Annotated in this window: 145 protein-coding genes, 3 tRNA genes, 1 other RNA gene and 1 pseudogene; 68 read left to right on the top strand and 82 right to left on the bottom strand. The window is 39.9% G+C overall.

Annotation, left to right across the window (positions count from 1 at the left end; genetic code table 11):
• The first annotated feature begins 125 nt into the window (after positions 1 to 125).
• Entirely contained in the window at positions 126 to 1,106 is a 981-nt protein-coding gene (locus B4Z90_RS15520; RefSeq protein ID WP_286802714.1) for a 3-keto-disaccharide hydrolase, read from the top strand.
• Positions 1,107 to 1,145: 39 nt separating this feature from the next.
• Here B4Z90_RS15520 and B4Z90_RS15515 read toward each other — a convergent pair whose 3' ends face one another.
• Both B4Z90_RS15515 and B4Z90_RS15510 read right to left on the bottom strand, forming a co-directional pair.
• The gene (locus tag B4Z90_RS15515) at positions 1,146 to 1,439 is read right to left on the bottom strand and encodes a Smr/MutS family protein (protein WP_088162899.1); all 294 of its coding nucleotides are present in this window, start codon (positions 1,437 to 1,439) and stop codon (positions 1,146 to 1,148) included.
• Between the two features lie 45 nt (positions 1,440 to 1,484).
• Positions 1,485 to 1,904: a hypothetical protein gene (locus B4Z90_RS15510; protein WP_075994119.1), complete on the bottom strand. Its 420-nt coding sequence runs from the start codon at positions 1,902 to 1,904 to the stop codon at positions 1,485 to 1,487.
• Between the two features lie 285 nt (positions 1,905 to 2,189).
• Here B4Z90_RS15510 and B4Z90_RS15505 point away from each other — a divergent pair, with 285 nt between their 5' ends.
• Entirely contained in the window at positions 2,190 to 3,173 is a 984-nt protein-coding gene (locus tag B4Z90_RS15505) for a hypothetical protein (protein ID WP_286802713.1), read from the top strand.
• 160 nt (positions 3,174 to 3,333) lie between these two features.
• Positions 3,334 to 4,080, top strand: a complete 747-nt coding sequence (locus tag B4Z90_RS15500; RefSeq protein WP_088162897.1) for a copper homeostasis protein CutC — start codon at positions 3,334 to 3,336, stop codon at positions 4,078 to 4,080.
• Positions 4,081 to 4,113: 33 nt separating this feature from the next.
• On the opposite strand, the gene B4Z90_RS15495 is transcribed toward B4Z90_RS15500, so the two are convergent.
• Positions 4,114 to 4,293: a spore protein gene (locus B4Z90_RS15495; RefSeq protein ID WP_286753125.1), complete on the bottom strand. Its 180-nt coding sequence runs from the start codon at positions 4,291 to 4,293 to the stop codon at positions 4,114 to 4,116.
• Between the two features lie 33 nt (positions 4,294 to 4,326).
• Positions 4,327 to 4,397 (bottom strand) — tRNA-Cys (locus B4Z90_RS15490).
• 457 nt (positions 4,398 to 4,854) lie between these two features.
• Here B4Z90_RS15490 and B4Z90_RS15485 point away from each other — a divergent pair.
• The 3 genes from B4Z90_RS15485 (at position 4,855) to B4Z90_RS15475 (ending at position 7,432) form a co-directional block, all read left to right on the top strand.
• Complete coding sequence (locus B4Z90_RS15485; RefSeq protein ID WP_286770007.1) at positions 4,855 to 5,478, top strand: porin family protein; 624 nt, start codon at positions 4,855 to 4,857, stop codon at positions 5,476 to 5,478.
• 116 nt (positions 5,479 to 5,594) lie between these two features.
• Positions 5,595 to 6,731 (top strand): AI-2E family transporter, encoded by a 1,137-nt coding sequence (locus tag B4Z90_RS15480; RefSeq protein ID WP_286753127.1) that lies wholly within the window; start codon positions 5,595 to 5,597, stop codon positions 6,729 to 6,731.
• A gap of 86 nt (positions 6,732 to 6,817) precedes the next feature.
• A complete protein-coding gene (locus B4Z90_RS15475) occupies positions 6,818 to 7,432 on the top strand; it encodes a porin family protein (RefSeq protein ID WP_286753128.1) in 615 nt (204 codons plus the stop codon).
• 133 nt (positions 7,433 to 7,565) lie between these two features.
• Here the strand turns inward: B4Z90_RS15475 and rpsJ are convergent, their stop codons facing one another.
• The 4 genes from rpsJ to rpsL form a co-directional block, all read right to left on the bottom strand.
• Positions 7,566 to 7,871 (bottom strand): 30S ribosomal protein S10, encoded by a 306-nt coding sequence (gene rpsJ, locus B4Z90_RS15470; protein WP_028070501.1) that lies wholly within the window; start codon positions 7,869 to 7,871, stop codon positions 7,566 to 7,568.
• A 78-nt stretch (positions 7,872 to 7,949) separates the two neighbouring features.
• The gene (fusA, locus tag B4Z90_RS15465) at positions 7,950 to 10,073 is read right to left on the bottom strand and encodes an elongation factor G (RefSeq protein WP_046671862.1); all 2,124 of its coding nucleotides are present in this window, start codon (positions 10,071 to 10,073) and stop codon (positions 7,950 to 7,952) included.
• A 131-nt stretch (positions 10,074 to 10,204) separates the two neighbouring features.
• A complete protein-coding gene (gene rpsG, locus B4Z90_RS15460) occupies positions 10,205 to 10,672 on the bottom strand; it encodes a 30S ribosomal protein S7 (RefSeq protein ID WP_046671863.1) in 468 nt (155 codons plus the stop codon).
• 19 nt (positions 10,673 to 10,691) lie between these two features.
• Positions 10,692 to 11,105 (bottom strand): 30S ribosomal protein S12, encoded by a 414-nt coding sequence (gene rpsL, locus B4Z90_RS15455; RefSeq protein WP_002993550.1) that lies wholly within the window; start codon positions 11,103 to 11,105, stop codon positions 10,692 to 10,694.
• Positions 11,106 to 11,718: 613 nt separating this feature from the next.
• On the opposite strand from rpsL, the gene B4Z90_RS15450 reads away from it, so the two are divergent.
• Positions 11,719 to 12,138 carry a hypothetical protein gene (locus B4Z90_RS15450; RefSeq protein WP_083295824.1) on the top strand — a complete coding sequence of 140 codons (420 nt, stop codon included), beginning with the start codon at positions 11,719 to 11,721 and terminating at the stop codon, positions 12,136 to 12,138.
• Between the two features lie 121 nt (positions 12,139 to 12,259).
• Here B4Z90_RS15450 and rnr read toward each other — a convergent pair whose 3' ends face one another.
• From rnr to fsa, 3 genes are all read right to left on the bottom strand, one after another.
• Positions 12,260 to 14,392 (bottom strand): ribonuclease R, encoded by a 2,133-nt coding sequence (rnr, locus tag B4Z90_RS15445; RefSeq protein ID WP_286802712.1) that lies wholly within the window; start codon positions 14,390 to 14,392, stop codon positions 12,260 to 12,262.
• 256 nt (positions 14,393 to 14,648) lie between these two features.
• A complete protein-coding gene (locus tag B4Z90_RS15440; protein WP_046671865.1) occupies positions 14,649 to 15,077 on the bottom strand; it encodes a Fur family transcriptional regulator in 429 nt (142 codons plus the stop codon).
• A 266-nt stretch (positions 15,078 to 15,343) separates the two neighbouring features.
• Positions 15,344 to 16,003 carry a fructose-6-phosphate aldolase gene (gene fsa, locus B4Z90_RS15435; RefSeq protein WP_070562966.1) on the bottom strand — a complete coding sequence of 220 codons (660 nt, stop codon included), beginning with the start codon at positions 16,001 to 16,003 and terminating at the stop codon, positions 15,344 to 15,346.
• A gap of 181 nt (positions 16,004 to 16,184) precedes the next feature.
• Here fsa and B4Z90_RS15430 point away from each other — a divergent pair, with 181 nt between their 5' ends.
• Positions 16,185 to 17,405, top strand: coding sequence for an MFS transporter (locus tag B4Z90_RS15430; RefSeq protein WP_286770003.1), 1,221 nt, complete (start codon positions 16,185 to 16,187; stop codon positions 17,403 to 17,405).
• Here the strand turns inward: B4Z90_RS15430 and B4Z90_RS15425 are convergent.
• The 7 genes from B4Z90_RS15425 to B4Z90_RS15395 form a co-directional block, all read right to left on the bottom strand.
• Positions 17,391 to 17,834: a retropepsin-like aspartic protease gene (locus tag B4Z90_RS15425; protein ID WP_286802711.1), complete on the bottom strand. Its 444-nt coding sequence runs from the start codon at positions 17,832 to 17,834 to the stop codon at positions 17,391 to 17,393. The genes B4Z90_RS15430 and B4Z90_RS15425 overlap by 15 nt on opposite strands.
• A gap of 154 nt (positions 17,835 to 17,988) precedes the next feature.
• Positions 17,989 to 18,927, bottom strand: coding sequence for a malate dehydrogenase (locus B4Z90_RS15420; RefSeq protein WP_070562960.1), 939 nt, complete (start codon positions 18,925 to 18,927; stop codon positions 17,989 to 17,991).
• 370 nt (positions 18,928 to 19,297) lie between these two features.
• Positions 19,298 to 21,628 (bottom strand): BamA/TamA family outer membrane protein, encoded by a 2,331-nt coding sequence (locus B4Z90_RS15415; RefSeq protein WP_286802710.1) that lies wholly within the window; start codon positions 21,626 to 21,628, stop codon positions 19,298 to 19,300.
• Positions 21,594 to 26,879, bottom strand: coding sequence for a translocation/assembly module TamB domain-containing protein (locus B4Z90_RS15410; protein WP_286802709.1), 5,286 nt, complete (start codon positions 26,877 to 26,879; stop codon positions 21,594 to 21,596). The genes B4Z90_RS15415 and B4Z90_RS15410 overlap by 35 nt, the downstream gene beginning before the upstream one ends.
• 377 nt (positions 26,880 to 27,256) lie before the next feature.
• Positions 27,257 to 27,631, bottom strand: a complete 375-nt coding sequence (locus tag B4Z90_RS15405; protein ID WP_070562952.1) for a MauE/DoxX family redox-associated membrane protein — start codon at positions 27,629 to 27,631, stop codon at positions 27,257 to 27,259.
• Positions 27,632 to 27,650: 19 nt separating this feature from the next.
• Positions 27,651 to 27,953 (bottom strand): DUF4342 domain-containing protein, encoded by a 303-nt coding sequence (locus tag B4Z90_RS15400; protein ID WP_112375521.1) that lies wholly within the window; start codon positions 27,951 to 27,953, stop codon positions 27,651 to 27,653.
• A gap of 475 nt (positions 27,954 to 28,428) precedes the next feature.
• A complete protein-coding gene (locus B4Z90_RS15395) occupies positions 28,429 to 31,065 on the bottom strand; it encodes a valine--tRNA ligase (RefSeq protein ID WP_112375522.1) in 2,637 nt (878 codons plus the stop codon).
• Between the two features lie 287 nt (positions 31,066 to 31,352).
• Between B4Z90_RS15395 and B4Z90_RS15390 the strand changes: the two genes are divergently transcribed.
• Both B4Z90_RS15390 and B4Z90_RS15385 read left to right on the top strand, forming a co-directional pair.
• Positions 31,353 to 33,233, top strand: coding sequence for an LTA synthase family protein (locus B4Z90_RS15390; RefSeq protein ID WP_286802707.1), 1,881 nt, complete (start codon positions 31,353 to 31,355; stop codon positions 33,231 to 33,233).
• Positions 33,234 to 33,237: 4 nt separating this feature from the next.
• A complete protein-coding gene (locus tag B4Z90_RS15385) occupies positions 33,238 to 35,163 on the top strand; it encodes an LTA synthase family protein (protein WP_112375523.1) in 1,926 nt (641 codons plus the stop codon).
• Positions 35,164 to 35,174: 11 nt separating this feature from the next.
• Here B4Z90_RS15385 and B4Z90_RS15380 read toward each other — a convergent pair whose 3' ends face one another.
• From B4Z90_RS15380 to B4Z90_RS15365, 4 genes are all read right to left on the bottom strand, one after another.
• On the bottom strand, positions 35,175 to 36,245 hold the full coding sequence (locus tag B4Z90_RS15380) for a hypothetical protein (RefSeq protein ID WP_286802705.1): 1,071 nt from the start codon (positions 36,243 to 36,245) through the stop codon (positions 35,175 to 35,177).
• Between the two features lie 345 nt (positions 36,246 to 36,590).
• Complete coding sequence (gene odhB, locus B4Z90_RS15375; RefSeq protein WP_115046705.1) at positions 36,591 to 37,832, bottom strand: 2-oxoglutarate dehydrogenase complex dihydrolipoyllysine-residue succinyltransferase; 1,242 nt, start codon at positions 37,830 to 37,832, stop codon at positions 36,591 to 36,593.
• Between the two features lie 63 nt (positions 37,833 to 37,895).
• The gene (locus B4Z90_RS15370; RefSeq protein ID WP_070562932.1) at positions 37,896 to 40,637 is read right to left on the bottom strand and encodes a 2-oxoglutarate dehydrogenase E1 component; all 2,742 of its coding nucleotides are present in this window, start codon (positions 40,635 to 40,637) and stop codon (positions 37,896 to 37,898) included.
• Between the two features lie 181 nt (positions 40,638 to 40,818).
• Positions 40,819 to 42,093, bottom strand: a complete 1,275-nt coding sequence (locus B4Z90_RS15365; protein ID WP_286802704.1) for a deoxyribodipyrimidine photo-lyase — start codon at positions 42,091 to 42,093, stop codon at positions 40,819 to 40,821.
• Between the two features lie 464 nt (positions 42,094 to 42,557).
• Here B4Z90_RS15365 and B4Z90_RS15360 point away from each other — a divergent pair, with 464 nt between their 5' ends.
• The 3 genes from B4Z90_RS15360 (at position 42,558) to B4Z90_RS15350 (ending at position 45,812) form a co-directional block, all read left to right on the top strand.
• The gene (locus B4Z90_RS15360) at positions 42,558 to 43,427 is read left to right on the top strand and encodes a hypothetical protein (protein WP_286766941.1); all 870 of its coding nucleotides are present in this window, start codon (positions 42,558 to 42,560) and stop codon (positions 43,425 to 43,427) included.
• A gap of 132 nt (positions 43,428 to 43,559) precedes the next feature.
• On the top strand, positions 43,560 to 45,398 hold the full coding sequence (locus B4Z90_RS15355) for a UbiD family decarboxylase (protein WP_286802701.1): 1,839 nt from the start codon (positions 43,560 to 43,562) through the stop codon (positions 45,396 to 45,398).
• A 78-nt stretch (positions 45,399 to 45,476) separates the two neighbouring features.
• Positions 45,477 to 45,812, top strand: coding sequence for a HopJ type III effector protein (locus tag B4Z90_RS15350; RefSeq protein ID WP_070562923.1), 336 nt, complete (start codon positions 45,477 to 45,479; stop codon positions 45,810 to 45,812).
• A gap of 203 nt (positions 45,813 to 46,015) precedes the next feature.
• Here the strand turns inward: B4Z90_RS15350 and B4Z90_RS15345 are convergent, their stop codons facing one another.
• Entirely contained in the window at positions 46,016 to 46,477 is a 462-nt protein-coding gene (locus tag B4Z90_RS15345; RefSeq protein ID WP_070562920.1) for a VOC family protein, read from the bottom strand.
• 178 nt (positions 46,478 to 46,655) lie between these two features.
• Entirely contained in the window at positions 46,656 to 47,231 is a 576-nt protein-coding gene (locus B4Z90_RS15340; protein ID WP_070562917.1) for a Crp/Fnr family transcriptional regulator, read from the bottom strand.
• 235 nt (positions 47,232 to 47,466) lie between these two features.
• On the opposite strand from B4Z90_RS15340, the gene asnB reads away from it, so the two are divergent.
• The 3 genes from asnB to B4Z90_RS15325 all read left to right on the top strand — a co-directional run bounded on the left by asnB (position 47,467) and on the right by B4Z90_RS15325 (position 52,002).
• Positions 47,467 to 49,155, top strand: coding sequence for an asparagine synthase B (gene asnB, locus B4Z90_RS15335; RefSeq protein WP_046672432.1), 1,689 nt, complete (start codon positions 47,467 to 47,469; stop codon positions 49,153 to 49,155).
• Positions 49,156 to 49,468: 313 nt separating this feature from the next.
• Positions 49,469 to 51,037, top strand: a complete 1,569-nt coding sequence (locus B4Z90_RS15330) for a M20/M25/M40 family metallo-hydrolase (RefSeq protein ID WP_112375533.1) — start codon at positions 49,469 to 49,471, stop codon at positions 51,035 to 51,037.
• Positions 51,037 to 52,002 (top strand): polysaccharide deacetylase family protein, encoded by a 966-nt coding sequence (locus tag B4Z90_RS15325; RefSeq protein ID WP_286766943.1) that lies wholly within the window; start codon positions 51,037 to 51,039, stop codon positions 52,000 to 52,002. Before B4Z90_RS15330 ends, B4Z90_RS15325 begins: the two co-directional genes overlap by 1 nt.
• Before the next feature lie 84 nt (positions 52,003 to 52,086).
• Here the strand turns inward: B4Z90_RS15325 and B4Z90_RS15320 are convergent, their stop codons facing one another.
• Positions 52,087 to 54,270: a S9 family peptidase gene (locus tag B4Z90_RS15320; RefSeq protein ID WP_070562906.1), complete on the bottom strand. Its 2,184-nt coding sequence runs from the start codon at positions 54,268 to 54,270 to the stop codon at positions 52,087 to 52,089.
• Positions 54,271 to 54,539: 269 nt separating this feature from the next.
• A complete protein-coding gene (locus B4Z90_RS15315; protein WP_070562903.1) occupies positions 54,540 to 55,268 on the bottom strand; it encodes a 3-keto-disaccharide hydrolase in 729 nt (242 codons plus the stop codon).
• Between the two features lie 72 nt (positions 55,269 to 55,340).
• On the opposite strand from B4Z90_RS15315, the gene B4Z90_RS15310 reads away from it, so the two are divergent.
• The 3 genes from B4Z90_RS15310 (at position 55,341) to B4Z90_RS15300 (ending at position 57,406) form a co-directional block, all read left to right on the top strand.
• On the top strand, positions 55,341 to 55,709 hold the full coding sequence (locus B4Z90_RS15310; protein WP_046672427.1) for a dihydroneopterin aldolase: 369 nt from the start codon (positions 55,341 to 55,343) through the stop codon (positions 55,707 to 55,709).
• Positions 55,710 to 55,787: 78 nt separating this feature from the next.
• Positions 55,788 to 56,498: an AAA family ATPase gene (locus B4Z90_RS15305; protein WP_070562900.1), complete on the top strand. Its 711-nt coding sequence runs from the start codon at positions 55,788 to 55,790 to the stop codon at positions 56,496 to 56,498.
• Between the two features lie 464 nt (positions 56,499 to 56,962).
• Positions 56,963 to 57,406, top strand: a complete 444-nt coding sequence (locus tag B4Z90_RS15300) for an Hsp20/alpha crystallin family protein (protein ID WP_112375535.1) — start codon at positions 56,963 to 56,965, stop codon at positions 57,404 to 57,406.
• 155 nt (positions 57,407 to 57,561) lie between these two features.
• Here B4Z90_RS15300 and B4Z90_RS15295 read toward each other — a convergent pair whose 3' ends face one another.
• Positions 57,562 to 57,999 carry an acyl-CoA thioesterase gene (locus tag B4Z90_RS15295; RefSeq protein ID WP_286709730.1) on the bottom strand — a complete coding sequence of 146 codons (438 nt, stop codon included), beginning with the start codon at positions 57,997 to 57,999 and terminating at the stop codon, positions 57,562 to 57,564.
• A gap of 117 nt (positions 58,000 to 58,116) precedes the next feature.
• Here B4Z90_RS15295 and B4Z90_RS15290 point away from each other — a divergent pair, with 117 nt between their 5' ends.
• The 4 genes from B4Z90_RS15290 to B4Z90_RS15275 all read left to right on the top strand — a co-directional run bounded on the left by B4Z90_RS15290 (position 58,117) and on the right by B4Z90_RS15275 (position 61,972).
• Positions 58,117 to 58,620 carry an RNA polymerase sigma factor gene (locus B4Z90_RS15290; protein ID WP_112375536.1) on the top strand — a complete coding sequence of 168 codons (504 nt, stop codon included), beginning with the start codon at positions 58,117 to 58,119 and terminating at the stop codon, positions 58,618 to 58,620.
• Positions 58,610 to 59,251: a hypothetical protein gene (locus B4Z90_RS15285; protein WP_070562889.1), complete on the top strand. Its 642-nt coding sequence runs from the start codon at positions 58,610 to 58,612 to the stop codon at positions 59,249 to 59,251. Before B4Z90_RS15290 ends, B4Z90_RS15285 begins: the two co-directional genes overlap by 11 nt.
• Before the next feature lie 205 nt (positions 59,252 to 59,456).
• A complete protein-coding gene (locus B4Z90_RS15280) occupies positions 59,457 to 61,109 on the top strand; it encodes an ABC1 kinase family protein (RefSeq protein ID WP_286802698.1) in 1,653 nt (550 codons plus the stop codon).
• Between the two features lie 77 nt (positions 61,110 to 61,186).
• Entirely contained in the window at positions 61,187 to 61,972 is a 786-nt protein-coding gene (locus tag B4Z90_RS15275) for an SDR family oxidoreductase (RefSeq protein ID WP_112375538.1), read from the top strand.
• Between the two features lie 153 nt (positions 61,973 to 62,125).
• On the opposite strand, the gene B4Z90_RS15270 is transcribed toward B4Z90_RS15275, so the two are convergent.
• Both B4Z90_RS15270 and B4Z90_RS15265 read right to left on the bottom strand, forming a co-directional pair.
• Positions 62,126 to 62,719, bottom strand: a complete 594-nt coding sequence (locus B4Z90_RS15270) for a YceI family protein (RefSeq protein ID WP_201638575.1) — start codon at positions 62,717 to 62,719, stop codon at positions 62,126 to 62,128.
• A 105-nt stretch (positions 62,720 to 62,824) separates the two neighbouring features.
• Positions 62,825 to 63,412, bottom strand: a complete 588-nt coding sequence (locus tag B4Z90_RS15265; protein WP_070562877.1) for a Crp/Fnr family transcriptional regulator — start codon at positions 63,410 to 63,412, stop codon at positions 62,825 to 62,827.
• A 246-nt stretch (positions 63,413 to 63,658) separates the two neighbouring features.
• Here B4Z90_RS15265 and B4Z90_RS15260 point away from each other — a divergent pair, with 246 nt between their 5' ends.
• On the top strand, positions 63,659 to 64,198 hold the full coding sequence (locus B4Z90_RS15260; RefSeq protein ID WP_070562874.1) for a GNAT family N-acetyltransferase: 540 nt from the start codon (positions 63,659 to 63,661) through the stop codon (positions 64,196 to 64,198).
• Between the two features lie 7 nt (positions 64,199 to 64,205).
• Here the strand turns inward: B4Z90_RS15260 and B4Z90_RS15255 are convergent, their stop codons facing one another.
• The 8 genes from B4Z90_RS15255 to B4Z90_RS15220 form a co-directional block, all read right to left on the bottom strand.
• Complete coding sequence (locus B4Z90_RS15255) at positions 64,206 to 64,607, bottom strand: DUF1634 domain-containing protein (protein WP_070562870.1); 402 nt, start codon at positions 64,605 to 64,607, stop codon at positions 64,206 to 64,208.
• Positions 64,608 to 64,685: 78 nt separating this feature from the next.
• Complete coding sequence (locus tag B4Z90_RS15250) at positions 64,686 to 65,519, bottom strand: sulfite exporter TauE/SafE family protein (RefSeq protein ID WP_070562867.1); 834 nt, start codon at positions 65,517 to 65,519, stop codon at positions 64,686 to 64,688.
• Positions 65,520 to 65,749: 230 nt separating this feature from the next.
• Positions 65,750 to 68,857 (bottom strand): efflux RND transporter permease subunit, encoded by a 3,108-nt coding sequence (locus tag B4Z90_RS15245; protein WP_070562864.1) that lies wholly within the window; start codon positions 68,855 to 68,857, stop codon positions 65,750 to 65,752.
• A 21-nt stretch (positions 68,858 to 68,878) separates the two neighbouring features.
• Positions 68,879 to 69,970: an efflux RND transporter periplasmic adaptor subunit gene (locus B4Z90_RS15240; RefSeq protein WP_070562862.1), complete on the bottom strand. Its 1,092-nt coding sequence runs from the start codon at positions 69,968 to 69,970 to the stop codon at positions 68,879 to 68,881.
• Positions 69,960 to 71,294, bottom strand: a complete 1,335-nt coding sequence (locus B4Z90_RS15235) for a TolC family protein (protein ID WP_286766953.1) — start codon at positions 71,292 to 71,294, stop codon at positions 69,960 to 69,962. The genes B4Z90_RS15240 and B4Z90_RS15235 overlap by 11 nt, the downstream gene beginning before the upstream one ends.
• A gap of 176 nt (positions 71,295 to 71,470) precedes the next feature.
• Positions 71,471 to 72,100 carry a sensor histidine kinase gene (locus B4Z90_RS15230; RefSeq protein ID WP_286802695.1) on the bottom strand — a complete coding sequence of 210 codons (630 nt, stop codon included), beginning with the start codon at positions 72,098 to 72,100 and terminating at the stop codon, positions 71,471 to 71,473.
• Between the two features lie 15 nt (positions 72,101 to 72,115).
• Positions 72,116 to 72,850: a HAMP domain-containing protein gene (locus tag B4Z90_RS15225; protein WP_286802693.1), complete on the bottom strand. Its 735-nt coding sequence runs from the start codon at positions 72,848 to 72,850 to the stop codon at positions 72,116 to 72,118.
• Positions 72,847 to 73,533: a response regulator transcription factor gene (locus B4Z90_RS15220; RefSeq protein WP_201667286.1), complete on the bottom strand. Its 687-nt coding sequence runs from the start codon at positions 73,531 to 73,533 to the stop codon at positions 72,847 to 72,849. The genes B4Z90_RS15225 and B4Z90_RS15220 overlap by 4 nt, the downstream gene beginning before the upstream one ends.
• A gap of 160 nt (positions 73,534 to 73,693) precedes the next feature.
• On the opposite strand from B4Z90_RS15220, the gene B4Z90_RS15215 reads away from it, so the two are divergent.
• A complete protein-coding gene (locus B4Z90_RS15215) occupies positions 73,694 to 76,207 on the top strand; it encodes a phosphocholine-specific phospholipase C (RefSeq protein WP_286802691.1) in 2,514 nt (837 codons plus the stop codon).
• Between the two features lie 97 nt (positions 76,208 to 76,304).
• Here the strand turns inward: B4Z90_RS15215 and bioC are convergent, their stop codons facing one another.
• The 5 genes from bioC to bioB are packed head-to-tail and all read right to left on the bottom strand — an operon-like array spanning position 76,305 to position 82,006.
• Positions 76,305 to 77,744 carry a malonyl-ACP O-methyltransferase BioC gene (bioC, locus tag B4Z90_RS15210; RefSeq protein ID WP_286802689.1) on the bottom strand — a complete coding sequence of 480 codons (1,440 nt, stop codon included), beginning with the start codon at positions 77,742 to 77,744 and terminating at the stop codon, positions 76,305 to 76,307.
• Between the two features lie 5 nt (positions 77,745 to 77,749).
• Positions 77,750 to 78,448: a DUF452 family protein gene (locus B4Z90_RS15205; protein ID WP_201638583.1), complete on the bottom strand. Its 699-nt coding sequence runs from the start codon at positions 78,446 to 78,448 to the stop codon at positions 77,750 to 77,752.
• Positions 78,445 to 79,605: an 8-amino-7-oxononanoate synthase gene (locus B4Z90_RS15200; protein ID WP_070565787.1), complete on the bottom strand. Its 1,161-nt coding sequence runs from the start codon at positions 79,603 to 79,605 to the stop codon at positions 78,445 to 78,447. Before B4Z90_RS15200 ends, B4Z90_RS15205 begins: the two co-directional genes overlap by 4 nt.
• Positions 79,602 to 80,918: an adenosylmethionine--8-amino-7-oxononanoate transaminase gene (gene bioA / locus B4Z90_RS15195; RefSeq protein ID WP_286802687.1), complete on the bottom strand. Its 1,317-nt coding sequence runs from the start codon at positions 80,916 to 80,918 to the stop codon at positions 79,602 to 79,604. The genes B4Z90_RS15200 and bioA overlap by 4 nt, the downstream gene beginning before the upstream one ends.
• A gap of 8 nt (positions 80,919 to 80,926) precedes the next feature.
• Complete coding sequence (gene bioB, locus B4Z90_RS15190) at positions 80,927 to 82,006, bottom strand: biotin synthase BioB (protein WP_286709722.1); 1,080 nt, start codon at positions 82,004 to 82,006, stop codon at positions 80,927 to 80,929.
• A 141-nt stretch (positions 82,007 to 82,147) separates the two neighbouring features.
• Between bioB and B4Z90_RS15185 the strand changes: the two genes are divergently transcribed.
• Positions 82,148 to 83,632: a PLP-dependent aminotransferase family protein gene (locus B4Z90_RS15185; RefSeq protein WP_286802685.1), complete on the top strand. Its 1,485-nt coding sequence runs from the start codon at positions 82,148 to 82,150 to the stop codon at positions 83,630 to 83,632.
• Here the strand turns inward: B4Z90_RS15185 and B4Z90_RS25220 are convergent.
• The 5 genes and pseudogenes from B4Z90_RS25220 to B4Z90_RS15160 all read right to left on the bottom strand — a co-directional run bounded on the left by B4Z90_RS25220 (position 83,629) and on the right by B4Z90_RS15160 (position 89,081).
• Positions 83,629 to 84,080: pseudogene (locus tag B4Z90_RS25220) on the bottom strand (MepB family protein). The gene B4Z90_RS15185 and the pseudogene B4Z90_RS25220 overlap by 4 nt on opposite strands.
• Before the next feature lie 70 nt (positions 84,081 to 84,150).
• The gene (locus tag B4Z90_RS15175; RefSeq protein ID WP_112375548.1) at positions 84,151 to 84,702 is read right to left on the bottom strand and encodes a dihydrofolate reductase family protein; all 552 of its coding nucleotides are present in this window, start codon (positions 84,700 to 84,702) and stop codon (positions 84,151 to 84,153) included.
• A 391-nt stretch (positions 84,703 to 85,093) separates the two neighbouring features.
• The gene (locus tag B4Z90_RS15170; protein ID WP_286802684.1) at positions 85,094 to 87,064 is read right to left on the bottom strand and encodes a DUF3857 domain-containing protein; all 1,971 of its coding nucleotides are present in this window, start codon (positions 87,062 to 87,064) and stop codon (positions 85,094 to 85,096) included.
• Positions 87,065 to 87,244: 180 nt separating this feature from the next.
• Entirely contained in the window at positions 87,245 to 88,516 is a 1,272-nt protein-coding gene (locus B4Z90_RS15165) for a TonB family protein (protein ID WP_286802683.1), read from the bottom strand.
• Positions 88,503 to 89,081, bottom strand: a complete 579-nt coding sequence (locus B4Z90_RS15160) for an RNA polymerase sigma factor (RefSeq protein WP_070565798.1) — start codon at positions 89,079 to 89,081, stop codon at positions 88,503 to 88,505. The genes B4Z90_RS15165 and B4Z90_RS15160 overlap by 14 nt, the downstream gene beginning before the upstream one ends.
• A gap of 80 nt (positions 89,082 to 89,161) precedes the next feature.
• Between B4Z90_RS15160 and B4Z90_RS15155 the strand changes: the two genes are divergently transcribed.
• Genes B4Z90_RS15155 through B4Z90_RS15145 form a run of 3 tightly spaced genes read left to right on the top strand, consistent with a single transcriptional unit; the run spans position 89,162 to position 91,668 of the window.
• Entirely contained in the window at positions 89,162 to 91,024 is a 1,863-nt protein-coding gene (locus tag B4Z90_RS15155) for a vWA domain-containing protein (protein WP_286802681.1), read from the top strand.
• Between the two features lie 16 nt (positions 91,025 to 91,040).
• Entirely contained in the window at positions 91,041 to 91,202 is a 162-nt protein-coding gene (locus tag B4Z90_RS15150; RefSeq protein WP_159333293.1) for a hypothetical protein, read from the top strand.
• A gap of 55 nt (positions 91,203 to 91,257) precedes the next feature.
• A complete protein-coding gene (locus B4Z90_RS15145; RefSeq protein WP_070565800.1) occupies positions 91,258 to 91,668 on the top strand; it encodes a hypothetical protein in 411 nt (136 codons plus the stop codon).
• A gap of 294 nt (positions 91,669 to 91,962) precedes the next feature.
• Here B4Z90_RS15145 and B4Z90_RS15140 read toward each other — a convergent pair whose 3' ends face one another.
• Positions 91,963 to 92,670, bottom strand: coding sequence for a DUF6266 family protein (locus B4Z90_RS15140; protein ID WP_070565802.1), 708 nt, complete (start codon positions 92,668 to 92,670; stop codon positions 91,963 to 91,965).
• Positions 92,671 to 92,949: 279 nt separating this feature from the next.
• Here B4Z90_RS15140 and B4Z90_RS15135 point away from each other — a divergent pair, with 279 nt between their 5' ends.
• Positions 92,950 to 94,005, top strand: coding sequence for a fatty acid desaturase (locus B4Z90_RS15135; RefSeq protein ID WP_083295925.1), 1,056 nt, complete (start codon positions 92,950 to 92,952; stop codon positions 94,003 to 94,005).
• Here B4Z90_RS15135 and B4Z90_RS15130 read toward each other — a convergent pair.
• The gene (locus B4Z90_RS15130) at positions 94,002 to 94,490 is read right to left on the bottom strand and encodes a helix-turn-helix domain-containing protein (RefSeq protein WP_070565806.1); all 489 of its coding nucleotides are present in this window, start codon (positions 94,488 to 94,490) and stop codon (positions 94,002 to 94,004) included. The genes B4Z90_RS15135 and B4Z90_RS15130 overlap by 4 nt on opposite strands.
• A gap of 439 nt (positions 94,491 to 94,929) precedes the next feature.
• Positions 94,930 to 95,112, bottom strand: a complete 183-nt coding sequence (locus B4Z90_RS15125; protein WP_070565808.1) for a hypothetical protein — start codon at positions 95,110 to 95,112, stop codon at positions 94,930 to 94,932.
• 263 nt (positions 95,113 to 95,375) lie between these two features.
• On the opposite strand from B4Z90_RS15125, the gene B4Z90_RS15120 reads away from it, so the two are divergent.
• Together B4Z90_RS15120 and B4Z90_RS15115 are read left to right on the top strand one after the other, a co-directional pair.
• Positions 95,376 to 96,263 carry a sugar phosphate isomerase/epimerase family protein gene (locus B4Z90_RS15120; RefSeq protein WP_070565810.1) on the top strand — a complete coding sequence of 296 codons (888 nt, stop codon included), beginning with the start codon at positions 95,376 to 95,378 and terminating at the stop codon, positions 96,261 to 96,263.
• A gap of 117 nt (positions 96,264 to 96,380) precedes the next feature.
• Positions 96,381 to 97,199 (top strand): universal stress protein, encoded by an 819-nt coding sequence (locus B4Z90_RS15115; protein WP_070565812.1) that lies wholly within the window; start codon positions 96,381 to 96,383, stop codon positions 97,197 to 97,199.
• A 60-nt stretch (positions 97,200 to 97,259) separates the two neighbouring features.
• Here B4Z90_RS15115 and B4Z90_RS15110 read toward each other — a convergent pair whose 3' ends face one another.
• Both B4Z90_RS15110 and B4Z90_RS15105 read right to left on the bottom strand, forming a co-directional pair.
• Complete coding sequence (locus tag B4Z90_RS15110; protein ID WP_070565814.1) at positions 97,260 to 97,703, bottom strand: hypothetical protein; 444 nt, start codon at positions 97,701 to 97,703, stop codon at positions 97,260 to 97,262.
• A gap of 84 nt (positions 97,704 to 97,787) precedes the next feature.
• Complete coding sequence (locus B4Z90_RS15105; protein ID WP_070565816.1) at positions 97,788 to 98,291, bottom strand: GNAT family N-acetyltransferase; 504 nt, start codon at positions 98,289 to 98,291, stop codon at positions 97,788 to 97,790.
• 565 nt (positions 98,292 to 98,856) lie between these two features.
• Between B4Z90_RS15105 and B4Z90_RS15100 the strand changes: the two genes are divergently transcribed.
• A complete protein-coding gene (locus B4Z90_RS15100; RefSeq protein ID WP_070565818.1) occupies positions 98,857 to 100,050 on the top strand; it encodes a DUF5009 domain-containing protein in 1,194 nt (397 codons plus the stop codon).
• A gap of 86 nt (positions 100,051 to 100,136) precedes the next feature.
• Positions 100,137 to 101,168, top strand: coding sequence for a glycoside hydrolase family 18 protein (locus B4Z90_RS15095; RefSeq protein WP_070565820.1), 1,032 nt, complete (start codon positions 100,137 to 100,139; stop codon positions 101,166 to 101,168).
• A gap of 35 nt (positions 101,169 to 101,203) precedes the next feature.
• Here B4Z90_RS15095 and ssrA read toward each other — a convergent pair.
• The 3 genes from ssrA to B4Z90_RS15080 all read right to left on the bottom strand — a co-directional run bounded on the left by ssrA (position 101,204) and on the right by B4Z90_RS15080 (position 105,303).
• Positions 101,204 to 101,571: a transfer-messenger RNA gene (gene ssrA, locus B4Z90_RS15090) on the bottom strand.
• A gap of 324 nt (positions 101,572 to 101,895) precedes the next feature.
• Complete coding sequence (locus B4Z90_RS15085) at positions 101,896 to 103,926, bottom strand: M3 family metallopeptidase (protein WP_286802680.1); 2,031 nt, start codon at positions 103,924 to 103,926, stop codon at positions 101,896 to 101,898.
• 171 nt (positions 103,927 to 104,097) lie between these two features.
• Positions 104,098 to 105,303, bottom strand: a complete 1,206-nt coding sequence (locus B4Z90_RS15080) for a pyridoxal phosphate-dependent aminotransferase (RefSeq protein ID WP_236560274.1) — start codon at positions 105,301 to 105,303, stop codon at positions 104,098 to 104,100.
• Positions 105,304 to 105,569: 266 nt separating this feature from the next.
• On the opposite strand from B4Z90_RS15080, the gene B4Z90_RS15075 reads away from it, so the two are divergent.
• From B4Z90_RS15075 to B4Z90_RS15060, 4 genes are all read left to right on the top strand, one after another.
• The gene (locus B4Z90_RS15075; protein WP_046672393.1) at positions 105,570 to 106,559 is read left to right on the top strand and encodes a cation diffusion facilitator family transporter; all 990 of its coding nucleotides are present in this window, start codon (positions 105,570 to 105,572) and stop codon (positions 106,557 to 106,559) included.
• A 145-nt stretch (positions 106,560 to 106,704) separates the two neighbouring features.
• Positions 106,705 to 108,495, top strand: a complete 1,791-nt coding sequence (gene lepA / locus B4Z90_RS15070) for a translation elongation factor 4 (protein ID WP_046672392.1) — start codon at positions 106,705 to 106,707, stop codon at positions 108,493 to 108,495.
• Between the two features lie 64 nt (positions 108,496 to 108,559).
• On the top strand, positions 108,560 to 109,447 hold the full coding sequence (locus B4Z90_RS15065; RefSeq protein WP_046672391.1) for a bifunctional 5,10-methylenetetrahydrofolate dehydrogenase/5,10-methenyltetrahydrofolate cyclohydrolase: 888 nt from the start codon (positions 108,560 to 108,562) through the stop codon (positions 109,445 to 109,447).
• Positions 109,448 to 109,533: 86 nt separating this feature from the next.
• Positions 109,534 to 110,076 (top strand): hypothetical protein, encoded by a 543-nt coding sequence (locus tag B4Z90_RS15060; RefSeq protein ID WP_070566155.1) that lies wholly within the window; start codon positions 109,534 to 109,536, stop codon positions 110,074 to 110,076.
• A 95-nt stretch (positions 110,077 to 110,171) separates the two neighbouring features.
• On the opposite strand, the gene B4Z90_RS15055 is transcribed toward B4Z90_RS15060, so the two are convergent.
• Entirely contained in the window at positions 110,172 to 111,041 is an 870-nt protein-coding gene (locus tag B4Z90_RS15055) for a serine hydrolase (RefSeq protein WP_070566153.1), read from the bottom strand.
• Between the two features lie 156 nt (positions 111,042 to 111,197).
• Here B4Z90_RS15055 and B4Z90_RS15050 point away from each other — a divergent pair, with 156 nt between their 5' ends.
• Complete coding sequence (locus B4Z90_RS15050; protein ID WP_046672388.1) at positions 111,198 to 111,740, top strand: DUF1543 domain-containing protein; 543 nt, start codon at positions 111,198 to 111,200, stop codon at positions 111,738 to 111,740.
• Positions 111,741 to 111,815: 75 nt separating this feature from the next.
• Here B4Z90_RS15050 and B4Z90_RS15045 read toward each other — a convergent pair whose 3' ends face one another.
• The 6 genes from B4Z90_RS15045 to B4Z90_RS15020 all read right to left on the bottom strand — a co-directional run bounded on the left by B4Z90_RS15045 (position 111,816) and on the right by B4Z90_RS15020 (position 117,879).
• Positions 111,816 to 113,291: an amino acid permease gene (locus tag B4Z90_RS15045; protein ID WP_046672387.1), complete on the bottom strand. Its 1,476-nt coding sequence runs from the start codon at positions 113,289 to 113,291 to the stop codon at positions 111,816 to 111,818.
• A 132-nt stretch (positions 113,292 to 113,423) separates the two neighbouring features.
• Positions 113,424 to 114,071: an NAD(P)-dependent oxidoreductase gene (locus B4Z90_RS15040; RefSeq protein ID WP_070566149.1), complete on the bottom strand. Its 648-nt coding sequence runs from the start codon at positions 114,069 to 114,071 to the stop codon at positions 113,424 to 113,426.
• A 7-nt stretch (positions 114,072 to 114,078) separates the two neighbouring features.
• Positions 114,079 to 114,492 (bottom strand): RrF2 family transcriptional regulator, encoded by a 414-nt coding sequence (locus B4Z90_RS15035; protein WP_112375580.1) that lies wholly within the window; start codon positions 114,490 to 114,492, stop codon positions 114,079 to 114,081.
• 115 nt (positions 114,493 to 114,607) lie between these two features.
• Positions 114,608 to 115,249, bottom strand: coding sequence for a hypothetical protein (locus B4Z90_RS15030; RefSeq protein WP_286802679.1), 642 nt, complete (start codon positions 115,247 to 115,249; stop codon positions 114,608 to 114,610).
• 166 nt (positions 115,250 to 115,415) lie between these two features.
• On the bottom strand, positions 115,416 to 117,362 hold the full coding sequence (locus B4Z90_RS15025) for a M1 family metallopeptidase (RefSeq protein ID WP_239468752.1): 1,947 nt from the start codon (positions 117,360 to 117,362) through the stop codon (positions 115,416 to 115,418).
• A gap of 169 nt (positions 117,363 to 117,531) precedes the next feature.
• The gene (locus B4Z90_RS15020) at positions 117,532 to 117,879 is read right to left on the bottom strand and encodes an ArsC family reductase (RefSeq protein WP_070566141.1); all 348 of its coding nucleotides are present in this window, start codon (positions 117,877 to 117,879) and stop codon (positions 117,532 to 117,534) included.
• 328 nt (positions 117,880 to 118,207) lie between these two features.
• Between B4Z90_RS15020 and fbaA the strand changes: the two genes are divergently transcribed.
• From fbaA to B4Z90_RS15005, 3 genes are all read left to right on the top strand, one after another.
• The gene (gene fbaA / locus B4Z90_RS15015; RefSeq protein WP_046672381.1) at positions 118,208 to 119,287 is read left to right on the top strand and encodes a class II fructose-bisphosphate aldolase; all 1,080 of its coding nucleotides are present in this window, start codon (positions 118,208 to 118,210) and stop codon (positions 119,285 to 119,287) included.
• A 158-nt stretch (positions 119,288 to 119,445) separates the two neighbouring features.
• Positions 119,446 to 120,120: a head GIN domain-containing protein gene (locus B4Z90_RS15010; RefSeq protein ID WP_286753175.1), complete on the top strand. Its 675-nt coding sequence runs from the start codon at positions 119,446 to 119,448 to the stop codon at positions 120,118 to 120,120.
• A gap of 233 nt (positions 120,121 to 120,353) precedes the next feature.
• Positions 120,354 to 121,022, top strand: coding sequence for a sterol desaturase family protein (locus tag B4Z90_RS15005; protein WP_236585996.1), 669 nt, complete (start codon positions 120,354 to 120,356; stop codon positions 121,020 to 121,022).
• A gap of 104 nt (positions 121,023 to 121,126) precedes the next feature.
• Here the strand turns inward: B4Z90_RS15005 and B4Z90_RS15000 are convergent, their stop codons facing one another.
• Entirely contained in the window at positions 121,127 to 121,519 is a 393-nt protein-coding gene (locus B4Z90_RS15000; protein WP_286802677.1) for a group III truncated hemoglobin, read from the bottom strand.
• 188 nt (positions 121,520 to 121,707) lie between these two features.
• Here B4Z90_RS15000 and B4Z90_RS14995 point away from each other — a divergent pair, with 188 nt between their 5' ends.
• The gene (locus B4Z90_RS14995) at positions 121,708 to 122,274 is read left to right on the top strand and encodes a hypothetical protein (protein WP_286802676.1); all 567 of its coding nucleotides are present in this window, start codon (positions 121,708 to 121,710) and stop codon (positions 122,272 to 122,274) included.
• A gap of 188 nt (positions 122,275 to 122,462) precedes the next feature.
• Here the strand turns inward: B4Z90_RS14995 and B4Z90_RS14990 are convergent, their stop codons facing one another.
• Both B4Z90_RS14990 and B4Z90_RS14985 read right to left on the bottom strand, forming a co-directional pair.
• Positions 122,463 to 122,999: an ExbD/TolR family protein gene (locus tag B4Z90_RS14990; RefSeq protein WP_070566193.1), complete on the bottom strand. Its 537-nt coding sequence runs from the start codon at positions 122,997 to 122,999 to the stop codon at positions 122,463 to 122,465.
• Between the two features lie 388 nt (positions 123,000 to 123,387).
• Positions 123,388 to 123,930, bottom strand: a complete 543-nt coding sequence (locus tag B4Z90_RS14985; protein WP_286802675.1) for a hypothetical protein — start codon at positions 123,928 to 123,930, stop codon at positions 123,388 to 123,390.
• 246 nt (positions 123,931 to 124,176) lie between these two features.
• Between B4Z90_RS14985 and B4Z90_RS14980 the strand changes: the two genes are divergently transcribed.
• Complete coding sequence (locus tag B4Z90_RS14980; protein ID WP_286802672.1) at positions 124,177 to 124,992, top strand: winged helix-turn-helix domain-containing protein; 816 nt, start codon at positions 124,177 to 124,179, stop codon at positions 124,990 to 124,992.
• A 55-nt stretch (positions 124,993 to 125,047) separates the two neighbouring features.
• On the opposite strand, the gene B4Z90_RS14975 is transcribed toward B4Z90_RS14980, so the two are convergent.
• From B4Z90_RS14975 to B4Z90_RS14950, 6 genes are all read right to left on the bottom strand, one after another.
• Positions 125,048 to 125,132 (bottom strand) — tRNA-Ser (locus tag B4Z90_RS14975).
• 277 nt (positions 125,133 to 125,409) lie between these two features.
• Positions 125,410 to 126,006 carry a hypothetical protein gene (locus tag B4Z90_RS14970; RefSeq protein WP_088162823.1) on the bottom strand — a complete coding sequence of 199 codons (597 nt, stop codon included), beginning with the start codon at positions 126,004 to 126,006 and terminating at the stop codon, positions 125,410 to 125,412.
• Positions 125,993 to 126,487 carry an RNA polymerase sigma factor gene (locus B4Z90_RS14965; protein ID WP_088162822.1) on the bottom strand — a complete coding sequence of 165 codons (495 nt, stop codon included), beginning with the start codon at positions 126,485 to 126,487 and terminating at the stop codon, positions 125,993 to 125,995. Before B4Z90_RS14965 ends, B4Z90_RS14970 begins: the two co-directional genes overlap by 14 nt.
• Before the next feature lie 4 nt (positions 126,488 to 126,491).
• Complete coding sequence (locus B4Z90_RS14960) at positions 126,492 to 127,388, bottom strand: alpha/beta fold hydrolase (RefSeq protein WP_286802668.1); 897 nt, start codon at positions 127,386 to 127,388, stop codon at positions 126,492 to 126,494.
• 264 nt (positions 127,389 to 127,652) lie between these two features.
• A tRNA-Ser gene (locus tag B4Z90_RS14955) sits at positions 127,653 to 127,737 on the bottom strand.
• Positions 127,738 to 127,832: 95 nt separating this feature from the next.
• Positions 127,833 to 128,717 (bottom strand): bestrophin family protein, encoded by an 885-nt coding sequence (locus B4Z90_RS14950; protein ID WP_286802666.1) that lies wholly within the window; start codon positions 128,715 to 128,717, stop codon positions 127,833 to 127,835.
• Between the two features lie 67 nt (positions 128,718 to 128,784).
• Between B4Z90_RS14950 and B4Z90_RS14945 the strand changes: the two genes are divergently transcribed.
• The 3 genes from B4Z90_RS14945 to trxA are packed head-to-tail and all read left to right on the top strand — an operon-like array spanning position 128,785 to position 130,669.
• A complete protein-coding gene (locus tag B4Z90_RS14945) occupies positions 128,785 to 129,633 on the top strand; it encodes a glycoside hydrolase family 25 protein (RefSeq protein WP_286802665.1) in 849 nt (282 codons plus the stop codon).
• An 8-nt stretch (positions 129,634 to 129,641) separates the two neighbouring features.
• Complete coding sequence (locus B4Z90_RS14940; protein ID WP_286802664.1) at positions 129,642 to 130,373, top strand: rhodanese-like domain-containing protein; 732 nt, start codon at positions 129,642 to 129,644, stop codon at positions 130,371 to 130,373.
• On the top strand, positions 130,373 to 130,669 hold the full coding sequence (gene trxA / locus B4Z90_RS14935) for a thioredoxin (protein WP_075994036.1): 297 nt from the start codon (positions 130,373 to 130,375) through the stop codon (positions 130,667 to 130,669). The genes B4Z90_RS14940 and trxA overlap by 1 nt, the downstream gene beginning before the upstream one ends.
• Before the next feature lie 87 nt (positions 130,670 to 130,756).
• Here the strand turns inward: trxA and B4Z90_RS14930 are convergent, their stop codons facing one another.
• The 3 genes from B4Z90_RS14930 to mqnC all read right to left on the bottom strand — a co-directional run bounded on the left by B4Z90_RS14930 (position 130,757) and on the right by mqnC (position 132,766).
• Positions 130,757 to 130,918: a hypothetical protein gene (locus B4Z90_RS14930; protein WP_167450446.1), complete on the bottom strand. Its 162-nt coding sequence runs from the start codon at positions 130,916 to 130,918 to the stop codon at positions 130,757 to 130,759.
• A gap of 153 nt (positions 130,919 to 131,071) precedes the next feature.
• Positions 131,072 to 131,632: an SMC-Scp complex subunit ScpB gene (gene scpB, locus B4Z90_RS14925; RefSeq protein ID WP_075994035.1), complete on the bottom strand. Its 561-nt coding sequence runs from the start codon at positions 131,630 to 131,632 to the stop codon at positions 131,072 to 131,074.
• A gap of 9 nt (positions 131,633 to 131,641) precedes the next feature.
• Positions 131,642 to 132,766, bottom strand: a complete 1,125-nt coding sequence (mqnC, locus tag B4Z90_RS14920; protein ID WP_075994034.1) for a cyclic dehypoxanthinyl futalosine synthase — start codon at positions 132,764 to 132,766, stop codon at positions 131,642 to 131,644.
• A 431-nt stretch (positions 132,767 to 133,197) separates the two neighbouring features.
• Between mqnC and B4Z90_RS14915 the strand changes: the two genes are divergently transcribed.
• The 8 genes from B4Z90_RS14915 (at position 133,198) to B4Z90_RS14880 (ending at position 146,186) form a co-directional block, all read left to right on the top strand.
• A complete protein-coding gene (locus B4Z90_RS14915; RefSeq protein WP_286802663.1) occupies positions 133,198 to 136,500 on the top strand; it encodes a SusC/RagA family TonB-linked outer membrane protein in 3,303 nt (1,100 codons plus the stop codon).
• Between the two features lie 33 nt (positions 136,501 to 136,533).
• Positions 136,534 to 138,249 (top strand): RagB/SusD family nutrient uptake outer membrane protein, encoded by a 1,716-nt coding sequence (locus B4Z90_RS14910; protein WP_286802661.1) that lies wholly within the window; start codon positions 136,534 to 136,536, stop codon positions 138,247 to 138,249.
• 124 nt (positions 138,250 to 138,373) lie between these two features.
• The gene (locus B4Z90_RS14905) at positions 138,374 to 139,693 is read left to right on the top strand and encodes a D-alanyl-D-alanine carboxypeptidase (RefSeq protein ID WP_236586001.1); all 1,320 of its coding nucleotides are present in this window, start codon (positions 138,374 to 138,376) and stop codon (positions 139,691 to 139,693) included.
• A 10-nt stretch (positions 139,694 to 139,703) separates the two neighbouring features.
• Positions 139,704 to 141,002, top strand: coding sequence for an MFS transporter (locus B4Z90_RS14900; RefSeq protein ID WP_286802660.1), 1,299 nt, complete (start codon positions 139,704 to 139,706; stop codon positions 141,000 to 141,002).
• Between the two features lie 20 nt (positions 141,003 to 141,022).
• A complete protein-coding gene (locus B4Z90_RS14895) occupies positions 141,023 to 141,751 on the top strand; it encodes a (Fe-S)-binding protein (protein WP_070566110.1) in 729 nt (242 codons plus the stop codon).
• A gap of 22 nt (positions 141,752 to 141,773) precedes the next feature.
• Positions 141,774 to 142,664 carry a TIM barrel protein gene (locus B4Z90_RS14890; RefSeq protein ID WP_286802657.1) on the top strand — a complete coding sequence of 297 codons (891 nt, stop codon included), beginning with the start codon at positions 141,774 to 141,776 and terminating at the stop codon, positions 142,662 to 142,664.
• A 274-nt stretch (positions 142,665 to 142,938) separates the two neighbouring features.
• A complete protein-coding gene (locus B4Z90_RS14885; protein ID WP_112375590.1) occupies positions 142,939 to 144,513 on the top strand; it encodes a peptide MFS transporter in 1,575 nt (524 codons plus the stop codon).
• 83 nt (positions 144,514 to 144,596) lie between these two features.
• Positions 144,597 to 146,186, top strand: coding sequence for a peptide MFS transporter (locus tag B4Z90_RS14880; RefSeq protein ID WP_286802654.1), 1,590 nt, complete (start codon positions 144,597 to 144,599; stop codon positions 146,184 to 146,186).
• A 76-nt stretch (positions 146,187 to 146,262) separates the two neighbouring features.
• Here B4Z90_RS14880 and B4Z90_RS14875 read toward each other — a convergent pair whose 3' ends face one another.
• Entirely contained in the window at positions 146,263 to 147,555 is a 1,293-nt protein-coding gene (locus tag B4Z90_RS14875; RefSeq protein WP_201638674.1) for a hemolysin family protein, read from the bottom strand.
• Between the two features lie 145 nt (positions 147,556 to 147,700).
• On the bottom strand, positions 147,701 to 149,047 hold the full coding sequence (locus tag B4Z90_RS14870; protein ID WP_286802652.1) for a Gfo/Idh/MocA family protein: 1,347 nt from the start codon (positions 149,045 to 149,047) through the stop codon (positions 147,701 to 147,703).
• A gap of 230 nt (positions 149,048 to 149,277) precedes the next feature.
• Between B4Z90_RS14870 and B4Z90_RS14865 the strand changes: the two genes are divergently transcribed.
• Positions 149,278 to 150,384, top strand: a complete 1,107-nt coding sequence (locus B4Z90_RS14865) for a phosphotransferase enzyme family protein (RefSeq protein ID WP_046671777.1) — start codon at positions 149,278 to 149,280, stop codon at positions 150,382 to 150,384.
• Between the two features lie 78 nt (positions 150,385 to 150,462).
• Positions 150,463 to 151,107 (top strand): carbohydrate-binding family 9-like protein, encoded by a 645-nt coding sequence (locus B4Z90_RS14860; RefSeq protein ID WP_286753184.1) that lies wholly within the window; start codon positions 150,463 to 150,465, stop codon positions 151,105 to 151,107.
• 24 nt (positions 151,108 to 151,131) lie between these two features.
• Here the strand turns inward: B4Z90_RS14860 and B4Z90_RS14855 are convergent, their stop codons facing one another.
• Positions 151,132 to 151,470 (bottom strand): DUF2853 family protein, encoded by a 339-nt coding sequence (locus tag B4Z90_RS14855; protein ID WP_046671775.1) that lies wholly within the window; start codon positions 151,468 to 151,470, stop codon positions 151,132 to 151,134.
• 225 nt (positions 151,471 to 151,695) lie between these two features.
• Between B4Z90_RS14855 and B4Z90_RS14850 the strand changes: the two genes are divergently transcribed.
• From B4Z90_RS14850 to B4Z90_RS14815, 8 genes are all read left to right on the top strand, one after another.
• A complete protein-coding gene (locus B4Z90_RS14850; protein WP_046671774.1) occupies positions 151,696 to 151,944 on the top strand; it encodes a type B 50S ribosomal protein L31 in 249 nt (82 codons plus the stop codon).
• A 78-nt stretch (positions 151,945 to 152,022) separates the two neighbouring features.
• Positions 152,023 to 153,189 (top strand): putative sugar nucleotidyl transferase, encoded by a 1,167-nt coding sequence (locus B4Z90_RS14845; protein ID WP_286802650.1) that lies wholly within the window; start codon positions 152,023 to 152,025, stop codon positions 153,187 to 153,189.
• A gap of 11 nt (positions 153,190 to 153,200) precedes the next feature.
• Positions 153,201 to 153,968 (top strand): triose-phosphate isomerase, encoded by a 768-nt coding sequence (gene tpiA, locus B4Z90_RS14840; protein WP_070566100.1) that lies wholly within the window; start codon positions 153,201 to 153,203, stop codon positions 153,966 to 153,968.
• Between the two features lie 9 nt (positions 153,969 to 153,977).
• Positions 153,978 to 154,817 (top strand): 50S ribosomal protein L11 methyltransferase, encoded by an 840-nt coding sequence (gene prmA, locus B4Z90_RS14835; RefSeq protein WP_046671772.1) that lies wholly within the window; start codon positions 153,978 to 153,980, stop codon positions 154,815 to 154,817.
• A 7-nt stretch (positions 154,818 to 154,824) separates the two neighbouring features.
• Positions 154,825 to 156,195, top strand: coding sequence for a Mur ligase domain-containing protein (locus tag B4Z90_RS14830; RefSeq protein WP_286802649.1), 1,371 nt, complete (start codon positions 154,825 to 154,827; stop codon positions 156,193 to 156,195).
• Positions 156,196 to 156,261: 66 nt separating this feature from the next.
• Entirely contained in the window at positions 156,262 to 156,591 is a 330-nt protein-coding gene (locus B4Z90_RS14825) for a helix-turn-helix domain-containing protein (protein WP_070566095.1), read from the top strand.
• 137 nt (positions 156,592 to 156,728) lie between these two features.
• On the top strand, positions 156,729 to 158,501 hold the full coding sequence (locus B4Z90_RS14820) for a peptide MFS transporter (protein WP_112375595.1): 1,773 nt from the start codon (positions 156,729 to 156,731) through the stop codon (positions 158,499 to 158,501).
• 54 nt (positions 158,502 to 158,555) lie between these two features.
• Positions 158,556 to 160,085 carry a peptide MFS transporter gene (locus B4Z90_RS14815; protein ID WP_286753187.1) on the top strand — a complete coding sequence of 510 codons (1,530 nt, stop codon included), beginning with the start codon at positions 158,556 to 158,558 and terminating at the stop codon, positions 160,083 to 160,085.
• A gap of 73 nt (positions 160,086 to 160,158) precedes the next feature.
• Here B4Z90_RS14815 and B4Z90_RS14810 read toward each other — a convergent pair whose 3' ends face one another.
• Entirely contained in the window at positions 160,159 to 161,151 is a 993-nt protein-coding gene (locus B4Z90_RS14810) for an acyl-ACP desaturase (RefSeq protein WP_112375597.1), read from the bottom strand.
• Positions 161,152 to 161,340: 189 nt separating this feature from the next.
• Between B4Z90_RS14810 and B4Z90_RS14805 the strand changes: the two genes are divergently transcribed.
• Both B4Z90_RS14805 and B4Z90_RS14800 read left to right on the top strand, forming a co-directional pair.
• Positions 161,341 to 162,564, top strand: coding sequence for a cysteine desulfurase (locus B4Z90_RS14805; RefSeq protein ID WP_070566087.1), 1,224 nt, complete (start codon positions 161,341 to 161,343; stop codon positions 162,562 to 162,564).
• A gap of 12 nt (positions 162,565 to 162,576) precedes the next feature.
• Positions 162,577 to 162,996 carry a SufE family protein gene (locus B4Z90_RS14800; protein WP_070566085.1) on the top strand — a complete coding sequence of 140 codons (420 nt, stop codon included), beginning with the start codon at positions 162,577 to 162,579 and terminating at the stop codon, positions 162,994 to 162,996.
• A 78-nt stretch (positions 162,997 to 163,074) separates the two neighbouring features.
• Here B4Z90_RS14800 and B4Z90_RS14795 read toward each other — a convergent pair whose 3' ends face one another.
• The 4 genes from B4Z90_RS14795 to B4Z90_RS14780 all read right to left on the bottom strand — a co-directional run bounded on the left by B4Z90_RS14795 (position 163,075) and on the right by B4Z90_RS14780 (position 165,831).
• Positions 163,075 to 163,896: a VOC family protein gene (locus B4Z90_RS14795; protein ID WP_286802648.1), complete on the bottom strand. Its 822-nt coding sequence runs from the start codon at positions 163,894 to 163,896 to the stop codon at positions 163,075 to 163,077.
• A 22-nt stretch (positions 163,897 to 163,918) separates the two neighbouring features.
• Positions 163,919 to 164,848, bottom strand: a complete 930-nt coding sequence (locus B4Z90_RS14790; protein WP_286802647.1) for a DUF1801 domain-containing protein — start codon at positions 164,846 to 164,848, stop codon at positions 163,919 to 163,921.
• Positions 164,849 to 164,856: 8 nt separating this feature from the next.
• Entirely contained in the window at positions 164,857 to 165,285 is a 429-nt protein-coding gene (locus B4Z90_RS14785; RefSeq protein ID WP_286802646.1) for a DUF1801 domain-containing protein, read from the bottom strand.
• A gap of 93 nt (positions 165,286 to 165,378) precedes the next feature.
• Complete coding sequence (locus tag B4Z90_RS14780; protein ID WP_286802645.1) at positions 165,379 to 165,831, bottom strand: SRPBCC domain-containing protein; 453 nt, start codon at positions 165,829 to 165,831, stop codon at positions 165,379 to 165,381.
• 381 nt (positions 165,832 to 166,212) lie between these two features.
• Here B4Z90_RS14780 and B4Z90_RS14775 point away from each other — a divergent pair, with 381 nt between their 5' ends.
• Positions 166,213 to 168,111 (top strand): alpha-L-fucosidase, encoded by a 1,899-nt coding sequence (locus B4Z90_RS14775; protein ID WP_286802644.1) that lies wholly within the window; start codon positions 166,213 to 166,215, stop codon positions 168,109 to 168,111.
• The last annotated feature ends 87 nt before the right edge of the window (positions 168,112 to 168,198 follow it).

The raw sequence follows: 168,198 nt of genomic DNA, 5'->3' as shown, positions 1-168,198 counted from the left end.
AAGTTAGGGCTTTTTTTTGTTTCTGGCTTTCTTTATGTTTTTTAACATTATATCCTTGTAAACCCGCTGTTAAACAGTTAAATTGCTTGAAATTTATTGTCAACTAGAATATAAACATAAATAATATGAACAGAAAAGCGGCATTTCTTTTAGGAATTTTGGCCTCTTGTGCATTACCGCAAGTTACCTTTGCTAACCATTCCATTGGAGAATCTATTCATTATCAACAGGACGTAGAAGGCAAAGAGCTGATTGGTCGATGGGATATCGAAGTGGATATTAATGGTAATCCTGCGCCATCTTGGTTGGAAGTTAAATTGTCGGGCTATAGAACTTTAGTCGGTCATTATGTGAGTACTTCCGGAAGTGCCCGGCCAGTTTCGCAGGTGTTTTATGAGAAAGGAAAGTTTAGATTTGCCATCCCACCTCAATGGGAAGGCGGAAAGATGAATCTAAGTGTTGAAGGAGAGATTGTAAACGGTGTATTGCAAGGGACAATAACAGAGCCTGATGGGAAAACATATCGCTTTAAAGGTGTTCGTGCTCCGGAGCTGAAGCGAACAGCTGCAGTAAAATGGGGTAAGCCCATTCAGCTGTTCAACGGCAAGGATCTGTCAGGATGGAAAGCTACCGGTAAAACGAATCAGTGGGTGGTGAAAAACGGAATTTTGACTAGCCCGCAATCTGGTTCTAATTTGGTCTCTGAGCAAAAATTTGAAGATTTTAAATTACATGTTGAATTTAAAATTCCAGCAGGAAGTAATAGTGGTGTCTACTTAAGGGGCCGTTATGAGGTTCAGATAGAAGATAGCCCCAAGGATGCACATCCTAATGCTGTGCTTTTCGCAGGGGTATACGGCTTCTTAGCTGCAAATGAAATGGTCAATAAAGGAGCCGGAGAATGGCAAACCTATGATATTACATTGGTAGGACGTCTAGTGACGGTTGTGGCAAACGGAAAGACTGTTATCAGTAACCAAGAAATCCCTGGTATAACGGGCGGTGCTTTGGATAGTAAAGAGGCAGAGCCGGGACCAATTTATTTCCAAGGGGATCATGGTCCCGTGGAATTCCGAAAAGTGATTATTACTCCAGCTATTAAATAGCATAACATGATACAAAGGCTATCTGAAAAGGTAGCCTTTTTAAATCCCTATGACAACGACTACAATATCTTCATTCTGGTAGGAGGTGTAATAGCGTTCAATGGAGCCGTGAGCTTTGTACTCTTGCAACTCTTCAAAAACCATTTTTTTTAACATTCCTTTTCCCTTGCCATGAATAAACTTTATTTCGTTCATTTCCCAATAAATAGCTGCATCTAGATTAGATCGCATAAAATCAATGGATTCTTGTAAGAGCTCCTCTGGCGAATAATCTTCCCAATCTTCAAGGAAAGTATCGGTGTGTAAGTCTACGATAGCTGGTGGTTTGTGCATTTCTCAATATTTTACAATGCTGCAAAAGTATAATAAAACAGCGACTTAATAGGTTAAGTCACCAACGAAATCAATCGCTTGGGCAAATTTTTCATACCATTTTTTGATAATAGCTGCAATTTCATACTCTTCCTCATCGGCATGGTTGAGCATAAGTAACTCGATCGATTGGAGTAGCTGTTTGAGATCTAGAAAATAACCGTCGAAATCCCGGAACGCAGAGACAGTGTCTCGAATAAGCAGCATGGCATCATGTCGAAGTGTAATCATATCATGACGTGAAGATATTCGGTCCAGCAACCATTCCTTTTGGAAATTGGAGTCAATATGTCTGTTGCAAGCCTGATTAAAAAGCAATTCAAATTCAACAATTTGATGTTTCAGGTCATATATAGCTTTTTGGAGCTCTTCAAAAGTACTGATGATCTTTTCTTGGGTCTCCATGTTTTTTGATATAATTGCCATGATATTTTACTTAAAAATGTATGCGCTTGGTTTTTAGTTATTTAAATAAAAGCATGTAAGGTATATACAAATAGTTCAGCCGAATGTTTTACATGTCTAAAATTCGGTTATGATTTTTGTATATAAAAGAAGAGACTGAGCTTAAAACGGAACTGAGTTTTTTTGGTTTTTGGTCCCGTTTTCAAATCGTAGATTTTTTTTGAAACCTAATTTATTTAATACTATTTAATTTTAAGTATATTTAATATGCTGTATTGCAGCCAATGCACTGAAAATGTATTAACTATGTTAGCATCTAGTTTTGTTGATTTCTTTAAGAAGAGGAGGTACTATGTCCTTTTTTTAGCATTGCTATTGGTATGCAGCTTACCCATGTGTCATGGCCAATATAAGCTGAAAGATTCTACAAAATTTATAAACGATCAGTTGCCCAGGTATCTCGGAAGAATGGGGAAGATTAAGTCTAGAAATTATCCCCTTGGTGGTCGTGAAGCAATCTTGCGAATATTACTGAAAGACTATTACGTGTATAGATTGGTATCAGGAGAAGATAGTTTGGATAGGGAACGTTATCCTGCTTTATGGAATCCTCTTTCGGTACAAACATTTAAAACGCTAAATACGCGTGATATGTTTAGTTACTGTATGCTTGCACCTGAGTTTGAGATGCAAAATTGTGGTTCCTTGGGGCGCTTGAAAGGTCAATACATATTTGGAGTCTATTATCGAGGGGACATACCGCTGGAATATTGGAGCAATAGACAGTTGGTTGCTTTGCATGGAAGTAGAGATTCTGTTGTACGATATGTGGACCAGATGTGGCCTACACTCGATTTCATTGGTGGGAATACCAAAGATTTAGCGGTTGAATTGATGATGTGGGAGTTGATACCAAAGGTGTTGGATAAGTTGGTTCTGGCGCCAACGGACAATGATCTGTATGCTCTATTGGTACAAATAATGATGCGTCTGAAATTCAAACCTTTTGAAGATTCAGCTATTTATGAGCAATTGTATGGTCCGACATCTTATATAGGAAGTCGAATTGAAAGCAATGCAGAAAATCGGAATGACATCATGAAACTCGCGCGGGAATGTTTTGAAACGCTAAATACATCGCCTGGCTTCCAATTGCCAACTTATATTAAACGGGAGCGTTTCTTAGACCCTCCTTCTTCAAGGGAGATGTCAGGTGGCATGAGTACCTCAAAAGGACCAGATTGGAAGTGGAAAAAAGTAGAGGTACATCATTATAAGCTAAAGTTGTAGATCTTTGTCTAGAAGCAAAATTTACCATGAAGGTAAAGTATCTTTTTAACTGTAGTCTTTTCTAAAGCTTATACTAGTTTGACCATAAGTAGGGGAGTAGGTTATTTCCTTTTTTTTTACGTTATTCGCGTAAACGAAAAATAGCTTAAGATATAATATAATGAAGGAAAAGGCAATTGGAAATTACCAATTAGAAATCTGTTCAAATTCCGTAGCATCAGCAATTGAAGCCGAACAAGGAGGTGCGACCCGGGTAGAGTTTTGTCAAAATTTGGAAAATGGAGGGACTACACCTTCGTTTGGTCAGTTGCAGTTAGTGCGGGAACTGGTGAATATTGGTATTCATGTGCTTATCAGACCGCGTGGAGGTGATTTTCTTTATACAGAGACCGAGATCTTAGAAATGATAGCAGATATTCAGTTGTGCAAGGAATTGGGGATAGATGGTGTTGTAATAGGTATGCTGAACGCAGATGGTACGGTGGATAAAGTGAATACTTTGCGATTGGTGGAAGCTGCGCGTCCCATGCATGTTACCTTTCATCGTGCTTTTGATCGCGTGGAAGATCCTTTTCAGGCATTAGAAGATGTCATCGAACTGGGGATAGATCGTATTTTGACATCTGGTCTGCAAAATTCTGCTTTAGCTGGAGCTCCACTACTCAAACAGTTAGTTCAACAAGCAAATGGCCGTATTGTGATTATGCCTGGTGCAGGTGTAGATGCAGCTAATATAGTTCATATTTTAGCGCAAACTGGTGCAGTTGCAATACATAGCTCAGCGAAAGAATTGCATGTGTCGAAGATGAGGTTTAACCAGAGTCAGGTCAATGGAATGGATGAGGCACAGTGGATGAGCTCAAAAGAAAAAGTCCACCAAATGGTGGACCTATTAAAAAGCCTTTAAAGTAGTACTTTAAAGGCTATTAAATTCTTCTTACTATTTAGCTTCTGAAGCTAATTGATTTAAGATAGCATCGTTTTTAACGATTTGGTTGCTAGCTTTCATTTTTGATCTAGAACCTAACTCTACATTAGATCCTAATTTCAAGAACTGAACTTCAACACGTGAAACAGTTTTATTTCTTCTATCTTTTCTTTTTAAACGTGTAACTCCCATTTTGATAATATTTTTATTGTTTAAAATAAAACGAGGTCGGAAGCGGATTCGAACCGCTGTAGGAGGTTTTGCAGACCTCAGCCTAGCCACTCGGCCATCCGACCCTATTTTTTTCCTTTTGAAGGTCTGCAAAAATAAAACTTATAATTGGAATTAAAAAATCTTTATGATAAAACTTTTATGTTTTTGGGCATTAATCTGAAAACCAAGCAAGTATTTTCATTGCGGGACAGATAGCGAATTGTCATTGATAATAATCCTTGCTGTTTTCCTCCAAAGATAGCCTAGAGATTTTTGATGGCTACCCGCGATTAACAATAGGCTATTCACATCGTATTGAACCGTGTTGTTAAGTGTGCAAAGTTGAAAAGTATTCAGTTGACTGTATCTTTTAAAGGACAATGAAAAGCCCCGTTTTAGGGCTTTTCCCTAATGTTTCACTATGTAAATTAACGGCTTATGTATTTTGGAATAGATATTGCAAATGGGATTGTAATAAATCTCGTACAGGAAATTATGAGATTATTTGAGGAAAGAAGAAAGTAAATTAAATTAGGAAACATGAAAAAACTATTATTATCTGCAGCAATTTTATTTGGTTCATTGGGAGCCTTTGCACAAGGTGGATTGGGATATGGATTACGTGCTGGTGTAAACATTCCTAAATATTCGACAAGTTTGGGAGATACTAAATCAAATACAGGTTTCTTTGTAACAGGGTATTTGGATGCTCCTATTTCACCATTCTTCTCGGTACAGCCTGGATTGTCTTTACAGAATAAAGGTGCAAAATGGGTTGAAACGAGTAACCACGAGCTAAAAGAAAGTGTAATGTCTTTGGATATTCCGGTTAACCTAGTAGCAAAATTGCCTACAGGTGGATCTGGTAATTTCTTTGTTGGTGCAGGTCCTTACGTGGGATTTGGTTTGAGTGGCAAACGCAAAGGTGAAGAAGTTGTTGGTGGTGATGCTTATACCACAGTTGATAGAGATCTAAAATTTGGTAGTGGTACAGGTAAAGATTTAAAAACTACTGATTTCGGTGTAAACTTCCTAGCAGGCTATCAATTAACTAATGGTTTTCAAATCAATGCAGGTTATGGATTAGGTTTGACAAATCTAGCTCCAAATGGTGGTTCAATAAAAAACCGTGTTTGGTCTATCGGTATCGGCTTCGGACTATAAGAAATATAAGTACTTAAACTTATTATGAGGAAAGAGTCCCTGCATTTGTGGGGACTTTTTTATTGCATTAAACTTAAGTCGTCCGAAATTGTTATTTTTATTCAAAAGATTGCTGCATGAAAAGATTTCTCCCTTTACCATTTTATGTCAAATTGGCCTGTGTACTCATCAGTATCATTCTACTGGGGTATTTAGCAAAAATTGGAGATACGATAGTGATTCCGATGATTTTGGGCTTACTGTTCTCGCTACTATTGATTCCGCTGAGCAGTTTTATGGAACGGAAACTCCATTTTCCTAGAACATTGGCTGGTATATTAAGTGTTATTTTATTTTTCGGCGTTCTTGGTTATGGGCTTTTTCTGTTAGCATCTCAACTCACACTGCTTAAAGAGGATTTTCCGGCTTTTAAACAACAGATCATGGATGGGGTGAGCAATTTGCAGACTTGGGTGAGCCACCAATTTGGAATCCAACATAAAGATCAAATTGATTTTATCAATAAAACAGCATCTAAGTCTGTGGATTCGGGAACTTTATTCTTGGGAACAGCCTTGGTTTCCCTTTCATCGATGTTTATTTTATTTGTCTTTACCTTTCTTTACACATTTTTCTTGCTTATATATAGAGGACATATCGTTAAATTTCTGTTATTTGTCAACCGTGTTGAGGACAGGCCAATTGTTGTAGATGTAATAAAACAGGTTCAGTATGTCGTCAAGAAGTATCTGATTGGCTTATTGATCCAAATGAGTTTGGTGTCCTTATTAGTCTTTATTGTCCTGTCATTAATAGGGGTAAAATATAGTTTGCTTTTGGCCTTGATAACAGGAGTGTTTAATGTATTGCCTTATGTCGGTATTTTCTCCTCGATGCTTATCATTGCCATTCTGACGTTTGCGACATCCTCTTTTACCCATGTTGTTCTCGTTATCATAGCAATAATTATTATACACATGATTGACAGTAATTTCATCGTGCCGAAGATTGTGGGTTCTAAGGTGAAAGTCAATTCCCTGTTTGCTATGCTCTCCATTATTATTGGTGAGATGATTTGGGGTATATCAGGTATGTTTTTGGCTATTCCAATTCTGGCTATCGTTAAGATTGTGATGGATCGTATTAAAGAGCTTAAGCCTTGGGGGTTCCTGCTGGGAGAAGAGGATAGTAAAGATGAGGTGTATAAGGATTTATTCGATACGTTAAATCCAGTTGAAAAGAAGATTATAGAAGAAAACGAGCTGAAGTCATAACTTTCGTAGAATCGAAGGTGTAATAAGAAAAATATTAATAGATTAAAATTTTATCGTATTTTCGTCTTATATATAATTTATTATTAATGAAAAGAAAGTTACTCTCAATCGCTGCAGTACTATGTTTTATTGCTGGAGCAAAAGCACAGATTTCCTATGGTTTTAAGGCTGGTGCAACTTTTCCTAAAATGACGGCCTCACTAGGAAGTGTATCTGTTTCGACAGAATCATCTACATCGTTTTATTTGACGGGATACTTAGATGCTCCTTTAGCAAATAATTTTTCTATCCAACCTGGTTTATCGTTACAAGGGAAAGGGGGGAAAGGATTGACACTTATTGACTTTGAAGAATTGGGGAATAAGGTGAAATTAGACTTAATGTATCTAGAGTTACCTGTAAATTTTGTATACAGTATTCCTACTGGAAATTCCGGAAGCGTTTTCTTAGGAGCTGGACCATATGCTGGATTGGGGCTGTCCGCAAAAGCCAAAGCAGAAAATGTAAAAATCGACGTCGGTTTCGGAGATAATAAATTGAAACGTTTTGATGCCGGAATTAACTTTTTAGCGGGGTATCGTCTATCAAATGGCTTTTTGATTAATGGTGGATACGGCTTGGGACTAGTTGATATGGCTGGGGCTGAAGGAGGTTCTTTAAAGAATCGTGTATTTTCAATTGGTATAGGTTATCAGCTATAATCTTGGCTGGGTGAAAAATGCTCCCATCGCCATGTTTTGGATTTTATTGGTTTCTCTGGTAATATTTGCACAAACATAAAAAAGGGGCTTTTCTTGCGAAAGGCCCCTTCTTTTTTTCAGTGATTGAAATCTATCACACTTTGATTTCTACTTCAACACCTGAAGGTAATTCAAGTTTCATCAATGCGTCAACAGTTTTAGCGTTTGATGAATAGATATCCAACAATCTTTTGTAAGCACATAATTGGAATTGCTCACGTGCTTTTTTGTTAACGTGTGGTGAACGTAATACCGTGTAGATTTTTTTCTCAGTAGGCAATGGAATAGGACCACTAACAACTGCACCTGTAGGTTTTACTGTTTTTACGATTTTTTCAGCTGATTTGTCAACCAAATTGTAATCGTAAGATTTCAATTTAATTCTGATTCTTTGGCTCATAGTATATGATATTATTTAAAAATGACCGCTGATTAGAGCTATTAACAACCAGCGGTCGGTTTATTTTTGAGTTCTATATTATTCTACAGAACCTTTGATTTTACCTTTTGATTTTGCAATCACCTCATCAGCAACGTTACGAGGAGCTTCTTCGAAGTGATCAAATTCCATCGTAGATGTTGCACGACCTGAAGTGATTGTACGTAATTGCGTTACGTAACCGAACATCTCAGAAAGTGGAACCAATGCTTTGATTACCTGTACACCGTTACGTGAATCCAAACCTTGCATTTGACCACGACGACGGTTTAAGTCACCCATTACATCACCCATGTTTTCTTCTGGTGTTAAAACCTCTATTTTCATAATTGGTTCCATTAACACTGGAGAACATTTAGGCAAGCCTTCACGGTATGCTTGACGAGCAGCTAATTCGAAAGACAATGAATCTGAATCGACAGCGTGGAATGAACCATCAATCAAACGAACTTTCATTCCTGATAATGGGAATCCTGCTAATACACCATTTTTCATTGAAGTTTCAAATCCTTTTTGAACTGAAGGGATAAATTCTTTAGGGATTTTACCACCAACGATTTCATTAACGAATTGAAGCGGTGATTTTGTTAAATCGAAATCTTCGTCCGCTGGAGAAATAACAACTTTGATATCCGCGAATTTACCACGACCACCGGATTGTTTTTTGAATACCTCACGGTGCTCAGTAGTACCGTTGATAGACTCTTTGTATGATACTTGAGGAGCACCTTGGTTAACCTCTACTTTAAATTCACGTTTCAAACGGTCGATCAAGATCTCTAAGTGAAGCTCACCCATACCAGAGATAACTGTTTGACCAGTTTCTTCGTCAGTTTTTACAACGAATGTAGGATCCTCTTCAGCCAATTTACCAAGACCAATACCTAATCTATCAACGTCAGCTTGAGTTTTAGGCTCGATCGCCAAACCAATTACTGGTTCAGGGAAAGTCATAGATTCAAGAACGATAGGTGCTTTTTCGTCACAAAGAGTGTCTCCAGTTTTGATGTCTTTGAAACCTACAACAGCACCGATATCACCAGCCTCGATGAAAGGGATCGGGTTTTGTTTGTTTGCGTGCATTTGGAAGATACGAGAGATACGCTCTTTGTTTCCTGAACGTGTGTTCAATACATAAGAACCTGCATCTAACTTACCAGAGTAAGCACGGATAAAACATAAACGACCTACGAATGGGTCAGTCGCAATTTTGAAACCTAAAGCTGCGAAAGGTTCGTTTACAGATGGTTTACGGAAAATCTCTTCACCTGTATCCGGGTTAGTACCTTTTACAGCTTCTACATCAAGCGGTGAAGGCAATAATTCCATGACCAAATCCAACATAGTTTGAACACCTTTGTTTTTGAAAGATGAACCACAAACCATAGGAACGATAGAGTTATCCAATACAGCTGCGCGTAATGCATTTAAGATCTCGCGCTCAGTCAATGAATCTGGATCTTCGAAGAATTTCTCCATCAAAGTCTCATCATAACCAGCTACTGCTTCCAATAATTTCTCACGGTATTCAGCAACTTCGTCCAACATATCATCAGGAATAGGAACTTCAGTGAAAGTCATTCCTTTGTCGTGTTCGTTCCAAACGATACCACGGTTGTTGATCAAGTCAACTACACCTTTAAAACTATCTTCAGCACCGATAGGCAATTGCAAAGCAACTGCATCAGAACCTAACATATCTTTAACTTGTTTTACAACTTTCAAGAAGTCAGCTCCTGAACGGTCCATTTTGTTAACGAAACCGATACGAGGTACTTTATACCCATCAGCTAAACGCCAGTTTGTTTCAGATTGAGGCTCAACACCATCAACAGCTGAAAACAAGAATACTAATCCGTCTAGTACACGTAATGAACGGTTTACCTCAACCGTGAAATCCACGTGTCCAGGAGTATCGATTACGTTTACTTGGTATTTGTTGTTACGGTAGTTCCAGAATACTGTTGTAGCAGCAGAAGTAATCGTGATACCACGCTCAGCTTCTTGCTCCATCCAGTCCATTGTAGAAGCACCTTCGTGAACTTCACCAATTTTGTGGTTTACACCTGAGTAGTAAAGGATACGCTCAGTTGTTGTAGTTTTACCAGCATCAATGTGGGCAGCGATACCGATATTTCTAGTGAATTTTAAATCTCTTGCCATAATATTTTTAAGCAGCGGACCTTAATGGTCTTATGTGTTTAAATGTAATGTTAAATAAGTACACCGACCTTGATAAAAGATTGTTTTTATCGGAGGTCGGTGTAATCATATTTTTTTGAATGTCTTCAAAATTAGAATCTGAAGTGTGAGAACGCTTTGTTAGCTTCCGCCATTTTGTGCGTATCTTCTTTCTTCTTAACAGCAGCACCTTCACCTTTAGAAGCTGAAATGATTTCTCCTGCTAATTTTTCGAACATTGTTTTTTCACCACGTTTACGAGCGTATGAAATTAACCATTTCATACCCAAAGCGATTTTACGATCTGGACGAACTTCCATAGGAACTTGGAAGTTAGCACCACCAACACGGCGTGATTTAACTTCAACAGCAGGCATAACGTTGTTCAAAGCTTTTTTCCATGCTTCTAAACCGCTTTCTTGTGTTTTTTGTTCTACTAATTCTACTGCATCGTAAAAAATAGAATAAGCGATAGATTTTTTACCATCCACCATCATATTGTTTACGAAACGTGTTACCTGAACGTCATTAAACTTTGGATCAGGTAAAATGATTCTCTTTTTCGGTTTTGACTTTCTCATTTTTCTTTCCTCCGTTTAATTATTTCTTTTTACCTTTTGCTGGAGCTGCAGCTGCTTGTCCTGGTTTAGGACGCTTAGTTCCGTATTTAGAACGACGTTGGTTACGACCTGCTACACCTGAAGTATCTAATGCACCACGGATGATGTGGTAACGTACACCTGGTAAATCCTTAACACGACCACCACGAATCAATACGATCGAGTGCTCTTGTAAGTTGTGACCTTCTCCAGGGATGTAAGCGTTGACCTCTTTTCCGTTTGTTAAACGTACACGAGCTACTTTACGCATTGCTGAGTTTGGTTTTTTAGGGGTAGTAGTATATACACGTGTACATACACCTCTTCGCTGTGGACATGAGTCCAACGCTGGTGACTTACTCTTATCAACCAGAGCTACTCTACCTTTTCTAACTAATTGTTGAATAGTAGGCATTTACCTGTTTTTGTTTATAAATTTTGTACCTTAAATATTTTAAGTTCGCAAAGATACTGATTCCCTTTTGAATATGAAATAGTTAGTGTATAAAATTTAGATTATTTTTTGAGTTGGCGCTGCTCTTTTCTGGAATATACCCATGCCCTTCTTTATTACCTCTTCATGCTTCTTTATTATCTCACCATCTTAATGACCTGGTCGCCCTCTCTGGGATGTTTGGCTGGATTGCCCAGCATCTTCATCATTTTTACGCTTCCACTATGTAACTAATTTGCATGAATGTAGGATATAATCATTTAATCAACTCACGAACGCTGTCATATGTTGCTAAAATGGAAGAGATAACTCCTTATGCTTAGTTGTACAAAAATATAGACGATTTTAGGGGGGGCGAATAGCCGCTCAATGGGGTGAATAGGTTTTTTCTTATATCTGCCGTAAGCTGTTCTTTCTCTGTGGAATATTCTTTAAAAACAGCCTTTTTTCAAAATTTCTCTTCTACTGGTTTCTGAGTATATTGCCTGCTTTGCCTGTTTTTGCGTTCTGTTTGGCAAAGCGTTTGATAAAAACGTATAAATATTTAGTAGAAACAAATTAATGTATTCAAGTTATGAAAATCAAAATGAAATTAATGTATGCAGTGGTATTGGCCTTGGTCACTTTCGCTTTTGTTGGATGTTCAAAGGACAAAGATGAACCTATCCAAACAGGTGGTAGCATCGATGCAGCTGTAGGTACGTATAAGGGTAAATTGGATCTATCAAACACAACTGGTCCTATGTTTGATAAAATCGTGACGGTTACAAAAGTATCTGACAACACACTCAAAGTTGAGATCGGGGACAAAGCATTAAAAATACCAACGAAAGAATTTAAGGTTATTAATAATATGAATGTATCGATTCAAACAGCAGGTGTTTCTCCCGAAGGAACATTCTTGTTTGATGTAAAAAATAAGACCCTTCTTTGCCAGGGAGAGAAGACAAGTGCAACAGAAGTCTTTTATACTTTCGAAGGAACGAAACAATAACTTTTTGTTTCTTATTCAAATGAAAAAGCGGTATTGACTAAATTCAATACCGCTTTTTCATGTCTTAAATCCGATTGGGTACGTTTAATAAGCTCGTTGGACCAGTTATGGTGGTTTTATATTAAGACAATAACGTAAAATCAATCTGCCGTTTATCCAGATCTACTTTCTTTACCCCGATTTGCACCTCATCACCCAGCTGGAATTTCTTTTTCTTCCGTTGACCAATGATCGCATAGTTCTTTTCATCAAGTACGTAAAAGTCATCGGTGATATCCCGCAGCCTGACCATACCCTCACATTTATTCTCTTCAATCTCCACATACATACCCCATTCTGTAACACCTGAGACAATACCGGTATATTCAGTTCCAATCTGATCCTGCAAGTATTCGGCCTGTTTGTATTTAATCGATGCACGTTCGGCCTCAGCCGCTTTTTTCTCCATTTGTGAAGAATGTTCGGCCATCTTTTCATAATGCTCCGCATTGATTTTGGTGCCCCCCTCCAAATAGAATTGCAATAGACGGTGTACCATCACATCGGGATAACGACGGATAGGGGAGGTGAAATGGGTATAATAATCAAATGCCAATCCATAGTGACTTGTCTTCTTTGTCGTATAGATCGCCTTGGCCATCGAACGAACGGCAAGCGAAGTCAGCATGTTTTGCTCTTTGCTGCCTTCTATTTTGGTCATCAGAGCATTTAAAGATTTTGCTGTTTCTTTATCTGTTTTGATGGTCAATTTATGGCCAAAACGCGCCGCAAATTGAGAGAACGTCGTCAGCGTCTCCGGATTAGGCACATCGTGAAACCGGTACACAAACGTTAGCTTGTTTTTTCCGCGCCCTTGTTTGCCGATAAACTCGGCAACTTTACGATTCGCTAATAGCATAAAATCTTCAATCAGCTTGTGTGCATCCTTACGGACCTTGGTATATACCCCGGTAGGTTTGTCATTTTCATCCAAGGTGAACTTGACTTCTTCACTTTCAAAGGCTATTGCACCATTTTTAAACTTACGTTCCCGAAGAATATAGGCCAGTTCATTTAATTTCAGGATCTCTTCACTGAAATCGCCCGATTTCGTTTCAATCACCTCCTGTGCTTCTTCATAACTGAAACGGCGGTCCGAATGAATGATGGTGCGGCCGAACCATTGATGGTGTACATTGGCTTTTTCGTCTAATTCGAAAACAGCCGAAAAGCATAACTTATCTTCATGTGGGCGTAAGGAACAAACGCCATTAGAAAGACGCTCCGGAAGCATCGGGATAACACGGTCCACCAAATAGACCGATGTACCACGGTTAAATGCTTCTTTGTCCAATTCTGTATCGGGTATCACAAAATGCGAAACATCCGCAATGTGAACACCGATTTCATAGTTGCCATTCTCTAATTTTTGAAAAGAGATGGCATCATCGAAATCTTTTGCATCCGCGGGGTCAATGGTAAAGGTCGTCACGTTTCTAAAGTCACGCCGCTTGGCAATTTCCTCCTTGCTTATTTCTTCTGGAATTTTATTCGCTTCATCCTCTACTTTTTTAGGGAACTCCAATGGGAAACCATAGTCGGCCAAAATAGCGTTCATCTCGGTGTTATTTTCCCCTTTGGTGCCCAAGACATGTTTAACCGTTCCAACAGGATTCTTGCTCCCGCTAGGCCAGTCGATAATCGACACGACCACTTTTTCTTTGTCCTTGGCTCCATTCAGATTGTCCAAAGGAATAAAAATGTCGTGTAGCATCTTGCGGTCATCCGCAATAAAAAAAGCAAAATTGTTGGAGATGCTGATCGTCCCCGTGAAATCAGTCTTGGCCCTTTGCAGAATTTCAACGATTTCACCCTCTTTTTTGCGGCCGCCTTTTCTTTTTTCGAAGGTATGGACCTTGACAATATCGCCATGGAGAGCCTGTCTAAGTTTCCGTGGAGCGATATAAATATCATTTTCAAATTCGTCATCCGGAATTACATAGGCAGAACCATCGGCGGTCATATCTACTTTCCCTGTGACATACACTTTGAGTTGCTTCAAATTAAATTTGCCTCTGTCCACCTCAATAAAAAGCCCATTCTTTACATTATCATGTAATATATCGGCGATAGCGACTTTCGAGTCGTTATCGTTGAGGTTCAATTTTGACGAAACTTGTTTATAGTTGAGGGGCTTATTACCCGATTTTTCGAAAATATCGATAATCAGTTGTGTTAACACCTCTTTATATGGATTTTCTTTTCTTGTTTTCATTCACTTATTATTTATTATTATTCATTTACATTGGTCTTTTACAGCCCAATGGATCCTTTGACTGGCTACGATAATGGATTTCAAAAAAACAGTCTTTACCACAGATTACGAGCGCTGTACATCAAGATCGATGCCAATACAATATACGAAAAAAACTGCATTTGACAGGACAATAAGGAGCTAAACGGAGCACCTTTCGATAGCCAATGTATAGACAGTTTAGCCGAAAAATAGTTTTGGATTGGTACAGCCTGATTTACTTTTTGCAATGATTGCACACACCAAGTGCATTTACTGCGATCGCTTCAAGACTAAAACCTGCTGGGATCGACACCTTTGGTAAGGTCATATCTTCCAGACAGTATACAGAATTGCATACCCGGCAAATAAAATGCACGTGTTGATCATGATGATCATGTTCTGAACAGTTTGTCGAACACATGGCATAAGTCGCTGTACCATGTAGATCAAAGATTTTATGGATAATCCCTTTCTCTTCAAAACTGGCCAATACCCGGTATAATGTGACACGGTCAATATCCTTGCCCAGTAATTTCTCTAGCTCCGGCTGCGAAATTGCCGAGTCTTTCCTCGAAATAATTTCAAGTACCTTCAACCGGGGTTGGGTAACTTTTAAACTATTTCGTTTGAGAATTTCTGGATATACAGTGTTGGAATCTTCCATGGATTTCTTCGTTAAGCCTTAGATGAAATACAAACTAAGAGAAATTTAAACTTATTTGCAAGTTTAAAAACTATCCGACGGATTTATTCATCGTATTTTTTCCCTTTAAATAGATCTGTAAGAAACAGAAACTGAATGTTTCATTTCTCAGAGATCATTTTTACAGTACAAAAATACGGAATCTCTTAAAAATAAGAAAACCGATAAGTTTAAGATTAGTGTCATCTTACCTATCGGTTTTCGTTATTATATGAAATATAGGAATCTTATTTGCCTGCAGCTTTCGCGTGATCAGCTAAGAATGTCGCTAGACCGCTATCTGTCAATGGGTGTTTTAATAAAGCTACAATCGCTGATAATGGACCTGTCATGACATCAGCACCGATTTTAGCACAGCCTAAAATGTGTGCGCTGTGACGTACAGAAGCTGCTAAAATTTGTGTAGGGTAGTTGTAGTTATCATAGATTAAACGAATATCTTCGATCAACGCTAATCCATCTGTAGAGATATCATCCAAACGACCGATAAAAGGAGATACATAAGTTGCCCCAGCTTTAGCAGCCAATAGTGCTTGACCAGCTGTAAATACCAATGTACAATTTGTTTTAATACCTTTTTTGCTGAAATATTTAATTGCTTTTACGCCATCTTTAATCATAGGGACTTTTACAACAATCTTGCTGTCAAGAGCCGCTAAAGCTTCTCCTTCTTTGATCATTTCTTCATAAGTTGTAGAAATAACTTCAGCACTGACATCGCCATCAACGATTGCGCAGATCGCTTTATAATGGTTGATTACGTTTTCATCACCGCTAATACCTTCTTTAGCCATTAAACTTGGATTGGTTGTTACCCCGTCTAATACACCTAAGTCTTGGGCTTCTTTGATTTGCTCTAGGTTCGCTGTGTCAATAAAAAATTTCATTGTATATGTTATTGAATGATAATAATTTGATTATTCTAATGTTCAAAATAATGACGCAAAGTTATTGATTATATTCCAGTATTGAAGCATTGATTTTCACCTATTGTATCTTTATTTTAGCAAAAAGGAATCTCTTCTCCTAATTTTTTGTTATACTTTTAATATACTATTATCTTTACGTATGCAGGTTTTTCGTTCTCTCCATTATAGAAATTTCCGTTTACATGTTATAGGACAAGCAATTTCCCTTATGGGGACCTGGATGCAGCGAATAGCCATCAGTTGGTTGGTCTATGAATTGACAGGATCAGTGTTTTGGCTTGGTTTTGTTCAGTTTATCTCCCTATTGCCCTCTTTGGTCCTGTCTCCATTTATCGGCAGTTTTGTCGATAAGCACAAAAAGTATAAATTGGTTCTGATGACCCAAATTGGTTTGATGATACAGGCTGGAATCTTGACCTTGGTCGTTTATCTGAAATGGGAGAGTGTCTTATGGCTTTCCATCTTGGGTCTTATACAAGGGGTTATTAATTCCTTCGATGTTTTGGGTCGTCAATCGCTGATGATGTATCTGGTTGGTGACCGTAAAGATCTGCCGAATGCCATTGCCCTGAATTCAACAATTTTCAATGGTGCCCGAATGTTGGGACCTGCAATAGGAGGTATTTTACTGAGTACATACGGTGAACTCGTCTGTTTTGCCCTAAATTTTATCAGTTTTGTTCCGGTCATTATTACATTGTTGATGATGCAGGTCGATGAAACGCATGTTCAACTGAGCAAGGGAAGCAATTGGGAAGGCTTGGTCGAAGGCTTTCGTTACCTCAAACGCTCACCGCATATTGCTTCACTGATTATTATCATGACATTCTCCAGCTTGATCGTTATTCCGTATACCTCGTTGCTACCTGCCATAGCAAAAGAAATGTTTCATGGCGATGAGCGTACGTTTTCCTGGTTTGAAAGTGCCGCCGGCTTGGGTGCAATGATTGGTGCATTTAATATGGCCCGTTTAAAATCGGGCACCAATTTGCGCTATCAGGTGATGGGTGCTGCTGCACTTATGGGAATTGCGTTATTGTTTTTGGCGCATTCAAGTATGCTGCAGATGGCACTCGTCTATGTGATGTTGGTGTCCTTTGCCATGATGATGCAAAACTCAAGTATCAATACCTATATTCAGACGCATGCCATACCAATCTATCGCGCCCGGGCAATCTCGTATTACGTTATGGCTTTTCAAGGAATATTTCCCATCGGTACATTGATGATCGGTTCCTTAGCCAGTTACTGTGGGCTTCGAATGACATTATACGTCATGGGTGGATTGGGGATATTGATCGCAATCGTATACTATGGCTATCTCCGGCTCCATATCCACAAACGCCTATTTAAGTTTTAATTTCCGGTTTCTTAATTTTAAGGTGCGTTTGGCATAATCAATGACGGCGCCATAGTCTGCAAAAATATCTCCACCCAATACGCCGATCACGGGTTCCAGATCCATCTGCTGATAGGCATAGTTGATCGAGCTTAAATCCAATACCGCCGTATTTAAGTTTTTTATCCGCCATTCACCTATGGTCAGACTCGGAATTTTCATGTTGAAACTCTCCATCGAATTGGTGCCAAGTCCTGTTGATAATGTTTCTGAAGGCTCAAGCTGTAATTGGTCTTCCAAAAGATGGAATAACTGTGTTTTGTCAAATACAGTTTTAGAGGCACCTGTATCAATCACCATCTTGAATGAACGGCTATATAATTCCACATCGACTAAAATATGTGTGCCCTGGCCCTGCAGATCCAGTAATTGAAATGGTACTGTTGTCATATAACCAAACATACCCAAAAAATCCCTTAAAAAAGAAATTTAAGGCCTCTAGCGTATGTTTAAAATGCCCTGAAAACGTTTATGCGTTAAGCCGATCATAAAAAAAGCTGTTATTTGAAGAATAACAGCCTTTCAACTTTTTATAGTTTATGCGCTACAGCGCTTTTATTTCTTTTAATACATCATTCATTGTACGCACTGCTTCTGCACTTTTACTGAATTTTTCTTTGTCCTCTTCATCCAGCTGAAGGGGGACAATCCGATCCCATCCTTTTTTATTAATGATAACCGGTACGCCAAGATTAATATCTTCTTGGCCAAATTCACCTTCGAGGTAAACGGATGCAGTAAATAACTTGTTTTGATCACGCACGATACTTTCGACCACTGCGGCTGTTGCGGCTCCTGGAGCATACCAGGCTGAGGTCCCGATTAGACTGGTTAGGGTTGCGCCACCAACCATCGTTTTGTGTACAATTTCGTCCTGCTCTTCCGGGGTAAGGAAATCAGTGACTGGAATACTGTTCCACGTGGAGTGCTTGATAAGTGGAATCATCGTTGTATCTCCGTGGCCGCCAATGACAATGGCATTGAGATCGGCCGCAGAAGCATTCAGTTTTTCGCTCAGTTGATATTTGAATCGGGCTGAATCCAATGTGCCGCCCATTCCAATGATTCTATTTTTTGGTAATCCACTTGATTTAAGTGCCAGGTAAGTCATGGTGTCCATGGGATTGGAAACGATGACAATGATAATATCCGGAGAATATTTTACCAGGTTCTCCACCACAGACTTGACAATATTCGCATTTGTGCCAATTAGTTCTTCGCGTGTCATTCCGGGTTTACGTGGAATTCCCGACGTAATGACGGCAACGGTAGAACCTGCAGTGGACAGATAGTCATTGGTTACTCCCTTGATTTTTGATTCAAAACCCAACAAGGCGGCAGTTTGTGCCATATCTTGCGCTTTACCTTCCGCAAATCCTTCTTTAATATCCAATAATACAATCTCTTCGGCGACATTTCGACGGATTAAATTGTCCGCTGTAGTTGCTCCTACAGCTCCGGCACCAACAATAGTTACTTTCATATGTAAATTATTTGTTTATTCATGAGCTAATTTCCGCTTAAGAATTCATGCTGCCTTCGGCGGTTTTCTATGCCGTATAAATATCCAGTCTCTCTTCACGAATGCGCGTATTTTTTACATGGATATTTCATGTGCATTGATGTGGATTAATAAATAATTCTTGAATTTAATCAATTATTGTCAGTAAATCAATGTATTTCGTGGGAATAACTTGTTTTTTGACATAATAATATGAGGGCAAACGCCGTTGGGCGAATAGCGTATAATAATAGCCTTCAAAGGGTACGATCCTGATGGAATACACCCAAAGAAAAAAGGCCTGAAATTCGCTCAAGCCTGTTTTTTTATCGTTTATATCAAATTTTAAATCCTAGAATGGATAACCGATGGCTAAATTAAACATCAAGTTATCCTTTCTCCATTTTGAACTTCCAAAGTCGATATCCTTAAATACCCAACGTTCTCCTTTAGGAAGATACGGGATGCGGAAAGGTATTGACATATCGGTACGAAGGATCAAAAAAGTAAAGTCGAAGCGTAATCCAGCGCCACCGCCAACAGCTAATTCATTCAAAAAGTTCTTGCTGAATTTACCGCCGGGCTTGTTGACGTCATCCCGTTGCAACCACACATTCCCCGCATCAATGAACGCTGCCCAATGAACAAAGCCCGCTAATTTGGCTCTATATTCGGTATTCAGCTCTAATTTGATGTCACCGGTTTGGTCTGCATAGAAAAGCCCATTGCTTAATTTTTCAGGAGCAACTGTTCCTGGGCCAATTGCACGAGCACCAAAAGCACGGATACTGTTAGGTCCACCCACATAATATTGTTTTAAATAGGGGAGTGACCGCGAGTTGCCATACGAATAACTTAAGCCCAAACTGACCCGCGAGGCAAGCTGCGAATTCTCCGACAATTTGAGATAATGTCTTCCATCGCCACTGATCTTGATGTATTGGGAAAAATACGCATCGAACAATTTGAAGGTTTTCCCTTTATTGAAATCTGCTCCCTTTATTAATCCGAGTATATTCCCCGAGAGGTCCAAGTTGCCTTTGAAATAAAAGGTATTTTTCAAATGCTGCTTCATCGTATTTTGAAACGTGAAATTGTAATTTGGGCCAATCGTAAATTGTGGATCTATTGCATGCCTTAACGCCGGAATGGTATCCATTTGTTTTTGATAGTTTTCTGAGATCCCTTTAGGCTGGACATAGGTAATCTCCATTAAAGCAAGATCGTGCTGCTTCTCCTCAGACTCCTGCCAGATATAACCGTAATCCAATGCGATGGAATTTAAGGTATATGCTTTGCGGCGATTTAAAAATTCATACCGTCCTTTGACGTAAGTCTTCGGGATAAAACGCCGTGTCGGTGAAATCCGCCCAAAAGGGGACAATATCCGTGGAAAAGTCAGTGTAGCCTCCATCCCGTAACGGTAATAACTCGAATTGAGGTCGGCCGACCCACCGGTCTGCGTTTCATAACCTCCGAATACATTAAAACTCAACTGCTCCGCGCCTTTAAATGCGTTGCGTAAAGTCCAGTTGACATTGACCTCGGTACCATTGTATACTGAGGCCATTTTTCCTAAAAGTTCCACACGGAGTGATTTCTTGGGCAATGGAGTTAAGTAGTAGTAGACGTCCAGTGCGTTGGGGACTTCTTTGCTGTCGACAAAGTTATTTTTGACAAACTTCCAGCTATTGAGATTCACCAGGTGGCTGATGGTTTGATTGTGGGCATTACGGTTATAGACGTCGCCTGGATGGAAGAAGATATGATTCGCGATCACAGGCTTTCTATACAGATGCTGGCGGTCTATAAAATAGTAACTGCTATCATATAGTTCCGCATTGCGGGTGGATCGCTGATAACCGGAGCTTGTTTCCGTGTAGTTCGGGAAAATGTAGATCTTATTGATCTTGGATGGTACCCTTGCCTGTGCCGGTGTCTCCTTTTTCACCGTAACATACATATCGACTTTGTTGTTCCGATGCGAACTGTCTACCTGAACTAGGATGTAATCGGGACTGAAATAATAATACCCCCTATTTTTGAGGTCATTGTCGATGCGGTCGCGCTCATTGAGGATAACATCTAAACTGTAATTCTTACCCACTTGCAAGAGGCTTTTATCCGAGCTCGAACGGATATCTTTACCCAACTGTGTTGTGCTGTCGATGTCGAATTGAACAGATCTGATTCGGTAGATCAGATTAGGCTTGGCTGTATAATTAATGGTTGCTTTTTTGTCTTCAACTAAGGTGTCCGATTTCACTTCCGCATTGAAGAATCCGAAATTCTCCAGACGATTGCGCAATAGGTTTTCATTATATTCGCGATTGACGTCGCTCAATAGTACTGGTTCTTCACCGATCTTCTTGAGGAATTTTTTAATGATGTTATTCCCCGCAGAGTCCCCGGCCATATTGTTGAAATAGAGCTTGAATGGCACGCCGGCCAAACGTTTGTTGGGCTTTGGCATCAGTGCAGCTTCTAAATGAGTCGCAATCTTTTCCTTATTTTCTTTGGATATCGTGTCCGAATCGACTATTACATTGCCCTTGACATATAAGCTTTCCCCTTCTTTTAGATTCTTGGTGGAAGAGCAGGATGCTATGAATGCAGCGCATGAAACTATTCCCACAATATACTTTAGTTTAGTTTGCATGGTAATTCCTTTCCTCATCTTCATTTTTTATAGCTGTCGTTCTGATGGTATCTATAGTTGATTTTGGACTATCGCTTTTCGGCGTACGTTTCGTTGAGTCCAGCTGTTGCTTACGTCTCTCTTTTTCTCTTTCCTCCATACGCTTTCTGTATTCAGGACTATGGGTCATCAAACTATCTCGGATAACGGTGCGTACACTGTCGCGATAGACTGAATCGGTTTCCATACGTTCTACATCGAAACGTTTTCTGAAACCCTTGCTATTGGTGTCGTAATACTCTTTGAGTTTTTTCGAACTCATCCAGATCTCCTTAAATCGGTTGTAATCCATATTGATGATAAATCCGATACCCGTTTCTACATATTGACCTTGGAGTGTAACCTGATATTGATTTTTACGATATACCCGCGCAAAATAGCGGCCATCTTGCGAAAGTTGGTAATCCAATTGGATATCTCCAGCAATGTTGTTGGCTGTTTCTCCCGGACGTGTATTTCCTTCAACTTCAAAATTAGAGCCAACGGTAATTTTTAAACGGTCATTTAAAAGCATTTTAGACACGCCGATATTCAGATCTGTTCGGGTCTGGCCAGCTCCAGTAGCGTAATCTTCTTCCGAAGTTAGGTTGAAGTCCAGCTCTACTCCGGTGATAAGCTCGGAGGCAAGGCGGTTCAATTGACCGCTCAGGAACGAACTGATGCTATTTCTGACAATGGCTTCCGTACCGCCGCCACCGGATAAACTCTCAAATGGATTGGTCGACATAAAGCGCCCCAAAACAATCAGTGAAAAGACCTGTTTGTTCAGCTCAGACGGATTTTCACGTAAGGTGGTCAAAGCATTATTAACCTTGCTAATCACATCTTGCGAAACAACCGAGTTGTTTTCGTCCAAGTCGATATCAAAATTTAGTTGCGGTTGGAACAGTTTGTCTGTAATCTTCAGTAAGACATTGAAAGGAATCCGCTGCTTGTACAAATTAGCGTTTTCCGACCCCAGCTGCGTCGCTACAAGTTCGAGGGTTGGTGCTTTGGTTGTGTATGCTGCCGTGATATTTAGCTGCGCATCCAAGGGATCTCCATTCCAAGTTATGGTACTTCCTTTTCGGAATGTAAAATCCTTTTTCACGGGGCCAAAACTGAAGGAATAACTTCCTTTGTCTACTGTAAATGTACCTGACAAGGTAATTTTGCTACTTGCATCAATACCGGCGTTCAGTTCCGCTTCACCCTGGATATTCAGTGCATCCTGTGAACCAGCATCCAAGAGGATCTTAAATTTGGCGTCCTTATCGGTTTGAAGATTTAGATCTACGTCGATTCCCGTCAATCGGGTAACAGTCATAGAATCTAATTTTGCAAATACATTGGCTCTTGTTGTATCACTCTTATCAACAAATTCGACAACACCTTTACGATCGGCCATCCCAGGATCCTCGTTTGGCATGACAAAGGTAAAGTCCGTATCATCTAACACCTTGATTGTCCCATCAACGATAGGCTTATCCAGATTCCCCCGAATGCGCAGGTTCGACGTAAGGTACATTTTACCATAAAACATGTCGTTGTCGCTTTGTGTTGAATTGAGTACCTCAAAATTGTCGGTATTGACATTGAGATTGAAATCAAAATCAGTATATGTTTTGGTTTCTATGGATCCCGTTACCTTGGCAATATTTCCTTTTTTGTCTTCTAATGCAAATTTTGGGAAAGTAATGCCTCTTTCATCCAAATGAATGGTTTCATCTTTCGCTTTGAATAGTGCATTCAACATAGCAATATTGAACTGGGCATCTTTAAACTTAACATCGCCGTTAATGCGGGGTTTGGATGGCGATCCTGTTATTTTTAACTGGCCTTCCAGGTTTCCCTTCGAGTCTTTTAGGTAGCCCAGACTGAATGCCTGTACCGTCTGCATAGACAGCGGTGCAATATCCAAAGTGAAATCGAGGCTTGCTTCTCCCTGAGGAGGACTGATAAAATCACCACTTAATACGACATTATTGCCATTTTCACTGATACTGATATTCGCATTATAGGTGTTTTCTTTTTGGTTATTCACTTTTATATTGACATTACCAACGGTATCTTTTCCAATATAAAATTTATCGATCACAAGATCAGAAACAAATACAGGGCTGCTTTCTAGGCGTGATATCGTGGCCTGGCCATTAATGCCGCCGCCAAGATCGACTGTTTCACTTTCAAGCATTTTACTTAATGTCTCGATGCGGAAATTCTTAAATGCAATGTTAAGCGGCGAATTGAGCACACTATCCTGCGATGATATGCTCAGCTCCTGTCCTTTATTACTTAAGATAAAATCATTGGCCTGAATACCTGTGCTTCCAAATTTGAGTACATTGTTTGGATTTATCGTCCACTTGTCGTAGTTCAGCATAAGGCCGTCCTGAAGTAGGCTAAAAACGAATGCGCCATTATCAACGCGCATATTGGCACCCAAATGATACTGCTCTTTCTCTTTCTTGTCTTTTATCCAGAGACCGAAATCCAAATTGTTTTGGATGACTTTACCACTGAATACGGTATTCACCAGTTCAATATTGCTTACCTTGATTTTATTGATCAATGCCGAGTAATACAGTGTACTGTCGAGGGTATTGATATCCAAAGTAACGTTATTGATTTCAGTGCCATTATAGATTATTTTCGGTGCATCCAACTTGGCGAGAATCGTTTTTGATTGACTGTTAAACATACCATCCAATGTGATATCCGACATCTCTGTCAGTTCTGGCAAGAAATCTTTGATAAACTTAGTTCGCGTCAATTGGGCCGAAAACTCGATGTTCTGTGGTTCGTATTTGGGCACTTTAACAGCTTTGCCTGGTTGGTAATATACCTGTAAGATGTCTTGAACGGCATTCTGCAATTCTAGAATTTTGTATTTTCCGACCAAATGGGCGTTTAAAAAGTCCGATTTTAAAAGTAGCAAGTTGCGGCTAGTATCCGCTTTTGCAATTAGTGATATACTGTCTAGCGAGTAATAAGCATCATTGTAAACAATGGATGAATTGGTAATGTGTGCTTCTCCGTTCAAAAAATTTGGATCGGCTGAACTGAAATTTCCAACGAGTTTACCATGGTATTTGAACTCGTCATCCATCAATTTTAACTTTTTAAGATTGATAGTGTCTACCATAAGCTCAAAATCCACCTGTGGATACTTGGATTTCATATTGGCTGTCGCATTTAACTTCAATTGGATATTTGGATCAGGGCTGACGACAGCGGCTTTTATGTCCCCTTTGTCTGCTGTAAGATTCATATCGATATTCTGGTAGCGATAGCCCATGGCATCCATCCGATTTACTTTGCCATCAAAGTTGGCGACAAGCTTCTTGGGATCTGTTCCATGACCCTTAATTTTCCCTTCAAAGGAAAGTATGCCTAACGTACTGTCCATTTTCATGATCTTACCAATGTCAAAATCACGAATACTGACGAAAGCATCATAGGTTGTATCGCGGCCTATCATGCCTACTTTACCATTAAATTTGGCCGTCCCTTTCTCTGTTACCAACGAAAGATTGGTGTTAAACGCATTCATTCCGCCTTTAAAAGTTCCGGTAAGTCCGATTGTATTGGGTAATTCTATTCCACTCGGCAACATTTTCTTTGAAACCAGCTTTTCGATATCCGAACGTCCTGTAGTCAATTTTTTTAAATTAAGATCCATGGACATTTTATCGACATTGGGTAGCCCCTTTAAATGTAGACTTGCAATGACACGTGTGTTGGACAGGGTTTGAAAATCAATTGCCGGAATATTGAGGTCATTTAACTTCCCGACAACGCGACCATCAATATTAAATTTTTTGTCCATCAACGGTTTCATCACCTGCATGGTGTCCAAAAAAGGAGCGAAATAGTAGATATCGCGCATATCAACACGGCTCTTTTTGATGGTTGCATTGACGTAGATCAGTTCTGGTTTTTTAGCGATAACATCCAAAGAAGGATAAGTTATTTTTAAGTAATCACGCAGCAGAGTGCGTGGCGTCTCTGCATATAGATTTTTGATCTCCGCACCGGTATTTGTATACTTAAAATCCCCCTTCAATTGCTTGATCACAAACCCCGATTGATCGGAGGCTACAAGTTCTTTGAGTGATCCACTGATGGAATCGGCACTGTAGTAAAGATCATTTAAACTGGTTTTCATCCCAGGGATCTTAATGTTGAAGTAATCAAAGCCTTTCATACGGGCCTGATTATCGTCTCTATAAGCTAAGCTTGTTTTATTGATCTGGATTTCTTTGGCAGAAACAACCCAGTTTATTTTGGTTGTATCCGCGGTGTTTTTCGCTGCTGCGTTTACTTTTTTCTGGATCTTTCCAAAGAGCACAGTATTGTCTGAACCGTCAAGATTGATCGTCTGAATATCGACAAGTTCTTTGTTAAGGTCGATCTTGTTAATGTCCGCATGGAGGTTCTTAATATAAAATTTGGTGTTCAACAGGCTAGACTGATCCTCGTAGCGTACTAAGATATTCGTCAGGTCTGCGATCTGTATACCGACATCGGGAAGCAAGGCGGTTGTTTGTGCGGTTTTATCCGTAATGCCAAAGTCTTCGACCGAGGGAGCTGTACCGTCCTTAATCGGCCGCCATTGTTTCACTGTGGCGCTCAGACCATCTATTTTCACTTTTGGAAGATTGAAGGCCATGTTTTTTGTGAGGTCGAACTTTTTGATATTGGTATTTAGGCTGTTCAGGTAAACATCGGCACTTGTTCCAATGACGTCATCGGCATAAACAATATGAAATTTGTCAAATTTGACTTTATCGAGGTTAAATAGGAGGGCTGAACTGCTGTCTGCAGTTGCTGTGCTTTCTTTTTGGGAAGCGAAAGCTTTAACAATATAATCAAAGTTGAACGAACTGTCCGGCAATGTACGTCGAATTTTTGCAGTGATTCCTTCTGCTTCGAGACGCTGTATTTCAACTGTGTTTTTCAACAGCTTGAGCATATTGATATCAACAGCAATGCTTTTTCCTGCTACTAAGGTATCTTTACTTTGGTCGGCTAAATAGATATCCTCCAATACCAGTTTTTTAGGAAAATCAATATTAATGTAGCCAATTTTAACAGGGGTACCAATTTTGCCTTCTACATATTGCGTTACTTTTCCGGCAATATAATTCTGAACGGCAGGTATTCTGATTAAAAATACAATAAGAATAGCCAGCGCAATGATGCCTCCAATAATCCACAATATTGTTTTAAAAGCAATTAGGGTAAATCTGTTCAACGTATTATTTGATTAAGTATCTATTAATAAAAATTAAAACGGAAAAAAGTTTGCTAAGTTTACAGATATTAACATATATCGCCACTATTTCAGCAAACTAAGATAAATTTGCCTGTAAATGCAAGTTTAATTTCTGTGTTATACCTGCTAGCAGATATTAGACAGTTTCTAATTTCCCTTATATAAAGTCATTATATCTTCGGGGCTGTTCTAAAAACACATCAAATAATTGACCAAACCATTCTAGCCGTACAAAGTTTTTTGTTTTTTAATTTTATGTTAATAAAAGCATTAAATACCTATTAATTTGCCAAAAAAATAGGTAATTAATACATGTAGTATTCTGTCGAATAGTTGTTTTGGGGAAGATAAGGCAATTATTCCATCAATTTTTTATACTTGCCCCAGTTTTCAAATACCACCCATAGCCATATAATGAAAAGTACGGCCCAAATAATTAATCCCAGTTGGCTGTAAAAAATCATATTGTGGGTAAAAATGCCAATGAGTATTGGAAAGATGACTAATGCACCTAAAGTTCTTGTCTTTGGAAAAATAAACAGTAAACCACTCAGGAGTTCGATAATTCCGACTAGTGGCATTAACCATTTTATCGTAGCAAAAGCCTCAAATACCTTTTTCATGTCCATATCCATAGGTGGCGTAGGCATATAATGAAAAAGCTTATCTAGCCCCGCATTGATGAAAAGCAAGGCAAATAAAATGCAAAGTATATTTTTAAAAATCTTCATAACGGTCAATTTTAGTTCATTATTTTACTGTTATCGTTGTTGGCGGATCAGTATTGTTATCCTCGTCATTTTTTTCTTCCTTGTTTGTATTTCGTTCTACAGTGATGGTACATTCTGTAAGCAATGCTGCGACAGCACCAATTGCTGCAAAAACAGGTGCTAAGATCAAGCCTATTGCGCCGATAGTCACCGGAAAACTCATGATTTCTTTACCATGTTTGTCCGCAATGCTGATTTTGCTCACATTGCCCTCGGCAATGATTTCCTTGATTTTCTGTAAAAGGTTTTCACCGTTAATCTGAAATGTTTCTTTGAATCCCATAATGCTATAATTTAAGTTCGCTCTTATAAAGTTATTCATTTTTTTACAGGAATCCGTATAAAGTTAATTGCATTGTTTGTTGCTGAGCAATTATAAAGTGCACTGTTTAAACGGGAGAACTTCATGTTGCATTTTTACTTTACAAGTTTATATCGTGCATCCTTAACATATATATTACCTGTGAATGGCCAACCGAAATTCTCTTGAACCGCCTGTTTAGCATTTTGCAGAAACCGGATTTTCGGTGTGTAAAACCTAGGAACCGACTTCATCATTTACACGATTATTTAACGTAAATGATACGGATATAGGACGGAGCTTATTCGGTTGCGACCGAATAAGCTCCGAAGAAGTACCGAACAAGCACCGAAGAAGCACCGAAGGATCTCCGAATTTGATCATCTTGAAACATAAAAAAAGTCCCGCGCAGCGCACGGGACTTTTTACAAAATTTATTAGCTCTATTGCATAGGTCTTAGCCCAATGCTATTAAGCTTTCTTCAAGAATTTTAATCTTTGCTTCGGCATCTGCCTTTTTACTTTTTTCGTTTTCAACAATTTCAGGTTTAGCATTTTGCACAAACCGCTCATTGGAAAGCTTTTTGTCTACAGATACAAGGAAACCTTTTAGGTATTCCAATTCTTTGGCAATACGTTCACGTTCAGCATCCGCATCAATATTGTTCTCCAAAGTAACATAACATTCGTCTTTGCCAGCAAGGAAACTTGCGGCTCCGGCTACTTTCTCAGAAACAAAAGTTACGCCTTCCAAGTTTGCAATTTTGGTAATGATGTCAATATATTGTGCTAAATTGATATCTGATTGTTGATTGATAGCCAATGGCAATGCTACTTTAGGGGAGATACCTTTAGAATTGCGGATATTGCGAACTTCCGAAATAATTTGCTGAGCGACAGCGAAATCTTTGATAAGCTGCTCATCAAAATCAGTTGCTGTCGGATAAGCGGCGACGATAATGCAATCTTTCTCGTCTTTCACACCGAACAGTTCGTCGTGCCACAATTCTTCTGTCAAGAAAGGCATGAAAGGGTGTACTAAAGTGAGTATACGTTGGAAAAAAGATTTTACTGTCTCTAAGGTTTCACTAGAAATAGGGGAGCCATAAGCCGGTTTCACTAATTCAAGGTACCAAGCACAGAAGTCATCCCATACCAATTTGTAGGTTGTCATCAATGCATCTGATAAACGATAGTGTTTGAAGTTTTCTTCGATATCGACCAAGGCTTGATTTAACCTTGCCTCAAACCAAGATGCTGAAATCTTATCTGAATCTGAAGCCGGAGTAGCAGTAATTTCCCAACCTTTAACCAAGCGGAAGGCATTCCAGATTTTATTGGCAAAATTACGGCCCTGTACACAAAGTTCTACATCAAAAGGAAGGTCGTTACCTGCTGGAGCAGTCAATAACATGCCCATCCGCGTTGCATCTGCACCATATTCGTTCATCAAATCTATCGGATCGGGAGAGTTGCCCAGTGATTTAGACATTTTGCGGCCCAGTTTGTCCCGTACAATACCTGTGAAATAAACATTTTCAAAAGGCAATTGTCCACGGAATTCATAGCCCGAAACGATCATACGTGCTACCCAAAAGAAGATAATATCCGGAGCAGTGACTAAATCTTGCGTAGGGTAATAGTAATTAATTTCTGCATTTTCTGGTTCGTTGATGCCATTGAAAACTGAAATTGGCCATAGCCAAGCTGAAAACCAAGTATCAAGCACATCCTCATCTTGACGTAGATCGGTCAATTGAAGCGCTGTATTACCTGATTTTTCTTGCGCTAGAACAAGGGCCTCTTCAACCGTTTGTGCAACCACAAAGTCTTCGTTTCCGTCGCCATAGAAATACGCCGGTATCTGATGTCCCCACCACAATTGTCTTGAAATGTTCCAATCGGTAACATTCTCCATCCAGTTGCGGTAGATATTTTTGAATTTTGTCGGATGAAATTTAATGGTATCATTCATCACATTATCCAATGCCGGTTTTGCAAGATCTTCCATCTTTAGGAACCATTGATTGGAGATTTTTGGCTCTATAACAGCACCTGTTCGCTCTGAAGTTCCAACATTATTGGTATAGTTTTCAACTTGCTCCAATAACCCTTTTTCCTCAAGCTCTTTCTCGATTTCTTTACGTACTTTAAAACGATCCATACCTGCGTAATGCAGGCCATTGTCGTTTAGTTTTGCTTCGTCGGTAAAGATGTCGACAAATTCCAGGTTGTGCTTTTTACCTAGTGCATAGTCGTTCACATCGTGTGCTGGAGTAACTTTAAGGCATCCAGTACCAAACTCCAAATCGACATATTCATCTTCGATGATGTTCACCTTTCTGCCAACGATCGGCACAATGACTTGCTTTCCTTTTAACCAGGTATAGCGTTCATCATTGGGATTGATACACACGGCTGTGTCACCAAAGATGGTTTCAGGACGGGTAGTCGCCACAACAATGTATTGATCTGTTCCCTCAACCTGATATTTCAAGTGGTATAATTTGCCGTTTTTCTCTTTATAAATAACCTCTTCGTCTGAGATATTTGTTTTTGCTTCAGGATCCCAGTTGACCATGCGGTAACCACGATAGATTAATCCTTTATGATATAGATCGACGAATACACGGATAACAGATTGGTATAATTCTGGATCCATGGTAAAACGTGTACGATCCCAGTCACAGGAAGCGCCAAGTTTTTCGAGCTGTTTTAGAATAATACCACCGTATTTTTCCTTCCATTCCCAAGCATGTTTTAAGAAATCTTCACGAGATAAAGATCGTTTATCAATTCCTTGTTCTTTCAACATAGCGACGACCTTAGCTTCAGTGGCAATGGAGGCGTGATCGGTCCCCGGTACCCAACAAGCGTTTTTCCCCTGCATACGTGCCCGGCGAATCAAAACGTCTTGAATGGTATTATTCAGCATATGCCCCATGTGCAATACTCCCGTGACATTCGGAGGGGGCATCACAATCGTGTAAGGTTCACGTTCGTCCGGGGTGGAACGGAAAAATCCATTCGCTTTCCAATAGCTGTACCATTTTTCTTCAGCTTCTTTTGGATTGTAAGTTTTCGCTATGCTCATTTTAAATTTTTGTATTCAAACTTTTAAGGAAAACAAAAGTAAGGAATTCTATGTTATTTTCCTTAGTAATCCATTGATCTTGTTCTCAAACAAAAAGAAGTTATGAATAATGGCTAAGCAATACGTTTAATGAGGATCCTCCTAAGCAGAAGAGGCGGTTATTGCAGTTAGGTAAAGCATAACGTAAGATTTATACTTTTTTAATCTTTTCTTCATATTACTAAGTAATTAGCCCGTATTTCATGTAAATTAATGTAAATTTGCCTGTTTTATTTTTACACGAAGGGATGCAACGATTTGCTAATGAGCTTAGAGCTTTAACACAGTATTTTCTGTTCTGGTTAATTATCTGTTTTATAGATAGATTGATTTTTGTTATTGCTTTTTTTGAGAAGATAGGTTTTTCTAATTTCACAGAAATTTTCAGGATTTATTACCATGGTCTGAATCTGGATTTTTCTGCAGTCTCCTATATCTGTGCATTACCATTTCTGGTGTATTGCCTATTAAGTTTCTTTCCAAAACTGAAACCCAAAAGACTGATCCTCGATATTTATACCATTATCGTCCTGGTATTGTTCTTTGTGACAAGTTTTATCAATGTCAATATTTATCGGGAGTGGGGCGACAAGATTTCTAAACGTGCCATAGATGCATTTTTTGCTTCGCCTTCGGGTGCCGTCGCTTCGGCTGAATCCACGCCGGTGTTTCTCCCCATCGTTGGGATGTTGATCGGTATATTCTGCGGTTATTTTCTGTACCGTTGGATGTTTAAAAAAGTCTCTTTTTTCAATCTCAAGTCTCCTGTCAGTAATTTTCTCAAAATGGCGATCGGAGTTTTTGTACTTTTCACGTTTATCCGTGGTGGTTACGGAAGAGCGACGTTAAACCCCAGTAAGGCCTATTATTCCGAGGAAACATTTTACAACCATGCAGCAGTCAATACACAATGGTCTTTTTTACGGGATTTCTTTGCCGAAAGTACCAAACTGAAAAACCCCTATAATTATTACGCGGATCAGAAGGATATTCAGGACAAGCTACGACCCGCCTTTCAAAGCCAACCTGATTCTGCCGTTGAGGTATTGTCAACGACTCGTCCGAATGTCGTTATTATCATGCTGGAAAGCTTTGTTGGCGATCTCATTCAGTCTCTTGGCGGGGAAAAGGGAATTACGCCACACATGGAAGAATTGATTAAAGGCGGTATTTTGTTTGACCATATTTATTCTGCTGCTGATCGATCCGATAAGGGCATGGTAGCGGTGTTGAGCGGTTTTCCGGCACAAGGACCCGAGAGTATTATCAAGTATATCGACAAACATGAAAATATGCCTGCCATTGGACAGGAGTTCGATCATGCCGGCTATGAAACATCATTTTATCATGGTGGTCAGAGCGAGTTTTACAATTTTAAATCGTATATGCTGACGCATGGGATGTCTAGGGTGGTGGATAACGCCAATTTTGGATTGGATGCAGAACGTGCCTCATGGGGTGTATATGACCATGTGGTCTTTAATCAGATGATCAAGGATTTTAAAAAAGAAAAACAACCTTTCTTTTCGACGATCTTTACCTTAATTAATCACGAACCATTTGAGTTAAAACACGGCTATAAATTTGGCAATGCTACCAATGCGGATAAATTCCGAAGTACGGCAAACTATACGGATTCAGCTGTTTTTGATTTTATCAATAAATCTAAAAAGGAAGCTTGGTATAAAAATACCCTTTTCGTAATTGTGGCTGATCATGGACATCGCCTTCCTTCAGAAAAATGGGAGCTATTTCACCCCAATCGCTTTCATATTCCGCTGATCTTTTTCGGTGATGTGATCAAACCTGAATATCGTGGGAAAATATTCAATAGAATCGGCAATCAAACGGATTTGGCGACTACCTTATTGACACAACTGAAACTTCCTACAGATCGTTATCATTGGAGCCGGGATCTTTTTAATCCGACGACACCTCAAATAGCGTTCTATAATTCCAAAGATGCCTTTGGAGTGATCACACCTCAACAGGCTGTTTCTTTTGATAATGTAGGGCGGATTATTAATTATAGGTCCAATAAGGAATATCCCGCTGGCAAAACAGACAGCTTATTGAATATCGGTAAAGCGTATTATCAAGACGTATATCGTGAATTTTTAAAATATTAGAGCTATGAAATTAAGAGGAGTATTTGCACCTTATTTTGCTGTCGCAATTCGTTTTATCTTTCTTTTGGTCATCTATGCGTTATTGCGATTGGGGTTTTATGGCGTCAATGCTTCCTTATTTCCCCATGTCGATGCCGGTAAGCTTCTGGTTATGTTTGCCGGTGGCGTACGTTTTGACATTGTGGCACTCCTCTATTTAAATATCCTGTATATTGTTATGCAGACTATTCCAGGACCGTTTAAATTAAATAAACACTATCAAAATGTTGCGAAATGGATCTTCATCGTGACCAATTCAATTGGCATAGCGTTAAATTTGATTGATTTTGCCTACTACCCATTTACCCTCAAAAGGACCACTGGAACGGTAATTGACCAGTTCTCCAATGAATCTAACTTGATCAAGCTGACCTTTGATTTCTGTTTGGATTATTGGTATCTCATTATACTATTGGTGCTGATTGTCTATGGGTTGATTAAATCCTATAAACTTATTCAGATTGAAAGGACGACGAGATATAGCTGGAAGTCATTTTTGATCCAATTGCCTTTGTTTTTACTGACAGCCTTCCTTTTTATTGGTGGAGTGCGTGGCGGTTGGGCGCATAGCACACGTCCCATAACATTGAGCAATGCGGGTGATTATGTGGAGACACCGGAAGAAATGAATATTGTGCTCAATACGCCATTCAGTATATTGAAAACATTAAAGGCCGTGAGCCTCAAACCCGTTCATTATTTTTCCGAAACAGAGCTTGAACAGTTATACAATCCCATTCATGTACCGCAATCAGACCTGCCCTTTACAAAGAAAAATGTCGTTGTTCTGATTTTGGAGAGTTTTGCAAAAGAACATTTTGGAGAATTGAATAAAGATATCCAAGGTGGAAAATACAAAGGTTATACGCCTTTTTTGGATTCCTTGATACGCAATGCTTACACCTTTACAGATACTTATGCCAATGGCCGTAAATCAATTGATGCGCTACCGTCAGTCATTACGGGCATTCCTTCGATAGGTGAGCCTTTTGTGCTTTCCATCTATTCTGGAAATGAAACCACCAGCTTAGCGAAGCTCTTAGGGAAAAAGGGATATGAGACTGCTTTTTTTCATGGCGCACCAAATGGGAGCATGGGCTTCTCTGCCTATATGAAATTGGCAGGTATCCAACATTATTTTGGCAAAAACGAGTATAACAATGATGCTGATTTCGACGGGATATGGGGAATCTGGGATGAACCATTTTTGCAATTTGTAGCAAACAAGATCAATACCTTTCATCAGCCATTTTTTGCTAGTTTCTTCTCTTTATCATCACATCATCCATTTAAGGTGCCTGAAAAGTATCAGGGGAAATTCCCTAAGGGACCTCTGCCCGTACAGGAGCCTATTGGATATACCGATAATGCCTTACGCGAATTTTTTGCCACAGCCTCTAAAATGTCCTGGTACAAGAATACCGTATTTGTTATCTGTGCCGACCATGCTACTGTAAGCTATCTGCCGGAATATCAAACCACTGCAGGAGCATTTGAAATCCCTATTATATTTTATGCACCTGGTGATAATCTGGTGGGCAAAGCGGATAAATTGGTGCAGCAAATAGATATCATGCCAACAGTGTTGAATTATCTGCACTATGACGAGCCTTATTTTGCCTTTGGTTCAGATGCCTTAAAACCGGGCAAGGATAATTTTGTGCTCAATAATAATTCAGGGAGCTACAACCTCTATTATAAAGATTATATGATGTCTTATGATGGACTGAAAGTGACCTCATTTTATGATCTTAAGAAGGACCGCTTGATGAAACAGGACCTGTTAAAACAGCATCCAGCGGTATTGGATACGATGGAAACCAAGATGAAAGCTTTTATCCAGCAATATAACAATCGTATGATTGAAAACAAGCTGACCTATAAAAAATAACAGCCGGTTTTCTACATGCTTAATCTAGCGCGAATGCTTCTATCGATAATAAGTAAAACCAAATCATAGACGAGATAGATCAAGGGTAAGGTGAAGATGACCAACAGGATAAAACCACGGGATTTTTCGTCAAAGACTCCATTGACAAAATAGTTGGCCAGACTGGACCAAAACCAAATGAACAAGTAGAAAGAGCTTGGAATGACTAGATTCCCGATCAGGAGTGCATATCGGTATTTGCCAGTTTTGTATTTTAGATAAATATACCGGATATGTAGGTATAGCAAAAATAACGATCCGATCAGCGCAAGTACATCTGGACTTATCCAAAGAATTACTTTCGCCAACAAGGAGGTTTTTAAGACAACTTCAATATGAAAACGCTCTTTCTTTTCTACCTGATCAATTCTCCAGTGAACAATGGAATCTGTTTGTAATTTGGCTGTTCCCAGATCCTGTGTAAGTACATCCATCTTCCCGTCGAGGTGCAGATACAGTTCAATCGGGCCAAAAGACGACCAGTACCTGGAAGGGAATAGGAGGTAGTCAATTTGGTATCTGGTCCGAATATCCCGTCGGTCATAGCCCATATAAGCGCTGTATTGAACCTGAATGCTGTTATCACCTTTGTGAAGCTTAGCGGTAAAATGAAATGCATCATTCAGCGAAATACTTTTCCATTCATCGCTGTCGTAGCTGATTTCATAATAGCCATCCTTTAAACGTAAAAAGGGAAATTTTGAACCGGGCTGATCCATTTTTTTTCCTTCAATTTCGTTCTGATTGACAAGGATGCGATCCAATCCGTCCATATTTAAAGCGAGAAATACCAGTGGTAATTCGATAGCCTCTTCTGCATGGATGTTATAGTCAATGCTGAAGTGACTGCGATAGTCCGAATTATAATCAGCAGTGTCTGCCAAAAGATGAATGTCAATACGCTCATTGGTAACTTTCAGCTTTGCGGCAGGAACAAGCTGTCCTGTTATGCTATGGGGGCTCATTGGATTTGCCATGTTGGCAAACAATGTCATTACAGCGAGTAATAGATATACAGTTGTTAGTAGAATTTTATACTTCATTTGCTTGATATTGTTTGCTTAACATCAAGTTTCATATTCGTATGCCGGCCTTTAAATGACAGTGTCGGTTGTATATTAGGATATGCTTGATCTTTAACAAGATGAAAGTAAAAATTAAAAAGGAGAAATTAAAAAGGCGATTTATATTCGTCTATCTCCGATTCATATTTGTCAAGTATATTGCTTCTATTCCGATGTCAATAAAAAACTTCATGATTTCGCAGGCACCCACAGCAATGGAAGCGAACTGAAGGTTATTTCTGGCCAATAATAGGAGACTCTTTCAGAAAAAAAAGACCCATGCCGCAAAGCATAGGTCTTTTATATTTCCAATTTTATTGAGGTTTAAACACCCAACAATAAACGAGCTGGATCTTCTAATAATTGTTTTACACGAACCAAGAAGCTTACTGATTCACGGCCATCGATGATGCGGTGATCATAAGAAAGTGCGATATACATCATTGGACGGATTACCACCTGACCATTTTCAGCAATAGGACGTTGGATAATGTTGTGCATACCCAAGATTGCGGATTGTGGCGCATTGATGATTGGCGTAGACATCATTGATCCGAATACACCACCGTTGGTAATTGTAAATGTACCACCGGTCATCTCGTCAATCGTTAATTTGTTGTCACGTGCTTTAACGGCAAGTGCAGCGATTGCTTTCTCGATTTGTTCCAATGACATTGCATCAGCGTTACGGATAATCGGAACAACTAAACCTTTAGGGGCAGAAACCGCGATTGAAATATCTGCGAAATCAGAATATACAATCTCGTTATCTTCGATACGTGCATTTACGGCAGGCCATTCAGCTAATGCAGTTGTTACAGCTTTTGTAAAGAATGACATGAAGCCAAGACCGATTCCAAATTTCTCTTTAAAGGTATCTTTATATTTAGCACGAAGATCCATGATCGGCTGCATATTGACTTCATTGAATGTTGTCAACATAGCCGTTTCGTTTTTAACGGCAACTAAGCGTTTCGCGATTGTTTTACGTAATGAAGATAATTTCTCACGACGTTCGTTTCTTGCACCCGCTACCGGAGCAACTGTCGCAGCAGGAGCAGCGGCAGGTTTTGCTGCTGGTGCAGCAGCTTTAGCGACAGGTTGAGCTTTTTCGGCATCTTCTTTTGTGATGCGACCTTCTTTACCTGTTCCTTTTATTGTAGAAGGATCAATTCCTTTTTCTCTTAAGATTTTTGCAGCAGCAGGAGAAGCTGTACCAGCAGCATAGCTATCTGGATCTTCATCTTTTGCAGCGGCAGCCGCAACTGGAGCTGCATTTGACGCTTCTGCAGCAGGGGCAGCAGCTGGAGCTGAACCACCGGCAGGAGCAGCGCCTTCTTCAATTGTACAAACAACGGCACCGATTTCTAAAGTATCACCTTCTTGTGCAATGATTCTTAAGATACCCGCTTTCTCAGCTGGTAATTCAAACGTTGCTTTGTCTGATTCCAGTTCGGCGATGTTTTCATCCATCTCCACATAATCGCCATCTTGTTTCAACCATTGTGATAAGGTTACCTCCGTGATTGATTCACCTACGGTTGGTACTTTAATTTCTAAGCTCATATATAATGTTCTTTATTGACAATTGCGTCCTATAGATAAGACGCAATTGATTTTAAATTGTTTTTATTCGAATGATTTATTTAAGATTTCTGCTTGTTGTGCAACATGTTGTTTCATGTAACCCGTAGCTGTACTTCCACTTTCTTTACGGGCAACAAAACCTGTAAATGCAATCTCAGTACCCATTAGTTTACGGCAGTAGTAAGACCATGCTCCCATGTTCTCATTTTCTTCCTGAACCCAAACAAATTCTTTTGCCTTGTTGTATTTTTTACGGATCGCTTTCAATTGCTCTGTAGGAATTGGGAATAATTGTTCCAATCTCACGATAGCGATATCTTTGCGTTTGTCCGTTTCTTGTTTTTCTAATAAGTCGTAGTAAACTTTACCCGAACAGAATAACACGCGTTTAACGTCTTTCGCCGCAACATTTGCATCATCAATTACCTCTTGGAAAGCAGCTTCTGTAAAATCTTTCAACGGTGATACCACTTTAGGGTGGCGCAACAATGATTTTGGCGTAAATACAACCAATGGTTTACGGAACTCACGTACAAGTTGACGACGCAACAAGTGGAAATAGTTAGCCGGAGTAGTACAGTTTGCTAAGATCATATTCTCATCTGCACATAACTCTAAGAATCTTTCGATACGTGCTGAAGAGTGCTCAGGACCTTGACCTTCCATACCATGAGGAAGCATCATAACTAAACCGTTAGAACGTTTCCATTTTGTCTCTGCACTCGATAAATATTGATCAACGATAATTTGAGCACCGTTATAGAAATCTCCGAATTGAGCTTCCCAGATTGTCAACGAATTTGGATTAGAAGATGCATAACCATATTCAAAACCCAAAACAGCATATTCTGAAAGTAACGAATTGTAGATAGAGAATTTATCGCCACCTTTAATATTGGCTAAAGGAACATATTTCTCTTCCGAATCTTCAAGCGTCAATACCGCATGACGGTGTGAGAATGTTCCACGTTGTACATCCTGACCCGAGATACGTACACGGTTACCTTGATCCAATAATGTCGCGTAGGCCATCAATTCGCCCATTGCCCAATCGTATGAATCAGCAGTGATCATTTTGGCACGATCTTCAAACAAACGTGTAATCTTACGGAAGAATTTTTTGTCCGAAGGTAAGGTTGTGATTTCTTTCGCTAATTTTAAGAATAGATCTTTTGCAACTTTCGTTTTATCTGAAGTTGTTAATACTTCACCTTTTTTAGCAGGACGCAATCCTTCCCATGCACCTTTAAACATCGGGATCTCTTCAGTCAATACCTCAACTGTTTTAGATTCCTCAAATTTAGTTTGCAATTCAGCTTTAAATTCTTTCTCGATATTTTTAGAATACGCCTCGTCAATACTTCCTTCAGTAATTAATTTTTTAGCGTAAACTTCTTTCGGGTTCGGATGTTTTTCGATGATTTTATACAACAATGGTTGCGTGAATTTTGGTTCATCAGCCTCATTGTGTCCAAATCTTCTATAACATAACAGATCGATAAATACGTCTGTTTTATATTTTTGACGGTATTCAACCGCTAAATTAATCGCATAAACTACCGCTTCAGCATCATCACCGTTCACATGGAACACAGGTGAAGAAGTGATTTTTGCTACGTCTGTACAGTATGTTCCAGAACGCGCATCCTTGTAGTTCGTTGTAAATCCAATCTGGTTGTTGATGACAATATGTACCGTACCGCCAGTTTTGTAACCATCGAGTTTGGACATTTGGGTTACTTCGTAGACTACACCTTGTCCAGCAATTGCTGCGTCACCGTGAATGATGATCGGTGCAATTTTAGAAGAGTCGCCTTCGTATTTGAAATCAATCTTAGAACGGACCATACCTTCAACGATTGGATCTACAGTTTCCAAATGCGAAGGGTTCGGAGCCAAACTTAAGTGGACAGATTTGCCATCGTTTGTTTTGACCTCAGATGAAAAGCCCAAATGGTATTTTACGTCACCACCAAAGTTTACTTCAGGATCATCAGCGTAAGTCTTACCTTCAAATTCAGAGAATACTGATTTGTAAGATTTACCCATGATATTAGTCAATACATTCAGACGGCCACGGTGAGCCATACCGATAACAAATTCCTGGATACCGATTTCTGCACCTTTTTCAATGACTGAATCTAATGCTGGGATTAAACTTTCTGCGCCTTCCAATGAGAAACGTTTTTGACCTAAAAACTTAGTGCCTAAAAAGTTTTCGAATACAACGGCGTGGTTTAATTTGTTTAAAATTCTCTTTTTTGTGTCCAACGAGAATTTTGGCATGTTACGGTCCGCTTCCATACGGTCCTGTAACCATTTAATTTTTTCTGGGTTACGGATATATTTGAATTCTGCACCAATAGAACGGCAGTAAGTATCCTCCACCAATTGACGGATGTCTTTTAATGTTGCTGGACCTAAACCGACTTCAACACCTGCATTAAAAACGGTGTTCATGTCTGCTTCAGCAAGACCAAACGTTTCTAATTCCTTGCCAGGATAGTATTTACGTCTCTCACGAACAGGGTTAGTGTGTGTGAATAGGTGGCCACGGTCGCGGTAGCCATTGATCATGTTCAGCACATTGATTTCTTTCAATACGTGCTCGGGAGTAGCCTCGCCTACTGAACTTGTTGTTCCGCCAGCATTTTGACCGAAATCAAAACCTTCAAAGAATTTTTGCCATCCGAAATCTACCGATTGGGGATCTTGCTTGTACGATTGATATAAGCCATCGACATAAGCCGAATCAGCATTACTCAAATATGTCAGATTGTCCATTTACAATTAAAACTATGAAATTTGTCAAAGTTATGAATAAAAAAAGAGTTTCTAATACTGAAATTGAATAATTTAATCAATAAACCTATCCAATTCTTAACATTTTTAGCATGATTTAAAAAGGGCTTCCAGCGTCCTACAAATTTATTTTCTATTGGAATTATTTATTTCTGCCGAAGATTTATTTAACAAGTATTTCGTCCAATTTTGGAAGTCCATTTGGGAAATGAGTTTTGATCAATTTTTGCCAGTCCAGCGCTTTATTGTCTTTTTCGCTTGTCCCAACTCCGGCAATATGAGACCACTGTCCGTAAACAGTTGCCGGAGAATAGTCTAATAGGTGCTCCTCGTACCAGGAAGCGCCACGAAGCCAGTTGACCTGGTACTCATGAACTAAATAGCTGGCTGCGATTAAGCGTGCTTGATAAGGGATATAGCCGGTCTTCTGTAACTGGATCATCACACTGTTTATAAAATCATGTTCCGTGTGGCCCGATTTCCATTTTTCAAATAATTCTTCATTCCCGTCTAAGGTCGGATGATCCTGAGGGGAGCTGTTTTTAGTGCCTTGTGGCTTAAAGAATATATTCGGATATTTTTTAAGCATAAACCTAAAATAATCGCGCCAGAGCAGAATGTCGACAATCTTTTCAAATCGTTTGTCTTTCTTACCTTCACCAAGTTTTTTGATATTGTTATAGAGTAAAATAGGCGACAAGGCCCCTGACGCTATAAAAGGCCCTAGAATCAAAGGGTCCTGTTCTGTCTCCGGAAAGGTTGACAATAGCGCATGCATAATACTAAGCGCAGTGTCTTCGCCACCGAGAATATAGATGTCATCAACAGATTTGATCTCCTCTTCTGAATAGCCCAAATCTTTTAATGAAGGAATTTTGGTGTCCTCAAGATGGGGCGGCGTAAGGAAATTGGTCGGAAATGGGATGGGTTGCCTCACCAGACTTTCCCGCTCTACTTTTTTCTTGAAAATGGAAAAACTATTGGGTATGTCTTTAATAGGGAAAGGAAGATCTTCCTTATGGTAGAGGGTGTGACCGATGAAATGGCGCAAATTTATTTTGCTGCTCCAAAGCTCACTTTCTACTTTTTCCGAAATAGAAGTTTCCCGAAGTGCCACCTCGCGGTGATGATAAACTTCGTTGACTTGGTATTTTTGTGCTATTCTTGGGATAATATCTTCAGGTTTGCCAATATAAGTCAACAAGTCGCTACCATGACTCTTTAATTTTTCTTTTAAAGCGGTCACGGCTTCAATGACAAAGGCCGCTCGCAGAACACCTGTGTTTAAAGTGCCAAATTGATTGCGGTCGAAATATCGGGGGTCAAAACAGTATACCGGGATGATGAATGAACTTTTTTCAGAAGCTTGATAAAATACTTCATTGTCATGAAGTCTTAAATCATTTCGAAACCAGATCATTGTAGCCCTTTTGTCCATAGAGGTGAAGATAAATACTTTTTAGTGCAGCCTATTTTCAGAAGATTTACAAATATATAAGGATATTGTGTTCTTGAAAGTATTTATGCGCGAATTGACAAAAAAAGGACAATGGCGGTACTTGTTTGGATGGTTTACGCTATTTTGGTTAGGAAAAAATAAAAATAGTGTTAAACTTATTTGATGTTTCTCTGTTCTAAAATCAGGGAATTATGATATTTGTAAGTTATTTCCGTTACTCTTGAAACAATCCGAGTAACATACTAAAAGCGTAAGAAAAACATGGAAAAGATTGCTGCATCACCAATGGAACCGTCCTAGGGATTTTATTCGTTTTAGCGAATAAAAGGGTAATATATAAATTCAGCGTACTAGGAAGGAACGATCCTATTTAATGGCTCACGATCGTAAGAACGAATCATTAAATCGTGGTAGTTTCAAAGCCAAAAATATAGAGAATTCGAATGAAAAAGGTTTTAATCAGCGGGCTAAATACCTATTTGGGACGACGGGCATCCTGTTATTTGCAATCCAAAGATTTTGATGTGACTGGATTAGTGCGCAACTTATCCCTTTTTAATAAAATAGTAAAGGAAAAGGTGACGGCAAAGCTTTTTGAATTGGACCTGTTGCGAAAAGGGGAAGCTTTTGAGAATTTTCAGATTGCTGAACTCAATTTTGGAATTTATTTTACGCAGGTTCCCTCACTTGACAATGATATACAGCTTCAGCTTGAATTGCTTGGTCTGCGCAATTTCGTGGAAATTTGTAGACGTGCCGGAAATAACCGCGTCATTTATGTCGCGAGGCTAATGGATGAACATTTTTTGGAGCCTGTGCGCGATCTGCTGGAAAATTTACGCGTCCAATATACCATTGTGATTAAAAGTAGCGTCATCGGGAAGGAGAGTGTCTTGAACCGCATATTTGCGAAACTTGCCAAACGGCAGACCATATTTTATTGGAACTGGGTGGCTTCCCTGAAGTTTCGCCCCCTGCCTTTGCTCGATGTTTACCGCTGGCTACGAGAAATGCCTTGGGAAAATAATTTTATATCAGAAGTTATTTACTTCGGTGGCAATGAGGAAATGACATTTAGAGGCTTATTTTACCATTTCCTGAAGTGCACTTCCGAAGGCCAAAAGAGAGAAATAGGCGTCAATAAATTCTTTGCTAAGCTCTTGTTGACAAGGTTGAATGATATCAATAAAGAAGATATTGATGAATTTAGGCGAGTACTTTATTATGAGAAAAATGTAGATAATTCAACTTGGCAGCGCGTACAGGCATTTGAATTTACGCCCTTGAAATCCTATGTCTGCATGGATACCTAGGTAATGGTTGAGGTTGTTATACTGATGATAAGAGAGCGGGATCCAAGATCGCTAAAGGTTTTTTCTTTATATCCTGTTTAATAAATTATTCTGTTAAATTTGTGGATTAACATGTTGAAGCAGATTTAATATATGGGATACAATAGTTTAGAAGCATGTGTTGCGGATCTTGAAAAACATGGTCATTTAATCCGGATCAAAGAAGAGGTCGATCCCTATTTGGAAATGGCCGCCATCCATATGCGGGTGTTTGATGTTGAAGGGCCCGCCTTATTTTTTGAAAATATCAAAGGTTCGGAATTTCCGGCTGTATCTAATTTGTTTGGAACGCTGGAACGCTCGAAGTTTATGTTCCGGGATTCGTTAGACCACCTGAAGAAATTGGTGGATGTTAAGATGAATCCTGCTGCAGTACTTAAAAATCCTTTTCAATATATTGGTTCCTCGATGACAGCCCTTGGGGCTTTACCCTGGAAAAAAAAATCGGGGGCTCCCATACTTCATGGTAAAACATCAATTAGTAAACTTCCGCAGATCGTCAACTGGCCAATGGACGGCGGTGCTTTTGTGACGATGCCGCAGGTATATACAGAAGATGTTGCCAAACCCGGTATTATGCAGGCCAATCTGGGGATGTATCGGATTCAGCTTTCTGGGAATGATTATCTGCCTGATCAGGAGATTGGTTTACATTATCAGTTGCATCGTGGTATCGGAATCCATCAAACTAAGGCAAATGCGCTCGGTAAACCTTTAAAGGTGAGTATTTTTGTCGGCGGACCGCCAGCACATCCCTTGTCTGCTGTAATGCCGCTACCGGAAGGACTCTCTGAGATGATCTTTGCCGGGGCATTGGGAAATAGAAGGTTCCGTTATTTTTATGATGATGAAGGTTTTTGTATCTCGGCAGATGCAGACTTTGTGATTACCGGTACTGTTTATCCCAACGAAAATAAACCGGAAGGTCCTTTTGGTGACCATATCGGATACTATAGTTTAACTCACCCGTTTCCCTTGATGAAGGTGCATAATGTGTACCATAAGAAAAATCCAATTTGGTCTTTTACCGTTGTGGGGCGGCCGCCGCAGGAAGACACCAGTTTTGGTGCCTTAATCCACGAAATTACGGGGGCGGCCATTCCAAAGGAGATTTCAGGTCTCCATGCAGTTAATGCTGTTGATGCCGCTGGTGTACATCCCTTACTTTTTGCAATAGGGTCTGAACGGTATACGCCTTATCAGCGTGTGGATCGACCGCAAGAAATTTTAACGATAGCCAATCAGATACTGGGTAAAAATCAGCTCAGCCTTGCTAAATATTTGTTTATTTCAGCAAATGAAGATAATCCGCAATTGGATATTTATGATATTTCGGCTTTTTTGGGTCATATCCTTGAACGCATAGACCTTACTCGAGATGTTCATTTTCAGACCAATACGACTATTGATACCTTAGATTATTCCGGCGATGGATTAAATGCCGGTTCAAAGGTGGTTTTTGCTGCCGCTGGTACAAAGAAAAGAACATTGGGCCGTGAATTGCCAGCCAATTTTGAGCTGCCACGACCTTTTAATCAGGCAAAATTTGTCATACCTGGTGTTATTGCGATAGATGGACAGGCATTCTCCACATACGAGCATGAATCGAAAATTATGGCGGAATGGTGTCGCGCTGCCGCTGCAAGCTCCTGGGAAGGTTTTCCATTGATCGTTTTATGCGATGATGCTAACTTTACCGCTGCTACTGTCAATAACTTTGTTTGGACAACGTTTACCCGGAGTAATCCTGCGTATGATATTTATGGAATAAATAGTTTTACAGCATTTAAACATTGGGGTTGTGAAGGTCCTCTGATTATTGATGCGCGAACAAAACCCCACCATGCCCCGGCTTTGATTAAAGATGAAGCGGTGGAAAGACGTGTGGATCAGCTTGCTGCAAAGGGAGGCTCGCTGCATGGAGTTATTTAAGAGCGCTTAATGCCTGTTCATTCAGGTTTATGGTTGAGAAATTAAATTAGAATAGATTTTAAAAGGTATAACATCAAGATGAATACAGCAGAATTATTGATTAAATCAAAAGGAAGCGAATTACAGTTTCAGGAAGTATTGGCTCATATTGCCGATCATTACAGCTATAGTCCCAGTGCATTTCAGAATGGGACGTTGAAAAATTCGAAAGAAGAAAATCAAGGCAGCGCAAAAGTTTTCTATTTTGCACAGTTGAATGGTCTTTCGCAGGAGGATACCTTGCGCCTTTTTGCCGAGCATTATCAGAATGTACTCGATAATCCTGAGGGAGAGGGACATCAGAACATTCGTCAATTTAGGACAAATGGCTGGGATGGGATCCTGTTTGAGGAAGAAGTACTGGTGAAAAAATAATAAATTTAACCTAGTAGCGGTAAAAACCTGAGATGCACAGGAAAACATCTTGTTGTGGCAGTTTTGAAAAGACAAAATTGAAATGGCCATTCCACAGGGTAGCATAGGTGCTACACGATAACGAAACCACGGGAATAGAGAGGGCAGTAACAATAGATTACTGCCCTCTCTTTTTCAACTATTTTGTCAGCTAAGCGGTTGGCTTAAGCATTACTTTCGCAATCCTGGTCTTTGTTCCCACCAAAATAAACCATCCAGCAGATACCGAATTGATCCTGAAAAGCGCTGTATAGTTCGGCAAAAAATGTTTCGCCAAGTGGCATTTCAACGACCTTTGCATTGGTGCTCAGTGCATCGTACAAAGCTTTCGCTTCGGTGGTGCTTTCGCACATCAGCATGACATAGCTGTTGTTTCCTTGGATATATTGTTGTCCAAAAGCAGGAACAACATCAGCTCCCATCAGCATACTATCGCCGTTGATCGAAATTGCTGTATGACAGATTTTGTTTTTTGCTTCGTCTGGAACAGGTGGCATCTGTGGGTCGGCAGGGATATCTCCATAACGCATGAAGCCAGGATTTTTTGTATTGAAGACTTTTTCATAAAAGTTGAATGCTTCTTCACAGTTTCCGTCGAAATTTAGATAAGCGTGTAATTTTGCCATGATTTCTAATTTTTGAATATAATGATTACTTCTTTTAACTCTTTTCTCAATTTTTCCTTCCTATAAGACTATAAATAAATAGCTTGGAAGCACATTGGTAAAATTAAGCTGAAGTTTTCTTAAAAATCTTGCCTTAAGGCAAGATTTAAAAAAGTAGTCCTTTGGGCGTTACCACGGTTTAATTTCCGTGGACAATTTCTTTCCGGATGCGGCTTAGGGAAGTGTCGGTGATGCCCAGGTAGGAAGCAATATGCTTGAGTGGTGCCTGCTGTATCAATATTGGTTTTTCTTTTATCAAGCGCAAATAGCGGGTAGTAGCAGGCTCGGTAATCATGGCAATAGCCCTATTTTTACTGTGAACAAGTTCCTTGGCCATCCAAGAACGCCCCCATTCCCTAAATTCAGGAATCTGATGAAAAAGTTCCTGAAAATCTTCAAACTTTATTTTCCAGAGACGGGTTTCCATGAGTGCCTGGATATTTTCCACCGTTGGATGGCGTTGAAAAAAAGAGGCGACTTCAATGACAACATCATTGTCCGTACAGAAGCTTATGGTAACTTCATTGCCTTCATAATCGTGTAAAAAGGAGCGTGTAAGTCCATACTCAATCAAGTAATAAGCATTTGAAACCTGTCCTTTGGTCAATATAAAATCGCCCTTTTTGACGGTTATGGCTTCATGTTTTTCTGTAATTGCAGTTAATTCCTGAGGAGTTAGTGCAAGCTCACTATAGAAGGTTCTAATTAGATCCATGTCCTGGTTATTTGATTACGAAGTTAATTTAACGATTAATCTGCAGATCAATTGTTAATAGATTGTGTGATTATTGTAAACAAATAAGTGTTTCGTTGATAATTTTGTTTGTTTTGAAAAGTATTTTTGATAAAAATATAATAAATATTAAAAATTATTATGAATTTAGTTTTTAATTGTTTTACTTTGTATCAATAACATAATGTAAAAACGAAATATTTAAAATTTTCATAATATGTGTGGAATTATTGGCGCTTTTGAATTAAAGCAACCTGCAAGCTCATTGAGATCTCAAGTATTAGAAATGTCAAAACGTATTCGCCACCGTGGTCCGGATTGGTCGGGTATATTCACCGGTGAGAAAGCTTTATTGGCACACGAGCGGTTAGCTATTGTTGACCCTAAATCTGGAAGTCAACCATTGTACAGTCCGGACGGTAAAGTTGTACTAGCAGTTAATGGCGAGATCTATAACCACCATGAATTAAGAAATAGCCTTCCTGATTATGAGTTCTCGACACAAAGTGACTCTGAAGTTGTGTTGGCATTATATTTAGCGAAAGGTCCCTCATTTGTGGATGAATTAAATGGTATTTTTGGTTTTGCACTCTATGATTCACGTGATGATTCCTTTTTTGTCGCACGTGACCATATGGGAATTATCCCTCTATATTATGGTGAAGATGAGCAGGGGCAATTGTTCGTTGCATCCGAATTAAAATCACTGGAAGGTTTCTGTACGACGATTGAACAATTTCCTCCGGGGCATTACTTGTATAGCAAAACGGGGAAAGCTCCGCAGCGCTGGTATCAACGTGATTGGGAAAGTTACGATGTTGTAAAAGACAACGAGACCGATATCGCTGTTTTGCGCAAAGGTTTGGAAGATGCGGTGCATCGTCAATTGATGTCAGATGTACCTTACGGTGTACTGCTGTCTGGTGGATTGGATTCATCGGTTATTGCTGCGGTAACGAAGAAGTTTGCATCCAAACGTATCGAAAGTGACGACAAAGAAGATGCCTGGTATCCTCAACTGCATTCATTTGCGGTGGGATTGAAGGGAGCACCGGATTTAATTGCGGCACAGAAAGCAGCAGATCATATCGGAACAATACACCACGAGATCAACTTTACCATCCAAGAAGGATTGGATGCGATCCGTGACGTGATCTACCACTTGGAGACTTATGACGTCACGACGGTACGCGCTTCTACACCGATGTATTTATTAGCTCGTGTAATCAAATCAATGGGCATTAAAATGGTATTGTCGGGTGAAGGGTCAGACGAACTCTTTGGTGGGTATCTTTATTTTCATAAAGCGCCAAATGCACAGGAATTTCACGAGGAAACTGTACGTAAGCTGAAAAAGCTTTACCTGTACGACTGTCTGCGGGCAAATAAATCACTTGCAGCATGGGGTGTTGAAGGGCGTGTACCTTTCCTAGATAAAGAATTTATGGACATTGCGATGCGTATCAATCCTTCCGATAAAATGATTCGCGAAGGAAGGATGGAGAAATGGGTTGTACGTAAGGCATTTGAAGACTATCTGCCAGAAAGCATCGCATGGCGCCAGAAAGAGCAATTTTCTGACGGTGTAGGCTATAGCTGGATCGATACCTTGAAAGAGCAGGCTGAAAGTAAAGTTTCTGATCAGGAGTTTGCCGAGGCTTCAACGCGCTTCCCGATAAACACACCGAAAAACAAAGAAGAGTTTTTATATCGGACAATTTTCGAATCACATTTTCCTTCAACAGCGGCAGCACAAACTGTTCCATCGGTAAAATCTGTCGCATGCAGTACGCCGGAAGCCTTAGCTTGGGATGCTTCTTTCCAGAATCTGAATGATCCATCGGGTCGGGCTGTGGCCTCGGTTCACCAAGAGAGCTACGAAAAATCCAAAGTGGAAGCCGTGTAACTAATCAACCCTCATATCTATATTTGGTAAAGCCTGGAAAGTTTCTTTTCAGGCTTTTTATGTTTTTTTTTCAACTAAATAAGGGTATATTATTTAATTGATTAAAAATGAATGTGTGTTTTTAAATATTGTTTAGTAATTTTCGGAAAAGCCAATCACAGGAAACTTTGGGTTTCTAAATTAACTAAGGTTGACCGGAGCACTGTCTTTTTCTGGAGCTTCTTTGAGAGCTAGTGGAATATAGTAACATGTAGTTTGCGCTCGTAGCGTTAGCGTATTAACGGAGAATTATACAATAAATAAAGATATATACATGAAGGTAGATTTAATGAAACAGCGTGGAATGAAATCTTTAGGGCTGGCACTTCTATTGCTGAGCACTCCAGCTATTTTTGCTCAAAATAAAGAAGCGATGGTTTCGTCAATTGTGCAGGAGGCAAATGCAAATTCACAATTGGAGAAGTATGCGTTTGAGCTTGTCGATATGATTGGCCCCCGTCTTGTCGGGAGTCCACAAATGCAACAGGCGCATGATTGGGTTGTCAAAAATTATAATGCGCTTGGCGCACAGGCCCGCAATGAGCCCTATGGTGAATGGCGTTCGTGGGAACGAGGAACTTCTCAGGTGACGATGACCTATCCCCGCATAAAATCTTTGGAAGGTACACAGTTGGCGTTCAGTCCCGTGACCAAGGAGAAAGGGGTTGAAGCCGAGGTTGTGGTAATGCCTTTATTTAGTTCCCCGTCTGATTTTCAGTCTTGGCTTAAGACAGTCAAAGGCAAGATCGTATTGATTGGAATGAATCCGCTTTCAGGACGGTCAGATGCCAACTGGAAGGAGTCAGCTTCCCCGAAAGGTTATGAAAAATATCAAGCCTTAAAAAATGATCAGTTGAAAAAATGGGAGAGTAGTATGTCCTATACGGGAAGCACGCGTCGGACATTGCCCTTGGCTTTGGAGAATGCTGGCGCCGTTGGTGCCATTGATTCCTATTGGACAGAGTTGCCTGGTATTACACGGATTTTTGATGCGAAGTCCAAACAGATTCCGGTATTTAACGTAGGGCTGGAAGATTACGGTCTGTTATACCGCATGGCAGAACATGGGGTCAAACCTCGGGTTTCGCTGCAGGGAAATTCAAAAGAGCTTGGAATATCAAAGACCTATAATAGTATCGCAGAGATCAAGGGAAAGGAAAAACCGGGCGAGTATGTTGTGCTTTCGGCGCATCTAGATTCGTGGGACGGCGCTTCGGGAGCGACAGACAATGCGACAGGAGTAATTACCATGATGGAGGCTGTCCGCATTTTAAGGAAGGTTTACCCGGATAATAAAAGAACGATTTTGGTCGGTAACTGGGGAAGTGAGGAGCAGGGGCTGAATGGCTCTTCAGCTTTTGTCGAAGATCATCCCGAGATCGCTAAAAATATACAGGTGGTATGGAATCAGGATAACGGCACAGGGCGAATTGTCCGGATAGGGGGCAGTGGTTTTGAAAAATCTTACGAATATATAAGCCGCTGGGTGCAATATTTGCCTGAAGAGTTCCGTAATGAAATCCAAACCAGTTTTCCAGGTATGCCGGGGACGGGGGGAAGCGACCATTCTTCTTTCGTTCAAAAAGGAATTCCGGCCTTTGGGCTCTCTTCCACATCCTGGGACTATGGTAAGGTGACCTGGCACACCAATCGGGATACCTATGATAAGATTGTGTTTGATGAAGTAAAACAAAACGCCATTATCGTTGCGATTTTGACTTACCTTGCCTGTGAAGAGCCTGCTTTGGTCTCCCGCGATAAGATCACATTGCCAATTGATAAAGATGGCAAGCCGACGGTATGGCCAACTAATCTACAGTCTAAAAGAACGAGTGGCAACTGATGATGAAACAGCTCATTTTTGTTGGTCTATTTTTGGTGTGCGCCCTACTCTCTAATGGACAGGTTTCATTTGCCAATTTAGAAAACTACAGAACCGAGTGGTTGATCCTCCGTGAAAATAATAATTCTCTGGTGGGGATCCGTAGTTTCGCGACAAATACTGTAAAATATTATTTAACGGTAGATCCTACTACACTGCAAACGCGTGTAGTAGGAGATCGATCGGTCAGCGTTCTGTACAACGATGCGGCTCAGGTTACAAAAAGTCTAAGTGGTTCGGTATACGAAAGCTGCTTCTCTTTAGTCAGAAAAACTGAAAACAACTTACAGGATGCGGGGCTGAATTTTAGGCTTCCCAAAGAGGCTGGTATTAATTTGACGATTGATCTATGTCCTTCACATAAACCTTTGGACAGGGCTATTTTTGAAGATCTTCTCGCTGCATTTAAGGGGATAGATCGCAGCCTGCCACTGGCCGTTTCTGTTTCGGGTAAATGGATGCTAAATCACGCCGCAGATCTAGCATGGCTAAAGTCATTGGATGCAAAGGGAGTAAAGATTACCTGGGTAAATCATACGTATGACCATGTTTTTACTAGTAATCCTTTAACATCCAATTTTTTGCTTTCCAAAAATACGAATCTAGGTTATGAAGTGTTGGAGAATGAAAAATTGATGCTGAAAAACGGTCTTCTGCCTTCGGTATTTTTTCGTTGTCCGGGCTTAGTTTCCGATCGGCGCATCATTGAGCAGCTATTGTCCTATGGTCTTATTGCGGTAGGCTCGGATGCCTGGTTGGCTAAAGGACAGCAGGCCAAAAACGGAAGTATTGTCCTGATTCATGGTAATGGGAATGAGGAAGTTGGGGTGCAGGATTTTATCCGATTGCTTCGGACAGAATCTCAGGCCATAAAAACAAAACACTGGACATTGTATAGTTTATCCGAAGGCCTGGATCAGGAGTAACATTAACCTGTACTAAATTGCATAAAAAAGGGCAGTCCAAATCTTTTTGGATAGCCCTTTTTGTGTTGTCTTGTTTTCCTGAGTTTATGACGGATTTTTGAGGTGCTGATTGAAGTAGTCCGCAATTTTTTCGTACATATGAATACGGTCTTTTCCCATTACATTGTGTTCATGAGTCGGGTATAGAAAATAATCTACTTGCTTTCCGGCTTTAATACAGGCTTCTAAAAACTCCATGCTGTTTTGTTGTACAACGACAGGGTCTTGTGCGCCGTGAATAATCAATAGTCTTCCTTTCAGTTGATCGGCTTTATTGAGGAGCGATGTCAATTTATAACCTTCCGGATTTTCTTGCGGCGTGTCCATGTAGCGTTCGCCGTACATCACCTCATAAAATTTCCAGTCGATTACAGGACCTCCAGCTACTGCAGCCTTGAAGATATCGTTATGATGGAGCATGAAGGAAGTTGTCATAAAACCACCGAAACTCCACCCGAAAATACCCATGCGCTGTTGGTCAACAAAAGATTTTGATTTAAGGAACTCTATTCCTTTCATCTGGTCGGCCATTTCGTTTTGACCGAGGTTGCGATGCGTAGCTGTATAGAAATCACGGCCTCTGTAATTCGTGCCGCGATTATCCATCGTGAAGACGATATAGCCCTGTTGCGCCATATACATATCAAAATATCCAGCGCCTCCTAGCCATTTGTTGGAAACAAGCTGCGAATGTGATCCGCCGTATAAATAATACATGACCGGATATTTCTTAGCTGGATCAAAGTCGTTGGGATAAATGATACGTCCTGTCAATGGGTATTTCCCATCTGCGGATGTCAACTGTACAAATTCGATTTTAGGATCATTTATTTTTCCGGAAAAAGGGTTTTCTGCATTGACTAAGGTGGTTTCTTTAGCAGATTTAACTTCTTTGACCTGAACTTTATTTGGTGTTTTTAAATTACTATATTGATCGTAGATATACTTGCCATCGCTACTTAGTGCAGCATGATGCGTACCCGATTCATTTGTTAATTGAACCGTTTTCCCAGATTTTAGGTCGACCTCAAATAATTGGCGATCTAAACCGTTGTTGGTGACTCCTGTATAGCTAACTTTGCTGCCATCAGCCGAAAAGTCGAGCAATGCCTCCATAACGATGTCTTTATAGCCGAGTTTTTTGATCAGATTACCTTCCGTGTTGTAGAGGTAAAGTTGATTATAGCCATCTCTATCGGATTGATAAAGGAATTGATCCGGTTTGTTTGGTAAGAATGTCAATGGGTTTTCAGGTTCAACCCAGGTTGTCGCAGTTTCTTCAAACAGGGTTTTGACCAAAGAACCGTTTTCTGCATTATATTTGTTGACTTTAAGATCATTTTGCCCACGGTTAAGTACTCCGACGTAGATGTATTTACCAGAAGGATCCCAGGTAACCATGGTCAAATACTGCTCTGAATGCTCACCGGTTTGAAGGGTTACCTTTTGTCCCGTGGTGGTGTTGTAAACGATCAACGAAACTTCTTCCGATTTTTGGCCTGTCATTGGATATTTAATCCATTTGATATTCGTAATTTTGGAACTCCATTGCGGTAATGGATAATTGGCGACCATCGTTTCGTCTTTGTGATAGTACAGCAGTTTGTCATTTTGATTGTTCCACCACATTCCTTTCTTGATGCCAAATTCCTGGCGATGGGTGTAATCACTACCATTGACAATTCCTTTGTCGTTATCGTTGGTGACGGAAGTAATTTTGCCGTCTTTGTCAACAATTGCGATGTTATTGTCTACTAAGTAGGCGATTTTTGAAAAATCCGAACTTACCTCGCGATTAGCTCCCTTGTTGTCATTGCCGATAAAGCTTTCAATATTTTTTGATTTGATATTGTAAGCCACCGTGTAAGTTTTATCTTTTCCATCGACTTGGAGTAATAGCGCGTTTCCATCACGCCATTTATAGTCGTAAGGAAACATCCGCAGATTGAATGTTTCGCCCGGAATAGCCGTTTTCAATGCTGCTTCGAGGTCTGCTTTAGAGGCTAGATTAGTTTCGCTCCAGTTGTTGGAAGCGCTTTTTGATAATAGATTCTGGTACGATTTATCGAGATAGGAGAGGTTGTTTGATTTTGGGATCCACGATGCTCCGGCTATTGATGTTGGGGCGTAAGTTCGGGGTCCAAATACTGTTTCTTCTAAATTGAGGTTGCGTTGTGCATAGCTGCTGATGGAGCTTGCCAACAAGAAGAATAGCGCAATTCTTTTCATTAAACTGTAATATTGTGTGAATGTTTATACACAACGTCATACGTGAGCCCATTCCAGTGGTTATTTTGCGCTTCATTAGTCCAATAATCACATGAGGCTTCTAAACCTGTTGCGATAGGAAATTAAAGGCGCAAGTAGCTCACTACATTCCGTTTGTTTTTAAATTTTATAGGGCTAAATTAGGGAAATAGCCCTATAAAACCTAGTACAGAATTGTTGCTTTTCTAACTTAAATTGTTTGCTATAAACCGCTACGTCTTGCTGCTAAGTTATAGTTTACGTAGCCAGATGTTTCTGAACTGGACCAGATCACCATGATCCTGCAGTACAATTGGACCTGGGCCGTGGCTTATTTGTTTTGGTAGTCCGATATATTCGGTTGTGCCATCGATTTGAGTATTGTTTTGTACAACGACGCCATTATGGAGGACCGTTACTGTTCCTTTAGCGGTCAAGATTCCATCCTTATTGAACTGAGGGGCTTTATAAATAATATCGTACACATGCCATTTTTCCGGAGCAATTACCTGCGCCAGGGGTGGGCGTTGTTTGTAAATACTGCCCGCTCCGCCATTGACATAGGTTGGGTTGTTATTGTTGTCCAATACCTGAATTTCATAAAGCCCTTGTAGGAAAATTCCGCTATTACCTCTTCCTTGGCCCTCGCCTTTGATTACTTCGGGGCTTTTCCATTCAATATGCAATTGAAAATCGCTAAAGTGTTCGTTGGTCTCAATGGCTCCAGCCCCCGGTTTTACTTCAAGTACGTTGTTGGCTACCGTCCAATTGGCTTTGCCTTTTTCACTTTTCCATTGACTAAGATCCTTGCCGTCAAAAAGGACAATGGCATCGCTTGGTATACCCTGATTGATTGTAACTGTCGGTGGTACCGGACTATAATATTCGGTGTCGCTGGGTTTCATATTTGTTTGGGCCTGTAATGCAGTGGCGCCAAATAAGAGTGTTGTTGCTATCGCTGAGGATAAAGAAAAGTTCATCTGTTGGGTTTTTGGTATGGTTAAATATACAAATAATCCCACTTGTTTGGAACAATTTCAGTAGGTTTGTGCATGGCAACCATTTTACAGACAGTATCGCTGAAAGAAGCTCGGTTCTATGCACCAATAGGTTACTATGAAGAAGAACAGGTGCTAGGCAATGAATTTTTTGTTTCTATTGACGTATGTTTTCCCTTTTTGAATGCCGAGACAGAGGACTTAAACAATACGCTCAATTACGAAGAACTTTACCAGATTACAGCCGGTGTCATGCTACCTAAACGTAAGCTACTGGAATCTGCGGCTTCAGAAATACTCGAACAGATTCGGGAAAGAGTATCCCATGCTCTGACGATCGAAGTGGTGATACGCAAATCGAACCCTCCCTTTGGAGGGGACCTTTCTTGCTCCCAAGTTAGTCTTAAATATTTTAAGGATTAAAACGAAACTGGATCAGCGATATACCAACTGAAAGATTTAGTTTTGCCAATCGTTATCTGATAGTCTTAAATTAATAGTATGAATATTTACGATCTTGTCATAGCCGATAAGGAAAGGATTGCTTTGGAGGATGTTTTCTTGGAAAAGGACAGCCGTCAAAAGCTGCATCAGCTGATTAAAGAGCATCGTTATATTAAAGAGCTTTCGCAATATGGTCTGCCGGTGAGCAATAAGATTTTACTGCACGGTTATTCGGGTTGCGGAAAAACAACAACGGCGAAAGCGCTGGCTACAGCGCTTGAAAAACCAATTTATGTGTTGAATTTGAGCAACCTCATTTCTTCTCGTATTGGCGAAACCTCGCAGCACATCAAACAGGTCTTTGATAAAGCAGGGCGTGAAAAAGCAGTTCTGTTTTTAGATGAATTCGATCAGATCGGAAAGGCGCGGATTAGTGAAGAAAAGGATGTGGGTGAAATGCGCCGTCTCGTGAACACCATTATACAGCTGATCGATTATTTTCCTGCTGAAGCGGTATTGATTGCAGCAACGAATCATCCTGAAATATTGGATACAGCCATTATCCGGCGGTTTCAGCTTCGTTTGGCTTTTGAGTTGCCGACCATAGTACAACTGGATGCCTATTATGATAAATTATTTACGCCATTTCCACATTATGCTGATGTCGTACAGCGACGCTATGGGATCTCCTATGCAGAGGCTAAGGACTATATTTACGATGCTGTCAAATTCTTATTGATTGCTTCGCTGGAACAAAATCAACCTTAATGGTTTTTTGAACGTTACGTTTCGGATGCCTAATAAAATACCAACTTCTGATAAAATCTTTTTCTCTTATATGATACACTACTATTCGAACGCTCTGTTTGAGGTGCTCAGTAAAAATAACAACGTTTCATAAAAGATTTTTCTCTTATACGGTACGCTGCTAATTGAGCGCTCTGTTTCAGACTCTTAATAAAAAATGACAATTTCTGATAAACTGTTTTATCTCCTATACGTTAGTCTGTGTATAGGGACAATTTGGGATAGGGGGCAGGGAGCCCGCTAATGACAAATTGATCGCTAGGTAGTTGGAAACAGTTGTTTTTAAGACAAAATGACATTATTTTTTATTTTTAAATGACATTTTGTCTTTTAAAACCTGCTGGTACGCAAATTGAATAGCTCTCTTCAAATAGGTAGAACAAAAAAAGCTTAACAATAAAATAAAAAATTAGGAGGACAAAAAAATGGCATTAATTAAATTCCCTACAAAAAGTTTAAACACGGATGCAGTAAATCCATTTGTGAACACTGTATTCGACAACTTATTCAATGATAACTTCATCTCCGATCGTTTGGTGTCCCGTGTACCTGCGGTCAATATATCAGAAACTGAAAAATCCTTTAAAATTGAAATGGCAGCGCCTGGATTGGATAAATCTGATTTTAAGATCAATGTCGATAAAAATCTAATTACCATTTCAGCTGAGAAAAAAGAGGAAAGTGTGAGTGAAGAAAAATTATACAGCAAAAAAGAATTCAATTATTCTTCGTTCTCAAGATCATTTACCTTGCCAGAGACCGTAGATTACAGCAATATCGAGGCTGCCTATGAAGGTGGTATATTAATTTTGACTGTTGGCAAAAAAGAAGATGCAATCATTGCAAAACGTTTGATTGAAGTTAAATAATCCAGCAGCATACAAGAAATAGTTCATTTTGGGAATGACCAAAGGTGAGCAAAAGACAATAGTTTTTAGGTTTAGTTTATGTTTTAATCCCTCGGAATTCCGTTTGCGTTCCGAGGGATTTTTTTTATCAGGATGGTCCTGACATGATGAAAAGACTATTCAGTTTCCGCATAGTTTTCAGATCGGGGAATTTTGGCGAGATAAGGCTCCATCTCTTCCGGTAACTTCGTTAATTTCCGCTTATGAAGGTCGAGCCAGGCTCCATCGACGTTGACGGTACAGCACACAACTCCGTCATTACGAAAAACTTGGTGTATAAATGAGAAACGACTATTTGTTTTGTTGTATTTCGTCAGTTCTACTTTTACCTGTACATATTCATCTAAATGTACTTCTTTAAAATAGATGAGTTCTTCCCGAAATAAAATTGGACCGATATGAAATTCGGCAAATTTATCCAGTGAAAAGCCCATTTTGTTCAACATGTTACTGCGGGCCTGTGCGCAGATATCAGCGTAAGCAGAATGCCGCATATGTCTATTTGCATCGATCTGCGCCCATATAATCTGACCTTGATAAAATATATTCTCCATAATCTTCAACGATTAGCCTCTTTTTTCATAACAATTTACATATTTTTAAATAAAGCTGTAACACTTTGTTTGTTTGCTATACTTATTACCTAAATATATTTAAAGAAAAATCGCTAGGTGAACCCATCAGAAATAGAATTTCTTCGACTGATTGACGAGAATAAAGGTATTCTCGTTAAGGTGAGCCGTATGTATATGGATGATCATGAAGGGCGACAAGATCTGTATCAGGAGATCGTCTATCAGCTGTGGAAATCCTATGCAACATTTAAGCAACAGAGTAAATTTTCAACGTGGATGTACCGTGTTGCCCTCAATACCGCAATGGTATTCTTAAAAAAAGAAAAGAAACATCAGATTTATGATACGTTAGAGGAACGACATGATTTTGCAGAAGAAGCTTACGATACCGATAAAGATGAGCAACTGAACGTTTTTTATCAGGCCGTTCAAGAGCTCAACGCCATTGAAAAAGCCCTGATATTTTTGTTTTTGGAAGGTCAGAGTCATCGCGAGATTGCAGAAAATCTGGGTATATCGGAAGTCAATGCCCGCGTAAAATTAAACCGCACGAAGGAGCGAATTCAACAAATCATTAAAAAATACAAGTATGAATTTTGATGAGTTAAAAAAATCTTGGCAGCAACAGCCTACAGACGAGGATTTACAGAATCCAAATCTCAAATACTATAAGGAAGTCGGCAATATCATGGGTAAGCTGCGCAAGAATATCAAACGTGAGTTTATCTCTTGGGCCGTGTGTATGGGCTTTCTGTTTTTGGTGCCCATCTTACCGATATATAAGATTGAAGGTTATGCTGCATTTGCCTATTACTTTTTTATCGTACAGATATCCTTATCTAGTCTTTTATATTATCGGAGGTTCTTTTATTTGGTAAAGAGTACGAAAAAGATCGAGTTGTTGGCTTCTAAAGAACACTTGCTCAAATTGTATTACGATTTGAAGTATGCCGTAGAGACCTATCGGATCGCGGCCTACGTGATGATACCGCAAGCTCTATTTCTTTATCTTATTATGATCGCACAGAATCGGACTACCGTCTGGTTTGATCGATTATACCATTTCAAGGAAACTTTCCAACAGGATCCAAACTTTATTGTGTGGATGATCCTTTCCGCAATTGCTTCCATTATTCTTGTTGTTGGTCTGACAGAATTTATGATTCGTGCTTATTATAGCAATTATATTACACAGATAAAGGAAAAGCTAGATCAAATGGAAGCCGAATAGTTTACAGCGTCCTTGTATGTATTTTATGCTGTTGAAGACTTGATTTTCCGTTCAAAATGGCTCGAACTAAAATAGGTAAGGTTTTTGTTTCATCTCCTTCTGATTAGTTTTTTTAGTCCATATGGAATATCCGCTTCATTTTATGCTTGTTTGCTTTTTGGGGCATGGATATTTCGTATATTGTCATTGAAAACCATTGTCCGTTATGTTTAATCCGACAAAGAAGTTACAGCGCAGTTCCCAGATCTTAAGTATATTGGCCAAATATGGTTTTAAAGATGCGATCGCTCGATTGCCGTGGAAGGGACCCCGATCTGCTGTAGAACATGCTATTGACGTCGATAATATCAGTGTTTATGCCCGTATTCGCATGGCTCTTGAGGAGCTCGGTCCGGCTTTTATCAAGCTTGGACAATCGGCTTCGACGCGAGAGGGGTTGTTGCCCAAAGATCTCGTAGATGAACTTAAGCGCCTTGAGGATAATGTTCCCCCTTTTGAAGTGGATATTAAATCTTATCTCAAAGAAGAACTTGAGCTGGATATTGATGGGCATTTCCAGGAGATTACTGCCGAACCTTTTGCTGCGGCCTCTATCGCACAGGTATATCGCGCAATCTTAAAAGATGGAACCCATGTGGTTCTAAAAGTCCGACGTCCCGGTATCGATGAGGTTATGCGCTGTGATCTAGCACTCATGCGTGATATTGCCAAAATCCTGACCATGTACAATGATGTACTGGAAAACCTTAACCTTCTGCTGATTGTTGAATCTTTCGCTACGACCATGCAGGAAGAGATGTCCCTGGTGATTGAGCGGCATAACATCGAACGCTTCACAAAGAACTTTAAAGGAAATAAACTGATCAAGGTACCCCGTGTTTATCCTGAACTCTCGTCGGACCATGTTCTTTGCATGGAATATCTCGATGGTTTCAAGGTAACTGATGCCGATGAAATTAAGCGTCGGGGAATGGATGTCCAAACGCTGGTAAAAAATGGGATCAATTTATACCTTGAGCAAGTGATTATCCATGGTTTCTTTCATGGCGATCCGCATCCCGGCAATATGATGGTGATGCCGGATGGGCGGATTGCTTTTTTGGATTTCGGAAATATGGGTAAATTATTGGGGATAGACCGTAGGCAGCTTGAAGAGTTTATTCAATCGGCTATTTCCGAAGATGCTGTCCGGCTTGCTGACGTAATTGAAGACGTTGCCGTGGTGAGCCATATTCCGGATCGTAACCGGTTTGAAAGATCCCTATATGAGATTTTCGATATGATTGATAATGTATCTCTCGGGGATCTTAGCTTAGATTTATTGTTCAATAAATTGTGGAACATCATTGGTGACAACCGCTTGTATTTTCCGGAATATATTTATCAATTGATGCGGGGCATTTCGTTGATGGAAGGTATTGGACGCCAGTTATATCCCGATCTTAATATTATGGAGAGTATCAAGCCCTTTGCACGTAGGATTATGATGGAGCGGCTCTCTCCAGAGGCAATCTTCAAAAAAGGAAAACATAAAGTTGAATCTTTTGCGCGCGATGTCGAAAAACTTCCTGAAGATATGCGCGCCCTTGTGCGCTTATTTCGAACAGGAAATTTTACACTCAACCACCGATTGATCAGTGCGCGATCTTTTAATGCTATTTTACGCAAGGGGGTCAATCGTATTGTCATCGGAATTATGTTTATGTCACTCAATTTACTAGGTGGGATGATTATTGTCGCACGCGTAGAACCACAGTGGTGGGGAATTCCCATTTTTGCTTGGATATGCCTTGGCTCGGCATGGGTCTTTGCCATATATTTATTTGTTGCTATGATCCGAGCAAAGGACAACGATTAACCGGGGTTAGAACGCATTTTCAGCCATGATGATTGGCTATGCATACATACACGCTATAAAATAAAAAATAAAAAGATATGGAAATCAATCTAAATGGGAAAAAAGCCCTGATCGGAGCGAGCTCTGCTGGTATAGGTGCAGGTATTGCCCAAGTGCTTGCCTCATGTGGCGTATCTGTAACATTGGCTTCCCGACAGGAGGAAAAGCTACAACGTACCTGTGAAGGTCTTGATACCTCCAAAGGACAGGTGCACCAATATATCGTAGTGGACTACAATGATCACGAAGCATACAAAAAGCAGATAACACATTATTTTGAGTCGAATAAGGTGGATATTTTAATCAACAATTCGAATGGGCCTCAAGCAGGAACCATAGACCAAAAAAATCTGGCGGATTACCAGCATGCTTTTGAACTCTTATTTCAAAATCACTGTTACACGACCTCATGTGCGCTGCCTTATATGTTGGCAAATCGATACGGACGTATTATTAATGTGTCTTCTTCAACTGTGAAAGAACCGGTATCTAATTTAGTGTTGTCTAATACGATCCGTACAGCATTGCTTAGCTGGAGTAAATCGCTGGCAACGGATGTCGCTAAAGAAGGGGTGACGGTCAATAGCATCTTGACAGGCCTTTTTGATACGGACCGTATCCAGTCGCTAACCAACCTTGACGCTCAACGTATGGGTATATCCTACGAGGAAGCGCTACAATTGCGGTTGAAACAGGTTCCTGCGCAGCGTCTGGGTAAATCTGAAGAATACGGTTATCTCGTCGCTTTCCTTTGCTCCGAATATGCAAGTTATCTGACTGGAGCCAATATTCCTCTGGACGGCGGGATGTTAAAAGGCTTATAAAAAATGAGCTGCTCAATTACGTCAGGTCAAAGCCCTTGATTTGAGCATTCCATAGCTGATTGCTGTAGCCAGAACTCGGTGTAAAATTGCATAAAAAGGGGTGTCCAATCCGTTTGGACACCCCTTAATGTTAGTGTGATTTATTATTTTCAATTAGTTCAACACCAATTCGGTGTTGACAATGATGTCGACATCAGAAGCAACCGCTTCTACACCTGAAGGTAATTTATCATTGTATTTCATGCCGAAATCCTGACGGTTAATTTTTGTTTTAGCTGTAAATCCAGCACGTGTTTTTCCCCAAGGATCCGTAATGATTCCACCGTTTTGTATTACCTCGAAAGTTACTTTTTTCGTTACATCACGGATCGTCAGATCCGCTATCATCACATATTTTCCTTTTACTTTCGCATTTTTAAAACTGATAGACTTTAATGTCATTTTAGGGAATTTTTCCGCAGCAAAAAAATCATCGGTCTTCAAGTGGTTGTCACGTGCAGCAATGCGCGTATCGATACTGTTGACGTCGATAGAGAAATTAACTTTGGCATTATTGAAACTTGTTCCTGTTGGGGTTTCAACTGTTCCTTCTACCTTAGTAAATTCACCATCAACAAAGCTGATACCAAGGTGTTTTACATCAAATCTTGCGTTGGTATGTGCAGGGTCTGCAGACCATTTTACTTGTGCCACAGCAACATTAACCATTAATACTGCTACTGCCAGAATTTGGAAAAATTTATTCATCTTATTTTCTTTTTTTATTTATCTAACCTTCAAAAGTTCAAATTGTTTGTTTGAACAAGCTTCTGCAAAGGTGGAATAAACAGACAAAGAAAAAATTGATGTAGGTCAAGAATTTCGATTCGGCTTTAAGATCTGCCTTTTTAGGCGGCTAAGAAACTCCTGCGTAACACCAAGATAGGAGGCTAATTGCATATTGGAGATCCTCGGATAGATTTTAGGATACCTTTTGATGAAATCCAGATAGCGTTCCTGTGCAGTGAAACCTATGCTCGAGATAATACGGTGCTGCGATGCGATTTGCGCACGTTGTGCCATAATCCTGGAGAGTTTCTCGAAGATGGGATGATCTTCGTAAAGTTTGTCCTTAGCCTTTTTTGAAAGGGTCAGGACGACGGAGTTTTCCAGGGCCTGAATGTTTTGGAGGGCCGGCTCCTGATAATTGAAGCTGGCAATATCACCGATCCACCAATCTTCAATTGCAAACTGTAGGATATGTTCAATCCCATCGGCGGTGACATAGAATGATTTAAATAAACCGCTGATTACGTATGCTTCATGGTGGCATACCTCGCCTGCCCGGAGAAAGTATTCTTTTTTCTTTATTTTCCGTACCTGATAACGTGAGACGATGTCATTTAGTTCTTCCTCAGTGACATCAATACGCTGTTTTACAAATTCCCTGAATTGTTCCATTTGGCTGTAAAATACGAATTTTTTGCCATGCTAATTGAATAAGTTGTCCAATTCCTATCAATTCTAAGGTAAAATAATTCAGTTGCAGGGGATTTCTTGCATTCAATTTTGTCAACACGGTGATAAAATCTACATCTTGGTGTAATATTTGATCGGATATTCGCAAAATTCAGATAGTTTGATCAATAATTGGTATCTTTTGTCAGATTTAAAATATTTGAATTGCTATAACTATAAAAGTGTCTCATGAAGTTTGTCGCCCCCAACACCCTTGAAAATGATAAGGTCGTATTACGCATCATCGAACCAACGGATTTTGATACGCTGTATCAGGTTGCCAAAGATCCCCTGATCTGGGAACAGCATCCCAATAAGGATCGCTGGAAGGAAGAGGTTTTTCAGGGATTTTTTGAAGGGGCCTTGGAAAGTAAGGCTGCTTATTTGATCCTGGATAAGGAAAGTGGAGCCTGCATTGGGGGCACCCGGTATTATGGACTTGACGAGGCGGAAAAATCTATTTTTGTTGGTTATACATTTTATGCCCGTGCGTATTGGGGGGCAGGAATTAATCCCTTGGTCAAAGAGATGATGTTTGACTTTGCCTTCAACTTTGTGGATCGAATCTATCTGCATGTGGGGGCAGAAAACTATCGTTCTCAGAAGGCCGTGGAACGTTTGGGCGCTATTAAAGTGGCCGAAAAGATGGTCAGCTATGTAAATGAGCCAGAACGTAAAAATTTTGAATACGCATTGGAAAAATCCGCTTGGCGGCGGATCAAGAGATAAAGCCTTATTATCCCTTGATGCCGCTAAGTATACTGCCGATAATGACGGTTAATACAATCAATGTAATGATGATATAAAGTCTGTCCTTTTCGATTACAAAACCAAACAGTGAACCAATCACCCGTACAATAGGTGTACAAATCAATAAAAGAACACCCAGCTGTATAACTTGGGGAATATTTCGGCTAAATGCCCCCGAAATAATTCCAGTAATTGTTGTATTGGAATTCCCTTCACCGACAAAATCTCGATAATTCGGTACGGTGTCCTGTCCATGAACAATCAGGTAGAAGATACCGCCGAGAATAAGAATAGAGGAAGCCAATATAACGCCTATTCTTAAAATTTGTCCTACCAACAGTGAGATGTCTTTGTCTCCCCAATAGTGTTTCGAAAATACTTGTTTCATTTTGAGTAATTAGGTCCTTCATTGTCTAGCGGAAGGACGTTACAAACTTAAAATCCTAAATCGGGTAAGCTACCGTTTTTAGAATTTATGCTGGAATCCGTTGAAGATCATTTCCAAGGCCACCAAAGTAATAGCGACGGCGAAAATGATACGTAAAGTCTTTGGGTTCATGCGCTTTAAGAGTTTGGATCCTGTAATGGCACCGCATAATACACCCAGGATAACCGGAAAAGCAATACCTGGATCCATATATCCTCTTTGTAAATAGACCACTGCAGAAGCAGCTGCGGTGACACCGATCATAAAGTTGCTCGTTGTCGTACTGACTTTAAATGGAATTTTCATCATGCTGTCCATCGCGAGTACTTTAAGGGAGCCCGAACCAATGCCTAATAATCCGGAAAGTATTCCTGCAACCCCCATCAAAGAGAAGCCGCCGACGACGTTGGTCAGCTTATACGGGATCAATTTTCCATCAGCAGGGTAGGTGCTATTCAGTTTCAATTTTTCAGCCAAAGCAGAACCGCCGGATAGCGCATGTTCGTTTTTCTTCCGTATAGTCATTGCTGCGGAGAAGATCAGTACAATACCAAAAATGATTGCAATGGTATTCGTCGGCATGTAAATGGCGATGACAGCCCCGATAACAGCACCAATCGTGGTCGCTATTTCTAAAAACATGCCAAGCCGGATGTTGGTGATGCCTTCTTTGACATAGGCTGTGGCTGCACCGGATGATGTCGCTATGGAAGCCAACAAGGCCGCTCCGATGGCATAACGGATATCGACATGAAACAGAAGAGTCAATAAAGGGATGACAACGACCCCTCCGCCTAAGCCTGTCAGGGATCCTAAGAGCCCTGCTACAAAAGCACCCAGGAGAAGGATGATTGTAAAGGTGAGAATAGTCATAAATATGTGTTTGTTTGTGTGATCCAAAAAACAGCAGCTGTTTAATGGAAGGTAATTTGTTGTAAACTTAAGGGCTTTTTATTGCTTTTGAAACTTTAAACCTGGAATAGATACAAATGTTACATCAAAAGTATTATTAAAAAAATGGTACTGCCTGTCGCTTCACAGCCTGAGGCAGTACCGATGACCTTTATTGGTCTAAGTATATAGTATATAAAATATGGACAATATTATTCAGCTATTGTTTGTTGTACCTTTTCTTTTCTGTTGAAGATATCGTAGATGATTGGGAATACCAACAATGTCAATATCGTCGCTGAGATTAATCCGCCAATGATGACGATCGCCAAAGGTTTCTGTGATTCCGAACCTATACCGGTCGATAATGCAGCCGGCAACAGCCCGATGGAAGCCATGAGTGCCGTCATGACCACAGGTCGTGTTCGCGATTTTACACCTTTATAAATCGATTGGTCATTGGGTAGGCCATCCTTCTTATTCTGGTGGAATTCTGAGATCAGGATAACACCATTCTGGATACAGATCCCGAATAATGCGATCATACCTACCCCTGCCGAGATTCCAAAATTCATACCCGTCACGTGCAAGGCGATAATTCCACCGATCAGTGCAAAAGGAACGTTGGCCAACACGAGCAGCGAATCCTTGATATTTCCGAATAGAATAAACAATAGAAAGAAGATGACGATCAAACTGATCGGTACAACCTGTGCTAGGCGGTGTGTCGCACGCTGCTGATTTTCAAATTGTCCAGTCCAGCCAATAGAATATCCTTCCGGAAGCTTAATTTTACTTACTTTTTGTTGTGCTTCAGCTATGGTGCTTCCTAAGTCACGGTCACGGATGGAAAATTTGATGCCGATATAACGTTTGATGTTGTCGCGATAGATAAAAGCAGCACCATTATCTTTTTCAATGGTCGCGATACTTTTCAACGGAATTAATGTGCCATCACCACATGGAACCATCAGCTGTGCAATATCCTTTTCTGTTTTCCGATATTCGGGCGCATAACGCAGTCGAATGTTGAATTTGCGCTCACCATCGTATAAAATGGAAGCGGTCTTTCCGCCAAAGGCCATTTCCAGTACCGCCTGTGCATCTGCTGGCAGGACATTGAATGCCGCCATACGGGTCCGATCCAATACCACACTAACTTCAGGTTGGCCGATATTTAAGATGATACCAGGTTCTTTAATACCTTGAATACCTTTGACCTGTGCATAAACTTCTTTCGCCAGGCGGTCTAAGGTCGCGAGGTTATCGCCAAAGATCTTGATGCCGTTTTCGGCCTTGAAACCAGCAACGGCTTCGGCAACATTATCCGAGATAGGCTGCGAATAGTTATAGGTGATCCCCTGGAATTGTTTGAGTTTATGGTCCATCTCTTCAATCAGCTGATCCATGGTGATTTTACGTGTCCATTCCTCTTTAGGTTTTAGGGCCACAGCAAACTGAACAAAGCCAAACCCATTGGGGTCGGTACCGTCGTTGCTTCGTCCAGTTTGGGAAAGTACGCCGGTGACCTCAGGAAAGGTTTCCAAAGTGCTCTTTAACAGTTTGGTTGTTTTAACCGATTCACGTAATGAAGTACTCATGGGCATCTCGGCAGTAACCCAAAGGGAACCTTCATTTAATGTCGGTAAAAACTCTGTCCCTAAAAATTTTGCAGAAAACAAGATTGCAGCTAGTAAAGTAATTGCAATGATCATACTCAGACGCTTGTTTCGGAATGTAAATCCAAAACCTTTGGCGACAATTCTATTCCAGAATTCAACAAATGGATTGTGGCGTTCTTTCACATTTTTATTGAGCAGAATATGCGATAAAGCCGGAACGAGTGTCAAGGTAAACAGTAATGCACCCAGCAAAGCAAAACCCAGGGTAAAGGCTAGTGGCGAAAACATCTTTCCTTCTACTTTTTGGAAGGAGAATATGGGCATCAAGGAGGTGATGATAATCAGCTTGGAGAAAAAGATTGCTTTTCCCAAACCTGTTCCTGTCTGTTTGATCCAGCCGGCTTTGGCCATTTTGTTGAATTTCTCCATACCCAGCTTATGAGCCTGGTGATCCAACATGACAAATATCCCTTCCACCATGACCACGGCACCGTCGATGATAATACCAAAGTCTACTGCACCCAAAGACAACAGGTTGGCGCTCATGCCAGCTAGTTTAAGACATAGAAAAGCAAAAAGTAAGGCGAGGGGTATAATGATAGAAACGATGACCGTCGTGCGCCAGTCTGCCATAAAGAGCAATACCATCAAGGTGACGAGGACAATACCTTCAATCAAGTTGTGCATAACGGTATGGGTCGTGAAATCCATGAGATTGTCACGGTCATAGAAGGTTTGCATTTTGACATCTTTGGGAAGGATTTTGTTGTTGAGCTCGTCTATTTTCGCTTTTACAGCGGTCAGGACCTCTCTTGGATTTTCGCCTTTCCGCATCACGATGGTTCCTGCTACCACATCATCATTCTTACCAAAACCAGCTTGGCCCACCCGAGGCATTGCGCTTTCTCTGACCTCGGCTACATTTTTAACAAAGACCGGATTTCCCTTTTGGTTGATTACCGTGATGTTTTCGATATCATTGATCGAGTTGACCAAACCAATACCGCGTACGACGTAGGACTGGCCACTTTTTTCGATGACATCTCCACCGACGTTCAGGTTACTTTTGCTGACAGCATCAAATACCTGTAACGGGGTCAGATTAAATTTGTCGAGTTTGATGGGGTCGGTACTTATTTCGTAAACCAAATCCTGTCCACCAAAAACGTTGATATCGGCTACACCAGGGACACCACGCAAAGCGCGGTCAATGACCCAGGTCTGCAAAGTAAGGAGGTCGCGCGAATTGCGTTGATCGCTATGCAATGTATAACGGAAGATTTCGCCTGTAGGGCCGTAGGGGGGCTGTACTTCAGGGTCTACATTGTCTGGCAGGCTCACAGACCGCATGAGGTTGTTGACCTGATTGCGGGCAAAAGTGTCGTCGACACCATCATCAAAGATGATTTTAACAATAGAAAGGCCAAACATGGTGGTGCTCCGTATGCTAGTTCTCTTTTGGACTGGACTCATGCCCAGTTCGATTGGTGTCGTTACGAAGCGTTCGACTTCCTCCGCACTCCTTCCGTTCCACTGGGTAATGATGGATATTTGTGTATTGGTCACATCGGGAAATGCCTCAATGGGCATGCTTTTAAAGCTAATGAAACCAGCAATAGCCAAAATACCGACCCAAATAAAGGTAAACGCTTTATTTTTAATGGAAAAGGCGATGATATTTTTAATGAATTTGTTCATTCGTGTAAATGCTAAGACCGATTAATTATTCAATGCTCTATAGATCAAAAGTTTATTGTTGACAACAACTTTTTCACCTTCCTGTAGCCCCGTAGCCATGTAAGTTGTTCCTTCGTTTTGTTTGATCGGCAATATTTCGCGAATCTTAATATCATTTTGGGATTTATAGATCAATACGAAATATTTGTTTTGATCGAAAATGACCGCATCAGAAGGAACTGCAAGCGCTTCCGTATTGGAGCGATGCAACACTTTAATGGTCGCTTTACTATCCGGAATAAGTAAACCATCCTTATTGTCTAGCACCACGCGTGCCTGCATTGAATTCGTTTGGGGATCGATGATCTTAAAGATTTTATCAATACTGCCCTGGAATTTTTTGTCCGGGTAGCTCAGGGTAGACACAATAGCCGGCATGCCCATACTAATCTTGTCGATATCCGTTTCGTTGACGTTAAGAATTGCCCATACATCTTTTGTATTGGCCACATCAAAGATGTTGTCGCTGCGGTCACTACGCAACTGCATGTCCTTATTGATGTTCTTTTGGACGATGTAGCCATCGATTGGAGATACGACCGAATAAATATTACCTGTACGCACATTGTAGATCTGACTGACGGCCTCTGAACGACGTAGTTGCTCTTTGGCTTTGGTTAATTGCCCCTTTGCTTCCATCATGTCTTTGTCTGTACTCAGTTTACCATTATACATGTCTTCGGCCACACGGTAGTTTTTCTCGGCGAGTAACACATCGGTTCTGGCATCGGAAAGATCCTTTTGTATACCGGCAACTTCCGTACTTCTGATTGTTGCCAATACCTGACCTTTATGGACATAATCACCCAGAGAAACATTAACGGAGACCACATTCCCCCCAACGAGCGGGAAAATATCAATGTAATTGTTTTGATCGGCCGATATCTTTCCAAAGAAGTTGAGTTCTTCGGTCACATTTTCTTTTTTTACCGTAGCAAAACTTGTCGATTTAAGCATCGTCTCACTAATTTCGAAACCTTTGACAATGGCTGCATTATCTGTTTCTTTATGATTTTGGCAAGAGTAAAGTAGTACTACTGCCACAGCGGCTATAAGAAGTTTTTTAGTTGACATGAGTTGAATTAAATATAGAAGTTTGAGCCAGGTAGTTTAATTGTTCGGCGTTGAGAATGATTTCCTTTTTCATATCGTATAGCTTAAGAATGGATATGCGATAGCTGTCCATAAAATCCGTGAACTCCACTAGAGAAATATTCCCTTTTTTAAAATTATTGAATATGCCATCATAGACCACAGCGATGTTATGCAGGTCGTCTGGTGTGATAGTAAAATATTGGGTATATTGATTTTCCCAGGACTGATAGTTGGAACGGATCTGTGATTCCAGCAGCTGCCGTTGGACTTCAATATTTTTCTTTGCCTCTTCTTCGGCGTATTTCGCTTTGATCACATTTCCTTTATTTTGTTTCCACAACGGGATCGGAATGGCGGCTGTGACATTGAGCTCATTGCGGAATACACCTCCATTTTGGCTGTAGGAAAGGCCAAGGTTGATATCCGGTGTGTTTAAAGACTGTTGCCATCTGGTAAATAACTGTGCGCTTTCCGAGGTCTTCAAGGCAAATTGATAATCAGCATTGTTTTCCAAGGCCAATTGGTAGATGTTTTCCAAAGGCATTGTTGGCTTTACGGCAAGTTCCTGATCTGCTTCTTGATCTGTTAACTTTGGTAATACATCTTCCTGACTGGAAATAAGCACACGTAATTGCTGCTGTAGATTGATACTATTATTAATTGCTGTCGTTTTTTCGTTGTTGAGATCAATGGCCATTGTTTGAAGGCGAACCTGATCTTTTAAAGAAACGTTTCCTTTTTTCCCTTGCTCTTTATAAGCGGCGAGCAGATTATTGAGGTAATCCAGCTGAATTTTAATATCGGCCAACTTATGTTGCTCAAAGTAAAGGGAGTAGAAAGTTGTACGCAGCTGGGCGCGAAGGCTTGCCAGCAATTGGCTAAATTGTAGCTTAGCAAGTTCAACATTTGATTTGGCAAATTCAACTTCATTCTTCTTTTTTCCACCGAGATAAATCAATTGGGATACGCTTGCTTCCTTGGATTGACCAATATGAAATGTTTTTTTGTTCTGTGGGTCGTAGGCATTGGCAGACAGTTCCAACTGTGGCAGATCCCATATTTTGGCCTGTATAACGTCAGCCTCTGCTTGGCTGATGTCATATTGTTGCGCGAGCAAGGAGAGGTTACTTTTGATAAAGGTTTCTTCGCATTCCTGCAGGGTCATCTGTTGTCCCAAGATCTCACTTTGCTTAGTCCCAAATGTACTTTCATGAATGCTCGTATAAACAGCTTGTGGTGGTTTTTGTTGAGCAAAAGTCATGCTATTGAAAAGCAATAAAAATATAAGGGGTGTCTTTGTCATATGTTTCAAATCTTATGTAACAAAATAACTGGTCTAAGATTAAAGACCCCTTAATAAATGCTTAAAAAAAGCTTAAAAAAGCATGTTTGTCAGATGGGTGGATAGGTATTAATGGGTATAGTAAATAGATGTTCTTGTTGCTAAGAGACTTGACATAGTCTGTCTAAATCAGGTAACTATACTTCGCGGTTAGGAAACAATTTAAATAATAATACAAAAGTATGCGTAGATTGTTTTAGATCTGCCTGATATGCTATCGTTGCTTGATGCGATTGCATGATACGCTGAACGATACGTAGCCCTAAGCCTGATCCTGTTGTTTCACTTGCGTTTTCACCGCGGCTGAACGCATCGAAAATCCGCTTTTGGTCGATTGTGCTTAAGGCCGGGCCAGTATTACTGACAAGTACCTTGAGTTCGAAGGTTGATTCTAGAATCATCACTTTTACCTCCCTGGTATCGGAGTAGAGCGCAGCATTTTTAAATAAATTCACAAAAGCAATTTCAATCAATTGTGCGGAACAGAAAATACTAAGTTTTGGATCTTCGATCCCACCAATTGAAAAATCCAGTTGCAGGTCGGGGAATACCTTGGCTACTTTTTCATAGGCCATAAAGATAATTTCATCGATCCGCTCTTCCTTATAGGTCATTTTCAAACGCTCGGAGTCGAACTTTGAAAGTAACATCAGCGAATCGGTTACCTCCGAAAGATGTAAGGTTTCCTTGGATATGTTACGTAAAACCTGCTTTACGTCTTCACTCAGCTGATTTTGATGATAAAGGTTCTCCAGCTGAAAGGACATTCGGGCAAGCGGTGTTCAAAGCTCGTGGGAGGCGCTGGAATTAAATTCTTTCTGCGATTCGAAAGCAGCCGAAAGTCGCAGCAGCATGGTATTAAATGCTCGGGTTAGTACAGCAATCTCATCGGTATGACCGGTATACTCGACAGGTTTGGTCAGTTTGCTGGCATTAATCTGCGTGATATTATCTTTTAATTTATCGAGTGGGATCAATAGGCGCTGGATGAGTTTATAACTAAATATCCAGACCAGAACAGCGCTCAGGACAAATAATATCGTTAGGACGAGCGCTAGATGGTCCATTTTTTCATTTCCGGAGTAATCCTGTGCTTTTACGATAATATAATAGGGTAAACCGTTGATGCGATAATATTTGGCCAGTGTTTCATATTGGTCCTGATAGTAGAAGATCTGTTTTTCCTGATTTAGCCGATTGACAATTGAGGCATTCCAGGTAATGGTCTGATCCTTTACGGTACTGAAGACGAGCTGTTTGTTTTTGTCAAGGATGATAACATCTTCATAGAAAAGGCCATCTTCGTCATCGTGAAAATAGTTTTTGTAAGACTGGCGGTTGAAATAGGGGTTACTGGCGATATAATGGGAAATATTGTCCAATTTATCAATCAGTCGCTGGCGAAATTGATCTTTCCGAAAATCGAAACTAGCATAGTAGATAATCAACATCGCCATACCGAAAAGGACGGAGAATGCAATGCTAAAGCTAATCGCTATTTTCTTCTTTAAATTCATTTTTCTGCCGATAGGTAATAACCAAAGCCAGGTCTTGTATGGATCAGTTTATTCTCAAAGTTTTTATCAATCTTCTTACGCAAAAAGTTGATATAAACTTCAATTGTATTCTGTGTTGTCTGAAATTGATTTTGCCATACTTCCTCCGAAATATGTTGCTTGGACAGGGTGCGGCCCTTTGCCTGTGCTAAGATAAGCAGCAGCTGAAATTCCTTTTGAGTAAGATTAATTTCTTCATTTGCACGTAATACACGGGCCTCATCAGGATAAATGATCAGATCATCGACTACCAGTGTTTTTGTTTCATTGCTTTCGCTATGCTGTTGCCGACGCAATAGGGAATAGATGCGCATCAGCAATTCATCTAAGACGAAAGGTTTAACCAAATAGTCATCAGCAGCCCGTAGAAATGCCTCCTTTTTATCATCTATATCATCGTATGCCGAGAGAATAATAATTGGTGTAAAGGCGTCATGGCTTCTTATCTTTTTACAGATTTCCAATCCATTGATTTTGGGGACATTGATGTCCAATAGATAAAAACCATATTTTTTCTGGTGTGTTTTGGCCAAAAAATCGATTCCATCAAAGGCTTGATCACAGGTAAAGCCCTGGCTTAATAGAAAAGATCGGATCTCTTTAGAGAGTACCTTGTCGTCTTCGAGCAGCAAAATGTCCACCATATTTATATCTGTTGTCTTTTCGTAAAAATAAACAAATTTTTGTCATCCAATCAAGGCGATGTTTTCTTCGTTCTTAATTTGGTAACATAAGATTTACACGAAGAAATGTGAAACAAAAAGAAATCTAAGTAGATTCAAATCGAAATTATAAATAAGTGTTATGGAAACCAGAAGAGAATTCTTACGAAAGACCCTACTATTTTCAGGAGCAGCAGGTATTGCCAGCTTCATGCCCGCATCGATCCAGAAAGCCTTTGCCATAGACCCTGACCCAGGAAGTAGTTTTTTAGATGCCGAACATATCGTCATCCTGATGCAGGAGAACCGATCCTTTGATCATACGCTAGGTAGTCTTTCGGGAGTTCGGGGTTTCAATGATCCACGTTCGATACGTTTACCGAACGGTTTACCCGTATGGTATCAAACGGATAAAGAGGGAAAAACGTATGCTCCTTTCCGATTAAACCTGAAGGAAAGTAAAGTGACCTGGATGGGTTCTCTTCCACATAGTCGTGCAAGCCAGGTGGATGCCTTTAACCAAGGTCGTTATGATCATTGGCTGTTATCGAAGCAATCAGGGAATAAACAATATGCGGCTATGCCCTTAACATTGGGGTATTTTACACGTGAAGATTTGCCCTTTCATTATGCCTTAGCGGATGCTTTTACAGTATGTGATCAGAATTTTTGCTCGGGCATGACCAGCACGACGCCTAACCGTTCCTTTTTCTGGACGGGTAAGATTACAGAGATGAAAGATGGTCTGCAAAAAGCGAATATTCGGAATGATGACTTTGGCTATGGTAAAATGACCTGGGAAACTTTTCCGGAATTGCTTGAAAAGAACGGCATTAACTGGCGTTTCTATCAAAATGAGACCAGCTGTGGCGGAGGTTTTTCTGGACAGGAAAGAGCATGGTTATCCAATTTTGGGTGTAATCTACTGGAGTTTTTTCAGGCTTATCAAGTTAAATTTAAGGAGAACTATATCAGAAGCCTGGAAACACAGGTTCGGGATTTGCCCATGCAGATTTCCAAGTTGGAAGAGAAGTCTCCTTCTTCCGAAGAACAAGCCGAAAAGATACGCGCTGATATTCGCAAAAAAAGTGAGGCACTTGAGCGAGCGGAGACCGAACTAAAGGAATTCAATCCAAACAATTATAAAAAGCTAAGTGATTTTACGAAATCATTAAATGATCGGGCGTTTACGGTAAACAAAGGGGACAACAATTACAGGTCGCTTGATACGTTACATTTTAAGGCACAGGGGAAAAAAGCTGCGCTGGAAGTCCCAAAAGGCGATATTCTTTATCAATTTCGCAAAGACGTTGATACTGGTAAATTGCCTGCGGTATCCTGGTTGGCCGGCCCACAGAATTTCTCGGACCACCCGAGTGCGCCCTGGTATGGAGCTTGGTATGTATCTGAAGTTTTAGATATCTTAACAAAGAACCCTGAGGTTTGGAAAAAAACTATTTTTATCATTACCTATGATGAAAACGATGGTTACTATGATCATGTTAAACCTTTCCTTGTACCTGATTTAAAGAAGAAAGATACAGGGGCATGTTCTCCTGGGATCGATACGGAGGTGGAGATGGTTCGTTTAGAAAATGAGCTAAAACAGGGGATTCCTAAAAAGCAAGCACGCGAAGGGGCTGTGGGCCTAGGTTTTCGTGTTCCCATGTATATTGCGTCGCCTTGGTCACGAGGTGGTAAGGTCTGCTCTCAGGTATTTGATCATACGTCTACTTTGCAATTTTTGGAATCTTTCTTTAACAAAAAGCTGAACAAGAATCTGCATTTGGAAAACATCAGTGCATGGCGTAGAACAATCTGTGGTGATTTGACAACCGCTTTTACACCTTTTACTCAGCAAAAGGAACAACTCCCTTTTCTTGATAGGAATCAGTATATCGAAACGATATACAATGCGCAGTTCAAAGATGATCCGCGAGGCTTTGTTGAGGTCAAAGATCCTGATCTCGCGACTAAAAACGGATGGATTCCGGGATTTGACCGAATACAGGAGCGGGGGATTCGTAAATCTTTGCCATTGCCTTATGCGCATGATGCGGTGGGCTTTGTGAAAGACGGAGTGTTTCATCTAACGATGACTGTAGACAGCAAGTTTTTCGGAAAAAGGACCGCAGGTACAGCCTTCAACGTTTATAGTCCGTTGGAATATCGTGATGAACAGGGGCAAAGTGAAACTTACCGTAATTGGAATTTTGCGGTGAAGGCCGGTGATCGTTTGGCATATCAGTGGGACCTGGCACGATTTGAAGGAGATCGCTATGCGTTTGAATTGCACGGTCCAAATGGTTTTTATCGAAAATTTTCTGGACAAAAAGGAACAGCAGCACTAGAGGCTACCGTTTCTCCGGAACTGAAAGCGCTAACTCAGGCAGCGACAGGGAAATTGCAGCTGAGACTCAGGAACAAGAGTGACCAGCGGGTAACGGTAGTTGTCGAGAGCCTTAGCTATGGAAAATATGCCGTAACGAAAGAAATCGCTCCCGCCGAAGAAGTGCCATTGATCCTCGATGTTGAAAGGCAAGGGAATTGGTATGATATTGCTGTACGACTCAAGGAAGACAGCAGCTTCCTCATTCAGCTCGCAGGGCGATTGGAAACAGGTGTCGAGTGTACAACTGATCCATTATTAGCATAACCTATACTTGTTTCCGCAGGAATGGCGGCCAATTCTTTTTGACTGGTCTACCTGCTGTTGCTATATAAGTCTATCAATCGTATCCGGTTGACCTTATTTACAGGCGGACAAATAAGGCCTCCGGATGGTGTTTTTCTATATAACGACGAAGATATAACTCCGTATCAGAACTTATGGTGTGGTCTTTATGAACGGGGAACGTGTTGTAAACCAGGGTGTGTAGATTGATCTTGCGCTTGGCGATAGCTTCCAGACTTAGTAAGGTATGATTGATACTCCCTAATTTCCCCGATGTGACAAAAATAAGGGGATACTGCATTTCTTGGATGTAATCAATAATCAGATAATCCTCTCTTAACGGAACCATCAATCCACCTGCGCCCTCAATAAGCACAGCATCGTAGCGATGGCTTAATGTCAAGCTTGCCTGTCTAATCTTGGTAAAATCAATTTCACGATTATCTAGGCGCGCTGCCAGATGCGGGGAGGCCGGATAGGTGAAAATCTCCGGCATGGTGATTTTCTGATGATCTTCCACCGTTAATGGGATTTCCATGAGTTGGCGATGCAGGACGATATCTTCGGAAATAGCTGTATTTCCAGTTTGTACCAGCTTTTGAGTAATGGTGCGTATACCACTTGTATTCCATTGTTTCGCGAGGAGGCCAGTAGCATAACTTTTTCCGATCCCGGTGTCTATGCCGGAAACAAAATAGATATTTTCATTCATTGCTATGTTTCTTTTGTTGGTTGTCCGATTGTTGGTGATTGGCGTGTTCAGCTGATGTTTTTTTTTTGCAATAATATAGATGGGATGGTAGGTTAGCGATACGCCTTTTTCTGTCCCGTAACGAGCAGTATACTGGTCGCAGAAAGCCCGGAGCGTGCCTTTTGTCCACCGGTGATTTTTTATTCCCGTCACTCCCGTTTGCTTCAGGTGGAGCAGAACTTGTAAAGGGCTTTCAAAGTATAGTTGTAAATGTTCTTCTTGTGCAACGAGGATCGTATAATTCAATGTTAAAAGTTCGGCGATAAGTTCGGATTTAGATCGATAGCTTAGTCCAACATCTGCAGTAGCATTGATCTCGTGCATATTGTCATGACCAAAAGTACTGAAGGCAAGGATACCCGAGTTCGGTAGCGATACATAACAGTTCTCAAAGAAAGCGCGGGGATTGTTGAACCACTGAATCGTAGAGCAGGAAGCGATTAGATCGATATCTTTGGGAAAAGCATAGGTTTCTGCATCAGCACAGCTGAACGTGTGCGGCGAGGTCAAAATATCCATTACTTCGGGCATCATTGCTGGACAGATATCATTTAAAACCATTTTTTGAGGTTTGAGATGCTGTAGCATCAACCGCGAAAAAAGTCCTGTGCCGCAGCCAATTTCCAATACTTTTTGCGGTCTGAGCGGTATGTACTCCTGCATTAAGCTGATCATTTTTTTTGCTATTTCGTACTGAGCAGTCGCTGCCGACTGATAGTTCCGCGCAGCTTTAGAAAAACGGGCCATAATCCTTTGTTTGTCCATCATGATGATCATTTTAAAAGGTGCTTAAATAATTGTTCGGGATAATGCGTAGCGTCAATTATCGTATATGCGGTATCGGACCAGGCACGTTTTTGATTTTCTACGTGGAAGATTCGGTCTTCTTTACCGATATATGCCTGATGCCATTGAAATGCTGTTGGTGATTTTGTACTTGCGGTTTTTTCAATGGCGATGAGCTCAGAACGGAGGTCTTCGATGTCCCGTTGGGGGGCTCTCTCAAGAAAGTAGTTAAAAAGGTCCTTAGAGCCACACATGCGGAATCTGAATTTTTCCAGTGTTTTATCGCTCAGTGTATCCAATGTTCCTTTGAATAACTGGGCTGGAATTCCTTTTTCGTCATCTATTGGAAATGGTGTTCCATTGATTGCGGTACACGTACTGATGGGGTAATTGCTGTTTTGGAGCTCGGGCAGTACCGTTGCTGCTGCCCATACCCCCATAGACCAGGCGAAAACCTCAATTTCCCGGTATCCTGCGAGCAGACTTTCGTCCAACAGTAAATCCGTATAGCTATAGGCAACAATAAGATCTTTGCCCACAGGAGAGTAGTGCAAAAAAGGCTGTTCATCCATGCCCCAGCCTGCAAAAAATAAAAGCAGTTTTTCGTTGGATTTTGGGTGAAGATACTGCCTTGGGAAATTATCGGCTGAAGTGACCCGTTTAGGGGAGATTCTTTTAAGTATCATAAGCTTGCTGCGAGTTGTTTGATCATGGCCGAGGTCATTGTTGCTGTCAATGAAAGCCGGATTCTTGAAGTTCCTTCTGGTACTGTCGGCGGACGTATGGGAAGTACGTAAAATCCCTTTCGCTGCAGGTCTTCTGCTTTCAGTATCGTTTCCTTATTATCACCGATAATGACTGGTAGAATATGGCTCTCTGACGGAGAATTAAAGCCTTTGGCAATTATTTGCTGTTGAAGCAATAGGCTATTTTTGTGCAGCTGTTGGCGCCGGTCAGTGAAGTCGCTTAAGCGTTCCAGAATAAACGCGGTCCATAAAAGGTTGATCGGTGGTAGCGCGGTTGTAAAAACTAGCGTACGAGCCTTATTGATCAAATAATTCCGGATGGGTTCTTTACAGAGCAGGTATCCACCAAGCGATGCTAGCGCTTTTCCGAAGGTGCCTGTCAGGAAATCAATGTCGGTAATACAGTGCTGTTCTTCTGCGCAGCCAAGCCCCCGTATTCCGCGTACCCCTACGGCGTGCGCTTCATCGACATAGAGTAAGGTGTTGGGGTAACGCTGTTTTAGACTGACCAGATAATGGAGGTCAGTGCAATCACCATCCATACTAAAAATACTTTCTGTGACGATGATGATGCGTGTGAAGCGATGGGCATATTTTGCCAATAATTGCGTTAAGTGGGTGTAATCGGAATGGCGGTACCTGTAGCAGGCCGCATTGGACAGTCGGATGCCATCAATTAGGCTTGCGTGGATGCCCTTATCGGCGAGAATTAGTGTCTGTGTATCACACACTGCAGGAAGTATGCCTACATTCATATGATAGCCACTGTTAAAGACCAATGCACTCTCCGTGCCAAACATACGGCACAGCGTTGTTTCCAATTGCGTATAGCCTGCATGGTTTCCTGTGAGTAGACGTGAAGAGGAAGCACTGAATACCGCATTATCCTTTGTCACCGAGTTTAGGAATTCTTGACGAAGTATCTGATCTGTTGCCAGGCCAAGATAATCGTTAGAAGAGAGGTTGTGATGCGCGTTAACATACTCCTGTTCTGCTTTACCCTGCTGTGTGGTAAGGGGGAGTTTTCGTATATTCCCTTGTTTTTCAAGGGTAAATAATTCGTCTTCAATGCGCTGGATTAAACTGTTTTCACTCATTGGATTGTGCTGATTACGGCTAGTAATGCCTGTGTTAACTTGTGTAGCTCGCCTTCGTTTATGATAAAAGGGGGCATGATATAAATCAGTTTTCCGAATGGCCTAACCCAAATTCCTTCTTCGATAAACCGCTGTTGTATGCGGGATAGATCGACGGAGTTTTTCATCTCGATAACTGCAATTGCACCTAAAATTCTGAGCTCCTCAACTTGGGGCAGCATTGTAGCAGCGCTAAGTTCCAGTCTCAATTGTTGCTCGATTAACGTTACTTTCGCTTTCCAGTCCGTTGCCAACAGTAATTTGATAGAAGCGTGGGCTACAGCGCAAGCCAAGGGGTTGGCCATAAAAGTTGGCCCATGCATAAATGTACCCGGTTTACCGTTGGAGATTGTAGTTGCAACGTGATCTGAAGTGATCACGGCTGATAGCGTCATATAACCTCCGGTCAGAGCCTTACCGATACACATGATATCGGGTACTATGCCGGCATGCTCCCAGGCAAAGAGCTTTCCCGTGCGCCCAAACCCGGTAGCAATTTCATCAAAGATTAATAGCAGCTGATTTTGTTTGCAAAGATGTGCTGCCTGACGCAAGTACTCCGGATGATAAAAACGCATACCACCGGCTCCCTGAACGATAGGTTCAAGGATGAGAGCGGCCAGTTCGTCCTTATGCGAGCAGATCAGGTCTGCTAAGGGTTGAATGTCATTGGCATCCCATTCCTGATCAAATCCTATTTTTGGGGCAGGGGCAAAATAGCGTTTGGGTAAAGCATGGTCAAAGATGCGGTGCATGCCAGTAATGGGATCACAGACCGACATCGCGTTCCAGGTATCGCCATGGTATCCCGAACGAATCGTGACAAAGTTTGTTTTATTGGTCTTTTTTTGTGATACCCAGTATTGAGTAGCCATTTTAAGCGCAACTTCCACTGCAACAGAACCCGAATCGGCATAAAATATTTTGTTGAGTGAAGCAGGGGTGATATCAAGCAGTATTTTACCGAGGGCAATTGCTGGTTCGTGTGTAAGTCCGCCAAACATCATGTGTGACATGCTGCTGAGCTGTGCTGTGACCGCAGCGTTCAGGACGGGATGATTGTAGCCATGGATGGCGCACCACCAAGAGGACATACCATCGATAAGTTGCTGCCCATTTTCCAACTCGATTATACAGCCATCTGCCCGTTTAACCTTGTAGGCAGGTAAGGGATTAGTCATGGTTGTATACGGATGCCATAAATGCGCTCTGTCAAAATCATCGATAAGGTCGTGTTGGTTGATTTCTTTTCCTTCCATTATGGTTTGCTGCATAGGGTTTGTTATTTGTCTTGCTGTTTAGCGATGTTACGCTGGATTTTATGTTCTGGTCTTGACCATCTTGGTCTTTCACCAAGATCATGGTAATGCGCCATCTCCGTTGCGATGGTTTCGGGTTGATTTTTTTTCTCGAAAGGCTGCTGTGCCACTAACCCCAGTGTTTTAAACATATCCATATCTTCGTTGATAGCGGGATTGGGCGTGGTGAGGAGTTTGTCGCCCGAGAAAATCGAATTGGCTCCTGCGAAAAAGCATAAAGCTTGTCCCTCTGTACTCATGTTGGTACGCCCTGCAGAAAGGCGAACCTGTGTGGTGGGTAATAAAATTCGGGCTGTAGCGACCATGCGTACCATTTCCCATATCGAAACTGCTTCCATGACCTCCATTGGAGTACCGGGTACAGGAACGAGTGCATTGATCGGTACCGATTCGGGTTGTGGAATGAGCGAAGCAAGCGTGACCAACATCGCTGCACGGTCGGCGATACTTTCTCCCATCCCAATAATACCACCGCTACATACCGTTATGTTGGTTTTACGTACATTTTCGATCGTTTGCAGGCGATCATCATAGCTTCTGGTCGAGATAATTTCCTTATAGTAGTCGGCAGAGGAGTCGAGGTTGTGGTTGTAGGCGTATAGTCCGGCTTCTGAAAGACGATGTGCCTGGTTTTCGGTCAGCATACCTAGTGTGCAGCAGACTTCCATGTCAAGTCTATTCAATGTGCGGACCATCTCCAGTACATGATCAAACTCAGGGCCATCTTTAACATTACGCCAGGCGGCCCCCATACAGATTCGTGAGCTACCGCCCGCTTTGGCCGCCAGTGCCTGCTCCTTTACCTGCTCTAGGCTCATTAGGCCTTCCGCTTTTACATTCGTATGGTAACGTGCGGCCTGTGGACAATAGGCACAGTCTTCGGGACAGCCACCTGTTTTTATTGAGATCAATGTGGACACTTGTACTTTATTGGGGTCGTGATATTTCCGATGTATCGATGCCGCTTCATAAAGAAGATCCATTATTGGTTTGTTGTATAAAGCAACAACTTCTTCCTGCGTCCATTGTGGTTTTGTTTCCATATTATTGCTAATTTTTATGCGAAAGTCAGGTCTATTTTGCTTAATGACCATTGGGATTGAGTATTCAACGCGATTATTTTTTCTTGATGATTGCAAAGATTATAGTTTAAATGATAACTTTGGTAGTCCGAAATAAACATAATGAGTAGTCCGGTTAGTATAGGTTTTCATTCCATTATTAAGATAGATCGCCGTAAGGAAGATGCCATCTATCTGCAGATTGTTTATCAATTTATCAATGCCGTCAAACGTAATCTATTGGAAGATGGCGATCTGTTGCCGGGAAGTCGGAAGATTGCTGATGAACTAAATGTGCACCGAAAAACCATTGTAGCTGCTTTAGCGGAATTGCAGGAACAGGGCTGGGTGAAAATTTTACCTAATCGCGGAACTTTTGTGAAAAATCCCGAGCGTATCGGTACCTCCAGGTCTGCAGTTAAGGCATTTAGACAGCCGCCTGATTTTGCACCTTACTTTTTTAGAAAGGAACTCATCTTAGATATGCCTATTTCAGAGGTTCCCGAAAGGTACTATTTTACGGATGGAACACCGGATTATAATGTCATTGGAACGGAGGAACTGGTGCGTTTTTATGCATCCATGGTGAAACGGAAAAAGAAAAGTGATGATTTTCCGACGACGACTGAAGGGAATTTGTTTTTTAGGGACCAGTTAAGCTATTATCTGAATTTAACAAGAGGGTTTCATCTTTCCCGGAATTTCTTGTTGCCTATTGCCAGCCGCGAGCAGATTTTTTCAATTTTATCCAGATTATTGATCCGACCAGGTGATATTGTGCTGGTGGAAAATTTAAGTTATTTTTTACCTAACATGATCTTTAGTCAAGCTGGGGCCAAGCTAAAAACCATTACAGTAGATGCGGAGGGGATGAATGTAGATAAAATCGGAGATCAATTTAAACCCGGAGAAATCAGATGTGTTTACCTCAATACCAGATGTCAGTATCCAACGACGGTTAACCTTTCCGAGCGGAGGAAAATTCAATTATTAGCGTTGGCCGAGCAGTATAACTTTATCATTATTGAGGATGATGTGGATTTTGAGTCTTCTTTTTTTAAGGAGAAAGGCGAATCACTTTTTCGGAAAAATGGCGGTAACCGCGTGATTTATACAGGTGCTTTCGGTAGTTTCTTTGACCCTGGTTTCCAAATGAACTTTTTGATCGCACCACAGGATCTGTTGGATGAAGGTAAAAAGTATTTGAATATCTTCGGAAAACCGAATTTTATGATCGAGAAAACCTTGGGTGAAATTATCCATCAGGGTGATATCTTTCGGTATCAGCGTAAATTTCAGAAAACAATTGCTGAGCGAAAAGAATTGTTTGCCCAATTGCTGTTACGGCATTTTGAAGATCAGATCCGGTTTGAAATCCCGTCCTCGGGACTGGCTTTTTGGATACAGTTTAATCGGGTTGTTTCGCTGACAGCCTTGCAAGAAAAAGTGCGGTTGCTAGGACTCTTGTTGCCGAGTAATTGCCTTTATCAAAATAAAACCGTTACAGCATTGCGGTTGGGGTTTGCCCATCTTGACGAACAAAGTATGGTGACGGCAATTTCTTTGTTGCATGCTGCTTATGCCGATTTGGTCGGAAATATCGACTAGTTGCTTTGCAGTATATGGGCCAATTTGTTATTACCTTCCTGAGGGGACCCACAGCAATCCACAAAGTATGTGTGCTGCCATTGTTTGCTTTTGTTAGCCTGTTTGTTGGTTGGGGTACTCCAATTTGGATAAATTCGGAATCCGCGTTTACCCACTTGACAACCTGCTGTGAGGATTTCATGTTCAATGAGCGCCTGTTTTGGAAAAACAAATAAGCCGCAATGCTGGTCTTGCCCAACTAAAATAAGGTAATAATCGAAAGGATCATCTGCAGTAAAGGGGATGGTCGACCATCGCTGTCACGTTTCCAAAGAGCAATGAATAACCCCACTTTTCTTGGTGTTATCTTAGCCTTCCTAAATTTGAAGTTTTTGTTGCCCAGTTGAAAATTAAAACCATAATAGGCTCTACCTGGTTGATCTTCCGATAGGTGCGAGCAATGGGGCATAAATATACTTTCGAGTTGATCTAGCACTTTCCTAATCATCTGGTCAGCGATCTGTGGGGCAGCCTGACGGTTAAGATTCATGTTGAGGGATATAGATTAACTGAACAACACCCGATTTGAATGTGACGCTTTGAACAAGTTTTAGGGATAGTCGTTCAGGTAAGTTTTCAAATAAAGGCTTGCCACTTCCCAGGGCAATGGGGTGAACGGAAATGCGATAGACGTCAACAAGGTTGGCTTGGATGAATGTTGTGATTAGACGTGCTCCCCCATATAGCCAAATATCTTTTCCGGGCTGTGCTTTTATTTCCTGAACATGTTCAGTGATATCAGTTTGGATGAAAGTAGCGTTTTCATCTTGTCTTGCTTGACTGGAAAAAACATATTTTTTCTTCGCATGGACATTTTTCCAAAGATTTATTTCCGTTTCATCGGCCGTAGCACCCGGTTGGAAATTACCCCAGGCATCATAGCTCACCCGGCCATAAAAGATGGTATCGACCGAAGCCAAAAAGCCATCGAAATCCATGTCATCATCCATAATGCACCAGTCAACCTCTCCCTGTGAGCCTTCAATAAAGCCATCTAAGGTCATGGCCAGATCCAATATTATTTTTCTCATGTGTGTTATTTGCTTTAAACCTATTACTTGCGTTCCCGTAATAATAGAAGCTGGGTTAGCTCAACGGCGGATTGTCAGGATGACATAAAGATAGAGAAATAATAAGGTTTGGCCAAATTGCCGAACAACGGAGCAAAGAAAAAGCCCAGCAAAGAATGTCTGGGCTTTGAGATTATATAAGGGGAATAATACTTGCTAAAAAAGTGAAGACCTAGTCTTCATCGGTGATAATATCATCACCATCTAATTCGAAACCTTCACCAAGGAAGGTATTCTCTAGTTCGAATAAATCTGAATCTTTAATCATTTTACTATTTTTTGATATTCAAAGTTATCACCCTTATTTAAGCTAATCGTCAATATAAAATGAAGTTTGTGTTAAGTGATATCGTTATATTTTTTTGAGTACAACATCTAATTTTTCTGCCTGGATGATCCGACTGAAAAACTCTTTTAAATCAAAATACTCTTCCGGCATAAACAAGGGTTTGTTTAATTGTGTTGCAGATTCGATGATCAGAACATCCGGTGTTGTATTATTGATTTTGAAAATATATCGGGCCGCACGTTCAGGAAGAGCCATACTGATGTTTTTTAACTTTCCTTCCGTTGGATATGCATAGCCTTTTGGCAGTTTGATTTCAATGTAGCACTCTTCTTGGACTAAAGAACCAAAGTCGATCGGATAATTCCGCTCCGTAAGGTTGAAGGGATTCTTGGACATTTTTGTGTCAATATAAGGATTGAATAGAAGTTGCTCATTTTGCAGGGTTGCAAAATTCTTAATCTCAATTTCAAACTCCTCCGTTAGCGGTTTATCAAGGGATTCCCGATTCGATACTTTAAAACTATTGATTTTGATGCGATTGTTTTCTTCATCTATTTTTTCGTAGAATTCTTCTTCAGAATTACTTCCTTGAAGGCGTTCACGCATTTTGGAAGCACCGTAACCGTTACGTGAGGTAATCCATTTTCCTTTTAATGCACCATCTTCCGACAGTTCACCGTAGAAGAAGTTACTGTAAGTAGATGCAAGATTTGCCTCGAGCTTTACCCAGTCAGATTCGCCTTCCAGGGGAATTGATCTTCCCTGAAAGTTGACACATTTCATTGGGATATTTCCAAACATCTCATAGGGAGAGGTCGCATCCAGCAGGTAGTAGTTTTCACCTATTTTTACCTGGGCAATGACATGGTTGAACTCTGATATCGCTGGTGCATAGAGCCCTGCATAGCCATTCTCACGTGTCGATAAAATAACAGGGATGGCATCTAGTTTCGCATAACGTAAGGCATTGACCAGTCCAAGGTTAATATCGGCGCTATTGCCTGTTCTTTTTTCGATGGCTTCTTTGATATTTTTTGCGTAGATCGAATGGCGGTTATTCCATTTTATTTGTTTCTGGAAGTAGGTATACAGTCGTACCGCTTTCTCCAGGTCATCTTTTGAATCCTGCAATACCGGTTCAATGAACTCTTTCAATGCCGTTTTTCGCTTTACCTGTCCACCAAAACTTTCGTCCTGTACGAGTTTATCTCTGACATTTTCCCACGTGAGCGAAAAGTCTTTTGTCGGTCCCATTGGAATGCTATACCGACCAAGCTCAAAGAAAATGATTGACCTAAAATTTTTGGAAGAGGTCATGTAATCTTCGGTATGGAAAGCCGGAATATTTTCCATGGTATAGGTGGTTTTATTGCCTAAGACTTCTCCAACTTGAGAATCCAGGCCTGTGTTGTAATTTTCTACCTTCCGGTCACTGACGGCTAATCCCCCCTTTAAATTGGCTTTGTAATGAAAAACTTCGGGAATACGCGTGACGTATTGGCTATAAAGTTTTGGGAGATCTTCCTGAAATTCCCAGGCATTTAAGTTAAAAATAAATGGCGATTCTGTGCGGTAGCGGTATTCAATAATTGTACCTTCTTGGACCTGCGGAATGGCCGCTTTCGTTACCGCATAGTTTTCTGAGGCGTTTTCGTTAAAAATATTCGCTTTCGTCATTTCTGTTTCTACAACCTTATCTCCGACGAGGTGATAGGACGCTCCCTTGATGTCCATAAGGACTTCCCGGTCGTTGCCGCTTTTATATAAAGGGATACTGAAATTAGCGTAATTATAAGCTTCCTTATTTAATATTTTAATGCGGACGTGTCTGAAAAATTGAACAACCGGACCTTTGTTTTTATCATAACTTACTTCGGCTGATCCATATTCGCGTAAGACAAAGGCATTTGCTGCTGTATCTATTTTGTCAACAGTAATGGCAAAATCTTCCTTTTTTATTTTACCGAACGAAAAATCTTGCGCTTGTAGGTATACACCACTAAGCAGGAGGAGGCCAGTGAAAAAACTTTTCATAAAAAATGACTGTATGGTTAAGAATTATAACACTAAAGTATGAAATAATTTTAAATCCAAACCCTTATAAATTAAATTGGTTGAAAAGATAAATGGATCGATCAATTGCGATTGCTTATTTGTCCCGATAGCGAGATAAACTTGTGTTGTAATTAGATAGGATGTGCTCAGATCGCATCCTTACAAGGTGAATTCGAAGCTTAACGTGACATAGCGGTAGTCTTCCCCTTTCCATTTTGGTCCCGAAAGTAGAATCTCTTTGGCTTTGGCATCGAGGTAATCATTTGCACTTTGGAGAACGCTGATATTTGTTGGGAGTCCATCTTTATCGATATAGAAGCTTAAACGGACAGTGCCCTCATAACGGCTTTTAGCTGTTTTTTTCTTGATATAATTGTTGAACGATCTCCAGCCCCAGATAGGTTCGGCACTTTTTGACTTGCGTGAAGACATCGTTGTAACGACGACTTCATCAAGTGAGGCGCCGGAAGGTTGCATTTTGATCGTCGTATTTTTGCTGCGACGCATATTCAATGCGACAGAATTGTAGCCCAGAGCCATGATGTCGACGAGTGAATCCATTGTGCTGGGTTGGATGGTCGCTTGTCCCTGTGCGTCGGTATTCGTCGCAAACTTGCTATTGGGTTGAATGATTGTCACTCCCGAAATAGGTAAGCCTGTCTCTTTGTCCCGAATTGTAAGTTGTAGCGGGGTACCTTGTTGTTGTGGCATCGCAATACCCGGAGCTCTGCCTGCAAGGGTATTGTTTAAACTTGATGTTCCACGAATCATAATGGTTTGGGAAGCATCTTTTTTCTTTGCCATTGGTGCATAACCGATAACAATTGTACTGTCTGCAGGCCTTAATCCAAATACAGGGCGATCATTATTGAGACCTTCCTTCATTTCTTCCAATGATTTTACACGCAGGGATGGTTCCCGGGATAAAACGGTCACCTCTTCGAGTGGATGCTGTTCATGAAGCCGCGTTCGGTTATTATCGGCTAATTGTGGCAAATGATCTTGAGATCCTATTTTTGATGCAATATCATCTGAAGGAATGATAGAATCTGCTGCTGTAACCTTTGTTTTGGGTTTTTCCTGCGTAATACTTACTTCGGCGGTACGCCTCGCTTCGGATGAATTTTTGTCCTGTTGACGGTAAAGGAGGAGACCAATCCCCAATACGATCACTGCCGCTGCGGCGATGGCAAGTCTCTTCCAATCAAAGACCTTTATTTTAGCGGTATTATTTTTCTGAACACGTTGTGCAATTTGGTTGTTGATTGTTGTAAGTACGGTTTTATTCTGATCCATTTCCATACCCATAAGAATATCGGCCAGCATGGGGTCACGCTGTGCCTCACGTTCAAGCGCGTACATCTCCGTAGGAGATAATTCGCCGTTGACGTATTTCTTTAAGTATGCTATGTCGTAATTACTGTTGCTCATTCCAAGCCTCCATGCAATTTTTTAAATTCCGTTTCCCATTCTGTATATAGCTCTTTACTTCGTTCAAGCTATAACCGGTAGATTCGCTAATCTCTTTGTAACATTTTTCCTCTAAGAAGAAGAGTCTGACCGACTGCTGCTGTTTGTCTGGCAACTTTTCCAGACAGCCTTCCATGGCTGTTAGCTGTTCTTCTTTTTCATCATATTGTTCATACTGATGCACGTCTCCTGGAAATTTCACAAATTCATCCAAAGAAATTTGAGATTTGTTCTTTTGAGACCTTAAATACATCAAACAATGGTTCTTGCTTAGTACATAAAGCCATCTTGGGAAGTCCTTGATTTCTTGCTTGTTGACTTTATATATTAATTCTTCAAAGATATTCATGACAGCATCTTTGCTCAATTCGGAATCTTGGAGATACCGTAAACAAACATAGTATACCATCTCGGTATGTCGCTGGTATAGATCCCCCAATACCTGGAGCTCCATGGATTCCTGGTAGTGCAGCAAGAGCTCGTGGTCTTGTGCTGTATCTATTTTTGACGACTTGAATGCGAACATTTTATTGGCTAAAAATATTTTTTTTTTCTGGTTTATGGAAATTTAATATTTGTGGCATCCCTTGGCAAAAATGTAAAGATATGAGAGCAATACTTTTTGTAATAGGCTTGTTGCTATCCTTAGGTGGACATGCCAATCAGGGATATGAGGTCAGCGGTAAGGTTGTCGATGCGAATACAGGGACTGCCCTTGCGGGCGTACAGGTTAGCAATGTTGCTACAAAAGCGCTGGTGCGGACCGACGATAAGGGAAACTATCGTATTCAAGTCCTTGACGGTAAAAATACCTTGATTTTTAGTTATATCGGATATCTTGAGCAACGGATAGCGGTCAACCATCGGACAACGATTGATGAGGCCTTGGCGCAACAAAACACCACACTGGATGAAGTTGTGGTGACCGGATCTGAGCGCAGGGCGAAGCGTCAGACGGCGTCGGTGATGAATGTTAATGCAGCTTTGTCAGGGCAAGTATCGGGTCTGTATATTCGAGGGACGGGTTATGTGCCTAATCAGAACCAAGAATCTTATCAAAAAATAAAGGAAAACAAGTTTATCAATCCACGAAAAGAACCTTTATCAACGTTGGCGGCCGATGTTGATGCTGCTTCCTATAGTAACGTACGTCGTTTTATCAATTCAGGAACACTACCTGAAAAAGATGCGGTACGGGTTGAAGAGATGATCAATTACTTTCAGTATCAAGTGGCCGGACCTAAGAATGGCGAACCTGTAAATATCGTCACCGAATTGACCAAGGCACCCTGGAATACTACACATCAGCTCATGCGCGTAACATTAAAGGCGAAAGATATACCGACGGCGAATCTTAAAGCTTCCAATCTGGTGTTTTTGATCGATGTGTCGGGATCAATGATGGGACCGGGGCGTCTGCCTTTGGTGAAAGCTTCGCTGAAGATGTTGGTTGATCAACTACGTGCTGTAGACCATGTTGCCATTGTGACCTATGCTGGATCGGCAGGGGTAAAACTGGAGAGTACGCCCGGTGATGAAAAGATGAAAATTAAATCGGCTATTGAGGAGCTGGAAGCCGGTGGAAGTACGGCTGGAGCTGCAGGAATTAAGAAGGCTTACGAAATTGCGAAGCAACAATTTATCAAAGGTGGAAACAACCGGATTATTTTGGCTAGTGACGGCGATTTCAATGTTGGGGAAAGCAGTGACGAATCGATGGAAGAGCTGATTGCCAAAGAAAGTAAATCGGGGGTTTTCCTCACAGTATTGGGGTATGGCATGGGGAATCTGAAGGATAGTAAGATGGAAATCCTTGCAGACAAAGGGCATGGGAATTATGCGTATATCGACAACATTTCTGAAGCACGAAAAGCGATGGTGACCGAATTCGGGGGAACCTTGTTTACCGTTGCGAAAGATGTCAAGATCCAGGTCGAATTTAATCCCAGTTATGTGCAGGCATACCGTTTAGTGGGGTACGAAAACCGCTTGTTGGAAGCTGAAGATTTCAATGACGATCAAAAGATGGGTGGTGATATGGGGGTAGGTCATGTGGTGACAGCCCTATATGAAATTGTACCGGTCGGTGTGGAGTCTGGGATGGTCGGAACGGTAGACCCCTTAAAATATCAACAACAAGCGGATCCGGTAGCTGAGCGGAGAAATGCTGAACTGGCAACCGTGAAATTTCGGTATAAGGAGCCCGAAGGGGAGAAAAGCAAGTTGCAACAAAAGGTGATAGGAACTACTGTTACGGAATTGAATCGCGTGAGTGAAGATTTACAGTTCGCCACTGCGGTAGCGGAACTTGGTCTATTACTTCGTGATTCTGATTTTAAGCAAAAGGCCAGTTTTGATCAGCTCATCGCGCGCGCAAAAGCTTCCAAAGGCAAAGATGAGGAAGGTTATCGTGCTGAATTTATCCGTATGGCAGAGAATGCACGGGATTTATCGAGATCGAAAGAATAACTAAAAATGGCTAAAGATGAATTTTTCAGTAGCAGCAATCGAAATGCGGCTACTGGAAATAAGTTTAGTTTGTGGGGCAATAAGTAAAAAAGTAAATAAAATCTATATTTTTAGTTCATCAATAAAAGGAACGTATTTTGCTTCTGCTGATTTGCGCTATGTGATATTTGGTGAGTAAGTGCAATCTGAGCGATGTGTTGTTATAGTATATGGAAATAAAAAATGTTAGATAAATGAAGAATTTTTTCTTGTGCTTTCTTTTGGCTATTGGTATTACAGTGCCATCAGTAGCCCAAAATGCGAGCTTGAATAAACAACAGACCATGGCTTATATTAATAAGCTATATAAGGTAGCTTACCGTTATAAGGATACGAAAATTGACACGGTAACGGTAGATGGGAAGGTGTTAACAGTCTTTCTTTCCAGTGGCCAGCATTTTAGAAGTGATATTGCCAAATCAGATGTACTTGTCATTGCAAGAGTAAAATCCGGTTATCAAATTCGATTTAAGTCTTCGCCAAGCACGGATGAAATTTTATGGGCGATCCAAACGGAAGAAGATGCTAAGCGTCTGAAAAATGCATTGGAGCATTTGGTTAAAATCGTAAAGACCGAAAAAAAGACAGATCCTTTTGGAAGTTAAATCGTAATCGGGGATCCGTTGGGTAATAGAATGTTCGGCAAGGTATGAGCTTGCCGAACTGAATAGAGAAAGTAGTAGGACTTGCACATGGATATGTGTTGAGGATTGCTGAGGGGGTAACCAAATGCCTACTAGATATAAAGACGATTGGCTTCATGGCCGAAATTGATGTGGCTGTTGAAACCATCGATTGTAAATCATATCGCTTATACGAAGTAAGCATATTAACATGAATTCGGTGTTAAAATGTTGTTATCTTATTGTGATTAAGTGTGTTGTGTGTTTGTTTTTGAATTATTTTATTTCTCCTGTTGATGAATTTAATTCCCGGAAGGAACTTAATCCTCTTTCTAGGTTTATATTTCCGAGATAGCTGCTATTCATGCTCCGATTAGTTCCGTCAGCTGCAACAAAACCTAGATATAGATGATATGTATCACTTTGGGTTAGTTTCGGTATTTGAATAGATTCTCGCAAATCCATAATGTAATTTTGAAGTAAAACACCTTGTGAAGCGTTTATTGGATTTTCAGGAATGAGGAGTACCAAGGTTCGGAAATCTGTCAGATCCTCGTACAAGAGTTTTTCGGTGTTTTTTAGTTCCCAAGTGATATGGATAGTTTCGTTCAACAATTGAAATGTTGCCCCTGTAATCTCTTCGTCCAAACCTCGGCTTATGGCAATCTTTTCATAATCGATATGAAAACCTTCATCGTCTTGTTGCATGACATGGTGAAGGTTATAGGACATCGCCGCATTAAATGCTGTCATATTTTTGGCGTAGAGGGAAAAACCGAGCCGTATGACTCTCGTGTAAGGACTTAAGAATTGTTGCATAAGTCCAAATTTGTTTCGGTTGTTCACTTCCTTTTCAGAAAGTGCTCTTTTTTTATTCACCCTCGGAAGAGACCTGACATAATTGATCTCTTTCCATTTACAAAAAACAACTGCCCCCACTTTGCCCGAGGGAGGACCATTTACACCCTGTGTTACATTTGCCATAGTATTAAATTAAATGTGTAGGGGTACTAACACACAACGAATAGATAAGTTTAGTTTAATCTATTAAATAATTGTAAATAAGGTGTTACGTAATAGGGAGTTAATAGGTAGTTAAGACGGCTTCATCCGAATGAGGTCCCTATAAGGTCCCTATAAAGTCCCTACCAAATCCCTTTAAGTGCATTATTTTTTTTGGGTGAAATCGCTTATTGATGAGGTGTTGGTAAATTGGTGTTTGCGAAAAAAAAACTTATTTTTACCAATTAAATCACATCGAATTTGACACATCAGGAAAAGTCGAGCCAGATTAGGAGGGAAATAAATCTTTCCTACCAGCAGCTTAAAGGAATGTATCCCATCTTAAAAAGTCAGAACAGTATCGGAATGGCTCTATTCGCACTGGCGATCCTGGCAATTGTCGTTGTATCGATAGCTTGGTTTCGCGCTGTTGTTCCAACTTGGCTTATGATTGTCAGTAATGCGTTTTTTATGGGCGTGTTGCATGAAATAGAGCATGATCTGATTCATTGGCTTTATTTTAAAAGACAAAAGGCAATTCATCATTTTATGCTTTTTAGTGTATGGATATTACGTCCATTGACGGTAAATCCTTGGATACGCAGGACCTTGCATCATCATCATCATAAGTTTTCGGGTACATTACATGATGTTGAGGAACGCAGTGTTACGAATGGCGAGCAGTGGTCGATCAAACGTCTGTTAACAACTCCCGATGTTGTGTTGGGTGGGCTCTTTCGACTGCATCGCATGTTTAACGATATGGACAGCGAGGTGAAAAATGGAAATCTAAAGTTGGAGACTTCTTCAAAACTAAAACGGATTATGTTTTTGAGCATTGTTCCAGTGACGATTTTTGCACATGTGATTTTATATTTCTTTTTTGCAGACCTGTTATTTGGTTGGTTAAGTGAGGTTTTTGAGTTAGATTTGAGTTTTCCACACTATGTTAATAACATGTTGATAAGTCTGCATGGGATCATTTATGTTATTCTATTGCCAAACTTATTACGTCAGTTTTGTTTGCATTTTATTACATCAAACATGCATTATTTTGGTGATGTTGAAGCTGGAAATGTTATTGAGCAGACGCAAGTATTGACAGTTTGGTGGACTTTTCCGATGCAATTGTTTTGTTTCTTTTTCGGTTGGACACATAGCATCCATCATTTTGTCGTCAATGAGACATTTTACGTACGTCATATTGGGCGCAAGAAGGCACAAGAAATTTTGCGCAAGTATGGGGTTCGTTTTAATGATTTGGGAACGTTTAGAAGGGCAAACCGTTTTCGTGAACTTTCCAACAAAGAAGTTTAGTCCTTTTTATTTACCTTTTTTTTACGATAGGTTTTATAGTTACCATGCTGCTGATAGACGAGGGCTCCCTCTTCACAATAGTTGGTTAGATAAACAGAGAATTTGTTGCTTTGGCTCTTGTCAATACCCAATTGGACCAACACTTCCGAAACACGTCGTGCTGCGTGGAAAAAATCCGAATGATAGACGAGGTCATCCAGTTTTTTGCTTAGCGTGATTCTTTCCTGCGCATCAGGAGGTAGGGAATAGGGCGAATTAAAAACAATATCATGCTGAAAAAATACCGTCGGTTGGATTTCCAGGCTGCGGCATAAAGTTAAAAAGTTTGTGAGCGTTAAGTCTTTTCCCTTTTCTATACCATTGAGTGTTCCTGTTGAAATGCCTGTTAGATGGGATAGATCCCGTAGTGAATAATAAAGATCATTTCGTTTCGCGCGAAAGCGTAAACCAATTGTTTCCAGTAATGCTTTGTCTTCATCCGTCATACAACGAATTGAATGACAATTTGCGCAAAATATAGTTCATTATTTTGTTTAAAAATTTGTATTTATTATTTTTTCTTTTATATTTGTTATAACAGATGATTTAATCGGTACTGAGATTTGTTTAGTAAATAGACCCTACGTCACCGTCCTGTGTAAACCAATATAAAAAGTTATTATCTAGTAGCACACAGGCGAATGAAAAACGAAATTATTTAAGCAGATATTGTCAATTTACCTGGCTTCGGTTTCCAAGAATCCGTCAAGTTCCACCGGAGCCGTGGTAAATTGTCGAGTACGTCGGCACAATGACCGAAATTTTGGTCAGATTCTACCAGATTGTGTATGACGACAAAAGTCGACTTGCCCGGCTTCGGTTTCCAAGAATCCGTCAAGTTCCGCCGGAGCTGTGGTGAGTTGCATGGTTGCGGCTATTCGCCTGTTATTGTCCACTCATAAAATAATAAATCAGATAAAACACAATCAACACACATACTGCAATAATAAGTGTACGTTTGAGATTTCGACCGGCAGGTTCATCATCTTTTTCCTCAACGGCAACATCAGGTAGTTTCTCTTCCTGTTTTTGATCGCTATGTTCGGGGGTTTCATATTTATTTTCCATCACTCAACTTGTTTGTTATTGTAAATAGAACAGTTGCAAATTGTAAATCGTTGAGTTGGGTATATTTTTATTCCTATAAAAAAGCATGTTATGGAGCGCTGAGCACGCGACGTGAATAAATAAAACGGTAAAGCATTGTGTTTTTTCGAGTATTTGCATACATTGCGGCTATAATTAACGCGACAAACCTAAACAACCTGTAAACCTGCGTTTACAAATAATTTTGCGTTAAACGAAGTCTGTAATAAATAATTGAGCACTAAATGAAAAGAAGAACTCTTATCGGAACATTGGTAGCTGGATGTATGATGTTGGCTGTTAGTCCAACATTTGCACAACAGAAAGCTGCAAAAAAGGAAATTGGTCTACAGTTATATTCTGTACGTGAAGAAATCGGTAAAAACGCCAATTTCGACCAGATTCTGCAAAAGATCTCAGCATTGGGTTATACAGGAGTGGAAGCTGCTGGATACAAAGATGGTAAATTATATAACTTGAGCCCACAAGAGTTTAAGGCAAAAGTTGAAAAAGCTGGAATGAAGGTGATTTCATCACATGCAACGAAAACGCTATCAGAGAAAGAGTTAAGCTCTGGAGATTTTACAGAATCCCTAAAATGGTGGGACGAATGTATTGCTACGCACAAAGCAGCGGGAATGAAATACATCGTCACGCCTTGGATGGATGTACCTAAAACACTTAAGGATCTGGAAACGCAATGTCGCTACCTGGATGCTGTGGGTGCGAAATGCCGTCAGCAAGGAATCATTTACGGATACCACAACCACTCGCATGAGTTTAGAAAAGTGGAAGATAAAGTGATGTACGATTATATGTTAGAGCATACAAATCCTGAACATGTATTCTTCGAGATGGACGTCTATTGGGCGGTCATGGGGCAAGTTAGTCCGGTTGATTACTTCAATAAATATGCGGGCAGATTCAAGGCTTTGCACATTAAGGACCACCGCGAAATTGGCCAAAGTGGTATGGTCGGTTTCGATGCAATTTTTAACAATTCAAAAGTTGCTGGCCTGCAATATATTTTTGTTGAGCTGGAAGAAACACGTAACGATATTTATACCGGTTTACAACAAAGTATCGATTATCTGAAAAAAGCATCTTTTGTAAAGGCTAGCTACTTAAAATAGCCAAAAATAGGGAGAAAATTGACCCAGTTGAGACAATTCTCCGTTTGATAGATTTATTATTTTTCGTTAACTTGAATGTAATAAAAAGGGATTTTTTATTGAATTAAATTAGACCATATGAAACGGATTATTGTTGCCACAGACTATGCTGAAGAGGCCGAACATGCCTTAAAGTTTATTATGGAAGTTTTTGCAGGAAAAGAATACGAGCTCGTTTTATTTTCTCTTCAAAATCCTTCCATTCATGCAATGAACGCTCGACTTTCTCCCGATTCTATGTTCAAGATTTTTGAACATCAAAGTAAGGTTTTACGACGTAAAGCCGAGGCGATTACGGCCGAAAGTGGTGTTTTGACTATTCCTTATCTTGCGGCAGGTTTGTTTTATGACCAGATGACAAAATGCATCCAGGAGACGAATGCGGATTTGTTGGTGATGGGAATGGCCAAACGTTCCTTTGATCAGGACATGCTGGGGAATACCACCACGGCAGCAATCAGTAAGTTAAAAATACCTATCCTTTCCGTTCCGCTGGGCGCAAAATTTACGGGTCTGGAGCATATTCTTTTTGCCTGTGATATTGTTCGTGGTGTACAAAAGGAAATTCTTGAAAAAGTCAAGGATTTTGCCGCTGAATTTGGTGCGGTACTGGAGGTTCTCAATATTCGAAAAACTGTTGAGCAGCTGAATGAGGAAAAAGGAAAAGAAACACGTGAAACCATCAACGATGTGATGGGAATCGTAAGTTATTACTACAAAAATGTAACCTCCAATGAGGTTGTAAAAGCGATCCGGGACGAAGTAAAAGAGAGCAGTACGGATCTGCTGGTCATGATCCCCTATAAGTACGGTTTTTGGAGCTCATTGACCCACCGGAGTAAAACACGGATGATGGCATCGGGTCTGGATGTTCCTTTACTGACCATCTCGATCTAATTTTTTTTATTATAAAAGCCCAGGTGAACTGAGATCAGCTGGGCTTTATCTTGATTGTACTTATTGAAATAGGGGGAGTATCCTATCCCAAATTTGCTGGTAGGCTTTATTGTCCCGGACGATCCCCTTATCTTCATCATAATAATTAGGTGCATCAAAGCTCCCGCCTTTACGCCTCTCTATTGAAAATATATTTAAAACTATTTTTGCTCTTTTAGCTTGTAAAGGGCTGATCAGGAAGTTGAAAATTAATTTTTCTCCTTCTTTATTGCTTAGGAGATTATTGTTTTCGAGATACGTACTAGTTTGAATAAATCCCGAAGGCCGATCGAGCTGTGCAATAAAATAACCGCTATCCTGAAGCACTTGAATTATCTTGCTGTATGCTGAATCACTTGTGATCGGGATAGTTTTGGTGCGCTCTGGATTTTGTGCCAACAGGGGGCTGGAAAAGAAGAATACATAAGCAATCAGCATCAAGGAGAATTGGATAAAATGTTTCATATTGCCGAATTAAAGATCTTATCTAATGAATACTGTAATTTAACAATTTTATTTTTGATGACGGGTAATTAGATTGTCACGCTGTTATTTAATTCGTATACCTAATATTTTTAGACTACGTTCTTCCTGATCCAAGGTTGCTATATTGGGTAAGTTGGCCCATTCCTTGAAACCCATCTTTTCAAATAATGCGATACTAGGCAAGTTGTGTGCAAAGATAAATCCCAATAAGGTATGTACGCCTAAACCTGGGGCTTTATCAATGCAGTACTGGAGAATCTGTTTACCCAGGCCCCGGCCGCGTTGCTGTTCGTCCAAATAGATACTAATTTCTACTGTTGCATCATAAGCTGGACGACCATAGAAAGATTGAAAACTTACCCAGCCAAGTACCTGGCTATTTACATCTTCTATCATCCACAGGGGTCTTTTCGAAGCGTTGTGTTCGTCAAACCATTTTTGTCTACTGGCGACAGATACGGGACTAGTGTCTGCTGTGACCATGCGAGAGGCTATGGTAGAATTGTATATTTCTACGATGCGTGGTAAATCTTGTTGCGTGGCGTCACGAAATTTTAATTGATTCATGGTTTGTACTGTTTATTTGTTGTTTGGACGACGCTGATATTCTGTCCGAAGATAGCTTGTGTTGCGAAGAACAAGCAGATAAAAAGAATTAATTTCATGTAGATCGGCTGTATCGTAAATTTGTTTTTGTCAAACTTAGATAAATTGCTTTTTATATGCAATACAATACAGATCATAAAAGTAACAATTCGAGCATGTATGACATTTCTTTTTGTGCGTTGACTGGCTTGTAAGTTGTCGTTTATAAGGATCACTGCAGTAAAGCACACGATTTCTGTGTTTTATGAGTAAAATTTACACTAATTTGAACAAATATTTCACTATATAGTGTTATTTTTTTCTCATCTTAGATTATTCAAAGATATCTCATTAGCGTTACTGATGATAAATCTTAGCGAAATAGCCTGTCTTTTCGTTTCGTTATACAGGAATTTTTCTATGCGGGAATTTTTCACCAGGTTCCGGTCGCCATAAAATCACTAAAAAATTATCAAAGAAGGATCCAGGAAAGAGATGGGCTAAGCAGCTACGCTGATAGCTACTTTTTGAACACAACGAATCAATTATGAACGAATTGCAAGCTGTACCTACAATCCGAATCCGTTCAATGGATGTTATGCGTGGTCTTACGCTATTCCTGATGTTATTTGTTAATGACCTGTTTATTCCAGCTGTGCCTAAATGGTTGGTTCATACAGAAGCAGATGAGGACGGAATGGGGTTGGCGGACTGGGTTTTCCCGGGATTTCTTTTTATGGTTGGAGTGGCTGTTCCTTATGCTGTGGCAGCCCGGGAAAAGTTAGGATCGTCGACAACGGTTATTTTTGTTCATATGCTGATCAGAACATTAAGTTTATTGCTTATTGGGGTATTGATATTGAATGGTTCGCGAGTTGATCCACAGCTGACGGGAATGTCGCATTTGTTGTGGTTGGGACTGCTGTATGTATTCGTTTTTCTGATTTGGAATCATTATCCGAAAGATTCTACCTATCCGCTCTTTTTTAAGGGGATGCGTCTTGTTGGTGTAGTGGGTATTATTTATCTCGTATACATGTTTAAAGCCTCTGATGGAAAGGGGCTGGAAGTAGGATGGTGGGGGATTTTAGGGCTGATTGGATGGGGATATTTTGCCGCGGCTTCTATTTTCTTGTTGAGTCGGGGTAGGATAATCGTTGTTGTATGTGGCTGGCTGATATTTTTTCTGCTCAATATTTTGGCTCACACCGAATTAAAAATTGAACTTTCTGGCATTGGACGGTATCTGCATGTCCTATTATCCGGTAATATACCCTGTATTGTGTTAGCCGGAACACTTGTGGGAATGCTTATGAAACGATATGCGGCAACGCCGCGCATCTTGTTGCGTATCTTGTTTCTCCTTGCCACGATCTGGCTGGCTATGGGTTTTGTTTTGCGTTTTTGGTTTATTTTATCCAAAATCCATGGTACGCCGAGTTGGGCATTGGTTTGTTGCGGGATTAGCGTATTGCTTTTGATACCGCTTTATTATTTCATAGACGTGAAAGGCTACCAGCGGGGTATGCGGGTTTTTGAGGAGGCTGGAAAGAACTCATTAACGACCTATCTTGCTCCCGATCTAATCTACTTTATCTGCTGGGGTTTTCATCTTCCCCTGTTCTTCTATAAACAATCGGAGTATATGGGCTTAGCTATTGCCGGTTCATTGCTTTGGGCTTTTGCGATGTTGTGGTATGCGATCTTGCTGAAGAAGCTACCTATTTATCTGAAACTGTAGGTCGCCCATAAGCATCGAATGCGCATACTTTAACGATCATATTTTAGGACAATCAATATCATCTTGAAACAAAATAAAAAGCTATTATGGAATCTAAATTGAAATCAATACTTAGCCAGACCTTCACTGTTCTGTTATTGACTTTATTATTGTACCCTAGTGTAAGTCGTGCACGAGCAAAAAACAAAAAAGTTGTTATCGCCTATGTCACCTCCTGGTCTAAAGTGATGCCTGATCCGACCTATCTGACGCATATCAATTATGCCTTTGCACATGTCAGCGATAGCTTTGATGGCCTGCGTATAGATAATGAATCTAGATTGAAAGCTATTACGGATCTTAAGAAAGCACATCCACATCTAAAGGTATTGTTGTCCGTTGGCGGCTGGGGAAGCGGCCGGTTTAGCGAAATGGCCGCTGATGAAATGAATCGGCAGAAGTTTGCCAAAGACTGCTTGCGTGTGGTGCGGGAGTTTAATCTTGATGGTATTGACATCGACTGGGAATATCCAACGAATTCTTCTGCCGGGATTTCGTCTTCTTTAGCCGATACGGAAAATTTCACCTTGCTCATGCACGATATTCGCAAGGCTATCGGTAAGAAGAGACTGTTGACTTTAGCTTCTGTGGCGAGCGGTAAGTATATTGCTTTTGACAAGATTGAGAAGGATGTGGATTTTGTGAATATCATGACTTATGATTCGGGACACCCGCCGTACCATCATGCGAGTTTGCATCGTTCCGCTATGTCGGGTGGTACAACCTGTGTGGAGGCTGTAAAGGCGCATGTCGAAGGCGGTATGCCTGTAGAAAAATTGGTGCTGGGAATTCCATTCTATGGCCGGGGCAATAAAACTGATGTCAAAGGTTTTATCGATTATAAAGATCTGCTTGCGTTGCAGGACTTTGAACAGAAATGGGACGATGAAGCGAAAGCACATTATCTTGTCAACGATAAAGGGGAGTTTGTGTTGACCTATGAAACGCCAGAGTCGATTGCATTTAAATGCGATTACGTACATAGGACGGGGCTGCTCGGTGCGATGTATTGGGAATACGCGGGAGATACAGCAGGTGGTGTCTTACGGGATGCGGTCAACAAAGGTATTCTGCAATAAACAACAAAGCCGAACTTAAAGTTCGGCTTTGTTGTTTGTGGAGCTGGAGAGATTCGAACTCTCGTCCAGTCATGGTACTGTATACGCTTTCTACATGTTTAGCTTCTCTTTAATTGTCGGGCGAGGGAAGGTGAGTCGCCTACCTATACCGTACGCCGTAGTTGCTGTTTCTCACAAGTGCTTAGCAACATCACACTTGCCAGTTCTATTGTTCGATGCCCCGAATGTTAAACCAAAGAACAGGATCTAACGGGACAAATAGCTATGTTAAGTCTAACTTAAGCAGCTAAGGCGTAGTTTTCTTCGCCAGTTATAATTCTGAAAGTTCAGATTAAAGTGCTCTACTAACAACGCACTACATGCTTACATAACCGTCTCCATCCTGTCAATTCCGGTCAACCCCAATTATGTCCTACAAAGGTACTATTTTTTTGCTAAATGGGCAAGATATACGCGATTCTTGTTTAATGCCCTGGTTTTGAATGGAAAACAAATGACGCTTTATAAAATTACTTAGGATCAGGTATGGCCAGAATAAAACCTATGGAATTCGTGAAATATTAATGTTGCTTGCAATTATACAGTGCGAAATAAAAGTTATTTGATCGGCTGAATGCTCGGTATTTTCACAGGGACTTTTATAGGCAAGGAAGTTCTTGGTATACCTATGTTTCCAATAAAAAAGCTGGATTTTACATCCAGCTTTTTTATAATTTAATCAATCCAGTTATTTGATCAATCCAGCTCTTTTCAATAGGGGTTCTACCGAAGGTTCCTGTCCGCGGAAGCGTTTGTATAGCACCATTGGATGTTCGGTTCCACCTTTTGAAAGAATATTATCCTTGAATTTAGTCGCGATTTCCTTATTGAAAATACCGTTTTGTTTAAAGTAGTCAAATGCATCGGCATCCAGGACTTCGGCCCATTTATAGCTGTAATAGCCTGAAGAATAACCGCCATTGAAAATATGGGAGAAAGCGGTACTCATGGCATTTTCCTTGACATCGGGATAGAGTTTTGTTGAGGCAAACTGTTCGTCTTCGAATGCTTTCAGATCCGAGATCGAAGTTGGATCCTGTCCATGCCAGCCCATATCCAATAGCACAAAGCTCAATTGGCGCATAGTCGCCATCCCCTCAAGAAAGGACGCGCTTTCGCGGATCTTTTCGACAAGTTCCATCGGGATCACTTCGCCAGTTTCATAGTGTTTGGCAAATAGCTCAAGGGCTTCTTTTTCATAGCACCAGTTTTCCATCACCTGACTCGGTAACTCGACAAAATCCCAATACACAGATGTTCCGGATAGTGTAGGATAAGTGCTGTCAGCGAGCATACCATGTAGGGCGTGTCCGAATTCGTGAAATAATGTTGTCACTTCCTGAAAGGTCAACAGCGAAGGTTTTGACGCTGTAGGACGCGTAAAATTGCAGACAATAGAGACATGAGGACGTTCTTGTTTACCATCTTGAATGTACTGTGGTTTGAAAGAGGTCATCCATGCCCCATTTCTCTTGCCCTTACGCGGGAAGAAATCGGCATAGAAGATAGCCACTAATTCACCATTGTCTTTACTGACTTCAAATGTTTGTACTTCTTCGTGGTAGGTATCTATTGTATCGACTTCTTTGAAGTTGATGCCAAACAAACGATGCGCTACTTCGAAAGCGCCTTGTAAGACATTTTCGAGTTTGAAATAAGGTTTGAGCTTTTCATCCTCCAGATTAAAGCGTTCTTGTTTCAGCTTTTCGGCATAATAGGCGCCATCCCATTTTTCCAGTTGGTCTATGCCATGTAAGTTTTTTGCAAATTGGGATAATTCTGCAAATTCTTTTACTGCTGCTGGTTTCGCTTTTCCCAGTAGGTCGTTTAGAAATTCCTTGACTTTGCCTGGGTCTTGTGCCATACGTTCGGCAAGGACAAAGTCGGCATGGGTAGCGTAGCCTAATAATTTGGCCCGTTCGAAGCGAAGTTTTACAATTTTAAGGACATTGTCCACGTTGTTGTGCTCGTTATCTTGAAATCCTTTGCGGCCTGCCGCGAGGGTAATTTCTTTGCGAAGTTCCCGATTGTCGGCATACGTGACAAAAGGAAGGTAGCTTGGAAAATCCAGGGTAAAAAGCCAGCCTTCTTTTTCGTTGGCTTTAGCCAGAGCATGTGCAGCTTCTATGGCACCCTCTGGAAGTCCGGCAAGATCTTTTTCGTCTGTTACCAACAGCTGGTAGGCATTGGTTTCGGCGAGGACGTTCTCGCCGAATTTCAATTTTAAAAGCGATAGCTCGGCATCTATTTCGCGGAGTTTTCCTTTTTGTTCATCATTCAAAAGAGCTCCGTTGCGTACAAAATCCTTATAGGATTTTTCCAATAGAGTCGTTTGTTCTGCCGTCAATGTCAGTTGATCTTTCTGATCGTATACAGCCTTAACTCGTTTGAAAAGATCGAAATTTAAGGTGATATCATTTCCTAAAGCAGATAATTTTGGGGCTACATCCTGTGCGATTTTTTCAAGATCGGCGTTGGTTTCAGCGGAATGAAGATTGAAAAAGATGTTGGACAAGCGGTCTAGTGTTTGTCCTGAGTAAGACATCGCAGCGATCGTATTGTCGAACGTTGCCGTTTCGGGATTGTTGACGATTGCATCGACTTCATCTTTTGTCTGCTGAATAGCTTCATCAAATGCGGGAATATAATCTTCGTTTTTTATCTGTGAAAACGGAGCCGTGTCGTGCTGCGTTTTAAATTTCTCTGTTAAAATACTCATAGGAGTAAATGTAATAAATATTTATTTCAAGCGATAGCATCTACTTAAATTATGGAGCTGAGATGATATTTGACCGAATCGGCGTTTAAGCTGTGTCGAAAACGTATGGGGAATTGGCACTGCATAAAAAAAGAGCTCCTATGAGCTCTTTTTTTATATTGGGATAAGCGACTAGGCTAGTTTTCCTAATGCTTCCTTGATTCTTTTTAAAGCTTCGATCAAACTTTCATCTGAAGCTGCATAGGACAAACGGATGTAGTTGTCGTTACCGAATGAATCTCCACCTACAGTGGCTACGTGACCAACATTCAATAAGTACAATGCCAAATCAGATGAGTTTTTAATGACATTACCATCTTGGTCTTTTTTACCAAAGAACGAAGAGATTTCAGGGAAGAAATAGAATGCACCCTCTGGTAGATTTGTTCTTACACCTGGGATTTCACTCAATAGATCGTATACCAATTGGCGACGACGAGCGAAAGCTTCTTTCATTTTGTTGACAGATTCTAATCCTTGTTCATAAGCGACGATACCCGCACGTTGAGAAATTGAACAGGTACCTGAGGTTGTCTGTCCTTGTAATTTATCATTTGCGGCGGCAATGGTTTTGTTAGCAGCGATATAACCTAAACGCCATCCCGTCATTGCAAATGCTTTTGAAAAACCATTGATGATGATCACTCTATCTTTGATGCTTTCAAATTGTGCGATGGATTCGTGTTTGTCTACAAAGTTGATATGTTCGTAGATCTCATCGGATAGGATAAATACCTGCGGATGTTTTTCGAAAACTTCAGCTAATGCAGCCAATTCATCTTTGCTGTAAACTGTTCCAGTAGGGTTGTTTGGTGAAGAGAACATGAACAATTTGGTTTTTGGTGTAATTGCCGCTTCCAATTGTGCTGGTGTAATCTTAAAGTTATTGTCGATCTCTGTATTGATAAATACCGATTTTCCTTCTGCTAAAACGACCATTTCGGAGTATGATACCCAATAAGGTGTTGGGATAATTACCTCATCACCGGGGTTGATCAAAGTCAAAATTACATTAGACAGGGATTGTTTTGCACCTGTAGAAACAACAATTTGAGAGATATCATAATCTAAATTGTTTTCTGTCTTCAACTTGTTTACAATTGCCTGGCGCAATTCAGGGTATCCCGGTACCGGCGAATAACGCGTCCAGTTTTCATCTAGGGCTTTCTTCGCTGCATCCTTTACATGCTCAGGGGTGTTGAAATCAGGTTCACCTACGCTAAGACTAATTACATTAACGCCTTTTGCTGCTAATTCGCGGCCCAACTTGGTCATTTTAAGTGTAGCCGATTCGGACAAATTATTTATCCTGTCTGATAAGTATGATGATGTGCTCATGGTAAGACAAAGATATTACATACGTTGCAAATAATCTTCTTTATTTTTGAGAATTTACAAAGAAAAGTAGCTCTTTTATTGGGCTTTTTTAACAAAAGGGCTATTGAAGCGATTTAGCACAGTTATTTAATTGATCCCCGACGTTGGATGTTCAAAACTAATCGTTCTGATTTGTCGTTATATCTTTACCTTTGCGCTCACAAAAATGTTGACTAGTCCTCATTTCATCATTTGCTCATAAACGGTTCATATAAAAGATAAGCATCATGTCAAGACAAAGAAGATTGGTTTTATTATCGCTTTTTACGGGAATAGGTCTGATGATTGTGAAGTTTTTTGCCTACTTCTTAACGGACTCCAGTGCAATCTTTACAGATGCGGCAGAGAGTATTGTTAATGTGATTGCTTCGGGTTTTGCATTTTATAGTATTTATCTTTCGGCACAGCCTAAGGATGAGAATCATCCTTACGGGCATGGTAAAGTGGAGTTCTTTTCGGTGTTTTTGGAAGGTGGACTTATTTTCATCGCTGGAGCCATTATCTTAGCCAAGGCTTGTTACAATCTTTTCTTTCCTGCAGCGTTAACACACCTCGAACAAGGGATTTATCTGATTGGTATTACATCTGTGCTAAATTTTGCTGTCGGATTCTATATCATGAAGCGCGGGCGTGCATTGGGCTCCATTACCTTGGTGGCAGATGGAAAACATCTGCAGGTCGATGCCTATAGTACGGTCGGATTGATACTGGGGTTATTGTTGATGAAACTGACCGGTTTCCTGTGGATCGATGTAGTCATCTCCATTGTATTGGGGCTTTTTATTCTCTTCAATGGTTATAAGCTACTTCGCCAATCGATCGGTGGATTGATGGATGAATCGGATACAGCACTCGTGCAGGATGTTGTTGAAATCTTGGAGCGCAATCGGAAAGATGAATGGATTGATGTCCATAATCTTCGTGTACAGCGCTATGGGAACGAACTCCATGTAGATTGCCATCTCACACTTCCCCGTTACCTTGACCTTACCCAGGTGCACGATGAAATTTCTGCTGTGGATAAGATTGTCAATAAGGAGATGTCGGTACGAACCGAATTTTTTGTTCATGCGGATCCTTGTCTTCCACAGTGCTGCCAGTATTGTCAGGTCAACAATTGCCCAATTCGTACGGAGCAATTTCGGGTAAGAATTTCTTGGGATACGGAAAATGTTACGCGGAATCAAAAACATTTTTTATATGCTATTGCCGAATAGGGAATACTGTTTCTTTCTCCTAATTAACAGGCATACGGTATCTCTGATTTCTTCATGTATAGTAAACTAAAAAAAAGCTAGGTTATATAAATATATATAAAAAAAGGTATCTTTGCCTTTTAGCAAAAGAGTTTAAAAATCCTATATGAAGCACATTCGTAATTTCTGTATTATTGCGCATATTGACCATGGCAAAAGTACTTTGGCAGACCGCCTTTTAGAGTATACCAATACCATCAGTCAGCGTGAGGCACAGGCACAATTACTTGATAATATGGATTTGGAACGTGAACGTGGTATTACGATCAAGAGTCACGCCATCCAAATGAATTATAAAAGAGATGGTCAGGAATATATCTTGAACCTGATCGATACCCCGGGACACGTGGATTTTTCTTATGAGGTGTCGCGTTCAATTGCTGCCTGCGAGGGCGCTTTATTGATCGTTGATGCATCTCAAGGTATTCAGGCCCAAACGATTTCAAATTTATATCTGGCGTTGGAACATGATTTGGAAATTATCCCGATCCTCAACAAAATGGATCTTCCAGGTGCTATGCCAGAAGAAGTCAAAGATCAGATTGTGGATTTGATCGGTGGTGACCGTGATGCGATTATTCCTGCATCCGGTAAAACAGGTCTTGGGGTTCCGGATATTTTGGAAGCTATTGTAGACCGTATTCCACATCCTGTGGGTGATCCTGACGGACCTTTGCAAGCCTTGATTTTTGACTCTGTTTTCAACTCATTCCGTGGTATCATGGCTTATTTTAAAGTTGAAAATGGTGAAATCCGTAAAGGCGACCGCGTGAAATTTGTTGCCACTGGGAAAGAATATTTTGCCGATGAAATTGGGACGCTGAAGTTGAATCAAGTACCCAAAGAAGTCATTAAGACCGGTGATGTTGGTTATATTATCTCTGGAATTAAGGAGGCACGTGAAGTGAAAGTGGGGGATACCATTACGCATAAAGATCGTCCTTGTTCTGAGGCTATCCAAGGGTTTGAAGAGGTGAAACCGATGGTCTTTGCGGGTATTTATCCTGTAGATACGGAAGATTACGAGGAGTTGCGTGAATCTATGCACCGTTTGCAGCTGAACGATGCTTCTTTGGTGTTTGAACCAGAGTCGTCAGCAGCCCTGGGGTTCGGCTTCCGTTGTGGGTTCTTGGGTATGCTTCACATGGAGATTATTCAGGAGCGCCTCGAGCGCGAGTTTGATATGACGGTTATCACGACAGTTCCCAACGTATCTTATAAGGCCTATATGACCAAAGATAAAGAGGAAGTGATCGTACATAATCCTTCAGATCTACCGGATCCAAGTAAATTGGATTCAATCGAAGAGCCCTATATCAAAGCTAATATTATTACGAAATCGGATTTCGTAGGACCAATTATGTCTCTTTGTATCCAGAAACGTGGTACGATCATGAATCAGCATTATTTGACGTCAGATCGTGTTGAATTGGTTTTTGAAATGCCAATGGGAGAAATTGTATTTGACTTTTATGATAAGTTGAAAACAATCTCTAAAGGTTATGCTTCATTTGATTACCACCAGATTGGTTATCGCAAGTCAGACTTGGTCAAATTGGATATCCGATTGAACGATGAACCTGTAGATGCCCTGTCGTCGTTAATTCACAGAAGTAACGCCTATGATTTTGGTAAAAAGATCTGTGAAAAACTAAAAGAACTGTTACCACGTCAACAATTTGAAATTCGTATTCAAGCGTCAATCGGCGCAAAGATCATCGCACGTGAGACGATCTCCGCTTTACGTAAAGATGTTACAGCAAAATGTTATGGTGGTGACATCTCCCGGAAGCGTAAGCTTTTGGAGAAACAGAAGAAAGGTAAGAAACGCATGCGTCAGGTTGGGAACGTAGAGATTCCGCAATCTGCATTTATGGCGGTATTGAAATTAGATTAATCAAAATAACACTATAATAAAGGAGCTCTTGGGCTCCTTTTAAATACAATAAAATCTCCTAAACATGAATCTATTAGATGGTAAACTAGTTTCCGAAAAAATTAAAGAGCAAATTGCGTTAGATGCGGCTGAATTTACGACACAGACTGGCCGCAAACCTCATCTGGTTGCTATCCTTGTGGGGAATGATGGTGGTAGCGAAACCTATGTGGCCAGCAAAATGCGCAACTGTCAACTGGTCGGTTTTGAATCAACAAACATTCGTTATGATGAAAACATTACCGAGGATGAATTGATCGCTAAGGTCAAAGAAATCAATCAGGATGAGTCTATTGACGGTTTGATTGTTCAGCTGCCTTTACCAAAACATATTGATCCGGATAAAGTTACCGAAGCAATTGATTACCGCAAAGATGTGGATGGTTTCCACCCAATCAACCTCGGGCGCATGCAACGTAATCTTCCTTGTTTTATTCCAGCAACACCATATGGTATTATGCTGATGTTGGAATATTATAAGATCGATACTGCAGGCAAGCACGCCGTTGTGGTTGGAAGAAGCAATATCGTAGGATCGCCAATGAGTATCTTACTAGCACGTAATTCCAATCCAGGTAATTGTACAGTGACATTAACACATAGTCGTACAAAAGATCTTAAAACGGAGGTTCTGAGAGGCGACATCGTTGTTGCAGCAATTGGTAAGAAAAATTTTGTTACGGCCGACATGGTTAAAGACGGTGCAGTAGTGATCGATGTGGGTATCAATAGAGAAACTTCTACAGCAACGAAATCTGGTTTTAAGTTATATGGGGATGTTGATTTTGAAAATGTTGCTCCTAAGGCCTCGTGGATTACACCTGTACCAGGGGGCGTAGGTTTGATGACGATTGTTGGTTTATTGAAAAATACGCTCGAAGCTGCGAAAGGAACGATCTATCCAAAGCAATAATTTTGTCTATTTGGCATAGAAGTTGTAAATTGATGTATGCGCGCTCTGATGAGCCGTTGAAAACTACACTCATAAATCAATTTATAATGAAAAAAATTGCACTTTTAGCAGTCGTAGCAGGAGCATTGGTTATGTCTTCTTGCAACAATTCGGAGAAAAAAGACACTACAGCGACAGATTCGGCACAAACAGTCGGTGAGCATGTAGATGCGGCGATCGCAGATTTAAAAAATGCGGAAGAAAATGCGCGTTTGAAAGCAGAACAAGCAAAAAAGGATCTGGATGAAGCTATCGCAAAAGGTGATAAAGCAGCTGAAGAAAAAGCTCGCGCTGCTTCTGAAGAAGCTAATACTGCCTGGGAAAAAACCAAGGCTGCGCTACGTAATGCCGGCGAGGATGTAAAAGAGGGATTGAAAGATGCAAAAGATGCGACAGTGGATGCAACGAACACGGCTGTTGATAAAACAAAGGATGCTGCAAAAGATGTCGCTGACGGTACGAAGAAAGTTGCAAATGATGTTGCGACTGGAACGAAAGAGGCCGCTAAAGATGTAAAAGATGCTTCCAAAAAAGTAGGTGACGATATTAGCCGGAAAGCAAAAAATGTAGGTGAAGCGTTAAAGAATTAGTCGACGTATTTCATTTTAAAGATAGGGAAGGTGGGCACTTTTTTGAGTGCCCACCTTTTTTATATCATATCGTTATCATATTGACTTCAATATGCTTATTGGTAATAATCCCATAACAATTTGGAGAGCTTACGGGTAAGTGCCTCTGCTTCATTTGTTTTACCCCAGCTTTTGTCCGTGTTGTTCTTGGTGAAAATACTGAAAACGTAATCTCCTTTCGGCGCATTGACCAAAATGACCTCATTGCGTACGTCATCTAAAGAGCCTGTTTTTGAAGCTGTTTTGATAGTGGAAGGGATTTGCGATAGCCCTCTCTCGTCATAGAACATGTTGCCCATAAAACGATACATCTGATCGGAAGATTTTGAGGACACAACTTTGCCTTGTCGGATTAGTGTGACCAAGTCGGCCATTTCTTTTGGTGTAGTCTGGCCCCAGCCATATTTTTCCCAATCTGGTTTCCGCCCCTCTGTCTGCGAGTTGACACGTGTATGGGGCAGTTGAAGGCTACTCATTAATTGATTGATTGCGATACCTCCTCCTGCTAGCTTTTGATTCCAAATGCTGGTTACATTATCACTATACGATAGCATAAGTGCGACCAAGGTTTTCAGGTCAACTTGTGTACTATCCTTAAAGAACTGCATCAGTCCTGAGCCACCATAGCGTTGACTCGAACGGTAGAGTAGTTGCTGATCAAGTTGTAGTTCACCTTTTTCAATTTTATCAAAGATACCGACTAAAATGGGGATTTTGACAATGCTTGCTGTAGGGAAAATGCTGTCGCCCTGAATGTTGACTTCTTTATTTTTTTTAAGATGGTGTACATAAATGCCAACATCGCCTTGAAAACCCTGAATGAGCTGTTTTATCTGTGATTCGAGTTTTTTATCGGTAGCGGCTTTTTGTCCAAAGGACAGTAATGATAAGAATAGTAACGTAAATGATAGGAATATTTTGTGCATTGTGAAGTTATAATGTATGTTAAATGTGGTGGATAATAGTTATTTTTATTTTTTATAGGGCTTAAGTTATGAAATATCCATGATTCGTACGCATAAACATCGCTGAAAAATAAACTGGATATTCTAGTATGGACATTGAAAGACTGGTTTTTGACTATGAAGTTATTTATGATTTTGATCGGTTGTAAGCCGAAAAATAGACGAACAGAACAGCATGACATTTTCTTTGGCATTGGGAATGAGCTCAAGGATTTTGTTGATCCCATTAAAGATTTTTGGCCTGAGGCTGATGGTAAAATCCATATTGATGCCTACCGTATTGTCCATAAGATCGGGGAATATGAAATTAAGGTTACTGAAAGGGGGAATGGACAGGCTGTTGATTCGGAAGTGAAATTGTTTTTTGTTAATTTAGGGGGATACAAACCGAATGAATTTGATGAGTTCCATTACAAAGAGCTTATTGTTGCATCGAGTTTGGCCAAGGCTACTGAAAAGGCAAAACGGACTGTTTTTTGGAAGCACCACAGTTCGGCACACATCGATGATAAGTATGGTTTGGATGTTGATGATATTTATGAGATCGAAGATTTGCTATTACCTCGTGATAAAGAGCAGTATAGTATTCAAATTACCCCAAAGACCGGTTTGGAAGAAGATACCATTGCGAATGGCTATTTTAAACTGAGCGCGTTATAGAGGGAATGCGCTATTCGATTTCTTAAACATAAAAAAGGCTTCTCTATAAAGAAGCCTTTTTTATGTTTAACCAGCTTATTGTTGGTTCTGATGTTGTTTTCTAATGACACTATGTTTTTTGCCGTATACAAAATAAATCAATAAGCCTATACCAAGCCAGACGGCCAAACGCTCCCAGCTTTCTATTGGCAATGAAGCCATCATTAAAATACAGACCAAGATTCCCATGATCGGAACGAAAGGAACCAGTGGTGTTTTAAATGGGCGCTCCAAATTGGGGTCTGTTTTACGTAGTACTAAAATACCCACACATACGAGGGTGAAGGCAAATAAGGTACCGATACTTACCATATGGCCAAGGTCTGAAACTGGAACGAAACCTGCGAATATACTGACGAATACCATGAAAATAGCGTTTGTTTTCCAAGGAGTCTGTCTTTTGGATAAGTCTGAGAATATCTTTGGAAGCAAACCATCCTTACTCATCGAATAAAATACGCGGCTCTGACCAAGTAACATCACGAGAATAACTGAAGTGTATCCTGCAATAATCGTAATAATCAACGCTGTATTTAAGAAATGGTAGCCTGTTCTGGCAAAAGCTGTCGCAACTGGCTTAGCGTCCCCCTTAAACATCGTGTAATGTTCGATTCCGGTCATTACGTAGGAGAATAAAACATACAAAAGTGTACAGATTATTAATGAACCGATGATACCTATAGGCATACCTTTTTTTGGATTTTTTGCTTCTTGGGCAGCTGTACTCACCGCGTCAAAACCGATGAATGCAAAAAATACAACGCCTGCAGCACGCAATACACCGCTGATGCCAAAGTGGCCAAAGTCATCACTCTTTAGAAATGACCAGAAGCTTTGTTGCCCACTTTTTACAAGCTCTTCACCTGCATTTACAGGAATAAATGGATCGTGGTTTGCAGGATTGATAAAACTCCAACCCAAGGCGATAAAAATCAATACGACGCCGACTTTTAGAATTACCAAAATATTGTTTACACGGGATGATTCCTGTGTGCCACGCATCAGCAATAGCGAGAGTAAACAAACAATAATGATCGCAGGTAAGTTAACCACGCCACCTTCCCAAGGGCCTTTGAGTAGGGTATCGGGGAGTTGGATGTGGAATATCATCAGGAGCTGGTTGAAATATTGGGACCAGCTGACGGCTACTGTAGCTCCTGCTAGTGCATATTCGAGGACGAGATCCCAGCCGATAATCCAGGCGACAAATTCACCCATTGTGGCATAGGAATACGTGTAAGCACTTCCTGCAACAGGAATCATAGAGGCAAATTCGGCATAACAAAGACCTGCGAACCCACAGCCTACTGCTGCGATAATGAAAGATAGGATAACAGCTGGCCCTGCATTTTCAGCAGCGGCAATTCCTGTTAGGGAGAAAAGTCCTGCCCCAATGATGGCCCCAACACCGAGGGCGATAAGGCCCGAGCTGGACAGTGTCCTCTTTAGCGTGTGTTCACCATTTTCATTTGCTTCAGCAATGAGTTGAGGAATCGATTTTTTAAATAGCATAGGATTAATTCTTTACGATTATTTAGCTTTTTAATTGTTTAATTAATGTCAAATATAAATGATCTCAATGAAAAAAGGGAAGATTGCTCCTCCCTTTTGTAATAAAATCTGAATCAAATGCTTGTTTGGGTACTAATATGCTGCTGTAAAGCGTTTATTGAGGAATTGTTTGTTCTCAATTTCGTCTGCTATTGCTACAGCAAGATCCTCTACTGATAACCTAGATCGACCTTCCTGGTCAAATACAGGAGCATCAAGGCCTGTACGGTATTTTCCTGTACGGGTTCCACCAGCATGGGAATTCATTTCTATAGCAGGACTAAACATGGTCCAGGTAAGTTGATCTTCTTTTTGGATGGTTTTCAGGTAATCTGCTGCAGCTAAAGCCCCAGGTTTAATTTCTTTTGGAAAATCCGGTGAATCGACCAGTCTATTTCCATCAATCAATAAACTTCCTGCACCACCAATAACAATGAAACGATTGATACCGGCATCCTTAACAGCCTGTTGGATTGCCAATGCACCTTTTGTAAAATCTTCATAAAGATTAGGGTTGGTCCATCCGGCATTGAAAGCTGAAACAACAACATCAACACCTTTTAGAGCAGAAACCAATTGATTATTATCATTGATATCTACTTGGAGTTTGGTTACTTTTTCAGTCGATGGAATATTTTCGGTGTGGCGGGCGATTGCAACGACGTCATAGTTGCGGTCTACCAATTCTTTTACGAGATGAGATCCTACGTATCCTGTGGATCCAATTACTGCTACTTTCATGTTTCCTTTAATTAAATGTTTTGCTAAAATCAGCTAGGGTTATCTTTTCCAAACGCTGTACAATATCAGTGTCGACTTCCTGATACAGATCCTGGAGTTTGGAGTTGATATTTTTGCCAACAACACAGGCCGGATTGGGATTGTTAAATTTCCCGCCGAAATCGCTTTGCTTGGTGCTGATATAAATATCAGCCAAGGTAATCGTTGGATTCTCGGGATTTATGCGAATACCGCCGCCCTTACCTTCTTTACTCGTGAGTAAAGATGCTGTTTTAAGAGATGCAATTTCTTTGCGAACCACACTTGCATTGACCTGAATGCTTGACGCAATATATTCAGAAGAAAGCCATTGATTTGCCTCCTCTAACTGTGCCAGAACCATAATGTGTAATGCTGTTGCGAACCTCAAGTTGTGTAACATCCTATGCTGATTTTTCTAAATTATAACACAAAGTAACAGAAAAGGTTTTAAACTGAAATAAAAATTATTACAGTTTAAAACCTTCTGACAATCACGTGATAAAAGTGTATGTTTTTTATTTTTTCTCGTTAAATTTTTTATAACTATCCATGATATAGACCTTCAAAGTTTCTTGGCTGCTGTTTTGGATAAATTTATAAGATGGTCTAAATCTTTCCTTAAACAGGGCTAGATCCGAACCATTGAGCGGAGTCAATTCTTTAATCAGGTTTTCTGAGAACTTTCTGTCAACTGCTCTTTTTTCGAGTTCATCGACCAGAAGTTTATAGTTTGAACGCGCTTGTTTTCCCTCTTTGCTAAATATGCGGCTTGGAGAAATCCGTACTCCACCGCGATTTTGACTGGCGTCAGAATACTTTCCTAAAGTCTTCTCGCGCTGGATTTCAGCAGCAAGTCTGCTGTCTGTCATCCGTTCGACGACAACTTCACTCAGTTCGATAACATTATTCATTCTGTTCAAATAGATTCTGCGTAAGCTTGTATCATAAATGAAGACTGTATCCTGTTCGTATCCGACGGCCTTGATCAACAAGAGGTCGTTTATATTGGCGTCAATAGCAAAGGAGCCATCTCTATTGGTCTGTACTTCAACCTTGGTTCTTAAATTTTGGATCTGTGCAGCCTCGATTTTCTCACCGCTGACAAGTTCCATAATAATCCCCTTGGTTTTTTCCTGTGCAACAAGATGTCCACTCATTAGCGTAATAAGTAAGCAGCTTAGAATCGTTTGTAAGATTTTCATGCGAATAAATATAGTTATGTATTTTCAATCTATGAATGAACAGGATATTTGCTGTTTTGTTTACGCCGTACGTTCATGATTGTTCTCTAGCCAAAAATAACGAATAGATTTTGAAAATTTGCTAATTTGCTTTCCACGAATTATTGTCTGGATTCTTGTCTGGCATAACCATGTCTGGATCTAACTGTACGGATTGCAATGATTCTGTGGTCGGTATTTTAAATTGCCATACATCGTTTCTTTCCCAGATTTCCACCGGTAGTTTTTTTCGGATCTTCTTGCCCGATACGGTTGTCGCTTCAATAATAACTGGCATCGGTAATTTTTCGAGATTTTCCACGGTGACAAGTGCGCCAAATTTTGGCTCGTTGTTGACATAGGATACTGATTTTATACCTTGGTCCATTTGCCAGTTGTTGACAAACCACCCGCGCCAGAACCAGTTTAGGTTTTCTCCAGCACCGTTTTCAATGGCTTTGAAGAAATCCTCTGGAGTAGGGTGTTTGTAAGCCCATTCTTGGATATATTTTTTAAAAGCGTAATCGAAGCGCTCAGGACCGATGATTTCGTTTCGCAATAATTTCAGTCCATAAGCTGGCTTATAGTAGACCAAAGCACCAATATTACGTTCTTTCATGTTTTGCGGGGTACTCATGATCGGTTCAAGATTACGGGCAGTAAAGATGTAGGATCTGCTCGCCTGATTACGGTAATATTCACCATTATTGAATTCCTTTGTAGCGAGTTCGTTAATAAATGTATTGAACCCTTCATCCATCCAGCCATGTTCACGTTCGTTGGATGCGACAATCATTGGGAACCAATTGTGACCAAACTCGTGGTTAGTAACCCCCCAAAGTGAACCTGCTTTGGCCCGATTGCCACAGAACGACAAGGCTGGGTATTCCATTCCACCAACATTGGAAGCTACATTCACAGCTACAGGGTAAGGATATTCAAACCAGCTTTTTGAATAGATTTCAATTGCGGCTTTTGTATATTCTGTCGAGCGTTCCCAGGCATTGTTACTGTTACTTTCAATTGGATAGGCTGACAAAGCAAGGGATTTTTTTCCGCTGGGCAGATTGATCTTCGCACCATCTACTATAAATGCCGTAGAGGAGGCCCAGGCAATGTCTTGCGCATTATTAAGTTGATATTTCCAGGTTAAGGTTTTCTTGTCAGGTCTGGAGTTTTTTGCGGTAACTTCTTCGGCGGAGCGGATGATTACGGTTTCATCGCTACGTTGTGCCTGTTGGTATCGTTTGAGTTGCTCAGCTGTAAATACTTCCTGTGGGTTTAACAATTCGCCACCCAAGACAACCATGTGGTTTGCTGGAGTAGTGATCTCAACCTGGTAATTTCCGAATTCACGATAGAACTCTCCTGGTCCTGTATAAGGAAGCGTATTCCAACCTCTAATGTCGTCATAGACACACAGTCTTGGGAACCATTGTGCAATGGCATAGATTTTTCCGTTTTTTGTATCAAGTATACCGGTACGATCAGCTCCATATTTAGGAACGGTGTATTGGTATTTAATCTTAAAAGTTATTTTTCCGCCCTTGCTCTTTAATGCCGTCGGAAGTCGAAGCTGCATGCGGGTATCGTCAATAATATGTTCGATCGTATTTCCGTTTACGTCCGTAACCGATTGTATCTGATATCCACCATCAAAAGTGGAGTTGCCATCACCGTAACGGCTGTCGGTCAAGGGGGAGATCAATTGACCACGGCCATGTTGTGAAAACATATTTTGATCTAACTGCAACCACAGATAGTTCATATTGTCCGGACTATTGTTACTATAAGTAATCTCAACAGCTCCTGTAATTTGATCATTTTGATCATTCAGGGAAGCCTGAATTTTATAATCGGCTGCATTTTGCCAGTAGGCAGGGCCCGGTTTTCCGGCTGCGGAACGATATTCGTTACCATTATTTTTAAAAAACAAGGGTGCAAAGGCCTCAGTATAGCTATAATTGGATGTTTTCTCCTGTGCAAAGGCCGGATAAGCATAGCTCAACGCAACAAGGCTTAAAGAAGCCAGTGCAATTCTTTTCATCATACGTTTACTTAAATTATGTTTATTTGCTCCAATATACAATGAAAAGTACATTGAGCCAAAAAAAACGAAAACGACGTCTTAAAAGTTAAGGGAAAAAGGGGGACTTTAAAGGTGTATTTGGTACAATTGGAGGCTTTTTAAGACCTCCATTCCAGGGAGCTTTCTGGAACTATTTTAAATTTGTTACGTACTCTGTTTCATTAAAACCAAGTAATATGCCTTTATTGTATTCAATAACGGGACGTTTAATCATACTCGTGTTTTCCTGAAGCACCTTATTGGCGCTATTACTGTCTACGACTTGTTCTTGAGTTTCCGGAGATAGTTTTTTCCATGTAGTTCCCTTTTTATTCACTAAGGCCTGCCAGTCTACCTGTGTTTCCCATTCTTTTAATTTATCCTCACTGACACCTTCTTTTTTGAAGTCATGAAATTGAAAGGGGATATTGTTGTCTTCCAACCATGTAAGTGCTTTTTTTACTGTGTTACAATTTTTGATACCGTATACCTGTAGCATAATAGTGACAATTTGGTGAATCCAAATTTAATCAATCTCGACACAATATTTAAAATAATTCGTATTTCTGAATACATTCAAGATGCCTTATCTGTAATCCAATGATAATTGCGGATATCCTGTTGTTCATGGTATTGGGAAAAATAGGGACAAGTGGACTATTCTATTCAAAGGAATAATCAGAGGTTTATGATTTGTTAAGATTCTATATTCCCTATGGATTGATAGTGTATTTAGTACACTATAAAAATTAGGAAGTAATAATAATTTTTAATAATTTAGTAGCTTCAAGTATAATGAAAGATTAAAATAAATCAATAACAGAAATATGAGCCTAAAAGATTTTAAAGGTGTATTGACAGGAGATCAAGTACAAGAGTTGTTTGAGGTAGCGAAGAAACATAAGTTTGCTTTGCCTGCGGTAAACATTATCGGAACAAACTCTATCAATGCGGTTATGGAAACTGCGAAAGCAGTAAATTCTCCTGTAATTATTCAATTGTCAAATGGTGGAGCGCAATTCTACGCTGGTAAAACCTTGAACAACGATAATTTACAAGCTTGTGTATTGGGAGCGGTATCTGCAGCACAACATGTTCATTTATTAGCTGAGCATTATGGTGTAGCGGTTATTCTGCATACAGATCACGCAGCTAAGAAACTTTTACCTTGGATCGACGGTTTGTTGGACGCTGGCGAGAAATTCTTTGCGCAACACGGAAAACCATTGTTCTCTTCTCACATGTTGGATTTATCGGAAGAGCCAATTGAAGAAAATATTGAAATTTCAGCTAAATACTTAGCACGTATGAAACCACTTGGTATGACCGTGGAGATCGAGTTGGGTGTTACAGGTGGTGAAGAAGATGGTGTTGACAACTCGGATGTAGATAGTTCAAAACTGTATACTCAGCCGGAAGAGGTTGCCTATGCTTTTGAAGAACTGTCTAAAGTATCTGACAAATTTACAGTGGCAGCTGCATTTGGTAACGTTCATGGTGTTTACAAACCAGGTAATGTGAAGTTGCAACCAGTTATATTACACAATTCACAAGAATATATTCGTGAGAAATATAATCTTACTGCTGAAAAACCAGTAAACTTTGTATTCCACGGTGGTTCTGGTTCATCTCCTGAAGAAATTGCAGAAGCGATTTCATACGGTGCAATCAAAATGAACATTGATACCGATATGCAATGGGCGTTTTGGGATGGTGTGAGAGCCTATGAAGCGAAAAACCACGATTATTTGCAAGGTCAAATCGGTAATCCTGAAGGAGCTGATTCTCCGAATAAAAAATATTACGATCCACGCGTTTGGTTACGTAAAGGTGAAGAAACTTTTGTTGCTCGTCTGAAAGAAGCGTTCGCTGATTTGAATGCAGTAGATGTCAATAGCAAACTATAAGTATAAGCTAAAAAATAGATTATAAAAACGTCTTTAGTGCCCCCAAAAAGTTAAACACTTTATGGGGGCATTTTTTTATGTCAAAATAGGTTAAAAATATTGTTCTTAGTAGGAATTGGCTTATTTTTTGACGAACAACAATAAAAAGTCAAGTAAATATGAAATTTTTAGGAGTCAGTGTAATTCTTTTATTAATTGCCCAAATGGGGTTTGGGCAGGTGAAGCAAAATGTTGGCGATTTTTCTTCGGTTGTAGCGACAGACAAGATTCAGGTGGAGTTGATTAAGTCCGACGAGTCCTTGGTGACGTTTGAAGGACAGAATCACGAGAATGTTAAGGTGGTCAACACAAATGGATCCTTGGTTTTGAAAATGAATACGTTGAACATGCTGCAAGGGGGGAATATCTCTGTGAAGGTGTATTACAAGAGTTTGAACAATGTGGAAGCAAAAAAAGGGGCCAAGGTATTTGCGACCACAAATAATACAGTTGCTGCTGATCACTTAAAAGTATATGCTTCAGAAGGTGGTCTGGTCGATCTCTATACAGCGGTAAAAACAGCTGAAATAAAAGTGACCTCAGGTGCTACAATCGCTTTGTATGGAAAGGCAAACAAACAGGAGATCATTTCGAATTTTGGCGGTAAATATGAAGGAAAAGATTTTAAGACGAACACCACGGTGGTAACCGTCAATGGTGGTGGTAAAGCGGATGTTTATGTTACTGATTCCATCGAAACCAAAACACGTGGCGGTGGCGTCATTGATGTTTATGGAAAACCAGAACAACGTGTAGAAAAGAAAATGGCTGGTGGAACAGTCAATTTTAAATAAGTGAACTGTCTTGGATTTGTCAATTTTCTGATGCTTAAATTTTAGGTGATTGAAGCGAAAAGAGTGAAATTTAGGGTAGGAGATGGAATAAAAAGGGTTTAACTTAACCGGGGTAATGATCGTCGTTTAACCTTTTTATTAAAAAGGTCAGTTATTTTGTTTTTCTCATCAGAAACCTTCTTCATTTGTGCTTAAAATATCTATTTTTGTAAGGGAATAATAAAAATAGTATTATGGCAAAGCGTAATTATGTTTCAAATTCTACGGAATCTACGCGCATGTTCAAGAATGACTTTTTAGAGTCTTTGACGAAGGTGCATTGGAGTGTACCTTTGATTTTCTATGTACCCGTGGTTGTGTTCTTTTCGTATAAAGCGCTAGTTTGGGGAGAGGTTTCCTTCTTAACATACATGGGGTATTTTATTTTTGGTTTAGCTTTCTGGACTGCTTTTGAATATGCATTACATCGTTGGGTATTTCATTTTCACCCGACAACGGAATGGGGAAAGCGAATTGCTTTTATTTTCCATGGTGTGCATCATGATTACCCAAGAGACCGTATGCGTTTGGTGATGCCATTGTCAGCGAGTATTCCACTCGCTCTTTTGGTGTATCTTGGTTTTACATTGTTTTTCTCGAATGAGTTTATCCTGGCCTGCTTTTTCTCAGGTTTTATGGTGGGGTATTTGATCTATGACGAATGTCATTATGCGATGCACCATGCTAATTTTAAAAGCGGCATTTTCAAACGCATCAAGCAGCACCATATGTTGCATCATTATTCTGATCCCGAAAAAGGCTTTGGAGTAAGTTCTTCCTTATGGGATGAAATTTTACGCTCAGGTTTCGAAGAAAAGGAACCCAAAAAAGAATCTACTTCCTTAAAAGAAGAAAAAGCATAAATTGAATCACATCAACTAAAAAAGCCCTGGATAGTTTCCAAGGGCTTTTTTTATGGATTAATTTTTATTTATCAATGTGATCAAGTGGGCTTTGTAGGCCAACTTTAGATCAAGGGTTTCTTGTTGGGATTGGCCTGCAGGTATTCCAGTTTGAACTGAAACATTTGGGCCATTTTCTGCGCACGCCATTTGGCCTCTTCGGCCTTTTGTCCACTGTATAAGCAATCTACTGTTGCTTCGAATAAATTGAGCCATTGACCAAAGTGTTGTGCATCAATGGGTAAATTGATATGGGGTGGAAAAGGGCTGCCGAAATAACTATGTTCATCCAGCAGGATAGTCTGCCAGAAACTATACATCTTTTCAAGATGTATAGCCCAATTGTCTTGGATTCGTTCTTTAAAAATAGGTCCGAGCAAAGTATCTTTACGTATCGTCGTATAGAATTGATCTACTAATACTTTAATGTCATCGAGTGTCTGAATATCCTGTTTCATCGGCGTATGATCTATGCTCATGAATAAAGGCCTATAGCTGGATCAAAAACTTTTTCATGATGTTTATCTGGATTAAATGTAGTGACATTTATAGAGAATCGCATCACTTGGATGTAAAGATGTCTCGTTGAAATTTTGTAATTCTCTTTTATTGTCAGTAAATTGACTCAATACTAAGGGAAAAACATATGGGAAAATACGTTCTTTTAATCCTATTATCGATGGGATTTTATGCTGTTGAGGCACAGGTTACAACAATTTCGATCAATAAGGAAAATTTTCAGTCTTCTGGTTTTCCATTTAAGGGGAAGCGTGTGTTACAAGTAGAACGCCTTCAGACTCCAAAAGAAGATAATTATATTGTTTTTTCAAAAGAGGAACGGGGTGCTGATCCCGACAAACTTTATGTACAACAATTTCAGCAGATCGATGGAATGTGGCAGCTTATGGCTGATGAATTGATATCCGAAGAAGGGATTGTTACGTCGGTTTGGGAATCTCGAAAGGCATTTTTTGATGCGGATAGGGATGGTAAATTGGATGCATTATTTATCTATTCAAGGCATCCAAAGGATGACCTGCAAAAGCAGCTAAGCTGTATTGGACTAGTTCTTTATAAGAATAAGTTTTACCGTCTCCGTGCAGAGGAAGCAGATGGTTATAGCCAAACAACGTTTTCGGACAATTATGCATCCCTACCGGTTGAGGTAAAAGAAAATGTGGAACGTTATTGGAATAATCTGGATAAAAGATAATATAGGCTACGCGTCTGGAATCTACCGAAAGATCGATGGATCATACGATCTTTCGGTAAACTTGTTATTGTATATTTGATCAAATAGTAAGCATTTCCGCATTTTTTGATCACTAATTGATTTTACCTATGAAAGGCTCATTCAATAGGTTATCTCAAAGCATGGACAAGATATCGTTTAAATCAATGTTACTGGAGTGCAGCGAGCAATTGCTTTTCTTCTTCGATTTGCGTTTTACTGATTACGTAACGTGCGATATGCTGGTCCTTCAAATGGTCTATCGTTTGAATAACATCTTTCGTGCGCGCTTCTTTGCTAGGTTTAATCAATACAATCATGTCCTTTGTATTGGGCATGGTGCTAATCTTAGCTTTTAACTGTGCAATAACAGCCGAGAGCCCTTTGTCGATATCTACCGGTATTTGTGAAGAGCTGATCGGTTTTTTGAAATCCCCATGATACCACATGAATTTTCCTTCGCCCAGGATAAGAGTTGCCGTGCGGTTTTCATCAATAAGAACCGAACTTTCTATAGCTGATTTAGTTTTGTCTGGCATGGCGATATCCATTGCAGATGGTTTATTTAATGTTGTGGTCAACATAAAAAATGTAATGAGAAGAAATGCGAGGTCTACCATCGCTGTTAAATCTACTTTAGGGGCCATTTTCCTGCTTCTTATTTTTTTCTTTCCCGTTTCTTGCGTTTTTTGATTTAATTCTGCCATGATCGTCATCTTTAGGTTAACACGTTGTTGTTACTCCTTATAATGATGGCAGAAAAGAATGGATTCCACAGTGTTTTTTAAAAAAAAATTGAAGTTTTTTTTAGATACTTTCTGTGTTTTTTTTCTTAACTGTTGGTAATCAGTTTTTTTACCTGGTGTTTTGGTTTGTTCGTTGTTGATCAGATTTGTTTAATTCGCTTGTTATTTTTCCTTTCATCCAATTTAGGTCGGTTGCTAGGCTGTCGAAATTTATCGAGTTGGTTTGGTGACTTAATTTGAGTAACAAGGTTACTTTCGTTGTGATTTTAATTTTTGTACAAATAGTTGTGTTTGCAAAAAAGCCCTTCAATGCTGAAAGGCTTTTCTTGTGGAGTGGTTGTTACGTTACTCAGCAAGCGCCTTGGTTAGGTATGCGTTTATAAATTATTTTGTTATCTCTTTGTACATAGTCGCCCGCTACTATTGGATACGAATACTTAGGCGCGTACATGACACCACGACCCCTTATCGTTATTTTGTCGTTTACTTTCAAGCTTCGCAATTGTTGAAATTCATTGGAATTTTCCAGGCCAAAACTGAGAATATAGTCTTCACGATTAATTCTAACCATCACACCGAAACCTAACTGTGCTCCTAGTGGAAGATAAAGCGAAGTTACAACTGCGGCTATGTCGGCAGAATTCTTTATCTGATTGTTTATTTTCGCCGCGTTGTCAAGTACTTTTATGCCTTCGGGAGATTCTTGCCATTTTTTGAACTTTATACCATTAGGACTCGCTTCCCATTTATTCCTTTCGGCGGTCATTTCAGAACGAGTGCGTGATTTCGCAGCCGATTTTTTAAAAGTTTCATTTTTGATTTCGCGATTGGCAAATGCCAAGCCGCTTCCTATGGCAAGCGGTAAGACCAATAAATAGATAATTTTTTTCATATTTTTAAAAGTTTAATGAAGATTCGATTTATCACAGTAAATTAGATCCGTTCAAACTTTTTTCTCGTATCCTTTTTAGCGTGATGTAACAAAAATACGTTGATGATTCTTATATAGTGGGATTTAGACTGTAAATAGTGATGTAATCTTTGTAAATAAATTGTAAATCGTATGTCTGAAAGCCGAAATATTTTCTCAGGGAACCGGAAGTACTTGTATGGCGGGATAATGCTCTTGTTTATTGCAATGGCCTTTATCGCTTTTGATAAGACTGGTACAGACGATTTTGATAGCGCCAGGAGAGAAGTTTTGCTTCGGCGGATAGGGGATGAACTGCTTACACAGTCGGGTGACAGTAGATCAAGGGTGCTTCCGATTGAAAAGATTGAAGAAAATGAATATCAGATCAGGTTTGAGAATGAAATCACCTTTAAACCGGACTCGCTGGTGAGTGCTATTCAGCGCCTGTTGGTCAATGATCCTCTTGCCAGTGATTACGTTGTTAACGTCCTGAATTGTGGCAACTCAAGCGTAGCTTATGGATATGCTATTTCCAGTAATAAAAAAGATGATATTATTGCTTGCAGAGGAAGAGTGCAACCTAAAGGATGTTACATGATCAATATTAAATTTAAACCGAGCGGGATAAATACAGCAGCGAATAACTATTTTCTTGGTATCGTGTTGTTTTTAGCATTTGCTGGATTCTTTTTTTTGAAATCGGATCGGAGGCGAAGCATTGTGTTAGACGATCAAAATAACAGTATTTTAACCTTTGGGGCCGTTTTGTTTAATCCGCAGGAGCGAGAAATGATCATTAATGAAAACACCATAGATCTCACTGGAACGGAAACCCGTTTGTTACATATTTTAGCCTTGTCTCCTAATCAAACGATAGCGCGAACACGACTGCAAAAAGAAATTTGGGAAGATGAGGGAATTATTGTTGGACGCAGTTTAGATATGTTTATATCAAAACTTAGAAAAAAATTGGAGTTTGATCCGAATATCAAAATTACGGTTATACGTGGTAAAGGATATAAACTTGAGGTAAGTTCTTAAGAAGAGTAAGGAGATAAATTTGGCTAAAATGCAAAAAGCCTTTCATTTCTGANNGCGGAGAGTGAGGGATTCGAACCCCCGAACCTGTGACAGTTAACGGTTTTCAAGACCGCCGCATTCGACCACTCTGCCAACTCTCCGCGACAAAAGTAGAAATTTTGTGTAGAATTACAAAACTTATTTTACATTTTTCTTTGTTTAAAAGCAGTTTTAGCACTCTTAAATAGAAATGTAGCTGAATACCAGTTGGTTATTTTTAGGGGTTGACCACCTTCCGATGTCATATTGGAGATAGCGGACTCTGCCCTGGACGATATGTCCGCTTTAGATGGGATCATAATCTTGTTTTAGGTTATTTATTGCAATTAAAAATGTAATCATGAACGTATTCTTAAGGAGCAAACATGATCCGATTTTTCAATTCCCGAACTGTCGTTCTAACTCCTGTAATTCAAAAATAACTTCGTTGATTGATCGGTCAATTTTAGCGAGTTGTCTTTTACCCAGATAAAAGTAGGAAAATAGAATCCAGCTATAGGTTGGAAGGTAAGTCAATAAATAATAGTGGAAACTAGCACCCGCTAGGATTTCCCGAAGATAGATCGAGATCGCTATACCGAGAAGTAGATGATAAATCGGCATATTCCAATGAATTCTTTTCTTTCGAAAGGAGTCAAACTCTTGCCACTGTTGTAAATGCTCGGTAGGTAAAGCTGCTTCGTTGATCTGTTTGACTTTACGTGCAGTGGTCAACATTAAGTATGCCTGTATAAAACAAAGGAACGATACGATAAACATCGCTGTGTACAATGTGAGCGTTTTATGCCTAAAATCAAGGAAATATGCCAGAGCAAGAATAATTAATCCTGTTGCAAGCAATAAAACAGCACCGGCTATTTCTTTCCTTATTAATTCTTGACGAAAGTTTTTGGCCTTATTCAGGTGTTTTGGGGGCAAGATATTTTGTTTGCTATCCTGTTTCCAAAGATGTTGTAAATCGTTAAAGTCTTGCATATTTATGGAAAATTTCGGTTAATTCCTTTTTAATTCTATGGATTTTTACACGGAGATTATTCTCTGTAATTCCCGTAATTTCTGCTATTTGCTCATAAGGTTTTTCATCTAATACCAATGTGATCAGTACTCTATCAGCTTCTTTCAGCTTGCTGATACATTTGTACAGCAGATCAATCTGCTGTATTTTTTCATTCGATGAATCCTCTGGTATATCGATGCAGCTTGTGTCGGTCATTTTTTTTAAATGCTGATGTTTTTTTCGCATACTCGTCAAGCAATTATTGATCGCTATTCTGTAGATCCAGGTGCTTAATTTGGCATCGTTGCGAAAACTGTCGAGTTTTTTCCATACAGTAATGAAGGTCTCTTGGATTAAATCTTCTGCATTATCTCGGTCTCCGGTATAACTGAGGCATAACTTGCGGATGGCCGGCGCATATTCTTTGTAAATAATCTCAAAGTTTTCTTTGTTGGTCATCGGGTTATTTTAAAAATGTGTCTAGTTCTTTAAAAAACCAAATTGGCTGATCATACATAATAAAATGCTTACTGTTGGTATTGCGTAAAGTTAGCTTTTTTACATACTTATATTGCTCGGAAAGAATCTGTTGTGATTTTTCCAGCGTTTCGTACTTACTACCTAGCACCAAAACGGGTATCGTAATTTTAGCAAGATCCTGGCGGATATCCGTCGTCATCATTTCATAAAACGCAGATGCTAATGTAACTCTATCGCTTTGTACTTGCCATTCGGCTATTGTTTTGGCTTTTATAGAATCAGTTACCAGCTGTCGTGCTATATTTTCAGCATACACACTAAGTTGTTGGTTTCCCATCGAAGTAAATTGTGCGATAAGTGCATCTTTATCGACAAACTTTTTCACTTCCTCTACACTTGTATTTGGGTTCTGCATGCCCGGGTAGAACGGTACTCCGTCCACAACGATAACTTTTTGAAATAGCGAAGGTGCGGTGCTTGCGATCCAGAGACTCAAAAAGCCTCCTAAACTATGGCCTAGAAGAATCGGATTTTGCAATTTTTTTGCCTCTGTATATGCTATGATTTCATTGCGCATAGTCTCAAGCAATGCTTCTTTAATAGCTGCTTGTCCTGCGAAGCCAGGAAGTGTAAGCACGTGACATTCGTATTTGTCTTTTAAGTGATTTACAGTTTCTGTCCATACGGTTCCACTACAACTATATCCTGGAATAAGAATGATCGGTGTTCCTTTTCCATAGATACTGACCTGAAAATCATATTTTTTTTGTGCAAATGCCGATCCGTAAATCATAAGTAAAAGTATTGAAATACCGACTTTGGTGAAATGGCATAAATAGTTCCGTAGATCTTTATTGATACGAAGAACAATAGTTTTCATAAGAATTGAATTTAAAATTAGTAATTATGGTTTTCTAGAATATTCTGCCTATTAGATGTTATGAATTACAGATTATTACATAAAAGAATGAAAAAAGTGAAAAAGAGTACATGTGACCAGGAAGAGTTGAGGGAAATGTTGTTTTCTTGTAGGTAACGCTCTGATAATTCGAATGGAATGGTACTATAAGAAAATTGATCTTTTGATGGGGGAGAATAAAGGGGCAAAAGCAAAAAGCCTTTCATTTCTGAAAGGCTTTTTCTGCGGAGAGTGAGGGATTCGAACCCCCGAACCTGTGACAGTTAACGGTTTTCAAGACCGCCGCATTCGACCACTCTGCCAACTCTCCGCGACAAAAGTAGAAATTTCGAATAGATTTACAAAACTTATTTTCTATAGCTAGTCTTAGCGTTTGAAAATGAGCAAGATTGTTTTTAAAAAAGTCTATGCAGGGATAATCTCATGGCAGTGTTTCCTGATGTTGGCCGCAATTTTGTCGATCGGTAAATCGTCCTGGTCGATACCAAATGGCTCTTCAATGGACTCACCAATTAATTCAAGAGATGCTAAAACATATAAGATAAATGGTACAGCAATCACAACAAAGTAACCGATGGAAAAGACGTAACCTACTGGAAGGGTCATGGTATAGAATATAATGAACTTCTTGATAAATGCACTATATGCTAATGGTATTGGGGTGTTTTTAATACGCTCACAAGCTCCACAAACATGTGTCATGGTAATAATTTCCTCATTAAGGATAATAAGCTGATCGCCACTTATAGTTCCTTCTTTATATAGATCATTGATTTTGTGGAAGATCATGGTGGAAACTTGGTTCGGACCATGTTTTTTATTGTCTAAAGCCTTTAACTCAGGGTGTACGTTTTCGTCGAGCATAAACTTGGTGTAATCCGACCTTAAAAAATCGTATAGTGTCTCTGCGAATAGGGGGATTGCCTTTCTGAAAAAACTACGATTCACTTTGTCATCTACATCCAGCATGGCATTTAGTTTGTACGAAAATGCTCTACTAACATTGGTCAATGTACCCCATTGTTTTCGGGCTTCCCACCAGCGGTCATAGGCAGTGTTTGTTCGGAATACCAGTAAAAGCGATATAACAAAACCGAGTAGGTTGTGGACAATGGTAATGTTCTTGACCGAGCTCTTTTCATTTAGTTTGAGGTATTCCAATTCAAGAAAGGCAATCATCCAGGAATAAAACGCTATCAAAACAAGAAATGGCAGTAACTTTTTGAAGGTATCTGATTTATGCAATTTGAAAGTTGCCGAAAGCCAGTCTTTGGGGTTGTATACGATCATACACAAAAATATAAATTGTTGCGAAAATTTTGCGAGTTAATTGCTATTGCCGTAACTTCATCGTGCTATGGGACAACAGCGATCAAAAAGAAAGAAAACAAGTACAAAAGGAAGTCAGGTTCGTGGAACAAAGTGGATTTGGATGATAGCAGGAATGCTAGTGCTTTTCCTCTGTCTTGTTGTGTGGCATTATCGGGCTGGAATTATATACTATTTTCGCGTGGCTACCTCCAAAGACAAGTCTCTGACGAAGGAAGCTAAATATGATATTCGTAATATTGAGATTATGAGCAAGCACGATGATAAGGTGTTTGGCATAGACGTGTCTACCTATCAGGAAGAAATAGATTGGCAAAAGGTAAGCACAATCAATGATCATTTTCCGATAGATTTTGTGTTTATCAGGGCGACAATGGGTGAAAAAGGAATTGATGATAAGTTTAGTCGAAATTGGAGTAAAACGGAAAATAGGGCAGTTTTGAGAGGCGCCTACCATTATTTTAGACCCAATGAGAACTCGGTCAAGCAAGCGAAGAATTTTATTCGGAAGGTTAAACTACAGTCTGGCGATCTTCCACCGGTCTTGGATATTGAGGAGCATCCAAAACAACAATCGATGGATAGCTTGAAAGTTGGCCTAAAACGTTGGCTTGAAGAAGTCGAAGCTCATTACAAGGTAAAACCCATTCTTTACTCCGGAGATAAGTTTTATAGTGACTTTTTGGAAAAGGAATTTGCAGCTTATACGTTGTGGATTGCAAATTATAACTTTTGGGTTGAGAACCCCAAAGAGCATTGGGCCTTCTGGCAATTTTCTGAAAAAGGTACTGTTAGAGGGATTCAGGGCAATGTGGATTTAAATATATACAATGGTAAAATTGAGGAATTGGAAAAGCTGCTTATTCCTTTTAAATAGTAAAATATATGCGTAGAGTTTTTATCACATTATGTGGAGTCTGCATTGCACTGTTTAATGGTCAAATGCAATTACATGCCGAATCGAAGAGTCATCGGGTCGAGATGTCGCAACCCGCTTCAGATTTACCACGATTAACATTGAAAGAATTTAAAAAATTGCGTCGTGAAACAGCTATTCAAGTTCTTGATACGCGATCTGGCGATATATTCCTACAAGGATTTGTACCTAAATCAATAAATATAGGCTTTAAATGTCCTTTTAACCACTTTTTGGCGCAAGTGTTTCCCAATAAAGCTCAAAAGCTTTTATTGATTACAGACGGAGATAGTCAAGATACGGTTTATCATCATTTATTAAAGCTGGGTTATACCCATGTTATTGGGGCTTTGGAAGGCGGCATTGAAACTTGGAAAGCTAGCGAAGATGTAGTCTCGTTGCGTAATATCAGTGCAGGAGAATTCAGGAAAAGATCAGATCAAGGTCATATTGTGGATGTAAGAACAGCTAAAGAATTTGGTAATGGACATATTGACAATGCAATGAATATTCCATTAACAGATTTCGTTAATTTTGGTTCTACGCTTAAAAAAGGCAATCAACAGCTGTATGTACACTGTCAATCAGGTTATAGGAGTGCAGTTGCTGTATCTATTTTGAGTGCTAAAGGATTTAAACATATATGCAATATCCAAGGTGGGTATAAGGCATTGCAAGAAGAAGTAAAGGAGAATCAATAATGGCTACTTTTGACCAGATTATTCAATCAAATTCGCTGGTTTTGGTGGATTTTTTTGCGACGTGGTGCGGTCCCTGCCAGACTATGGCGCCGATTTTACAGGATGTAAAGGAATTTTATCAAGATGATTTGTCTATCATTAAGATTGACGTGGATAAGAATCCAAAAATTGCTTCGATTTATAAGGTAAGTGGCGTGCCTACTTTCGTGTTGTTCAAAAATGGCCAACAGGTATGGCGACAAAGCGGCATGATTCCCAAGATGGAATTACATAAATTGATCGATCAAGTAAAGTGAAAAATAAGGCGTTCAATCAAATTGAACGCCTTATTTTTTAATGATACTCTGGTGTTTTAATAGGTAGTGTTATATCGCACTAAAATATTAAAATTCATCGTCATCATCGAAGTCATCCAATCCTCCAATCGAGTCGATTTCAGGTAAATCGAAATCATCATCGAAATCATCATCATCGTCATCAGGACCGTTGAAAGATGCGAATTTTACTTCTTCAAGATCTTCGTTAGCTAAAGTTGCCGTGTTCATAAAATAATACTTTATTGTTTCTTATTCAATGTTGTAAAATTAGAGAAGAAAACTATTTTTTAAAACTTTTTTTAAAAAAAATATTAAGCTTTATTTTTCTGTTAATCAGTATGTTGAATTGTATTTTGAAAATAAAAATTTATTTTATTTTATTTATTCATTTGTTTCGCCAATCGCATTGTCCTCGGTAACGATGTCTTTCAATTGAGGGAGATCTCTCACACCATTGATTCCGAAGTGATCCATGAACTGCTGGCTTGTTGCATAAAGTAAAGGTTTTCCGATACTATCTGCTTTTCCCGCAATTTTGATCAACTTCTTTTCCAGTAACCGTTGAATAGAGTAATCACAGCTTACACCTCTAATCTGCTCTACTTCTAATTTTGTTATCGGTTGTCTGTAGGCAATGATGGCGAGTGTTTCTAGCGCTGATTGACTTAGTTTTCGCTTGTTATTGTGATTTTGGAGCTGTTGTATCGATTCATGATAAACAGCTTTTGTCAAAAACTGATAGGCGTTGTTGATATAGCGTAATTCGAGTACATAGTCTTCATCCTGGTACTTCGTTTCAATTTTTTTAATCAACTCACGTAGCTCTTCCCTGGATACTTCGATGGCTAAGGATTCCTGCAAAATCTGTTTGATATCGGCAAGATCTATTCCTTCCGCAGAAGCAAATATAATTGCTTCAATATTTCTTATGACGTCTTTCAATGTATCGTATTAATAGTTAATGACCTGTTCGACCATATGGGCTGGTAGCTCACGGAACTCATACTTTTGTGTTCGCAGTTGTGGGCTGAATCCAGCTTCCAAAATAGCTTCCTGTATAGATTTTGACGTAAACCGATGTGGTGCACCTGCTGCCGAAACGACATTTTCTTCAATCATAATTGAGCCGAAGTCGTTCGCTCCAGCGTGCAGACATAATTGCGCTGTGCGCTTTCCGACGGTGAGCCAGGAAGCTTGTATATTTTTAATATTAGGAAGCATAATGCGGCTTAAGGCAATCATGCGAATATATTCTTCGCTCGTTACATTATTGGTAATACCGCGCAGTCTTTTCAATAAGGTACCATCATCTTGGAAAGGCCAAGGGATAAACGCAATAAATCCATGGGATTCCTGAGGTTTTTCATCCTGTACTTCGCGAATCCATACCAAATGTTCAAAACGTTCTTCTATCGTTTCGATATGACCAAACATCATGGTGGCAGAAGTTGGTAAATTAATTTTATGGGCTGCCCGCATAACATCTAGCCATTCTTTACCACCGCATTTTCCTTTTGATATAAGACGTCTCACACGATCATTGAGAATTTCAGCTCCCGCTCCAGGTAGCGAGTCTAGTCCTGCTTCTTTCAATTGCGTCAAAACTTCAATATGGCTCATGTTCTCCAATTTGGAAATATGCGCAATTTCAGGTGGGCCGAGAGAATGTAGTTTTAGCGTAGGATAAAGTTCCTTTAATTGCTTGTAAAGGTTTTTGTAAAACTCAATACCTAAATCCGGGTGATGGCCACCTTGCAGCAGCAGTTGATCGCCACCGTATTTAAAAGTTTCCTCTATCTTTTGTTTGTAGCTTTCAATATCGGTAATGTAGCTATCTTCATGACCAGGGCGACGGAAAAAATTGCAAAATTTGCAATTTGCAATACACACATTGGTGGTATTGACATTTCTGTCGATCTGCCAGGTTACTTTACCATGTGGCACTTGTATCTTACGCAATTCATTGGCTACGAAAGTCAAATCAGCTGTAGGTGCATTTTGATATAAAAAAACACCCTCTTCCTTGGATAGGAACTCAAATCGGAGCGCCCGTTCTAATAAATTACTTACATTCATCAACAACAAATATAAGGAGCTTTTAGCTTATTTGGACCTATTTGCGGAATATTTGACAATGCACACTGAATTTTGGGAAACGTTCCTGATATAAAAAACAAAAGGATGTACTTGTGTAACAATAGTATTGCATTGTAACTTAGTGTATAAAATACAATAACTTGATTTATAGCGCTTTGTGAATTAATTAAGATTTTTCCTTTTTTTTTACATTTATTATTCTTTACATTTATTTAACAGATTTTAACATTTCTGGAAAAATAACCAAATTAGAAAAAAATGAATAACCAAGGGGCCTGAATCTGCCAATAATATAGCATTGTTGTCGTCAGACCTAAAAAAATGACCAAAAACTTAAATAATAACCGATATCAACTAAAACAACTAAAGCATAAACATAAATTTTTTTAAACCACCTATTTAGTAAAATTATGATGAAAAAAACGGACAAAAATTGCTGTTTTGATCTCATATTGGGCCAAAAGTTCAATAAGAGGTTTCTGATTATGAGTTCTCTTCTCATTGGGGGAGGAATGACCACTCATGGATTTGCCAGTGGATTAACTAGCCATGGCAAAGTTGAAGTCGTTTCATTAATCAAAACAAGGAGCGTACAACAGACACCTATCAAGGGGGTAGTGAAGGATGCTGCTACAGGTCAAGGTATTACTGGTGTATCTGTGAAAGTCAAAGGGAGCAGTAACGGGACATCGACAGATGAAAATGGTGTATTTACCATCCAGGGAAATGTCGGTGATGTGTTGATTATCAGTTATATTGGGTACAAAAGTACTGAAGTTGCTGTTTCTTCGAAAGCTGATCTTGCAATTTCCTTAAGCGGTTCAGAAGATGCCTTGGAAGAGGTTGTTGTCACAGGTTATTCGGCGCAGCGTAAGAAAGATTTAACTGGTGCTGTTGCCGTTGTCAATGTGAAGGAATTGAAAACTACCCCGGCGGCGAGTGCTGTTGAGGCGTTGCAAGGGCGGGCAACAGGGGTTCAGATCGTAGTAGATGGTGCCCCTGGTTCTACACCACAGATCAAAATTCGTGGTTACAGTACGATCAACAACAACGAGCCGCTTTACATCATTGATGGAGTGCCTTATGAAGGAAAGTTAAGCTGGTTGAATCAAAATGATATTGAGACGATGCAGGTCTTAAAAGATGCATCAGCAGCTTCAATTTATGGTTCACGTGCAAATAATGGTGTTGTCATCATTACCACAAAAATAGGTAAAAGCGGAAAACCTCAATTTAGCCTTGACTCTTATTATGGTGTGCAGGTTCCAAACAGTGGGCGTTTTCCAAAAATGTTGTCTCCGCAACAAACATTGGATATTGAAAACAGATTGGACGGCACAAACAATGTGATGCCTGATTACCTTATCGCTGGACCTAAAGTGGGCGGGAAAGATGTGATTACAGCTGCAGACGTGGATATGTCAAAATATAAGTACGATGCGAGTAGCCGAAGCGATTTTTATCAAATTACCAAAGCAAATAAGGCCGGAACCAACTGGTTTGATGCTTTATCCCAAAATGCCCCTACTCAGTCGCACCAACTTAGCGTTTTAGGAGGTGGTGAAGATGCTTCCTATGCGATTTCGGGTGGTTATCTGAAACAAAAAGGAACGATTATTCATACCGGTTTTGAAAAATATAATCTTCGTTCAAACACACGCTTCTCTGCCTTTAATAATAAACTACGTTTCGGCGAAAATATGCAATATAGTTTTACGGAAGGATTTGGTATGGGAGTAAATACCAATACTGCCGGGGACTATATCGGTGAAGGTAGTGCTTTAGGTTTTGCGTATCGTATTCATAATATCATTCCTGTATATGATGAGGGCGGAAATTTTGCAGGATCTGTTGGCGGACAGTATGGTAATGGAGAAAATCCTGTTGCTATCGCCTATCGTGCCAAGGATAATAAAAATAAGAGCAATATGTTTTTCGGGAATGTCTTTGGAGAATTTGATATTGTCTCAGGATTAACCTTCCGTAGCAGTTTTGGTATGAAGTATGAAAACTACAATGGTGTATCTTATACCTATCCAAACCCTGAGTTTACAGAAGGAAGTTTTAACAATGGAATTAATGAATTTTTTGGACTGAATAAAGAATGGACTTGGACAAATACTTTAAATTATAAAAAAACATTTAATGAGGCGCATACGTTGAGCATTCTTGCTGGTACGGAAGCTATTCAGAATAGAAATAGGCAAATAAGGGGAAAAGGAAATGGCTTTTTTACAATGTCATCGCTTGATTACCTTTACTTGGATGCCGCTTCAACTGGTCGTGTCAGTGAAGGTAGCGGTTCTGTAGGCTCCTTGTTTTCGGTGTTTGGAAAGGTTGATTATTCCTACAAAGATCGGTATATCTTAAGTGCAACAGTGCGTCGTGACGGTTCTTCTAATTTTGGGCCGAACAATAAATATGGAACATTCCCTGGAGCGAGTGCTGCCTGGCGTTTGTCGGAGGAAGAATTCATGAAAGGTGTGTCATGGATCTCGGATCTAAAAATCAGAGCGGGTTATGGGGTGACGGGGAACCAACGTATTCCAGCCAATCAATATCTGAATCGCTATCAGGTCGCTATTAATTCATCTTCATATCCTATTGACGGAAGCTTGACTTCCGGTATGTGGCACAATGCCTACAGTAATCCGGACGTAAAATGGGAACAAGTATCTGCATTAAACATTGGGGTGGATTTTACCCTGGCACAAGGTGATTTTGATGGATCTTTTGATTGGTACAATAAAAAGACGAAAGACATGCTGTACCTATTGCCTTTACCTGCCGTTGCCGCAGGCCGGGCCGGATCGCCTTATGTAAATATTGGTGATATGCAAAATAAAGGTATCGAGTTTTCATTGAATTATCATTACGGTAGACGTCAAGAAAGTGCATTTAAATTGGATCTGTCCGCTACTATTTCACGTAACGTGAACAAGATTGTTTCTTTGGCACCATCAGTAACCCAACAAGTGTACGGTAGTTTTAGAAGTATGGAAACCTCCATCTTAAAACCTGGAGAACCTCTTGGTGCTTTCTATGGCTATAAAGTAATTGGTATTTATTCGGAAGCGGATATGAACAATGCAAGTGTCGCTAAATATGAGGATGGAAAGTCGAGAGCTGGTGGACTTAAATTTGAGGATGTCAATGGTGACGGCAAAATTGATGCAAGTGACCGTACCGTTATAGGCAGCCCACATCCTGATTTTGTGTATTCATTCAATATCAATGCGGCTTATAAAAACTTTGATTTTATGGCCTACTTCTATGGTTCAAAGGGTAATCAAAACTATGAAGCTACGAGATACTTTACAGATTTTGGTGTGTTTAGAGGTCAAAAAAGTACGCGCGTATTGGATGAATGGAGTCCAACGAATAGCGGTAGCATGATCCCTTCTCAAGTGAGAAATGCTTCGCCCTATGAGTATGCTTCTTCGAGTTATTATGTACAGGATGCAAGTTTCTTGAAATTGAAAAATCTTCAAGTTGGCTATAACTTCGATACCAATCGTGTTTTTGGTAATAATACCGGTATCAAGAAACTCCGTGCTTATGTGGGGGTAACAAATCTGTTTACGATTACTAAATATGAGGGGCTTGATCCAGAAGTTACGGCTACTCCGTCGACTTACCCAGCCTTGGGTGTAGATTTTGGTGTGTATCCACAGGCTCGTCAATATATGTTGGGTGTTAGTCTAGGATTTTAAGGGTTTAGTGATTTAAGTTAAAATTTGATTGAAATGAAAAAAAGAAATATAATTACAGTTTTAGGTATATCATTGACTTTATTAGCCTCTTGTGGGAAATCTTTTTTGGAGCGTGATCCGCAAGCTGAATTGCCTGAGTCTCAGATTGTAAATTCAAAAGGTATAGAGGCCTCTCTTATCGGGGCGTATGGAATATTAAACGGCAATGTCAACGGTACCTGGGGGAATTACTCTTCGGCGCCTAGCCAATGGTTGTTTGGTGAAGTTGCTGGAGATAATGCACATAAAGGATCTGAGGCAACCGATCAACCGAACATGAATATGATCGAATTTCATACGCCAAATAGTTCGAACGACAACCTGAGTCAAATGTGGGAAGTTTATTATGAGGGCGTATTAAGGGCAAATAATACGTTGCGTATTCTGAAGGCTGACCAAGCAGGTGAAAAAACGGTAACGGCTGCACGTGCGAAGGAAATAGAAGGTGAGGCCCGAGTATTGCGAGCGCATTATTATTTTTATTTATGGCGTGTTTTCAAAAATCTAGCGTATGTTGATGAGAACACAACAGATGATGAGGCTAAAACGAAACCGAATAAGGATGATGTACTTCCGAAGATTATTGACGATTTAAAAGCAGGAATAGCGAATTTGCCAGCGACAAAAATCAATAGCCAGGCCGGACGTATGGATCAGAATATCGCGAAAGCTTATCTGGGTAAAGTTTACCTCTACCAGAAAAAATATGCTGATGCATTGGCCTTGTTTAAAGACGTTATCGGTGCAAAAGATCTTCGTACGATGCCGTATCAAAATAACTTTGATGTCCTTACAAAAGATGGCCCAGAGGCATTACTGGTATCTAAACATGTGATTAACCCAGATGGATCTGGTGACAATGCCAATGTTGGCGATATGTTGTCTGGATTAAATGGAAGTAATCCGGTAGGTTGTTGCGGTTTCTATCAACCGACCATTGATTTGGTCAATGCGTATAAAGTTGATGCAAATGGCTTACCATTGTTGGACGGTTCTTATCGCAATAATCCATATAAATCAGATTTCGGTTTGTCTGATGAGGCAAAGAAAACATACAAACTTGATGTGACGCTTCGTTTTGATCCACGGTTGGACTATACGGTTGGTCGTAGAGGTGTAAATTTCTATGATTATGGTGTCATGCCAGGCGATGCATGGATTCGTGAGGTGAGCTCGGGAGGACCATTTGTTGGTATAAAAACAATGATTCCGAAGAGTCTGCATGCGACACATACGGCGTCAGGAGCGGCATATATTACTGACTTGGATGTTAATATTATTCGTTTAGCTGATGTTGTTTTAATGGCAGCGGAATGTCAAGTTGAATTGGGCGACTTAGGTGCAGCGATGAATCTCGTAAATGCAGTTCGTGAACGTGCGGCAAAATTACCTCCAAAAACGACTGGCGATAATGTTGCGGCGGCAGTATATGTTGTTAAACCCTATACTTCTTTCCCAGACCAAAATTATGCGCGCAAAGCTGTTCGTTTTGAACGTCGTTTAGAATTAGCGATGGAAGGACATCGTTTCTATGACCTCGTGCGTTGGGGTGAGGCGAAAACTGTATTGGAAAGCTACGCAACGTTTGAAGGTGGTTTTATGTCACGTTATAAAGGCTTAAACTATAAACCACAAAATGATTACTTCCCAATTCCACAATCGCAGATTGACAGAAGTGGTGGAGCTCTGACACAAAATCAAGGATATTAATTTTTGATAGTTTTAAAAAGGAAAGGGGGAGGCGTTGTCTTCCCCTTTCCTTTTTAAGGATTTGTATCTGAATTTTGGCAATAGACGAAAGGGAGTTCATGCAGTTTTTTGTATGTTTGAACTGATGAAAAAAATTTTAAGTGCATTATTGCTGCTTTGGTTTCTGCCCGCTGCTACTTTTGTAGCGAAGGCTCAGAGCTTTGAGGATGTTTATCAGCTATTTCAAGAATCTAAAATATTAAATGATCATTTTGTTGGTTTTTCTTTATACGACCTCAATGCCAATAAATATGTCATGGATATAAACGGCAATAAGCATTTTACGCCGGCTTCCAATACGAAAATGTATACCACCTATGCTGCACTGGCACTGTTGGGCGATTCAATACCTGGTTTGGAGTATGTGGAACGCGGAGACTCGTTGCTTATCTGGGGGACTGGTGATCCGACCTTTCTGCATAATCGTTTAGATACCCGGGTAGTATACAACTTTTTGAAAAATACGAATAAACGCATTTTTGTTGTGCCAGGAACAATGAAGAATAAGTTCTTTGCGCATGGTTGGGCTGTGGAAGATTTTGAGGCTTACTATCAACCTGAAATCAGTACATTTCCTATTTATGGCAATGTGGTCACTTTTCGACAGAAAGGTTATAATTATCTATCGACCTCTCCAGCAAGTTTTCAAAATTCACTGGATTTTTTGCCGGAACCCAAGGTCGGTGATTTTGAACTTTCCCGCTCATTTCATGCAAATTCCTTTTGGATGTCCAAACGTCCCGTTCCGAGCGGTTATGTCAATGAAGTTCCATTTATCTATTCTGATAGCTTATTTATTAAATTATTGGCGGACAGTCTAGGTAAATCCGTCACCTTACTATCTTACCAAAAACCAAGCAATACCAAGATACTCTATTCCGGCAGTACCAAAAATTTAATCCGTGAAATGATGTTGCCAAGTGATAATTTTATTGCTGAACAGTTTTTGATGATGTGTTCGTGGAAACAATTCAGTCAATTTGATACTTACTTGGTACGGGACTGGATGAAGAATAACGTTTATAAATACTTTTCAGCTGAGGTCGCCTTATTTGATGGATCTGGTCTGTCGTCCTATAACAAGGTGACTCCGCAGAATAATGTAGATCTATTGGTCCTCTTGAAAAATAAGTTGCCGGATGAGCAAGAGCGTTTCCGTCTTTTTCCGGCTGGAGGTGTCGATGGCACCCTAAAACGTACCTATAGCAAAGATCTCGGTGAACCGTTTGTTTTTGCTAAAACGGGAACGATTACATCTGTCTATAATCAGAGCGGTTATCTGATTACGCGGACAGGAAGGCGCTTGGCATTTTCTTTTATGAACAATAATTATATAGATGATCGAGCAAGTGTAATTCGTAAAGAAATGGCTAAAATAATTACTTATATTCGTCAAACTTATTAAGCCAATTTAAATGGAAGCAATTGTAAAAAACAATAAAAAATTGATTCGTTCTTGGGCCATGTTCGATTGGGCCAATTCTGCTTACAACCTTGTTATTACTTCCACGATATTCCCTGTTTACTATACCGCAATTACGACGACAAAAGAGCATGGTGATGTTGTTCGTTTCTTTGGGATTGAAGTCGTCAATACCGCACTTTCCAATTTTTCTTTGGCCTTTGCCTATTTGCTGATGTCTTTTTCTTTGCCTTTTATTTCTTCCTACGCTGATGCAAAGGGGAAAAAGAAACACATTATGAAATTCTTTACCTATGTTGGAGCGGTTGCATGTATGTGCTTATTTTTCTTCAAGCTTGAAACCTTGGAAATTGGTATCATATGTTTTGTTCTTGCGGCGATGGGGTATATTGGCGGTGTTTTGTTTAACAATTCTTATTTACCGCTTTTGGCGACTGTCGATCAACAAGATAAGGTGAGTGCGCAAGGTTTTGCTTATGGATATATTGGCTGTGTTACTTTACAGATTCTTTGTTTTATAGTGGTGCTTAAACCTGAATGGTTTGGTATTACAGATGCCTCACTGCCGGCTCGTATATCGTTTCTAATGGTCGGATTGTGGTGGCTTGGGTTTTCAATGATCCCTTTTAAATACCTGCCTAAAATTGATGCGACCGAGAATAACACCGGTAAGAGTTTTGTACAGAATGTACGGGATGAATTCGGCCATGTTATCCAAAAGATCAAAGGTATTCCAGAAATAAAACAGTTTTTGCCGGTTTTTTTCTTTTATGCAATTGGTGTTCAGACCTTGATGATTGTAGCCTCTTCTTTTGGAGAGAAAATTTTGCATTTAGGCGCAGAAAGGTTGATTGCGACAATTCTTCTCATCCAGCTCGTGGCTATCTTAGGTGCATTTTTAATGTCTTATTTATCTACGCTTTTTGGAAATATTAAGGTGTTGATCGTTGTGGTGATGATCTGGATCGGCATCTGTATTGCAGCATTTTATTTATCTACTCCACTTCAGTTTTATATAATTGCTGCACTGGTCGGTTTAGTTATGGGCGGGATTCAGTCCTTATCACGTTCAACCTATTCTAAGTTAATTCCGACGGATATTAAAGATACGACGGCTTTCTTCTCTTTTTATGACGTTACAGAAAAAGTTGCTATTGTCATTGGATTATTCTCATTCGGGTTTATAGAACAGGTAACACATAATATTCGATATTCGGCATTGGTTCTTTCTTTATTTTTTGTAATTGGATTGTTACTTTTGGTCCGGATATTAGTATCCAATAAATCTTAATTTTATTGATTGAATTGCATATGAAAGTAGAACTTTTTGTTCCTTGTTTTATAGATCAGCTTTACCCTGAAACCGCTTTTAATACGGTTCGTTTATTAGAAAAAGTCGGTTGCGAGGTCGTCTATAATCCTGAGCAGACATGCTGTGGCCAGCCGGCCTATAATGCTGGATTTTGGGATGATGCGAAACAGGTCGGACGGAAGTTTTTAGGTGACTTCTCGGGAGATCATGTGATTATTTCTCCTTCGGCGTCCTGTACTGGTATGGTACGACATGCTTATAATGATTTATTCGCAAATTCGGCAGATTCCCATCAATGTCATAAAATACAACAACAGGTGATGGAAATCTCTGATTTTTTAGTAAACGTGCTAAAAAAAGAGTATTTTGGAGCTGAATTGGAGGGTGTTGCGGTATACCATGATTCTTGCTCGGCTTTGCGAGAGTGCAAAATTAAAGAGGAACCACGGAAATTATTGAGTAAGGTCTTAGGTTTGGAGATGGTGGAGGTGAAAGATAGCGAGACATGTTGTGGGTTTGGGGGAAGTTTTGCCGTTAAATTCGAAGGAATATCCGCAGCAATGGCTGAGCAAAAAGTGCGCAATGCACTTGATCTGAATGCGGATTATATTATTTCCACTGATTCATCTTGTTTGCTACAGCTTCAATCTTATATCGATAAACATAAATTACCCATTCAGACGATGCACCTCGTTGATGTGTTGACCACTGGCTGGGGAAATATTTAAATAACACATTAAATCTAAACACATGAATTCAAGAAGAGATTTTCTTAAAAACCTTGCGCTAGCATCTGCTGGTATAGCATTAGCTCCCTCATTGGAGAGTTTTGCGGCAGCAAAGAAAGATTGGTTTGACATTTCCTTGGCTGAATGGTCATTGCATAAATCCTTGTTTAAGGGAGATTTGAACAATTTTGATTTTCCAGTATTGGCTGCCAAAAAATACGGTATCTATGGGGTGGAATATGTGAATCAATTTTTTAAGGATAAGGCTAATGATAATAATTACCTTACTGAGCTAAATATGCGCGCGAAAGATAATGGTGTACGTAATGTACTCATTATGATTGATGGTGAAGGAAATCTCGGTGACGAAGATGAAACAAAGAGAAAACAAGCTGTGCAAAACCATTATAAGTGGATTTCTGCAGCTAATTTCTTAGGTTGTCATGCCATTCGTGTCAATGCGGCTGGAAAAGGAACGCCTGAGGAAGTGAGTAAGCGTGTTGTTGAAAGTTTAACAACACTATCTGATATCGGTAAAAAAGCGGGCATTAGCATTATTGTAGAAAACCATGGTGGTATCTCTTCGCATGGTGACTGGTTGGCCAATACATTAAAAGCAGTGGGTAGTAAATATTGTGGTAGTTTACCCGATCTTGGTAATTTCTATGAGTATGATCGTTACCAAGGTGTAACGGATTTAATGCCTTATGCGCATGGTGTGAGTGCCAAAACACATGATTTTGATGCCAATGGTAATGAAACGCAAATTGACTATGAGCGTATGTTGAAGATTGTTAAAAAAGCAAAATTCAAAGGTTATGTGGGGATTGAATATGAGGGAAGTAAGTTGAGTGAGGAAGAGGGTATTTTTGCTACTAAAAAATTATTGGAACGTTTGCGTCCTTTGATTTAAAATTTAACTATTCGAGTTCTTTTCTGTCAATGGAAAGAACTCGAATAGTTAAATAGGTTTTAATTGATGTGTTGCTCGGATGCAACAACTAAAAAAACTGAAGTCCATTTGTTAGAAACCTATTAAAATCTTCACTATCTTGCTTGAGTATATGAAGATGAGTGAATAACTACTTTCTTGGTGTAGAGGACCATCGGATTTTTCCATTTACTGATGGTATACTTATAAATGGAAATCGCACTACCTTATTTTGAAAAATAACGACTAAAAAAACATGAATTTTGAAAAAAATGCTGTTCTTGAAACCCATTTGCAAAAAGTAGGGGCGGAACATGTATTGGTACAAGGGCATCCAGCCGGCTTGTTCGTATTATTCTTCACAGAGATGTGGGAGCGTTTTAGCTACTATGGCATGCGGGCGCTGTTGGTGAATTTTCTAGTTTCTACTATCGCCCAACAAGGATGGGGCTGGACCAACTCCGAAGCGATGAAGCTTTACGGTTTGTACACCGGGATGGTGTTTTTAACGCCCTTGTTCGGCGGGATTATAGCGGACCGTCTTACAGGATATAAAAAATCCATTATGGTGGGGGCTGTAATTATGACTCTCGGGCATATCGCTATGGCTTTAGAGGGATTTAATAAAAGCTTTTTTTTGGCAGGGTTGGTGCTGATTGTTTTGGGAAATGGTCTGTTCAAACCCAATATTTCTTCGATGGTAGGAAAATTATATCCAGATAAAGGCGGTAAAAAGGATGCGGGGTATACCATTTTTTATATGGGTATCAATGGAGGGGCATTTTTGGGTATGATGCTATGCGGCTATATTGGTGAGAAGATCGGCTGGCATTATGGTTTTGGGCTTGCCGGAATATTTATGTTTTTGGGAATGTTGCAATTTTATTTTGCGCAGCGCATCTTCGGAAAGATTGGCAATACACCCGAGAAACAAGAAGAGCTAACCGATATTGCAGCGGGTCAAGAAGAAAATCCGCAACATATTGTGCGTGATCGTTTGCTTGTAATAGCCATTTTTATGTTGTCAAGTATTGTCTTCCATTTAGCTTTTGAACAAGCGGGTGGCTCGATGACGATCTTTGCAAAAAATTATACACAGCGGGTATTGAGTGGTGACGTGGCGGTTTTATTTAAATGGTTCGACGCTGCATTGACGGTTTTGCCGATTGTGGTAATTACTGGGGTACTGTTTGTTTTAGCGAAGAAAATCATACGCAAATACCCGATGATTATACTTTTTTCGAGCATTTCTTTTGTGATCATCTGGTCCTTGTGTCTTTGGAAGGTTTATCGGGAATATTATGGTATGAATTCGGAAGTTACTGTATCCTGGTTTCCGATGTTAAATTCTTTCTTTATCATTACGCTGGCTACATCATTTAGTAAGATCTGGGAGAAAGTATGGAATCCTTCTGGTCCAATTAAGTTTGCAATGGGACTGACACTGGTTGGAGTTGGTTTTGCGGCACTATCTATTGGAAGCTCCGAGATTCCTACCGGTGCAAGGACGGCCTCTGTTAGTATGATATGGCTGGTATTGGCATACTTTTTTCATACAGTGGGCGAATTGTGTATTGGTCCGGTTGGCCTTTCTTATGTCAGTAAACTATCGCCCAAAAAATTCCTGGGGTTATTGTTTGGTTTTTGGTTTTGTGCCAATGCCATAGCTAATTTTATAGGGGGCTTTATTGGGTCGTATATTGATAAGATTACTGAATCTCATTCGATGTCTTACTTCTTTGCTGTGTTTACAGTGATCCCTATGGTGGCTGCTGTATTTCTTATTCTAGGCAACAAAAAAATAAAAAAGATGATGCATGGAATTGATTAATTCATAGAAAAATAGTGTATCTTCAAGCGATTTTTATCAAAATAAAAACAAAACCTGAGTTATAAAACAATTATTGAAATTATATGAATCAAGAAAAAGATCAAGTTCTTGTAGCGCATCTTGCTAAGCAGGGGATCGATGACAAGATGGTAAATGGACATCCTGCCGGATTATTTGTGCTATTCTTTACAGAGATGTGGGAGCGGTTTAGCTACTACGGTATGCGGGCATTGTTGACCTTATTTTTAATAAGTTCCATTGCTGATGGAGGATGGGAATGGAGTAATGAACGGGCCATGAAACTTTACGGTTTGTATACTGGTTTCGTCTATTTGACACCATTGATCGGTGGAATGATAGCGGATAAGCTAACCGGTTTTAAAAAGGCAATTTTGATCGGTGCTTTGGTCATGACCTTGGGGCATTTGTCTATGGCATTTGAGGGCGTAAATTCAAATTTCTTTTATCTAGGTCTTGTCTTAATGATCCTAGGAAACGGGATGTTTAAACCTAATATTTCTTCCATGGTGGGAAATCTCTACCCAGATCAAAGTCCTAAAAAGGACGCTGGTTATACCATATTTTATATGGGAATCAATGCCGGATCATTTTTAGGAATGCTATTATGTGGTTACATTGGTGAGAAGATCGGTTGGCATTATGGATTCGGACTTGCTGGAGTGTTTATGTTCTTTGGTATGTTGCAATTCTATTTTGGACAAAAGATATTTGGTATCATCGGAGATTCTCCTAAAGCACTTCGGGCTTACCATGAAAAAAAGATCAAGAATCACGAAGAAGAGGAAGAGGTCATTCCAGCACATGTTGTCCGAGATAGATTGATCGTCGTCACCATATTCATGTTGGCTAGTGTAGTTTTCTTTCTGTCTTTTGAACAGGCAGGAGGATCGATGTCAATCTTTGCCAAGGACTATACGCAAAGGGTTCTGTCTGGAAGTTCGGCGGTGACGTTTAAATGGATTGATACTATTTTGACCATTGTGCCTATTGTTATAGTCACAATTGTTTTAACAGCATTGGCTAGAAAGATATATAAACAATATCCATTAACGATTTTATTTACTGGTATTTCGTTTGGTATAATTTGGTGTTTGGGACTTTGGAAAGTCTTTAGAGAAATAGGAATAACTGGATCAGAAGTCGGCGCTTCATGGTTTCAGATTTTGAATGCATTTTTTATCATTTCACTGGCATCGTCATTTAGTAAATTCTGGGAAAAAATATGGAATCCGTCTGGTCCTGTTAAGTTTGCATTGGGCTTAATATTAGTAGGTATCGGATTTGCAGCATTGGCTTATGGGGCGAGTGAAATTCCCCAAGGTGCCAAGACAGCCTCTGTCAGTATGATTTGGCTTGTAATCGCCTATTTTTTCCATTCTGCAGGAGAGCTTTGTTTGTCACCTGTTGGTTTGTCTTATGTCAGTAAGCTTTCTCCAAAGAAATTTTTGGGACTTCTTTTCGGTTGTTGGTTCTGTGCTTCGGCTATTGCCAATTTTATCGGTGGATTTTTAGGGTCATACATTGATCGCATTACAGAAGAACATTCGATGTCTTACTTCTTTATGATATTTGCAATAGTTCCGGGAGTTACTGCATTGTTGTTGATCATCTTTAACCCCTTATTGAAAAAAATGATGCACGGCATCAACTAAATTGTTGTAGAACGTGAGCATATAAAAGCGGTTGGCTGATCAGTACATCGATCAACCAACCGCTTTTTATATTCTTTTATTCCTCCACTTTCAAAAGTAGTTTATCGATGCGGTGGCCATCCATATCAAGCACTTCGAAAACTAGATTTTTAAATCGGACACGTTCGCCTTCTTCGGGCACGTGATCTAATCTTAGGAACACTAGGCCTCCTACAGTAGTTACATTGTTGATCTCATCTTCGTCTTCCTCAGAAAGACCGATTTCAAATTCATCCAAAAGGTCCTCGATCTGATATTGTCCGTCGACAACATAATCGCCGTTTTCCAATTGACGTATTGTCGGTCGGGCACTTAGGTCGCTTTCTGTGATGTTACCTACCAAATCGCCAACGATATCCCGTAACGTAATAATTCCCTGTGGCGAACCATATTCATCAATGACAACCGCCTGATGTATACTGGAGGTGCGCAGGGTATTCATGATGCTATAAGATGAGCTAAATTCGTTCACAAATTTGATGGGTAACATGAGCGTTCTTAGATCAAATGGTTCGTTTTGGAGGCATTGTCGTAGTAAAGACTTTACATGAACAACACCTTTAATATTGTCGAGTCCACCTTCACAGACCGGGTAGATGGAATGATCGTTGTCCAGTATGATCTTTCTGTTTTCTTCAAAAGAATCTTCCAGATCCAAAAAAACAATGTTTTTGCGATGAGTCATTAGGTTGACCGCCTTTTTGTCTCCTAAACTCAATAGACGGTCGACGATATCGTGCTCAATACCTTCGATGACACCACTGTCGACACCTTCGTCTACTAGCGCCTTAATTTCTTCTTCCGTGACACTATTGCCGCTACTCTTGATATTGAGTATTTTGACAATAAACTCTGTCGACATACTGAGTAGCCATACAAATGGTCGTACGATTTTGCTGAGCAGGTTCATCGGATAAGCGATTAGCATGGCATACTTCTCCGGAATAGCCATACCGATACGTTTGGGGACTAATTCACCAAGCACCAACGAAAAGTAGGTGATGATAAAGACGACAATGATTACAGCGAGCTGTTCGCTATAGGGGGCTATAATACTGGATTTATTAAATATGCCGACTAGATATGTGGAAATACTACCACCAGAAAAAAAACCGGTTAGAATGCCGATAAGGGTAATGCCTATTTGTACAGTGGATAGAAAGTTGTTGGGCGATTCTTTTAGGTTTAGCGCTATTTTGGCCGCCGCATTGTTTTTATCGCTTTCAGCCTGTAGCCTTGCCTTTCTGCTGGATACGATGGATATTTCTGATGCCGATAGTATTCCGTTTAGAATAATCAGGACTAAAATAATAATTGCTTCGGTAAGCATAATGAGTTGAAAAAGTTGTTTGCTAGTGCTAATTTACGGAAAAGACCAGCTAAAAAGTAGGATTATTATGATTATGTCAAGCATCCATAAAAAAAGCCGTATATCTTTCAATACGGCTTTTATAATAATAAGAATGTTTTTTCAATTACATTCCACTGTCATTTAACATAAAAGTATTTTTCTTGGTTTTCCATTTTCCTTTTGTGAAATCAGGGAATTCCAACGTTTTATTTCCTTTTGCAATAGACTCGGTAGATAATGGGAATACAGCACTCATGGTTACTGAATCATATACGTCAATTGGCGTCTGTACCTTTTGTTTTACTGCCTGAATGAACGCATTGAATACAAACCAGTCCATGCCACCATGACCAGAACCATTTGCTACCGCTTCATATTTTTGCCAGATTGGGTGATCGTATTTCTTTACCCATTCATCTGCAGAATCCCACGTGTGTGGTTTGGATTTACCCTCGATGTGAATACCTTTTGCAACATCCATCCAAATACCATCTGTTCCTTGTACGCGGAAGCCGATAGAGTAAGGTCTTGGCAAGTGTGTATCATGCGTTAATAACATGGTTTCTCCATTTGCACATTGTAACATCGTTTGTGTGATATCACCATTTTTGTAATTGATCTTACCGTTGGGGTGTCCTGGGGAAACTTTATTGACATAGGCTGCCAATCCACGGGCTTTACTTGAGTACGAAGTGATATGGGTGAATCTGTTACCCTTGTTGATATCTGCAAATTGCATAATTGGACCTAAACCGTGGGTAGGATATAGATCACCATCTTGATCGATATTGAACTGTGTACGCCATTGTGCCTCAGAAATCGCTTTCGGGCCATATTCAACGCCATGGCCATAATACGCTTTTCCGTCATTGAATAATACTTCGCGTAAATCGTGTTGATAACCGCCTTCCAGGTGCAACAATTCACCAAATAGTCCTTGTCTGTGCATATTCAATACAGCAAGTACGTCACGACGGAATGCCACATTTTCTAGGGTCATGTAAGGCTTTCCGGTTTCTTCGGATACTTTCACAATATCCCAGTGATCTTGTAGCGTTAGACCTGCTATAACCTCGCAACCTACGTATAGTCCAGCTTTCATTGCGTCAATAGCTTGGTTTTTGTGGAATTGCCAAGGTGTTGCAATAATGACAGCATCTAATTTTTCATTGCTTAACATCTTTTTGTAAGCATCAACGCCACCAGTATATTCTTTTGGAAGTTTGGTGCCTTTTGCGTTGAATTGTTTACGGCATTGTGCTAGAGATTCTTCTTGGGTGTCACAGACAGCCACAATTTCTAAATCATCTCTGTTTAGGGCAATTTGAACGTGATTACGTCCTCTAAGACCCACACCAATAAAACCGATTTTTATCTTGCCATTTGTTTGGGCAAATAATTCTGTACTTGAAAGGACACCGATTCCAGCTGTAGTGATGGCAGTCGATTTTATGAAATTTCTTCTATCCATTGTTTTGAGATATAAGGAGTTTGTATATTAGTTATTTACTTGTTTGAAAACAGTCTTTGAGACTGGGTACTATTAACAAATATATTATTTCATTTGGGATAAATGAAAGTGCAAACGTTTGCTTAATTTTATTAAATTTCATGCAAACGTTTGATTGAAATAAAAATTATCATTTATTAATTCAATTTGTGATATTGCAAGCACATTGATGATTTAAAAAACATAGTTTAATGTCTGATTTTAACCAATTAGTAGTAGAGAGCGCAGCAAAACAATTCACATTAGAAGGAGATATCATTTCAGTGCAACCGTTTGGTTCTGGTCATATCAATGATACCTATCGTGTAGTTACTACTGTAGATAGCGGTATATCGCATTTATTACAACGTATTAATCACCATGTTTTTCCGAACGTGGATGGATTAATGCATAATATTGAGATTGTCACCAAGCATCTTAGCAAAAAAGTTAAAGTCGCTGAAGGAAAAAGAATCAGCGATCATGTATTGACAATTGTTCCTACAAAAGGTGGGGAATTATATATAAAAGATAGTCAGGATAATTATTGGCGCATGTTTATTCTCATAGAGGATACGAAAAGCTATGATATTGTAGAGACTGAAGTCCAAGCAGCCGAAGGTGGCCGTGCTTTTGGGTTGTTTCAAAAACAGCTGTCGGATTTAGATGCTTCGTTGATCGTTGAAGTACTTCCCAACTTTCATAATATAGAGTTTAGACTTGAAAATCTTCGAAAAGCAATCGCTAAAGATGTGTGCCAACGTGTAGCGTCGGTAAAGGACAAATTGGATTTTATCTTTAGTCGTGAAGATCGAATGAAAACCATTCTTGAACTTGGTAACAAGGGGGAACTTCCACTGCGCATTACACATAATGATACCAAGTTTAATAATGTGCTCTTAGATCGCCACGATAAGATGCAATGTGTGATCGATTTGGATACAGTTATGCCAGGCTATGTGGCATACGATTTTGGAGATGCGATTCGGACGATTATTAACCCTGTTGCCGAAGATGAGATGGATGTTTCGAAAATTCTGCTAAATCTTGCCTTATATAAGGCCTATGCCGAAGGTTATTTGGAGGAAGCTAATGACTTCTTGACAACTTTAGAGAAAGAAACATTAGTCGATGGGGCCTTCTTATTGCCCTATATGCAAGGAGTACGTTTCTTAACGGACTATTTGGAAGGAGATCATTACTACAAGACTAAATATGATGACCATAATCTGGTGCGTACAAATACGCAATTGAAATTGGTTGAAGAGATGGAAAAGAATGAAGCATTTATGCGGAAGGTAGTTTTTGATTGCATTTAACAATTTTATACCTTTAATCATATTGAGAAGCTTCCATCGCGTAGATGAAGCTTCTTTTTTCTGTAAAAAAATATTCGAATGAAAAAACTAACCATTTTGCCTATCGCAGCGGAGCTGGCCAATACACTTGATTATCATACTTTGTCGAAGCTCTTGAGCAATTTTGAATCGCATTCGCTGGAGTTTAATAACTGGAGCGAATCTTTCCCGTATAAACCTGAGGTACAATTTAAGATTGGCTATACCCAGGAGTATCTTGTGTTGCAATATGATGTCGTCGAAGAACAACTTCGGGGTAATTATTCCGAAACAAATCAAAATGTATGGGAAGATAGCTGTGTGGAGTTCTTTATTTCTTTTGATGGACGCGAACATTATTATAACCTGGAATTTAATCTAATTGGAACAGGCTTGATCGGTTATGGTCCGGCCGAAAAGGCAAATAGAAATCGATTAGATAGTACAACAATAGAACAGGTGCGTACTTACTCTTTAATTGAGCGTAATGGTTCCGATAAGCGATGGAGTATGATTGAGGTCATTCCACTTGCTGTATTTCAGTTTGACAATGTTGTAGACCTGAAAGGTAAACGGATACATGGGAATTTTTACAAATGTGGTGATCATCTCAAACAACCACATTTTATATCTTGGAATAAAATAGAAAACCCAACTCCTAATTTCCATCTCCCTGAGTTTTTTGGAGAAATGGTCTTTGGTTAGGAGTTGAGTGAAAAAAGGTGATGCTTATTGGTAAACAGATTCTTTTTTGAATTTCTTTGCCAATAAAGCATATACTAATACACGGTATTTATTTTTATTGGATTTGCCAATAGCGGTAATCACTTCCTCTAGTGCCTTGTCTAAATCAGGGCCATCTTTTAGGCCTAATTTTTTGATCAAAAAGTTTTGTTTGACACGGTTAAGTTCTTCGGGATCTGATGCAGCAATGGTTTCCGAGTCTGCATTGTAAATGGAAGGTCCTATTCCTTTTGTTACTTTTGCAATAAATGCTTCATCTAATGATAAGCCTAGCTTTTTTGATTCTGCAACATATGCAGCAATTTTTTCATCTAATTTGCTCATAATTATGTAAGTGATTTAATTGTAGTAAGTTAAGTTAGGTAAAAAAGTCGATAAACAAAATTATTCTTTGGTTAGGATAAAGATTGTTACATTTGTGCCCTTGATAAGTGCTGTTAACCAAAATGTGGAAAATTTCAACTAATTATTCTTCGTAATTGTTGTAAGTTACATTTTTATAAGTTATCTTTGCACCTCAATAATTGAATATACGTAATCATAATAATAATGAAAAAAGATTTGCATCCTTCAAATTACAGATTAGTTGTATTTAAAGATATGTCAAATGACTATGCTTTTATTACAAAATCTTGTGTTGATACAAAAGAGACTATTACATGGGAAGACGGAAATGAGTATCCAGTTGTAAAATTAGAGATTTCTCATACATCACACCCTTTCTATACAGGTAAAATGAAATTGGTTGATACTGCTGGTCGTATCGACAAATTCCGTAACCGTTACAACAAAAAATAATTGTAGCAGATCTGTATATTACAATATTAAGAACTCGATAAATATAATTTGTCGGGTTTTTTTTGTTATTTTTAATTTGTGAAAATCTTCTTTACAGATTGCTTTGATTCGATCCAATTGTTGGATAAGCTTAGCACCCCATTAACTACTTTTGATAGAAAGAGTCTTTATCCATTTACTTTCGTGAAATCTTGTTTGGACCTTCGGGTTGGTATACTGACTTTACGGGAGAAATGGGCAAAATTAGCTTTAAAATTTGATGTACACTATGTTGCCAACGATGCGGATAAGGAGGGGCTTATATGGGTGTCTGAGAACGTTATTCCGTCAGTAGCCTTATTACAGCTTCTACAGCGCTTGCGTGTAGGAGAGGTCCTTGTAAAGGACGGATACGTTTTAGCTTGTTGTTATACGCATAAGGACTCTTATCGTGTGCAAGAGGTTGATATATCTGTTGATCTATTAAAAGGGATAGAAGATCTGTTTTTGCTCACAGGAACTGAAATAACACATGATTTCAATCATCTGGTACAAAGTGTTCAGTCGTCCAGTATATCTGGAACAAATCAATTGTTGGGTAATGATTTTTATGTAGCTGATCGTGTTAGCATGGAATGTGCTACGCTCAATACCCTACAAGGTCCCATATATATCGATGAAGATGTTACAATTATGGAGGGCGCGCATTTGCGTGGTCCATTATATCTTGGTAAAGGAGCCGTTGTAAAAATGGGCGCTACGATTTATGGGAATGTTTCGGTAGGGAAGCAGAGTGTTATTGGGGGAGAGATCGGGAATTCGGTCATTGGTGATTTTTCGGCCAAGGGGCATCATGGTTATCTAGGATGCTCGGTAATAGGAGATTGGTGTAATTTAGGAGCTGGTACCTCTAATTCCAATTTGAAGAATAACTTAAAGACTGTTTCAATTTACGATTATGCATTAGATAGTGTTCGGGATACAGGTCTTTTAAAATGCGGTGCCTTTATTGGAGACTATACTCGCCTTGGCATCAATTCGGCTTTAAATACAGGAACAGTAATTGGAATTGCAAGCATGCTAGCAGATACAAGTTTTTATGCTAAATTTGTACCGTCATTTGCTTGGGTGTTTGACGGAGGTGCTCAGACTTATGAATTTGATAAGTTTATGGCATATCTGGAGACGCTGTATGCATCAAAAGGGGAAGAGCTCACGGAGCAGATTAAAGATAAATTGAATCAACTTAACAAAAAATATAATTAAATCGTAAAATCATGCGTAAAAAAATCGTAGCTGGTAATTGGAAAATGAATTTAGACTATCAATCAGGATTGAGCTTGTTTTCTGAAATTATCAATATGGCCAAAGATGAAGTGATTGGAAACCAGGAATTGGTTGTTTGTAGTCCATTTATTCATTTGTCAAGTCTTGGGCAACTGTCTAAAAATGTCGCGAATGTAAATATTGGTGCTCAGAATATTCACCAAGCGGAGTCGGGTGCTTATACAGGTGAGATTTCGGCTTCACAAGTAAAATCAGTAGGTGCTTCACATGTTATTTTAGGTCACTCTGAAAGACGTGCTTATTTTGGTGAAACTGATGCATTGTTGGCATCTAAAGTGGATATTGCATTAAAGCATGATTTAACCCCAATATTCTGTATTGGAGAAACAAGAGAGGAACGCGAATCTGGAGCTTTCTTTGATGTGATCAAAACACAATTGACAGATGGATTGTTCCACTTGTCTAAAGAAGCTTTTGCAGCTGTGGTGTTGGCATATGAACCAGTTTGGGCAATTGGTACTGGCTTGACAGCTAGCCCTGAGCAAGCACAGGAAGTTCATAAATTTATTCGTGAGGTGTTAGCTGATCAATATGGTCAGGAGATTGCTGATAATACAAGTATTCTATATGGAGGGTCTTGTAATCCAGGTAATGCAAAAGATTTGTTTGCTCAAGCCGACATCGATGGTGGTTTGATTGGAGGTGCTTCTTTAAAATCGAGAGATTTTATTGATATCGCTAAAGTATTTAACGGCTAATTTTTAGAAATGAAATACGTAGAGGTTATCTTTCAAATGCGATCAGGTGAAGAATGGCAGAAGGATTTGTTGATATCTGATTTGGCTGATATTGGCTTTGATACTTTTGAGGATACCGAATCTGGATTTGCAGCTTATATTTCAGCTGCAAATCTTGACTTGCAAGCATTAGAAACGCTGATGCTTCAACCTTATGAAGGCCTGGAGGTCGATTATAAGATACAGGAAATAGAAAATCAGAATTGGAATAAATTGTGGGAAAGCAATTTCAACCCAATAGAGGTAGGAGGGCAATGCTATGTGCGTGCAACTTTTCATGAGGCCAAACCTGAGTTTCCCTATGAAATCATTATAGATCCGAAGATGTCTTTTGGAACAGGCCATCATCAAACAACTTCGATGATGCTTCAGTATATTTTGGAGAATGATTTTATGGGCAAGCAGGTTTTGGACATGGGCTGCGGTACAGGGATACTGGCCATTTTAGCATCAAAAAAAGGCGCGAAAGCTGTATTGGCTGTGGATTATGATGAGATATGTGTTGAAAGTGTAATCGAAAATAGGGCACTCAATCATGTTGAGCATATCGAAGCGCTCTGTGGATCTTACGAAGTTTTGGCCGGTCGGGTCTTTGATGTGATTTTGGCAAATATTAACCGTAACATTCTTTTAGAACAATTACCTCAGTATGCCTTGAGCATTCGTACAGGGGGTGAGCTGTACCTAAGTGGTTTCTATGAGCAGGAAGATTTAGCAATCTTAAGCGATGCGGCGACCACATTGGGTTTTGAGTTTATCTCCAATAAAGTTTTAAATAATTGGTGTGCAGCCAAGTTTGTGAAGCGATAATTTAGCTATGCGGATTCATTTTATAGCAATAGGTGGTAGTGTGATGCATAACCTTGCTATTTCATTGGCAAAACAAGGGCATCAAGTGACCGGTTCTGACGATCAGATCGTAGAGCCCTCCCGTTCTCATTTGATTGAAGCAGGATTGCTTCCTAATCAATTGGGGTGGTTTGAAGAAAAAGTGACGGAGGATATTGATGCTGTGATCTTGGGCGCTCATGCCCATGCAGATAATCCTGAATTAAAGCGGGCCCAGGAATTAGGTCTTAAAATTTATTCTTTTCCAGAATTTATACAAGAGCTTTCGCAGGATAAAATCCGGGTGGTTATCGCTGGAAGTTACGGTAAGACAACCATAACGAGCATGGTGATGCATGTTATGCGATTTCTAGGAAAAGAATTTGACTATTTGGTAGGAGCTCAATTAAGAGGCTTTGGTAAGTTGGTCGATATTACTAAGCATAATAAGATTATTATTATCGAAGGAGATGAATATGTTTCATCTAAGATTGATCCGAAGTCCAAATTTTTGTATTATAAACCGAATATAGCGTTAATTTCGGGTATTGTATGGAATGAGTTTAACTCGAAAATATCTCAAGAGGAATATATTAAACAATTTGAAGATTTTATTGACTCAATTCCGCCTAAAGGTACCTTAATTTATAATAAGGAAGATGTTGTGTTACAGAAGGTTCTTCAAGATACAAAAGATTGTAAGATCAATAGACATGGCTATAAGATTCCTGATTATACAATTAATAAGGGGGTGACTTACATCAATACACCGGATGGCGACGTTCCATTGCAAGTGTTTGGTAAGCACAACCTATCTAATATTGCTGGGGCGTATACGATCTGCGAATGGTTGGGGATCAAAAAGAAAGAGTTCTTTGAGGCCATAAAAAGTTTTAATACTTCGATTCGTTATTTGGAGTTTGTTGCAAGCTCGGAAGGATCTGTGGTTTATCAGGATTATGCCTGTAATGCGGATAAAGTGAAGTCAAGTATTCACGCCGTGAAAGAGCAATTTCCTAATCAGAAATTGGTTACAATTATCGAATTAAACTCGTATGATAGTTTAGATTCATCGTTTTTGTTACAATATGCAAACTCAATGAAAGAGTCGGATGTCTCTGTGGTCTACGTGAATATAAATTCCTGTAAAGAACTTAATAAAGATATCGAAAGTGTCCCCAATAATATTAAGGATAATTTTAATAACCCTGATTTAGAGGTTGTTGTGAGTTTGGATGGGCTCTATTCATTTTTAGATGGTGTCAAATCAAAAGGTTACAATTTACTTCTTATGAGTTTAAATAATTATAATGGGGTTAATTTGTCTGTGCTGGCTGATCGGTTTTTTAGAGATTTTTAGAGAAAAAATTATAATTTAATGTAAATTAAATTGTAATTTATTATTTTTGTTTAAAATATCTACCAGATGAATGCATTAGGAAAAAAAATCAGATTACTTAGACACCAAAAGGGGTGGAGTCAAGAGGATGTTGCAAAACGATTGGATATCTCAATCCCAGCATTTTCTAAAATTGAAACAGGGATTACAGATGTGAATTTGTCTCGCCTGAATCAAATCTCAAAATTATTCAATTTGACAGTTGTTCAACTTTTATCTACTTCAGATTCTGAAGAAGATAAAGAGTATGTAAACGAGGTGAATGCTTTGACGCAAAAATTACAACAACGCGATGGCGAAGTAATTGAATTGCAGAAAAAGGTTATTGATCTTTATGAGCAATTGCACAAAAGATAAGGCATATTAAAAATGTTACCGAAAAGGCAACCCAAATGGGTTGCCTTTTTTTGTTTATGCAACTTTATTTTGGTCAAAAGTGATTTTGTTTTTGTTTCTTTGTAAGTATTTTATCAAAAAATAAAGGTTGATTATTTATGGGGAGATTAAACGGGGATATAACGAATAGCCCGTCGACTGATTTTTTTAAGTCAAATGTATTGGGACAGCGTTCAGGACTCTTTGTCCTTTTCTTTACTGAAATGTGGGAACGTTTTTCGTTCTACGGGATGCGTGTACTCTTAATGCAGTTTTTAACTGCTGCAGTTATTCAAGGTAGTCCTTTCTCGGGATGGTCCTGGACTGCACAACAAGCGGGAGCACTTTATGGAACCTATGCCATGATGCTCTATTTAACTCCTATTCTAGGAGGGATTATAGCGGATAAATATATTGGATCACGGAAAGCTGTGATCATCGGTTCGGCGATTATGACGCTTGGACATGCTGCCATGGCCTTTGATACTTCCATTATGTTTTTTCTGGGTTTGATCTGTTTAGTTATTGGAACAGGTTTTTTCAAACCCAATATGCCTTCTATCTTAGGTGAAATGTATAAAGATCTACCAGAGAAAAAAGATGGAGCTTATACCATATTCTACATGGGGGTCAATGCTGGTGCTTTCTTTGGCATGATGCTATGTGGATATATAGCCGAAACGTATGGTTGGCATTGGGGATTCGGCTTGGCTGGTATCTTTATGCTTTTGGGAACACTGCAGTTTGTTTTCGCAAAACCGCTCATGGGAAATCTTGGTGTATTAACTAAATCTACCTCTGGGGAACATAAAGTTATCGCTGAGGATACCGATACCAGAAATCCATTTACCATACGGGATTATGTATTGATCGCGATAGTTTCTATTATCGGTTTCGTATATGCTTTCAATGACCCTTTGTCTAAGAATGGTATTGTTGATGTGTTTTCTGGTTTGGATACACCGTTTCTTAGAGGTCAATATATTATGGTCATTGTGGCGTTAATTCTCTTCATATATCTTATTGTGACACGGATTTTGCGTTATGATAAGGTTGTAAGGGATCGGATGTTTGCGGTCGTGTTGCTAGCGTTTTTCTTGGTCTTCTTTTTTATGAGCTTTGAGCAGGGGGCAACTTCGTTGGTTCTTGTGGCGAGAGATAATATTGATAGATCACTTACTGGTGCTGCATTGACGACCTTTAATGTGGTAAATGGTTTATTGACGATTGTACCGCTTTCGATTATTTCTTGGGTTCTGATTAAATTGGCAAAAGTAACCTGGAACAAAATTGCCATTTCAAATATCGTATTGTTTATCTGTTTTGGGTTGATCTGGGGAGCAGTAATCTGGATGTTGTACAATGAATTCAATAAAGAAGCATCAGAAATTAAAGTCTCCTGGTTTTCGATCCTAAACTCATTTTTTATCATTGCACTTGCCTCCTCGGTATCCAAAATTTGGGAGTCCAAATATAACCCATCGGCAGCCTTTAAATATGGCTTTGGTTTGATTTTGGTTGCGATAGGATTTTTTATTATCGGGTTGGGATCTATGGGGATAAGCCAAGGGGCTAAAATCTCGATGGTATTTTTGGTGCTGACCTATTTGTTCCATACATTGGGCGAATTATTTATTTCACCGGTAGGTCTTTCTTACGTATCCAAATTGGTGCCGGCTCGCATGCTCGCATTTATGTTTGGAATATGGTATTTGGCGATTGCTATTGCACAGAAGGTTGCAGCGGTATTAGGAGGACAAGTGGAAACCATCCAAGAGGAACACTCCTTGAGTTATTTCTTCTTCTTATTTACAGCAATTCCTGCCTTAGCAGGCCTGTTAGTAATGCTGTTTAATCCATTGATTAAACGATTGATGCACGGAATTAAATAACAAATATATAAGCTTCTTTTACGAAAGAAGCTTTTTTGATTAATATAAATTAGTATGGAGGTTAGTACAAGGGAATCGCTAGAAGAGATTCAAAATTTTGACGGGAAGTACCCAAGGCAAATCTGGAGTTTGTTTTTTTCCGAGATGTGGGAAAGATTCTGTTTCTATGGTATGCGCGGGATGTTGGTGTTCTTTATGATCACACAGCTAAACTTTGCTGAAAAGGATGCCAATTTACAGTATGGAGCGACACAAGCATTTGTATATGCGTTTACATTCATAGGAGGGCTGTTTGCAGACAAAATTCTTGGTTTCAGAAAGTCTTTATTCTGGGGTGGCTTATTGATGATCGTAGGAAGCTTATTTCTTGCAGCAGATCCGCATAAATATTTCTTTTTTGGTTTATCATTTATCATTATAGGTACGGGTTTCTTTAAACCCAACATATCGACGATGGTAGGCGAGCTGTATAAAAAAGGTGATGTTCGTCGTGATGGCGGCTTTTCCTTGTTTTATGCGGGAATAAATTTAGGCGCATTCTTAGGCGGATATATCTGTGTTGCGATCGGTAAAGGATATATGCTGACGTCAATTATTTCTGAGGGACATCGCTGGAATGTTGCTTTTGGTTTGGCGGCGGTAGGCATGTTGGTTAGTTTAGTGAATTTTCACTTTACCAAAAGGCATTTAGGACCAATTGGACTTCAACCTGGGGATCCTGAGGCCATAGTAAAGACGAAAGCATTACCGAAATGGGTAGAATATGCCGTATATATTGCCACGTTGATTTTTATCCCTATTATTCAGATCATGGTGTCAAAAACGCAGTATACAGACTATTTTATGTACACGATCGGCCCATTGACGCTGTTATATCTTTTTTATGAAATGTCTAAAGTGACTGCTGAAGAGCGGAATAAATTAATTGCCGCGCTGGTGTTTATCCTTTTCTCGATTATTTTTTGGGGTATATATGAGCAAAGTGGCGGTTCCTTAAGCATCTTTGCTGCTAAGCATTTGAATGATTCCTTATTGGGCGTTATGACGCTCGATCCAAATGGCGTTAACAATTCAGGTGGAGCATTATTTATTATTGCATTAGCACCTCTTTTTGGTCTTTTTTGGATTTGGCTGGGCAAACGTAAACTTGAGCCAAATACCATTATTAAGTTTGGTCTTGGCTTTGTTTTCTTGGGATTAGGTTATTATGTCCTATTTGCTACGCGTTTATTTGCTCACGATGGTATGACCTCATTGGATGTCTTTACTCTTGCACTGCTTGTGATTACCGTTGGGGAGCTTTGTCTATCACCAATTGGTCTTTCCATTATGACGAAATTGTCTCCAGCAAGATTACAAGGTATCATGATGGGCATGTGGTTCTTGGCAAGTGCTTACGGTCAATACGTAGCAGGCTTGATTGGTGCTAGTATGGCTGAAGCTAAGGAAGGAAGTTCATTGGCGGATAAACTGGTGACTTATACGGAGAGTTATAAACAATTGGGCTTATATTCTTTGATTGCTGGTGTGGTGCTTATAGCCTTATCTCCTGTTGTACGTAAATTGATGGGGAATGTAAAGTAAAGTGCGCAACTTTGAAACATTAAAGTTATTGATATAAAAAAAAGCTTGATTATTAAATCAAGCTTTTTTTATATTAATAAATCCATTTGAATTTATAATCTTTTTCTGGAACCTTCATCCGATCAGCCAGTCTAGCCAAACGATCTGGTAGTTTTAGTAGATAATCTCTCGCTTTCTCACCTTTATCATTCAGGCCAGTAACTTGATCTATTTTCCATTCACTGTTCAGCTCTTTCAAGATATCCACGTAGTCCAAAGCAGTATATACTCCCAATCGTTGGGCTGCGTCCGAGAAATGTGCAAATGCCTCTCCTTGGGGCTCACCGGCTTCTCTTAAGAACTGGGCCGGCATAACGATTTTTTTACGCATCATATCCTCAAATGCAATCATGACTTCACTCGGGTCTACGGTGATTGCTTTTGAAATAAAAGACATATAAGCTTTAGCATGACGTGCCTCATCAGATGCGATGACCCCACACATTTTTGCCAAAAGTTTATCGCCGCTTTTTTTGGAAAGCCCAGATACACGACGATGGGAAACGTTGGTCGCTAATTCCTGAAATGAAGTATAAATAAAATTCCGGTAAGGGTCTGCACCAGTACCAATATCAAAACCGTCTTGAATAAGATATTGTGTAGACATTTCAAATTGGCGCATGTCTATTCTACCCGACAAATAAAGGTATTTGTTCAATAGGTCACCGTGACGGTTTTCTTCAGCCGTCCAAGCGCGTACCCATTTCATCCATCCACCTTGCTCGTTTTTGTCAACGTCTTCTACCATGGTCAACCATGATTCGTACGTTGGAAGGGCCTCTTCGGTGATGGTGTCTCCAACCAATACTGCGACCAAATCATAAGAGAGCTCTTTTGCACTTTCCTGCAACTCTTTTACTTCCTCAAAAAAAGTGTCCCTAGAAGAATCTGGAAGAAAATCGGCAGGTTGCCACATCTCTTCAACAGGCTTCAGGTATTCGCTCATCTCATTGAGCATGAACGGTTCCAAATAGGTCATCACTTCTTTACGTGAGCCTTCCGGTAAATTTAGAGGTAATTCTTGCATATCATTACAAAGGTACTAAATAGCATCAATAAATTATAAAAGCTAATTATAATTGTTTAAAATGCCAAAAATTACTTTTTTGGCTGAGGATACCTTAGAAAACCGACATTGATAATGACATAAAAAACAGATTGACCGTCCTGTATTCGATAAAATACTATTAACTTTGTATAAATTATTTAGACGACGTTGGAAAAATTTAATATAGATAAAATACGAGCCGATTTTCCGATTCTTAAGAGAGAAGTAAATGGTAAACCATTGGTTTATTTGGATAATGGCGCGACAACACAGAAGCCGAGTTCTGTTATCAATTCGATTGTACATTATTATACAGATATGAATAGTAATGTGCATCGGGGCGTACATTATCTTAGTCAGATATCGACGGACGCTTTTGAGGTGACTCGAAAAAAAGTTCAGGCTTTCATCCATGCTGCTGAAGATAAGGAAATCATTATCACCAAAGGAACAACAGATGGAATTAATCTGATTGCCACTTGTTATGGCAGAGCTTTTATTCACGAAGGTGATGAGATTATTATTTCAGCGATGGAACACCATTCCAATATTGTGCCTTGGCAGATGCTCTGTGATGAAAAGGGCTGTAAAATTCGGGTCATTCCGATGAATGATAAAGGTGAGCTTGATATGGATGCCTACAGCAATTTGTTTAATGAGAAAACCAAATTAGTTGCTGTAACCTATGTTTCAAACTCCCTTGGGACAATCAATCCTGTGCGTGAGATGATTTCAATTGCTCATGGACATGGTGCTGTTGTTTTAGTCGATGCTGCGCAGGCTGTTCAACATATACAGATTGATGTTCAAAAGCTGGATGTAGATTTTCTGGTATTTTCCGGACATAAAATGTACGGTCCTACAGGTGTAGGAGTGTTATATGGCAAAGAGGAGCTATTGAACGCGATGCCACCTTATCAAGGTGGTGGAGATATGATTAAAGAGGTTACTTTTGAAAAAACGACCTATAATGAATTGCCTTTTAAATTTGAGGCGGGTACGCCTAATATTGAAGCCGGTATCTGTTTGAACGAGGCCATCGATTATATCAATTCAATAGGTCTGGAAAATATCGAGGCCTACGAACATGATTTGTTGCAATACGCTACGGAGAAGTTGGCTGAAATTCCGGGCATGCGGTTTATTGGAACGGCAGAGCAGAAATGTTCCGTTATTTCATTTGTAATTGATGGCACGCATCCTTACGACGTTGGTGTGATCTTGGATAAATTGGGGATCGCTGTACGTACAGGCCATCATTGTGCCCAACCTGTCATGGATAGGTTCGGTATTCCGGGAACTATTCGTGCTTCTTTAGCCGTATATAATACAAAAGAGGAAATAGATATTTTGGTCGCCGGTATCCAACGCGCGGTCAATATGTTGGTTTAATAAAAAATAGGTATGACCATTAATGAAATACAGGATGAATTAATTGAGGATTTTGCTTTCTTTACGGATTGGATGGAAAAATATGAGTACATCATCCAACTTGGAAAAGAAGTACCTCTAATTGATGAACAATACAAAACAGATGAATATATCATCAAAGGATGTCAGTCCAAAGTATGGCTTTTTCCAGAAATAAAGGATGGAAAAGTTTATTTTACGGCAGATAGCGATGCAATTATCACAAAAGGCTTGGTGAGTTTAATGGTCAAAGTACTATCTGGACATACCGCCAAGGAGATCGTTGATGCCGATTTATATTTTGTGGATAAAATAGGGCTGAAAGAACATTTGTCACCAACTCGGGCAAATGGATTGCTATCCATGATTAAGCAAATGAAATTATACGCTCTGGCGTTGCAAGTGAAAGCATAAAAAGGGGATTATTCATCCCCTTTATTCTTGATACTATTTTAAATAGCTGTTCCCCTCAGCTTGAGATTTATTTTGAAATTATCCAATGAGCTCCTGGATGATTATCTTTTTCATTTTCATGAGCGCTTCGTTTGCCCCCGGTCGCTGTAGTAATGTTGCAATTTGTTCGGGTACGATCTGCCAGCTTACACCGAATTCGTCTTTGCACCAGCCACACATGCTCTCTTTGCCTTTCTTCGTGATCGTATTCCAGAAATAATCAATTTCCTGCTGATCTTTACATAGAATAGTGAGTGAAATGCCTTCGTTAAAAGTGAAATTTTGTGCAACTCCGCTATCCATTGCCATAAGTGTAAAATCCCGGACTAAAAATTGGGTATGTTGAATTGATCCGGTATAGTCACCTTCTGTGTATTTCATGATCCCATTGCTTCGAAAATCATGAAATAATTCTGCATAAAATGCTAGTGCTTGTTCGCAATTTCCTTGTTGCTCTCCGCAATACATTAGCGTAGGTACAATTGCCTGTTGGTTGGTATCGCTCAGTTTACCGAGGTATAATTGCCAATTTACGCCAAACTTGTCGGCCAGCCAGCCGTAGTGCGGGCTCCAAGGGTAGGAGTTTAAAGGCATTAAGGTGTTGCCTTCCACAGCAAGTGAATTCCAGATACGATCAATTTCCTCTTTGCTTTCGCAAATGACCATAAATGATATGGATGGGTTGGGTTTGAATATAGGACCTCCATTTATTCCAATAAATTTCACACCGCTTAGGACAGCTTCAACAACGATGGGAGAGTTGTTGCTAATATGGCTTCCAGGGAAGGTACCAGCGTAAAGATCAAAGGCTTCCTTCGCGTTTTGATCGAACCAAATGGATGGGATAATTGAATTATTCATCTTTTTTTGTTTTAGCGTTCACCTATTTGTATTTGTCGTTCAGGCCTTTTTTAGCGAGGACCAACGGTTTAATTTTTTCAATACGGGATTGTTTCGTTTTTTCTTGCTTGGCCTCATCGATGTACTCGATGTATTCTTTCTGTTTTCCTGGTGTTAAAGCCTGGAAACTTTCTGCGAAGGTCGGATCCGTCTGCAGTGCTTCCAATAATAGACCAGCAGGGGCCTTCATTGGAGATTTAGTTGGCTTAAGCTCTTTTCGATCGTTAATGGTTTGGATGGATTCTTGGATATATGCGGCTATTTTTTCGGCATTCATATCCTTAACGTCTTCAAAGCGCCATTGTCGTAATGCTTTCGTTTTTCCTTCGGAGGCACTGATGAGATGTTTATCCCGATCGGTTAAGAATACACCATTATAAAACCAGAGGGAGAAGAAATTTTTGAAGCCGCCCCAACCGATAACATTTTTCCCTTTATGCGTATAGATATAGCTCCCCCATTTGAATTCCTTTTTCAATGAAGTTTGCTGGATGATTTGCTGCATAAGTTCTTCAGCCTCCTGCCAGTTCCCTCGGCTTTGGTACCAATTGGGGCCTTGTTTGTCTTTAAGTTTATCAATATTAAAATTGACAATATCGGTAATTAATTGTGTTGGAATCGGTTGATCCAAATGAATTTGTATTGCCCCTTTTGTGGTTTTAAAATTTTTGAGTTCGGTAATGAAATGCTCGATAGCAGCAGGTCCTGGATATAGGCCCAAATGGTTTTTGTTCATCGCAAAATGGATGATATTACCCTTGTATCTGAAGGTTGGCATTTGATAGGAGATCGTTTCATCTGAATCGGGAGGGACGAGGCCAGCGATAAGCTGTCTCACCTTGATCAGATATTCTTTTTTCTCCCCGTCAAATTGATTGATATATTCGTCTATTGTTGCGATGCTCGTTGTCATAATTTGTGCTATTCTTTGATTCTCGTATACTTATTTTCAATAAACTGTATCGTTTCGGACATCAGCTGATGGAGTATCTCTATATTGATGTCGCTTAATTTCTTGATGTATATGCAGGCTTTGCCTATTTTGAATTTCCCGAGCCGATCGACTAAATGTCGGTGCTCATCGGCACCGGTAAATACATAGAGGGAGATTGCTGATTTTCGGGGGCTAAATCCGATCAAAGGAGCATAGCCTTCGTGCCCACTTGCATAGGTATAATGATAGTTTCCAAATCCGATAATAGTTGGTCCGTACATTTTAGCCGGTTCACCCGTTGTGGTTTCCATTAATTGTATCAGTGTTTCACTATCGATTTGTTTTTGTGGGGCGTCAACTGTTTTTATAAAGTCTTGGACAGATGCTTCGGTATATGCCGTTTTATTTTTTGCCATGTATAGTTGATGTCTTTTGACGGATATTCGGATAACCTCAATTGAATATATTGTATTTGAAGTAATTCGATGAGCAGCTATTTTTAGAGAGAACTATTTTTGGAACATAAAATCGAAAGCCCCAGTTCTCAGATTGATACCATATTCTAGATAAGCTTTCATGCAAGCTAAAAAGTTGGCCCAACCCTCTGTTTGTCGCATCATCATTAAAATTCCATCTGCATCGTTGTTCATCTCGTGTTCTGTAATTTTTATGACGGTCGCGTTTTCTCCGAATGTGGATAGTGCGATTTCTACCACTTGATTGGGAAGTCCCCCGCTCCAGTCAAAAGAGATATATGAATTGGGCCTGATGGTTTTTCCTGTCACGGGAAAACTGTCGGGAAATTCTGGAAATGTCCATTCTACCGTTTTATCTGTCTCTAGACGTCCAGTCGAAGATTTTATAAAATAGTGATTCATTTTATTGGGATCTACAATAGCCTCAAAAACTTCGTTGATTGGTTTCTGAATTTGGATGCTGGCTTTGGCGGTTAGTTTTTCCATATTAATTTAAAGTTTTAGACAAATATTCAATAAATACAGATAGCTTGTATCTGATTATGTTAAAAATATTGAAAAAGATCTTTTCGTGACCATGGACCAATCTATTGTCCAAATCACTGTTTATTTATTTTAAGATGTATAGACTATATAAACACCTTATTGAAGAATAGGTTTTCATTTGGGGGACCTGGATCAATATTTCCCCTAAAAGGAACGAATTGTACACTTGTATAATATAGTTTTGGCGTATTTTTGACTATAGTTAAAATTGATCCTGCATTCCTTCCATTAGGTCGCAAGGAACGATAATCCAATAAATTTAGAAAGGGTATCCGTCTGAATCTTTCAGGTGGTATTTGCCGTCTTCATAAAACCAACGTTATGTTTAAAATCAAGTGTTTTTTTCTTTTTATGTTTTCTTCGGGCGTTTTTTTTTCGAGCGCACAGACTAAAAATGTAAATGAAGGCAATGAGGCTTCAAATATGTTTAATGATGCGACAACACGTGATAAAAATGCGATTGTTGAGGCAGAAACCGGTTGGTGGAAACAAGCAGCATTAACTCGTGAACAACGCCTGGAAAAATGGAAGGCAGCCTCATTTGGTATGTTTGTTCATTGGGGTATTTATTCCCAATATGGAAATATTTGGAAAGGGAAGGCGGGCGGCGGCTATGCGGAGCATCTGATGCGTGTGATGAAAATCCCACGTAGTGAGTATCTTGATTCAGCACGTCGATTTAATCCGCTAAAGTTTAATGCGGAGGAATGGGTATTGTTGGCAAAAAATGCAGGGATGAAATATTTTATTATTACGGCTAAGCACCATGATGGCTTTGCGATGTATCCTTCTGCATTTTCAAGTGACTACTCATTGTCAAGCACGGGATTCAAAAGGGACCCGTTGGCGGAATTAGCAGCTGCCTGCCATAGACATGGACTCTTGTTTGGCTTCTATTATTCGCATGCTTTTGACTGGGAGCATCCGGATGCTCCCGGTAATGACTGGGATTACCGTAATCCAGGCGGTGATAAATTGTTGGGTGGCACAAATTGGTTTGACAAACATCCTGAATGGTTGACAAAGGCTCGGCATTACGTAGATCAAAAGGCGATTCCTCAGATTGAGGAACTTATTCAGCGCTATCATCCGGATTTGTTATGGTTTGATACACCGCATAAGTTGCCGCTGTCTGAAAACCTGAGAATTTTAAAGGCTATTCGAACAGCAGATCCGAATATTATTGTCAATGGTCGATTGGCACGTACCGAGGAAAAGAATTACGGCGATTACCTGAATACGGCAGATCGACCTGAGGAATATTATCCAGTTGCTTCTGGCGCTTATTGGGAGGCCATACCGACTACAAATGAATCCTATGGTTATTCGTCGACTGATAAGAGCCATAAACCGACAACTCATTTTATCAAACTTTTAGCGAAGGCTAGGGCCATGGGCGGGAATATTCTAATGAATATTGGCCCCAAGGGAGATGGAAGCATCGACAGCGCTGATGTCGCTATTTTAAAGGGATTAGGCCAGTGGATGCGGGGGAATAGTGAAAGTGTCATTGATGTTGGACCATCTCGCTTACCTCGTCAGCCTTGGGGAGTCATTACTCAGCGTAAGAATACCCTGTATTTACACGTTTTCGAACGCCCTCAACGGAATGATCTGATTGTCGGCGGATTGGGTGCTCAGGTTAATTCGGTTTCGTTATTGTCGGGAGAAACTATCGGAAAATATAGGTCCGACAAAGATGGACTGCATATTCCTATAGATCAAATTGCTTCTGAGGATGATGACCTGGTCGTAGTGGTGCAATTGAAGGATAGCATAGCTAATCCAATAAATCCTACTTTAATGTATGTGGATCATCATGTCAATAAAAATCGGCTACTGACCTTTTATGCAAAACAGATCGGAAATCCGATGAAGTTTGGGGACGGTAAAAAGAATCGCTATTATGTGACGGGTTGGACTAGGTTAAGTCAAGGGTTAAGATGGGATACCCATGTGTTAAATGGCGGGCGCTTCAAAGTAGCTGTACGGTATGTGAAAGATGTTGTAGATACAGGAGGTAAGCTGGGCTTGAATTTAGGGGGGAAGAATATTGATTTTACGATAGATCCGTCTTCTTCCGTTGGTTTGCGTGAACATCAGCTTGAATTGGGTACGGTGACATTGCCAAAGGGCAAGCAAGTGATTGAATTACGTGCCCATACTATAGCGGGAGCAGAAATGGTGAAATTTTTGGAAGTCAAATTGCTTCCGGAATAATATTTCACAGAACAAGCTTGTGTGTTATGACTGGTCCATCCTTGTGCTTCCTTGGATCAAACCCTGGATCATACCGAAAGTTTGGGG

Source organism: Sphingobacterium sp. UBA5639, from assembly GCF_002421245.1.
GTDB lineage: Bacteria > Bacteroidota > Bacteroidia > Sphingobacteriales > Sphingobacteriaceae > Sphingobacterium > Sphingobacterium multivorum.
Note: the sequence above shows the minus strand (reverse complement) of the source record. Positions and strands in the feature narration are given on the sequence as shown.

Bases quoted from the DNA above. Each gene is read 5' to 3' on its own strand.
- B4Z90_RS15520 (WP_286802714.1), top strand. From the start codon at position 126: ATGAACAGAAAAGCGGCATTTCTTTTAGGAATTTTGGCCTCTTGTGCA.
- B4Z90_RS15515 (WP_088162899.1), bottom strand. From the start codon at position 1,439: ATGCACAAACCACCAGCTATCGTAGACTTACACACCGATACTTTCCTT.
- B4Z90_RS15510 (WP_075994119.1), bottom strand. From the start codon at position 1,904: ATGGCAATTATATCAAAAAACATGGAGACCCAAGAAAAGATCATCAGT.
- B4Z90_RS15505 (WP_286802713.1), top strand. From the start codon at position 2,190: ATGTTAGCATCTAGTTTTGTTGATTTCTTTAAGAAGAGGAGGTACTAT.
- B4Z90_RS15500 (WP_088162897.1), top strand. From the start codon at position 3,334: ATGAAGGAAAAGGCAATTGGAAATTACCAATTAGAAATCTGTTCAAAT.
- B4Z90_RS15495 (WP_286753125.1), bottom strand. From the start codon at position 4,293: ATGGGAGTTACACGTTTAAAAAGAAAAGATAGAAGAAATAAAACTGTT.
- B4Z90_RS15485 (WP_286770007.1), top strand. From the start codon at position 4,855: ATGAAAAAACTATTATTATCTGCAGCAATTTTATTTGGTTCATTGGGA.
- B4Z90_RS15480 (WP_286753127.1), top strand. From the start codon at position 5,595: ATGAAAAGATTTCTCCCTTTACCATTTTATGTCAAATTGGCCTGTGTA.
- B4Z90_RS15475 (WP_286753128.1), top strand. From the start codon at position 6,818: ATGAAAAGAAAGTTACTCTCAATCGCTGCAGTACTATGTTTTATTGCT.
- rpsJ (WP_028070501.1), bottom strand. From the start codon at position 7,871: ATGAGCCAAAGAATCAGAATTAAATTGAAATCTTACGATTACAATTTG.
- fusA (WP_046671862.1), bottom strand. From the start codon at position 10,073: ATGGCAAGAGATTTAAAATTCACTAGAAATATCGGTATCGCTGCCCAC.
- rpsG (WP_046671863.1), bottom strand. From the start codon at position 10,672: ATGAGAAAGTCAAAACCGAAAAAGAGAATCATTTTACCTGATCCAAAG.
- rpsL (WP_002993550.1), bottom strand. From the start codon at position 11,105: ATGCCTACTATTCAACAATTAGTTAGAAAAGGTAGAGTAGCTCTGGTT.
- B4Z90_RS15450 (WP_083295824.1), top strand. From the start codon at position 11,719: ATGAAAATCAAAATGAAATTAATGTATGCAGTGGTATTGGCCTTGGTC.
- rnr (WP_286802712.1), bottom strand. From the start codon at position 14,392: ATGAAAACAAGAAAAGAAAATCCATATAAAGAGGTGTTAACACAACTG.
- B4Z90_RS15440 (WP_046671865.1), bottom strand. From the start codon at position 15,077: ATGGAAGATTCCAACACTGTATATCCAGAAATTCTCAAACGAAATAGT.
- fsa (WP_070562966.1), bottom strand. From the start codon at position 16,003: ATGAAATTTTTTATTGACACAGCGAACCTAGAGCAAATCAAAGAAGCC.
- B4Z90_RS15430 (WP_286770003.1), top strand. From the start codon at position 16,185: ATGCAGGTTTTTCGTTCTCTCCATTATAGAAATTTCCGTTTACATGTT.
- B4Z90_RS15425 (WP_286802711.1), bottom strand. From the start codon at position 17,834: ATGACAACAGTACCATTTCAATTACTGGATCTGCAGGGCCAGGGCACA.
- B4Z90_RS15420 (WP_070562960.1), bottom strand. From the start codon at position 18,927: ATGAAAGTAACTATTGTTGGTGCCGGAGCTGTAGGAGCAACTACAGCG.
- B4Z90_RS15415 (WP_286802710.1), bottom strand. From the start codon at position 21,628: ATGAAGATGAGGAAAGGAATTACCATGCAAACTAAACTAAAGTATATT.
- B4Z90_RS15405 (WP_070562952.1), bottom strand. From the start codon at position 27,631: ATGAAGATTTTTAAAAATATACTTTGCATTTTATTTGCCTTGCTTTTC.
- B4Z90_RS15400 (WP_112375521.1), bottom strand. From the start codon at position 27,953: ATGGGATTCAAAGAAACATTTCAGATTAACGGTGAAAACCTTTTACAG.
- B4Z90_RS15395 (WP_112375522.1), bottom strand. From the start codon at position 31,065: ATGAGCATAGCGAAAACTTACAATCCAAAAGAAGCTGAAGAAAAATGG.
- B4Z90_RS15390 (WP_286802707.1), top strand. From the start codon at position 31,353: ATGCAACGATTTGCTAATGAGCTTAGAGCTTTAACACAGTATTTTCTG.
- B4Z90_RS15385 (WP_112375523.1), top strand. From the start codon at position 33,238: ATGAAATTAAGAGGAGTATTTGCACCTTATTTTGCTGTCGCAATTCGT.
- B4Z90_RS15380 (WP_286802705.1), bottom strand. From the start codon at position 36,245: ATGAAGTATAAAATTCTACTAACAACTGTATATCTATTACTCGCTGTA.
- odhB (WP_115046705.1), bottom strand. From the start codon at position 37,832: ATGAGCTTAGAAATTAAAGTACCAACCGTAGGTGAATCAATCACGGAG.
- B4Z90_RS15370 (WP_070562932.1), bottom strand. From the start codon at position 40,637: ATGGACAATCTGACATATTTGAGTAATGCTGATTCGGCTTATGTCGAT.
- B4Z90_RS15365 (WP_286802704.1), bottom strand. From the start codon at position 42,093: ATGGACAAAAGGGCTACAATGATCTGGTTTCGAAATGATTTAAGACTT.
- B4Z90_RS15360 (WP_286766941.1), top strand. From the start codon at position 42,558: ATGAAAAAGGTTTTAATCAGCGGGCTAAATACCTATTTGGGACGACGG.
- B4Z90_RS15355 (WP_286802701.1), top strand. From the start codon at position 43,560: ATGGGATACAATAGTTTAGAAGCATGTGTTGCGGATCTTGAAAAACAT.
- B4Z90_RS15350 (WP_070562923.1), top strand. From the start codon at position 45,477: ATGAATACAGCAGAATTATTGATTAAATCAAAAGGAAGCGAATTACAG.
- B4Z90_RS15345 (WP_070562920.1), bottom strand. From the start codon at position 46,477: ATGGCAAAATTACACGCTTATCTAAATTTCGACGGAAACTGTGAAGAA.
- B4Z90_RS15340 (WP_070562917.1), bottom strand. From the start codon at position 47,231: ATGGATCTAATTAGAACCTTCTATAGTGAGCTTGCACTAACTCCTCAG.
- asnB (WP_046672432.1), top strand. From the start codon at position 47,467: ATGTGTGGAATTATTGGCGCTTTTGAATTAAAGCAACCTGCAAGCTCA.
- B4Z90_RS15330 (WP_112375533.1), top strand. From the start codon at position 49,469: ATGAAGGTAGATTTAATGAAACAGCGTGGAATGAAATCTTTAGGGCTG.
- B4Z90_RS15325 (WP_286766943.1), top strand. From the start codon at position 51,037: ATGATGAAACAGCTCATTTTTGTTGGTCTATTTTTGGTGTGCGCCCTA.
- B4Z90_RS15320 (WP_070562906.1), bottom strand. From the start codon at position 54,270: ATGAAAAGAATTGCGCTATTCTTCTTGTTGGCAAGCTCCATCAGCAGC.
- B4Z90_RS15315 (WP_070562903.1), bottom strand. From the start codon at position 55,268: ATGAACTTTTCTTTATCCTCAGCGATAGCAACAACACTCTTATTTGGC.
- B4Z90_RS15310 (WP_046672427.1), top strand. From the start codon at position 55,341: ATGGCAACCATTTTACAGACAGTATCGCTGAAAGAAGCTCGGTTCTAT.
- B4Z90_RS15305 (WP_070562900.1), top strand. From the start codon at position 55,788: ATGAATATTTACGATCTTGTCATAGCCGATAAGGAAAGGATTGCTTTG.
- B4Z90_RS15300 (WP_112375535.1), top strand. From the start codon at position 56,963: ATGGCATTAATTAAATTCCCTACAAAAAGTTTAAACACGGATGCAGTA.
- B4Z90_RS15295 (WP_286709730.1), bottom strand. From the start codon at position 57,999: ATGGAGAATATATTTTATCAAGGTCAGATTATATGGGCGCAGATCGAT.
- B4Z90_RS15285 (WP_070562889.1), top strand. From the start codon at position 58,610: ATGAATTTTGATGAGTTAAAAAAATCTTGGCAGCAACAGCCTACAGAC.
- B4Z90_RS15280 (WP_286802698.1), top strand. From the start codon at position 59,457: ATGTTTAATCCGACAAAGAAGTTACAGCGCAGTTCCCAGATCTTAAGT.
- B4Z90_RS15275 (WP_112375538.1), top strand. From the start codon at position 61,187: ATGGAAATCAATCTAAATGGGAAAAAAGCCCTGATCGGAGCGAGCTCT.
- B4Z90_RS15270 (WP_201638575.1), bottom strand. From the start codon at position 62,719: ATGAATAAATTTTTCCAAATTCTGGCAGTAGCAGTATTAATGGTTAAT.
- B4Z90_RS15265 (WP_070562877.1), bottom strand. From the start codon at position 63,412: ATGGAACAATTCAGGGAATTTGTAAAACAGCGTATTGATGTCACTGAG.
- B4Z90_RS15260 (WP_070562874.1), top strand. From the start codon at position 63,659: ATGAAGTTTGTCGCCCCCAACACCCTTGAAAATGATAAGGTCGTATTA.
- B4Z90_RS15255 (WP_070562870.1), bottom strand. From the start codon at position 64,607: ATGAAACAAGTATTTTCGAAACACTATTGGGGAGACAAAGACATCTCA.
- B4Z90_RS15250 (WP_070562867.1), bottom strand. From the start codon at position 65,519: ATGACTATTCTCACCTTTACAATCATCCTTCTCCTGGGTGCTTTTGTA.
- B4Z90_RS15245 (WP_070562864.1), bottom strand. From the start codon at position 68,857: ATGAACAAATTCATTAAAAATATCATCGCCTTTTCCATTAAAAATAAA.
- B4Z90_RS15240 (WP_070562862.1), bottom strand. From the start codon at position 69,970: ATGTCAACTAAAAAACTTCTTATAGCCGCTGTGGCAGTAGTACTACTT.
- B4Z90_RS15235 (WP_286766953.1), bottom strand. From the start codon at position 71,294: ATGACAAAGACACCCCTTATATTTTTATTGCTTTTCAATAGCATGACT.
- B4Z90_RS15230 (WP_286802695.1), bottom strand. From the start codon at position 72,100: ATGTCCTTTCAGCTGGAGAACCTTTATCATCAAAATCAGCTGAGTGAA.
- B4Z90_RS15225 (WP_286802693.1), bottom strand. From the start codon at position 72,850: ATGAATTTAAAGAAGAAAATAGCGATTAGCTTTAGCATTGCATTCTCC.
- B4Z90_RS15220 (WP_201667286.1), bottom strand. From the start codon at position 73,533: ATGGTGGACATTTTGCTGCTCGAAGACGACAAGGTACTCTCTAAAGAG.
- B4Z90_RS15215 (WP_286802691.1), top strand. From the start codon at position 73,694: ATGGAAACCAGAAGAGAATTCTTACGAAAGACCCTACTATTTTCAGGA.
- bioC (WP_286802689.1), bottom strand. From the start codon at position 77,744: ATGATGGACAAACAAAGGATTATGGCCCGTTTTTCTAAAGCTGCGCGG.
- B4Z90_RS15205 (WP_201638583.1), bottom strand. From the start codon at position 78,448: ATGATACTTAAAAGAATCTCCCCTAAACGGGTCACTTCAGCCGATAAT.
- B4Z90_RS15200 (WP_070565787.1), bottom strand. From the start codon at position 79,605: ATGAGTGAAAACAGTTTAATCCAGCGCATTGAAGACGAATTATTTACC.
- bioA (WP_286802687.1), bottom strand. From the start codon at position 80,918: ATGCAGCAAACCATAATGGAAGGAAAAGAAATCAACCAACACGACCTT.
- bioB (WP_286709722.1), bottom strand. From the start codon at position 82,006: ATGGAAACAAAACCACAATGGACGCAGGAAGAAGTTGTTGCTTTATAC.
- B4Z90_RS15185 (WP_286802685.1), top strand. From the start codon at position 82,148: ATGAGTAGTCCGGTTAGTATAGGTTTTCATTCCATTATTAAGATAGAT.
- B4Z90_RS15175 (WP_112375548.1), bottom strand. From the start codon at position 84,702: ATGAGAAAAATAATATTGGATCTGGCCATGACCTTAGATGGCTTTATT.
- B4Z90_RS15170 (WP_286802684.1), bottom strand. From the start codon at position 87,064: ATGAAAAGTTTTTTCACTGGCCTCCTCCTGCTTAGTGGTGTATACCTA.
- B4Z90_RS15165 (WP_286802683.1), bottom strand. From the start codon at position 88,516: ATGAGCAACAGTAATTACGACATAGCATACTTAAAGAAATACGTCAAC.
- B4Z90_RS15160 (WP_070565798.1), bottom strand. From the start codon at position 89,081: ATGTTCGCATTCAAGTCGTCAAAAATAGATACAGCACAAGACCACGAG.
- B4Z90_RS15155 (WP_286802681.1), top strand. From the start codon at position 89,162: ATGAGAGCAATACTTTTTGTAATAGGCTTGTTGCTATCCTTAGGTGGA.
- B4Z90_RS15150 (WP_159333293.1), top strand. From the start codon at position 91,041: ATGAATTTTTCAGTAGCAGCAATCGAAATGCGGCTACTGGAAATAAGT.
- B4Z90_RS15145 (WP_070565800.1), top strand. From the start codon at position 91,258: ATGAAGAATTTTTTCTTGTGCTTTCTTTTGGCTATTGGTATTACAGTG.
- B4Z90_RS15140 (WP_070565802.1), bottom strand. From the start codon at position 92,670: ATGGCAAATGTAACACAGGGTGTAAATGGTCCTCCCTCGGGCAAAGTG.
- B4Z90_RS15130 (WP_070565806.1), bottom strand. From the start codon at position 94,490: ATGACGGATGAAGACAAAGCATTACTGGAAACAATTGGTTTACGCTTT.
- B4Z90_RS15125 (WP_070565808.1), bottom strand. From the start codon at position 95,112: ATGGAAAATAAATATGAAACCCCCGAACATAGCGATCAAAAACAGGAA.
- B4Z90_RS15120 (WP_070565810.1), top strand. From the start codon at position 95,376: ATGAAAAGAAGAACTCTTATCGGAACATTGGTAGCTGGATGTATGATG.
- B4Z90_RS15115 (WP_070565812.1), top strand. From the start codon at position 96,381: ATGAAACGGATTATTGTTGCCACAGACTATGCTGAAGAGGCCGAACAT.
- B4Z90_RS15110 (WP_070565814.1), bottom strand. From the start codon at position 97,703: ATGAAACATTTTATCCAATTCTCCTTGATGCTGATTGCTTATGTATTC.
- B4Z90_RS15105 (WP_070565816.1), bottom strand. From the start codon at position 98,291: ATGAATCAATTAAAATTTCGTGACGCCACGCAACAAGATTTACCACGC.
- B4Z90_RS15100 (WP_070565818.1), top strand. From the start codon at position 98,857: ATGAACGAATTGCAAGCTGTACCTACAATCCGAATCCGTTCAATGGAT.
- B4Z90_RS15095 (WP_070565820.1), top strand. From the start codon at position 100,137: ATGGAATCTAAATTGAAATCAATACTTAGCCAGACCTTCACTGTTCTG.
- B4Z90_RS15085 (WP_286802680.1), bottom strand. From the start codon at position 103,926: ATGAGTATTTTAACAGAGAAATTTAAAACGCAGCACGACACGGCTCCG.
- B4Z90_RS15080 (WP_236560274.1), bottom strand. From the start codon at position 105,303: ATGAGCACATCATCATACTTATCAGACAGGATAAATAATTTGTCCGAA.
- B4Z90_RS15075 (WP_046672393.1), top strand. From the start codon at position 105,570: ATGTCAAGACAAAGAAGATTGGTTTTATTATCGCTTTTTACGGGAATA.
- lepA (WP_046672392.1), top strand. From the start codon at position 106,705: ATGAAGCACATTCGTAATTTCTGTATTATTGCGCATATTGACCATGGC.
- B4Z90_RS15065 (WP_046672391.1), top strand. From the start codon at position 108,560: ATGAATCTATTAGATGGTAAACTAGTTTCCGAAAAAATTAAAGAGCAA.
- B4Z90_RS15060 (WP_070566155.1), top strand. From the start codon at position 109,534: ATGAAAAAAATTGCACTTTTAGCAGTCGTAGCAGGAGCATTGGTTATG.
- B4Z90_RS15055 (WP_070566153.1), bottom strand. From the start codon at position 111,041: ATGCACAAAATATTCCTATCATTTACGTTACTATTCTTATCATTACTG.
- B4Z90_RS15050 (WP_046672388.1), top strand. From the start codon at position 111,198: ATGAAGTTATTTATGATTTTGATCGGTTGTAAGCCGAAAAATAGACGA.
- B4Z90_RS15045 (WP_046672387.1), bottom strand. From the start codon at position 113,291: ATGCTATTTAAAAAATCGATTCCTCAACTCATTGCTGAAGCAAATGAA.
- B4Z90_RS15040 (WP_070566149.1), bottom strand. From the start codon at position 114,071: ATGAAAGTAGCAGTAATTGGATCCACAGGATACGTAGGATCTCATCTC.
- B4Z90_RS15035 (WP_112375580.1), bottom strand. From the start codon at position 114,492: ATGTTACACAACTTGAGGTTCGCAACAGCATTACACATTATGGTTCTG.
- B4Z90_RS15030 (WP_286802679.1), bottom strand. From the start codon at position 115,249: ATGAGTGGACATCTTGTTGCACAGGAAAAAACCAAGGGGATTATTATG.
- B4Z90_RS15025 (WP_239468752.1), bottom strand. From the start codon at position 117,362: ATGATGAAAAGAATTGCACTGGCTTCTTTAAGCCTTGTTGCGTTGAGC.
- B4Z90_RS15020 (WP_070566141.1), bottom strand. From the start codon at position 117,879: ATGCTACAGGTATACGGTATCAAAAATTGTAACACAGTAAAAAAAGCA.
- fbaA (WP_046672381.1), top strand. From the start codon at position 118,208: ATGAGCCTAAAAGATTTTAAAGGTGTATTGACAGGAGATCAAGTACAA.
- B4Z90_RS15010 (WP_286753175.1), top strand. From the start codon at position 119,446: ATGAAATTTTTAGGAGTCAGTGTAATTCTTTTATTAATTGCCCAAATG.
- B4Z90_RS15005 (WP_236585996.1), top strand. From the start codon at position 120,354: ATGGCAAAGCGTAATTATGTTTCAAATTCTACGGAATCTACGCGCATG.
- B4Z90_RS15000 (WP_286802677.1), bottom strand. From the start codon at position 121,519: ATGAAACAGGATATTCAGACACTCGATGACATTAAAGTATTAGTAGAT.
- B4Z90_RS14995 (WP_286802676.1), top strand. From the start codon at position 121,708: ATGGGAAAATACGTTCTTTTAATCCTATTATCGATGGGATTTTATGCT.
- B4Z90_RS14990 (WP_070566193.1), bottom strand. From the start codon at position 122,999: ATGGCAGAATTAAATCAAAAAACGCAAGAAACGGGAAAGAAAAAAATA.
- B4Z90_RS14985 (WP_286802675.1), bottom strand. From the start codon at position 123,930: ATGAAAAAAATTATCTATTTATTGGTCTTACCGCTTGCCATAGGAAGC.
- B4Z90_RS14980 (WP_286802672.1), top strand. From the start codon at position 124,177: ATGGCCTTTATCGCTTTTGATAAGACTGGTACAGACGATTTTGATAGC.
- B4Z90_RS14970 (WP_088162823.1), bottom strand. From the start codon at position 126,006: ATGCAAGACTTTAACGATTTACAACATCTTTGGAAACAGGATAGCAAA.
- B4Z90_RS14965 (WP_088162822.1), bottom strand. From the start codon at position 126,487: ATGACCAACAAAGAAAACTTTGAGATTATTTACAAAGAATATGCGCCG.
- B4Z90_RS14960 (WP_286802668.1), bottom strand. From the start codon at position 127,388: ATGAAAACTATTGTTCTTCGTATCAATAAAGATCTACGGAACTATTTA.
- B4Z90_RS14950 (WP_286802666.1), bottom strand. From the start codon at position 128,717: ATGATCGTATACAACCCCAAAGACTGGCTTTCGGCAACTTTCAAATTG.
- B4Z90_RS14945 (WP_286802665.1), top strand. From the start codon at position 128,785: ATGGGACAACAGCGATCAAAAAGAAAGAAAACAAGTACAAAAGGAAGT.
- B4Z90_RS14940 (WP_286802664.1), top strand. From the start codon at position 129,642: ATGCGTAGAGTTTTTATCACATTATGTGGAGTCTGCATTGCACTGTTT.
- trxA (WP_075994036.1), top strand. From the start codon at position 130,373: ATGGCTACTTTTGACCAGATTATTCAATCAAATTCGCTGGTTTTGGTG.
- B4Z90_RS14930 (WP_167450446.1), bottom strand. From the start codon at position 130,918: ATGAACACGGCAACTTTAGCTAACGAAGATCTTGAAGAAGTAAAATTC.
- mqnC (WP_075994034.1), bottom strand. From the start codon at position 132,766: ATGAATGTAAGTAATTTATTAGAACGGGCGCTCCGATTTGAGTTCCTA.
- B4Z90_RS14915 (WP_286802663.1), top strand. From the start codon at position 133,198: ATGATGAAAAAAACGGACAAAAATTGCTGTTTTGATCTCATATTGGGC.
- B4Z90_RS14910 (WP_286802661.1), top strand. From the start codon at position 136,534: ATGAAAAAAAGAAATATAATTACAGTTTTAGGTATATCATTGACTTTA.
- B4Z90_RS14905 (WP_236586001.1), top strand. From the start codon at position 138,374: ATGAAAAAAATTTTAAGTGCATTATTGCTGCTTTGGTTTCTGCCCGCT.
- B4Z90_RS14900 (WP_286802660.1), top strand. From the start codon at position 139,704: ATGGAAGCAATTGTAAAAAACAATAAAAAATTGATTCGTTCTTGGGCC.
- B4Z90_RS14895 (WP_070566110.1), top strand. From the start codon at position 141,023: ATGAAAGTAGAACTTTTTGTTCCTTGTTTTATAGATCAGCTTTACCCT.
- B4Z90_RS14890 (WP_286802657.1), top strand. From the start codon at position 141,774: ATGAATTCAAGAAGAGATTTTCTTAAAAACCTTGCGCTAGCATCTGCT.
- B4Z90_RS14885 (WP_112375590.1), top strand. From the start codon at position 142,939: ATGAATTTTGAAAAAAATGCTGTTCTTGAAACCCATTTGCAAAAAGTA.
- B4Z90_RS14880 (WP_286802654.1), top strand. From the start codon at position 144,597: ATGAATCAAGAAAAAGATCAAGTTCTTGTAGCGCATCTTGCTAAGCAG.
- B4Z90_RS14875 (WP_201638674.1), bottom strand. From the start codon at position 147,555: ATGCTTACCGAAGCAATTATTATTTTAGTCCTGATTATTCTAAACGGA.
- B4Z90_RS14870 (WP_286802652.1), bottom strand. From the start codon at position 149,047: ATGGATAGAAGAAATTTCATAAAATCGACTGCCATCACTACAGCTGGA.
- B4Z90_RS14865 (WP_046671777.1), top strand. From the start codon at position 149,278: ATGTCTGATTTTAACCAATTAGTAGTAGAGAGCGCAGCAAAACAATTC.
- B4Z90_RS14860 (WP_286753184.1), top strand. From the start codon at position 150,463: ATGAAAAAACTAACCATTTTGCCTATCGCAGCGGAGCTGGCCAATACA.
- B4Z90_RS14855 (WP_046671775.1), bottom strand. From the start codon at position 151,470: ATGAGCAAATTAGATGAAAAAATTGCTGCATATGTTGCAGAATCAAAA.
- B4Z90_RS14850 (WP_046671774.1), top strand. From the start codon at position 151,696: ATGAAAAAAGATTTGCATCCTTCAAATTACAGATTAGTTGTATTTAAA.
- tpiA (WP_070566100.1), top strand. From the start codon at position 153,201: ATGCGTAAAAAAATCGTAGCTGGTAATTGGAAAATGAATTTAGACTAT.
- prmA (WP_046671772.1), top strand. From the start codon at position 153,978: ATGAAATACGTAGAGGTTATCTTTCAAATGCGATCAGGTGAAGAATGG.
- B4Z90_RS14830 (WP_286802649.1), top strand. From the start codon at position 154,825: ATGCGGATTCATTTTATAGCAATAGGTGGTAGTGTGATGCATAACCTT.
- B4Z90_RS14825 (WP_070566095.1), top strand. From the start codon at position 156,262: ATGAATGCATTAGGAAAAAAAATCAGATTACTTAGACACCAAAAGGGG.
- B4Z90_RS14820 (WP_112375595.1), top strand. From the start codon at position 156,729: ATGGGGAGATTAAACGGGGATATAACGAATAGCCCGTCGACTGATTTT.
- B4Z90_RS14815 (WP_286753187.1), top strand. From the start codon at position 158,556: ATGGAGGTTAGTACAAGGGAATCGCTAGAAGAGATTCAAAATTTTGAC.
- B4Z90_RS14810 (WP_112375597.1), bottom strand. From the start codon at position 161,151: ATGCAAGAATTACCTCTAAATTTACCGGAAGGCTCACGTAAAGAAGTG.
- B4Z90_RS14800 (WP_070566085.1), top strand. From the start codon at position 162,577: ATGACCATTAATGAAATACAGGATGAATTAATTGAGGATTTTGCTTTC.
- B4Z90_RS14795 (WP_286802648.1), bottom strand. From the start codon at position 163,896: ATGAATAATTCAATTATCCCATCCATTTGGTTCGATCAAAACGCGAAG.
- B4Z90_RS14790 (WP_286802647.1), bottom strand. From the start codon at position 164,848: ATGACAACGAGCATCGCAACAATAGACGAATATATCAATCAATTTGAC.
- B4Z90_RS14785 (WP_286802646.1), bottom strand. From the start codon at position 165,285: ATGGCAAAAAATAAAACGGCATATACCGAAGCATCTGTCCAAGACTTT.
- B4Z90_RS14780 (WP_286802645.1), bottom strand. From the start codon at position 165,831: ATGGAAAAACTAACCGCCAAAGCCAGCATCCAAATTCAGAAACCAATC.
- B4Z90_RS14775 (WP_286802644.1), top strand. From the start codon at position 166,213: ATGTTTAAAATCAAGTGTTTTTTTCTTTTTATGTTTTCTTCGGGCGTT.